This window comes from Microvirga flocculans ATCC BAA-817 (assembly GCF_000518665.1).
Classification (GTDB): domain Bacteria; phylum Pseudomonadota; class Alphaproteobacteria; order Rhizobiales; family Beijerinckiaceae; genus Microvirga; species Microvirga flocculans.
Genome location: NZ_KI912469.1, coordinates 3376 through 226842, shown reverse-complemented (window position 1 = coordinate 226842; position 223467 = coordinate 3376). Strand labels below are relative to the sequence as shown.

At 65.5% G+C, this 223467-nt stretch carries 210 protein-coding genes, 3 tRNA genes, 1 pseudogene and 1 riboswitch (1 of these 215 only partly in view); of the genes and pseudogenes, 104 read left to right on the top strand and 110 right to left on the bottom strand.

Annotated features, from left to right (window positions below):
- Positions 1-555: the 5' portion of a cob(I)yrinic acid a,c-diamide adenosyltransferase gene (cobO, locus tag L879_RS0119210; RefSeq protein WP_027317513.1), read on the bottom strand. Its footprint begins 51 nt before the window's first position; the window shows 555 of its 606 coding nt (coding positions 1-555); it begins with the start codon at positions 553-555; the stop codon falls past the left edge of the window.
- Between the two features lie 103 nt (positions 556-658).
- Positions 659-846, top strand: a riboswitch (cobalamin riboswitch).
- Positions 847-964: 118 nt separating this feature from the next.
- Here cobO and L879_RS0119205 point away from each other — a divergent pair.
- The 8 genes from L879_RS0119205 to cobJ are packed head-to-tail and all read left to right on the top strand — an operon-like array spanning position 965 to position 9828.
- Complete coding sequence (locus tag L879_RS0119205; protein WP_051435451.1) at positions 965-1606, top strand: HupE/UreJ family protein; 642 nt, start codon at positions 965-967, stop codon at positions 1604-1606.
- 19 nt (positions 1607-1625) lie between these two features.
- Positions 1626-2021, top strand: a complete 396-nt coding sequence (locus L879_RS0119200; RefSeq protein WP_027317511.1) for a DUF1636 family protein — start codon at positions 1626-1628, stop codon at positions 2019-2021.
- Between the two features lie 26 nt (positions 2022-2047).
- Positions 2048-3085, top strand: a complete 1038-nt coding sequence (gene cobW / locus L879_RS0119195) for a cobalamin biosynthesis protein CobW (protein WP_027317510.1) — start codon at positions 2048-2050, stop codon at positions 3083-3085.
- Between the two features lies 1 nt (position 3086).
- Positions 3087-6401, top strand: coding sequence for a cobaltochelatase subunit CobN (cobN, locus tag L879_RS0119190; protein ID WP_027317509.1), 3315 nt, complete (start codon positions 3087-3089; stop codon positions 6399-6401).
- Positions 6398-7690: a precorrin-3B synthase gene (gene cobG, locus L879_RS0119185; protein WP_027317508.1), complete on the top strand. Its 1293-nt coding sequence runs from the start codon at positions 6398-6400 to the stop codon at positions 7688-7690. Before cobN ends, cobG begins: the two co-directional genes overlap by 4 nt.
- Positions 7687-8319 carry a precorrin-8X methylmutase gene (locus tag L879_RS0119180; protein ID WP_027317507.1) on the top strand — a complete coding sequence of 211 codons (633 nt, stop codon included), beginning with the start codon at positions 7687-7689 and terminating at the stop codon, positions 8317-8319. The genes cobG and L879_RS0119180 overlap by 4 nt, the downstream gene beginning before the upstream one ends.
- A gap of 7 nt (positions 8320-8326) precedes the next feature.
- On the top strand, positions 8327-9067 hold the full coding sequence (locus tag L879_RS0119175) for a precorrin-2 C(20)-methyltransferase (protein WP_027317506.1): 741 nt from the start codon (positions 8327-8329) through the stop codon (positions 9065-9067).
- Positions 9064-9828, top strand: a complete 765-nt coding sequence (gene cobJ, locus L879_RS0119170; RefSeq protein ID WP_027317505.1) for a precorrin-3B C(17)-methyltransferase — start codon at positions 9064-9066, stop codon at positions 9826-9828. Before L879_RS0119175 ends, cobJ begins: the two co-directional genes overlap by 4 nt.
- On the opposite strand, the gene L879_RS22385 is transcribed toward cobJ, so the two are convergent.
- Positions 9810-10562, bottom strand: coding sequence for a cobalt-precorrin-6A reductase (locus tag L879_RS22385; RefSeq protein WP_035460255.1), 753 nt, complete (start codon positions 10560-10562; stop codon positions 9810-9812). The two genes, cobJ and L879_RS22385, sit on opposite strands and share 19 nt — an antisense overlap.
- Between L879_RS22385 and cbiE the strand changes: the two genes are divergently transcribed.
- From cbiE to cobM, 3 genes are read left to right on the top strand one after another with little or no spacing between them, the layout of a single operon-like run.
- Entirely contained in the window at positions 10561-11814 is a 1254-nt protein-coding gene (cbiE, locus tag L879_RS0119160; protein ID WP_245265272.1) for a precorrin-6y C5,15-methyltransferase (decarboxylating) subunit CbiE, read from the top strand. The genes L879_RS22385 and cbiE overlap by 2 nt on opposite strands.
- Complete coding sequence (locus tag L879_RS0119155; protein WP_027317503.1) at positions 11793-12197, top strand: cobalamin biosynthesis protein; 405 nt, start codon at positions 11793-11795, stop codon at positions 12195-12197. The genes cbiE and L879_RS0119155 overlap by 22 nt, the downstream gene beginning before the upstream one ends.
- The gene (cobM, locus tag L879_RS0119150) at positions 12194-12967 is read left to right on the top strand and encodes a precorrin-4 C(11)-methyltransferase (RefSeq protein ID WP_027317502.1); all 774 of its coding nucleotides are present in this window, start codon (positions 12194-12196) and stop codon (positions 12965-12967) included. Before L879_RS0119155 ends, cobM begins: the two co-directional genes overlap by 4 nt.
- An 11-nt stretch (positions 12968-12978) precedes the next feature.
- Here the strand turns inward: cobM and L879_RS0119145 are convergent, their stop codons facing one another.
- The gene (locus L879_RS0119145) at positions 12979-14082 is read right to left on the bottom strand and encodes a cobalt-precorrin-5B (C(1))-methyltransferase (RefSeq protein ID WP_027317501.1); all 1104 of its coding nucleotides are present in this window, start codon (positions 14080-14082) and stop codon (positions 12979-12981) included.
- 71 nt (positions 14083-14153) lie between these two features.
- Here L879_RS0119145 and cobA point away from each other — a divergent pair, with 71 nt between their 5' ends.
- The 10 genes from cobA (at position 14154) to L879_RS0119095 (ending at position 25498) form a co-directional block, all read left to right on the top strand.
- Positions 14154-14948, top strand: a complete 795-nt coding sequence (gene cobA / locus L879_RS0119140; protein ID WP_027317500.1) for a uroporphyrinogen-III C-methyltransferase — start codon at positions 14154-14156, stop codon at positions 14946-14948.
- A complete protein-coding gene (locus L879_RS0119135; protein WP_027317499.1) occupies positions 14945-16267 on the top strand; it encodes a cobyrinic acid a,c-diamide synthase CobB in 1323 nt (440 codons plus the stop codon). Before cobA ends, L879_RS0119135 begins: the two co-directional genes overlap by 4 nt.
- Before the next feature lie 253 nt (positions 16268-16520).
- Entirely contained in the window at positions 16521-18500 is a 1980-nt protein-coding gene (locus tag L879_RS0119130; protein ID WP_027317498.1) for an AMP-dependent synthetase/ligase, read from the top strand.
- A complete protein-coding gene (locus L879_RS0119125; RefSeq protein ID WP_027317497.1) occupies positions 18497-19297 on the top strand; it encodes an ABC transporter ATP-binding protein in 801 nt (266 codons plus the stop codon). The genes L879_RS0119130 and L879_RS0119125 overlap by 4 nt, the downstream gene beginning before the upstream one ends.
- 10 nt (positions 19298-19307) lie before the next feature.
- Positions 19308-20264, top strand: a complete 957-nt coding sequence (locus tag L879_RS0119120; protein WP_027317496.1) for a branched-chain amino acid ABC transporter permease — start codon at positions 19308-19310, stop codon at positions 20262-20264.
- 12 nt (positions 20265-20276) lie between these two features.
- Positions 20277-21362, top strand: a complete 1086-nt coding sequence (locus L879_RS0119115) for a branched-chain amino acid ABC transporter permease (protein WP_027317495.1) — start codon at positions 20277-20279, stop codon at positions 21360-21362.
- A 78-nt stretch (positions 21363-21440) separates the two neighbouring features.
- Positions 21441-22763, top strand: coding sequence for an ABC transporter substrate-binding protein (locus tag L879_RS0119110; RefSeq protein ID WP_027317494.1), 1323 nt, complete (start codon positions 21441-21443; stop codon positions 22761-22763).
- Between the two features lie 60 nt (positions 22764-22823).
- On the top strand, positions 22824-23672 hold the full coding sequence (locus L879_RS0119105; protein ID WP_027317493.1) for an ABC transporter ATP-binding protein: 849 nt from the start codon (positions 22824-22826) through the stop codon (positions 23670-23672).
- Between the two features lie 104 nt (positions 23673-23776).
- On the top strand, positions 23777-24166 hold the full coding sequence (locus L879_RS0119100) for a DUF805 domain-containing protein (RefSeq protein ID WP_027317492.1): 390 nt from the start codon (positions 23777-23779) through the stop codon (positions 24164-24166).
- A 99-nt stretch (positions 24167-24265) separates the two neighbouring features.
- Entirely contained in the window at positions 24266-25498 is a 1233-nt protein-coding gene (locus L879_RS0119095; protein ID WP_027317491.1) for a phenylacetate--CoA ligase family protein, read from the top strand.
- A gap of 451 nt (positions 25499-25949) precedes the next feature.
- On the opposite strand, the gene L879_RS0119090 is transcribed toward L879_RS0119095, so the two are convergent.
- A complete protein-coding gene (locus L879_RS0119090; protein WP_027317490.1) occupies positions 25950-26720 on the bottom strand; it encodes an outer membrane protein in 771 nt (256 codons plus the stop codon).
- A gap of 752 nt (positions 26721-27472) precedes the next feature.
- Here L879_RS0119090 and L879_RS0119085 point away from each other — a divergent pair.
- Complete coding sequence (locus L879_RS0119085) at positions 27473-30013, top strand: arylsulfatase (protein ID WP_027317489.1); 2541 nt, start codon at positions 27473-27475, stop codon at positions 30011-30013.
- Between the two features lie 235 nt (positions 30014-30248).
- Positions 30249-30860: a Spy/CpxP family protein refolding chaperone gene (locus L879_RS23025; RefSeq protein ID WP_051435449.1), complete on the top strand. Its 612-nt coding sequence runs from the start codon at positions 30249-30251 to the stop codon at positions 30858-30860.
- Positions 30861-31019: 159 nt separating this feature from the next.
- On the opposite strand, the gene L879_RS0119075 is transcribed toward L879_RS23025, so the two are convergent.
- On the bottom strand, positions 31020-31814 hold the full coding sequence (locus L879_RS0119075; RefSeq protein WP_051435448.1) for a pentapeptide repeat-containing protein: 795 nt from the start codon (positions 31812-31814) through the stop codon (positions 31020-31022).
- A gap of 142 nt (positions 31815-31956) precedes the next feature.
- Here L879_RS0119075 and L879_RS0119070 point away from each other — a divergent pair, with 142 nt between their 5' ends.
- The 4 genes from L879_RS0119070 to L879_RS0119055 all read left to right on the top strand — a co-directional run bounded on the left by L879_RS0119070 (position 31957) and on the right by L879_RS0119055 (position 35985).
- Positions 31957-32184, top strand: coding sequence for a hypothetical protein (locus L879_RS0119070; protein ID WP_027317487.1), 228 nt, complete (start codon positions 31957-31959; stop codon positions 32182-32184).
- A 143-nt stretch (positions 32185-32327) separates the two neighbouring features.
- The gene (locus L879_RS0119065; protein WP_027317486.1) at positions 32328-32990 is read left to right on the top strand and encodes a Crp/Fnr family transcriptional regulator; all 663 of its coding nucleotides are present in this window, start codon (positions 32328-32330) and stop codon (positions 32988-32990) included.
- Positions 32991-33139: 149 nt separating this feature from the next.
- The gene (locus L879_RS0119060; RefSeq protein ID WP_035460247.1) at positions 33140-34177 is read left to right on the top strand and encodes a Fe(3+) ABC transporter substrate-binding protein; all 1038 of its coding nucleotides are present in this window, start codon (positions 33140-33142) and stop codon (positions 34175-34177) included.
- A gap of 83 nt (positions 34178-34260) precedes the next feature.
- Positions 34261-35985: an ABC transporter permease gene (locus L879_RS0119055; protein WP_245265271.1), complete on the top strand. Its 1725-nt coding sequence runs from the start codon at positions 34261-34263 to the stop codon at positions 35983-35985.
- 50 nt (positions 35986-36035) lie between these two features.
- Here L879_RS0119055 and L879_RS0119050 read toward each other — a convergent pair whose 3' ends face one another.
- Together L879_RS0119050 and L879_RS0119045 are read right to left on the bottom strand one after the other, a co-directional pair.
- A complete protein-coding gene (locus L879_RS0119050) occupies positions 36036-36716 on the bottom strand; it encodes a 3-oxoacid CoA-transferase subunit B (protein ID WP_027317483.1) in 681 nt (226 codons plus the stop codon).
- Positions 36716-37426, bottom strand: coding sequence for a CoA transferase subunit A (locus L879_RS0119045; protein ID WP_027317482.1), 711 nt, complete (start codon positions 37424-37426; stop codon positions 36716-36718). Before L879_RS0119045 ends, L879_RS0119050 begins: the two co-directional genes overlap by 1 nt.
- Before the next feature lie 295 nt (positions 37427-37721).
- Here L879_RS0119045 and L879_RS0119040 point away from each other — a divergent pair, with 295 nt between their 5' ends.
- On the top strand, positions 37722-39533 hold the full coding sequence (locus L879_RS0119040; RefSeq protein WP_027317481.1) for an AsmA family protein: 1812 nt from the start codon (positions 37722-37724) through the stop codon (positions 39531-39533).
- On the opposite strand, the gene L879_RS0119035 is transcribed toward L879_RS0119040, so the two are convergent.
- The 5 genes and pseudogenes from L879_RS0119035 to L879_RS0119015 all read right to left on the bottom strand — a co-directional run bounded on the left by L879_RS0119035 (position 39527) and on the right by L879_RS0119015 (position 45469).
- Positions 39527-40330 carry an ABC transporter permease gene (locus L879_RS0119035; protein ID WP_027317480.1) on the bottom strand — a complete coding sequence of 268 codons (804 nt, stop codon included), beginning with the start codon at positions 40328-40330 and terminating at the stop codon, positions 39527-39529. The genes L879_RS0119040 and L879_RS0119035 overlap by 7 nt on opposite strands.
- Positions 40327-41232 carry an ABC transporter permease gene (locus L879_RS0119030; RefSeq protein WP_027317479.1) on the bottom strand — a complete coding sequence of 302 codons (906 nt, stop codon included), beginning with the start codon at positions 41230-41232 and terminating at the stop codon, positions 40327-40329. Before L879_RS0119030 ends, L879_RS0119035 begins: the two co-directional genes overlap by 4 nt.
- 2 nt (positions 41233-41234) lie before the next feature.
- Positions 41235-42402 (bottom strand): annotated as a pseudogene (locus L879_RS22375) (ABC transporter ATP-binding protein).
- A gap of 255 nt (positions 42403-42657) precedes the next feature.
- A complete protein-coding gene (locus L879_RS0119020) occupies positions 42658-44256 on the bottom strand; it encodes a DHA2 family efflux MFS transporter permease subunit (RefSeq protein ID WP_027317478.1) in 1599 nt (532 codons plus the stop codon).
- Positions 44257-44275: 19 nt separating this feature from the next.
- Positions 44276-45469, bottom strand: coding sequence for an HlyD family secretion protein (locus tag L879_RS0119015; RefSeq protein WP_027317477.1), 1194 nt, complete (start codon positions 45467-45469; stop codon positions 44276-44278).
- Between the two features lie 143 nt (positions 45470-45612).
- On the opposite strand from L879_RS0119015, the gene L879_RS0119010 reads away from it, so the two are divergent.
- Entirely contained in the window at positions 45613-46293 is a 681-nt protein-coding gene (locus L879_RS0119010; protein WP_035460187.1) for a TetR/AcrR family transcriptional regulator, read from the top strand.
- Positions 46294-46369: 76 nt separating this feature from the next.
- Positions 46370-47284: a DMT family transporter gene (locus tag L879_RS0119005; RefSeq protein WP_027317475.1), complete on the top strand. Its 915-nt coding sequence runs from the start codon at positions 46370-46372 to the stop codon at positions 47282-47284.
- A 9-nt stretch (positions 47285-47293) separates the two neighbouring features.
- Here L879_RS0119005 and L879_RS0119000 read toward each other — a convergent pair whose 3' ends face one another.
- Positions 47294-47980, bottom strand: a complete 687-nt coding sequence (locus L879_RS0119000) for a Crp/Fnr family transcriptional regulator (protein WP_027317474.1) — start codon at positions 47978-47980, stop codon at positions 47294-47296.
- 297 nt (positions 47981-48277) lie between these two features.
- Between L879_RS0119000 and L879_RS0118995 the strand changes: the two genes are divergently transcribed.
- Positions 48278-50155, top strand: a complete 1878-nt coding sequence (locus L879_RS0118995) for an ABC-F family ATP-binding cassette domain-containing protein (RefSeq protein ID WP_027317473.1) — start codon at positions 48278-48280, stop codon at positions 50153-50155.
- A gap of 268 nt (positions 50156-50423) precedes the next feature.
- On the top strand, positions 50424-51173 hold the full coding sequence (locus L879_RS24530; RefSeq protein ID WP_051435446.1) for a calcium-binding protein: 750 nt from the start codon (positions 50424-50426) through the stop codon (positions 51171-51173).
- A gap of 96 nt (positions 51174-51269) precedes the next feature.
- Here L879_RS24530 and L879_RS0118985 read toward each other — a convergent pair whose 3' ends face one another.
- The 5 genes from L879_RS0118985 to L879_RS0118970 form a co-directional block, all read right to left on the bottom strand.
- Positions 51270-51647 carry a hypothetical protein gene (locus L879_RS0118985; protein WP_035460240.1) on the bottom strand — a complete coding sequence of 126 codons (378 nt, stop codon included), beginning with the start codon at positions 51645-51647 and terminating at the stop codon, positions 51270-51272.
- Positions 51647-52045, bottom strand: coding sequence for a hypothetical protein (locus L879_RS24405; RefSeq protein ID WP_245265269.1), 399 nt, complete (start codon positions 52043-52045; stop codon positions 51647-51649). The genes L879_RS0118985 and L879_RS24405 overlap by 1 nt, the downstream gene beginning before the upstream one ends.
- Positions 52042-53196, bottom strand: coding sequence for a S10 family serine carboxypeptidase-like protein (locus L879_RS22365; RefSeq protein WP_245265268.1), 1155 nt, complete (start codon positions 53194-53196; stop codon positions 52042-52044). The genes L879_RS24405 and L879_RS22365 overlap by 4 nt, the downstream gene beginning before the upstream one ends.
- Positions 53197-53300: 104 nt before the next feature.
- Complete coding sequence (locus L879_RS0118975) at positions 53301-53753, bottom strand: DNA polymerase III subunit chi (protein WP_027317471.1); 453 nt, start codon at positions 53751-53753, stop codon at positions 53301-53303.
- A gap of 112 nt (positions 53754-53865) precedes the next feature.
- Complete coding sequence (locus tag L879_RS0118970; protein WP_027317470.1) at positions 53866-55359, bottom strand: leucyl aminopeptidase; 1494 nt, start codon at positions 55357-55359, stop codon at positions 53866-53868.
- A 201-nt stretch (positions 55360-55560) separates the two neighbouring features.
- On the opposite strand from L879_RS0118970, the gene lptF reads away from it, so the two are divergent.
- The 6 genes from lptF (at position 55561) to L879_RS0118940 (ending at position 63498) form a co-directional block, all read left to right on the top strand.
- Positions 55561-56721, top strand: coding sequence for an LPS export ABC transporter permease LptF (gene lptF / locus L879_RS0118965; protein WP_027317469.1), 1161 nt, complete (start codon positions 55561-55563; stop codon positions 56719-56721).
- A 2-nt stretch (positions 56722-56723) separates the two neighbouring features.
- Entirely contained in the window at positions 56724-57809 is a 1086-nt protein-coding gene (lptG, locus tag L879_RS0118960) for an LPS export ABC transporter permease LptG (protein WP_027317468.1), read from the top strand.
- Between the two features lie 62 nt (positions 57810-57871).
- On the top strand, positions 57872-60370 hold the full coding sequence (locus L879_RS0118955; protein ID WP_245265267.1) for an LPS-assembly protein LptD: 2499 nt from the start codon (positions 57872-57874) through the stop codon (positions 60368-60370).
- A 15-nt stretch (positions 60371-60385) separates the two neighbouring features.
- On the top strand, positions 60386-61396 hold the full coding sequence (gene pdxA / locus L879_RS0118950) for a 4-hydroxythreonine-4-phosphate dehydrogenase PdxA (RefSeq protein ID WP_027317466.1): 1011 nt from the start codon (positions 60386-60388) through the stop codon (positions 61394-61396).
- Positions 61393-62256 (top strand): 16S rRNA (adenine(1518)-N(6)/adenine(1519)-N(6))-dimethyltransferase RsmA, encoded by an 864-nt coding sequence (rsmA, locus tag L879_RS0118945; RefSeq protein ID WP_027317465.1) that lies wholly within the window; start codon positions 61393-61395, stop codon positions 62254-62256. The genes pdxA and rsmA overlap by 4 nt, the downstream gene beginning before the upstream one ends.
- A gap of 129 nt (positions 62257-62385) precedes the next feature.
- The gene (locus L879_RS0118940) at positions 62386-63498 is read left to right on the top strand and encodes a D-alanine--D-alanine ligase family protein (protein ID WP_027317464.1); all 1113 of its coding nucleotides are present in this window, start codon (positions 62386-62388) and stop codon (positions 63496-63498) included.
- Positions 63499-63520: 22 nt separating this feature from the next.
- Here the strand turns inward: L879_RS0118940 and L879_RS0118935 are convergent, their stop codons facing one another.
- From L879_RS0118935 to fabD, 8 genes are all read right to left on the bottom strand, one after another.
- Positions 63521-63922: a VOC family protein gene (locus tag L879_RS0118935; protein WP_027317463.1), complete on the bottom strand. Its 402-nt coding sequence runs from the start codon at positions 63920-63922 to the stop codon at positions 63521-63523.
- A gap of 3 nt (positions 63923-63925) precedes the next feature.
- Positions 63926-64591, bottom strand: coding sequence for a guanylate kinase (gene gmk, locus L879_RS0118930; protein WP_154664271.1), 666 nt, complete (start codon positions 64589-64591; stop codon positions 63926-63928).
- Positions 64581-65468, bottom strand: coding sequence for a YicC/YloC family endoribonuclease (locus tag L879_RS0118925; protein WP_035460183.1), 888 nt, complete (start codon positions 65466-65468; stop codon positions 64581-64583). The genes gmk and L879_RS0118925 overlap by 11 nt, the downstream gene beginning before the upstream one ends.
- 95 nt (positions 65469-65563) lie before the next feature.
- Complete coding sequence (gene mltG / locus L879_RS0118920) at positions 65564-66937, bottom strand: endolytic transglycosylase MltG (RefSeq protein ID WP_027317460.1); 1374 nt, start codon at positions 66935-66937, stop codon at positions 65564-65566.
- A 95-nt stretch (positions 66938-67032) separates the two neighbouring features.
- On the bottom strand, positions 67033-68295 hold the full coding sequence (gene fabF / locus L879_RS0118915; protein ID WP_027317459.1) for a beta-ketoacyl-ACP synthase II: 1263 nt from the start codon (positions 68293-68295) through the stop codon (positions 67033-67035).
- A 69-nt stretch (positions 68296-68364) separates the two neighbouring features.
- Complete coding sequence (locus tag L879_RS0118910) at positions 68365-68601, bottom strand: acyl carrier protein (protein ID WP_009764365.1); 237 nt, start codon at positions 68599-68601, stop codon at positions 68365-68367.
- A gap of 232 nt (positions 68602-68833) precedes the next feature.
- Positions 68834-69571 carry a 3-oxoacyl-[acyl-carrier-protein] reductase gene (gene fabG / locus L879_RS0118905; protein ID WP_027317458.1) on the bottom strand — a complete coding sequence of 246 codons (738 nt, stop codon included), beginning with the start codon at positions 69569-69571 and terminating at the stop codon, positions 68834-68836.
- Between the two features lie 13 nt (positions 69572-69584).
- Positions 69585-70532, bottom strand: coding sequence for an ACP S-malonyltransferase (gene fabD / locus L879_RS0118900; RefSeq protein ID WP_027317457.1), 948 nt, complete (start codon positions 70530-70532; stop codon positions 69585-69587).
- Positions 70533-70932: 400 nt separating this feature from the next.
- Between fabD and rpoZ the strand changes: the two genes are divergently transcribed.
- The 4 genes from rpoZ to L879_RS0118875 all read left to right on the top strand — a co-directional run bounded on the left by rpoZ (position 70933) and on the right by L879_RS0118875 (position 75323).
- Positions 70933-71340 (top strand): DNA-directed RNA polymerase subunit omega, encoded by a 408-nt coding sequence (gene rpoZ, locus L879_RS0118890; protein WP_009764362.1) that lies wholly within the window; start codon positions 70933-70935, stop codon positions 71338-71340.
- A gap of 204 nt (positions 71341-71544) precedes the next feature.
- Positions 71545-73716, top strand: a complete 2172-nt coding sequence (locus L879_RS0118885) for a RelA/SpoT family protein (protein ID WP_027317456.1) — start codon at positions 71545-71547, stop codon at positions 73714-73716.
- Between the two features lie 37 nt (positions 73717-73753).
- Entirely contained in the window at positions 73754-74476 is a 723-nt protein-coding gene (locus L879_RS0118880; protein WP_027317455.1) for an alanyl-tRNA editing protein, read from the top strand.
- A 151-nt stretch (positions 74477-74627) separates the two neighbouring features.
- On the top strand, positions 74628-75323 hold the full coding sequence (locus L879_RS0118875) for a gamma-glutamyl-gamma-aminobutyrate hydrolase family protein (RefSeq protein ID WP_027317454.1): 696 nt from the start codon (positions 74628-74630) through the stop codon (positions 75321-75323).
- Between the two features lie 7 nt (positions 75324-75330).
- Here L879_RS0118875 and L879_RS0118870 read toward each other — a convergent pair whose 3' ends face one another.
- Together L879_RS0118870 and L879_RS0118865 are read right to left on the bottom strand one after the other, a co-directional pair.
- Positions 75331-75810, bottom strand: a complete 480-nt coding sequence (locus L879_RS0118870; RefSeq protein ID WP_027317453.1) for a DUF2269 family protein — start codon at positions 75808-75810, stop codon at positions 75331-75333.
- Positions 75810-77105 (bottom strand): SDR family oxidoreductase, encoded by a 1296-nt coding sequence (locus tag L879_RS0118865; RefSeq protein ID WP_027317452.1) that lies wholly within the window; start codon positions 77103-77105, stop codon positions 75810-75812. Before L879_RS0118865 ends, L879_RS0118870 begins: the two co-directional genes overlap by 1 nt.
- 161 nt (positions 77106-77266) lie before the next feature.
- Between L879_RS0118865 and pyrE the strand changes: the two genes are divergently transcribed.
- Positions 77267-77851, top strand: coding sequence for an orotate phosphoribosyltransferase (pyrE, locus tag L879_RS0118860; protein WP_027317451.1), 585 nt, complete (start codon positions 77267-77269; stop codon positions 77849-77851).
- Between the two features lie 240 nt (positions 77852-78091).
- A complete protein-coding gene (locus L879_RS0118855; protein ID WP_027317450.1) occupies positions 78092-78754 on the top strand; it encodes a LabA-like NYN domain-containing protein in 663 nt (220 codons plus the stop codon).
- Between the two features lie 55 nt (positions 78755-78809).
- Here L879_RS0118855 and L879_RS0118850 read toward each other — a convergent pair whose 3' ends face one another.
- From L879_RS0118850 to dapA, 3 genes are read right to left on the bottom strand one after another with little or no spacing between them, the layout of a single operon-like run.
- Positions 78810-79340 carry a glycine cleavage system transcriptional repressor gene (locus L879_RS0118850; protein WP_035460239.1) on the bottom strand — a complete coding sequence of 177 codons (531 nt, stop codon included), beginning with the start codon at positions 79338-79340 and terminating at the stop codon, positions 78810-78812.
- A 53-nt stretch (positions 79341-79393) separates the two neighbouring features.
- Positions 79394-79867: an SsrA-binding protein SmpB gene (gene smpB / locus L879_RS0118845; RefSeq protein ID WP_027317448.1), complete on the bottom strand. Its 474-nt coding sequence runs from the start codon at positions 79865-79867 to the stop codon at positions 79394-79396.
- 8 nt (positions 79868-79875) lie between these two features.
- Positions 79876-80760 carry a 4-hydroxy-tetrahydrodipicolinate synthase gene (dapA, locus tag L879_RS0118840; protein WP_027317447.1) on the bottom strand — a complete coding sequence of 295 codons (885 nt, stop codon included), beginning with the start codon at positions 80758-80760 and terminating at the stop codon, positions 79876-79878.
- Between the two features lie 187 nt (positions 80761-80947).
- On the opposite strand from dapA, the gene L879_RS0118835 reads away from it, so the two are divergent.
- Positions 80948-82993: a lytic transglycosylase domain-containing protein gene (locus tag L879_RS0118835; RefSeq protein WP_027317446.1), complete on the top strand. Its 2046-nt coding sequence runs from the start codon at positions 80948-80950 to the stop codon at positions 82991-82993.
- Between the two features lie 44 nt (positions 82994-83037).
- Positions 83038-83925: an alpha/beta fold hydrolase gene (locus tag L879_RS0118830; RefSeq protein WP_035460180.1), complete on the top strand. Its 888-nt coding sequence runs from the start codon at positions 83038-83040 to the stop codon at positions 83923-83925.
- A 348-nt stretch (positions 83926-84273) separates the two neighbouring features.
- On the opposite strand, the gene L879_RS22360 is transcribed toward L879_RS0118830, so the two are convergent.
- The 5 genes from L879_RS22360 to L879_RS0118805 form a co-directional block, all read right to left on the bottom strand.
- Positions 84274-85515, bottom strand: coding sequence for a porin (locus L879_RS22360; RefSeq protein ID WP_051435445.1), 1242 nt, complete (start codon positions 85513-85515; stop codon positions 84274-84276).
- Between the two features lie 500 nt (positions 85516-86015).
- Positions 86016-87131 carry a 4-hydroxyphenylpyruvate dioxygenase gene (gene hppD / locus L879_RS0118820; RefSeq protein ID WP_027317444.1) on the bottom strand — a complete coding sequence of 372 codons (1116 nt, stop codon included), beginning with the start codon at positions 87129-87131 and terminating at the stop codon, positions 86016-86018.
- Positions 87132-87214: 83 nt separating this feature from the next.
- On the bottom strand, positions 87215-87841 hold the full coding sequence (gene maiA / locus L879_RS0118815; RefSeq protein WP_027317443.1) for a maleylacetoacetate isomerase: 627 nt from the start codon (positions 87839-87841) through the stop codon (positions 87215-87217).
- Positions 87838-88341, bottom strand: a complete 504-nt coding sequence (locus L879_RS0118810; protein ID WP_027317442.1) for a MarR family winged helix-turn-helix transcriptional regulator — start codon at positions 88339-88341, stop codon at positions 87838-87840. Before L879_RS0118810 ends, maiA begins: the two co-directional genes overlap by 4 nt.
- Positions 88342-88550: 209 nt before the next feature.
- The gene (locus L879_RS0118805) at positions 88551-89639 is read right to left on the bottom strand and encodes a TRAP transporter substrate-binding protein (protein ID WP_027317441.1); all 1089 of its coding nucleotides are present in this window, start codon (positions 89637-89639) and stop codon (positions 88551-88553) included.
- A gap of 73 nt (positions 89640-89712) precedes the next feature.
- Between L879_RS0118805 and L879_RS0118800 the strand changes: the two genes are divergently transcribed.
- The 3 genes from L879_RS0118800 to L879_RS0118790 all read left to right on the top strand — a co-directional run bounded on the left by L879_RS0118800 (position 89713) and on the right by L879_RS0118790 (position 91903).
- Positions 89713-90732, top strand: a complete 1020-nt coding sequence (locus L879_RS0118800) for a fumarylacetoacetate hydrolase family protein (protein ID WP_027317440.1) — start codon at positions 89713-89715, stop codon at positions 90730-90732.
- Positions 90733-90887: 155 nt separating this feature from the next.
- Positions 90888-91619 (top strand): tellurite resistance TerB family protein, encoded by a 732-nt coding sequence (locus L879_RS0118795; protein ID WP_027317439.1) that lies wholly within the window; start codon positions 90888-90890, stop codon positions 91617-91619.
- A 68-nt stretch (positions 91620-91687) separates the two neighbouring features.
- Positions 91688-91903, top strand: a complete 216-nt coding sequence (locus tag L879_RS0118790) for a dodecin (protein ID WP_027317438.1) — start codon at positions 91688-91690, stop codon at positions 91901-91903.
- 30 nt (positions 91904-91933) lie between these two features.
- Here the strand turns inward: L879_RS0118790 and L879_RS0118785 are convergent, their stop codons facing one another.
- Positions 91934-93745, bottom strand: coding sequence for an ABC-F family ATP-binding cassette domain-containing protein (locus L879_RS0118785; protein ID WP_027317437.1), 1812 nt, complete (start codon positions 93743-93745; stop codon positions 91934-91936).
- A 113-nt stretch (positions 93746-93858) separates the two neighbouring features.
- Here L879_RS0118785 and L879_RS23015 point away from each other — a divergent pair, with 113 nt between their 5' ends.
- The 4 genes from L879_RS23015 (at position 93859) to L879_RS0118765 (ending at position 100119) form a co-directional block, all read left to right on the top strand.
- Positions 93859-95922 (top strand): sensor histidine kinase, encoded by a 2064-nt coding sequence (locus L879_RS23015; protein WP_051435444.1) that lies wholly within the window; start codon positions 93859-93861, stop codon positions 95920-95922.
- Between the two features lie 185 nt (positions 95923-96107).
- The gene (locus L879_RS0118775) at positions 96108-97721 is read left to right on the top strand and encodes an ABC transporter ATP-binding protein (RefSeq protein ID WP_027317436.1); all 1614 of its coding nucleotides are present in this window, start codon (positions 96108-96110) and stop codon (positions 97719-97721) included.
- A 49-nt stretch (positions 97722-97770) separates the two neighbouring features.
- Complete coding sequence (locus tag L879_RS0118770; RefSeq protein ID WP_027317435.1) at positions 97771-99207, top strand: aldehyde dehydrogenase family protein; 1437 nt, start codon at positions 97771-97773, stop codon at positions 99205-99207.
- A 162-nt stretch (positions 99208-99369) separates the two neighbouring features.
- A complete protein-coding gene (locus L879_RS0118765) occupies positions 99370-100119 on the top strand; it encodes an SDR family oxidoreductase (protein ID WP_027317434.1) in 750 nt (249 codons plus the stop codon).
- A gap of 40 nt (positions 100120-100159) precedes the next feature.
- On the opposite strand, the gene L879_RS0118760 is transcribed toward L879_RS0118765, so the two are convergent.
- Positions 100160-100447 carry a DUF2218 domain-containing protein gene (locus L879_RS0118760; protein WP_027317433.1) on the bottom strand — a complete coding sequence of 96 codons (288 nt, stop codon included), beginning with the start codon at positions 100445-100447 and terminating at the stop codon, positions 100160-100162.
- A gap of 189 nt (positions 100448-100636) precedes the next feature.
- On the opposite strand from L879_RS0118760, the gene L879_RS0118755 reads away from it, so the two are divergent.
- The 3 genes from L879_RS0118755 (at position 100637) to L879_RS0118745 (ending at position 104108) form a co-directional block, all read left to right on the top strand.
- Positions 100637-102118 (top strand): ABC transporter substrate-binding protein, encoded by a 1482-nt coding sequence (locus L879_RS0118755; RefSeq protein WP_051435443.1) that lies wholly within the window; start codon positions 100637-100639, stop codon positions 102116-102118.
- Positions 102119-102318: 200 nt separating this feature from the next.
- Positions 102319-103266 (top strand): ABC transporter permease, encoded by a 948-nt coding sequence (locus L879_RS0118750; RefSeq protein WP_027317431.1) that lies wholly within the window; start codon positions 102319-102321, stop codon positions 103264-103266.
- Positions 103263-104108 carry an ABC transporter permease gene (locus L879_RS0118745; RefSeq protein WP_027317430.1) on the top strand — a complete coding sequence of 282 codons (846 nt, stop codon included), beginning with the start codon at positions 103263-103265 and terminating at the stop codon, positions 104106-104108. The genes L879_RS0118750 and L879_RS0118745 overlap by 4 nt, the downstream gene beginning before the upstream one ends.
- A gap of 5 nt (positions 104109-104113) precedes the next feature.
- Here the strand turns inward: L879_RS0118745 and L879_RS0118740 are convergent, their stop codons facing one another.
- Both L879_RS0118740 and L879_RS0118735 read right to left on the bottom strand, forming a co-directional pair.
- On the bottom strand, positions 104114-105109 hold the full coding sequence (locus L879_RS0118740; RefSeq protein WP_035460178.1) for an LLM class flavin-dependent oxidoreductase: 996 nt from the start codon (positions 105107-105109) through the stop codon (positions 104114-104116).
- Positions 105110-105286: 177 nt separating this feature from the next.
- On the bottom strand, positions 105287-106375 hold the full coding sequence (locus L879_RS0118735; RefSeq protein ID WP_027317428.1) for a TRAP transporter substrate-binding protein: 1089 nt from the start codon (positions 106373-106375) through the stop codon (positions 105287-105289).
- 538 nt (positions 106376-106913) lie between these two features.
- Here L879_RS0118735 and L879_RS0118730 point away from each other — a divergent pair.
- Positions 106914-107684, top strand: coding sequence for a hypothetical protein (locus tag L879_RS0118730; RefSeq protein ID WP_027317427.1), 771 nt, complete (start codon positions 106914-106916; stop codon positions 107682-107684).
- Between the two features lie 81 nt (positions 107685-107765).
- Here L879_RS0118730 and groL read toward each other — a convergent pair whose 3' ends face one another.
- The gene (gene groL, locus L879_RS0118725; protein WP_027317426.1) at positions 107766-109391 is read right to left on the bottom strand and encodes a chaperonin GroEL; all 1626 of its coding nucleotides are present in this window, start codon (positions 109389-109391) and stop codon (positions 107766-107768) included.
- A gap of 56 nt (positions 109392-109447) precedes the next feature.
- Positions 109448-109762: a co-chaperone GroES gene (gene groES, locus L879_RS0118720; RefSeq protein ID WP_027317425.1), complete on the bottom strand. Its 315-nt coding sequence runs from the start codon at positions 109760-109762 to the stop codon at positions 109448-109450.
- A gap of 235 nt (positions 109763-109997) precedes the next feature.
- Here groES and L879_RS0118715 point away from each other — a divergent pair, with 235 nt between their 5' ends.
- Positions 109998-110219 (top strand): alkylphosphonate utilization protein, encoded by a 222-nt coding sequence (locus L879_RS0118715; RefSeq protein WP_027317424.1) that lies wholly within the window; start codon positions 109998-110000, stop codon positions 110217-110219.
- Positions 110220-110271: 52 nt separating this feature from the next.
- On the opposite strand, the gene L879_RS22350 is transcribed toward L879_RS0118715, so the two are convergent.
- The 5 genes from L879_RS22350 to L879_RS0118695 form a co-directional block, all read right to left on the bottom strand.
- Entirely contained in the window at positions 110272-110805 is a 534-nt protein-coding gene (locus tag L879_RS22350; protein ID WP_035460176.1) for an SRPBCC family protein, read from the bottom strand.
- Positions 110798-111166 carry an ArsR/SmtB family transcription factor gene (locus L879_RS22345; protein WP_035460175.1) on the bottom strand — a complete coding sequence of 123 codons (369 nt, stop codon included), beginning with the start codon at positions 111164-111166 and terminating at the stop codon, positions 110798-110800. Before L879_RS22345 ends, L879_RS22350 begins: the two co-directional genes overlap by 8 nt.
- A 66-nt stretch (positions 111167-111232) precedes the next feature.
- Positions 111233-111454, bottom strand: coding sequence for a SlyX family protein (locus tag L879_RS0118705; protein ID WP_027317423.1), 222 nt, complete (start codon positions 111452-111454; stop codon positions 111233-111235).
- Entirely contained in the window at positions 111447-112205 is a 759-nt protein-coding gene (gene trhO, locus L879_RS0118700) for an oxygen-dependent tRNA uridine(34) hydroxylase TrhO (protein ID WP_027317422.1), read from the bottom strand. The genes L879_RS0118705 and trhO overlap by 8 nt, the downstream gene beginning before the upstream one ends.
- A 64-nt stretch (positions 112206-112269) precedes the next feature.
- On the bottom strand, positions 112270-113691 hold the full coding sequence (locus L879_RS0118695; RefSeq protein WP_245265266.1) for an amidase: 1422 nt from the start codon (positions 113689-113691) through the stop codon (positions 112270-112272).
- A 385-nt stretch (positions 113692-114076) separates the two neighbouring features.
- Here L879_RS0118695 and L879_RS0118690 point away from each other — a divergent pair, with 385 nt between their 5' ends.
- The 3 genes from L879_RS0118690 (at position 114077) to L879_RS0118680 (ending at position 115824) form a co-directional block, all read left to right on the top strand.
- Positions 114077-114808 carry a Crp/Fnr family transcriptional regulator gene (locus L879_RS0118690; RefSeq protein ID WP_051435442.1) on the top strand — a complete coding sequence of 244 codons (732 nt, stop codon included), beginning with the start codon at positions 114077-114079 and terminating at the stop codon, positions 114806-114808.
- A 152-nt stretch (positions 114809-114960) separates the two neighbouring features.
- A complete protein-coding gene (locus L879_RS0118685) occupies positions 114961-115248 on the top strand; it encodes a hypothetical protein (protein WP_154664269.1) in 288 nt (95 codons plus the stop codon).
- Positions 115249-115389: 141 nt separating this feature from the next.
- Positions 115390-115824, top strand: coding sequence for a hypothetical protein (locus L879_RS0118680; protein WP_027317418.1), 435 nt, complete (start codon positions 115390-115392; stop codon positions 115822-115824).
- A gap of 48 nt (positions 115825-115872) precedes the next feature.
- On the opposite strand, the gene L879_RS0118675 is transcribed toward L879_RS0118680, so the two are convergent.
- Both L879_RS0118675 and solA read right to left on the bottom strand, forming a co-directional pair.
- A complete protein-coding gene (locus L879_RS0118675; RefSeq protein WP_027317417.1) occupies positions 115873-116991 on the bottom strand; it encodes a branched-chain amino acid ABC transporter substrate-binding protein in 1119 nt (372 codons plus the stop codon).
- Between the two features lie 33 nt (positions 116992-117024).
- Entirely contained in the window at positions 117025-118164 is a 1140-nt protein-coding gene (gene solA / locus L879_RS0118670) for an N-methyl-L-tryptophan oxidase (RefSeq protein WP_027317416.1), read from the bottom strand.
- Between the two features lie 406 nt (positions 118165-118570).
- Between solA and L879_RS0118665 the strand changes: the two genes are divergently transcribed.
- From L879_RS0118665 to L879_RS0118645, 3 genes are all read left to right on the top strand, one after another.
- On the top strand, positions 118571-118804 hold the full coding sequence (locus tag L879_RS0118665; RefSeq protein WP_027317415.1) for a hypothetical protein: 234 nt from the start codon (positions 118571-118573) through the stop codon (positions 118802-118804).
- Between the two features lie 160 nt (positions 118805-118964).
- Positions 118965-119228, top strand: a complete 264-nt coding sequence (locus L879_RS0118660) for a hypothetical protein (RefSeq protein WP_245265265.1) — start codon at positions 118965-118967, stop codon at positions 119226-119228.
- Between the two features lie 621 nt (positions 119229-119849).
- A tRNA-Ser gene (locus L879_RS0118645) sits at positions 119850-119940 on the top strand.
- A gap of 165 nt (positions 119941-120105) precedes the next feature.
- Here the strand turns inward: L879_RS0118645 and L879_RS0118640 are convergent.
- The 7 genes from L879_RS0118640 to L879_RS0118610 are packed head-to-tail and all read right to left on the bottom strand — an operon-like array spanning position 120106 to position 127942.
- Positions 120106-121524 carry a M20 family metallopeptidase gene (locus tag L879_RS0118640; protein ID WP_027317413.1) on the bottom strand — a complete coding sequence of 473 codons (1419 nt, stop codon included), beginning with the start codon at positions 121522-121524 and terminating at the stop codon, positions 120106-120108.
- A 37-nt stretch (positions 121525-121561) separates the two neighbouring features.
- Positions 121562-122434, bottom strand: a complete 873-nt coding sequence (locus L879_RS0118635) for an alpha/beta fold hydrolase (protein ID WP_027317412.1) — start codon at positions 122432-122434, stop codon at positions 121562-121564.
- The gene (locus L879_RS0118630; RefSeq protein ID WP_027317411.1) at positions 122431-123435 is read right to left on the bottom strand and encodes an ABC transporter ATP-binding protein; all 1005 of its coding nucleotides are present in this window, start codon (positions 123433-123435) and stop codon (positions 122431-122433) included. The genes L879_RS0118635 and L879_RS0118630 overlap by 4 nt, the downstream gene beginning before the upstream one ends.
- Positions 123432-124415, bottom strand: a complete 984-nt coding sequence (locus L879_RS0118625; protein ID WP_027317410.1) for an ABC transporter ATP-binding protein — start codon at positions 124413-124415, stop codon at positions 123432-123434. The genes L879_RS0118630 and L879_RS0118625 overlap by 4 nt, the downstream gene beginning before the upstream one ends.
- Positions 124412-125326 carry an ABC transporter permease gene (locus L879_RS0118620; RefSeq protein WP_027317409.1) on the bottom strand — a complete coding sequence of 305 codons (915 nt, stop codon included), beginning with the start codon at positions 125324-125326 and terminating at the stop codon, positions 124412-124414. The genes L879_RS0118625 and L879_RS0118620 overlap by 4 nt, the downstream gene beginning before the upstream one ends.
- Positions 125323-126300, bottom strand: a complete 978-nt coding sequence (locus L879_RS0118615; RefSeq protein WP_027317408.1) for an ABC transporter permease — start codon at positions 126298-126300, stop codon at positions 125323-125325. The genes L879_RS0118620 and L879_RS0118615 overlap by 4 nt, the downstream gene beginning before the upstream one ends.
- A gap of 46 nt (positions 126301-126346) precedes the next feature.
- Entirely contained in the window at positions 126347-127942 is a 1596-nt protein-coding gene (locus L879_RS0118610; RefSeq protein WP_245265264.1) for an ABC transporter substrate-binding protein, read from the bottom strand.
- 112 nt (positions 127943-128054) lie between these two features.
- Between L879_RS0118610 and L879_RS22340 the strand changes: the two genes are divergently transcribed.
- Positions 128055-129008: a MurR/RpiR family transcriptional regulator gene (locus L879_RS22340; protein ID WP_051435441.1), complete on the top strand. Its 954-nt coding sequence runs from the start codon at positions 128055-128057 to the stop codon at positions 129006-129008.
- Positions 129005-129358, top strand: coding sequence for a RidA family protein (locus L879_RS0118600; protein ID WP_027317406.1), 354 nt, complete (start codon positions 129005-129007; stop codon positions 129356-129358). The genes L879_RS22340 and L879_RS0118600 overlap by 4 nt, the downstream gene beginning before the upstream one ends.
- Here the strand turns inward: L879_RS0118600 and L879_RS22335 are convergent.
- The 3 genes from L879_RS22335 to L879_RS0118585 all read right to left on the bottom strand — a co-directional run bounded on the left by L879_RS22335 (position 129342) and on the right by L879_RS0118585 (position 131795).
- Positions 129342-130172, bottom strand: a complete 831-nt coding sequence (locus L879_RS22335; RefSeq protein ID WP_051435440.1) for a glycosyltransferase family 2 protein — start codon at positions 130170-130172, stop codon at positions 129342-129344. The two genes, L879_RS0118600 and L879_RS22335, sit on opposite strands and share 17 nt — an antisense overlap.
- A gap of 61 nt (positions 130173-130233) precedes the next feature.
- Positions 130234-130848 carry a glutathione transferase GstA gene (gene gstA / locus L879_RS0118590; RefSeq protein ID WP_027317405.1) on the bottom strand — a complete coding sequence of 205 codons (615 nt, stop codon included), beginning with the start codon at positions 130846-130848 and terminating at the stop codon, positions 130234-130236.
- A gap of 137 nt (positions 130849-130985) precedes the next feature.
- Positions 130986-131795, bottom strand: a complete 810-nt coding sequence (locus L879_RS0118585) for an endonuclease/exonuclease/phosphatase family protein (RefSeq protein WP_027317404.1) — start codon at positions 131793-131795, stop codon at positions 130986-130988.
- A gap of 254 nt (positions 131796-132049) precedes the next feature.
- On the opposite strand from L879_RS0118585, the gene L879_RS0118580 reads away from it, so the two are divergent.
- Together L879_RS0118580 and cueR are read left to right on the top strand one after the other, a co-directional pair.
- Entirely contained in the window at positions 132050-134578 is a 2529-nt protein-coding gene (locus L879_RS0118580; RefSeq protein WP_027317403.1) for a heavy metal translocating P-type ATPase, read from the top strand.
- On the top strand, positions 134575-135021 hold the full coding sequence (cueR, locus tag L879_RS0118575; protein ID WP_027317402.1) for a Cu(I)-responsive transcriptional regulator: 447 nt from the start codon (positions 134575-134577) through the stop codon (positions 135019-135021). The genes L879_RS0118580 and cueR overlap by 4 nt, the downstream gene beginning before the upstream one ends.
- Positions 135022-135065: 44 nt before the next feature.
- Here the strand turns inward: cueR and L879_RS0118570 are convergent, their stop codons facing one another.
- Positions 135066-135488 carry a VOC family protein gene (locus tag L879_RS0118570; RefSeq protein ID WP_027317401.1) on the bottom strand — a complete coding sequence of 141 codons (423 nt, stop codon included), beginning with the start codon at positions 135486-135488 and terminating at the stop codon, positions 135066-135068.
- Positions 135489-135669: 181 nt separating this feature from the next.
- Positions 135670-136248 (bottom strand): tyrosine phosphatase family protein, encoded by a 579-nt coding sequence (locus tag L879_RS0118565; protein WP_027317400.1) that lies wholly within the window; start codon positions 136246-136248, stop codon positions 135670-135672.
- 255 nt (positions 136249-136503) lie between these two features.
- Here L879_RS0118565 and L879_RS0118560 point away from each other — a divergent pair, with 255 nt between their 5' ends.
- The 3 genes from L879_RS0118560 (at position 136504) to L879_RS0118550 (ending at position 138634) form a co-directional block, all read left to right on the top strand.
- A complete protein-coding gene (locus L879_RS0118560; protein ID WP_051435439.1) occupies positions 136504-137235 on the top strand; it encodes a L,D-transpeptidase in 732 nt (243 codons plus the stop codon).
- Between the two features lie 147 nt (positions 137236-137382).
- Positions 137383-137766, top strand: coding sequence for a DUF1622 domain-containing protein (locus tag L879_RS22330; protein ID WP_035460173.1), 384 nt, complete (start codon positions 137383-137385; stop codon positions 137764-137766).
- 175 nt (positions 137767-137941) lie between these two features.
- Positions 137942-138634 (top strand): EAL domain-containing protein, encoded by a 693-nt coding sequence (locus tag L879_RS0118550; protein ID WP_245265277.1) that lies wholly within the window; start codon positions 137942-137944, stop codon positions 138632-138634.
- 61 nt (positions 138635-138695) lie between these two features.
- Here the strand turns inward: L879_RS0118550 and L879_RS23810 are convergent, their stop codons facing one another.
- Positions 138696-138857 (bottom strand): hypothetical protein, encoded by a 162-nt coding sequence (locus L879_RS23810; RefSeq protein WP_154664268.1) that lies wholly within the window; start codon positions 138855-138857, stop codon positions 138696-138698.
- A gap of 325 nt (positions 138858-139182) precedes the next feature.
- Here L879_RS23810 and L879_RS22325 point away from each other — a divergent pair, with 325 nt between their 5' ends.
- Complete coding sequence (locus L879_RS22325) at positions 139183-140001, top strand: alpha/beta fold hydrolase (RefSeq protein ID WP_161634685.1); 819 nt, start codon at positions 139183-139185, stop codon at positions 139999-140001.
- 3 nt (positions 140002-140004) lie between these two features.
- Here the strand turns inward: L879_RS22325 and tyrS are convergent, their stop codons facing one another.
- From tyrS to galE, 5 genes are all read right to left on the bottom strand, one after another.
- On the bottom strand, positions 140005-141258 hold the full coding sequence (tyrS, locus tag L879_RS0118535; protein WP_027317396.1) for a tyrosine--tRNA ligase: 1254 nt from the start codon (positions 141256-141258) through the stop codon (positions 140005-140007).
- Positions 141259-141459: 201 nt separating this feature from the next.
- Positions 141460-142434 (bottom strand): phosphoribosylaminoimidazolesuccinocarboxamide synthase, encoded by a 975-nt coding sequence (locus L879_RS0118530; protein ID WP_027317395.1) that lies wholly within the window; start codon positions 142432-142434, stop codon positions 141460-141462.
- A 216-nt stretch (positions 142435-142650) separates the two neighbouring features.
- The gene (locus L879_RS23010) at positions 142651-143697 is read right to left on the bottom strand and encodes a LolA family protein (RefSeq protein WP_051435437.1); all 1047 of its coding nucleotides are present in this window, start codon (positions 143695-143697) and stop codon (positions 142651-142653) included.
- A 136-nt stretch (positions 143698-143833) separates the two neighbouring features.
- Positions 143834-144376, bottom strand: a complete 543-nt coding sequence (locus tag L879_RS22315; protein ID WP_051435436.1) for a DoxX family protein — start codon at positions 144374-144376, stop codon at positions 143834-143836.
- 110 nt (positions 144377-144486) lie between these two features.
- On the bottom strand, positions 144487-145479 hold the full coding sequence (gene galE, locus L879_RS0118515; protein ID WP_027317394.1) for a UDP-glucose 4-epimerase GalE: 993 nt from the start codon (positions 145477-145479) through the stop codon (positions 144487-144489).
- Positions 145480-145598: 119 nt separating this feature from the next.
- Between galE and L879_RS0118510 the strand changes: the two genes are divergently transcribed.
- From L879_RS0118510 to L879_RS0118495, 4 genes are all read left to right on the top strand, one after another.
- Positions 145599-145922, top strand: coding sequence for a hypothetical protein (locus L879_RS0118510; protein ID WP_027317393.1), 324 nt, complete (start codon positions 145599-145601; stop codon positions 145920-145922).
- Between the two features lie 436 nt (positions 145923-146358).
- Positions 146359-149409 (top strand): right-handed parallel beta-helix repeat-containing protein, encoded by a 3051-nt coding sequence (locus tag L879_RS23005; RefSeq protein ID WP_027317392.1) that lies wholly within the window; start codon positions 146359-146361, stop codon positions 149407-149409.
- Between the two features lie 319 nt (positions 149410-149728).
- Positions 149729-151105 carry a pyridoxal-phosphate dependent enzyme gene (locus L879_RS0118500; RefSeq protein WP_035460172.1) on the top strand — a complete coding sequence of 459 codons (1377 nt, stop codon included), beginning with the start codon at positions 149729-149731 and terminating at the stop codon, positions 151103-151105.
- Complete coding sequence (locus tag L879_RS0118495; RefSeq protein WP_027317390.1) at positions 151102-152262, top strand: cystathionine gamma-synthase; 1161 nt, start codon at positions 151102-151104, stop codon at positions 152260-152262. Before L879_RS0118500 ends, L879_RS0118495 begins: the two co-directional genes overlap by 4 nt.
- A 14-nt stretch (positions 152263-152276) precedes the next feature.
- Here the strand turns inward: L879_RS0118495 and hutC are convergent, their stop codons facing one another.
- Both hutC and L879_RS0118485 read right to left on the bottom strand, forming a co-directional pair.
- Positions 152277-152981: a histidine utilization transcriptional repressor HutC gene (hutC, locus tag L879_RS0118490; protein ID WP_027317389.1), complete on the bottom strand. Its 705-nt coding sequence runs from the start codon at positions 152979-152981 to the stop codon at positions 152277-152279.
- 18 nt (positions 152982-152999) lie between these two features.
- A complete protein-coding gene (locus L879_RS0118485; protein WP_027317388.1) occupies positions 153000-154358 on the bottom strand; it encodes a formimidoylglutamate deiminase in 1359 nt (452 codons plus the stop codon).
- 163 nt (positions 154359-154521) lie between these two features.
- On the opposite strand from L879_RS0118485, the gene hutI reads away from it, so the two are divergent.
- The 6 genes from hutI to L879_RS24525 all read left to right on the top strand — a co-directional run bounded on the left by hutI (position 154522) and on the right by L879_RS24525 (position 161884).
- Positions 154522-155724, top strand: a complete 1203-nt coding sequence (gene hutI, locus L879_RS0118480) for an imidazolonepropionase (RefSeq protein WP_027317387.1) — start codon at positions 154522-154524, stop codon at positions 155722-155724.
- Positions 155721-157271, top strand: a complete 1551-nt coding sequence (hutH, locus tag L879_RS0118475) for a histidine ammonia-lyase (protein WP_027317386.1) — start codon at positions 155721-155723, stop codon at positions 157269-157271. The genes hutI and hutH overlap by 4 nt, the downstream gene beginning before the upstream one ends.
- Positions 157268-158101 carry an N-formylglutamate deformylase gene (hutG, locus tag L879_RS0118470; protein ID WP_027317385.1) on the top strand — a complete coding sequence of 278 codons (834 nt, stop codon included), beginning with the start codon at positions 157268-157270 and terminating at the stop codon, positions 158099-158101. Before hutH ends, hutG begins: the two co-directional genes overlap by 4 nt.
- A gap of 16 nt (positions 158102-158117) precedes the next feature.
- Positions 158118-159782: a urocanate hydratase gene (gene hutU / locus L879_RS0118465; RefSeq protein ID WP_027317384.1), complete on the top strand. Its 1665-nt coding sequence runs from the start codon at positions 158118-158120 to the stop codon at positions 159780-159782.
- On the top strand, positions 159782-160393 hold the full coding sequence (locus tag L879_RS22305; RefSeq protein ID WP_051435435.1) for a HutD/Ves family protein: 612 nt from the start codon (positions 159782-159784) through the stop codon (positions 160391-160393). Before hutU ends, L879_RS22305 begins: the two co-directional genes overlap by 1 nt.
- A 282-nt stretch (positions 160394-160675) precedes the next feature.
- Entirely contained in the window at positions 160676-161884 is a 1209-nt protein-coding gene (locus L879_RS24525) for a collagen-like domain-containing protein (protein WP_051435434.1), read from the top strand.
- A 54-nt stretch (positions 161885-161938) separates the two neighbouring features.
- On the opposite strand, the gene L879_RS0118445 is transcribed toward L879_RS24525, so the two are convergent.
- Positions 161939-162358 (bottom strand): hypothetical protein, encoded by a 420-nt coding sequence (locus tag L879_RS0118445; protein WP_027317383.1) that lies wholly within the window; start codon positions 162356-162358, stop codon positions 161939-161941.
- A gap of 125 nt (positions 162359-162483) precedes the next feature.
- Between L879_RS0118445 and L879_RS0118440 the strand changes: the two genes are divergently transcribed.
- The 3 genes from L879_RS0118440 to L879_RS23800 all read left to right on the top strand — a co-directional run bounded on the left by L879_RS0118440 (position 162484) and on the right by L879_RS23800 (position 163940).
- A complete protein-coding gene (locus tag L879_RS0118440; protein WP_027317382.1) occupies positions 162484-162762 on the top strand; it encodes a DUF7696 family protein in 279 nt (92 codons plus the stop codon).
- Between the two features lie 92 nt (positions 162763-162854).
- On the top strand, positions 162855-163622 hold the full coding sequence (locus tag L879_RS0118435; protein ID WP_027317381.1) for a calcium-binding protein: 768 nt from the start codon (positions 162855-162857) through the stop codon (positions 163620-163622).
- Between the two features lie 159 nt (positions 163623-163781).
- Positions 163782-163940 (top strand): hypothetical protein, encoded by a 159-nt coding sequence (locus L879_RS23800; RefSeq protein WP_154664265.1) that lies wholly within the window; start codon positions 163782-163784, stop codon positions 163938-163940.
- A 103-nt stretch (positions 163941-164043) separates the two neighbouring features.
- Here L879_RS23800 and L879_RS0118425 read toward each other — a convergent pair.
- The 7 genes from L879_RS0118425 to L879_RS0118395 all read right to left on the bottom strand — a co-directional run bounded on the left by L879_RS0118425 (position 164044) and on the right by L879_RS0118395 (position 170473).
- A tRNA-Phe gene (locus L879_RS0118425) sits at positions 164044-164119 on the bottom strand.
- Between the two features lie 102 nt (positions 164120-164221).
- Positions 164222-164425: a DNA gyrase inhibitor YacG gene (gene yacG, locus L879_RS0118420; protein WP_027317380.1), complete on the bottom strand. Its 204-nt coding sequence runs from the start codon at positions 164423-164425 to the stop codon at positions 164222-164224.
- Between the two features lie 105 nt (positions 164426-164530).
- On the bottom strand, positions 164531-165208 hold the full coding sequence (locus L879_RS0118415; protein ID WP_084021155.1) for a Maf-like protein: 678 nt from the start codon (positions 165206-165208) through the stop codon (positions 164531-164533).
- Between the two features lie 71 nt (positions 165209-165279).
- Positions 165280-166152, bottom strand: a complete 873-nt coding sequence (pssA, locus tag L879_RS0118410) for a CDP-diacylglycerol--serine O-phosphatidyltransferase (protein ID WP_027317378.1) — start codon at positions 166150-166152, stop codon at positions 165280-165282.
- A 234-nt stretch (positions 166153-166386) separates the two neighbouring features.
- A complete protein-coding gene (locus L879_RS0118405; protein WP_027317377.1) occupies positions 166387-167088 on the bottom strand; it encodes a phosphatidylserine decarboxylase in 702 nt (233 codons plus the stop codon).
- Between the two features lie 57 nt (positions 167089-167145).
- Positions 167146-169059 (bottom strand): ABCB family ABC transporter ATP-binding protein/permease, encoded by a 1914-nt coding sequence (locus L879_RS22295; protein ID WP_051435432.1) that lies wholly within the window; start codon positions 169057-169059, stop codon positions 167146-167148.
- Positions 169060-169162: 103 nt separating this feature from the next.
- Positions 169163-170473, bottom strand: coding sequence for a LysM peptidoglycan-binding domain-containing protein (locus L879_RS0118395; protein ID WP_035460169.1), 1311 nt, complete (start codon positions 170471-170473; stop codon positions 169163-169165).
- 128 nt (positions 170474-170601) lie between these two features.
- Here L879_RS0118395 and L879_RS0118390 point away from each other — a divergent pair, with 128 nt between their 5' ends.
- Entirely contained in the window at positions 170602-171210 is a 609-nt protein-coding gene (locus L879_RS0118390; protein ID WP_035460214.1) for an LOG family protein, read from the top strand.
- Between the two features lie 106 nt (positions 171211-171316).
- Here the strand turns inward: L879_RS0118390 and L879_RS0118385 are convergent, their stop codons facing one another.
- From L879_RS0118385 to cysS, 4 genes are read right to left on the bottom strand one after another with little or no spacing between them, the layout of a single operon-like run.
- Positions 171317-171766 carry a DMT family transporter gene (locus tag L879_RS0118385; protein ID WP_027317374.1) on the bottom strand — a complete coding sequence of 150 codons (450 nt, stop codon included), beginning with the start codon at positions 171764-171766 and terminating at the stop codon, positions 171317-171319.
- A gap of 35 nt (positions 171767-171801) precedes the next feature.
- The gene (gene cimA / locus L879_RS0118380) at positions 171802-173397 is read right to left on the bottom strand and encodes a citramalate synthase (RefSeq protein WP_027317373.1); all 1596 of its coding nucleotides are present in this window, start codon (positions 173395-173397) and stop codon (positions 171802-171804) included.
- Complete coding sequence (locus L879_RS0118375; RefSeq protein ID WP_027317372.1) at positions 173394-173903, bottom strand: GNAT family N-acetyltransferase; 510 nt, start codon at positions 173901-173903, stop codon at positions 173394-173396. The genes cimA and L879_RS0118375 overlap by 4 nt, the downstream gene beginning before the upstream one ends.
- The gene (gene cysS, locus L879_RS0118370; RefSeq protein ID WP_027317371.1) at positions 173903-175372 is read right to left on the bottom strand and encodes a cysteine--tRNA ligase; all 1470 of its coding nucleotides are present in this window, start codon (positions 175370-175372) and stop codon (positions 173903-173905) included. Before cysS ends, L879_RS0118375 begins: the two co-directional genes overlap by 1 nt.
- A gap of 293 nt (positions 175373-175665) precedes the next feature.
- Here cysS and L879_RS0118365 point away from each other — a divergent pair, with 293 nt between their 5' ends.
- Positions 175666-175989, top strand: a complete 324-nt coding sequence (locus tag L879_RS0118365) for a hypothetical protein (protein WP_027317370.1) — start codon at positions 175666-175668, stop codon at positions 175987-175989.
- 12 nt (positions 175990-176001) lie between these two features.
- Here the strand turns inward: L879_RS0118365 and L879_RS0118360 are convergent, their stop codons facing one another.
- Positions 176002-176895, bottom strand: coding sequence for a LysR family transcriptional regulator ArgP (locus L879_RS0118360; protein ID WP_027317369.1), 894 nt, complete (start codon positions 176893-176895; stop codon positions 176002-176004).
- A 94-nt stretch (positions 176896-176989) separates the two neighbouring features.
- On the opposite strand from L879_RS0118360, the gene L879_RS0118355 reads away from it, so the two are divergent.
- Positions 176990-177601, top strand: a complete 612-nt coding sequence (locus L879_RS0118355) for a LysE/ArgO family amino acid transporter (protein WP_027317368.1) — start codon at positions 176990-176992, stop codon at positions 177599-177601.
- A 12-nt stretch (positions 177602-177613) separates the two neighbouring features.
- Here the strand turns inward: L879_RS0118355 and L879_RS0118350 are convergent, their stop codons facing one another.
- Positions 177614-178120: a CreA family protein gene (locus L879_RS0118350; protein WP_051435431.1), complete on the bottom strand. Its 507-nt coding sequence runs from the start codon at positions 178118-178120 to the stop codon at positions 177614-177616.
- Positions 178121-178183: 63 nt separating this feature from the next.
- The gene (locus L879_RS0118345; protein ID WP_027317366.1) at positions 178184-178567 is read right to left on the bottom strand and encodes a VOC family protein; all 384 of its coding nucleotides are present in this window, start codon (positions 178565-178567) and stop codon (positions 178184-178186) included.
- Positions 178568-178723: 156 nt separating this feature from the next.
- On the opposite strand from L879_RS0118345, the gene L879_RS22290 reads away from it, so the two are divergent.
- The 3 genes from L879_RS22290 (at position 178724) to L879_RS0118330 (ending at position 181678) form a co-directional block, all read left to right on the top strand.
- Positions 178724-179842 carry a DUF2865 domain-containing protein gene (locus L879_RS22290; RefSeq protein ID WP_035460167.1) on the top strand — a complete coding sequence of 373 codons (1119 nt, stop codon included), beginning with the start codon at positions 178724-178726 and terminating at the stop codon, positions 179840-179842.
- 106 nt (positions 179843-179948) lie between these two features.
- Entirely contained in the window at positions 179949-180920 is a 972-nt protein-coding gene (locus L879_RS0118335; RefSeq protein ID WP_051435430.1) for an ABC transporter ATP-binding protein, read from the top strand.
- On the top strand, positions 180917-181678 hold the full coding sequence (locus L879_RS0118330; protein ID WP_027317364.1) for an ABC transporter permease: 762 nt from the start codon (positions 180917-180919) through the stop codon (positions 181676-181678). Before L879_RS0118335 ends, L879_RS0118330 begins: the two co-directional genes overlap by 4 nt.
- A gap of 67 nt (positions 181679-181745) precedes the next feature.
- Here L879_RS0118330 and gltX read toward each other — a convergent pair whose 3' ends face one another.
- From gltX to gor, 5 genes are all read right to left on the bottom strand, one after another.
- On the bottom strand, positions 181746-183086 hold the full coding sequence (gene gltX / locus L879_RS0118325) for a glutamate--tRNA ligase (protein WP_027317363.1): 1341 nt from the start codon (positions 183084-183086) through the stop codon (positions 181746-181748).
- Between the two features lie 109 nt (positions 183087-183195).
- The gene (locus tag L879_RS0118320; RefSeq protein WP_027317362.1) at positions 183196-184929 is read right to left on the bottom strand and encodes an NAD+ synthase; all 1734 of its coding nucleotides are present in this window, start codon (positions 184927-184929) and stop codon (positions 183196-183198) included.
- 370 nt (positions 184930-185299) lie between these two features.
- Positions 185300-186685 carry a class II 3-deoxy-7-phosphoheptulonate synthase gene (locus tag L879_RS0118310; RefSeq protein ID WP_027317361.1) on the bottom strand — a complete coding sequence of 462 codons (1386 nt, stop codon included), beginning with the start codon at positions 186683-186685 and terminating at the stop codon, positions 185300-185302.
- A gap of 175 nt (positions 186686-186860) precedes the next feature.
- Entirely contained in the window at positions 186861-187910 is a 1050-nt protein-coding gene (locus L879_RS0118305; protein ID WP_027317360.1) for a GSU2403 family nucleotidyltransferase fold protein, read from the bottom strand.
- Between the two features lie 150 nt (positions 187911-188060).
- Positions 188061-189446 (bottom strand): glutathione-disulfide reductase, encoded by a 1386-nt coding sequence (gene gor / locus L879_RS0118300; RefSeq protein ID WP_027317359.1) that lies wholly within the window; start codon positions 189444-189446, stop codon positions 188061-188063.
- A 228-nt stretch (positions 189447-189674) separates the two neighbouring features.
- Here gor and L879_RS0118295 point away from each other — a divergent pair, with 228 nt between their 5' ends.
- The 3 genes from L879_RS0118295 (at position 189675) to L879_RS0118285 (ending at position 192696) form a co-directional block, all read left to right on the top strand.
- Positions 189675-190646 carry a Bug family tripartite tricarboxylate transporter substrate binding protein gene (locus tag L879_RS0118295; RefSeq protein ID WP_027317358.1) on the top strand — a complete coding sequence of 324 codons (972 nt, stop codon included), beginning with the start codon at positions 189675-189677 and terminating at the stop codon, positions 190644-190646.
- Positions 190647-190711: 65 nt separating this feature from the next.
- Positions 190712-191185 carry a tripartite tricarboxylate transporter TctB family protein gene (locus tag L879_RS0118290; RefSeq protein WP_027317357.1) on the top strand — a complete coding sequence of 158 codons (474 nt, stop codon included), beginning with the start codon at positions 190712-190714 and terminating at the stop codon, positions 191183-191185.
- An 11-nt stretch (positions 191186-191196) separates the two neighbouring features.
- Positions 191197-192696 carry a tripartite tricarboxylate transporter permease gene (locus L879_RS0118285; protein WP_027317356.1) on the top strand — a complete coding sequence of 500 codons (1500 nt, stop codon included), beginning with the start codon at positions 191197-191199 and terminating at the stop codon, positions 192694-192696.
- A 136-nt stretch (positions 192697-192832) separates the two neighbouring features.
- On the opposite strand, the gene L879_RS0118280 is transcribed toward L879_RS0118285, so the two are convergent.
- From L879_RS0118280 to L879_RS0118265, 4 genes are all read right to left on the bottom strand, one after another.
- Positions 192833-193156 (bottom strand): DUF2853 family protein, encoded by a 324-nt coding sequence (locus L879_RS0118280; RefSeq protein WP_027317355.1) that lies wholly within the window; start codon positions 193154-193156, stop codon positions 192833-192835.
- Positions 193157-193360: 204 nt separating this feature from the next.
- Positions 193361-193861: a DUF2059 domain-containing protein gene (locus tag L879_RS22285; protein ID WP_051435429.1), complete on the bottom strand. Its 501-nt coding sequence runs from the start codon at positions 193859-193861 to the stop codon at positions 193361-193363.
- 36 nt (positions 193862-193897) lie between these two features.
- Complete coding sequence (rpiA, locus tag L879_RS0118270; RefSeq protein ID WP_027317354.1) at positions 193898-194593, bottom strand: ribose-5-phosphate isomerase RpiA; 696 nt, start codon at positions 194591-194593, stop codon at positions 193898-193900.
- A gap of 128 nt (positions 194594-194721) precedes the next feature.
- Positions 194722-195177, bottom strand: a complete 456-nt coding sequence (locus L879_RS0118265; RefSeq protein WP_027317353.1) for a hypothetical protein — start codon at positions 195175-195177, stop codon at positions 194722-194724.
- Between the two features lie 89 nt (positions 195178-195266).
- Here L879_RS0118265 and L879_RS0118260 point away from each other — a divergent pair, with 89 nt between their 5' ends.
- Positions 195267-195968 (top strand): HAD family hydrolase, encoded by a 702-nt coding sequence (locus L879_RS0118260; protein ID WP_027317352.1) that lies wholly within the window; start codon positions 195267-195269, stop codon positions 195966-195968.
- 70 nt (positions 195969-196038) lie between these two features.
- On the opposite strand, the gene L879_RS0118255 is transcribed toward L879_RS0118260, so the two are convergent.
- Positions 196039-196113 (bottom strand) — tRNA-Val (locus L879_RS0118255).
- Positions 196114-196370: 257 nt separating this feature from the next.
- Here L879_RS0118255 and L879_RS0118250 point away from each other — a divergent pair.
- Positions 196371-196955, top strand: a complete 585-nt coding sequence (locus tag L879_RS0118250; RefSeq protein ID WP_027317351.1) for a L,D-transpeptidase — start codon at positions 196371-196373, stop codon at positions 196953-196955.
- A gap of 66 nt (positions 196956-197021) precedes the next feature.
- On the opposite strand, the gene L879_RS0118245 is transcribed toward L879_RS0118250, so the two are convergent.
- Positions 197022-197390, bottom strand: a complete 369-nt coding sequence (locus L879_RS0118245) for a gamma-butyrobetaine hydroxylase family protein (protein ID WP_027317350.1) — start codon at positions 197388-197390, stop codon at positions 197022-197024.
- Between the two features lie 95 nt (positions 197391-197485).
- Here L879_RS0118245 and moaA point away from each other — a divergent pair, with 95 nt between their 5' ends.
- The 3 genes from moaA to L879_RS0118230 all read left to right on the top strand — a co-directional run bounded on the left by moaA (position 197486) and on the right by L879_RS0118230 (position 200457).
- Entirely contained in the window at positions 197486-198523 is a 1038-nt protein-coding gene (gene moaA, locus L879_RS0118240; protein ID WP_245265263.1) for a GTP 3',8-cyclase MoaA, read from the top strand.
- Positions 198524-198717: 194 nt separating this feature from the next.
- Positions 198718-199530 carry an ABC transporter substrate-binding protein gene (locus tag L879_RS0118235; RefSeq protein ID WP_051435428.1) on the top strand — a complete coding sequence of 271 codons (813 nt, stop codon included), beginning with the start codon at positions 198718-198720 and terminating at the stop codon, positions 199528-199530.
- A gap of 6 nt (positions 199531-199536) precedes the next feature.
- A complete protein-coding gene (locus L879_RS0118230) occupies positions 199537-200457 on the top strand; it encodes an NAD(P)-dependent oxidoreductase (RefSeq protein ID WP_275944446.1) in 921 nt (306 codons plus the stop codon).
- Between the two features lie 73 nt (positions 200458-200530).
- On the opposite strand, the gene L879_RS22280 is transcribed toward L879_RS0118230, so the two are convergent.
- From L879_RS22280 to cobT, 6 genes are all read right to left on the bottom strand, one after another.
- The gene (locus L879_RS22280; protein ID WP_154664264.1) at positions 200531-202897 is read right to left on the bottom strand and encodes a caspase family protein; all 2367 of its coding nucleotides are present in this window, start codon (positions 202895-202897) and stop codon (positions 200531-200533) included.
- 106 nt (positions 202898-203003) lie between these two features.
- Positions 203004-203210, bottom strand: a complete 207-nt coding sequence (locus L879_RS0118220; protein ID WP_027317346.1) for a hypothetical protein — start codon at positions 203208-203210, stop codon at positions 203004-203006.
- Positions 203211-203222: 12 nt separating this feature from the next.
- Positions 203223-204014 carry an enoyl-CoA hydratase-related protein gene (locus L879_RS0118215; protein WP_035460164.1) on the bottom strand — a complete coding sequence of 264 codons (792 nt, stop codon included), beginning with the start codon at positions 204012-204014 and terminating at the stop codon, positions 203223-203225.
- Between the two features lie 533 nt (positions 204015-204547).
- On the bottom strand, positions 204548-204709 hold the full coding sequence (locus L879_RS24030) for a hypothetical protein (protein ID WP_169732757.1): 162 nt from the start codon (positions 204707-204709) through the stop codon (positions 204548-204550).
- Positions 204710-205115: 406 nt separating this feature from the next.
- Entirely contained in the window at positions 205116-205628 is a 513-nt protein-coding gene (locus tag L879_RS0118200) for a thermonuclease family protein (RefSeq protein ID WP_051435426.1), read from the bottom strand.
- Entirely contained in the window at positions 205625-206650 is a 1026-nt protein-coding gene (gene cobT / locus L879_RS0118195) for a nicotinate-nucleotide--dimethylbenzimidazole phosphoribosyltransferase (RefSeq protein ID WP_027317342.1), read from the bottom strand. Before cobT ends, L879_RS0118200 begins: the two co-directional genes overlap by 4 nt.
- A 77-nt stretch (positions 206651-206727) precedes the next feature.
- Here cobT and cobS point away from each other — a divergent pair, with 77 nt between their 5' ends.
- Genes cobS through L879_RS0118180 form a run of 3 tightly spaced genes read left to right on the top strand, consistent with a single transcriptional unit; the run spans position 206728 to position 208481 of the window.
- Complete coding sequence (cobS, locus tag L879_RS0118190) at positions 206728-207564, top strand: adenosylcobinamide-GDP ribazoletransferase (RefSeq protein WP_027317341.1); 837 nt, start codon at positions 206728-206730, stop codon at positions 207562-207564.
- Between the two features lie 15 nt (positions 207565-207579).
- Positions 207580-207777 carry a DUF1289 domain-containing protein gene (locus L879_RS0118185; protein ID WP_027317340.1) on the top strand — a complete coding sequence of 66 codons (198 nt, stop codon included), beginning with the start codon at positions 207580-207582 and terminating at the stop codon, positions 207775-207777.
- The gene (locus L879_RS0118180; protein ID WP_027317339.1) at positions 207777-208481 is read left to right on the top strand and encodes a retropepsin-like aspartic protease family protein; all 705 of its coding nucleotides are present in this window, start codon (positions 207777-207779) and stop codon (positions 208479-208481) included. Before L879_RS0118185 ends, L879_RS0118180 begins: the two co-directional genes overlap by 1 nt.
- 9 nt (positions 208482-208490) lie before the next feature.
- Here L879_RS0118180 and dusA read toward each other — a convergent pair whose 3' ends face one another.
- The 8 genes from dusA to L879_RS0118140 all read right to left on the bottom strand — a co-directional run bounded on the left by dusA (position 208491) and on the right by L879_RS0118140 (position 216615).
- Positions 208491-209495, bottom strand: coding sequence for a tRNA dihydrouridine(20/20a) synthase DusA (gene dusA, locus L879_RS0118175; RefSeq protein WP_027317338.1), 1005 nt, complete (start codon positions 209493-209495; stop codon positions 208491-208493).
- Positions 209496-209605: 110 nt separating this feature from the next.
- The gene (gene ybaK, locus L879_RS0118170) at positions 209606-210076 is read right to left on the bottom strand and encodes a Cys-tRNA(Pro) deacylase (protein ID WP_027317337.1); all 471 of its coding nucleotides are present in this window, start codon (positions 210074-210076) and stop codon (positions 209606-209608) included.
- A 30-nt stretch (positions 210077-210106) separates the two neighbouring features.
- On the bottom strand, positions 210107-210706 hold the full coding sequence (locus tag L879_RS0118165) for an urease accessory protein UreE (protein ID WP_027317336.1): 600 nt from the start codon (positions 210704-210706) through the stop codon (positions 210107-210109).
- A gap of 74 nt (positions 210707-210780) precedes the next feature.
- Positions 210781-211266: a nucleoside deaminase gene (locus L879_RS0118160; protein WP_027317335.1), complete on the bottom strand. Its 486-nt coding sequence runs from the start codon at positions 211264-211266 to the stop codon at positions 210781-210783.
- Between the two features lie 6 nt (positions 211267-211272).
- On the bottom strand, positions 211273-212238 hold the full coding sequence (gene xdhC, locus L879_RS0118155; protein WP_027317334.1) for a xanthine dehydrogenase accessory protein XdhC: 966 nt from the start codon (positions 212236-212238) through the stop codon (positions 211273-211275).
- Complete coding sequence (gene xdhB / locus L879_RS0118150; protein WP_027317333.1) at positions 212235-214565, bottom strand: xanthine dehydrogenase molybdopterin binding subunit; 2331 nt, start codon at positions 214563-214565, stop codon at positions 212235-212237. The genes xdhC and xdhB overlap by 4 nt, the downstream gene beginning before the upstream one ends.
- A 4-nt stretch (positions 214566-214569) precedes the next feature.
- Positions 214570-216051 (bottom strand): xanthine dehydrogenase small subunit, encoded by a 1482-nt coding sequence (gene xdhA / locus L879_RS0118145; protein ID WP_035460161.1) that lies wholly within the window; start codon positions 216049-216051, stop codon positions 214570-214572.
- A gap of 123 nt (positions 216052-216174) precedes the next feature.
- Positions 216175-216615, bottom strand: coding sequence for a VOC family protein (locus L879_RS0118140; RefSeq protein ID WP_027317331.1), 441 nt, complete (start codon positions 216613-216615; stop codon positions 216175-216177).
- A 194-nt stretch (positions 216616-216809) separates the two neighbouring features.
- Here L879_RS0118140 and pepN point away from each other — a divergent pair, with 194 nt between their 5' ends.
- Both pepN and L879_RS22275 read left to right on the top strand, forming a co-directional pair.
- Positions 216810-219461 (top strand): aminopeptidase N, encoded by a 2652-nt coding sequence (gene pepN / locus L879_RS0118135; protein ID WP_027317330.1) that lies wholly within the window; start codon positions 216810-216812, stop codon positions 219459-219461.
- A gap of 191 nt (positions 219462-219652) precedes the next feature.
- The gene (locus L879_RS22275) at positions 219653-221980 is read left to right on the top strand and encodes a sensor histidine kinase (protein WP_035460158.1); all 2328 of its coding nucleotides are present in this window, start codon (positions 219653-219655) and stop codon (positions 221978-221980) included.
- 501 nt (positions 221981-222481) lie between these two features.
- Here L879_RS22275 and L879_RS22270 read toward each other — a convergent pair.
- Positions 222482-223467: calcium-binding protein (locus L879_RS22270; protein WP_161634684.1), on the bottom strand; the 986-nt coding region annotated here is incomplete at its 5' end.

Below are 223467 nucleotides of genomic sequence, written 5' to 3'. Positions count from 1 at the left end.
CACGAGGGTCATCTCGGTCACGAGGTCGGCGGCCTCGATCAGCTCCGGCTTGGCGTTGCGGCCGGTGACGACCACATGCAGATCCGGCCTGCGCCGCCTGAGGGTTTCGACCACCGCGGCCAGGTCGAGATATTCGTAGCGCAGCGCGATGTTGAGTTCGTCGAGCACCAGGAGGCGGATGTCCTCCCGGGCCATCAGCTCCTTGGCCTTCTCCCAGGCGCGCTCGGCCGCCGCCACGTCGCGGGACCGGTCCTGCGTCTCCCAGGTGAAGCCCTCGCCCATGGTGTGCCACTCGACCTGATCGGAGAACCGCTCGAGGGCGAGGCGCTCGCCGGTTTCCCAAGCTCCCTTGATGAACTGCACCACGCCCACCCGGAACCCGCGCCCGAGCGCCCGCAGCATCAGGCCGAAAGCCGCCGTCGACTTGCCCTTGCCGGGGCCCGTATGGACGATGAGGAGCCCCTTCTCGACCGTCTTCGAGGCGACCTCCCGGTCCTGCACTTCCTTGCGCTTGATCATCTTGGCGCGGTGGCGCGCTTCTTCGTCCGGGGTCATGGCGATCTGCCTCCTCGTGAGGGGCTGCACCATGAACAGCCCCCGGCCGGATTTCAAGGCTGGACGATTTGCCCATGCAGGCTTGAAAGATCCCCCCCGCCCCGGTAAGGATGTCACAGACGGTGCCCCGGAGACGGGGTGAAAAGGGAATGCGGTGAAACACCGCGGCTGCCCCCGCAACTGTAAGCGGCGAGCCTTCGCCCCACATGCCACTGGGCCTCAAAGTCCCGGGAAGGCGGCGAAAGGCATCGACCCGCGAGCCAGGAGACCTGCCGTCAGCCTTTGCTTCTATCGGGTCTGTCGGACGGGGTGTGCCGATGGTGACCGTAGTCGAATGACCGCCCGTCGTTCGGTTCCGTCCGTGGAAGCGCAACAGACTCCAAACACGAGTCTCCCGACGGAGAGAACGATGACCCCAACGATTCCGACCAAGACCCGCCTTCTCGCCTTGACGCTTGCCGGCGTCGTCGCCGCAACGCCTGCCCTGGCGCACCACGCCATGGACGGCCAGACGCCCAACACGCTTCTTCAGGGCCTTCTCTCGGGTCTCGGCCATCCGGTCATCGGCCTCGACCACCTCGCTGCCCTCGTCGGCGTGGGCCTGGTCTCGGCGCGCTTCGCCCGCGGCCTCACGCTCCCCGTCTTCTGGGTCGCCGCCATGGCGGCCGGTGTCGGCCTGCACCTCGCGAGCCTCGACCTGCCCTATGCCGAGGCGCTCGTGGCGCTGAGCGTCGTCGTCATCGGCATCGCGGCCACCATGCGCACGACCCTTCCCTATGCGGCGATCGCCGCTCTCTTCGCCGTTGGCGGAGCGGTGCACGGCTACGCCCTGGGCGAGTCGATCATCGGCGCGGAATCGACCCCGCTTACCGCCTATCTCATCGGCCTCGTCGCCGTTCAGACGGCGCTTTCGACGGGTGTCGCCTTTGCGGCCCAGCGCTTCGGGAAGGCCCCGCTTCAGGCTCCTTCCCTGCAGCTTCGTCTCGCCGGACTCGCCGTGACGGTCATGGGAGCCGCCACCCTGGTCCTGGCGCTGCAGGCCTCCGCCTGAGCGGACAGGCCCACGCGCGATGACCTCTTCCCATGAGGAGATCTGCCTGCATGTCTGCGTCACCTGCCGTCAGGCGGGTGGCCCGGACGACAAGGCTCTCCGGCCCGGTGCGATTCTTCACCGGGCCCTGACGGAAGCGCTCACCCATCCCGACGCGCCGAAGGTGCGGCTGGAGCCGGTCGAGTGCCTGTCCGTATGCAAGCGGCCCTGCACCATCGCGGTCTCCGGCCCCGGGCGCTGGACCTACATCTACGGCGACCTGAACGCCGAGACCGCGGTCGAAACCATTCTCGACGGATTGCGCCGCTACGCGGCCACGCCGGACGGCCTCGTGCCCTGGCGCGAAAGGCCGGAGGCCTTCCGCAAGGGCGTGGTCGCCCGCATTCCTCCTTTCAAGACAGACAGCGCGGCTTGAGACGGGCCGCCGAAAGGCAAGCTTTCATGAGCGATCTGACAAAGATCCCCTGCACCATCGTCACCGGATTCCTCGGCGCGGGCAAAACCACCCTCGTGCGCCATCTCCTGGAGAATGCGGGTGGGCGGCGCCTCGCGGTTCTCGTGAACGAGTTCGGCGATCTCGGCTTCGACGGCTCCTTCATCGAAGGCTGCGGTATCGAGGGCTGCACGCAGGAGGACATCGTGGAGCTGCCCAACGGCTGCCTGTGCTGCACGGTGGCCGACGATTTCGTGCCGGCGCTGAACACGCTCCTCAACCGCCCGAACCCGCCCGAGCACATTCTCATCGAGACCTCGGGCCTCGCCCTGCCCAAGCCCCTGGTGCGCGCCTTCAACTGGCCCGACATCCGCTCCCGCGTGACGGTGGACGGCGTCATCGCCGTGGTGGACGGCCCGGCCGTCGCCTCCGGTGCTTTCGCGGACGATCCCGACGCGCTCGACGCCCAGCGCGCGGCGGATTCCTCCGTCGATCACGAGAACCCGCTGGAGGAGGTGTTCGAGGATCAGCTTCTCTGCGCCGACCTTATCATCCTCAACAAGACCGACCAGATGCAGGGTGGCGAGAAGGGCAAGGTTCTCGCCGAGATCGAGGGGCACCTGCCCCGCGCCGTGAAGGTGATCGAAACCGCGCACGGCAAGGTGGACCCGAAGGTGCTGCTGGGCCTCGGCGCGGCGGCGGAAGCCGATCTGGATTCCCGTCCCTCGCATCACGAGACGGCGGATGATCACGATCACGACGACTTCGAGAGCGTCGCGATTCCCGTCGATCCCGTCGCCACGCCGGAGGCGCTCGTCGCCCGCGTCGAGCGCGCGGCGGAGGCCGACGGCGTGCTGCGCATCAAGGGCTTCGCGCCCGTGGACGGCAAGCCCATGCGCCTCGTGGTGCAGGGCGTCGGCCGGCGCATCGCGCATCATTACGACCGGCCGTGGAAGGCGGGCGAGGCGCGGGACGGTCGCATGGTGGTGATCGGTTTGAAGGGCTTCGACATCGAGGCCGTGGAAGCGGCCTTGCGCGCGGGATGACATGCACCTCCTTCCGGTCACAGCGGTTTCCCTCGACGAAGGCTCGGAGGCCATCGACCTCCAGCAGCCGCCGGGGGACATCGTCGTCCTCTCCTTCGCGGACAGTGACCTCGGCGCGCTGGCGGCCGCGCAACGGCTGAAGGAAGGCGGAGCCTCGCTGCGCCTCGCCTCGCTGCGCCGTCTGCGCCATCCTCTTTCCGTCGATCTCTACATCGACAACACCGCCGCGAAGGCGCGCTTCGTCCTCGTGCGCTGCCTCGGCGGTCTCGACTACTGGCGCTATGGCATCGAACGTCTCGCCCAGGCCTGCCGCGCCCATGGCGTGAAGCTCGCAATCCTTCCCGGAGACGACCGCCCCGATCCCCGCCTTGCGGCCCATGCCACCGTTTCGCCGGCGCTCTGCGACGCGCTCGAAGCCTATTTCCAGGCGGGCGGCATCGACAACATGCGCCGCCTGCTCGCGCGCATCGGCGCCGAGATCGGCGAAACGGGCGAAGCCGTCGAGCCGCCGCGCGCGGCGCCGCGCGCCTTCGCGTGGACACCGGAGGACGGAATCGTCGAGCCGGAGAGGATCCTCGCCCGTTCGACGCGCGAGCGCCCCCTCGCCTATCTGCTCGTCTATCGCTCCGCCGTTCTCTCAGGCGACACGCAGGCCATCGAGGCTCTGGCGGCGGCGCTGCATGAGCGAGGGATCGATCCGCTCGTCCTCGCGATATCCAGCCTGAAGGATCCGGACGCGGTCGCCGTCGTTCAGCGCACGATCCGAGCGCGCCGCCCGGACGTGATCGTGACGACGACCGCCTTCTCGGCGCGCGACGATGCCGGTTTCGTGCTCGACGAAGCCGATTGCCCGATCCTTCAGGCGATCCCGGTCGGCAGCGCGAAGGATGCCTGGGAGGCATCGCCGCGCGGTCTGTCCGCCGCCGATCTCGCCATGCAGATCGCTCTGCCCGAATTCGACGGGCGCATCGCGGCCGGGCCGGTCTCGTTCAAGGCGGAGGAGCCCGCCGACCCGGCGCTCGCCTTCTCGCGGCGCGTGCAGGCGCCGGACGCGGCGAGCATCGGCGCGGTCGCGGACATGGCCGCCGCCTGGGTGCGTCTTGCCCGCACACCGCGCCCCGAGCGCCGGCTCGCGCTCATCCTGTCCGACTATCCCGCGCGCGGAGGACGCGCCGGTTTCGCGGTGGGGCTCGACACGCCCGCCAGCGCCTGCGCGATCCTCGAGCTGCTGCGCGAGGCCGGCTACGACGCCGCGCGCGACTTTTCGGCCGAGAGCCTGATGCCGCGCCTCACGCGCGGCGATGCGTCCTTCGCGGTGTCGCTCGCCGCCTATCGCGCCTGGCTCGACACGCTGCCCCCGGAGCACCGCGCCGCAATTGACGAACGCTGGGGCCGCGTGGAGGACGATCCGTCCTGCGTCGGCAGCGCCTTCCGCTTCCGCGCCGTGCGGGCGGGGCAGGTTCTCGTCGCGTTGCAGCCCGACAGGGGCCATGGCCACGACCGCAAGGGTTTTTATCACGATCCCGAATGCCCCCCGAGCCACGGCTATCTCGCTTTCTACCTCGGCCTGCGGGCTCTGGAGAATATTCACGCGCTCGTGCATCTGGGCACGCACGGCACCACCGAGTGGCTGCCCGGCAAGGCGGTGGCGCTCTCGCCCCATTGCTGGCCGCGCCTCGCCATCGGCGCGGTGCCCGTGATCTATCCCTTCATCGTCGACGATCCCGGCGAGGCCGCGCCCGCCAAGCGCCGTCTCGGCGCGGTCGCCCTCGGCCATCTCACGCCGCAGGTTGCCGCCTCGGAACTGCACGGCGAGGCCGCCGCCCTGCGCGAACTCGTGGAGGAATTCTCCTCCGCCCAGGTGCTTCACCCCGGACGGGCCGAGCTCGTCGCGGGCGAGATCCTGGAGCGCGCGCGGGCAAGCGGATTGGCGGCCGCCTGCGGCGTCGACGACGCCACGCCGATGGAGGAGGCGCTCACACGGCTCGACGCGCATCTGTGCGATCTCGGCGAGGTGACGATCCGCGACGGGCTGCATGTGTTCGGCATGGCGCCCGAGGGTTTCGACGCCTGCGCCGCTTCCGAGCGCGAAGGGCTGCTGAAGGCCCTCGACGGCCGCTTCGTGGTGCCCGGCCCCTCGGGCTCGCCCTCGCGCGGGCAGATGGAGGTGCTGCCGACGGGGCGCAATCTCGCGACCCTCGACCCGCGTTCGATCCCGACCCGCGCCGCGACCGAACTCGGGTGGCGCGCCGCCGCGGAAGTGGTGCGCCGCCATCTGCAGGAGGAAGGCGACTGGCCGCGCCGGATCGTGATGGATCTCTGGGCCTCGCCCACGCTCCGCTCCGGCGGCGAGGACATCGCCCACGCGCTGGCGCTCATGGGCGTGCGCCCGACCTGGGATCATGCCTCGACCCGCGTGACCGGCTTCGAGATCGTGCCGCAGCCGCTTCTCGACCGGCCCCGCGCCGACGTGACGATCCGCGTCTCCGGCGCGTTCCGGGACACGTTCGCCGACCAGATCGCTTTGCTCGATCAGGCCGCCCGCGCCGTCGCCGCCCTCGACGAGGATGACGAATGGAACGCGCTCGCCGCCGCAAGGCGGCGCGGCGAGGCTCCCTCCCGCGTGTTCGGATCGGCGCCGGGAACCTATGGCGCGGGCGTCTCGGCGCAGACTCTCGACGGCGATTGGCAAACGAAGAGCGAACTCGGCCGCACCTATCTCGACAACACCTCCCATGCCCTCGGCGCGGGCGGCGAGGCGCAGGCCGACGGAAGCTTTCCGCGACGCGTGAAGGAGGCCGAAGCCTTCGTCCATGCAAGCGACGTGGCCGAGCGCGACATCCTCGACGGCGACTCCGCCGCCGATGCCATCGGCGGTTTCGCGGCGGCGGCGCAGGCGCTCGGCGCGACGCCTGCCCTCTACAGCCTCGACACCAGCCGCCCGGAGGCACCGAAGGCCCGCACGCTCGCGGAGGACGTGGACCGCCTCGTGCGCGGCCGCCTGACGAACCCGCGCTGGATCGCGGGCCAGTTGCGCCACGGCTGGCGCGGCGCGGCGGAAATCGCGCAAGGGGTCGATGCGCTCTTCGCCTTCGCCGCGACCACGGACGCCGTTTCCGGAGCGAATTTCGATCTCGTCTTCACGGCCCTGATCGCCGACGATGCCGTCTGGCGGCAGATCGCCGCCGCCAATGAAGAAGCCGCGCAGGCGATCCGCGAGCGCCTCGCCGATGCGCGACGGCGCGGCCTGTGGGAGAGCCGCCTCAATTCCGTTGCAGCCGTCCTCGACGATGGGCGGAAGGAGGCGGCCGAATGAGCGGCGCGAAGCACATCGTCCCCCGGGGCTGGTGCCCGGGCGTGCGCCGTCCGATGGAAACCGGCGACGGCCTGCTCGTGCGCCTGCATCCGTTCGGCGGCGCGCTCGATGCCGCTCAGGCGCGCCTCGTCGCCGGGGCCGCGCATGACCACGGCAACGGCCTTCTCGACATCACCGCCCGCGGCAACCTGCAGATCCGCGGCGTACGCGACGAAACCTATCCCGGCCTGCTCGCCCTGCTCGAGCGCGAGGGCCTCGCCGAGCCCGAGGGCGACGGCCCGAACCGCCTCACGACTCTCTCGCCGCTTGCCGGCCTCGACCCGGACGAGCGGTGCGACGCGCGCGCCCTCGCGCAGGACATCGAGCGCAGAACCGGCGTCGCGGACCTGCCTCCCAAGGTCTTCGTCACCGTCGACGGCGGCGGCGCGATGCCGCTCGATGCGCTTGGCGCGGATCTTCACCTGCAGGCGACGGAGAGCGACACGATTGCCTTCGCCGTGCCCTCGCCAGACGGCCTCGTCTGGACCGGTGCAACCCCCCTCGCCCATGCGCCGGATGCCGCACACGCGATGCTGTCGGGCTTCGCGCAGATGCGGCGCGCGGGCCGCACCGAGGCGCGGCGTCTGCGCGATCTTCACCCCGACCACGTGCGCGAGCTTGCCGCCTCGGCGGCCCTCGGCCCGGTGAAGGCCCCGACCCGGCGGCAGGCCGCGCCGCGGGCGGGGATCCTGCCAGCCGTGAACGGGTGCGCCATTCTTCTCGCGCTCCCCTTCGGCCGTTGCAGCGCCGCGCAGCTGGCGCAGGCGGCGGAGTGGAGCGAGCGTTTCGGCAACGGAGAGATCCGCCTCTCGTTCACGCGCGGCGCGCTCCTGCCGGGCGTTGCGGAGACGGATGCGCCGTCGCTGCTGAGCGAGGCCGAACGTGCGGGGTTCATCACCGCTGCGGACGATCCGCGCCTGTCTCTCCTCGCCTGCCCCGGCAAGCCGGACTGTGCCAGCGCCAAGACCCAAGCCCCCGCCGATGCCCTGCGCATCGCCGAGGCCTGCCCGGGCCTTTTGGCGCAGGGCGTCTCCCTTCACGTCTCGGGCTGCCCGAAAGGCTGCGCACATCCGGGCAAGGCCGATCTGACCCTGGTGGGACGCACGGAAGGCGGCTATGACGTCGTGCCGAACGGCTGCGCCCGCGATGCGGCCACCCTTCACCTCTCCGTCGAAGACATCATGACCCGTTTACTGCCCTTGCAGACCGTGGACGCCCTGCGCCGCGCCTTTCCGGAACCCACACGATGAGCGGATCCCGCGACTATATCCGCGAGGGCGCGGAGATCTACCGCCGCTCCTTCGCGATCATCCGTGCCGAGGCGGACCTCACGCGTTTTTCCGGCACCGCCGAGCGCGTCGTCGTGCGCATGATCCATGCCTGCGGCATGACGGACCTGCCCGCCGACGTCGAACTCTCGACCGACTTCGCCGAAAAGGCGGAAGCCGCGCTCAAGCGCGGCGCGCCGATCCTGTGCGACGCCAAGATGGTGGCGAACGGCATCACCCGCGCGCGCCTGCCTGCAAACAACGAGGTGATCTGCACCCTCGACGATCCGCGCGTTCCGGCCCTGGCCGCTGAGCTCGGCAACACCCGCTCGGCCGCCGCCATGGAATTGTGGCGCGAGCGGCTGGAGGGCGCGCTCGTGGTGTTCGGCAATGCGCCCACCGCGCTGTTTCACCTCCTCGAAATGCTCGATGCCGGTGCGCCGAGGCCCGCCGCCGTGATCGGCATTCCCGTCGGATTCATCGGCGCGGCGGAATCCAAGGAAGCCTTGGCCCGCGATGGGCGCGTGCCGTATCTCGTCGTTCATGGGCGGCGCGGCGGCAGCGCGATGGCGGCGGCCGCGGTCAACGCGCTCGCGAACCCGGTGGAGTGAGGCGCACATGAGCGAGGATCCCATCCGCTTCTTCGGCCTCGGCCTCGGCCCCGGCAACCCGGATTACATGAGCGTGCGCGCCCGCAAGGTGCTGGAGAGCGCCGACCGGCTCGTCCATTTCTGCAAGCGCGGGCGGCGCGGCAATGCGCGCACCATCGCGGATGCCGTCGTCGGCCAGGACCCCGCGCGGGAGATCGCCCTCGTCTATCCGGTGACGACGGAAATTCCCGCCGACCATCCGGACTACGCCGCAGCCCTCAATCCCTTCTACGAGGAAGCGGCGGCGCGCCTTCTCGACGAAACTCGAGCCGGGCGGACCGTCGCCGTGCTCTGCGAGGGAGACCCCTTCTTATACGGCTCCTTCATGCATCTGTGGTGGCGTCTCAAGGACAAGGTGCCCACCGAGGTCGTGCCCGCCGTGTCGGGCATGTCGGGCGCGTGGACCCGCGCAGGCGCGCCGATCACCTGGGGCGACGACGTGCTCACCGTGGTTCCCGGAACGCTGCCCGAGGGGGAACTGGCGCGCCGCCTCTCCGGCACGGACGCCGCCGTGGTGATGAAGCTGGGGCGCAACCTGCCTAAAGTTCGCGCGGCGCTCGCCACCGCGGGGCTTCTGGAACGCGCGATCTATGTGGAGCGCGCGACCATGGCGGAGGAAAAGATCGTCCCGCTTTTGCAACTGCCCGAGGATTTCGACGCGCCCTATTTCTCGCTCATCATCGTGCCGGGCCAGGGGAGGCGCGTATGAGCGGCCTCGTCACAATCGTCGGCCTCGGCCCCGGCGACCCGCGCTACCTCACGCCCGCGGCATCGGAGGCTCTCGCCTCCGCCACCGATCTCGTCGGCTACGGCCCCTATGTGGACCGGGTGCCGCAACGCGCGGGCCAGCGCCGGCATGCCTCGGACAACCGCGTCGAGCTCGACCGCGCGCGCTTCGCGCTGGAGCTGGCGGCGAAGGGCGCGCGCGTGGCCGTGGTGTCCGGCGGCGATCCCGGCGTCTTCGCCATGGCGGCGGCCGTGTTCGAAGCCGTCGAAAACGGCGATCCCGCCTGGCGCGGCCTCGACATCCGCGTCGAGCCCGGCATCACGGCGATGCTCGCCGCCGCCGCCCGCGTCGGCGCGCCGCTCGGCGGCGATTTCTGCGCCATGTCGCTCTCCGACAATCTCAAGCCCTGGGAGGTCGTCGAGGCGCGGCTGCGGGCGGCGCTCGCCGCCGATTTCGTGGTGGCGCTCTACAACCCGATCTCGTCCGCGAGGCCCTGGCAGCTCGGCGCGGCATTCGCCATCGCCGCCGAGACACGAGGCTCCGAAACGCCAGTCATCCTCGCGCGCGCCGTCATGCGCCCTGACGAGCGGATCGGGATCGTGCCGCTCCGCGAGGTGCAGGCGTCCATGGCCGACATGTCGACATTGGTGATCATCGGCGCGAGCACGACGCGGCTGATCGAACGGCCCGAGGGGCGAGCGCCCTTCGTCTACACGCCGCGCTTCTACGGGGTGCGGGCATGAAGGCGCTCCAGCCATGCGAAAGCCGCTTCGGCGGTTGCGGCTTCCTCGACGCCGCGCGGCTTGTCCGGCCGCGCCACGACGACGACCGGGAGACGCAAGGTGCGCGCCGCCGCGATCTTCGGATAGGTCGCGGCCCCGCCGGAATTCTTCGTCACCACAACCTCGACGCGGGCGCGCTCCATGAGCGCGCGCTCGGCCGCCTCGTCGAAGGGCGCGCGATCCTGGATGGCGATGACGTTCGGCACGGGCAGCGCATCGCCGATGGGCTCGATGGTGCGCACGAGGTAGGTGTGCTGCGGGGCGCGAGCGAAGGGCGGAAGCTCGAGGCGGCCCACGGTGAGGAAGACGCGGGCGGGCGCTTCCCCGAGCGCCTGCACGGCCTGCTCCATGGAGGGCACGTCGATCCACCGGTCGCCCTCCTGCGGCGTCCACGCGGGGCGGCGCAGGGCGAGCAGCGGCACCTGCGCCTGCGCGCAGGCTCCGGCCGCATTGCGGGACATGACGGCGGCGAAGGGATGGGTCGCGTCGACGACCGCCTCGATCCGCTCCTGCACCAGGAAGCGGGCAAGCCCCTCCACGCCGCCGAAGCCGCCGACCCGCGTGGGGATCGGCAGGGGGCGCGGATCGCTGGTACGGCCCGCCATGGACAGAAGAGGGTTGAAGGCGGAATGGCCGGCAAGCCGCGCCGCGAGCGCGGAGGCTTCCGTCGTGCCGCCCAGAATGAGGATGCGCATGAGCCCCTTTTCCCCGAATTCTCCCGCTGAGTCGAGCATGGCGGCCAAGGCTCCCTGGCTCACGATCATCGGCATCGGCGAGGATGGGCGCGCGGGGCTTTCCCCCGCCGCGCTCGCGGCTCTCGACCGCGCGGAACTCGTGATCGGCGGCGCGCGCCATCTCGACCTGGCAGCGCCCCTGGCGGGTCAAGCGCAGATCTGGCCCAGCCCCTTCGCCGAAGGCTATCCGATGATCCTCGCCCGCCGGGGCCGCCCGACGTGCATTCTCGCGACGGGAGACCCGTTCCATTACGGGATCGGCGCGGAGCTGTCGCGCCTGATCCCGCCGGAGGAGATCGTCTGCTTTCCGCATGTTTCGGCCTTCACCCTCGCCGCCGCGCGGATGGGCTGGTCTCTGCCGGATTGCGACTGCCTGAGCCTGCACGGACGGGCGCTGGAGCGGATCGTTCCCGCCGTCCAGCCCGGAGCGCGCCTGCTCGTGCTGTCCTGGGACGGCTCGACCCCGGGCAGGCTCGCGGCGCTCCTGAACGCGCGCGGCCTCGGCGGCTCGGCGATCACGGTGCTCGAAGCCATGGGCGGCCCGCGCGAGCGTATCCGCCGCGCCGTGGCGAGCGATTTTTCCATGGGCGACATCGACCCGCTCAACACCCTCGCCATCGAGATCGCAGCGGCGCGCGAGGCGCGCATCGTACCGCTCGCGCCGGGCCTTGCCGATTCCTGGTTCGAGAACGACGGCCAGCTCACCAAGGCGGAAATCCGCGCGCTGACCCTGGCGGCCCTCGCGCCGAGGGCGGGCGAGCTTCTGTGGGACATCGGACTCGGCGCAGGCTCCGTCGGCATCGAATGGTGCCTGCGCCATCCGCGCAACCGCTGCATCGGAATCGAGGAGCGTCCCGAACGCGCCGAGCGTGCCCGCCGCAACGCGCGCGAACTCGGCGCGACGGCGCTCGACATCCGTGTCGGGCGCGCGCCGGACGCGCTGGCCGATCTGCCCGCGCCGGATGCGGTCTTCATCGGCGGCGGTGCATCGGAGCCCGGCGTGTTCGATGCGGCCTGGGCGGCGCTCAAGCCCGGCGGGCGTCTGGTTCTCAACGCCGTAACCCTCGAAACGGAGACGCTCCTCGGCACGCTCTACGCCCGGCACGGCGGAGCCATGCGGCGTCTGGCGGTCTCGCGTCTCGAAGCCGTCGGCGGCATGCATGGCTGGCGCGCGGCGATGCCCGTGACGCAGTGGATGGTGACGAAGCCATGATCGTGGCGGGCATCGGATTCAGGAAGAGCGCAACCGCCGGCGAGATCGTGGCGCTCGTCGAGCAGGCGCTGACGCGCGCCTCGCTCGCGCGCACGGCGCTGGACAGGCTCGCGACCGTCGAAGCGCTTGCCGCCCTCCCCGCCTTCGCGCAGGCAGCCCACCTGCTCGACGCCGCGGCCACGCCCGTCGCAGAGCCCGCGCTGTTGGAAGCAGCCCCACGCGTGCGCACGCAATCGGCCCGGTCCCTCGCCGCGCATGGCGTCGGATCCGTCGCGGAAGCGGCGGCCCTCGCCGCCGCCGGGCCTCGCGCCGCGCTCATTCTGGAGCGCATCGCCTCGCCCTCTGCCACCTGCGCCCTCGCGCGCCCGGAGACCGGCTCATGACCGTTCATTTCATCGGCGCCGGCCCCGGCGCCGCCGATCTCATCACCGTGCGCGGACGCTCCCTCGTCGAGCGCTGCCCGGTCTGCCTCTATGCGGGCTCCATCGTGCCGCCTGAAATCCTGTCCTGGTGCCCGCCCGGCGCGCGCCTCGTGGACACCGCCCCCCTCGATCTCGACGCCATCACCGCCGAATATGTGCGGGCGCACGAGAGCGGCGAGGACGTGGCGCGGCTCCATTCCGGCGACCTCTCCATCTGGAGCGCGATGGGCGAGCAGCTGCGGCGGCTCGATGGCTTGGGCATCCCCTACACGATCACGCCGGGTGTTCCCGCCTTCGCCGCCGCCGCGGCCGCCATCGGGCGCGAGCTGACCGTGCCGGAGGTCGGGCAGTCGGTGGTCCTCACCCGCACCTCGGGCCGGGCCTCGCCCATGCCGGAGACGGAGCGGCTCTCCGCCTTCGCCCAGACGAAGGCGACGCTCGCCATTCACCTGTCGATCCATGTGATCGAGCAGGTGGTCGAGGATCTGCTGCCCTCCTACGGCGCCGATTGTCCCGCCGCCGTCATCTGGCGCGCGTCCTGGCCGGACGAGCGGGTGATCAAGGGAACGCTCGGCACCATCGCTGCCATGGTCCGCGCCGAGAAGCTGGAGCGCACGGCGCTGATCCTGGTGGGACGGACGCTGGAGGCGAAGGATTTCCGCGACAGCGCCCTTTACTCGACCGGATACGACCGGCGCTTCCGCCCCAGCGCCAGCGGGAACGGCCGGTGAGACGGGCGGCGTCAGGACACGGGATGGAACGGCACGCGGCCGACGAGCGCGCCGTTGCGGTCGAACACCGCGATCTCGAGCGCGATGGCCGTTCCGCGCAGGGCCTTGGCGGCCGTGCGCCACGCGTGCTGCGCCACCACGTCGCCGAGCGGCAGGCCGAGGCTCCTGGCAGCTTCCAGCACTTCGAGCGCCGTGTTGGCGCGTCTCGCCTCCTCGACGGCGGAGGGCCCGGCCCCGGCTTCGGCCAGGCGCTCGGCGAGCCAGTCGGGATCGACCGCGCCGGAGCGCGAATGAAGATCGAGCAGGCCCTGTCCGAGCTTGGTCATCTTGGCGAAGCCGCCTGCGACGGTGACCTTGGGCACCGGGTTGCGGCGCAGGTATTTCAGCATGCCTCCGGCGAAGTCGCCCATGTCGATGAGGGCCTGCTCCGGCAGATCGTGCAGGGCCTGCACGGCCTTCTCGGAGGTGGAGCCCGTGGCTCCCGCCACATGGTCGAGCCCCCCGGCGCGGGCCACGTCGATGCCGCGATAGATGCTGTGGATCCAGGCCGCGCAGGAATAGGGAACCACCACGCCCGTGGTGCCGAGGATCGACAGGCCGCCCAGGATGCCGAGACGCGGGTTGAGGGTCTTCTGCGCGAGGCTCTCGCCGCCGGGAATGGAGATTTCGACCTCGATGTCCGTGGGCCCGCCGAGGCTGCGCGCCGCCGCCTCCAGGTTGTCGCGGATCATCTGGCGCGGCGCCGGATTGATGGCGGGCTCGCCCGGCGGCAGGGGCAGCCCGGCGCGGGTGACGACGCCTACGCCCTCGCCCGCCCGGAAGGTGACGCCCGAGCCGGGTTGCCCGGCGCGGACCCGCGCGATCACCAGCGCGCCATGGGTCACGTCCGGATCGTCGCCCGCATCCTTGACGATTCCGACCTGCGCGCCGCCCTCGACGGTTTCCGCAAGAGCGAGGGCGAAGGCGGGCCGCGCCCCGCCCGGCAGCACGATCTCGACGGGATCGGGGAAATCCCCGGTCTGCCAGCCCCAATACGCCGCCTTGGCCGCCGCCGTGGCGCAGGCGCCCGTGGTCCAGCCACGGCGCAACGTTCCGGCGGGTTTGCTCTCGTCCATAGGCCCTCTTACAACGTCCCCATGAATTCCCATAGCCATCTCGATCCGGCAGGTCATGCCCGGAGGCCCGCATGACCGCCCTCTCCCGCCTTTCGCCGCCCTTCGCGCCCGGCACGGTGTGGCTCGTCGGCGCGGGTCCGGGCGATCCCGGCCTGCTCACGATCCATGCGCTCAATGCCCTCGCGGCGGCGGACGTCATCGTCTACGACGCGCTGGTGGACCCCGCCGTGCTGTCCTTCGCCCGCGAGAGCGCGGAGCTGGAATTCGCCGGCAAGCGCGGCGGCCGTCCGTCGGCGGCCCAGCGGGACATCTGCGAGCGGCTGATCCAGCTCGCCCGCCAGGGCAAGCGGGTGCTGCGCCTCAAGGGCGGCGACCCATTCATCTTCGGGCGCGGGGGCGAGGAGGCGCTGGCCCTGTCGGAGGCGGACATTCCCTTCCGCATCATTCCCGGCGTGTCGAGCGGGCTGGCCTCGCTCGCCATTCACGGCGTGCCCGCGACCGTGCGCAAGACGAACCACGCGGTCATCCTGGCCACCGGCCATCCGGCGCCCGATGCGCAGCTCGAATGGGCCTCGCTCGCCCGCACCGGAGCGCCCATCGTGCTCTACATGGCGGTCTCGAGCCTGCCCTCCATCGTGCAGGGGCTCATGGAGGGGGGGCTGTCGGGCGACACGCCCGCGCTCGCGGTTCACGGCGCCACGACCGCCAAGGAAAATGTGGTGGAGGGAACCCTCGCCTCCCTGCCCAAGCTCGCCGAGGACGGCCTCATCCGCTCCCCCGCCATCGTCGCCATCGGCGCGATCGCCGCGTTCCGCTCGGCCATCGCGAACCACCTGCTGGAATTCGCGAGCGAGGCCGCCCAGTGAGCGCAAAGCCCGGCCTGCTCATCGCCGCGCCCCGATCCGGCTCGGGCAAGACGACCATCGTGCTCGGCCTGCAGCGGGCCCTCGCCCGCAGGGGCGTGCGCGTGCGCGGCGTGAAATGCGGGCCGGACTACATCGATCCGGCCTTCCACGCCGCCGCCACCGGCGCTCCGAGCTTCAACCTCGACAGCTTCGCCATGGAGAAGCCCATGCTCGGGGCCATCGTCTCCGAAGCGGCGCGGGATGCGGATCTGATCCTCGCGGAAGGCTCGATGGGCCTCTTCGACGGCATCCGCCAGGAAACCGGCCGCACGGGAGCGAGCGCTGACATCGCCGCCCTCTTCGGCTGGCCGGTGATCCTCGTGCTCGACGTGTCGGGCCACGCGCAATCGGCCGCCGCCGTCGCGCTCGGCTGCGCCCGCTTCGACCCCCGGATCGCGGTGGCGGGCGTGGTGCTGAACAAGGTCGCGAGCGAGCGTCACCGCAGGCTGGTGGAGGACGGCATGGCGCGGATCGGCCTGCCCGTGCTCGGCGCTCTCACGCGCAACGCGGAGCTGACTCTGCCCGAACGCCATCTCGGCCTCGTCCAGGCCGGCGAGACCGAGGAACTCGATGCGCGGCTGGAGCGGCTGGCCGATGCGGTGGAAGCCGCAATCGACCTCGACGGCCTCGTGGCGCTCGCCTGCCCGACGCAGCTCGACCGGGCCGCAAGCGCGCTGCCCCTGCCTCCGCCGGGCCAGCGCATCGCGCTCGCCTCCGACCGGGCATTCTCCTTCGTCTATCCGCATGTGCTGGAGGGCTGGCGCAGGGCGGGCGCTGAGACCGTGCCGTTCTCGCCCCTCGCCGACGAGCCGCCGCCTGCGGATTGCGACGTGTGCTGGCTGCCGGGCGGCTATCCGGAACTCCATGCCGGGCGGATCGCCGAGGCGCGGCGCTTCCTGGAAGGGCTGCGCCTCTTCGCCGAAAGCCGCCCGGTTCACGGGGAATGCGGCGGCTACATGGTGCTGGGCCAGTCGCTGGAAGACGGCGACGGCCGCGTGCACGCCATGGCCGGCCTGCTGCCGGTCGAGACGAGCTATGCGAAGCGGAAGATGCATCTCGGCTACAGGGTCGCGCATCTGCTGCACGACGGGGCCATGGGCAAGGCAGGCGAACGCCTCGTCGGCCATGAGTTCCACTACGCCTCGGTCACGCGAAGCGACGCGGGCCGGGATTGCGCCTTCGCCGCGATCGCGGACGCGGAGGGCAACGACCTCGGCGTGGCCGGCCATCGCCGCGGCCTTGTGACGGGCAGCTTCTTTCACGCCATCGCGCGCAGGTGAGGCCGCGCGCATCGCGCGCCGCCGCAGGGCAGCCGTCGCCCATTAGCCTATCGTAGCTTAGCCCATGGTATCGGGTGCCGGTCCCTTGCCGTCGTCGATGGGACGCCCCAGAATGCCTCTCAATCAAGCCCGCAAAGGGTAGCGCCGGACCAGACCGGCGAAGCGCGCAGACGGTCGAAAAGCCGCGCGCGAGAGGGAACGAAGCCAGACCGCGCCGTCAGACGCGCGGGTGCCAGGGAGGTTGACGTCTTCGATGACGGCAGCAGATGCGCGCGCGGACACATTCCCGAAACTGCTTGTGCGGAATGCGCGGATCCGGACGAAGCGCACCGCGTTCCGGCACAAGGATCTCGGCATCTGGCAATCCTGGACCTGGGGCGAGGTGCACGAGATCGTGCGCTCCTATGCCAGCGGCCTGAAAGCGCTCGGCCTGAAGCGTGGCGGCAAGATCGCCATCATCGGCTATAACCGCCCCTATCTCTACTGGAGCATCGCCGCGGCCCAGTGGCTCGGCGCGGTCCCGATCCCGGTCTATGCGGATTCCGTCGCCGAGGAGATGGCCTATGTGCTGGCCCATGCCGAAGTGACCCATGCGGCCGTGCAGGACCAGGAGCAGGTCGACAAGCTGCTCGCGGTCGCCGACCAGCTGCCGCAGCTCGAACATATTCTCTACGACGAGCAGAAGGGCCTGAGGGACTACGACCACAGCCGCCTGCATTCCATCGAATCCGTCGTCGAGGAGGGCCGCGCGCGCCTCGCCGATCCGCAGGAAGCCGCGAGCATCGAGCGCGCGCTCGAAGAGGGGAAAGGCTCGGATCTCGCCATCATTCTCTACACCTCCGGCACCACGGGCCGCCCGAAGGGCGTGATGCTCACCGCCGACGCGGTGATCGCGGCGGCGCGGATCGGCTGCGAGTTCGACAAGCTCGACGAGACCGACGAGATCATGGCCTATCTGCCCATCGCCTGGGTCGGCGATCACATCTTCTCCTATGCGCAGGCCTTCCTCGCAGGGCTATGCGTGAACTGCCCCGAGAACCCGGAAACCGTGGCGGACGACCGGCGCGAGATCGGCGCGACATACGTATTCGCGCCGCCGCGCATCTTCGAGAGCATGCTGACTCTGACCATGGTGCGCATCGAGGATGCGGGCGCCCTCAAGCGGCGCATGTTCCACGCCTTCATCAGGCACGCCAACAAGGTCGGCGAGAAGATCCTGAACCGGGAGCCGGGCGTGAGCGCATGGGACCGCCTGCTTTGGCAGATCGGCAACGTGCTCGTCTATGCCCCCTTGCGCAACCGCTTCGGCATGACCCGCGTGAAGGTCGGCTACACGGCGGGCGAGGCCATCGGCCCCGAGATCTTCCGCTTCTACCGCTCCATCGGCGTGAACCTGAAGCAGCTCTACGGGCAGACGGAAGCCTCCGTCTACATCACCATGCAGCCGGACGGGGAGATCCGCGCCGACACCGTGGGCCGCCCGGCTCCGCAGGTGGAGATCCGCATCGCCGACAATGGCGAGGTACTTTACCGGACGCCCGGCGTGTTCATCGGTTACTACAAGGACGACGAGAAGACCGCCGAGACGAAGACGCCCGACGGCTTCGTGCATTCGGGCGATGCGGGCTTCTTCGACGCAAACGGCCACCTCAAGATCATCGACCGCGCCAAGGATGTGGGCAAGATGCGGGACGGCGCGCTCTTCCCGCCGAAATACGTGGAGAACAAGCTCAAGTTCTATCCCAACATCAAGGAAGCGGTCTGCTTCGGGGACGGCCGGGATCACGTCGCGGCCTTCATCAACATCGACCTCGTGGCGGTGAGCAACTGGGCCGAGCGCAACGGCGTGACCTACGCCTCCTATCAGGAGCTCGCAGGCCATCCACGCGTCTACGACATGATCGAGAAGCATGTGGACGAGGTGAACCGCTCGCTTGCCTCGGAACCGCGCATGGGCGGCGCGCAGATCAAGCGCTTCCTGATCCTGCACAAGGAGCTCGACGCCGACGACGGCGAGCTGACCCGCACCCAGAAGGTGCGCCGCGGCTTTATCGCGGAGCGCTACGCGCCGCTGATCCAGGCGCTCTACGACGGCTCGACCGAGGCCGACATTTCCACCGAGGTCACCTTCGAGGACGGACGCAAGGGCGTGATCTCGGCGCGCGTGAAGATCCGGGACATGACGCTTCATCCCGTCGAAAAGACCACTCTCATACCGGAGGCCGCCGAATGAGAGCGCCCGATCATCCCGTTCTCTCGAAAGGCGACGTGCTGCTCGCGGTCGAGAACGTGTCGCTGGGCTTCGGCGGCGTGAAGGCGCTGACCGACGTCTCCTTCGACATCCGCAAGAGCGAGATCCGCGCCATCATCGGCCCGAACGGCGCGGGCAAGACCTCGATGCTCAACTGCATCAACGGCTTCTACTATCCCACGGAGGGCCGCATCACCTTCAAGGGCGTGAAGCGCCCCAAGATGCGCCCCTACGAGGCGGCGCGCGGCGGCATCGCCCGCACGTTCCAGAACGTGGCGCTGTTCAAGAGCATGTCCACGCTCGACAACATCATGGCGGGGCGCTCGATCAGGATGACATCGAGTTTCTTCTGGCAGCTCTTCCGCCACGGCCCGGCCATGCGGGAAGAGGTGGAGCATCGCCGCTTCGTTGAGGAGATCATCGACTTCCTCGAGATCCAGCACATCCGCAAGGTGCCCGTGGGGCGGCTTCCCTACGGATTGCAGAAGCGGGTGGAGCTTGGGCGGGCGCTCGCCATGGAACCCGAGCTTCTGCTCCTCGATGAACCCATGGCCGGTATGAACCTGGAAGAGAAGGAGGACATGTCGCGCTTCATTCTCGAAGTGAACCAGCAATACGGCACTACCATCGCCCTCATCGAGCACGACATGGGCGTGGTGATGGACCTCTCCGACCGGGTGGTGGTGCTGGAATACGGGCGCAAGATCGCGGACGGCACGCCCGACGAGGTGAAGCGCAACCAGCGCGTGATCGACGCCTATCTCGGCGTGGCGCATTGAGGAAAAGGCGATGGACATTCTCTACAAGGTCTTCATCGAACCCTTCCTCTTCATGGGCGAGGCCCCGGACCTGCTCGTCCAGACCCTCTGGGAGGGGCTCGTCTCCGGCGTGCTCTATGCACTGATCGCGCTGGGCTTCGTCCTCATCTTCAAGGCCTCCGGCGTGTTCAATTTCGCGCAAGGGATCATGGTCGTGTTCTCGGCCCTGATCCTGGTCGGGCTCTACGAGAAGGGCGTGCCCGCCTTCCTGGCGCTGATCCTGGCCGCCGTCTCGATGCTCGTGCTCGCCCTGGTGGTGGAGCGGGTGGTGCTGCGCCCCCTCGTGAACCAGCCCGACATCATCCTCTTCATGGCCACCTTCGGGCTGACCTATTTCCTCATCGGCTTCGGCGAGCTGATCTTCGGCGGCAATCCGCGGGAGATGATCACGGGCCAGCTGCTCCTGCCGCAGGGCACGACGGAAATCGACGCGCTCGGCGGCTCCATCCGCCTTCAGCATCTCGACATCGCCGCCGCCGTGATCGCCTCGATCATGATCGGCCTGCTCGCGGTGTTCTTCTCCAAGACCCGCATCGGCCGGGCGCTGCGCGCCGTGGCGGACAGCCACAAGGCTGCCCTCTCGGTGGGCATCTCGCTCAACCAGATCTGGGTGATCGTGTGGTTCGCGGCCGGCATCGTGGCGCTGGTGGCCGGCATCATGTGGGGCGCGCGCTCGGGCGTGTCCTTCTCGCTCCAGATCATCGCCCTGAAGGCGCTCCCCGTCCTGATCCTCGGCGGCTTTACCTCCATTCCCGGCGCGATCATCGGCGGGCTCATCATCGGCGTCGGCGAGAAGGTCGGCGAATTCTACTGGGGACCGCTCGTCGGCGGCGGAATCGAGACGTGGCTCGCCTATGCGATCGCCCTCGTCTTCCTGCTCTACAGGCCGCAAGGGCTGTTCGGCGAAAAGATCATCGAACGGATTTAAGGGGGCATCGAAGTGTTCTACCGCGAGGCCGGCCAGTTCAAGACCAACTACGTCGCGGACAGCGCGATCTTCCCCCTGCGCGAGGACAGGATCGGGATCGGGCTCATCGTCCTGGCCGCCTATGCGCTCGCCTTCATCGGCAACAGCTTCCTGCTCCAGGCGGTGATGATCCCGTTCCTGGTCTTCTCGCTCGCCTCCATCGGGCTCAACATCCTCACCGGCTATACGGGCCTCCTGTCGCTCGGCACCGGTGCCTTCATGGGCGTGGGGGCCTATGCCTGCTACAAGCTGATGACGGCCTTTCCGGAGGTGAACGTCATCGTCTGGATCTTCGTCTCCGGCTTCTTCTCGGCGGCCATCGGCGCGCTCTTCGGCCTGCCCTCCTTGCGCATCAAGGGCTTCTATCTGGCCGTCGCGACGCTTGCGGCCCAGTTCTTCCTGCAATGGTGCTTCATCCGCATTCCGTGGCTCGTGAACTACAACGTCTCGGGCGCGCTCGATGCGCCCCTGCGCACCCTCTTCGGCATCCCGATCGTCGGCGCCACCGCCACGCCGCAGACGCGATACCTCGTGGTGCTCACCATCGTGATCGTGCTCACCCTGATCGCCTCGAACCTGGTCCATGGCCGCATCGGCCGCATGTGGATCGCGATCCGCGACATGGATCTGGCGGCGGAACTCATGGGCATCCGCCCGCTCCAGACCAAGCTCCTGGCCTTCGCGGTTTCGTCCTATTACTGCGGCGTGGCGGGCGCGCTCCTCGTGTTCCTCTGGTACGGCGGCGCGGAATACGACGTGTTCAACATCAACCAGTCCTTCTTCATCCTGTTCATGGTGATCATCGGAGGCCTGGGCAGCCTCATCGGCTCGTTCTTCGGCGCGGCGCTCATCTTCATCCTGCCGATCGTCCTCGGCATCGTCCTGCCCGCTCTCTTCGAGCCCTTCGGCATCTCGGTGGGCGCCGACGTCATCGAGCATCTTCGCTTCATGATCGTTGGCGCGCTCATCATCTTCTTCCTGATCGTCGAACCGCACGGCCTCGCGCGGCTCTGGCAGATCGGCAAACAGAAGCTCCTGGTCTGGCCGTTCCCCTACTGACGGCGGGCCCACAAGGAGACGCAAGACGGGAAACACAAATTCGGCCCTTCAGCCGATGCAACGGGAGGAAACGCAGCCATGTCGTTTCGCAAACTTGGTCTAGGATTCGCCGCAGCGACCCTGCTCGCCGGCACCGCCCTGCCCGCCCTGGCGCAGGACTCGGTCTATGTGCCCCTCTTCACCTACCGCACCGGCCCCTTCGCGGGCTCGGGCACCCATATCGCCGACGGCATGCACGATTACCTGCGCATGCTGAACGAGCGCGACGGCGGCATCGGCGGGGTGAAACTCGTGCTCGAGGAGTGCGAGACCGGCTACGACACCAAGAAGGGCGTCGAGTGCTACGAGTCGGTTAAGGGCAAGAACCCGGTCGTGGTCAACCCCTGGTCGACGGGCATCACGCTTCCGCTCATCCCGCGGGCCTCCGTGGATAAGATCCCGATCCTGTCCATGGCCTATGGCCTCTCCGCCTCGGCCCGCGGCGACATCTTCCCCTGGGTGTTCAACCCGCCGGCCACCTACTGGGACGGCATGTCGATGATCGTCAAGTATATCGGCGAGAAGGAGGGCGGGCTCGACAAGCTGAAGGGCAAGAAGATCGGCTTCATCCACCTCGACGCCGCCTTCGGCAAGGAGCCGATCCCGCTGCTCCAGGAGATGGCGAAGGATATCGGCTTCGAGGTCGCACTCTATCCGGTGGCCGCGCAGGACATGCAGAACCAGTCCTCGCAATGGCTCAGCGTGCGCCGCGACCGTCCCGATTACATGATCATGTGGGGCTGGGGCTCCATGAACGGCGCCGCCGTGAAGGAAGCCGTGCGCTCGGGCTATCCCATGGACAAGTTCTACTCCATCTGGTGGCCTGGCGAGGACGACGCCCGTGCGGGCGGCGCAGGCGCCAAGGGCTTCAAGATGCTCAACTGGCATGCGGTGGGGACGAATTTCCCGGCGATTCAGGACATCCAGAAGCATGTGGTCGACAAGGGCTTGTCGAAGGCCCCGAAGGACAAGGTCGGCGAGCTGCTTTACAACCGCGGCATCTACAACTCTCTCCTGATCGCCGAGGGCATCGCCCAGGCCCAGAAGATCACGGGCAAGAAGGTCGTGACGGGCGAGGACGTGCGCCGCGGCCTCGAGAACATCAAGCTCGATCCCGCGCGCCTGAAGGAGCTCGGCCTCGAAGGCTTCACCGACCAGCTCGCCCTCTCCTGCAATGACCACAACGGCCATCGCGCCGCCTTCATGCAGGAATGGGACGGCACGAAATGGGTGAAGATCTCCGCTCCCATCGAGCCCATGACGGACCGCGTCAAGGCGCAGCTCGACGCCGCCGCGAAGGACTATGCCGAGAAGAACGCCGGCTGGCCCAAGCGGACCGAGGCTTGCGACAAGGCGAGCTAGTTCAAACGCACCACGTCTTCCCTCCCCCTTGCGGGGAGGGAAATCGAGGAAGGACCGTCGATGTCGAGTGCTGCACAAATACAGCCACAAGGCCAGCCGCAGAATGCCGAAGCCGTCCTGACCGTCAACAACATCGAGGTGGTCTACGACCATGTGATCCTCGTGCTGAAAGGCGTGTCGCTGAGCGTGCCCAAGGGCGGCATCGTGGCGCTGCTCGGCGCGAACGGCGCGGGCAAGACGACGACCCTGAAAGCCATCTCCAACCTGCTGCACGCCGAACGCGGCGAGGTGACGAAGGGCTCGATCGAGTTCAACGGCGAGCGGGTCGACAGGCTCTCGCCCAACGAACTGGTGCGCCGCGGCTGCATCCAGGTGCTGGAAGGCCGGCACTGCTTCGGCCATCTCACCATCGAGGAGAACCTGCTCACCGGCGCCTTCACGCGCTGCGACGGCAACGCCGCCATCAAGCGGGACCTGGAGGCAATCTACGAATACTTCCCGCGCCTGAAGCAGCGCCGCAGCTCCATGGCGGGCTACACGTCCGGCGGCGAGCAGCAGATGTGCGCCATCGGCCGCGCCATGATGTCGAAGCCATCCATGATCCTGCTCGACGAGCCCTCCATGGGTCTCGCCCCGCAGATCGTGGAGGAGATCTTCGAGATCGTGCGCAAGCTCAATGCGACGGAGGGCGTGTCCTTCCTGCTCGCCGAGCAGAACAGCAACATGGCGCTGAAATACGCCACCTACGGCTACATTCTGGAAACCGGCCGCGTGGTGATGGACGGTCCCGCCCGGATGCTGCGCGAGAACGAGGACGTGAAAGAATTCTACCTCGGCGTCTCGGAAGGCGACCGCAAGTCCTTTCGCGCGGTGAAGAGCTACAAGCGCCGCAAGCGCTGGCTTGCCTGAGGACGCCATGTGCCGAACCGCACTTGACGCAACGTCATATCCGTTCTTACGGTCGGATGCCGTGAGGAAAATAGACTCACGCTGCATCTTCCGGGGGGTCTTCCATGAATTTCGGACAAGCCGTCAGAACCTGTCTCAACAACTACGCCAATTTTTCAGGGCGCGCGCAGCGTTCGGAATATTGGTACTTCTTTCTGTTTATCGTGATCGCGAACATTGCCACGAGCATTCTGGATGCCGTGCTCTTCGACGAAACGCCGGTCTTCTACCTCGTCGCCACGCTGGCTCTTCTCGTCCCCAGCATTTCCGCCGGCGTCCGCCGCCTGCACGACCTGGAGAAATCGGGCTGGTGGCTTCTGATCGGCTTCATCCCTTTGATCGGGGCCATCATCCTCATCGTGTTCTTCTGCCAGCGGGGCACCGTCGGCCCGAACCAGTTCGGCCCCGACCCTCTGCAAGCCTCGCTCCCGGACACGCACGCGGCCCGCGCCTGAGCTGTCCCGCCAGCGCCCGGCCCATCCTGTTCAGCCCGCCGCCGGCTCCGTCCGGAGGCGGACTTTCGATGAGCGACCGCATTCGAACGGAGACGGGCCTTGGCCGATCACTACGATACTCTTGAAACCCGCGATCCTGCGGAGCGGGAAGCCGCGCTCTTCGCGCGCCTGCCGGAGATCCTGCAACAGGCGGCCAAGGCTCCCGCCTATGCGGAGCGATTGAAGGACATCGACCTCGCCGGCATCACCAGCCGCGAGGCCCTTGCCGCTTTGCCCGTGCTGCGCAAATCCGAATTGCCGGCTTTGCAGAAAGCGGCCCTCCCCTTCGGCGGCTTCGTCGCCGGAGCATCGGGCTCGTTCGGACGCCTCTTCACTTCGCCCGGCCCCATCTTCGAGCCGGAGGCCACCACTTCCGACCCCTGGCGGTCGGCGCGCGGGCTGTTCGCGGCCGGGTTCCGGCGCGGCGACGTGGTGCTCAACACCTTCAGCTATCACCTGACGCCGGGCGGCTTCATCATGGATTCCGGCGCGCGGGCGCTCGGCTGCGCGGTCATTCCCGCCGGGCCCGGCAATACGGAACAGCAGCTCGAGCTGATCGAGGCCTACCGCCCGGCCGCCTATTGCGGCACGCCGGATTTCCTCAAGATCCTCCTCGACGGCGCGGCAACGGCAGGGCGCGACCTGTCCTCCATCCGGCGGGCGCTCGTATCGGGCGCAGCCTTCCCGAAATCCCTGCAGGAGGAATTCTCGGCGAAGGGAATCGAGGCCTATCAGGCCTATGCCACGGCCGATCTCGGCTTCATCGCCTACGAGACCCCCGCCCGCGAGGGCCTGGTCGTGAACGAGGACATCATCGTCGAAATCGTCCGCCCCGGCACCGGCGACCCGGTTCCGGAGGGCGAGGTCGGCGAGATCGTGGTGACGACGCTCGATCCGCACCGTCCCTTCATCCGGCTCGCGCTCGGCGATCTGACCGCCGCGATGGCAGCCCAAAGCCCCTGCGGGCGCACGAACATGCGCATCAAGGGCTGGATGGGCCGGGCCGATCAGGCCACGAAGATCAAGGGCATGTTCGTCAGGCCGGAACAGATCGCGGAGATCGGCCGCCGCCACCCCGAACTGGGCCGCCTGCGCCTCGTCGTCACCCGTGAGGGCGAAACGGATGTCATGACGCTGGCCGCTGAAACGGCGGCACCGAGCGAAGATCTCGTCGCCGCCATCGGCGCGACCCTTCAAGGCGTCACAAAGCTGAAGGGATCGGTCTCGCTCGTACCGCCTGGCCACCTGCCGAACGACGGCAGGGTCATTGCAGACGAGCGTCAATATAATTGAGGCGCATCGCTTTCATTTCAGCAATGCAGCTTTGCGCGGATACAAAGTTCCATCAAACTTAAGCGCTTGAACCCGGGACTCGCCCTTCATAAGCTCAAGCCTGCCAGTGATTCGAGAAGTTCGGAAAAGTCGAACGTTTTCAAAAAGAAAGAGCACCTTCGCAGGTGCTCTAAGGTGTCCGGCCGTAGGGGCAAAATGACCGGAGATGCTTATAAACGCTCTTGAGTCCCGTTGGTTCCAAAGTTTTTGAAATATTTTTTGACCCGGACAGCGCCTCATTGAGGTCACGTTTTCAGGGTCTAGGGCATAGCTTCCCGTGGGGGCAAACACGGGCCGGGGCCGCGACCACAGATCCTTTCCAAGGACGGTCGCGGCCTTTCTCTTTTGGAGCCCGTCATGCAAAAGGCCCGGAGGGAACCCCCGGGCCTCCGATCGTCGAGACTTCGGACGGTCAGTACGTGCCAAACTTGAAGTTCAGCTTGGCGCGGGCGACGAAGAAGTCGTTGTCGTCGTTCCCCACGGCAGGGGCAACCACAGCAATGGGAGCTCCGCCGGCAGGCGTGAAGGTGCCGACGAATCCATTGAAGTTGTTGTTATTGTCGTTGTTGAAGCTGAGCCAGAGTCCCTCGACGCCGAACGTGACCGCTGAGGAACCGAACCAGTTCACGGGCAGGGCCCATTCGACGCCGCCACCGGCCACCCAGCCGGTGTTGTTATCCGAATAGGCGAGACCGCCGGTGGCGTAGATCAACACGCGGTCGAAGGCCACGCCAGCGCGGGCACGCAGCGTGCCGAACCAGTCCGAGAAGTCGTTGCTGAACTCACCCGGCACGAAGGTGCCGGGCGCCCCGGCCGGAATGAACGCTACCGTTTCATCCGAGTTGGTATCGGCCCATTGAATATCGGTCTCGACACCGATCACGAAGGAGCCCATCTGGTAGTTGTAGCCGATCTGGGCGCCGCCGGTGAAACCGCCGTCACCGTTATCCGGGAAGTACAGCGTCCCGGGAACGGCGCCGCCCAGGACAACCGTTTCCCGATTGCTGTCGCGCCAGCCCCAACCGAGATTGATACCGCCATAGAAGCCGGTCCAGGTGAAGATCGGGGGCGCCGCAATGACCGGGGGAGGAGCCGGCCGGGCGAGGTCTGCCGCGGAGACTGCGGCTGCAGCGAGCGTAAGACCGGCAACCCCTGACAAGAGGCGAAGAACGCAATTTCTCATAACCGTAACCCCTTTGCGTGAGGACTCACGGTAGAAACTTACGTCAACTTTCGCGAGAAAATCTATTGCAAAGAAGCAACACTCACCAAAACTGTATGTATTCAAGAGGCAAAAAGGTATTACTACTTTTGGCAACAAGAATATAGTCCGAGTAATCGGAAAAAATATTACTTAAAATACTATTAAGTTAAGTTGACCTTGTCTACTTCATGTGCCTTAATACCCTTGTTTTCGGCTTGACAACCGAAGGCGAGGAGATCACTCAAACCCTGCCCCTGGGCGGGGTTTTTTTCTGGAACGACCGATGCCGATATCCTCAAGTAGGGCATGGAGCGGCGCGGAAAAGGGCCGCATTTTCAGAAAGTTGACCGGCCTCGCGACAGATCGCCCGGAGTCGGCGTCTCCGTGAACGTCCTTGCAGGTCTCCCTCAAGCACCATGCGCGGGACATGGCGTAACCCTTCTAGAAGCCCGCGCGTCCGAACGGCATGGACGGCCGTCATGGCGAATGGCGTCCTTTGCGGGAGACGGCGATCCGGCAGCCCCTGGCCCCGGGCCGACGGTCGGACCATCGGGATAGGATCGCGACCCTTTCGGATAGGACGAGGAGTCCTGGCCAATTCTGTCAAGAAATGTCCCTCCCGGGCAGGCAGATTGAGATGGCGCCCCAGCATGCCCGGGCGGACACCGCAGAGGCATGTCCGGCCTGCCTGTTCTGAGTTCCTCTTCGCCCCTCGCCCAAGGATCGCGGACATGAAATCGACATCAGTCACCCTGTCTCTGGCCGCCGCCAGTCTCCTGGCGATTTCCGTGGTCCAGGCCCAGCAGGTCACCGGCACGCCCGGCGCACCGGATGCCACCACCACGATCGACGGACGGCAGCTCCCCGCTCCGGACCCGGCTTTCGGCGGCGTGATCCAGGACAATGCCTTGCAGTCGAAGCCCTGGTGGGCGCCGCGCATCGTACCCCCGCAGGGCGCGCCCAACGTCCTCTTGATCATCACCGACGATGCCGGCTTCGGCGTGCCCAGCACCTTCGGCGGTGTCATCCCGACGCCCGCGCTCGATCGCGTCGCCAACGAAGGCCTGCGTTACAACCGCATGTTCTCCACGGCCTTGTGCTCCCCGACCCGGGCCGCGCTCCTGACCGGGCGCAATCACCACTCGGCGGGCTTCGGGGTCATCTCCGAGCAGTCCACGGGCTTTCCCGGCTACAACAGCATCATCACCAAGGACAAAACCACCGTCGGTCGCATTCTGAAGGACAATGGCTACGCCACCTCATGGTTCGGCAAGGATCACAACGTGCCCGCCTTCGCAGCGAGCCAGGCCGGGCCCTTCGACCAATGGCCGGGCGGCATGGGCTTCGAGTATTTCTTCGGCTTCATCGGCGGCGACGCCAACCAGTGGCAACCGAACCTCTTCCGCAACACGACGCAGATCTATCCCTTCGAAGGCAAGCCGGCAGGGAGCTGGAACCTGGTCACCGCCATGGCCGACGATGCCGTCGATTATGTCAACCGGATGCACCAGATCCAGCCGGGCAAGCCGATCTTCGTCAAGTACGCGCCCGGCGCCACGCACGCGCCGCATCATCCGACGGCGGAGTGGATCAAGAAGATCGGCGACATGCACCTCTTCGACGAGGGCTGGAACAAGCTGCGGGAGCGCATCTTCGAGAACCAGAAGCGGCTCGGCGTGATCCCCCAGGATGCCAAGCTGCCGCCCTGGCCCAAGGACGTGCTGAAGGAATGGGACTCGCTCTCCGCCGATGAGAAGAAGCTGTTCATCCGTCAGGCTGAGATCTTCGCGGCCTACGCGGCCTATAGCGACCACGAGATCGGGCGCGTGATCCAGGCCTTCGACGACATCGGCCAGCGCGACAACACGCTGATCATCTATATCAACGGCGACAACGGCACCAGCGCCGAGGGCGGGCCGATGGGCACACCGAACGAGGTGGCGTTCTTCAACGGCCTCAACGAGCTGCCCGTCGATGTCCAGATGAAGTTCTACGACGTCTGGGGCACCGAGCAGACCTACAACCATATGTCCGCCGGGTGGTCCTGGGCCTTCGACACGCCGTTCTCATGGTTCAAGCAGAACGCCTCGCAGCTCGGCGGCATCAATCAGAACATGGCCGTCTCCTGGCCTGCGCGCATCAAGGACAAAGGAGCCTTGCGCGAACAGTTCGTGCATGTCGTCGACGTCATGCCCACGATCCTCGAAGCCGCCGGCATCGCGGCGCCGGATACGGTCGACGGCATCAGGCAGGCGCCGATCGAAGGCACGAGCTTCGCCTACACCTTCGATGCCGCGAACGCCAAAGCGCCGTCGCAGCACACGACGCAATATTTCGAGATGTTCGGGCAATGGGCGCTCTATCACGACGGCTGGTTCCTGAGCACCAAGGTCAACCGGGCCCCGTGGGAGGCGTTCGGCGCGGCCAATACCGATCCGCTGAACAACCAGGTGCTCCAGCTCTACGACCTGCGCACCGACTTCAACCAGACCACCGACGTGGCGGACAAGAACCCGCAGAAGGTGGAGGAGTTGAAACGGATGTTCGTCGCGGAGGCACAGAAGCGCCAGGTGTTCCCGATGGATGCCTCGGTCGCCGCGCGCATCGTTGCGCCGCGCCCGAACATCACGGCGGGGCGCTCCGAGTTCGTCTACACTCAGCCGATGACCGGGTTGCCGCAGGGCGACTCGCCGTTGCTGCTGAACACATCCTACACGATTACCGCCGACATCGAGGTGCCGCCGGGAGGAGCCGAAGGCATGATTCTGACCTCGGGCGGGCGCTTTGCCGGCTACGGCTTCTACCTGCTCAAGGGCAAGCCGGTTTTCCTGTGGAATCTGATCGATTTGAAGCGCGTCAAATGGGAGGGTCCTGACGCCCTCGCGCCCGGCAAGCACATTGTGGAATTCGCCTTCAAGTACGACGGCCTCGGCCCCGGCACCCTTGCCTTCAACAACATGAGCGGTGTCGGCCGCTCCGGCACCGGCACGCTCAAGGTGGATGGAAAGGATGTGCAGACGATCGCGTTGCCGCAGACGCTGCCGATGATCCTGCAATGGGACGAGGCCTTCGACATCGGCTCGGACACGCTCACCGGCGTGAACGATGCGGATTACAAGCCGCCCTTCCCGCTGACCGCCAAGCTGAACAGGCTCACGATCAAGCTGGACCGGCCGACCCTGTCGCCTGACGACGTCAGGAAACTCGAGAATGCGCAGGCCACCGCGGTGGATGGCTCGCCGCTGACGCGAGTCCAGGCTGGGCCTCATTAGCCTGACGCGCCGATGGCGGCAAAGCCGAACGTCGCCTGTCTCGGGACGATGGAGATCGGCTCCATTGTCCCCTGCACCCTCTTTGAGGGAAATCAAGACAGGCTTCGTCTGGTGGGTTTGCAATGAAGGTTCGGGCGGCCCGCATGGCGTGTTCTGCCGCCCCTCCATGAAACCGCAAACGGACCCGCTCATTGTCCACTCTGAGGTATGAGGGGCCCAACAAGGAGAACCCGCCATGAAGATGCCCATTCTCATCGCCGTTCTGATGTCTTTCTCCGCTCCGGCGCTGGCGCAGCCCGCGGCGCCCGCCCAACCCCGCACCCCTCCTGCCCAATCCGGATCCCCAATGCCGATGGGATCGATGATGCCGGGCCAAGGAATGATGGGCGGCATGATGCATGGCCGGGGCATGATGGGCAGATTCTCGTCCGAGGACCTGAACGCCTTCGCAGACGCTCATATCGCGGCGCTGAAGGCCGGGCTGAAACTCTCGGCCGAGCAGGAAAAGCTATGGCCTCCCGTGGAGGAGGCGCTGCGCAATCTCGCCCGCCTGCACCTCTCGCACATGCAGGCGATGCGCGAAAACAGAGGGACGATGGCAAGCGACCCGGTCGGCCTGCTTCGCAGCATGGCCGACAACATGAGCCAGGGAGCGGACGGCCTGCGAAAGCTCGCCGACGCTGCGGCCCCGCTCTATGCGGCCCTCGATGAGGCCCAGAAGCGACGGCTTCAGGTGCTCGTTAGCATGGGCGGCCGCGGGATGATGGGCCGGGGCATGATGGGCCCGCGCGGCCCCATGATGCCGGGCTGGCTCGATGATGACGACGATGACCAGGATAGCCGCTAGAGCATTTTTCGGCGAAGGGGATCCGGTTCGCCGTTCAAGAATGCGGCGTGACAAAAACGAGAGCCGATTCCACGTCACTGAAATCGGCTCTAAGCTGCCGGTCAGCGCAAATCGTCCTGGCTCGGGCAACGGATGCCTGGCCTCGACGCAGGGACGGGCTCAATCCTCCTCTTCCTTGCAGGGCCAGGCTTTGGGGGCGGTGAGACCGGCAGGAAGCCTTGTTTGCTCCGTGCCGCAGGCGATTTCGATCTGAGCCTGAGTCAACCCTGTGGCCGCGCTCAGATCCGCACCGTCGAGCTGGGTCAGGAAGAGATACGAGCCCGTAAAATTCACGCCCCTGAGGTCGAGACCTTCCATGTGGGCGCGCGAAAGGTTGGAATAGCTGAAATCGACCCCGACCACCTTCGTGCTCTGGAACAGCACCCGGGCGAGTTCCGCCTTGGACAGGTCGGCCCCCGTGAGATCCGCCCCGCTGAAATCCGACCGGTTCAGTTCGGACTTGCCGAAGTTCGCCCCTGCCGCCTTCACCTGCGCGAAATTGGCGCGGTTCATGTCGGCGGAGCCGAAATCGGCGCCCGTGAGATTGGCCTGGGCGAAATTGGCCCGCCAGCCGAGCGCCTTGGTGAAATTCGCCCGCGACAGGTCGGCCCCCTCGAAGCGGGTCCGGCTGACTTCCGTTTCGCTCAGGTTCGCGCCCGCCATCTTCGATGAGGCGAAGTCGCTCAAGGTCAAAAGCGAACGCCGGAAATTGGTGCCCGTCAGATCCTCGTTGGTCAGGACAAGGCGCGCCTTCGAGCAGCCGGACCAATCGGCGCCGGGTCCCGGCGCATCCTGGCAACGGGCCTCGGCGACGCCCGCAGCGGCGAGAAAAACCAGAAAGGCCCCTGTGACCGGACGGCCCAGCATCGTCGACGGCCATGATTTCAGAACCCGCACGCGTAAACGCTCCTTCATATGCCCCTCTCAAGCTACTTTGAATAAACTAGTCTTCAAGGCTTTCCGAAGGAGACCCGCCGCACAATTCCCGTGTTCCGCGCAAGACTCGACTTCCCTTAAGTATGGTCTAGCTTCCCTTGCGATTCATGTGGAGCAAGACATGCGCATCAAAGTAACGGTTCCCATCATTCTGCTGAGCGGACTGGTCCTGAGCGGCTGCATCGCATCGATGGAACCCGTCGGCGTTCTGCCGCGGGATCCCGTGCCTCCTCCCCCCTCCATCGCCGGCGATGCGCCTCGCCGCAACGCGGCAAGCGGAAAGGCCGAGGCACAACCACAGCGCCGGGGCTTGAGCGTCCCCAGCCGGGCTGCGTCTCCGCGTCCCTGACCGCGCCATCCCTCCTCCTGTGGAGGGGCCGCCGAGAGCGCCCCTCTCCAATGCTCCCGGTCAGGCGCCCATCCGATGCTGGCGCCGGTTCCGATCCCGGTGGTATATGACAGACCGGTAAAGACGAACGCGGATGACATTCCATGACATGGGTTGATGCAATCGGCTGGCTCGGGGCGGCCCTTGCCATCACGGGCAGCGCGATGAAGACCATCATCCCGCTGCGCTGCATCGGGATCGGCGCGAACATCTGTTCGCTGATCTTCTCCTCCTTCAACCACAATTACCCGAGCCTGGTCGTCAACCTGATCCTGCTGCCGCTCAACAGCGTGCGGCTTTATCAGATGCTGGGCCTGATCAAGCGCGTGAAGACCGCCTCCAAGAGCGATCTTTCGATGGAATGGCTCAAGCCCTTCATGACCCGCCGCAAGACGAAGGCCGGGGAAGTGCTCTTCGCGAAGGGCGATGTGGCGGACTGCATGTTCTTCACCATCTCGGGCCGTTTCCGCCTGAAGGAGATCGGAATCGATCTCGTGCAGGGACAGGTCGTCGGCGAGATGGGTTTCATGTCGCCCAGCAACACCCGCACCCAGACCCTGGAATGCCTCGACGACGGCGAGGTGCTCAGCATTTCCTATGACGAGGTCCGGCAGCTCTACTTCCAGAACCCGCAATTCGGCTTCTACTTCCTGCGCCTGACCAGCGAGCGGCTGTTCCAGAACATGGAGAGGATGGAAGAGGAGATCGCCCGCCTGCGTGCCGCGGTTCCCCAGGCCGAGACGGTTCAGAAAGCGGCCACAGCTTAGAATTTGTGTAAGGAACACGCAGTTTAGACTTCTTCTAACTTATTGAAATAACACGATTTTTCGTTGACCATCGTTTCCGAACGTGGTTCTTGCGGCCCTAACGGGACATGGCGCGATGCCTCCCGATGATGTTGCTGAAGGAACTCACGATGGCGAACATTTCGTTTGCGCGCGGCCTGCTGTTCGGAGCGGCCGCTCTTGGCGCCCTGGCAGGATCGGGCCTCTCCGCCTCGGCCGAGGAGGCGCTGAATATCTACACCACCCGCGAACCGGGCCTGATCAAGCCCGTTCTCGACGAGTTCACCAAAGAGACCGGCATCAAGGTCAACACGATCTTCATCAGCAACGGCCTCGAGGAGCGCATCCGCACCGAGGGCCAGAACAGCCCGGCGGACCTGATCATCACCGTCGATATCGGCCGCCTTCAGGCCGCGAAGGATTATGGCGTCACGCAGCCCGTGAAGTCCGAAGCGCTTGAGAAGGTCATTCCGGCGGCCTATCGCGATCCGGAGGGGCACTGGTTCGGCATCGCCCTGCGCGGCCGCGTGGTTTATGCCTCGAAGGACCGGGTCAAGCAGGACAAGATCACCTACGAGGAGCTTGCCGATCCCAAATGGAAGGGCAAGGTCTGCATCCGCTCCGGCCAGCACCTCTACAACATCAGCCTGATCGCGGCGATGATCGCCCACAAGGGCGAGGCGAAGGCCGAGGAATGGCTCAGGGGCCTGAAGGCGAACCTCGCCAAGAAGCCGTCGGGCGGCGACCGCGAGCAGGCCAAGGACATCCTGGCCGGAGTCTGCGACATCGCCGTCGGCAACACCTACTATGTCTCGCTCATGCTCAACGGCAAGGACGAGGAGCAGAAGAAGTGGGGTGAGGCCATCAACGTGATCCTGCCGACCTTCGAAGGCGGCGGCACCCATGTGAACGTCTCCGGCCTCGCGCTGGCGAAATACGCGCCGAACAAGGCGAATGCCATCAAGTTCATGGAATACATGGTGTCCGACGAGTCCCAGCGGATTCACGCCGAAGCCAATTCCGAATATCCGGTGAAGGCGGGCATCAAGGTCCACCCGACCATCGCCTCCTTCGGCGAGCTCAAGCCCGACAATGTGCCGATCGCCGAGATCGCCAAGCTCCGCAAGAAGGCCAGCGAGCTGGTCGACAAGGTGGGCTTCGACCAATAAGACAGGGGGGCGGCCTTGAAAGCCGCCCTCTCCTCTTCCCATAGAGGCGCTGCCGGCGACGGCGGCGCCGTTTCCGTTCGCCCGTGACCGCCAGAACCCAGACAGCATTCCGCTCCGCGCCGCAGAAGAAGGCCAAGCGCATCCCCTGGTGGCTCTCCGCCGCCGTGGCCGCCATCGGCCTGCTGGTCCTCCTGCCTGTCGCCTCCCTCATCCGCATCGCGGCCGAGGGCGATGCGGAGATCTGGCCTCATCTCATCGCCAATGTCCTGCCCGCGAGCATCGTCGATACCCTCGCCCTGCTCACCGGCATCGGCATCGTGGCGGGCTCCATGGGCATCACGACGGCCTGGCTCGTCACCGCCCACCGCTTTCCGGGGCGCAACCTCCTTGTGTGGCTGCTGCCGCTGCCCCTGGCCGTGCCCACCTACATCACGGCCTATATCTACGTGGAAGTCTTCGATTCCGCGGGCCTCGTGCAGATGGCCCTGCGCAAGGCGATGGGCTGGACGTCGCGGGCCGATTACTGGTTTCCGGAAATCCGGTCGCTGCCCGGCTGCATCCTCGTGATGTCGGTGGTGCTCTATCCCTACATCTACATCGCGGCGCGGGCGATGTTCCTGACGCAGAGCGCGAGCATGCTGGAGGTGGCGCGCACCCTGGGCGCAAGCCGCATCAAGCTCTTCCGCATCATCGCGCTTCCCCTCGCCCGCCCCGCGCTGGCGGTCGGCGTGTCGCTGGCGCTCCTCGAAGCGCTCAACGATATCGGCGCGAGCGAGTATCTCGGCGTGCGTACCCTCACGGTGTCGGTCTACAACACCTGGCTCAATCGCGGCAGCCTCGCGGGAGCGGCGCAGATCGCCTGCGTCATGCTGGCTTTCGTGATCGGGCTGATCCTGATCGAGCGCTACGGCCGCCGCGACAGGCGCTATGCGCTTTCGCCCAAGCGCCATCGCACGGTGCATCCGGTGCCCCTCACGGGCGGCCGCGGCTGGACAGCGACCCTGCTCTGCACGCTACCCGTCCTCATGGGCTTCGCCCTGCCGGTCAGCTTCCTCCTGCGCGAGACCCTTCGCGGCGGCCTCTTGGAGCAGTTCGATGCGGAGTTCCTCGCGCATCTCATGACCACCCTCGGCCTCTCGGTCGTGGCGACGGGCGCGGTGCTGGCGCTCGCCGTCATGCTGGTCTCCGCGGCCCGCCTGTCCAAAAACTCCCTGACACAGGGGGCGCTCTTCACGGCGGGCCTCGGCTATGCGCTGCCCGGCACCGTTCTGGCGCTCGGGCTCATGACGCCCCTGGTCGGGTTCGACACCCTGATCGGCACTCTCTGGCGGAACCTGACCGGCGAGCGTCTCGGCCTGCTGCTCATGGGAGCCGCGGGCGGCGTCGTCATCGCCTACGTGATCCGCTTCCTCTCCATCGCCACCGGCTCGCTCTCGGCGGGCCTCGACCGCGTCTCGCCGAGCCTGGAGGACGCCGCCCGCACGCTGGGCGCCTCGCGGCGGGAGATGGTCTGGACGATCCAGATCCCGCTCATGCGCCCGGCCCTGGCCAGCGCCGCCCTGCTCATCTTCGTCGATTGCATCAAGGAGCTTCCGGCGACCCTGCTGCTGCGTCCGCTCAACACCGAGACGCTCTCGACCCTCGTCTATACCTATGCCTCGCGCGGCCGGTTCGAGGACGGCGCGCTCGCGGCGCTCGTCATCGTCCTCGTCGGACTCGTGCCCGTCATCCAGCTGGTGCGCAGCGCCGAGGCGCGGCCGAAAGTAGCGGAAAGCCCGGACTTGGCGACAGGTTCATCCAGCGCATAAGAAAAGCGGCCCGGAAGGGCCGCTTTCCATTTGTTGTCATCTGGTGGGCTTCAGGCCGCGTTGGATTTTCCGGCGTCGAGGGCGACCTTGAACTCGGCCTGGGTCTTGGCCTTGACCTCGTCGACCGTCACGCCGTCGGCGAGCTCGATCAGGGTCATGCCGGTGCCGCCCTTCTTGTCGACGGTGAAGACGCCGAGATCGGTGATCACCATGTCGACCACGCCCGCGCCCGTGAGCGGCAGAGTGCAGGCCTTGAGCAGCTTCGGATCCTCGGAGCCGTCCTTGGCCTTGGCCACGTGCTCCATGACCACGACGACGCGCTTGACGCCGGCCACGAGATCCATGGCGCCGCCCATGCCCTTCACCATCTTGCCGGGGATCATCCAGTTGGCGAGATCGCCGTTCTCGGCCACCTGCATGGCGCCCAGGATCGACAGGTCGATATGGCCGCCGCGGATCATGCCGAAGGAGTCGGCGCTGGAGAAGTAGCTGGTGGTCGGCAGCTCGGTGATCGTCTGCTTGCCCGCATTGATCAGGTCCGCATCCTCTTCGCCCTCGAAGGGGAACGGGCCCATGCCCAGCATGCCGTTCTCCGACTGGAGCTGCACGCGCATGCCCTTCGGAATGAAGTTGGACACGAGCGTCGGGATGCCGATGCCGAGATTCACGTAGTAGCCGTCGCGCAGCTCCTTGGCCGCGCGGGCGGCCATCTGTTCACGGGTCCAGGCCATCAGACGGTCTCCTCTCGCTTGCGGGTCGTGCGTTGCTCGATGTGCTTGACCGGGTTCGGCACATGCACGATGCGCTTCACGAAGATGCCCGGTGTGTGGATGCAGTCGGGGTCGATCTCCCCGGCCGGAACCAGGTGCTCGACCTCCGCGATGGTCAGCCGGGAGGCGGTGGCCATCATGGGGTTAAAGTTGCGGGCGGTCTTGCGGTAGACGAGGTTGCCCTCCGTATCGCCCTTGAAGGCATGGACGACGGAGATGTCGGCGAAGAGGCCCGTCTCCATGACGTATTTCTCGCCGTTGAACTCGCGCACCTCCTTGCCCTCGGCGATGAGGGTGCCGACGCCGGTCTTGGTGTAGAAGGCCGGGATGCCCGCGCCGCCGGCGCGAATGCGCTCGGCCAGCGTGCCCTGCGGGTTGAACTCGAGCTCCAGCTCGCCGGAGAGGTACTGCTGGGCGAAGAGCTTGTTCTCGCCCACATAGGACGAGATCATCTTGCGGATCTGGCGGGTTTCCAGGAGCCGGCCGAGGCCGACGCCGTCCACGCCCGCATTGTTGGAGATGAAGGTCAGGTCCTTCGCCCCCGAATCCCGAATCGCCTCGATCAGCGTTTCCGGGATGCCGCACAGGCCGAACCCGCCGGCCATGATGGTCATGCCATCCTTGACGAGGCCAGCCAGCGCCGAGCGCGCATCGCTGTAAACTTTATCCATCCAATCCTCTCCTTGTGAGCAGATCGTGCCCTTCGAAGCGCTCCATAGCATTTTCAGGGATCGCGGGAAGCGTTTTCCTTGCCGAAAAATGCGCCAGGGACACTTCCGGGACGGTATCCGGCCTTGCGATGCCGGGGCCGCTCCCGCCCGTATGGCGGAACCCTGCAACCCGGCCTCAATTTAGACAATCCCTTCGTATGGATATATGAGAACCATCCATTGCACCGGGCTTGCCTGAGGACATCCCCTTTCCGCCGCTTGCGGGGCAGGCCCCAAGGTTTACAACACTCAACCCATGTCTCGCCGCGTCGTCTTTTTCATAGCGTTGATTGCGCTTGCCGTTCTCGGGACGGCCGCCTCCCCCTGGACGCTGCCGGGAAGCGGGCTGTCGGCGGAGCTCAGGACGCACGTGAAGGAGCGCTACGGGCTGGACCTGACGGTCAGGGGTCGGAGCACCTTCGCCGTTCTCCCTATCCCCCGCGTCAAGTTCGAGAACGTGACGCTCGCGTTCCCCGACGAGGCGCTCAAGGCGGAAGGCGGCATCCTGCGGGGCGAGCTGCGCCTCCTGCCCCTGCTTTTCGGCCGGATCGAGCTGTCCGACTTCGACCTGACGGACACCCGCATCACCGGATCCTTCCAGAAGCTCCAGGCCGTGGACTGGGCCGGCGTCTTCAAGGACCGGTCGGAGGAAACCCACGCCCGCAGGCTCATCGTCAGCCAGTCCTCCCTGCGCTGGACGGACCTGAAGGGCGCCAACCTGGACGCGCTCAACGCCGTCATCCGCTGGACCGACAGCTCCGAGCCCATGACCCTGACCGGATCGGCGCGCTGGCGGGACGAAACCGTCTCCCTTGAGAAGGCCTCGCTCTTCCCGGACCGGCTCGCCTCCAACAGGATCAGCCCGTTCTCGGTCACCCTGGCCTCACCCGCCGCGCGCCTCACCGCCAAGGGCGAGGCCCAGCTCGGGGCGGCTCCCCGGATCACGGGCGAGAGCACCCTTCAGGCGGCCTCGGTCCGCGACTTCACCCGTTGGAGCGGCATGGAGCTGCCCTTCGGATCCCTGCTCCAGGCGCTCTCCATCAGCGGCGAGTTCTCCATGGACCACCGGCGCCTGTCCTGGCCCGCCGTTTCCGTGAAGCTCGGGCCGGACAAGCTCGAAGGCACCATGGCCGTCCGGTTCGATACGGACCGCCCCGTCATCAGCGGCACGCTCGCCGCCGACAGCCTCAACCTCTCCGACCTTTTCGCGCCCTTCTCCCAGACGCGGACCGCGAACGGGTCCTGGAGCGAGGAGAGCATCGACCTGACCCAGGCGACCGGGATGGACCTGGACCTTCGCCTCTCGGCCTCCAGCGCCAATCTCGGACGCCTGAGCCTCGACGACATGGCCGCCAGCGTGCTCGTCCAGCCCGGCCGGATCGAGGCGTCCATCGGGCGCGCGGCCTTCTATGACGGCACTCTCAAGGGGCGCCTGTCCCTGGTGTCCCAGAACGGCTCGGTGGACTTCAAGAGCCAGGGAACCTTCTCGGGCGTGAAGATGGCGCCCTTCCTCGCCGCATTCGGCGAGCCGCGCTGGATCACAGGCCAGGCCAAGGGCCAGTTCAGCTTCGACGGACGGGGCGAAAACCCGGCGGACGTCATCCGGCAGGCGGAAGGCCGCACGGCGGTCGAGGTCACGGACGGGGAGCTCGTGGGCATCACCCTCCAGGACGCCCTGCGCCGGGTGGAGAAGCGGCCCCTCCTCGCCTCCCTCAACTGGAAAGGCGGGCGCACGCCCTTCGACAAGGCCTCGGCGCAGATCGCCGTGAAGGACGGCGTCGGGGAGATCGTCGCGGGCAATCTCAAGGGGCCTGCCGTGCAGGCGGAGCTTCGGGGGCAGGTTCTGCTGGTCGATCGCACCTTGCGCGTCACGGCGGATATCTCGCCGGCCGATGCGCCGGCCGATCAATTGCCGGCCCTGGTGTTCGACATCACGGGCGACTGGGACAACGTGTCCGTAACCCCGCAGGTCCGCTCCCTCATCGAGCGGTCGGGCGCGGCCAAGCCCCTCTTCCCGAACGACCGCGTGCCCGCGAACCAGCCGCAGCCCCAGGCGGTCGCTCAGTGAGCGTTCCGCCGGGAGCGCAGCACGGAGCGCTTGCTGATCAGGGTCGCTGAGATCACCCCGAGCGTCACGATGCCGATCAGGATGGCCGAGGCCGCATTGACCTCGGGTGAAAGCCCCAGCCGCACCTGGCTGTAGATCTTGATGGGCAGCGTCGTCGCGCCCGGGCCCGCATTGAAGCTCGCGATCACCAGGTCGTCCATGGACAGAGTGAAGGCGAGTAGGAAGCCCGCCACGATGGAGGGGGCGATCAGGGGCAGCGTCACGGTGAAGAACGTGCGCATAGGCGGCGCGCCGAGATCCATCGCCGCCTCTTCCAGCGACCGGTCGAAGGTCATGAGGCGCGACTGCACCACCACCGTGACGAAGCACATGGTGAGCGTGGTGTGAGCCAGCGTGATCGTCCAGAACCCGCGGTCGAGATCGATGGCCACGAAGAACAGCAGCAGCGACAGGCCCGTGATCACCTCCGGCATCACCATGGGCGCATAGACCATGCCGGTGAACAGGGTCCGGCCGGGGAAGCGTCCGTAGCGGGTGAGCGCCAGGGCCGCGAGGGTGCCGAGGATCGTGGCGAAGGTCGCCGACAGGAGCGCGATGCGCAGCGTGACCCAGGCCGCCTCCATGAGGGCCTGGTTGCGGAAGAGCGCCCCGTACCATTGCGTGGAGAAGCCGCCCCATACGGTGACGAGGCGCGAGGCGTTGAAGGAATAGATCACCAGGAGCAGGATCGGCAGGTAGAGGAAGGCGAAGCCGATCACGAGCGAGGTGACGTTGAAGAGACTCAAGCGCCGGTTCATGGCCGCGCCTCCACGCGCCGCGCCTCGACGTCGCGATAGATCACGATGGGCACGACCAGGATGATGAGCAACAGGATGGCGACGGCCGAGGCCAGGGGCCAGTCGCGGTTGGAGAAGAACTCGCTCCAGAGCTGGCGTCCGATCATCAGGGTCTCGGAGCCGCCGAGCAGATCGGGAATCACGAACTCGCCGACCGCCGGAATGAAGCACAGGAGCGAGCCCGCCACGATTCCGGGCATGGCGAGCGGCACGGTGATGGTCCAGAACGAGCGCCAGGGCGTCGAGCCGAGATCGAGGGCCGCCTCGAGCAGCGTATCGTCCATCTTCTCGAGCGTCGCATAGAGCGGCAGCACCATGAACGGGAGATAGGCATAGACGATGCCGATATAGACCGCGGCCTCCGTATTGAGGATGTCGAGCGGTTCCGAGATGAGACCCAAAGCCATGAGGGCCTGGGTCAGGAGGCCCTCGGGTTTGAGGATCGCGATCCAGGCATAGATGCGGATGAGGAAGCTGGTCCAGAACGGCAGGATGACGAGGGCGACCAGGAGCGAGCGGTAACGCTCCGGCGCGCGGGCCATGCCGTAAGCGATGGGAAAGCCCACGAGCAGCAGAAGCAGGGTCGAGACCGCGGCGATGCGGACGGAAGAGATCGTCGCCCTCAGGTAGAGATCGTCCTGGGTCAGCATCTCGAAGTTTTCGAGATCGAGCGCGCCGAAGAAGCCTGCAACATCGCTCCAGTCGAAGACGGGCCTGTAGGGCGGCTGGGCGACGGCCGGGTCCGACAGGCTGATCTTGAGGACGATGAGGAACGGCACGAGGAAGAACACGCCGAGCCAGAGATACGGCACGGCGGGAACGAGACCCGAGGTCAGGCGTCGCATGAAGGAGCGCTCCGTCATGGCTATTCCGCCAGGATCACTGCCGCATCCGGCGCGAAGGTGACGTAGACCTGCTCGTCCCAGTCGATGGGATTCTCCACGAAGCGCGAGGCATTGGCACGGGTGACGCGCACGATCTCGCCGGTGGCGAGCTTCACGCGATAGACGGTCCAGTCGCCGAGATAGCCGATGTCCCAGACCTCGCCGGTAAGCACGTTGATGGCGCCGGGGCCCGGCGGGTCGCGCTGGATGACCATCTTCTCGGGGCGGACGGCGATGGCGACGGCCTGGCCGGAATGCAGCACCTCGTCGGGATCATCGATGGTCAGCGGCACGTCGGCGGAGGCGGTCTTCACGCGCCAGAGACCGTTCTCCTGGCCCATCACATGACCTTCCAGGATGTTCACGTCGCCGACGAATTCCGCGATGAAGCGGGTCTTGGGCTGCTCGTAGATCTCGCCCGGCGTGGCGACCTGCACGATCCGGCCATGGTCCATGACCGCGATGCGGTCGGCCATGGTCATCGCCTCCTCCTGATCGTGGGTGACGACCACGAAGGTCATGCCGAGCTCGTGCTGGATGTCCATGAGCTCGAACTGGGTCTCCTCGCGCAGCTTCTTGTCCAGGGCGCCGAGGGGCTCGTCGAGGAGAAGCACCTTCGGCTTCTTGGCGAGCGCGCGGGCGAGCGCCACGCGCTGGCGCTGGCCGCCGGAGAGCTGGCTCGGATAGCGCTTGGCGAGCTTTTCGAGCTGGACGAGGCGCAGCATCTCGCCGACCCGGTCCGCGATCTGGTCCTTCGGCATTCCGTCCTGCTTCAGTCCGAAGGCTATGTTCTTCTCCACGCTCATGTGCGGGAAGAGCGCGTAGGACTGGAACATCATGTTCACGGGGCGGCGGTAAGGCGGCACGCCCGCGAGATTCTGCCCCGCGAGGGTGATCGTGCCCTCTGTCGGCATCTCGAAGCCGGCGAGCATGCGCATGAGGGTCGTCTTGCCGCAGCCGGAGGGGCCCAGCAGGCAGAAGAACTCGCCTTCGAAGATGTTCAGGGACAGGTGATCGACGGCGACGGCCTCACCGAACCGCTTCGTGACGTTCTCGACACGGATGAGCGGCACGGCGCCGGGATCGGACCAGGGGGGCGAAGGAGCGGCGAACGGCGCCGACGGAAGCGGGTTTTCGGGGAGGAGGCAATTTGACTGCACTTCACCAGAAAGGGACAAACTGCCGGGCAACCTAGGATGTTCAGGCCGCAAGAACAACTGCCTGCGCCATGGTTTCCCCATGCTGCAAAACGTCCGGGCTCCGGCCCTTTCTCCAGCCGTCTCCCGGCCGGCCCCGGTTGCGTTCGCCCCGATCGGGAAAACGGTCCATGGCCGGTCCGTGCCAGGGGGAAGACGCCGCCCCTCCCCCAGCGGCAGGAACCTGCGAACGCAGCGCGTCGGCGGCTCAGTGCCCGCCCGCGCCCGCCCCAGCCGCGCGGGGCTTCTTGATGAAGGGCAAGGCGAGGGTGAGGCCCAGGAAGAGGACGGTCAGGAGCAGGAAGACATCGGCGAAGGACATGACCATCGCCTCCTTCCGCACCATGTTGGACATGGTCTTGACCGCGGCCGCCCCGGCATCGGAACCGAGAGAATGGAACTTCAGGGTCATGGAGTTCAGTGTCTCGACCGCCGTCGAGCGCCCCCAGTTCACGCTCTCGCGCAGCCGCTGGAGATGCAGGTCCGTCCGGTTGTTGAGCACCGTGTTGATGAGCGCCAGGCCGACCGCGCCACCCAGGTTGCGGGTGAGGTTGTAGAGGCCGGACGCGTTCTTGATCCGCTCCGGCGGCAGGGTGCCGAGGGCGATGTTGTTGATCGGCACCATGCAGATCATGAGGCCGACGCCGCGGAAGACCTGCGGCAGCAAAAGCTCCCAGAAGTCCCAGTCCTTCGTCAGCCCGCTCATCATGAAGGTCCCGACGGCGAAGGCGACAAAGCCGATCCCCATCATGACCCGCAGATCCATCTTGCGGGAGAGGAAGCCCGCCACCGGAGCCATGAGGAACATGGTCGCGCCCGACACGAACATGGTCTCGCCGATCTGCAGGGACGAGTAGCCCCGCACGCGGCCGAGATAGACCGGGTAGAGATAGGTGAGCCCGTAGAGCCCGATGCCCATGACGAAACTGAAGGACGAGCCTGCCAGGAAGTTGCGGTCGGAGAAGGCCCTCAGATCCACGATCGGCTGCTTGGCGGTGAAGGCCCGGTAGAAGAACCCGACCGCGCCGACGGCGCAGACGATGGTGAGGATCAGCACCGCCTCGTCCTGGAACCAGTCGTTCAGGGGCCCTTCCTCGAGGACGTATTCGAGGCTGCCGAGGAAGGCGGCCATGAAGCCGAGGCCCGCCCAGTCGAAGCTGTTGAAGAGATCGAGGTTGGGTTCGTCGAAATCCACCAGGAGATAGGTGGACACCGTGACGAAGATTCCGGGAACGATGTTCACGAGGAACAGCCAGTGCCAGGAGAACAGGTCGGTCAGATAGCCGCCGAGCGTCGGGCCGATGGTCGGCGCGAGCGTCGCCACGAGGCCGATAATCGGCGAGATCACCGGCCGCTTCTCCGGCGGGAAGATCGTGAAGGCCGAGGCGAAGACGGTCGGGATCATGCCGCCGCCGATGAAGCCCTGCAGCGCGCGATAGACGATCATCTGATCGATGTTGGTGGCCGTCGCGCACAGGAAGCTCATGAGCGTGAAGCCGCCCGCGGAAATCACGAACATCCAGCGCGTGGAGAGCACGCGCGACAGGGTGCCGGAGAGCGGGATCATGATCACTTCCGCGATCAGGTAGCTCGTCTGCACCCAGGAGATCTCATCGGACGAGGCGGACAGGCCGGCCTGGATCTCGGCCAGCGAGGCGGACACGATCTGGATGTCCAGGATCGCCATGAACATGCCGAAGACCATGCAGAAGAACGCGAAGGTCCGGCGGCCGCTCACGGGCGCCGGCTTCGCGGCTGGCATGGCGGCCCCTTTCGGCCCGCTCGGGATGGCGGCGGTTGCGGCCATGGGTCCTGACTCTTCGTCCCTACTTCTTGAGGCTGGCCGTCTTCTCGGGCTCGGCGGAGGTGCGTGTGTCCACGTCGACGACCACGGAGAGGCCCGGCCTCAGAATGCCCTGCCGGGCGACCTCGGGGCTCACGGCGACGCGGACGGGCACGCGCTGAACGATCTTCGTGAAGTTGCCCGTGGCGTTCTCCGGCGGCAGCAGGCTGAAGACGGCGCCAGAGGCGGGCGAGACGCTCTCCACCGTGCCGGAGATGTCCGCATCGGGGAAGGCATCGACCTCGATCTTGACCTTCTGGCCCACCTTCAGGGAGGCGAGCTGCGTCTCCTTGAAATTCGCGTCCACATGCACGCTGCCGAGCGGCACGAGAGCGGCGAGCCGCGCGCCGGGCTGCACATAGGTGCCGACCTCGATGGCCTTGTTGCCGATCACGCCGTCGGCGGGAGCGCGAATTTCCGTGAAGGAGAGATCGCGCTCGGCCTTCTCGACGGAGGTCTGCAGCTCGGCAGCGACGCGGCGCGCCTCGTTCCGCTGCGCTTCGAGCACGTCCACATTCGCCTTGGCCGCGGCAAGAGCGGCCTGGGCGCTCTTCACGCCTGCATCGGCCTGGTCGCGGGCCGCCTTGGCATTCTCGAGCGCGGCGCGGCTCGTGAAGTCGGAGCGGGCAAGCTGCTGCTGGCGGGAATAATCGCTCTCGGCGCGCTCGAACGCGGCCTGGGCCGACGCGATCTGCGCATCCGCCTGGGCCACGGAGGCGTGACCCGCCTCGATCTGGCGGCCGATCCGCTCGATGGCGCTCTGCTGCGTCGCCAGCTTGTCCCTGGCCGACTGGAGAGCGAACCGGTAATCGCCGTCGTCGATCTTGGCGATCAGGTCGCCCGCCTTCACGCTCTGGTTGCTGGATACGGCGACGGACTGAACATAGCCGGAAACTTTCGCCGACAGGATCGTGATATCCGCCTGCACATAGGCGTCCTCGGTCGAAACCATGAAGCGGCCGTCGGTCCACCATTCGTGGCCCTCATAGGCGCCGAAGGCGAGCGCGGCCGCCACGACTGACAGCATCACGGGCTTCCTGCCCGGTCCCTTCTTCGCCTTGGGCGATGCCGCGGGCGGCGCCTTCTGCTCCGCCTGGGACGCAGGAGCATCCTGCCCGCCCCGAGCGGCCTCGCCGCCACTTTTCGCCCCCTGCTCGAATTCTTCCCGGTAAGCCATGCGAACCTCTGCAAACCGCCCATAAGCCCCTTGAGACTGAAAGGGTTGGGCTATAGCGACGGTCTTGATCTCATCGAATTGCCTGCCATATATGAGTTGACCGAACCGTTCGGTCAATAGCGGGAAGGGAAATAATAGTCACTATGAGCGCCGTGCATGAGAGCGCCCCGCAGGAAGCCTTCAAGGAGGCCCCTGCCCCGGACGCAGAGGACAACGCCGAAAGCGCCAAGCGCCGCCAGATCCTGGAAGGCGCCCGCAAGGTCTTCCTGGCTGAGGGCTTCGACGGCGCCAGCATGGGCGAGATCGCCAAGGTGGCCGGCGTCTCCAAGGGCACGCTCTACGTCTATTTCGACAGCAAGGAGAGCCTCTTCGAAGCCCTGACGACGGAAGAGAAACAGGGGCTGGCCGAGGTCCTGTTCAAGCTCGACGCCGATGACCCCGACGTTCGCGGCGTCCTGCGGAAGCTCGGCCTCAGCTACCTGAGCCGCATGGGCACGCCCGAGCACATTTCCTCGATCCGGATGGTCATCGGCGCGGCGGAGAAGTTCCCGCGCCTGGGGCAGTCCTTCTACGAGGCCGGTCCGTGCCAGGGCATCGCCCGGCTCAGCGCCTATTTCGACCGTCAGGTCGAGGCGGGCAGGCTCGTCATCGAGGATACCGGTGTCGCCTCCCAGCACTTCCTCGATCTCTGCGTTTCCGGCATGCTGCGCCGCCTGCTCTTCTCCGTCGGCCCGCCTCCGACCGAGGACCAGATCCAGAGGAACGTCGAGAACGCGCTGCGCGTCTTCTTCGCAGCCTACGGGCCCAACGCGCCGAGAGAGTAAGCCCGTTTCCAGGGGCGCGCTTTCCTGCCGACGTGCCCGTGAGTAGGGTACCGGAACAGGCTGGGACGGGACGGGAATGGAACGGCAGGGCTCCGAGGCGGGGAAAATTGCGGCTTTCGCACTGATGGCACTCGTCTGGGGCCTGACATGGCTGCCGATGAAGATCGCCTCCGAAGCCGTCCCGCCGATCTTTCTGGCGGCAATCCGCTTCATGCTCGCCGGGTTCTGTTATTTCGCCTTCATCCTCGCCAAGGGGCTGCCTCTCGGTATGACGCAGCCGGGCCGGGTGATCGTGGCTTCCCTTCTCATCACCACGGGCTGCTACAGCTTTCTCTTCTGGGGCGTTGCGCGCGCGCCGACCGGCCTGTCCTCCATCGTCAATCTGTCCCTGATGCCGATCCTCCTGATCGTCGTCGCGGCCTTCTACGGACAGGAGCGGATCACGCTGCGCCGGGTCATGGCGATCGGGCTCGGCATCCTGGGCCTCGTGATGCTCTTCTCCGGCCGGGCAGGCACGACCGGAAGCGATGCGATTCTCGGCCTCGGAGCCGTCGCGGTGGCAACGCTCAGCTACGCCTGGGGATCGGTGGTGAGCCGCCCGCTCATGCGGGAGATGCACCCGATCAGCCTCGCTTTCTGGGAGACCGCCATCGGCGCGCTCGGCCTCGTTCCGGCTTCGCTCATGATGGAAGGATATGACCCGGCCCGTTTCGTCGGGCTCGCGGACCCACGGGCGCTCGTCGGCCTTGGCATCCTCGTCATCGGAGGCTCGCTCGGCGGCTTCTCGATCTATCTCTGGCTGGTGCGCGACTGGGGCGCCTTCCGCGCCGGGCTCTACTCGTTCGTGAGCCCCGTCGTCGCAGTGACGGTCGGCATCGCCTTCGCCAACGAGGCTTTCGGCTGGCCCGAGGCGCTCGGTATGGGCGTGATGCTCGCCGCCACGGCGCTGGCCCTCACTGAAGACAGGCTACCCTCGCGCAGAGCGGGTTGAGCGCCCCGCTCAGTGATCCGTGCGCAAGGCCTCGACCACGCGGGCCTTGAGCACTTCCGGACGGCGGAGAATCAGGGCGCCCCTCGTGCGCTCGATCAGGCCCTCCTGCGTCAGCATCGTGAACTCGCGCGTGATCTGCTCGCGGCGGCAGCCGATGCGGGCGGCGACGATGTGATGGAAGGGCGGCGGCGTGATCACCCGCTCGCCCGACTTGTCCTGACGCGGCGTCGACAGGCGCAGGAGTTCCGAATAGAGCCGGTGCCGGAGGTCGAGCACCGTCTGCTCCATGAAGCGGGCGTTCAGCTCGCGGATGCGCGAAGCCATGAGGCAGAAGAGGCGCTCGGCCACCGGTTGATGGGAGAAGAGCAGCTCCTTGAAGACGGAGGCCGGCATCACGCAGGCTTCGCCCCTGGTGAGCGCCGTGACGTTGGCGGAACGCGGCACGCCGTCGAGGGCGGCGAGTTCGCCGAACAGGTCGCCGGGCTTCATCTCGTAGAGGATCACCTCCTTGCCGGAGGCCGTGCGCATGAGCACGCGCACCTCGCCGGACAGGAGGAAATAGACGTCGGTCGACGGCTCGTCGAAGTCGACCAGGACCTCATCGGGATCGAAGCGTCGCCACTTGGCCCGCGCCTCGAACGGCGCAAGGTCGATCTCCAGCCCCTTGAACAGCTTGATCCCGGCGAGCCGCGCCATCGGTCCTCTCCCCCTGCATCTGACCCCCGGCTAAAGCATCGGACCCAAAAGTGGATTTGCACTTTTGGGAGCGATCCGATGCCTCCTTCCTTGATGAGCGCATCGTTGGGCGCAAAACCGGGTCCACTTTTGCGCACGATGCGCTATAGCACAGAATTCAGGGGGGCAGTATGGGCATGTGATCTATCCCTTTCTCAGGCCTCGACGATTCTGTCACGGGCGATTTCGGCTACCGGGCGCGCCTCCTGCACCCTTCAAGCACCTTGCCAGAGCCGCCATCCCGCGCCAAAAGGCGGCATGCTCCATGTCAACGACCTGACCTACCGCATCGGCGACCGGCTGATCCTCGACCGCGCCACCTTCAACCTGCCGGACGGCGCGAAGGTGGGGCTCGTGGGGCGCAACGGCGCGGGCAAGACCACCCTGTTCAAGATCATCCAGGGGGAGCTGGCCACCGAGAGCGGCACGGTCACCCTGCCCCGGGGCATGAAGATCGGCGCCGTGGCCCAGGAGGCTCCGGGCGGGCCCGAAACCCTGATCGAGGTGGTACTGGCCGCCGACAAGGAGCGCGCCGCCCTCCTCGCCGAGGCGGAGACCGCCGACGGCCTGCGGCGGGCCGAGATCGAGACGCGGCTCACCGATATCGGCGCGCATTCGGCCCCGGCCCGCGCGGCCGCCATTCTCCACGGCCTCGGCTTTGACGCCGAGGCGCAGAACCGGCCCTGCTCGGACTTCTCTGGCGGCTGGCGCATGCGCGTGGCGCTCGCCGCCGTGCTCTTCACCGAGCCCGACCTGCTGCTCCTCGACGAGCCGACGAACTATCTCGACCTCGAAGGCACGCTCTGGCTCTACGATTATCTCGGGCGCTATCCGCATACGGTGCTGATCATCAGCCACGACCGCGAGTTGCTGGACACCTGCGTCAACCACATCCTCCATCTCGACCGGGGCAAGCTCACGATCTATCGCGGCGGCTACACCTCGTTCGCCAGGCAATATGCGGAAAAGCGCGAGCTGACCGCCAAGATGGCGGCCAAGCAGGAGGCGGAGCGCAAGCATCTCCAGGCCTTCGTCGACCGTTTCAAGGCCAAGGCCTCGAAGGCACGCCAGGCGCAGTCCCGGGTGAAGCGGCTCGCCAAGCTCGAACCCATCGCCACCATCGTGGAGGACGATGTTCTGCCCTTCAACCTGCCGGGACCCGAACGGCCCGCCGCGCCGCCGCTCGTCACCGTCGAGGGCGTGGCCGCGGGCTATGGCGAGCGCATCGTGCTCGACCGGCTGAACCTCACGATCTCGCCGGACGACCGGATCGCGCTCCTGGGCTCCAACGGCAACGGCAAGTCCACCTTCTGCAAGCTCATCGGCGGCAAGCTCGCGCCCATGAAGGGCGAGATGCGCACGCCCGCCCGCATGGATGTTGCGTATTTCGCGCAGCACCAGCTCGACGAGCTGAATCCGAAGGCGACCGCCTACGACCACGTGGCCGAGCGGATGCCGGATGCGCCCGTCGCCAAGATCCGCGCCCGCACGGCGCAGATCGGCTTTCCCGGCGCGAAGGCGGACACGCCTGTCTCGGCGCTCTCCGGCGGCGAGAAGGCGCGCCTGCTCATGGGGCTTGCGGCCTTCGAGGGCCCTCACCTGCTCATTCTCGACGAGCCGACGAACCACTTGGACATCGACAGCCGCACGGCGCTGATGGAGGCGATCAACGACTACACGGGCGCCGTCATCCTGGTGAGCCACGACCGCTTCCTGATCGAGGCCTGTGCCGACAGGCTCTGGATCGTCGGCAACGGCAGCGTGAAGCCCTTCGACGGCGACATGGACGATTACCGCCAGCTCGTTCTCTCGGGCGCGCTCGATCCGCAGAAACGCTCCGACAAGCCGCAGGCGGCCGCCGCCTCCAAGGTGGACGAGCGCCGCGCCGCCGCGGAGAGGCGCGCAGCCCTTGCGCCCCTGCGCAAGAAGCTGGAGGCGCTAGAAGCGCGGATGGCGAAACTCACCGACGCGATCGGCAAGGTGGACGCAGCGCTCGCCGACGGCACGGCCTTCCAGAAGGATCCGGCGAAGGCCACGGAGCTTTCCAGAATGCGCGCCGAGGCCGCTTCGACCCTGGCCTCCGTCGAGGAAGAATGGCTGCTGGTAAGCGGCGAGATCGAGGAAGCGGGCGCGTAGCTTTCCTGCCCTTCGAGCATGCCTCATCCGGGCGGGTCCGATGCCCGCCTGGATGAAGGCCTGCGTTTAGAAATCGTTCACCATATCCGCGTTTTGCAGGCCAATCTGCAGCTTTACGGCAGATGAATGGGCTATCCTGCCACCATTCAGCCGCGCTGCCCGATGATGACACTACGAGCGGTTAACCCACCTTGTGGCACAACCCGGCTTCGATTTTCCGGCGGGTCTCCTGCCGGTCTCAGTCACGATGAACGACGTGGAGGCACGAATGGCAAAAATTTACGGAACCGACTACGACGACGATATCGACGGCTTCTCCAGCTCGGACATCATCTACGGCTATGACGGCGACGATCTGATCTACGGATGGAGCGGCCACGACGACATCTATGGCAGCTACGGATACGACACGATCTATGGCGGCTACGGGGACGACTACCTGGACGGCGACTCAGGTGATGACGATCTCTACGGCGATGCCGGCCATGACACGATTTATGGCGGTTCCGGAAACGATCTGATGAGCGGCGGCTCGGACCACGACGACCTTTATGGCGGCACGGGTCAGGACGATATCTATGGCGGGTCAGGCCTCGATTATCTCGTGGGCGGCTCCGGCGACGACCTTCTCTCCGGCGGGACCGGACGCGATACGCTGAGCGGCGGCTCCGGAGAAGACTACTTCGTCTTCACGAAGGGCAGTTCGGGCCTCACGACCAGCACAGCCGACGTCATCACCGACTGGAACCGGTCCTACGACTATATCGACATGACGATCAAAGGGACGAAAAGCAATTACCGCGAGGTCATGACGGACGCGGCCTCCATTTCGACGGCCGCCTCCGATGCGGATTACCTGTACGGCGACACGAGCGTTAGGCACGTCTTCCTGTACAACCCCGATATCAATAAGGGCTTCCTGGTCTCAGACCTTAACGCCGACGGCCTGTTCGACACCGGTGTCGTGCTCAATAAGGCAGGCTCTGCTGCGGCCATGAGCTATCTCTACATCATCTGAGCGCGTCAGCCTCATCGACAAGCATGGCCGGGCTTCGTCCCGGCCATGTGCGTTTCAACAGCGCTTCTTTGCGAAGCGGATCCGGTTCGCCGCGCGTTACGGCTTCACGATCCGGTCGAGCCTGTTGTCCACGAAGAAATAGAGCTCTCGGCCGCCGGGCTCCGAATAGAGCACCTGCACCTCCCGCTGGCCCTTGCCGCTTTCGCCGACGAGCACATCGGTGGCGGGCTTGCCCTTCAGGCGCACGAGGTCGCATTCGGTGATGCCGGGCTCGATGGCGGTGGCCGTTCCGGCGGGAGTGCCCGTGCACTGCCCGTCCGGCCCGAGAACAGGACCCGCGATGGCCGGGCCTGCCGCCGTCATCGACGGCGCAGGCATGGCGACTGGTGGCGGCGCGGAACCCGTGCTGCTGCAGGCAGCCAGCATGGATGCCGCAAGGGCGACACTCGACAGAACTTTTGCACGCATCCCCATCAATCCCCGTTACCGGCCGCCCTCGCCCGCAGCGCGTCTTCAAAGAGCCGCTGCACATCGGCCCTGAAGGCCTGCCGCGACGCCTGCCGCGAATAGAACATATGGCCCCCTTCGTAAACAGAGAGCGCCACACGCTTCTGGGGACCCAGATCGGGCAACTGGTTCAAGAGGAGCTGGGACGTGAAATAGGGGGTCACCAGATCGGTGAAGCCGTGGGTCACGAGCACGCGCAACTTGCCGTCGAGGGAGAGCGCTTGCCGCAATTCCTCGAGGTTTTCCGGCCCGTTGCGCCCGCCCCAGCGCCATGCGCCGTTGATGGAGCCGTTGAGCAGATTGTAGCGTCCTTCCGCCTTGTAGTTCAGGGTCTGAGACAGGTGATGGACGACGGCGCTCGTCAAGGGGCCGTCATGCCGTCGAGCACCGGGTCCTCGAACCGCGAGACCTGGGCGTTGGGATTCGGGTCGGCGGTGGCGACGTTGGTATCGTAGGCGCTGACGACCTCGGCCGCGCCGCGCCGCAATTCCCGCTGGGCCGCGCCCATGTCGATGCGTCCGGCGAGACGCCGCGAGACGTCGGGGCCGAGCCCGCTCAGTTCCGCCACCCGCCGGCTGATGCGCTCCACGGCCTCCCTGTCCTGAAGACCGCGCATGAGATCTACGAGATACTCGCCCGAGGCATAGGCTTCCGCCTCCTTCAACGCCTCCCGCGAGACGGGGCCGCTGCGGGAGAGTTTCGTTGCCGCGAGAGACGGCAAGAGCGCCGCGCTGGCCCATGGCGCGCCGGTTCCCTGGTCGAGCCAGTCGAAATCCAGGACCGGCGAGATCAGCACCAGCCCGCTGAAGCCGACGCCCTGATCGCTCTGGAGCTTCTGCGCCAGAAGCGGCCCCCGGAAGCCGCCATAGCTCTCGCCCGCGAAGAATTTCGGCGAGACGAGGCGGTTCTTCTCCTTCAGCCAGCGCATGACGAAGGCGGCGAGCCCCTCGATATCGCCCTGGACGGAATAGAAGCGCTCGCGCACCTGATCGCCGCCGACCACGCGGCTGTAGCCCGTGCCGGGCGGATCGATGAACACGAGGTCGGTGAAATCGAGCCAGGTTTCCGCATTGGGCACGAGCGCCGGTGAGGTCGAGGGGCTGATCGTGGAACCGTCGAGGGGAAGAAGCCACGGCCCGATGGCGAGGAGATGCAGATACGCCGAGGACGCTCCCGGCCCTCCGTTCACGGCGAAGGTGACGGGCCGCGTCGCCGGATCGGCCCCGTCCTTCGCATAGGCCACGAACCCGATCTCGGCCTGGGGCGCTCCCTGCTGGTCCGTCAGCGTCAGATGGCCTGCGGTCGCGGTGAACTGAAGCGTCCGGCCCGAAAGCTGAAGCGTATGCCGCGTCACCGATTCCGGCGGAAGCGGCTGCGCCTCCCGTGACTCGGGGCGGGGCCTGCGGGCCTCCTGCTGCTGCCCCTGGGGCTGCTGCTCCTGCGCGAACGCGACGGGAGACATCGCGAGGGACAGGGCAAGAGCCGCATGAAGGGCGAGGCGCAACGGTCGAATCATGAAAGCATCCTTATGGCCCGGCTGAAACTGGAGGAAACGGCCTCCATTGCAAGCGCCTGGGGGATGACGACTTCGTGTTCGGCCTGCGATCCGCGATGCCTCCCTCACGCCTTGCGCTGCCAGCGCCCCCGCTCGTCCTGCTGCCAGTAGGTCGCGTCGTGGCCGCCTGCCTTCACGGCGCGCCACTGGTCGCGGGCCAGGGCGAGCGCCTCGGCGTCGTTGCCGTCGAACAGAAGCGCGAGCCGCTCATAGGCCGTGATGTCCTCGGGCAGGTCGGCGCCCTCCACGAGAAAGCGGATCGACGCGCCGTTGGGATTGGCGCCCGACAGGGTCAGCAGAACGGGCTGGTCGGCCGCATGGGCCTCGCGGTCGGTGCCGTGCGGCAGGAAGCTCTCGTCCGAGAATGTCCAAAGATGATCGTCGAGGGCGGCCATGCGCTCCTCGGTCGTGGCCTGCACCACCGCCCGCCAGCCCCGCTCCAGCGTCTTCTGCAGGAGCGTGGGCAGCACGGCCTCGAGGGGCTGATGCTGAAGATGGTAGAAAAGAACCTCGGTCATACCCGCATCGCCATCCCGGACGGAGCGCAGCGCAGATCGGGGATCGGGCGCTGCGCTCGTAAGCCATCCCGGATTCCGCCGACGCGGCCCCGGGATGGCAGTGCTTTGGCGCTCACGCCTCGTAGTGATCGCGCACGAGACGGTCGAGGAGGCGCACGCCCCAGCCCGAGCTCCAGCCCTTGTTGATCTCGGTCGCCGGCGAGCCCATGGCGGTGCCCGCGATGTCGAGATGGGCCCAGGGCACGTCGTTGACGAAGCGCTGGAGAAGCGCCGCCGCCGTGCTCGATCCGCCGAAGCGCCCTGCGGAGTTCTTCATGTCCGCGAACTTGGAATCGATCATCTTGTCGAATTCGGGCCCCAGCGGCATGCGCCAGACGCGTTCCCCGGTCGCCTTGCCGGCGGCGGCGAGGCGTTCGGCCAGTTCGTCATTGTTCGAGAACAGGCCCGCATATTCCTGCGCCAGGGCCACGAGGATCGCGCCCGTGAGGGTCGCCAGGTCGACCATGAACTTGGGCTTGAAGCGGTCCTGCACGTACCAGAGCACATCGGCCAGCACGAGGCGGCCCTCGGCGTCCGTGTTGATGATCTCGATGGTCTGGCCCGACATGGTGGTCACGATGTCGCCGGGCCGCTGGGCATTGCCGTCCGGCATGTTCTCCACGAGGCCGATGGCGCCCACGACGTTGGCCTTGGCCTTGCGGCTGGCGAGCGCATGCATGAGGCCGACCACGCAGGCCGCGCCCGCCATGTCGCCCTTCATGTCCTCCATGCCGGCGCCCGGCTTGATCGAGATGCCGCCCGAATCGAACACCACGCCCTTGCCGATGAAGGCGATGGGCTTGTCGTTCGCCTTGCCGCCGTTCCAGCGCATGACGGCGACGCGCCCGCCCCGCACGGAGCCCTGCGCCACGCCGAGCAGGGCGTTCATGCCGAGCTTCCTCATGGCCTTGTCGTCGAGAATCTCGACTTCGACGCCGAGCTTGGTCAGGGCCTGGGCGCGGGCGGCGAATTCCTGGGGGCCGAGCACGTTCGGCGGCTCGTTCACGAGATCGCGGGCGATGATGACGCCCTGCTGCACGCCCTCGCGGGACTTGTAGGCCTTCTTGGCGGCGGCGGGATCCGCCACGCTGAAGACGAGCCGCCCGCCCTTCCTGCTCTCGTCCTCGTCCTTCTTCTTGGTCTTGTAGCGGTCGAAGCTGTAGCGGCGCAGCTGGGCGCCGAGCGCCATATCGGCGACCGCATCGGGCGAGACCTCGATGCCGGGCAGATCCAGCATCACGGTCACGTCCTTGCCGTTCGCCTTTCCGGCGATCAGGCCGCCCAGCTGGACGAAATCGACGTCCTTGCGGTCCTTCTCGCCGCCGAGGCCGATCACGATCAGCCTGTCGACGGAGAGGCCTGCGGGGACGACGATCGACAGGGCCGTCTTCGCCTTGCCCTTGAAGGCTTCGGCAGAAGCCGCCTTGGCAACGAGATCGACGGTTTTCGGGCCGAGCAGCTTGGCGACGGCGGGCGTGGGCTTGAGATTGTCCCCGACGAATACGATGAGATCGCCAGTCTCGACTTTGCCATGGGCCTGAAAGTCGATCTTGAAGCTATCGGCCATGAATTCCTCTTCGATTGATGCAATGCCCGGTCTTGCAGCCGGCTGCGACGCTGACGTCTGGGACATATATCATATAGACGGCGAGGGCACGGGAAAGCTGCCGTGAAATCGGCGCAATCCCAGGCTGTTGAAAACGGCCGTCTTGCCTGGGATGGCGTGACAAGGTACCCAGGGCTGTACCGCCCCGGGGCGAAGGGCTTCATGACTCTTATCGAACGCTACATTCTCAAGATCAATTTCAACGCCTTCGCTGCCTGTCTGGTCGCCCTCACGGGCGTGATCTGGATCACGCAGGCCCTGCGGGAGCTCGATCTGCTGACCGGCAAGGGCCAGACCCTCGTGATCTTCTTCACGGTCACGGGCCTGTCCCTCCCCGCCCTGATCAGCGTGATCGCGCCCGTCGCCCTGTTTCTCGCCACGCTCTACACCCTCAACAAGCTCAACGGCGATTCCGAGCTGATCGTCATGAGCGCCGGAGGCATGCCGCCGCGGCGCCTGCTGCGGCCTTTCATGGCCCTGGCCGCCTTCGTCTGCGTCATCGTCGGCATGATTTCGCTCTACCTGATGCCGGCGAGCCTTCAGGAGCTGCGCCAGCTTTTCACCAAGATCCGGGCCGATTTCGTGGGAACCATGGCCAAGGAGGGCCAGTTCATCACCCTGGAGAACGGCATCACCTTCCATTACCGGGAGCGCCAGGGCGACGCCTTGCTCGGGATCTTCATGGAGGATCTGCGGGATAAGGACAAAGCCATCGTCTATCTCGCCGAGCGCGGGCAGACTGTGGAACAGGGCGGGAACGCCTATCTCGTGCTTCAAAAGGGCAGCGTTCAGCGCAAAGAGCCGAACAGCCGCGATTCCTCCATTGTGGCCTTCGAGCGCTATGCGGTCGACCTGTCCGCCTTCAGCAAGGAAGGGGGCGATGTCGTCTACAAGCCCCGCGAGCGGAGCACGACCCAACTCCTCTTCCCCGACAAGAACGAGTTTCTCTATCAGGAGCAGCGCGGCCGCTTCCGGGCCGAGCTGCACGACCGGCTGTCCTCCTGGCTCTATCCTCTCGTCATGATGCTGATCGCCTTCGTCGCCCTGGGCGAAGCCCGCACGACCCGTCAGGGGCGCGGCCTTGCCATCGCAGGCGCCGTCGTGGCGGTCGTGCTCCTGCGCATCCTCGGCTTCGCAGCCTCGAGCGCCGTCGCCAGGACGCAGGCGGCCGTCCCCATGGTCTATGGGGTGCCCCTGGGCGGCATTGTCATCTGCCTTCTGATGATCTTCAAAGGACAGGCCATGGGGTCCTTCCAGACCAGGCTCCTGAGGGCGTTCCGCAACCGGTCGCCCCGAAGCGCCCCAGCACCTCAGAAGGCCTGACCATGCTGATCGGCCGAACCCTTGGCTTCTATTTCTCGCGCCAGTTCCTCAAGACGATCTTCCTGGTCTTCGCGACGGTCTTCACCCTCGTCTACACCCTGGATTTCGTGGAGCTGATGCGCCGGGCCGGCGATGCGCCCAATGCAACGACCGGCATCATCGCCCAGCTCGCCCTGTTCCGGACCCCGGCCATCGCCGAGCAGGTGATGCCCTTCGCCGTGCTGTTCGGCAGCATGGCCGCCCTCCTCCAGCTCAGCCGCAAGCTGGAGCTCGTGGTGGCACGCGCCGCGGGCATCTCCGCGTGGCAGTTCCTTCAGCCCGGCCTTCTGATCGCCCTGCTCATCGGCATCCTGTCGATCACCGTGTACAACCCGGTCTCGGCCGTCCTGAAGCAGCAGGCCTCCGACCTGGAAACGCAGGTTTTCTCGCGCAACATTCAAACCCGCGAGAAGCCGATCTGGATTCGCCAGCGGAGCCTCGACGGGCAGGCCATCTTCCGCGCCAACGCCTCGGCGACCGATTCGGCGACCCTCTTCGGGGTCACGGTCTACGCCTTCGACCAAGCCGGTACGTTCACCCACCGCGTCGAGGCCAAGGAGGCCCTGCTGCATGAGGGGTTCTGGGAGCTGAAGGAGGCCCGGGTCCTGTCCGCCATCGCGGAACCCGAGAACCACGACCGCTACCTGATCGCCTCGAGCCTCCAGCCCTCGCAGGTTCGACAGAGCTTCATCGAGCCGGATGCCGTGCCCTTCTGGGACCTGAAGGAGACGATCAGCCGCATGGAGCAGGCGGATATCAACACCACCACCTACCGCCTTCATTACGACCTGCTTCTCGCCCGCCCCCTGCTGTTCATCGCCATGGTTTTCGTGGCCGCATCCGTATCGTTAAGATTCTTTCGATTTGGCGGTGTGGCCATGATGGTTCTGGGTGGCGTTGCGGCCGGGTTCGTGCTTTATGTCGCCACTGAGCTTATGGCGGAGCTTGGAGCCTCCGGAATCATCAGCTCCCTTGTAGCGGCTTGGTTTCCGGCTGTCGTAGGCAGCCTCCTGGGGACTTTGGCCTTGTTATACCAAGAGGACGGCTGACCGTTCTCGATAAGAAACGGTTCGAAGGAGTGGGGATGCGGAGGCTCGGGACAACGATCGCAATGTCTGCGGTCGCAGCGGCACTGTCTTATGCCGCTGGGTCTATGCCGGCCCTTGCCCAAGGGACGCTCAACGACGCCATCACGGCGCGCGCCAAGGCAGGTTCGGACACGGACCGCCTCCTCGTTGACGCTAAGGAAATCGTCTACGACAACGACCGGAACACCATCGCGGCTTCCGGCGACGTTCAAATGAACTACCAGGGTCGCACCCTGCAGGCCGACCGGGTCACCTACGACCGGAACACGGGACGCGTCTTTGCCGAAGGGAACGCTCGCCTGACCGACGCCAGCGGGACGGTCGCCACCGGCGACCGGTTCGAGCTGACGGACGACTTTAAGAACGGCTTCATCGATTCCCTGCGGGTCATTCAGACGACGGTCGATCAGGGCCGCCCCCTTACCACCCGGTTCTCGGCCCCACGCGCCGAACGCGCCGAGGGCGAAACCACGGTTTTCGAGCGCGGCACCTACACGGCCTGCGAGCCCTGCAAGGACAATCCGGAGCGGCCGCCTCTCTGGCAGGTCAAGGCCGCCAAGATCATTCACAACAACAGCGAACGGACGATCTACTATGAGGATGCCAGCCTTGAGCTGCTCGGGATCCCGGTCGCCTACCTGCCCTATTTCTGGACCCCGGACCCGACGGTCAAGCGCAAGACCGGCTTCCTGGCGCCGCGCTACGTCTATTCGAACACGCTCGGATATGGCGCGTCCGTTCCGTTCTTCTGGGCCATCGCGCCGAACTACGACCTGACGATCAACCCCACCATCCTGAGCCGGCAGGGCGTTCTGGGTGAAGTGGAATGGCGTCACCGCCTCGACACGGGCACGTACAACATCCGGGCTGCGGGCATCTCGCAGCTGGAGCCCGACGCCTTCCGCTTGCCGCCCTACGGCCCCGGCGACCGCGAGCTCCGCGGCTCCCTGGAAACGGCCGGCCAGTTCTACATCAACCAGAACTGGCGGTGGGGCTGGGATATCGCGCTCGTCTCCGACAAGTGGTTCCTTACGAACTACAAGATCAAGAGCGAGAGCATCAACGCCTATTACGTAAAGGAATCCATCTCGACTCTGTACCTTCAGGGCCAGGGGGACCGCTCCTTCTTCGACATGCGGGGCTATTACTTCCAGACGCTGTCCAGCTACGACTGGCAGAAGCAGCAGCCCATCGTGGCTCCCGTCCTGGACTACAACAAGCGCTTTACGCCCTCCACCATCGGCGGCGAGTTCGCGCTCGACGTGAACGTGACGAGCCTCTCACGCGAAGCCGCCCAGTTCGAGCCCCTGAACAGGCTCAACAGAACCTACTTCAACGTAGCCCAGACCTGCATCACTTTCGATCAGGCGAACTGCCTCGTGCGCGGCATCAGCGGTTCGGCTTCCCGCGCCTCCGTCTCTGCGTCGTGGCGGCGCGAGTTCATCGATCCGGTGGGCCAGTCCTGGACCCCCTTCGCCTATCTGAGGGCCGACAACTTCTGGATCGCTCCGGATTTCAACGGCTACCAGAACCCCAATCTCGCGAACTTCATCGACGGGAACGACGATTATCTCTTCCGCGCCACCCCGGCCGTCGGCGTCGAGTACCGCTATCCCTTCATCGCCAGCCTCGGCACCTCGGGACAGCAGATCATCGAGCCCATCGCACAGGTGATCGCCCGCCCTAACGAGACCCGGGTCGGCAATCTCCCCAACGAGGACGCGCAGAGCCTCATCTTCGACGACACGACCCTGTTCGATTGGGACAAGTTCTCGGGCTACGACCGCGCCGAGGGCGGCGTTCGCGCCAATATCGGCCTGCAATACACGGTGACGGGCGCCGACGATTTCTATGCCAACGTATTGTTCGGGCAGTCCTACCAGCTCGCCGGGCGGAACTCGTTCCGTCAGGGAGACCTCGCCAATGTGGGCCTGGACTCGGGGCTCGATTCTCGTGCCTCTGACTATGTGGGCCGCTTCCAGATCTCGCCGAACCGCAACTTCGCCTTCGTGACGCGGGCCCGCCTCGATCAGGAAGACTTCTCGCTCAACAGGTTCGAGGCCGGCATCCGGGCGGACTTCGACCCTTACCTGCCGGTTTCGGCTTCGCTGACCTATGCGCGCTACGAGGCTCAGCCGGCCATCGGCTTCCCGCTTCGCCGCGAAGGCGTGCTCGGTTCCGCCCGCTGGAACCTGACGCCAAACTGGTACGTGTCCGGATCCGTTCTCCTCGACCTCGACCGCTATCTGCTGGCGCGGGAGAACTTCCTGGTGCAATATGCCATAAACCCGGTCACGGCCGTCTATAATCGCGAGGATATCGCCTCTCTCAGCAGCATGTCCTTGGGCATCGGCTACATGGACGAGTGCACGACCTTCGCGCTCAGCTACACCATCACGCCTCGGGAGATCAGCCAGACTTCAGGCGAGAAGGATCAGAACCACACCATCGCGTTCCGGCTCGAATTGCGCTCGCTCGGTGAGGCCGGGCTCAGCCAAAATCTCAGCGGCACCGATGAATGATGACGAAAGGCTCCAGTGTCCGGCTTGAACCAGCGCTCTCTCCTGCTGACGCAGGGTGATCCGGCCGGGATCGGGCCGGAGCTGAGCCTCAGAGCCTGGCTCCAACGCAAAGAGCACTCCCTGCCCCCGTTCGCCGTCCTGAGCGATCCGAAATTTCTTGAACGGGTCGCCCAGGGTTACGGCTGGAAAGTTCCGGTCAAGGTCGTCGCAATAGAGGAAATCGGAACAGTTTTCCCGGACGCGCTGCCCGTCATTCCCCTCGGCGTAACCGTCTCCGCGCAGCCGGGCCAGCCCAACGCCGCCCATGCGCCCTCCGTGATCGAGTCCATCGAGACGGCGGTGCGGCTGGTGCGGGCCGGCGCGGCCTCCGCCGTCGTGACGAACCCCATCGCCAAGCACGTGCTCTACGAGGCCGGTTTCCGGCATCCGGGGCATACGGAGTTCCTGGCCGCACTGGCCTCGGAGGCCGACGGGCACGCCTACCATCCTGTCATGATGCTCTGGAGCGAGCAGTTGGCGGTTGTGCCCGTCACCGTGCACATCCCCCTCTCGAAGGTCCCGGCCGCCCTGACCGAGGAACTCATCGTGCTGACGGGGCGCATCGTGGCCCGGGAGATGAGGGAGCGCTTCGGAATCGCGAATCCGCGGCTCGCCGTCGCCGGTCTCAATCCCCATGCCGGGGAGAATGGCGCCATGGGGACGGAGGATGGAGCGGTCATCGCTCCGGCCATCGAGACTCTTCGCCGTGAGGGCATCGCGGTTGCAGGCCCGTTGCCGGCGGACACCATGTTCCACGCCCGCGCCAGAAGCCTCTACGATGCGGCGCTCGCCATGTATCACGACCAGGCCCTCATCCCGATCAAGACCTTGGCCTTCGACGAAGCGGTCAACGTGACCCTCGGGCTTCCCTTCGTGCGGACCTCGCCGGACCACGGCACCGCCTTCGACATCGCGGGCAAGGGCATCGCCCGTCCCGACAGCCTCATGGCGGCCCTGAAGCTTGCCGCCCGCCTGGGGCGCTCATGAGCCAGATCGACGATCTTCCGCCCTTGCGCGAGGTGGTCCGCGCCCATGGGCTCATGGCCAAGAAGTCCCTGGGCCAGAACTTCCTGTTCGATCTCAACCTCACGAGCCGGATCGCGCGCTCCGCCGGGCCTCTGGAGGACGCCACCGTCATCGAGGTCGGCCCCGGCCCCGGCGGCCTGACGCGGGCCATCCTCGCCGCCGGAGCCAGGAAGGTGATCGCCATCGAGCGCGACACCCGCTGCATGCCGGCTCTGGCCGAGATCGCCGCGCGCTATCCGGGACGGCTCGAGGTGGTCGAGGCCGACGCGCTGGAATTCGACCCGCGCCCCGTGACCGGCGGCGGGCTTGTCAGGATCATCGCCAACCTGCCCTACAACGTGGGCACTGCCCTGCTCACCGGCTGGCTCACGGGAGAGGCCTGGCCGCCCTGGTGGGCCTCGCTCACCCTCATGTTTCAGCGGGAGGTCGCCGAGCGCATCGTCGCCGACGAGAGCGACCCGAAGAATTACGGACGCCTCGGCGTCCTCTGCGGATGGCGGGCGCAATCGCGCATTCTCTTCGACGTGCCGCCCTCCGCCTTCGTGCCGCCGCCGAAGATCACATCGAGCGTGGTCCATCTGACCCCGCGGTCCAATCCCTTGCCCTGCCGTCTCGCTGCGCTGGAGGCGGTCACGCGGGCGGCTTTCGGGCAGCGCCGGAAAATGCTGCGCCAGAGCCTGAAATCCATCGCTCCCGACCCGGCTGCGATCATCGGGGCCGCAGGACTCGAGGAGACGGTCCGGGCCGAGAACATCCCGGTCGAAGGGTATGTGGCGCTCGCCAATGCTCTCGATGCCGCGCGGAACTCGAGAGCGGAATAGCCCGCACGGCCCCTGTAAGGCTGCACAACCGGCCCTAGCTTACGTCTCTTCATGAGACCTTAACTGCGCCTCTTCCATGATCGAGGTCAGGTGAGCGGCCCCAATCGGCCGCGAGAGGAGGAAGCGGGCATGTCGCAGCCGCGCAAGACGATCGGGCTTCTGTTCGGGGGACGCTCTGCGGAGCACGAGGTCTCGAAGCTGTCGGCCGCCAATGTGCTGCGCGCCCTCGATCCGGACCGCTACGACATCGTCCCTATCGGCATCGGGCGGGATGGACGCTGGCTTCTCTGCGACAACGGCAATGGCGGCGGACGGGGCGCCAAGTCCCTGGAGATCCCCGAGGGAGCGCCTCAGGTCGCCCTGCTGCCCGGCGGCGCGGGGGACATGATCGTCCTGAACGGCGAAGCGGGCGCGAAGACCCTTCGCCTGGATGCGGTCGTGCCCGTGCTCCATGGGCCGAACGGCGAGGACGGAACGGTCCAGGGCCTCCTCGAACTCGCCAACGTGCCCTATGTCGGCTCCGGCGTGATGGGCTCCGCCGCAGGCATGGACAAGGACGTGGCCAAGCGCCTGCTGCGCGACAGCGGCCTGCCGGTCGTTCCGTTCCTTACGCTGACGCCGCGCAGCCGCATCGATTACCGCGCGGCCGTGGAAGCGCTCGGCACACACGATCTCTTCGTGAAGCCTGCCAATATGGGCTCGTCGGTCGGCGTGTCCCGCGCCACGTCCGCAGAGGAGTTCGAGAGAGCCTGCGAGCGCGCCTTCCGTTATGACGGCAAGGTGCTGGTGGAGCGAAGCGTCACGGGCGCGCGCGAGATCGAATGCTCCGTGCTGGAGGATGCGGCGGGCAGCGTGAAAGCCTCCCCGCTCGGCGAGATCGTGCCGGCCAGCAGCCACGGCTTCTACAGCTACGACGCCAAATATATCGACGCCGACGGCGCGCTCCTGCGCATTCCGGCGGAGCTCCCGGCCGGGCAGGCGGACCGCCTGCGGGAACTCGCCATCGAAACCTTCCGGGTTCTCGGCTGCGAAGGCCTGGCCCGCGTCGATTTCTTCGTCGACCCGAAGAACGAAAGCGACCTCTTCATCAACGAGGTGAACACCCTGCCCGGCTTTACCGCCATCAGCATGTATCCCAAGCTCTGGGAGGCCGGCGGCCTGCCGCAGAGCGAACTGATGGAAGTGCTGATCGGGCACGCAATCGCCCGTCACGCACGCAGGAACGCGTTGGCGCTCGTGTAGCCGGAGATTTCACCGGGAAACGTTAGACCGGGGGCTCCTTGAGATCCCAGTAATTTCCGTAAAGGTCACGGAAGATTGCGACGGTCCCATAAGGCTCGCTTCTCGGCTCCTCGCAGAAAGTAACGCCGCGAGCGCGCATGGCATTGTAGTCGCGCTGGAAATCGTCGGTGTGCAGAAACAGGAAGGCCCGCCCTGCTGCCTGATCTCCTATCCGCGCCTTCTCTTCCGCTGTCTCGGCTTTGACGAGAACGAGCCCCGGCCCTCCGGGAGGCGCAACAACGATCCACCGCCGGCCATCCGGCAGTGACGTATCGCTCACGGTTGCGAAGTCGAGGACCTTCGTGAAGTAAGCGACAGCCTCGTCATAATCTCGAATGAGGAACGTTACCGCGCCAATGGATCTGGACTGGCTGTTCCTCTTCATGGCTCAGTCGATCTTCTCGGCCAGCAGTCCCTCGACGAATTCCGAAAGGCCCACGAGCCGGTCGCGCTTGAGGCGCTCGGCCGTCTGGATGGCCTTGAGCTTCTCGAAGGAGTCGCCCAGATCCTCGTTGACGATCACGTAGTCGTACTCGACCCAGCGCTCCATCTCGACGCGGGCATTGGCGAGGCGCTTGGCGATGACATCTTGCGCATCCTCCGCCCGTCGCTCCAGGCGGGCCTTCAGCTCCTTGAAGCTTGGAGGCAGGATGAACACGGTCACCACATCGTCGGGCAGCTTCTGCCGCACCTGGCGCGTGCCCTGGTAGTCGATGTCGAAGATCATGTCCTGTCCGGCGGCGAGCGTCTTCTCCACGGGCTTGCGCGGCGTGCCGTAGAAATTGCCGTGCACCTCGGCCCATTCCAGAAGCTCGTCGCGATCGCGCATCGCCTTGAACTCTTCCACATCGATGAAGTGGTAGTGCTTGCCGTCGATTTCGGACGGACGCTTGGGACGCGTCGTGACGGAGATGGAAAGAGCGCCCGCCTGCTCTTCCACGAGGCTGCGCGTGAGCGTGGTCTTTCCGGCTCCGGAGGGCGAGGAGAGAATGAGAATGAGGCCACGGCGGCCGACCAGGGACTTCGTATCTTGGCTCACCGCCTTACTCCACATTCTGAACCTGCTCGCGGAATTGCTCGATGACGGCTTTCAAATCAAGACCGATCCGCGACAGGGAGACATCGTTGGCCTTTGCGCACAGGGTATTCGCCTCGCGCCCGAATTCCTGCGCCAGAAAATCGAGCCGGCGGCCGACCGCACCCCCTTCCTGCAACAGAGCGCGCGCGGATTCCACATGGGCGCGCAGCCGGTCGAGTTCCTCGCGAATGTCGGCGCGCGCCGCGATCAGCACGGCCTCCTGATGGAGGCGGGCGGGATCGAGCGCGCTCTTGCCTTCGACGAGCTCGCCGATCTGCGCCTCCAGCCGGGCGCGGATGGCCTCGGGCTGCCGCGCAGGCGCGGCCTCGGCCTCGTCCACGAGGCTCGAAATCAGATCGAGCTGCTGCCCGAGAATCGCGGAGAGCGCCTGCCCTTCCTTGAGCCGCATCTCCTTGAGCGATCCGATCAGCGCAGCGACGCCCGCGCGCAGCGCGGCCATGAGCGCCTCGTCCTGCATCGGGTCGGCCGCATCGTCGTCGAGCTCCACGACGCCGCGGACGGAGAGCAACCCGTCGAGGGACGCAGGCTTCACGGTCTCCGGAAGCGTCAGGCCGCCGATGGCATCGAGAAGCGATTGCAGCACGTCCTGATTGACGCGCAGCTTCGGGGCGGCGGAGGTCTTGGTCAGGGACAGGTTGAGCTGCCCCTGTCCGCGGCTGAGCGCCTTCAGGATCTGACCGCGCGCCTCCTCGCCCATGGCGTCGAGACCGGAGGGTGTCCGGACCCGGACTTCGAGCCCGCGACCGTTCACGGTCTTGAGTTCCCAGGCCCATTGATAGGCGCCGGTAACGCCGGCTTCGCGGGCGAAACCGGTCATGCTCGCAATGGACATGCGCTGAACCTCAAACGGAATGAAAAATCGGCGCGACCATAATGCGCGCCGATCCAAGAGTCGATTGCATGGGCCGTGGACCGCGCCGCACCGTCTCAAGGCTGGCTGAGGGCGGGCACGGTCTTCGGATTGTTCAGGTCGAAGGTCTTGTTCTTGAGCGGGTCCTTGTCGGTCCCCTCGCTCGCGTCGAAGCCCTTCGCCTGCCGGCCGTTCGGCCGTGTCCCGGACGCGGGAATCGGGTTCGCGGTCCCGCGCAGCTCGGGCGTCACGCCCGGCGGCAGACCGGTCTGGTCGCCATCGGGCACCACCCGATCCACGTTGCTGGAATCGGGGGTCGGGCGGCTCTTCTCGATCTGCCGCCAGCGCGCCACGTTGCGCTGGTGCTGATCGTAGGTCTCCGCGAAGGCATGGCCGCCGGAACCGTCCGCCACGAAGTAAAGATCCTTCGTCCGGGAGGGATTGGCGACCGCTTCCAGGGCGGCCCGCCCGGGATTGGCGATGGGACCGGGCGGCAGGCCCTCGACCACGTAGGTGTTGTAGGGCGTCGCGGCCTCGATCTCACTGCGCAGGATGCCCCGGCCCAGGGTGCCCTTGCCGCCCACCAGACCGTAGACGATGGTGGGGTCGGACTGCAGCTTCATGCGCTTCATGAGGCGGTTGATGAAGACGCCCGCGACGCGGGTGCGCTCATCGGCGCGGCCCGTCTCCTTCTCCACGATGGAGGCCAGGATGACGAGTTCCTGCGGCGACTTGATCGGCAGCTCGGAGGAGCGGCGCTGCCAGATCTGTTCGACCGCCTGCCGCTGGGCGGCCTGCATGGTGTTGATGATCTGCTGGCGCGTGGTGCCGCGCTCGAACTTGTAGGTATCGGGCAGGAGCGAGCCTTCCCGCGGCGTCTCGCTCACGTCCCCGGTGAGGATATCGCTCTCATAGAGGCGCGCCACGATCTGCTCGCTGGTGAGCCCCTCGGGAATCGTGACGGAGTGCAGGATGGCCTTGCCCTGAATGAGGGTGTCGATGGCCTCCTCGACGCTCGTGCCGGCCTTGAACTGGAACTCGCCGGCCTTCAGCTGGCCGCGCTGCCGGTTCATGTAGGCATAGAGCTGGAACAGGAAGGGCTGCTCGATGACGCCTTCCTGCTTCAGGATCTGAGCGATCTCGCCGGTGCCCGTGTTGCGGGGGATCACCACGACCTTGTCGCTCTGGAGCGGCCCTTGAGCAGTCACTTCCCGCTGCAGCATGGAAAAGCCCAGGATGCCCGCGAGCGCCACGGCGACGAACAGGGTCAGCAATCCGCTCAGCAGGGAGAGCATGCCCCGGCGCCGGCGGCGGATCTTGGGCGGCGGAGGCGGAGCCATGGCCGGCTTGATCGCCTCGCTCGGGGACCGGGGAGCCAAGCGGGGCTGCGCCGATCCGTTTTCGGATTCGTCTACAGGAGGAAGAAGGATCTTTTTCTTTCGTCCGAACATCACGCCGCTTTTCTGGTATCGGCCGGCGGCCCTGCCGGTCCGCCGACACCCTAGCAGGGATTATGGCGAAAAGCCGTAACGGCCTTTCGTCATCCTCAGGATACGCGACGAAGAATGAGCGATGCGTTCGTCCCGCCGAAGCCGAAGGAGTTCGACAGGACGACGTTGACCTCCTTGCGCTTGGCCGTCTTGGGCACGAGGTCGATCGCCGTGTCGACGGAGGGATTGTCAAGGTTGATGGTCGGCGGAATGATGCCGTCGCGCATGGCGAGGATCGAGAAGATCGCCTCCACGGCGCCGGCGGCCCCGAGCAGGTGCCCGATGGCCGACTTGGTCGAGGACATGGAGAGCTTGCCCGCCGCATCGCCCACGATCCGCTCGACCGCCTTCAGCTCCAGCTCGTCGCCGAGGGGCGTCGAGGTGCCGTGGGCGTTGACGTAGTCGATCTCGGAGACCGGGATGCCCGCGCGCTTGAGGGCCGCGGCCATGCAGCGATAGGCGCCGTCGCCATCCTCTGACGGCGAGGTGATGTGGTAGGCGTCGCCCGACAGGCCATAGCCGATGACCTCGGCATAGATCTTGGCGCCGCGCGCCTTGGCGTGCTCGTACTCTTCCAGAACCACGACGCCGGCGCCCTCGCCCATGACGAAGCCGTCACGGTCCTTGTCGTAGGGGCGCGAGGCGCGGGTCGGGTCGTCGTTGAAATTCGTGGACAGGGCGCGGCAGGCGGCGAAGCCTGCGATCGACAGCCTGTTGATGGGCGATTCCGTGCCGCCCGCGACCATCACGTCCGCATCGCCCAGGGCGATGAGGCGGGCGGCGTCGCCGATGGCATGGGAACCGGTCGAGCAGGCGGTCACAACCGCGTGGTTGGGACCCTTGAGGCCATGCTCGATGGAGACGTAGCCGCCGGCCAGATTGATGAGGCGGCCGGGGATGAAGAAGGGCGAGATGCGGCGCGGGCCGCGCTCGATGAGCGTGGCGGAGGCCTCGTAGATGCCGCCGATGCCGCCGATGCCGGAGCCGATGAGAACGCCGGTGGCGCACTGGTCCTCATAGGACTTCGGCTCCCAGCCGGAATCGCGCAGCGCCATCGTGGACGCGGCCATGGCGTAGACGATGAAGGGATCGACCTTGCGCTGTTCCTTGGGCTCCATCCATTCGTCGGCGTTGAAGGTGCCGTTGGTGCCGTCGCCGCGCGGGATCTGGCAGGCGATCTGGCAGGCCAGGTCGTCGACCTGGAAATCCGTGATCTTGCCGGCGCCGCTCTGCCCCTCGACGAGGCGTGACCACGTGGCATCGACCCCGCTGCCCAGCGGAGTGACCATGCCAAGACCTGTAACAACTACCCGGCGCATGAATTCCTGCCCTATCGATTGATAAAATTCGGGCGTCGGATGAAGCACCCGACGCCCCTTAAACAGCCTTTAGGCCGCGTTCTTCTCGAGGAAGCGGATGGCGTCGCCGACCGTCACAATGGTCTCAGCCGCATCGTCCGGGATCTCGACGTTGAACTCTTCCTCGAACGCCATCACCAGCTCGACCGTATCAAGGCTGTCGGCGCCCAGGTCGTCGATGAAGTTGGCATTGTCGGTCACCTTGTCGGCTTCGACGCCGAGGTGTTCGACAACAATCTTCTTCACGCGATCAGCGACGTCACTCATCGTTTTTTCCTCAGTGGCTGCCGCCTCAGGAATGGGCGGATTAAGAAATCAATTTAGATCAGCTGCTCAGCTGACAACGCTGAAACGGCTACCCTGCGCCGTGCAAAGCCGCATTTTTAAGCGCCGGTCAACCCCTTTGACCTGATCGGGAACATGCTTAACACAAGCTTATCCCGTCTGGCGAGGGGTGAACGGCACCTGCAAACAGATTCCGAAAATCGACCTAAGTCCTTCAGAACATGGCCATTCCGCCGTTCACGTGCAGGGTGTGCCCGGTCACGTAGGCGGCTTCGGAGGATGCGAGATAAACCACGGAGGAGGCGATTTCCTCCCCCTGGCCGAGGCGTCCCATGGGGACCGTGCTCAGAATTCCCTCCCGCTGTTTTTCGTTCAGCGCATCGGTCATGGGCGACTCGATGAAGCCCGGAGCGACGCAGTTGACCGTGATGTTGCGGCTGGCGACCTCGGCCGCGAGGGCCTTGGTCATGCCGATCAGGCCGGCCTTGGAGGCGGCGTAGTTGCCCTGCCCCGGATTGCCGGTGGAGCCCACCACGGAGCCGATATTGACGATCCGGCCGTAGCGGCGGCGCATCATGCCCTTCACGGCGGCCCGGGACAGGCGGAAGGCGGCGGTGAGGTTCACGGCGATCACCGTGTCCCATTCCTCGTCCTTCATGCGCATGAAGAGGTTGTCCTTGGTCACGCCCGCGTTGTTGACCAGGATGTCGAGCCCGTCCATGGCCGCCTCGGCGGCCGGGACGAGAGCCTCGACCGAATCCTTGTCGGACAGGTTCGCCTCGACCACGTGGACGCGCTCCCCAAGGGAAGCGGCCAGCTCGTCGAGGGCGCTGCGACGGGTGCCGGAGAGGGTGACGGTCGCACCCTGGGCGTGAAGCGCGCGGGCGATGGCGCCGCCGATTCCGCCCGTGGCGCCGGTAACGAGAGCCTTGCGGCCGGTGAGATCGAACATGCGAGGCTCCTTGTTAAGCGTTCAGGGACGCCTGGAAGGCGGCGACATCCTCAGGGGTGCCGATGGAGGTGGCGGAAGCTCCCGCCGCGATGCGTTTCACGAGCCCGGTCAGGACCTTGCCCGCCCCGACCTCATAAAACGATTCAACGCCCTGGGCGGCCATATAGGCCACGCTTTCGCGCCAGCGCACGGTGCCGGTGACCTGGCGGACCAGCGCATCGCGGATCGCCGCCGGATCGGTGATGGGCGCGGCCTCCACGTTCGCCACGACCGGGACGGCCGGGGCGTTCACGGTCACGCCGCCTAAGGCCTCGCGCATGGCGTCGGCGGCAGGCTGCATGAGGGCGCAATGGAAGGGGGCGGAAACGGCCAGCATCACGGCGCGCTTGGCGCCCTTCCCCTGGGCGATGGCCACGGCCCGCTCGACGGCGGCCTTGTGGCCGGAGACCACGACCTGGGCGCCCCCATTGTCGTTGGCCGCGTCGCAGACCTCTCCTTGGGCCGCCTCGCGGGCGACCTCCAGGGCAGCGTCGAATTCCAGGCCGAGCAGCGCGGCCATGGCGCCCTGCCCCACGGGAACGGCGTTCTGCATGGCGTTGCCGCGGATGCGCAGCAGGCGGGCCGTGTCGGAGATGGAGAGGCTGCCCGCGGCGGCGAGCGCCGAATATTCGCCGAGCGAGTGGCCGGCGACGAAGGTGGCGTGCTTTTTGAGATCGAGACCGGCCTCGGCCTCGAGAACCCGGATCGCGGCCAGGCTGACGGCCATCAGGGCGGGCTGGGTATTGGCCGTGAGGGTCAGTTCCTCGGCGGGGCCTTCCCACATGAGGGCGGAGAGCTTCTGGGAAAGAGCCTCATCCACCTCGTCGAAAACGGCCTTGGCTTGCGGGAAAGCATCGGCCAGGGCCTTGCCCATCCCGACCGACTGGCTCCCCTGGCCGGGGAAAATGAATGCGCGCTTCATCTGGAGCGGAACCCTCAGTTCAGTGAATCCGCGCGGGACTCGCACCGGGACGGCACGGAGTCAAGGCAAAGAGCGACCCGGCCGGCACTTGAGCTGTTTATCAGAGGAAACGCCGCCAGCCTCGCAGCATATGCCGGTTGATGGGCGGTCGCCTGACGCTCAGGCGCCTCAGCGCCTCGGCCAGACCGCGCACAAAGCCTTGCAGAACCATCCTCAAGGCCCTCACCTTCCCCCGGAGCTTAACCTTGGGCAAGGTAGCGAAGGCGGCCGATGCCGGACGTGCGCCGCCGCACCTCGCGGTAAGTGCCTGCCGGAGAACGCTTCCTCTTGTTTTCTGCAGGCATCCGGTGTATCCCCTCGCCCTTCCGATATTCATCAACGCCTGAAGAAGGAGCCCCGCATGGCTCGCGTGACCGTCGAAGACTGCATCGACAAGGTCGACAACCGGTTTGAGCTCGTGCTGCTCGCCAGCCACCGGGCCCGCCTGATCTCGTCGGGCTCGCCCCTCACGATCGACCGCGACCGCGACAAGAACCCCGTCGTGGCCCTGCGCGAGATCGCGGACGAGACGATCGCTCCCGACGACCTGAAGGAGCAGCTCATCCACTCCATGCAGAAGTATGTCGAGGTGGACGAGCCGGAGGCCGAGGCCGTTCCGATGCTCAGCAACACCGCCGCGGCCCCCTCCACGGGCGGCGACAACGATGCTGACGTCCAGTTCGACCGCATGAGCGAGGAAGACCTCCTCCGCGGCCTGGAAGGCCTGGTGCCCCCGAGCAGCAGCGCGGACGACGACGACCGCGAATAAGCGTACCCTTCGGAGAATCGCGAAAGCCCGGCTCGATGCCGGGCTTTTTTCGTTGGCGGTCCCCCTTTGCCGGCCCCTTAACCACCGCATGGTTTCACGCGCCTGCGGCAAGGTATTCAGCTTGCGGTCAGAAGACCTTGTACAATATTCTCAATATCTTCCTGTTTTCAGCCTGATCGACCGGATGAAGGAGACGGCGGCTGCATGATGCGCCAATATGAACTCGTCGAGCGGGTCAAGCGCTACAACCCCTCGGCCAATGAGGCGCTTCTCAACCGGGCCTATGTGTATGCCATGATGGCCCATGGCAACCAGAAGCGCGCATCAGGCGACCTGTTCTTCGGCCACCCCCTCGAAGTGGCGGCCATCCTCACGGACCTCAAGCTCGACGACGCCACCATCGCGGCGGCGGTGCTCCACGACACGGTGGAGGATACCCAGGCAACCCTTGAGGAGATCAACAAGACCTTCGGCCCCCAGATCGGGGCACTGGTCGACGGCCTGACGAAGATCAAGCGCCTCGATCTCGTCTCCAAGCGGGCGGCCCAGGGCGAGAACTTCCGCAAGCTCCTGCTGGCGGTCGCCGACGACGTGCGCGTGCTCCTGGTCAAACTGGCGGACCGCCTGCACAACATGCGCACCCTTCAGTTCATGCCGCCGGAGAAGCGCAAGCGGATCGCCGAGGAAACCCTCGACATCTACGCTCCCCTCGCCGGGCGCATGGGCATCCAGGAAATGCGCGAGGAACTGGAGGAGCTGTCCTTCCATAACCTCGATCCGGAAGCCTACGAGGCCATCCGGCGCCACCTCACCGAACTCTCCGCCAAGAGCGAGAAGCTCGTCGAGGAGATCGAGAAGACCCTGACGACCAAACTGCGGGCACAGGGGATCGAGGCGAAGGTGACGGGACGCCAGAAGCGGCCCTATTCCATCTGGCGCAAGATGGAGCGCAAATCCGTCTCCTTCGAGCAGCTTTCGGACATCTTCGCCTTCCGCATCATCGTCGGCACCATCGACGAATGCTACCGGGCGCTGGGCATCGTGCATACCAGCTGGCCCATGGTGCCGGGCCGGTACAAGGACTACATCTCGACCCCGAAGCAGAACGACTACCGCTCGATCCACACCACCGTGATCGGCCCGGGCAGCCAGCGCGTCGAGCTGCAGATCCGCACCGAGGACATGGACGAGGTGGCCGAGTACGGCATCGCCGCCCATGCGCTCTACAAGGAAGGCGTCAACGACAATTCGCGCCTCGCCAAGGAAAGCCGCGCCTATCAATGGCTGCGGCGCACCATCGACCTCCTGGCCGAAGGCGACAACCCGGAGGAGTTTCTCGAGCATACCAAGCTCGAGCTCTTCCACGATCAGGTCTTCTGCTTCACCCCGAAGGGGCGGCTCATCGCCCTTCCCCGCGGCGCGACGCCCATCGACTTCGCCTATGCGGTCCACACGGATGTCGGCAACACGGCGGTGGGCTGCAAGATCAACGGCCGCATGTCTCCCCTGCTCACCGAGTTGCAGAACGGCGACGAGGTGGAGATCGTCCGCGCCGAAGGGCAGACGCCTCCGGCCGCCTGGGAATCCCTGGTCGTCACCGGCAAGGCGCGCGCCTCCATCCGCCGGGCCACCCGCGCCGCCGTGCGCAAGCAATATACCGGCCTCGGCCACCAGATCCTGGAGCGCGCCTTCGAGCGCGCGGGCCGCGCCTTCTCCGACGAGAAGCTGAAGGGCGCCCTGCCCCGTCTGGCGCGGGCCTCCGTGGAGGACGTGCTGGCCGCCGTGGGCCGGGGCGAGATGTTCTCCGGCGACGTGGTGCGGGCCGTCTATCCCGATTACCTGGAGGAGCGGCGCGCCGCCGGCGACGCCAAGGGCGGCGGGCAGCCCGACGGCGCGGGCAAGAAAGGCGCCGACGATCATTCGGGCGGCATCCCGATCCGCGGGCTCAACACCGACATGCCGATCCGCTTCGCCCCCGAGGGCGGCGCGGTTCCGGGAGATCGCATCGTCGGCATCATGACGCCCGGCGAAGGCGTGACGATCTACCCGATCCAGTCCTCCTCGCTCGCCGCCTTCGACAACGAGCCCGACCGCTGGATCGACGTGCGCTGGGATCTGGAATCCGGCTCCACCCAGCGTTTTCCCGCGCGCATCAAGCTGCAATCGATCAACGAGCCCGGATCGCTCGCCCAGATCACCCAGGTAATCGCCGATCACGACGGCAACATCGACAACGTCTCCATGAAGCGGCGTACCCAGGACTTCACCGACGTGACCATCGACCTCACGGTCTGGGACCTGAAGCACCTGAACGCCATCATCGCGGAGCTGCGCGCCAAGCGCGTGGTGAGCCGCGTGGACCGCGTGACGGGCTGAAGGCAGGATGGCGCGTCGTCTAAAGGATTGAGCAGCGATGCGCCTTCTGTGCCAGGATCATGCCGACCTGCTGGAACTCGAGGCTCCCGTGCTCGATGCGCGGCCAGGGGCCGTTCTCCTCGCGCAGTCTCCCGTCTTTCCCGGCGGAGGCGGACAGCTTCAGGACCGGGCGGCCCTCGCCTGGGCGGGAGGTGAATCCGCAATCACCGCCGTTCGTGCCGACGGGCGCGGCCTCTGGCACGAATTCGATTCCGACGACGAGATCGCCGGAACGGTGCGCGTTGCCGTCGATCCCGCTTTCCGGAAACTGATGTGCGAGCTGCACACCCTCGCCCACATCGCCAACAGCATCGTCTTTCGCGAATTCGGCGGCGCGCTGCTGACCGGAGCCCAGCTCTCCGCCGACGGCACGTTCCGCGTGGACTTCGATCTGCCTGGAGCGGACGCTGATCGCCTGCGTGTCCTCGACGGCCCCATCAACGACGTGATCCGCCAGGACCTTCCCGTCGGCGCCTTCTTCATGCCGTGGGACGAGGCGGCGGCAACGCCCGGCCTCTTCCGGAGCAAGGCCGTCTCGCCGCCGCGCGGCGCGGATGGCCATGTGCGCATCGTCGAGATCGCCGGGCTCGACCGCCAGGGCTGCGGCGGCACCCATCTGGCCTCCACCGGGCAGGCCCGTCCGGTGAAAATCCTGAAGGTCGACAACAAGGGACGGCAGAACCGCCGCATCAAGGTTGGCTTTACCGAGGGATGGGTTTAAGCCCGGACTGCACTTTCAGAGCATCGTTCGGAAAAGTGGACTTAGGTTTTCCGCTCGAACTATGCTCTCAACTCAGGAAGGAAGCATCGGATTCGATTCCAAAAGTGCAAATCCACTTTTGGGACCGATGCTTTAGAGTCAGGATGCCTCAATGCCAGCCAAGCCCCGCATCGCCGTCATCATGGATGAGAACAGCTCCGCCGGCGGCAACGAATACGAGATGTCCAAGGCCTATTTCGAGGCCGTGCATCGCGCGGGCGGGATGCCGTTCGGGATTCCCTATTTCGCCGACATGGTCGAAACCGTCATATCGGAATTCGACGGCTTCGTCAGCGTCGGCGGCCGCATCCGGTTTCCCAGCGAATGGTATGCTCCCGGCGACGGATCGCGCTATCCGTCCTCGGAGCGGCTGGATGTCGAGCAGGCGCTCATGCGCGGCTTCCTCGAACGCGACAAGCCGGTTCTCGGCATCTGCAACGGCATGCAGATGCTCGCCTGCCTCCATGGCGGACGCATGGTGCATGAGATCCGCAAGACCGGCGCGCATATACTCGATCACGACAGCCGGGGCGCGATGCATTCCGTCGTGGTGACGCCGGGCACGATGCTGTCGCGCATCGTGGGCGCGGCGCGTCTCGACGTGAACAGCCGCCACCAGGAGGCGGTCGTTGCAGTGTCCGATCAGGCTGTCGTCGCCGCCCGGGCGGATGACGGCGTGATCGAAGCCGTCGAAATCCCCTCCCGCCGCTTCGCCATCGGCGTCCAGTGGCACCCCGAGCTGCTCGCCGCGCAGGACCACCCATCCCGCCAGCTGTTCGCCGCCTTCGTCGAGGCGGCGGGGAGATAGTTGCCTTTCAGAACAGAGGCAGCGACGGCTTGGCAAGCATCAGCCAGACAATGGCGAGAACACAGAGAAAAGCCGGAATGCCGCAGGCAAACCAGATCGCGAACAGGCGATCATATTGCTTCGGAAGGAGACGCTTTTCCTTGGCTGCGGCGCGCGCCAGATCCCTCATCCGGATCTGAATCCAGACGACGGGCAGCCAAAACAAGCCGGTCAGCCCATAAAGCCCGAGAGACAGAACAACCCATCCTTCCGTCAAAGGCCAACCTATGAGATAGGCAAGGCTCACACCTGTCAGCGGCTGCACGATCACGGCAGTAGATGTGAACACCATGTCCGCAGTGACGACAGTCGAAGCCACATGAGCAATCAAAGCGGGATGGCGAGTTCTGTGGGCCATCAGCATGAAGAAAGCGATACCTGCTCCGGTGCCGAGCAGAACCGTCGCACCTATCACGTGAAACCAACGGAGAAGATCGAGAAGTTCCATCAGCGCTCATCCGCGATAGCCAGCACCACAAGAGCCAGGACGACGCCAGGAATGGTTTTGACGAAAGGTCCAAGCGGATCGAGCCAGAGGTTGGGAGTGAGCAGCGTGCCCGCGGCAAGATAAGCAACCGTCGTCGCGATCATGCCGTAAGCCGCGGCCTTATGTGTCGCGCGGACGAGGAGCAATGCGGCGAGAGAGATATCGACAAGGCTGCCACTGAAAACGGCAGCCATTGCAAACTCCTCGCCTACGCCCCGTTGCAGAAGAATGGCAGCCGCGGCCTTGGCCTCGATAAAACCGATCATGCCCGATGCCAGCCAGAAGAGGCTCAGCGTCCCGATGATGATGGGCTTCAAAAGCCAGAGTCGCGCGAACCAGCGCTCCTGAATGGTCGCCGTCATGCGTGCCAGAGTCGATGGCAGACTCGAAGGGGCGCGACCGCGCGCCCGCACCCATGCGGCTGGATCGCCCCTCACCCCGACTTCGAGTTGACGAAGAGCCGTCATGCGCACAGGCGGACGCCAGCCGAGATAACCGAGTGTATCGCCAATGCTGAACAAGAGACGAGCGACCACACGAGGTACGTGAAGGATTGGAACAGCAGCAAAGCCGAGCCATGATCGAAAGGCGAGAATGATCTCTTTCAGAGAATGGTCTTGTGCCTCGACGAGATCGTAGGCGCTGCGGGTTTCGACCTGCCCATCCACACAAGCAAGCACCGCATCCACGACATCCTCGATGCAGACCGTTTGGATCGGCTTGCTTCCTTCAAGCAGCGGCACAATGAGCGGAAAGGAAGCGAGAGCGCGAATGAGAGCTGTTCCGCCATAAGCGTTTTGCGCAATGACAAGGCCGGGACGCAGGACAATCCAATCCAGATCCGATGCCATCAAAGCCTCATCGGCATCGGCCTTGGTGCGCAGGAACGGCGTTGTCGCATCACGGGACACCCCGACTGCCGAGATCTGAACGACCTTCTTGATGCAGGCGGTCCGACAGGCCTCGAAGAGCGCCTGCATCGCATCCGTTTGCAAGGCCTGGAGATGGTCCCGTGGGCTATCCTGCAGGGCACCGGAACAGTTCACCACGGCATCCACCCCGGAGAGAACCGGCAGCCAATCCTGCGGGCGCGTGAGCGTTGAGATATCCCGCTCGACCCAGGTCGCCTGAGGACAGATCCTACGGGCCAACCGGACGGAGCGTCCCAGACCTGTGACGTGGTACCCGGCTTCCAGCAAGCGTGAGACGACGGGCTGCCCGATCAAGCCATAGCCGCCCAGCACGAGAACTTGCATGTGAAGTGCCCCTTGAGGCTTGGCCGCCCTCTTTTTGAGAGAGGTGTACGTCTATGAACTTTATTGCATTTCTATACCCATTTCTCCCCCTTGAAAATAACTGTCGACGCACCCGCCAGGCATGGGATAACCAGCCTCAGTTTATGACCACAGGTGCCGCTATGACCCCGAACGATGTCCTCGATGAATTCCGCTCCGCCGGCGCTCTGCTGGAAGGGCACTTCATTCTCTCGTCGGGACTGCACAGCCCGGTCTTCCTGCAGAAGATGTTCGTGTTCCAGGATCCGGCCCGCACGGAACGGGTCTGCCGGGCCCTGGCCGAGAAGATCAAGGAGGCTTACGGGCCTGTCGATTACGTCGTCTCACCGGCCGTCGGGGGCATCGTCCCGGGCTACGAGACGGCCCGCCATCTCGGGGCGAAGGCCATTTTCGTCGAGCGCGAGAACGGCGTCTTCGTTCTCCGGCGCGGCTTCGCCATCCCGGAGGGCGCGCGCGTCGTCATGGTGGAAGACATCGTGACGACTGGACTTTCCTCTAGGGAATGCTTGACGGCTCTCCGGGAGCATCCCGGAACGCTTCTCGGCGCGGCATGCCTCATCGACCGCTCGGGCGGCAAGGCGGACCTTGGAGTTCCCTTGGTGTCCCTGGTGCAACTGGACATCCCGGCCTATGCGCCGGATCGGCTTCCGCCTGAGCTTGCGGCCCTGCCCGCCGTCAAGCCCGGCAGCCGCAGCCTGAAATCATAAAAGCTGTTTATTTGTCATACACAGGCTTGACTGCCTTGGTTCTGACAACTTGACTCTTGGTGTTTACGCGCCATTAAGTATTTTACATTGGCGTTTTTAAGGGCCGAAGGGTTAATAGCAGCTTATTCCAGGGCACGTAGTCATTTTTCCACGCAATTTTATTGCTTGCGTAAAGAGTAGATGCCACTTGAATAATGAATGTTGTTTTGCCTCTCCGGCCGGCACAAATAGAGAATACTTATGTCAGGCCAGCAGCGGATCGCGCTCTTCATTGATGGAGCCAACCTCTACGCTACCACCAAAACTCTCGGCTTCGATATCGATTACAAGCGTCTGCTGAAGGAATTCCAGGGCCGCGGCACTCTTCTGCGGGCCTTTTACTACACGGCCCTTGTGGAAGATCAGGAATATTCTTCCATCCGCCCGCTGATCGACTGGCTCGACTACAACGGCTACCGGGTGGTCACGAAGCCGACGAAGGAGTTCGTGGATTCCGCCGGCCGCCGCAAGGTGAAGGGCAACATGGACATCGAGCTCGCCATCGATGCGCTGGAGCTCGCTCCCTATATCGATCACATGGTCCTCTTCTCGGGTGACGGCGATTTCCGCTCTCTCGTCGAGGCCGTGCAGCGCCGGGGCGTTCGCGTCTCGGTCGTTTCCACCGTGACGACGCAGCCGCCGATGGTGGCCGACGAGCTTCGCCGGCAGGCCGACGAGTTCCTCGACCTGGCTCAGCTGGCCTCCCGCATCGGCCGCGATCCCTCGGACCGGCCGCAACGCGCCCCGGGCGAGGGCGGCGGCGAGCGCCAGGAGCGACCGCGCCAGCAACAGCCCCGGAACGGCGCGCTCGAGAGCCGCTACGGCATCCGGCAGCAGCAGCAGGACGACGATTTCGACGTCTGACCGGAACCGCGACCGCGATCCCTTCGCATGGCCGGGCATGTCCCGGCCATTGTCGTCAGAGAGAACCCGCCTCGACCTCGCAGTTCAGGCCAAGCGTCCCGGCCGTGTTGCTGACGGTGGCAAGGCACGGATCCGTCTGCGCGGCGGGGATCGAGACCGCGAAGCGGGTCACGTAGAGCCCGCCCTCCGCATCCGGGAGCTTGCGGGCCTCGAGGCGAACGATATTGGCCTCGTAGCGCTTGAAGACTTCCGCCAGCCGGGCGACCAGGCCGAGCTGGTCGCCGCCGCTGATGGCGATGCGGTGCGTGATGCTCCCGGCAGCCCCTGGGCTGGGGTCGAAGGCATAGGGCATCGCCCGGACTTCCGCGCCGTCGAGCTCGGGCAACCGCTTCAGGCCTGCCTCCACTTCGTCCGCCGTCACGCCGGAGGGAAGCTCGCACAGGGCGACGAATTCCGCGCCCGCGCCCAGGGCGGAGAAGGTCGTGTCGCGCAGGTTCACACCGATATCAAACAGGTGTTCCGCAATCGCGGCGACAAGCCCGACACGGTCGGGTCCGAGAACGGAAACGAGAGCCACGGACGCCATGCTGATGCCTCCCATACAGGATGGAGAGACATGTAGAGCGTCCTGTCTTATCTTCAGCCCTTCTCGCGCATGAGGCGTGCCTTCTCCCGGTTCCAGGAGCGCTCTTTTTCCGTCTCGCGCTTGTCGTGCAGCTTCTTGCCGCGGCCGAGGCCGAGCTCCACCTTCGCTTGCCCGCGATCGTTGAAATAGATCTTGAGCGGGATCACCGTGAACCCTTCGCGCTGCGTGGCGCCGATCAGCTTGTTGATCTGGTGCTTGTGCAGCAGCAGGCGCCGCGGGCGCCGGGTCTCGTGATTGAAGCGGTTCGCCTGGAGATATTCGGGAATATAGGCGTTGAAGAGATAGAACTCCTCGCCCGAGGGCCCGGCATAGGCCTCGCCGATGGTCGCCTTTCCCTCGCGCAGGGATTTCACTTCCGTGCCGGTCAAGGAGATTCCCGCCTCATACGTGTCGAGGATCTCGTAGTTGAACCGCGCCTTCCTGTTGTCGGCAACGACGCGATTGGCACTCTTGGGGGCTTTTGACATGAGGTGCTTTAAGCTTTGATCAGCCCCGCATGAACCATGGCCGCACGAACGGCCTGCTTCGCATTCTCGGAAGCGGGCACCAGCGGCAGGCGCACCGTGTCTTCCATGAGACCGAGCAGCGATGCGGCGTATTTCACCGGGGTCGGATTGGTTTCGATGAACAGGTTGGTGTGCAGGGGCATGAGGCGGTCCTGCAGCTTCAGGGCCGTCGCGTAATCGCCCTTCAGGCAGGCGTTCTGCATCTCGGCGCAGAGCCGCGGCGCCACATTCGAGGTGACGGAGATGCAGCCGTGTCCGCCATGGGCCATGAAGCCCAGGGCAGTCGCATCCTCGCCCGAGAGCTGGATGAAATCGGGTCCCATCACCTGCCGCTGCAGGCTCGCGCGCGCCATGTTGGCGGTGGCGTCCTTCACGCCGACGATGTTCTTCAGCTCGTAGAGCCGCGCCATGGTCTCCACCGACATGTCGATCACGGAACGGCCGGGAATGTTGTAGATGAAGATCGGAAGGCCGATGGCATCGTTGATGGCCTTGAAGTGCTGATAGAGCCCTTCCTGCGTCGGCTTGTTGTAATAGGGCGTCACGATCAGCACCGCATCGGCGCCGACCTTTTCCGCATGCCTGGCGAAGGCCACCGCCTCCGCCGTGCTGTTGGAGCCCGCGCCTGCGATCACGGGCACCCTGCCCTTCGCCTCCTGCACGCAGACCTCCACGACCCGCTCATGCTCCTTGTGGCTGAGCGTCGGGCTCTCACCGGTCGTGCCCACGGGAACGAGGCCGTTCGTGCCCTCCTTGATCTGCCAGTCGATGAAGGACCGGAACGCCGCCTCGTCCACGGCGCCATCCTTGAAGGGAGTCACCAGAGCAGTGATGGAGCCTTTGAACTGAGTCATGATCGTCCTCGGTTGAAGTGCGCAGGGTCCTGGGAGGCACAAGGATTTAACACATAGGAGGTGCGGCGCATGGGCGCAAACTTTCCCTCAGGGAGTTGTCCTAGCCCGGCTCTTGGTGTTTCCTCAAGAGAAACGTCGTCACAAGAAGAAACAAGCGGCAGCAAGGGGGTTGCGGGTGAGCCTCGACATGCGTCCTTTCATACGTCTTGCGACATCCATCGCCCTCGTCCAACTCTCCGCGCTCACGGTTCAGGCCTCCGAGGTCATTCCGTCCCCGGCGGACGGTTCCCCGGCCGCCACCCTGGAAAGCTTCGTACCCGCCCATCCGGCACCGGGAGACCTGGAACACCTGCAGGGGATCTTCAAGGCCTATCGGGACAATGACCTGACCGAGGCGGAGGTTCTCAAGACCAAGCTCGCCCAGCCGGCAGCTCAAGCCCTCGCGGAGTGGTTCGCCATCCGCAGCGGCCTTCCCGTCGGGCTCGACCGGATCATGGCCTTTCGGCGGGACAACCCGGATTGGCCCGTCACCAGCCAGATTCGCCGGAGAAGCGAGGATGCCCTCCTGGCCGAGCGCCGCTCCCCATCCGAGGTCCGCGCCTTCTTCGCCCAACAGCCGCCCGTGACGGCCGCCGGGCGGATCGCTCTCGCCTTCGCGCTCAAGACCGACGGGGCCGAGCAGGAGGCCAGCGAGCTCATTCGCCATGTCTGGCGGGAAGACACGTTCGGCCCTGACGTGGAGCGCCGCATTCTCGACCGTTTTCCCGGCCTTCTCGCCCAGCCCGACCATCGCTTCCGCATGGAGCGCCTGCTCCTGAAGGAGAACTGGGGCGGAGCCCAGCGGGCGGCGGGATATGCGGGCAAGGATTACGGCCTTCTCGTCAAGGCGCGCATGGCGGTCTTCCAGGGCAAGAAGAAGGCCGAGAAGGCTTTTGCCGCCGTCCCCGCCCCCCTGCGCGGCGATCCCTCCTTCCTGTTCTCCCGCGCCCTGCTCCAGCGCCGCAGCAACAATCTCGTGGAGGCCGCCGACATCATCATGCAGGCGCCGCGGGATCCCGAGCTTCGGGTCGATGGCGACGAATGGTGGGCGGAGCAGCGGCTGATCGCCCGCAGCCTTCTCGACAAGGGCAATGCCCGGAAGGCCTATGAAGTGGCCAGCCACCATGCCGCCGAGTCGGCCGCGCAGCAGATCGAGGCGGAGTTTCACGCGGGCTGGATCGCCCTGCGCTTCCTGAGCGATCCGGCGACCGCCTCCCGGCATTTCGGCACCGTCGCCAAGACCGCCTCAACCCCGATCTCCGTCGCCCGCGTCGCCTATTGGCAGGGCCGCGCGGCGGAAGCGGCCGGTCAGACGCAGGACGCCAGGCTCTTCTTCGAGCGCGCGGCCCAGAACCCGACGACCTATTACGGGCAGCTGGCCCAGGAGAGGCTCGGCCGGGCCATCGTTTTACGCAACATCGATCCGCTCTCCGCCGATGAGCGCCAAGCCTTCGACAGGCTCATTCCCGTCCAGGCGGTGCAATGGCTGCAGCGGATCGGCGAGCCCGATCTCGCGGTGAGCCTCTGCTCCGACCTCGCGCAATCCTTGGGAGATCCGCGACAGCTCGACGCCCTGGCCGGCCTTGCCGCATCGCAGCAGAATCCCCGCGCGGTTCTCGCCATCGGCAAGATCGCGCTTCAAAGGGGCTTCCCGCTCGATCAGCACGCCTATCCGCTCGCGGCCATTCCCGATTTCGAGCCCGTGGGCGACGAGGTGGAGCCCGCCATGGTCTATGCCATCGCCCGCCAGGAAAGCGCCTTCAACCCGCGCGCCGTCTCGAGCGCCGGCGCGCGCGGGCTCATGCAGCTCATGCCGGCAACCGCGAAAAGAACGGCCCAACGCTTCGGCGTCGGCTTCGACCTGAACCGACTGACCGAAGACCCGTCCTACAACGCCAAGATCGGCTCGGCCCATCTCGGCGAGTTGATGGAGGACTGGAAAGGCTCCCATATCCTCGCCTTCGCCTCCTACAATGCGGGGGGCGGGAATGTGATCAAATGGGTGAAGTCCTATGGCGATCCGCGCAAGCCCGATGTGGACGAGGTCGACTGGATCGAGCGCATTCCCTTCTACGAGACACGGAACTACGTTCAGCGCGTCCTGGAGAACCTGCGCGTCTACCGGCAGCGCCTCAAGGAGAAGGTCTTGCCTGTGCCGGCTCCGGCGACGGCGGCCGCGACAAGCACCCAGTGATCCGGCATGATGCGGCTCATTGAAACCTTTGATCGTGGATTGAAATGAGCCGTTCTTACCGGGACCTTTTCGTATCGGCCGCCGATGGGCTGCGCCTTTATGCCCGCGATTATGGCCCCGAGGCCGGCGAGGCGCTGCCGATCGTCTGCCTCTCGGGCCTGGCGCGATCCTCGGAGGACTTTCACGACCTCGCTCAGGCGCTGAGCGGCGACGCCGACCGCCCTCGCCGCGTGCTCGCCCTGGATTATCGCGGGCGCGGTCTCTCGGAATGGGACAAGGACTGGCGCCATTACGACGTCACGGTCGAGATGGGCGATGTCCTGCAGGTGCTGAAAGCCGCCGGAATCGGGAAGGCGGTCTTCGTCGGCACCTCCCGCGGCGGCCTGATCACCATGGCGCTCGCCGCCGCCCGCCCTTCTCTCATCGCCGGTGCGGTTCTCAACGATGTCGGCCCCGTGCTCGAAGCCAAGGGGCTCATGCGGATCCGCGGCTATGTCGGAAAGCTGCCGACGCCCCGCACCATGCAGGAAGCCGTCCTGTTGCTCCGGGAGAGATCGGGAACCCAGTTTCCCGGTTTCACGGAGGAGCAATGGGAGGCGATGGCCCGCGGCACCTGGCGTGAAAGCGAAGGCCAGCTCGTCCTGAACTACGATCCGAATCTCATGAAGCCCATGGAGGCTCTCGATCTCGAAAAGCCCCTGCCAGATCTGTGGCCCCTCTTCGAAGGGTTGAAACCCTTTCCGGTTCTGGCCATCCGGGGGGAACTTTCAGACCTGCTTACCGCACAGACGCTGGAGGCCATGCGGGAGCGGCACCCCCGTCTCCAGGCCGTCACCGTGCCCAACCAGGGCCATGCTCCTGCGCTCGACGGCGATCTCATCGAGAGGATCAAACACTTCATCCGCGAGCTGGAAGTCTCCACCCAGCATTAAGAGTGCTCGGGCCTTACAGGAACGGCTCTGTCAGCGGATCCGAGACTTACGATTTTAAGGGGCGACTTATGCTTCGCCCTCCTAGCGAACGTGCCGCTAGCGCACCGGACGGGGACAGTGGAAGTCCCCTTCTGGGATGTTTCCGATGCTTCCTCGATGAGCGCATCGTTCGGGTCTGCACGCTGCGCCCAATGTCCCAACCGGACCAATTCTCGTTGAGTAATCTTTCTGCTCCGCACGATCCGCCGGAGAAACATCCTGCACGATGTTCTCACGTCATGCTCCAGACCACAAAAGAAAAACCCCGGTGTTGCCACCGGGGTTCTCCTGTCCAATCAGACGAGCTGATTAGAAGTCGCGCTGGATGCGCAGACGGCCTTCCCAGCGGTCGTCGCTGGAGCCGGCAACGAGGCCGACCGGATCGCGATCCATGTTGGCGTAGAGGACTTCGACACCGATATCGAGGCCGGAAACCGGCGACCAGATCAGGTTCGAACCAACGCGCCACTCGTTGAAGTCGGGGAGGCCGATGAGCGAGCCGGAGTTGTCGTAGCTAACCGACACGTAGGAGCCGAAAAGGCTCTGACGGATCGTGGGGGTCCAGTAGTGACGGATACCCGCGAACACGCCCCAGCCAGCGCCGGTGTCGATGTCGCCCGTGACCGGGTTGTAGTAGGCTTCAGCGACGTCAGCAAGGGTGCTGCCCACGCTGTTGCTTGTGCCAAGGCCGAGGTAGCTGAGAGCGCCGTCGGCATAGGTCGCGGCAACCCACAGAGCGTCGCCGGCGGCGATCATCGGCAGGTTGATGCCGACCTGACCGGACACGGCCCAGCCGTACTCGGTGTCAGGAATGAAGCCGAGGCCGGTCGGACCGGCGATCGCAGCGCTGCGCAGCTGGTGCACGACACCGGAGAGCTGAGCCGAACCCCAGGTGCCAGCGTACTTCACGTTGGCGACGACGTCCGGAACGCGCTCGCCAGCAGGCGAGAAGTACGGAGCGCCAGCAACGTTCGTGCCTTCGCCGTCTTCGAGCGACAGCGAGGCCGAGAAGCCGTTGCCGAACGAGAAGGTGTAGGCGAGCAGGTTCACGTCGGGGAAGTCGTAGAAGCCACCGACGGTGCCCCAGTTCGTGGTCGGCAGGTCCTGGTTCACGAAGAACGAGGGAGCGCGACCGGCGGTCAGGCCGCCGAACTGGATGAAGGCCTGAGCAGCCTCAGCACTGGAGGACACGCCGCCGCCAGCGTAAACGCCGGTGTTACGGGTGATCTCGAGACGCACGAAGGTGCGCAGGAGGCCGTAAGCGGTGGCGGTGCGGGCGTCGAGCTGAACGCGACCGCGAGCGCGGAAGCCGATCGAGTCCTCAGCGCGGGTGAGCGGCTCGAGGTAGCGGTACTCAGCGCGAACACGGCCGCCGACGCGCAGGCAGGTTTCCGTGCCCGGGATGTAGAAGAAGCCGGCTCCGTAGGTGGAGCAGACGCGCACGTATTCAACAGCAGCAGCCTTCTTCGAGGGAAGGTCGGCAGCTTGAGCCCCGGCGACAGCCGCGAGACCCGCGACCGATCCGAGGAAGAGGCTCTTAACGAGCTTCATGGTTAAACCTCCAAAGTTTCGAGACCCTGGGGGGCCGGGTTTTTGTGATTTGGCGACTTCGAGAAGCCGCAAACACGCCCTTTTCCCCTAGTACCCGGCGGCCCACTCTTAAGAGCGAACCTACCAAGATCACGACTGGGGTGCCCCCGTCGCTGCAGTCACATTAGCCATGGCGACCCCGCAGGCAACCAAATGAAGGCATGAAACGGGCGAGAAGCGGGGCTTTTCAGGGGCATGTTGCACAAACGCAACGTTTCGAGGCCACCCCTTTACCAACCGTTAAGAATTCAGGATCGATTTTAGTAAATCGTTAAGGAATAAGGGCTTTCGGACAAGTCCCAGTCCTGCCGGGAGATCTGAAACGACGATTTTTAAGGCTGCTCATAGCCCGGCGCTGTGCATAACGCTCTTCACATTCTCTGCAGATTTTCCTCGCCTGGGGACGAAAAAGGCCGGGAACATGCCCGGCCTCGTCTCGAATCGTGATCCTCAGGAAGGATTCAGGCCACCTTCGGCTTCAGCACCCCGCGCCGAATCTGGTCCTCCTCGATGGATTCGAAGAGCGCCTTGAAGTTGCCTTCGCCGAATCCTTCGTCGCCCTTGCGCTGGATGTACTCGAAAAAGATCGGCCCGATGGCCGTCTTGCCGAAGCGCTGGAGCAGCACCTTCGTGAATCCGCCTTCGACGACACCTTCCCCGTCGATCAGGATGCCGTTCTTCTTGAGCCGCTCGAGAGGCTCCTCGTGGTTGGGCAGGCGCTTGTCGACCCGGGAGTAATAGATGTCGTTGGGCGCCGGCATGAATTCGAGCCCGGCCGTAACGAGCGACTCGATGGTCTCGTAGAGATCGTGCGAGCCCAGCGCCACGTGCTGGATTCCTTCGCCCTTGTACTCCTGCAGGTATTCCTCGATCTGCCCGGTCTCGCCCGCGTCCTCGTTGATCGGAATGCGGATCTTGCCGTCGGGGCTGGTCATGGCGCGGGAATGAAGGCCCGTGAGCTTGCCCTCGATGTCGAAATAGCGGATCTGGCGGAAGTTGAAGAGCCGCTCGTAGAACCCGGCCCATTCGGCGAGCCGCCCGCGATAGACGTTGTGGGTCAGGTGATCGATGTAGTAGAGGCCGACGCCCTTCGGCTTCGGATCGGGCTCGCCCAGCCATTCGAAGTCGACGTCGTAGATCGAGCCCTTCGCGCCATAGCGATCCACGAAATAGATCTGCAATCCACCGATCCCTTCGATCGCCGGGATTTCGAGCTCGTTCGGGCCCACCTGCGTCTGCGCGGGCTTGGCGCCCATGGAGAGCGCGCGCTCGTAAGCGTATTTCGCGTCGGCGACACGGAAGGCCATGGCCGGAGCCGAGGGGCCATGCTGGGCCGCGAAGCGCTCGGCGAAGGAGCCCGGCTGCGCATTGACGATGAAGTTGATGTCGCCCTGACGGTAAAGCAGCACGTTCTTCGACCGGTGTTTGGCAACAGGGCTGAAGCCCATGGTCTTGAAGAGACGGTCGAGAGCCTGCGGATCGGGATGGCAGAATTCCACGAATTCGAAGCCGTCGGTTCCCATCGGGTTCTCTGCGGATATGGCGGCCGGCGGTGCATCGTGCGGGAACGGTCCCATGGCTTTCCTCCTGTCATGCCCCGCTCGCGGGGCTCTGTTTGCGACAACAACGCATCCGCCCCGGCGGCGGATGCAATCCATCGTCAGGCGGCGTCGGGCTGGCGATCCGGCGCGGCATCCTGAAAGGCCTTGTGGGCGGCGCAGGCCGCATCCACGGCCACGATCTTCGGATAGGCATCGAGCGGCACGTTGAAGCGCCTCGCATTGAAGACCTGCGGCACGAGATAGACATCGGCCAGGGTGATCCTGGACCCGAAAGCGTAAGGCCCCGGTTCGAGCAGGGCTTCGATGGCGGCGAATCCTTCCCGCACCCAATGGGCATACCATTCATCGGCTGCGGCCCGATCCTGACCGAGCCGGTTCTTGAGATAGGCGAGCGTGCCGGAATTGTTGAGCGGGTGAATATCGCAGGCGATCAGGCTGGCGACGGCCCGGACCTTGGCGCGGTTGACCGCGCCGACCGGCAAAAGCGGCGGCTCCGGATAGACCTCGTCGAGATATTCCAGGATCGCGGGAGACTGGATCAGGGTCGTTCCGCCGATATCGAGAGCGGGCACGCGTTTCTGAGGATTGACGGCCTGGTACTCCGCCCCCTGCTGCTCCCCCTTCAACAGGTTGACGGGGATGGATTCGTACGAAACGCCCTTGAGGTTGAGGGCTATCCTGACCCGGTAGGCCGCCGATGAGCGGAAATACGTATAGAGCCTCATCCTTCGCCCTCCTCCACATCCCGCGGCGCCAACACGCGCGCGCGCCCGGTGAGCTTGTCGATCAGGGTGGAAAGCGTGTCCCGCTCCTGGGGCGTCAGCACCGACAGGAGGCTCTCCGCAACCGCCAGGGCCTCGGGAGCCACCGCCTCATAGATCGCCCTCCCCTCAGGGGTCAGGGCGAGCAGTTCCTCCCGCCGGTCGTCGAGATTGGGACGGCGGACGATCAGCCCGCGCTTCTCGAGGGCAGCGACGGCCCGGGAAACGGTGGATTTGTGCATGACGCCCGGGGGCGCCATGTCACGCGCCGTGCGGTGTTCGTATTGTCCAAGGGTGACGATGACCCGCCAGGCGGGAATCGAGAGGCCGAAGCGCTCGGCATAGATCTGGGCGAGCGCGCTCGATGTCAGACCGGCCAGAACGTTGAGCCGGTAAGGCAGGAACTCCTCCAGAACCACCAGAGGCTCGGAATCCTGCTTCGTCGCAGTCGATCCAGCTGCCATCGTCACGCCTATCGTTGCACCCGCAACCGATAACACAGTTCGTTGCGCAAGCAACTAGATTGTTGTGACGCAGCGTCAAGAATCGCATGAGCTTGAGAACAGCATCCCTGAAACGGAACAGCGTGGCCGGCAGGGCCGAACCACGCTGTCTGTCTCATTGCTGCAATGCCTTGCCGCGGCTCACTGGCGGCAGGCTTTTGCCCTTCCGATCACACACGGCCGCGGGTGCGGATCATGAAGGTATCGAAGGCGTATTCGTTGAGCTGCCACCAAGGCAGGACATCGTTGCGGTAGGCCACCATCGAATCGTAGGCCTTCTTGAAATCCGCGTTCTTGGCGGAGAGCTCCCCGTAGAGCTCGTTCGCGGCCTTGAGAGAGGCTTCCATGATGGCCGGGGAGAAGGTGCGCAGTTCCGCGCCGGCGCCGACCATGCGGCGCAGGGCCTGGCCGTTCACGGCATCGTACTTGGCCAGCATCCAGTTGTTCGCCGCCTCGGACGCCTGGGACATGATGGCCTGGTAATGCTTGGGCAGCTCGTCCCACTTGGCCTTGTTGACCACGAGGTGCAGCATGGCGCCGCCTTCCCAGAAGCCGGGCGCGTAGTAGTACTTGGCGACTTTCAGGAAGCCGAGCTTCTCGTCGTCATAGGGGCCGACGAACTCTGCAGCGTCGAGCGTGCCGCGCTCTAGGGCCGGATAGACGTCGCCGGGAGCGATCTGCTGCGGCACGACGCCGAGCTTCGCCAGCACCTGCCCGCCCAGGCCGCCGATGCGGAACTTGAGGCCCTTCAGGTCGTCGACGGTGTTGATCTCCTTGCGGAAGAATCCGCCCATCTGAGCGCCGGAATTGCCGCAGACGAGCGAGGTGCACTTATACTTCGCCAGCACCTCGTTGATGATCTCCTTGCCGCCCGCAAAGTGCCACCAGGAATGCGCCTGACGGGCGTTGAGGCTGAACGGCAGGCCGGTGGCGACGCCGAGGGACGGCTCGCGGCCGATATAGTAATAGAGTGGGGTATGAGCGCATTCGACGGAGCCGTTCTCCACGGCGTCCATGGCCTGCAGGCCGCCGACGATCTCGCCGGGGGCGAAGACCTGAATCTGGAACTTGCCGTCGGTCGCATCCGCCATGTACTTGGCGAAGGTCTGGGCGGTGCCGAAGATCGTGTCGAGAGACTTCGGGAAGCTCGAGGTCAGACGCCAGCGGATCTCGGGCATGCTCTGGGCGATGGCGGGAGCCGCCACCGTGCCGGCCGCTGCGGCCAGACCGGCCCCCTTCAGGAAGTTTCTTCTCTTCATCGTCGTCATTGGCGTTTCCCCGGAAAGGAATTCGTTGCAAGCTGAGCGGACCACAGCAACCCGGTCGGTGACAATGAAACTCTCCTCACTCAACCAGGGCCGCGACGGCCGCCTCGTCGTCGTCTCGAAGGACCTGACCCGCGCGACAGATGCTTTTTTCATTGTTCCGACGCTTCAGCAAGCCTTGGATGATTGGGAAAAGGTCGAGCCCCGCCTGCGCGATCTCGCCGAGCAGCTCGAACACGGCTCCGTGCCCGCCTTCCGTTTCCACGAACACGATTGCGCCGCCCCCCTGCCCCGCGCCTATCAATGGGCCGACGGGTCGGCCTATGTGAACCACGTGGAACTGGTGCGCAAAGCGCGCGGGGCGGAGATGCCAGACTCCTTCTGGAGCGATCCGCTCATGTACCAGGGCGGCTCCGATTCCTTCCTCGGGCCGCGGGACCCGATCCCGGCCATCGACGAAGCCCACGGTATCGATTTCGAGGCCGAGGTGGCCGTGATCGTCGGGGACGTGCCCATGGGCGCCTCCCGCGCGGAGGCCGCCGCCGCCATCCGGCTGGTGGTGCTGGTCAACGACGTCTCGCTGCGCAACCTGATTCCGGGCGAACTCGCCAAGGGGTTCGGCTTCTTCCAGTCGAAACCCTCCTCCGCCCTTTCGCCAGTTGCCGTCACACCGGACGAGCTGGGGGAGGCCTGGGACGGCGGCAAGCTGCACCTGCCCCTGCTTTCGTCGCTGAACGGAGAGCCCTTCGGCAAGCCGAACGCGGGCATCGACATGACCTTCGACTTCCCGACCCTGATCGCCCATGCGGCCAGGACGCGCCCGCTCGGCGCAGGCACGATCGTCGGCTCGGGAACGGTCTCGAACAAGGACAAGGACGGCGGCCCGGGCAAGCCCGTCGCCGAGGGGGGCCTCGGCTATTCCTGCATCGCGGAACTGCGCATGGTGGAGACGATCCGTGAGGGAGAGGCGAGAACGCCCTTCATGCGCTTCGGCGACACGATCCGCATCGAGATGAAGGACAAGGCGGGCCATTCCATCTTCGGGGCCATCGAGCAGGAGGTAACGGCCTACCGGAAGGAACCGTGATGCTGCGCCTCGATCACGTCTAGCCCGACATACACAAGCGCCGCCTCCCGCCGTCCTCCCTTGCACCGTAACCCATTGGTGAACGAAGCCGCGCGGAACTCTTCGAAATGCCCTGGCTTGTCATGAGGCAAATCCACGGCACAAGGAGAGCGAACATGAATATCGGCAGCATCTTGGACGGACTGATGCGCAATCAGGGCCTCCCCGGCGGACAGCAGCCGGGCAGCGCAGGCAGGCCGGGGGAAACCGGCGGCCTGGCGTCCCAGTTTCCCGGCGGCCTGGGCGGGCTCGCGGCGGGAAGCCTTCTCTCCCTGATCCTCGGTTCCCGCGCCGGGCGCTCCGCCGGCGGCTCGCTCATGAAGGCGGGCGGCCTTGCCGTTCTCGCGAGCGTGGCCTTCAAGGCCTATCAGGACTGGCAGGCGAAGCAGGCCCCCAACCCGAGCCAACCGGCAAACCTTCCTTCCGCGCCGCCTGCGGGCAGCGGCTTTCACCTCGACGAGGAGAAGGACGAGTCCGGCCAGGAAATCGGCCTCTCCCTCGTGCAGGCCATGATCTCGGCGGCGAAATCCGACGGGCATCTGGACGGCGAGGAAACCACGCGCATCCAGGAGCAGATCCAGCAGCTCGGCCTCGGCAGCGAGGAGAAGAGCTTCCTGCTCGACATGATGGCCAAGCCCGCCGATGCCGCCGCCATCGCACGCCTGCCGAAGACGAAGGAGCAGGCCGCCGAGCTCTACGTGGCGTCGCGCGTCGCCATCGGCGATGCCGACACCCCGGAGGAGAAAGCCTATCTCGACCGTCTGGTCGCCCTGATGGATCTTCCGGGAGACCTCGTGGCGCATCTCGACACCCAGATCGGCGCCGTGCGCAAGACCGTCGCCGCTTGATCGCTCCTCGAACGGCGCCCCTGGCGATGTCATGGGCGCCGGTTGCATCGCCCTACAGGGAGCCCGTCATGAGTGATCATGTCTACAAGATCGTCGAACTCGTCGGCTCGTCCGAGACCGGCATCGAGGACGCCATTCAAACCGCCGTCGCCCGCGCCGGCCAGACCCTGAGGAACCTGCGCTGGTTCGAGGTCGTCCAGACCCGCGGCCATATCGAGGACGGCAAGGTGCGTCACTATCAGGTCCTGCTGAAGGCCGGGTTCACGCTGGAAGCGGGCGAGTAGCAAAAAGCCGTCCGGCGCTCCCAGGAAGGATCACCCCTCCAGTTCCTCGCGCAGCATCTCCAGTTCCAGCCACCGCTCCTCCGCCGCGTGAAGCTCGCCCTGCAGCTGGGTCAGCGCATCCATGGCCTTCTGGAAGCGGGCCGGGTCGCGGGAATAGAGCTCCGGATCGGCGAGGATCTCCTGCACCTTCCCGATCTTGGCTTCCAGCTCCTCCATGCGCTTCGGCAAGGTCTTGAGGTCATGCTGCTCGTTGAAGCTGAGCTTGCGCTTCCCCTGAGCCGGAGAAGCGGCCGCCGGCTTCTCGGCGTTCCTGGCCTTGGCTTCCTTCTCGACGACGCGGGCCTGCACGCCGCGCCCGCGCTGGGCCACCATGTCCGTATAGCCGCCGGCGTACTCGATCCAACGGCCCTCGTCTTCCGAGACCAGGACGGAGCTGACCGTGCGGTCGAGGAAGTCGCGGTCGTGGCTCACCAGAATCACGGTGCCGGAATAGTCCTGGATCATCTCTTCGAGCAGATCGAGGGTTTCGAGGTCGAGATCGTTGGTCGGCTCGTCGAGAACGAGCAGGTTGGAGGGCTGCGCGAGGGCGCGGGCCAGCATCAGGCGGTTGCGCTCGCCGCCGGAGAGCACGCCCACGGGGGTGCGCGCCTGTTCGGGCGAGAACAGGAAATCCTTCATGTAGCCGATCACATGCTTCGTCTGGCCGCCGATGGTCACCGTGTCGCCCCGTCCGCCGGTCAGCGTCTCGGCCACCGTCGTGTCGGGATCGAGGCTCGCGCGGCGCTGGTCGAGGGTGACCATCTGCAGGTTGGAGCCCAGGCGCACCCGGCCCGTATCCGGCTCCAGGGAGCCCGTGAGCATGTTGATGAGGGTGGTCTTGCCGGCGCCGTTCGGGCCGATGATGCCGAGCCGGTCTCCGCGCAGGACGCGCAGGGACAGGTTCGACACGATCGGGCGGTCGCCATAGGCCTTCGAGATGCCTTCCGCCTCGACCACGAGGGTGCCGGACTGCTCGGCCTCGGCCATGGTCATGTTGACCGTGCCGACGGCGCGCTGGCGCTCGCGGTATTGCTGGCGCATGGCGTGGAGGTTGCCGAGACGGCGCACATTGCGCTTGCGCCGGGCCGTCACGCCGTAGCGCAGCCAGTCCGCCTCGGCCACGAGCTTGCGCCCGAGCTTGTGGTGCTCGGCCTCCTCCTGCTCCAGCACCTGGTCGCGCCATTCCTCGAAATGGGCGAAGCCCCGCTCCATGCGCCGGGTCCGGCCCCGGTCGAGCCAGATCGTGGCCTGGGACAGGTTTTCCAGGAAGCGGCGGTCGTGGCTGATGAGCACGAGCGCCGAGCGCAGGCTCTTCAGCTCGCCCTCCAGCCATTCGATGGCCGGCAGGTCCAGGTGGTTGGTCGGCTCGTCCAGGAGCAGGATGTCGGGCTCGGGCGCCAGCACATGGGCAAGCGCCGCGCGGCGGGCCTCGCCGCCCGAGAGATCGGCAGGCTTCTCATCGCCGGTCAGGCCCAGCTGTTCCAGCAGGTAACGGGCCCGGTAGGGATCGTCGCCCGGCCCCAGGCCCGCCTCCACATAGGCGAGCGTGGTGGCGTAAGCTGAGAGATCGGGCTCCTGCGCCAGGTAGCGGACCGTGGCTCCCGGCTGCACGAACCGCTTGCCGCTATCGGCCTCGATGAGGCCCGCGGCGATTTTGAGCAGGGTGGACTTGCCCGACCCGTTTCGGCCGACGAGGCAGGCCCGTTCACCGGGGGAGACGGACAATTCTGCGCTCTCGATCAAGGGCGTGCCGCCGAAAGTGAGAGCGATATCCTGAAGGAGGAGAAGAGGAGGAAGAGCCATTCCTGCTCCCCTGACACCTCTTCGGAAGAGATGCAAGACCGCACCCCTCATGGTTGGGGTGGACGCTCAGCCATCTTTGTGATCCCCTTGAGGGCGATAAGCTGAGCGTTTGCATGACACTGACGAGGCGTCTGCTCCTTCTGGCGTTGATCTCGGTTTTCCCGGCCATCGTCATCTGGACTTACACTGAAGTCTCCCTGCGCCGCGCCCGGGAAGCGGAGGTGAGCGATCTTGCCATTCGACAGGCCCAGCTCGTCGGCGCGGAACTGGAACGGATCTTCGACGGGGTTCACAGCCTCCTGCTCGCCGTGGACGAGACCCCGTCCATCCGAAACTTCGATACCGCGTCCTGCAGCCCCTACCTGAAGGCCATTCAGCAGAAGGTGCCCTATGTCCTGTCATTCGTGGCGATGGACATCAGCGGCCACGTCCGGTGCCGCCCGACCGGCACCATCGACATGCACCGTTACTATTCGGATCGCCCGTACTTCCACAACGCGCTCGGCACTCTGGACCTCGTGGTCGGCGAGTATACGCCCGTCTTCGAGGAAGGAGGTCTCGGGCCGCATCCGGTTCTGCCGATCGCCCTGCCGATCTGGAACGACAGAGGCGACGTGGTCGGCGTGCTGGCCGCGGCCCTCGACCTGAAATGGCTGAGCCGGAAGCTGAAGGAACGAACCGTTCCCGAGGACGGGTCGGTGACCATCGCCGACCGGAACGGCATCATCATGGTGCAGGATCCGAGGCCCGACGGCATGATCGGGAAGCTCCTGCCGCCGCATTACCTGGCCCAGGCCCAGCTCAAATCGATCGGCACGGCCGACACCGTCAGCGTCGACGGCGCACGGAGAATCGTGGGATACATCCCGCTCTCCATCCCGCCGAAGGACGTCTACGTGAATGTCGGCTTGTCGACAAAAACGGCCTTCGCATCGATCAACCAGGCGGCCCAGCGCGGGTTCCTGCTGATTGCCGCGGCGCTGATCCTGGCCCTCTCCCTCTCGGCCCTGCTGAGCCGGGCCTTCATCACGAGACCCTTCGAGATCGTGACGAACGGCATTCACGCCTGGCGGCGGGGCGATTATCAGGCGCGCATCTCCCTGCCCACCAAATCCGGGGAGTTCGGCGTCCTGGCCAGGGCCTTCAACGATCTGATGGACGATGTGGTCGAGCGCCAGCAGGCTCTTCGGGTCAGCGAGGAGAGGGCCCGCCTCGCCCTGGAAGCGGGCCACATGGGAACCTGGTGGTACGATCCCGACAATCATGTCGGCGGCTGGTCCGCCCAGGCTGCCGTCATGATTGGACTCCCCGAAACCCAAACGACCCTGGATCCCGATCAATGGTGGAGTATCCTCCATCCGGAAGATAAACAGCGCGTCAGTGAGAACTGGCTGGCGGCTGTTGCCCGCCGCGGAGATTATGAGGACGAATACCGGATCAGGCTTCCCGACGGCAGCCTGAAATGGATCAACTCCAGGGGCCGCGTTTTCTTGGACATCCAGAGAAGGCCCGTCTATTTCGTCGGCATCTTTCAGGACATCACGGAACAGAAGCGCGCGGAGGAGCAGCAGCGCTTCTTCCTGGACGAACTGAATCACCGCGTGAAGAACACCCTCACCACGGTGCAGTCCATCGCTTCGCAGACCCTTCGCACTACGGACAGTCCGGCACAGTTCAAGGAGGCCTTCGAAGGCCGCCTTCTTGCTCTGTCGAAAACGCACAACCTGCTGACGCGCAAGTCCTGGCGCGAAGCGGAATTGCAGGACGTGGCCGAGCAGGAGCTGGCTCCCTACCGCAAGGCCGGCGACGAAAGAGCCGTGCTGAAGGGGCCGGAGGTGAAGCTGCCGGCCCGCTACGCCATCAATCTCGGCCTCGTCCTCCACGAACTCGTGACGAATGCCGCGAAGTACGGAGCGCTCTCGAGCAATACGGGTCGTCTCGAGATGACATGGAACGTCACCGAGAGCGACGCGAGCCATCGGCAGCTGCATATCCACTGGATCGAAAGCGGCGGCCCTTCCGTCGCAACGCCTAAGCGCCAGGGTTTCGGCTCACGCCTCATCCGCCGCAGCATCGAAGGCGAGCTCGGCGGCACCGTGGCCCTGACATTCGCCAATGACGGCGTGATCTACGATTTTTCGGTGCCGCTGTCCCATCCCGCCGGCGCGGCAGCATGACGGCAGAACCGGACTTCGTTCGTCATCATCCCAAGCGGCATCGTGCACGGTCTCGAAGGCTCCGTGCGCGCTCGTTCCTGCCGCGGTGGAGGTAACGGTATTCTCAACACTGCATCGGCCGGAATGGATTGACGGAACGTTGCAGATCGCAAGGATAGCCGGTCGAACCCTTCTGCCGGAGTCCCATGGTGAGCGCACCCTCCCCCGTGCTGACGATCGAGAACCTGTCCATCGGCCTGCCCATGCTGGCCGACCGTCAGCATGCCATCAGAGATCTGTCGCTCTCCATCAATCCGGGCGAGACTCTCTGCGTCGTGGGCGAATCCGGCTCCGGCAAGTCCATGACGGCCATGGCGACCATCGGCCTGCTGCCCGGAGGCGTGGAGGTTCTGTCGGGCTCGATCCGCCTCGGTGGCCGCGATCTCCTGAGTCTCGACGAAGCGGGCTGGTGCGACCTGCGCGGCCGCGAAGTCGGCACGGTGTTTCAGGAGCCGATGACCTCGCTCAACCCGGTCATGCGGGTGGCGGACCAGATCGCTGAAACTTTTCGCGCGCATGGGCTGCTCACCCCCGCCGAGCGCGAGAGGCGCGTGCTCGATCTCCTGGCGGAAGTGAACCTGCCGAATCCCGAACTGATCGCGAAAGCCTATCCGCACGAACTTTCCGGCGGCCAGCGCCAGCGGGTCATGATCGCCATGGCGCTCGCGCTCGAGCCGAAGCTCCTGATCGCCGACGAGCCGACGACGGCGCTCGACGTGACGACCCAGGCCCAGGTGCTGAAGCTCATCGACAACCTGCGCCGCAAGAAGGGCACGGCGGTGCTGTTCATCACCCACGATTTCGGCGTGGTGGCCGAGATCGCCGACCGGGTCGCCGTGCTCCAGCAGGGCGAGCTCGTCGAGGAGGGAACGGCAGAGGACGTGCTCACCCGCCCGCACCATCCCTACACCAAGCGCCTTCTCGCGGCGGTGCCCTCGCTGACTCCGCCTCCGCCCAAACAGCTCACGGGCGAGCCCATCGTCCTCAAGGTCGATGGGCTGACGAAGACCTATGGCGGGCGCGGCTTTCTGCGGAAAAGCCGCGAGGTCCAGGCCGCCGATGCGGTGAGCTTCGATGTCAGGCGCGGCGAGACCCTGGGGCTCGTGGGCGAGTCCGGCTCCGGAAAGTCCACGGTCGGGCGCTGCGTTCTGCGGCTGATCGAGCCGGATGGAGGCGCCATCGCCATCGGCGACCTGCCTTTCGGCAGCCTGTCCCAGCGCGACCTGCGGCCCTACCGGCGCCGCATCCAGATGGTGTTCCAGGACCCCTTCGCATCCCTCAACCCGCGGCGGACCGTCGGCCGCATCATCGCAGAGGGGCCGGTCACGCAAGGCGCGGACCCGGCCCGGGCACTGGAAGACGCCCGGATCCTGCTGGAGAAGGTCGGCCTCCCCGCCCAGGCCGTGGAGCGTTATCCGCACGAGTTCTCGGGCGGCCAGCGCCAGCGCATCGGCATCGCCCGCGCGCTCGCCATGAAGCCCGACGTGCTGGTGGCGGACGAGGCCGTCTCGGCTCTCGACGTCTCGGTTCAGGCCGAGATCCTGAAGCTCCTCAAGAGCCTTCAGGAGGAGTTCGGCCTTGCCATTCTCTTCATCACCCACGACCTGAGGGTTGCAGCCCAGATCTGCGACCGCGTGGCAGTTATGCAAAAAGGGCGGATTGTGGAAATGGCGGAAACCGCGCAACTCTTCGCGAATCCGCGGGATGTCTATACCCGCCAGCTCCTGGCCGCCGTGCCGGGCATGAACAAGATGATTTAGGGAGACAAAACCCGTGAACGATCAGGTCAGCGCGACGGTCGCGCCCAATATGATGTTCCAGAATCTCATCGGCGGACGCGAACTCCCCGCCGCGGACGGCATGATGCTGGACGTGCTGTCCCCCGTCGACGGCAAGCTCTTCGCCCGGATCGCCGCCGGAACGGCCGAGGATATCGACGCCGCCGTGAAGGCCGCCCGCGCGGCGTTCGAGGGGGCCTGGGGCAAGCTGACGGCGACCGAGCGCGGACGCCTTCTCATGAAGCTCGCGGCCGCCGTCGAGGCCAAGGCCGACGAACTCGCGGCCCTAGAAAGCCGCGACAACGGCAAGCCCCTGCGCCAGTCCCGCGCCGACGCCATCGCCCTCGCCCGTTATTTCGAATTCTATGGCAGCGCCGCAGACAAGCTGCACGGGGACGTGATCCCATATCTCAACACCCATTTCATCGGCGTCGAGCGCGTGCCCCACGGCGTGACTGGCCATATCGTGCCCTGGAACTATCCGATGCAGATCTTCGGCCGCTCGGTGGGCGCGGCGCTTGCGGCGGGCAACGCCACGGTGGTCAAGCCTGCGGAGGATGCCTCGCTGACGATCCTGCGCGTGTCGGCCCTGGCCCGAGAGGTCGGCTTCCCGGACGGCGCGCTCAACGTGGTGACGGGCCTCGGCCGCACGGCGGGCGCGGCGCTCGCCGCCCATCCCGGCATCGACTTCCTGTCCTTCACCGGCAGCCCCGAGACCGGCACGGCAGTCCAGACCGCCGCCGCCAGGAACCATGTGGGCGTGACCCTCGAGCTCGGCGGCAAGTCGGCCCAGGTCGTGTTCGACGACGCCGATCTGGAGCGGGCGCTGCCGACCCTCGTCAACGCCATCGTCCAGAACGGCGGCCAGACCTGCTCCGCCGGCAGCCGCCTGCTGATCCAGCGCGGCATCTTCCAGGATGTGGTCGACGCCGTCGCCGAGCGGTTCCGCGCCCTGCGCGCCGGCCATCCGGAGCGCGAGCCCGATCTCGGCCCGATGATCAACCAGGCCCAGCAGCGCCGCGTTCTCGGCTATCTGGAGCGCGGCCGCAACGAGGGCCTGACCGTCGTCGGCGAGGGCACGGTGGCGCTCGATGCGCCTCCCGGCGGCTTCTACGTGGCCCCGGCCTTCCTGGCTCCGGTTCCGCACGAAAGCATTCTGTCCCAGGAGGAAGTCTTCGGCCCGGTGCTGGTGGCGACGCCCTTCGAGGACGAGGCGGAGGCGATCCGGCTCGCGAACGGCACGGCCTACGGCCTTGCGGCCGGCGTCTGGACCCGGGACGCCATGCGCTCCACCCGCGTCGGGCGCGCCATGCGCGCGGGCCAGGTCTTCGTGAACTGCTACGGCGCGGGCGGCGGCATCGAGCTGCCCTTCGGCGGCTTCGGCCGCTCGGGCCATGGCCGCGAGAAGGGCTTCGAGGGCCTGATCGAGTTCACCACCACCAAGACGCTCGTCATCGCTCACGGGTAGTTGCGGAAAACCCGCCTTCATCCTGAGGAGCCTGCAAAGCAGGCGTCTCGAAGGAGGGTCCGGAGAACAATGGAAACGCCTCGTCCTTCGAGACGGATTGCCGGCGCAATCCTCCTCAGGATGAGGCTTTGGATCGGCATGATCTTTAGATAGGGGACAATCATGAATCGCCTTGAAGGCAAGGTGGCGCTGGTCACGGGCGCCGGGTCGGGCTTCGGCTTGGGGATCGCGCAGACATTCGCCCGCGAGGGCGCCAAGGTCGCCATCATCGACATCAACGAGGCCGCGGCGAAAAGCGCAGCCGAAAGCATCGGCGCCAACGCCATCGGCCTTGCCGCCGACGTGTCGAAGGCCGCCGACGTGAACGCCGCCGTGGAAAAGACCGTGGCTGCCTTCGGCAGGCTCGACATCGTCGTCAACAATGCGGGCATCAGCCATCGCAACCGGCCGATGCTGGAGGTCGAGGAGGACGAGTTCGACAGGGTCTTCGCCGTCAACGTGAAGTCGATCTACCTCTTCGCCAAGGCGGCGGTGCCGCTCATGCAGGGCCAGGGCGGCGGCGTGTTCATCAATGTGGGCTCCACGGCGGGCCTGCGCCCGCGTCCCGGCCTCACCTGGTACAACAGCACCAAGGGCGCCGTGCACACCATGACCAAGTCCATGGCCGTGGAGCTCGCCCCCAGCAAGATCCGCGTCTGCGCGCTCGCCCCCGTTGCGGGAGAGACGCCGCTGCTTGCCACCTTCATGGGCGAGGATACGCCCCAGAAGCGCGAGCTTTTCGTCAACTCCATCCCGCTCGGCCGCTTCTCGACTCCGCAGGACATCGCCAACGCGGCGCTCTACCTCGCCTCCGACGAAGCCAGCATGATCACCGGCGTCGTGCTGGAGGTCGATGGCGGACGGTGCATCTGATACAGGCCTGCTTCCTCTCCTCTCTGGGAGGGGAAGCCCCTCACCCCTTCGACCAATCGAACGGAAGCGGGGCCTCCCGGAAGGCGAACCGGTCGAGATGGGAGGCCACGACGCCTTTCATCCGCTGGAGCGTCTCGTCGTCCTGGGCTTCCACGCTGACCGTCAGCGCCTCGGAATCCGCCGTCATGGTCGCGACGGCGGCCGGGAAGCGGACGATGCCCTCGCTCTCCGAAAACCGGACGTCGAGCTTGTGGCTCCAGTGCTTGCAGAGCTGCTGGAGGTACCTGGCGCCGTTTACGGTCGGCACCCGTGCTGTCTCTAGAACCATTTCAAAGCCTCTCCCCCGACCGTAAGCCCCGTTCGGACCGGGCAGGTATCGTTGCCTATCCCGCTTAGGTCCCCCGAGGGCCGAAGTTAAGTGAAGAATTCGTCATGACCATCTTCCATCCGGCGCGGTCCTGCGTAAGCTGAGGTTCCCGCGACCTGTCGCAGTCCCACCGGATGGAGTTCCCGCCTGATGACGAAGCGTTTCCTGACTGCTGCTCTTCTTCTCTCCGTCAGCGTCATCCCGGCCTATGCCGCCAAGACCTCCCTTGTCGTGGGCATGCCCATCGAGCCCCCGGGCCTCGATCCGACGATTGCCGCGCCGGTCGCCATCCGCGAAGTCACCTGGGTCAATCTCTACGAGGGCCTCGTCCGCATCGACCGAAACGGCAAGGTGCAGCCTCTCCTGGCCAAGAGCTGGGAGGTCTCGCCGGACGGCCTGACCTATACTTTCCGCCTGCAGGAAGGCGTGAAGTTCCACGACGGCTCGGCTTTCGATTCGGCGGATGTGAAATTCGCCTTCGACCGCGCCCGCGATCCGAAATCGACCAACGCCCAGAAGCAGATCTTCGCGCCCATCGACACCATCGAAACGCCCGATCCCGCGACCGTGGTGATCAAGCTCAAGGAGACCTCGGGCAATTTCCTCACCTATCTCGGCTGGGGCGACGCCGTGATCGTGGCGCCGGAATCGGCCGCCACCAATGCCGCGAACCCTGTTGGCACCGGGCCGTTCAAGTTCAAGTCCTGGACGCGCGGCGACCGGGTGGAGCTCGTCCGCAATGCCGATTACTGGCAGAAGGACAAGATCAAGCTCGACAGCGTCACCTTCCGCTTCATCAGCGACGCGCAGGCGCAGGTCGCAGCCCTCAAGGCGGGCGACGTGGACGCCTTCCCGAATCTCGGCGCGCCGGAACTCTTCGCCGAGTTCAAGAAGGATTCGCGCTTCAAGGCGGTCGCCGGCAACACGGAAGGCGAGATCGTCGCCGGCATGAACAATGCCAAGAAGCCCTTCGACGACGTGCGCGTGCGCCGCGCGCTCATGCATGCGATCGACCGCAAGGCGCTGGTGGAGGGCGCCTATTCGGGATTCGGCCAGCCCATCGGCAGCTTCTTCTCGCCCAACCATCCGGCTTTCGTGGACATGACGGGCGTCATTCCCTACGACGTGGAGAAGGCGAAGGCCCTTTTGAAGGAAGCGGGCTACGGCAACGGGCTTTCGATCACCATCAAGAGCCCGCAGATGGCCTATGCCAGCCGCTCGGCTGAGCTGCTCTCGGCCATGATGGCCGAGGCCGGCGTCGAGCTGAAGATCATCCCCACCGAGTTCCCGGCCAAGTGGATCGAGGAGGTCTTCAAGGCCAAGGATTACGACATGACCATCGTCGCCCATACGGAGCCGCTGGACATCGATATCTTCGCCCGCGACAACTATTACTTCAATTACAAGAACGACAAGTTCAAGGCCGTGGTCGCCGAGGCGGCGAAGACCACGGACGAGAAGGCGCGCTTCGCGAAATACGCCGAAGCCCAGAAGATCCTGGCGGAGGACGTGCCCGCCCTCTTCCTTTTCCAGCTGCCAAAGCTCGGCGTCTGGAACGCGAAGGTCCAGGGCCTGTGGGAGAACTCGCCGATCCCGTCGAACGACGTGACGGAGGTTTCGTGGAGCGAGTGATCTGAAGCGCCGCGACCTTGGCCCTCCCTCTTGCAGGGAGGGCAGAGGTTGGGGGCCGGAACGTCGAAGCGCGGCACCTGCTTCAAAGCGCGCAGGAGCGATACAGCGCCTGTATCGGCTCCGTGCCTGCAAAGCTGCGCCTCCCGCCCCATCCCCTCCCCGAAAGGGGAAGGGACATTGTTTTCTGTGAAGTCGGATTCATGCTTCGCCTCATCCTCTCCCGCCTCATCTCGCTGGCCGTCACCCTGCTCTTCGTGTCGCTGGCGATCTTCCTGATCCTCGAGGTCCTGCCGGGCGACCCGGCCGCCATCATGCTCGGCACCGCCGCGCGGGAGGATACGCTCGCCGCCCTGCGCCAGGAGCTCGGCCTCGATCAGCCCGCGCTCCTGCGCTACCTGCACTGGATCGGCGGCCTTCTCCATGGCGATCTCGGCACCTCGATCACCTACAAGATGCCGGTCTCGACGCTGGTCGCCGAGCGCATGAACGTGACGCTGCCACTGAGCCTGCTCGCCATCCTGATCTCGACTGCGCTCGCGCTGCCGCTCGGCGTCGCGGCGGCGGCACGGCGCGACGGGCCGGTGGACCGGGCCGTGCTGGTGTTCAGCCAGCTTGGCGTCGCGGTGCCGAATTTCTGGATCGGCCTTCTGTTCATTCTCTTCTTCTCGACCTGGCTCGGCTGGTTCCCGGCCGGGGGCTTTCCCGGCTGGAGCGCCGGAATCGCGCCTGCCCTGCAGGCGCTTCTCCTGCCTGCCGTGGCGCTCGCCCTGCCCCAGGCCGCCGTGCTCACGCGCGTCACGCGCTCGGCCACGCTCGAAGTCATCGGCGCTGATTTCGTGCGCACGGCCCGCGCCAAGGGCGTCAACAAGGCGGCGACGCTTCGCCGCCACGTGGTGCCCAACGCGCTCATCCCCGTCACGACGATCCTGGGATTGCAGCTCTCGTTCTTCTTCGGCGGCGCGATCCTGGTGGAGAACGTGTTCAACCTGCCCGGTCTCGGGCGGCTTGCCTATCAGGCCCTCAACCAGCGCGACCTCGTGGTGATCAAGGACATCGTGCTCATCTTTTCCGGACTCGTGATCGTGGTGAATTTCCTCGTCGATATCGGCTATGCCATCCTCGATCCGCGCCTGAGGAACCGGGCATGACCAAGCGCTCCCGCCTTCCTCTCAATTCCGCCCTCGTCGTCGGCGGCATTCTCACGGCGCTGCTCGTCGTCACCGCCCTCGTCTCGCTCGTCTGGACGCCGGAAGTGCCCACCCGCGTGCGCGTCGCCCTGCGCCTGAAAGCGCCAGGAGAGCTCGGCCTTCTCGGCACCGATCATTTCGGCCGCGATGTCGCGTCGCTCCTCATGGTGGGCGCCTGGAACTCGCTCGCCATCGCGTGGCCTGCGGTTCTTCTCGGCGCGGCCATCGGCACCGCCATCGGCTGCGCGGCAGCCGCGTGGAAAGGCATCGCGGACGAGATCGCCATGCGCGTGTCGGACGTGGTCTTCGCGTTTCCGGCCGTTCTCTCCGCCATCATGATCGGCGCGCTGGTGGGCTCGGGTCCGCTCGCCGCCATCCTGGCGATCGCCGTGTTCAACGTGCCTGTCTTCGCGCGGGTCACGCGGGGCGTGGCGCTCCAGGTCTGGACCCTCGACTACATCGCCGCCGCGCGGGCCATCGGCAAGCATCCGTTGCGCATCACCTGGGAAGACGTGATGCCCAACATTGCGGGAGCGCTGATCGTGCAGGTCACGATCCAGCTCGCCCTTGCAATCCTGACGGAAGCGGGCCTGAGCTATCTCGGCCTTGGCGTGCGGCCGCCGAACCCGAGCTGGGGGCGCATGCTGAGCGATGCGCAGACCTATCTCTCGCAGGCCCCTCACCTCGCCATCGCGCCGGGCATCGCCATCGCGCTGTCGGTGCTCGGCCTGAACCTCCTCGGCGACGGCCTGCGGGATGCGCTCGACCCGACCCTGAAGGGCCGGGGCGGCTCGACATCCTGACGGCTTCACCCCGCCATCGCGCGGCGCACCTCGCTCAGGATCTCGTAGGAACGCAACCGCTTGGAGTGGTCGTAGATTGCGGCGGCGGCGATGATCTCGTCCGCCCCAGTCTGCGCGATGAAGCGCTCCAGTTCCTCGCGGACGGTCCGAGCCGACCCGACGAAGGAGCAGGAGAGCATGTTCATGGCCTGCACCTTCTCCTGAGGCGTCCAGTAGCTCTCGATATCGTCGATGGGCGGCTGAAGCTTGCCGCGCGTGCCGCGGAACAGGTTGGTAAAGGATTGCTGCGGCGAGGTGAAGAGACGGCGCGCCTCCTCGTCCGTATCAGCAGCGATCACGTTGACGCCGACCATAGCATAGGGCCTGTCGAGCTGGGCGGAGGGCTGGAAGCGCTCGCGATAGACATGCAGCGCCTGCATCAGGGCGCCGGGCGCGAAATGCGACGCGAAGGCGTAAGGCAGTCCGAGCATGGCCGCGAGCTGCGCGCCGAACAGGCTGGAGCCCAGGATCCAGATGGGAACGTTCGAGCCCGCTCCGGGCACCGCTTGGATCGCCTGGTCCGGCTGGACGGGACCGAGCAGCGCCTGCAATTCCAGCACATCCTGCGGGAACGTGTCGGCCGCGGTTGGGTCGCGCCGCAGCGCCCTCAGGGTGCGCTGGTCCGTGCCCGGCGCGCGACCGACGCCGAGATCGATCCGCCCCGGGAACAGGGCATCGAGGGTCCCGAACTGCTCGGCGATGACCAGCGGCGCGTGGTTCGGCAGCATGATGCCGCCCGCGCCGACGCGGATCCGCTTCGTGCCGCCGGCCACGTGGCCGATCACGACGCTCGTGGCGGCGCTCGCAATACCGATCATGTTGTGATGCTCGGCGAGCCAGTAGCGGTTGTAACCCCATTCATCCGCATGCTGCGCCAGATCGAGCGTGTTGCGCAGGGCGTCGGCGGCCGTGAAGCCTGCGGGAACGGGCGCGAGGTCGAGGATCGAGAAGGGAGGCGTCATGAGATTCTTTCGCAGGCGTCTGGTTCAGCGACGGATGAACATAACAGATCAGACCTATGGGCCCGCGTTGCAAGTCGCCGCTTGCGCCACGCGGACAACCGACCCATGCGCACAGCGCAACGAAAAGCCCGGCATCGGACAGGCCGAGGCCGGGTTGCATAGGGGATCCGTGGTTACTCAGCCGCGTGTGCGGGCGCGGATCATGTAGGTGTCAAAGGCGTATTCGGCCACCTGGAACCAGAGATATTCCTCGTTGCGGAAGGCGCGGATGGAATCGACGATCTTCTTGAAATCCGCGTTCTGCGCGGAGATTTCCGCATAGACCTCGTTGGTCGCCTTGTAGGCGGCGTCGAGGATCTCCTGCGAGAACGGACGCAGCTGCGCGCCGGAGGCCACCAGGCTGCGGAGGGCCGCCGGGTTCTTGGCATCGTACTTCGCCAGCATGTCCAGGTTCGCAGCCATGCAGGCCGACTCGAGAATGGCCTGATAGTTCTTCGGCAGCGACTCCCACTTCTGCTTGTTGAACAGGAAGTGGATCGTCAGGCCGCCTTCCCAGAAGCCGGGATAGTAGTAGTACGGCGCGACCTTCTGGAAACCGAGCTTCTCGTCGTCGTAGGGACCGATCCATTCGGCGGCGTCGATGGTGCCGCGCTCCAGCGACGGATAGATGTCGCCGCCCGCCACCTGCTGCGGGATCGCACCGAGCTTCTGCATCACCTGACCGGCGATGCCGGCGATGCGCATCTTCAGGCCCTTCAGATCGTCGACGGTCTTGATCTCCTTGCGGAACCAGCCGCCCATCTGGGTGCCGGTGTTGCCGCCCGGAAGCGCGTAGAGATTCTGCTTCGCCATGAACTCGTTCACGAGCGCGATGCCGCCGCCGTGATAATTCCAGGCATTGAGCTGGCGGGCGTTGAGCGTGAAGGGAAGCGCCGCCGCCGCCGCGTAGGTCGGGTCCTTGCCGACATAGTAATAGGTCGCGGTATGGGACATCTCCACCGTGCCGCCGGCCACCGCATCGGCCGCCTGGAAAGTGCCGACGATCTCACCCGCCGAGAACGGCTGGATCTGGAATTTGCCGTCCGTGGCCGCGGACACGTATTTCGCGAGAAACTCGGCGCCGCCGTAGATGGTGTCGAGGGATTTCGGGAAGCCGGATGTCAGTCGCCAGCGGATCTCGGGCATGCTCTGGGCGATGGCGGGCTTGGCGATGGCGCCGGCGGCGAGACCCGCGCCGGCCGTTGCAAGAAAACTGCGGCGTTTCATGGTTGCCTTCTCCTGTTCGAGGGCATGTCGTGCCTTGAGAGATGCCCGGTAACAAGGGATGAATGACAGCGCGTAAAGTTAGACGAAAGGAGCGCCCTTCGACGTTCCATGTCGATCAACGGCGCTCATCCCCGCTCGTTCCTCAAAACCGGTCGGCGCAAATCCTTGATGTGATGGAGATAAGTCGGGATCGGAAAAGCGGTCACGTCTTCAGCAGGACGGCTGGCGCCTCACCGACATGACTTTGCCGCACGGGGCCTCTGCCGAGATTGCATGTTCCGCGAGACGAACGGCACTCGACAAGCAGATCCGTCAGAAAACCTCATGCGTCACGTCGAGCAGTCAAGAGCGTCATGAGACGCAGTCTCCGATGGCTCGTGGAGAATTGTCGGCATCCCGACGTTGATGATGAACAGTATTGCGACAGCATACCCCCAATGAGACATTGCAACTTTTGATTTCCGCCACAGACTTAACACATTCATTAATTGAGCTTCAATGAGGACAAGGGGAAGAGTCTTCGTGCTCTTATAAGCCGATGAATAAGACACTTGCTTTACTTGGTGCCTCCACCGTTTTCCTGGCGGCCATGAGCAGCGGCAGCGAAGCCCGGCTGGTTCGCTACGAGATCAACGGCAAGCAATATACCTACAGCAGCAACAACCGCACCGAGGCGACGGAGGCGAGGAAGCGGATCGCTGCCGCCAAGGCCGCGAAGGAAGCGAAAGCGAAGGCCGAGGCGGAAAGGAACGAGTACCCTCTCGTCGCGGCTTTCGGCTCGAAGCTCCAGACGGAGGCGAAGGAAGCCGAGGCGCGGCTCCAGAAGCTTCTCTCCGGCAAGTCCCAGCCTTCCGAGACCGCACGCTCCGCCGACGAGGATCGAAGCGAGCAGGCAGGCCGGGCACAGGATAGACCGCAGCGCGGCTCACCGCCCGCCAAGCCTGCCCAGCAGGCGGTCGTCGCATCGGCCGCCCCGATGGCTCCGATGGCGGATTCCGCTCCTGAACCGGTTCCCGCAAAACCCCAACCGGCTGTCGCCGAACCGCTCGACACGCCTTCCGCGTCGAAGGTCAAATCCGTGTCCTTCGACGTGGAAAGCGGCATCAAGACCATCATCAAGGCCGATGGCACCATCGAGGAGGAACCTTTCGACAGCAGCGTCCTCTCGCAGCTAACACGCGATCTGGAGAAGGCGAACAGTCTGATGGCCTTCGTGAAGCAGCTCCGCGAGACCTCCGTGGAAACGACGGGCTCGATCAGGACGAGCGTCGCGGAGCAGAAGCCGGAAATCGCGATCAAGCATCGCTGATCGTTCGCATAGCGCATCGCGCATAAAGAAAACGGCGCCGTGAGGACGGCGCCGTTCCTGTTCATCGGATCGAGGGGAAAATTAGAAGTCCATGCCGCCGGCTGGCATGGCCGGAGCGGTTTCCTTCTTGGGCTTCTCGGCGATCATCGCCTCGGTGGTGATGAGAAGGCCGGCAACCGACGCGGCATCCTCGAGAGCCACGCGCACGACCTTCGCCGGATCGATGATGCCGAACTTGTAGAGATCGCCGTACTCGCCGGTCTGGGCGTTCCAGCCCGCCGAGTAATCGGCGGCCTCGGCCACCTTGCCGACGATGACGGAGCCGTCCTCGCCCGCGTTGATGGCGATCTGACGCGCGGGAGCCTGGAGTGCGCGGCGCACGATCTCGACGCCGGTTTTCTGGTCGTCGTTCGCGGGCTTCACGCCTTCGAGGGCCTTGAGCGCGCGCAGGAGCGCAACGCCGCCGCCGGGGAGAATGCCCTCCTCGACCGCCGCCTTCGTCGCGTGCATGGCGTCGTCGACGCGGTCCTTCTTCTCCTTCACCTCGACCTCGGTCGCGCCGCCGACGCGGATCACCGCGACGCCGCCTGCGAGCTTGGCCAGACGCTCCTGGAGCTTCTCACGGTCGTAGTCCGAGGTGGTCTCCTCGATCTGCGCCTTGATCTGAGCGACGCGGGCCTCGATGTCGCGCTTGTCGCCAGCACCGTCGACGATGGTGGTGTTCTCCTTCTCGATCACCACCTTCTTCGCGCGGCCGAGCATGTTGAGGGTGACGTTCTCGAGCTTGATGCCGAGATCCTCGGAGACGACCTGGCCCTTCGTGAGAACCGCGATGTCTTCCAGCATGGCCTTGCGGCGGTCGCCGAAGCCCGGAGCCTTGACGGCGGCGATCTTCAGGCCGCCGCGCAGCTTGTTGACGACAAGCGTCGCGAGCGCCTCGCCTTCCACGTCCTCGGCGACGATCAGCAGCGGCTTGCCGGTCTGAACGACGGCTTCGAGCACGGGCAGCATGGCCTGAAGGCCCGAGAGCTTCTTCTCATGGATGAGGATGTAGGGATCCTCCAGCTCCACGCGCATCTTCTCGGCATTGGTGATGAAGTACGGCGAGAGGTAGCCGCGGTCGAACTGCATGCCCTCGACGACCTCGAGCTCGGTCTCGAGCGACTTCGCCTCCTCGACCGTGATCACGCCCTCGTTGCCGACCTTCTGCATGGCCTCGGCCAGCATCCGGCCAACCTCGGCATCGCCGTTGGCGGAAATGGTGCCGACCTGGGCGATCTCGTCGTTGGAGGTGACCTTCTTGGCGTTCTTCTTGAGATCGGCCACCACGGCCTCGACGGCCATGTCGATGCCGCGCTTGAGGTCCATGGGGTTCATGCCGGCAGCCACGGCCTTCGCGCCCTCGCGGACGATGGCCTGGGCGAGAACGGTCGCGGTGGTGGTGCCGTCACCGGCACGGTCGTTCTGCTTCGAGGCGACCTCGCGCACCATCTGCGCGCCCATGTTCTCGAACTTGTCGGCCAGCTCGATTTCCTTGGCGACGGTGACGCCGTCCTTCGTGATGCGTGGAGCGCCGAAGGACTTCTCGATCACCACATTGCGGCCCTTGGGACCCAGCGTGACCTTCACCGCATCGGCGAGGATGTCGACGCCGCGCAGCATCTTCTCGCGGGCGTCCAGGGCGAATTTGACTTCCTTAGCAGCCATTGTTCGTCACTCCTGATGAGACGTAACGATATGTGACTCTCGAATTGCGCTTGGCCTTACGCGGCCTTCTTCTGGGCGGCGCTCTGCTCCAGCACGCCCATGACGTCGCTCTCCTTCATGATCAGGAGATCCTGCCCGTCGATCTTCACTTCCGTGCCGGACCACTTGCCGAAGAGCACGGTATCGCCGACCTTGACGTCGAGGGGAACGAGCTGTCCCTGCTCGTTGCGGGCGCCGGGCCCGACGGCGACGACCTCGCCCTGCTGGGGCTTCTCCTTGGCGGTGTCGGGGATGATGATGCCGCCTGCGGTCTTCTCCTCGGCATCGATGCGCCGGACGACGATCCGATCATGCAAAGGACGGAACTTCATGAAGCTTCCTCCAATGATTTCAGCATGTTAACTGCTCAAGCGGAGCCTCTTCGGGGCCTCCGCGGGCGATGATTTGGTTGGACGAGCTTCACCGTTCAAGAGGGTCGGATGAAAATTTTTCGGAGGCCTCAGAACGAGGACGCTCCAGCCCCTTCCTCGCCCCGATTGGACAAGCGGCGCCCCGGGCGGTTATGCCCCTTCCGGCAAGGCGCGTTCCGCGCCCAAGGAGACCGCAATGTCGGATATGGTTGTCAGGGACAGCAACGGGGCGCAGCTCAGCGAGGGCGATTCCGTCCAGGTCATCAAGGACCTGAAAGTGAAAGGCTCCTCCACGACTCTCAAGCGCGGCACGGTATTCAAGAACATCCACCTGACGGACAACGCAGGCGAGATCGAATGCCGCTCGGCCCAGATCAAGGGGCTGGTGCTCAAGACCGAGTTCGTGAAGAAGGTCTAAGACGAAGCGCTCCGACCGGCTTTGGCCGGGCGGAGCTTCTTGATGATGTCGTTCAGGCCGGAATTCGCCGTTCGTAGTCGCCCTTCAGGCGAGCCCAGCTCTCCCAGAACGAGCCCGGCTCCTGGCCCGACATGCGCGCTGCCAGGATATCGAGATGGGCATGCCAGCCGGCGCCGATGTTCAGCATCGTCGCGCGATCCGGCAGGCGGCGATGGGTGACGGTGAGCAGCACCCGATCCCCCTGAGGCTCCAGCGCGAAGGAAACGCCGCCCGTGTTGCCCCAGCTGATGGCGAGCTTGCGGGGCGGATCGAGTTCGGTGATCCGGCTCTGCATGCGCTGCTCCTCGGGGAAGCCTGCGGGTCGCTGGCCGGGCGGGTCGCTGAGTTCGTCATTACGCCAGACGAGTTCGAGAGGCGCTCCCACGGTCATCTCCATATGACCGGCGGCGAGCCACTGGCGGCGCAACTCGCTTTGCGTGAGGTAGGCCCAGACCCGGTCGATGGGACCGGGCAGAAGGCGCTCGATCTTCAACGTGGCAGGCTCCGTCAGCACGCCGTAGGCGTCCAGGGTGGCGAGATCAGTCATTGGGCGTCTCCTTTGAAGGTGGTTCTTTCCGGGCTTCCTCTTCACGGAGGAGCCGCTCCAGCACATCCAGACGGTCCGTCCAGAAGCGTTGGTAGAAACTCAGCCACTCGTGAGCGCTCGCGAGCGGACCGGGCTCGAGACGGCAGACATGGGTCCGCCCCCTCACCTCGCGATGGATCAATCCGGCATTCTCCAGCGCCTTGATGTGCTTGGAGGCCGCCGCGAGTGAGATCGCAAAGGGTTCCGCCAGCTGGCTGACCGTCCGCTCGCCGCCCGCAAGGTCGCGCAGCATCCGTCGGCGCGTGGAATCGCCGAGAGCGTGAAAGAGGGAATCCAGCTGAGATGTTTGTAATTCAACCATGTGGTTGAATATATGCGCACATCTTCAGATAGTCAACAGATCGGTTGAATGATTAGCTTGCGGATCTCAATAATGCGGCGGCGGAGGCTCGGGTGCGCGGGGTCCGCCTGCGCTGTCCTCGACCTCCTGAACGCGGTCCAGAAGCTCGCTGAGCTGGCGCCTGAGCGCGTCGATCTTCTTCCACTGGTCAATGACGGTCTGGTTCAGGTCCTCGATGACCTGATCCTGATAGGCGACGCGCACCTCCAGGGCTTCCAGGCGGGCGTTGAGGAGATCCGGGTCACTCATCGGCCAGCAGGCTCCTGTCTTCGGGGCGCTCGACCAAGCCGTGGCCGATGGAGACGCGCTCATCGAATACGAAGCAGCCGCCCTTCCAGCGGCTTTCCGCCTCCGGCACATCCTCCAGATATCGCAGGATTCCGCCCTTCAGGTGATAGACCTCCTCGAAGCCCTGGGCGAGCATGTAGGAGCTGGCCTTCTCGCAGCGGATGCCGCCGGTGCAGAACATGGCCACCTTCCTGTGCCTGGACGGGTCGAGTTCGTTCTTCACGAAATCCTTGAACTCGCTGAACTTCCTGATCCTTGGATCGACGGCTCCCTCGAAAGTGCCCATCTCCACCTCGAAGTCGTTGCGGGTGTCGAGCAGGATGACGTCGGGGCTCTCGATGAGGCTGTTCCAGTCGGCCGGCGCCACATAGGTGCCGACCCGCCGCAAGGGGTCCGTCTGCGGATCGCCCAGCGTCACGATCTCCTTCTTCAGGCGCACCTTCATGCGCTTGAACGGCATCTCGGAGGCGGTCGAGAACTTCAGCTCCAGATTGTCGAGGCGGCCCTGGAAGAGCGCGCCCTGCCGCAGCTCGGCCATCAGGGCGTTGATCCCCTCCTCCGTTCCGGCCACGGTGCCGTTGATCCCCTCATGGGCGAGCAGGAGCGTGCCCCTGATCCCGAGATCGAGGCACACCCGGTGCAGCGGGTCCTGGAGCTCCCGGAAATCGGGCAGCGGAACGAACTGATAGAGAGCGGCAACTTTGTACGTCATGGCCGCTCTTTACCAGCAGGAACCCGCCGGGAAAACCCGTCTGTCCTTCCCTTGAGGCCGCCTTTCAGGCGAGCTTCGGCCAGGGCCGGCTATCCCGACACATATCCTCCCAGGCCTGGGAGATACGAAGCACGCCCAAATCGTCGAAGCGCCTGCCGACGATCTGGAGGCCGATGGGAAGCCCCGTTTTCGTAAAGCCCGCATTGACGGATGCCGCAGGCTGGTCGGACATGTTGAAGGCGACCGTATAGCCGATATGCTCGAAGGGCTTCTCCGGATCGTGGATCGGCGAGGCGAGCTCGGCCGGATAGGCCACGCAGGGCGCCACGGGCGAGATCACGAAATCGAAGCGGTGGGTGGCGGCGACCGCCGCGTGGCGCATGACCATCATCTGGTTCATGCCGCTATAGACCTCGGCACCCGACAGGTCCTTCCCGCCCTCGGCCCATTGCAGGATGTAAGGAAGGATCCTGCCGCGGTCCTCGTCGCTCAAGGGAGCGATGTCCGTCCAGGCCCTCTGACGCCAGAAATCGTCGAGGCCGTCGAGCATCTCGCGGGTGATGAAGGCGGGCACCTCCTCGACGATAGCCCCTGCATCGGCGAAGGCCTTTGCCGCCCTTTCGACGGCGGCCCGGATTTCCGGATCGAGCGGCATGCCGACGCCGGCTTCCATCATCACGCCGATCCTGAGACCCTTGATGTCGATGGAGAGATCGAGCCAGGGCAGTTCCTGATACGGCAGGCTCGTCGGATCGCGCATATCGGGACGCGTGAGGCTCGTCATCATGAGCGCGGCGTCGCGCACCGTGCGCGTCATCGGCCCGGCGACGCGGCCGTAATAGGCCGGGTCGATGGGGATGCGGCCGAAGCTGGGCTTGAGGCCGAAGATCCCGCACCAGGAAGCCGGCAGGCGGATCGAGCCGCCGATATCGGTGCCGACATGGAACGGCCCGTAGCCCGCCGCGGCCGCCGCGCCCGCCGAGCTGCCGCCTGGGTTCTTGGAGAGATCCCAGGGATTGCGCGTGAGCGGGTGGAAGCTGGAAAGGCCGGAGGAGAGCATGCCGTAATCCGGCATGGTGGTCTTGGCGAGAATGACGGCGCCATCCTCGCGCAGCCGCGCCGCAGCCGGCGCATCCTGCGCGGCCGGCACGAGCGGGCGTGCGGCGGTGCCCAAGGGCACGGGCGTCCCCTTGGTGGCGATGTTCTCCTTGATGGTCGCGGGGATACCGTCGAGCGCCTTCGCCTCGCCTTTCATCCAGCGCTGCTCGGACGCGCGCGCATCCCGGAGAGCCCCCTCCGGATCGAAGGCGTATAGGGCCTGAAGCTTCGGCTCGTAAGCTTCGATGCGGGCGATCACCGCCTTGGTCGCATCGACGGGCGATGCCGTCTTGCGTGCGTAGGCGTCCAGCAGCTCGGGGCCTGACCAGTCGGCGAGATCTGCGGAAGACTCCGCCGTGAACCGATGCGACAGCGATGACGTACTCAATGTGATTTTCCCTCTCACGGATTCGACGTATCCCCATGCTGAAGCCATCCTCCTCATGGGTAAACCGGTTTTCGCCCTCCCTCGGTGCAATCAACCCCTGAACGCAGTGCACAGCTCTCGCCTCGTCGCTAGACGGCCATGAACAGCTCTTTAGGGGGATCCCTCTCATCGAGCGGCACAAAGCGGAAGCGGCGGAGTTTGAGTTACCGGTTGCCCTTTGCCGCCCTGCTCCCGGGCACGATCATCCTAAAGGCTAAAAGAGGGCCTCTGGCGATGCTCATTGGAAGGAGACATGATTACACAACCGAAGGATGTGTTATTATAATCCTGTCAAAATACGCGGTTTCCTGGGAAGGAAATCTGCCTAGCGCGGTGAGGACCTTCCATGATGAATGGTACGAAAGCCGCTCTTCATCGAACCAACCGGCTCCTTGGAGCACTGGAGCCGAACGACTTCCTTTGGCTCGAACCCTATCTCGAAATCGTCGACCTTCCACGAGGCAGGGTTATCTATGAGATCGGAGAACCGATCCACTATACCTACTTTCCTCACGACGCGATCATCTCGCTCATCACGGTTCTACAGAGCGGTGGAGCGGTGGAGGTGGCGATTTTCGGCAGGGAAGCCGCAGTCGGATTCGTCAGCGCTCTCGTCACCCGCCAATCCTTCGGTCGTTACATCACACAGGCCCCTGGAACGGCCTCGCGCCTGCCGGTGGAACGGCTCAACGATGCGTTCGCCAACAGGGCGAACATGCGGCACATCCTGTTCCGCTTTACGGAAGCTTTCCTGGCCCAGACATTGCAGACGGTCGCGTGCAACGCCGTTCATACGGTGGAGGCCCGGTTCTGCCGTGTGATCCTGAGCACCCGCGACAGGATCGATAAGGACGAGATTCCCCTCACCCATGAAGCGCTCGCAGACATGCTGGGCGTACAGCGCTCGACGGTGAGCAGCGTGACAAGCGCACTTCAGCGAGCGGGACTGATCCATCAGGGTCGGGGCACGATCCGCATCACGGACCGGGACGGCATCGAAGAAATGGCTTGCGAGTGCTACCAGACGATCCGCCAGAGCTTCGAAAAACTCCTGCCGGGCGCCCTCAGCTCTTCCTGAGCCGTGAAGACCGAATGCTCATGTGCGCCGGATCACATCGAGGAAAGAAGAAATAAAATTTCTTGAAAATCTGTCGGCTTCCCAACAGACGAGGCAGGCCCGGCCCATTATCCTCATATCAAATCACTATAAAAATCAATACGAGGAGAATGATGCCTGATACCCTGTTTCATGAAAATGAATTCGACAATGGAACTTCTCATCCGAAAATCTACTCAGCCTCACTCCAACCCTTGCTGCAATCTCTCCTGGCAACATTGGCCGATATCGATTTCGATTATGAAAAGGAATGCGAGAGAGCGAGCAGGACAGCGCCCGATATCAACAACCGGATCCGAGCCCTCGAAAAGATCAAGCTCCGCCACCGGGAACGGCGTGAACCCTACATCCAGCAACTCGCCGTTCTGCAGCGGCGGATGATGGAACTTAAGGCCGGATAATTCTCAAAAGCGTCGGCGCACAAGCGCCGGATACCGACGACAAGAAAAGACATTGGGGGCTAACGCACTCACTCAACAGGTCGCATGAGTGCATTCACAAGACCTGAGCATATCAGAACTGCTCATAAGGGATTGTAGCCAATGACTGAGGAAGAGATCGAAGTCGTCGCGGAGGAATTGGCCAAGATCGGTGGCGTTACCTGGTACCCGGGCCGGGAAAAAGGAACCCTGATGAGGGTCGTCTGCGATCGATACCGCGACCGCGCAAGAATCGCCATCGAGGCGCTCGAACGGTACCGGGCGAGCCGGCAGCCTTCGCTGACGCAAGACAACAACCGGATCGTCAGCTCCACGACCGGCTATCGTCCGCAAACGCCGTCCAATGACGAGATCAGGCCCGGTGCGACGGTGATCTATCGCCCCCCCGGAGACCGCAGGGCCTACGCCTGCAAAGTCGTCGAGATCGAGGGAAACCGCGCCTATCTCGCCCCTATTCTCAGGGCCTGCACGGAATGGGTTTCCATCGAACACCTCGTCCCTGCGAAGACTACCGACAATGCCGCCATGCAAGAGTAGGCATCGCGAGGGCGGCTCCTGCGCCGCCCTCGCCTGTTCGACGTCGGGTCACTGGGAGAGCTTGCTGTAGGTGCCGCCCTTCCAGATGTTGATGTCGTATCTCGGATCCTTGATATCGCCCTTCTGATCGAATGACACAGGTCCGATCACCGTATCGACAGTGATCTCGCGCAGGGTCTTGGCCACGGCCTTCGGGTCTGCCTTCCCGGCCTTGGCGATGCCGCCGGCGATGGCCTGGACGGTGGCATAGGAGAACAGGGTGAAGCCTTCCGGCTCGAAGCCGATCTGCTTGAACTGGGCCAGCGCCTCCTTGGCCGTGTCGCTGCCGCGGGCATCCGGCGGGAAGGTGAACAAGGTTCCTTCGGCTCCAGGCCCCGCCACGGACGCATATTCCGGCGTCGCGAGACTGTCGCCCATCATGAGCTGGAACTTGTAGTTCTGGTCCGCCGCCTGGCGCATGATGAGACCGGCCTCGGTGTGATATCCGCCGAAGTAGAGAAACTCGACGCCCAGGCTCTTGAGACGGTTCACCACCGCCGTGTAGTCCTTCTCGCCCGCATTGATGCCCTCGTAGATCACCTCCTTGACGCCGGCGGCGTTCAGGGACGCCTTCACCACATCCGCAAGCCCTTTGCCGTAGGCGCTCTTGTCGTGAAGGATGGCGATCTTCTTCGTTCCGTAATGCTGCTTGATCCACGGGCCGATGAACTTGCCCTGAGCATCGTCGCGGCCATAGAGGCGCATGATCGTCGACCAGCCCTGCTCGGCGGCCTTGTCGGTCATGGCCGGATTGCTGGAGGCCGGGCTCATCATCAGCACGTCGGCTTCGGCATAGACTTCCGAGGCCGGAATCGACGAGCCGGAGCAGGCATGGCCGTCGACGAACTTGATCCCTTCGGCGACGATGCGGTTGGCGACGGCGACGGCCTGCTTGGGATCGCAGGCATCGTCATAGACGACGATCTTGATCGTGTTGCCGTTCACGCCGCCCTTGTTGTTGATCGCCTGCGCGGCGAGCTCGGCGCCGTTCTTGAGCTGCTCGCCGATGCTGGCGACCGCTCCGGTCATGGGGCCTGCCACGGCGATCCTGATCTCCTCGGCCCGGGCGAGGCCGGTGCCGGCCAGCAGGGCCAGAGCGGACAGGTGAAGGGCGTAGCCTTTCTTCATGGGGTTTCCTCCTGGTTCTTATGCGCTTCCGCTTCAGGCGGCGTGCGGCCGGAAGCGGTCGATCCGGAAACGGGAAATGTCGCTCGCCGGTGTTTTTCCAAGGGCGAGATCGGCCAGGACCTCTCCGAGGACGCTGGCGAACTTGAATCCGTGTCCCGAGCAGGGGGAGGCCAGAACGATCCGCGGATCGGCGGGGGAGAGATCGACCACGAAATCCTCGTCTGGCGTGCGGGTATACATGCAGGTCCGCATCTGCCGCAGAGGCCCGTTTGCATCGGGCATGGCGAGGGCCAGCGTTCGCCGGATCTGGGCCTCGTCGGCCGCGTTGCCATCCTGCGCCAGGTCGTCCGCCGTCGGCAGCGTGGCCCCTTCGCGATGAGAGGCGGTCTTGACGCCTGTGCCTGCGAAATCCGGGAAGCCGTAGCAGGCGTCGTTCTCGGATTCGAGCAGGAAGACCGGGCAACGCTCGGGCGTGAAAAGCGAAGGATCGAGGGGCTCGAACCAGCCGAGCACCTGCCGCGTGATCCTCAGATTCGGCTTCAGCTCCGGCGCGAACGCGCTGATCCAGGCTCCGGTGGAGACGACCACCGAACCGGCTTCGATCGTCTCGTTCTCCGTCCGCACCCGCACCCCGGCTCCGAAAGGCTCGATGCCGAGAACGCGGGTGTTCGTGCGGGTTTGCGCCCCGTGCCCCTCGGCCAGCCGCACGAATTGTCGGATCGCCAGCTCGGGCCGCAGGAATCCGCCGTCGGGCTGGAACAGACCGACCCAATTGGAGGGGACCTTGAAGGCGGGGAAGCGCCGGGTGATCGCGGCGGCGTCGAGAACCTCGTGCGGCAGGTTGTGCTGCCGGGAGGCGTCGAGAGAGCCGCTCACGATGGGCGAGCCGGGATAGCCGGCTTCGAGGACGCCGGTCACCGTCAGGATCGTCTCGCCGGTGTCCCGCTCCAGCTCGCGCCATTTCTCGAGGGCGCGGCGCGCCAGGGGAACATAGGAAGGATGCTCGAAATAGGAGAGCCGGATGATCCGGCTTTCGCCATGCGAGGATCCCTTGTCGTGCCCGGGCTCGAACTGCTCGAACCCGACCACGCGCTTGCCCTGGCGGGCCAGATTGAAGAGGGCGGCGCTGCCCATGGCGCCCAGCCCCACCACCGCCACATCGAACGTCGCCATCGGGCCTCCCCTTCGCCACGCAACAGGACCATCGGTTTCAGGTGCTCACATTCTTCAACGCGGGCTGGTCCGTCAACATCATGCTGCGCAGACTTACTGTTCAGCGTGCCGTCTCAGGACTGTCCGCAACCGATACCGGCACGATCGCAACTTCGACCGCTTTCGCGTTATTCAAGTGCATATCCATGAATCGTCGCCGGGGCTCGCGTTCCATCTGCGCCGCATAGGCGTCCTTCCGGGCATCACAGCAATCGCCCGCACGGAGAAACTCGCATCGGCTCCATCGAAGAGCTAGGAATTTGTATCCTTTTGATCCTGCCCCCTACTCCCATCGCTTTGTTCCGAAACGGCCGCGATCGGATAGCCTTTCAGGACTTCGTCGCGAACCTGCGCGCAGGAGGGGCTGATGCATACGGATCGCTTTGTCGTCTTCAAATTTCAGGGCGAGTGGCTGGTGACTTACGCAGACCGGAAGCAGACGGCTTTCGCGACTCGCCAGGACGCCGAGCGGTCGGCCTTCGACGCGGCCGATACCCTTGCATCGAGCGGCCATGCGGTTTCCGTGCTGATCATCCCGGACACGCCGGACGAGGCTGCGATCTCCAGCGAAAGCGCCATGACGAAGTCGAGCCTCAACTAGAGAAGGTCTTCACGACGGATCTGCTTCTGCGATCCGCCGTCCCTGACACGAGGCGCGCACGGCAATCGGAACAAGCCTGCGGCAAGCTTGGGCACTTAGCTGCCACAATTGCGTGTCCAACTGCCGAGATTGTTCTGAAGCGTTTTCATTGGAGTGGATTGTGACGGCAACCTACGATTTCGATGAGACGGTCGATCTTCTCGCCCTGAGCCGGCCCTTCGAGCGATCGAACGGCATGAACATGGCCTGCAAGGTGGCGACCTTGCCGCTTCGGGAAGCCATTGCCCTGGTGATCGAGGATTGGGCCGATGACAAGTTCAGGCAATTGAGCGCCGTCATCGTCAGACGTTCGGGCCCGCCCATCCGCAGCCTCGATGAGATCAAGGCTCTCCATGCAAGGTCCGAGGCCGTTCCGGCCTCATGAGGCCTCTCGCTGCCCGAGCGACCGAAGGCCGTCGCGCCTGGACCGGATTGCCTATACTTTAGGCTGAGATCCCATCATTTCACCGCCCCGCCCCCTTCCCTGCCCGGCACGCAGCGGCTTTGATAGGGCTAAAGCGCGATCGACAGGAGGGATGAGGTGGAACTCGGCCAATCCGCATATACGTACCCGAAATGGTTTCCGGTCTTCCTGTCCGGAATCGGGCTCGTCAGCCTCGCCCTGTCCAACCTGTTCTGGTAGCCCTCCGGTGGCCGGGCACGAGTCCGACCCCGGATGATCCGTCCAAACCCCGGCCCAGAAGCGGGTTCGAGCCGGCTCTTTGATCTAGCGCAATGCCGCAAGGTCAGCGCGTGATAGAAATGCCCCGAAAAGGGGGTCTATCATGCACCCGTTCCGTGACGAATTCCTGCCCGTCGCCCTGGATGGCTTCCTGCTGTTCGGCGGCTGCGCCAGTCTTGCCAGCCTGCTGGCGGCACTCGTCCCGCTTTTCTGATTCCCGTGCTTCAGCCGCATGAAGCGGGCGATTTTGGACCTTGACGAAAGCACCCCGTTCGCGTCTATTGCGCCACCTACGAAGCAGGTTGAATCCTGCCTTCGTCGGCTGGAGACGTGGCCGAGAGGCTGAAGGCACTCGTTTGCTAAATGAGCATACCCCAAAAGGGTATCGAGGGTTCGAATCCCTCCGTCTCCGCCATTTAACTCCCTGATTTAAAAGAATTTTCCTTGTTCCTGGTCGCACGGACGGGTTTCTGCACGTGCGTCCTTGGCGCATGAGCCGATGCGATCCGGCCTTGTGGCACAGGAAAGGGCGCGCCTGGGAAGACGCGCCCTGTCAAATCTGCCTTCCTGTCGGGATGCGCTACCCGCGCGACATGTCCAGCGGGGGCTCGACGCCCTCGCGCAGGGGGCTCGTGTAAGGGGTCGCCCGGGTCCTCTCCACAAGATCGGCCTTGGCCGCGGCGCGAAGGGACGGATCGATGATGGCGGCCATGCCCGTCGCCGCCATGGCCTTGGCCACGTGAACCATGGCCTTGTGCGCCGCCGGCATCTTGCCCTGGGCAACCACCTGCCAGGTGTGGAACGGCGTGCCGATCGCGACCGTGGGCGCATGCGCCTGGACCGTCGGCACCACCCAGCTCACGTCGCCGATATCGGTGGAGCCGATCATGGGCTTGCGCGGCGAATCCATGGGAACGAGGAAGTCGGCGAGAGGCGCATCCGTCTGGGGCTGACCGATGGCGCGATAGACCGATGCGATCTCCTGCTCGGAGAGAGTCGCGCGGATCTTGCGCGCGAAGTCGCGGTCGGCCTCGTCGAAGGGCGGCGGGCCCAGCTCTTCCATTGCGTTGTGCAGGGCCTGTTCGAGCGGCGTGTTGCCGAGGGTGTTCGACACCGCGCTGACGATGCGCATCTCGACGCTCGTCTCCGTCATCAGCGCCGCGCCCTGCGCGATCTTGTGCACGCGCTCGATCAGATCGAGCATGCCGGGCAGGTCCATGGCGCGGATCGAATAGCGCACCCGTGCATAGGCCTGCACCACATTCGGCGCGATGCCGCCCGTATCGAGCAGAGCGTAGTGCACGCGCGCATCGGAGGGCATGTGCTCGCGCATGTAGTTGACGCCCACATTCATCAGCTCCACCGCATCCAGCGCGCTGCGCCCGAGATGAGGCGAGGCGGCCGCATGCGCCGCGCGGCCCGTGAAGGCGAAATCCGCGCGGGTATTGGCGAGCGAGAGCGCAGGCGCGACTTCCCAGAAGCTGTAGGGATGCCAGGAAATGGCGATGTCGGCATCGTCGAAGGCGCCAGCGCGCACCATGAAGGCCTTGGCCGCGCCGCCTTCTTCCGCGGGGCAGCCATAGTACCGCACACGGCCCGGAATGCCCTTCTCCGCGAGCCAGTTCTTCAGGGCCACGGCGGCGAGCATCGCGCCGGAGCCAAGAAGATTGTGGCCGCAGCCATGACCGTGCCCGCCAGGTTCGATGGGACGGTGCTCGGCAACGCCCGCCTCCTGGCTGAGGCCGGGCAGCGCATCGTATTCGCCGAGGAAGGCGATGACGGGCCCGCCCTCGCCGGCCTCGCCGATGACGGCGGTCGGGATTCCCGCGACGCCTTCCGTGACGCGGAAGCCCTGGTGCCGCAGTTCCGCCGCGTGCTCGGCCGCAGAACGAACTTCCGTGTAGCAGACCTCGGGCATGCCCCAGACGCGGTCGCTCAAGGCAATGAGGCGATCCTTGGCTGCGTCCACATGCTGCCAGATCTCATTCCGAACGTTCATCTCTTGCTCCGAGGTCTCTCTTGGATAGGACGCGGCGTCACAGGGCGGCGGGTTCGCTGGACGCCAGTTCTTCGGCCGGGGGAATGCGTCCCTCGAACCAGTAGGCGGCGGCGGCGCGCGACATGGCGGCGCCGTCGTGCCCGATGCCTTCGATGCGGATCAGCTTCCAGTGGAACGGCAGCCCCAGGCGCTCGGCTTCGCGGCGCGCGAAATCATACATGAAATGCGCGCGCGCATAACGGTGCTCGCCCTGCCTCAGGGCCTCTTCCTGGGCGGGAAGGCTCGGATCGTCCGTGACGATATCCTGATCGCCCGCGAAGATGTGCATCGGATAGGAGAACCAGCGCGCCAGGGCGGATTCGCTCAGGCCGATCCCCCCGAGCCCTTCGGGAAAGGCGCGGTCGAACGTCGGCAGGGTGTACCAGCCGGGATTGGCGGCGATGACGGCCTCGAAAGGCTCATGCTCCTGGGTCGCCAGCATGCGATGGGCGAACTGGCCGCCCGCGGAATGGCCATAGAGCCAGGCCTTGGCGCGGTGCGTCACGCCGGCCTTGCGCAGGGCGGCGAGAACGCGGGCCGGCACGGCGTAGATCCAGCTCTCGTATGGACGCACGCTGCCGTCGCCGCCGATGACGAGTCCGTTGTTGTACGATTCCGCATTGGGAAAGCGCGCGTCGGAGAAGGTCGGAGCGGCGATCAGGATGCGATGCTTCTCCGCTGCCGGAATCCAGAAGTCGCGATACTCGTCGCCGTTGCGGAGCATGCCGTGCTGCACGATGACGACCGGATCGTCCGGCCCGTGATCCGCTGGACGATAGAAGTTCACCTCGAGAGGCCGGTCGGGGTGGAAAGGATCGATGAAAGGAAGCGTGCTGCGGCCGATCTCGGGAAGAAGCGTGGTGGTCGTCATGCGTTGTCCGAATGATGCAAATGGCAGGCTGCGCTGCGACCGGGTGCGATCTCCTTCAAGACCGGACGGACCTCACGGCATTTCGCGGTGGCGTGCTCGCAGCGGGGGTGGAACGGGCAACCGCTCGGCGGCGCCAGAGGAGACGGCAATTCGCCCTTGAGCGGCTGGAAGTCGCGCTTGCGCCGCGCGGTGGACGGGCTCGCGGCGATCAGGGCCGCGCTGTAGGGATGAGCCGGGTCGGCGAAGATGTCGGCGGCCGGCCCGATCTCGACGATGCGTCCGAGATACATGATCGCGACGCGGTCGCTGATGTGGCGGACGATGCCGAGATCGTGACTGACGAACAGGTAGGTCAGGCCGTACCGCTCGCGGATGTCCATGAACAGGTTGACGACCTGCGCCTGGATCGAGACGTCGAGCGCGGAAACCGGCTCGTCGCAGACCAGGAAGTCGGGCTTCACCGCAAGCGCGCGGGCGATGCCGATGCGCTGGCGCTGCCCGCCGGAGAACTGGTGCGGAAAGCGCGTGCGGTAGGCGACATCGAGGCCGACTTCCGTGAGCGCGTTGTCCACGATCGCATCGATCTCGTCCTTCGGCGCGAGCCGATGAACGCGCAGGGCCTCGCCGATGATGTTGCGCACCTGCATGCGCGGATTGAGGGAGGCGTAAGGATCCTGGAAAACCATCTGGACCTTGAGCAGGTAGTTCAACCGCTCCTTGCCTCTCAGCCGGGCGACCGGCTGCCCGTTGTAGATCACATCCCCCGCGCTCGGCGCGGAAATGCCGGTCGCGATGCGTGCCAGGGTCGACTTGCCGCAACCGGATTCACCCACGAGCCCGAGCACCTCTCCCCGCTTCACGGCGAGATCGACGCCGTCGACGGCCCGCAGAACCGGCGGTGGCGAAGCCTGCCCGACGGCCGCCAGCATGCGCTGGGCAAAGGTCGACTTGCCACGGAAGTGTTTCTTCACACCCCGCAATTCGAAAATGGTTTCGGTCATGGGGCAATGCCCTCGGGCACGGGATTATGGCAGCGATAGCTGTGCCCATCGTCCCGAGCCTGAGGCGAAGGATCGATCTGCGCACAGACCGGGAGGGCGCGCTCGCATCGCGTCCGGAACGGACATCCGCTCGGGCGGGCGTTGATGCTGGGAGCGGCTCCGTTGATCTGCTTCAGCCGTTCGCCCGGAGCGACCGTCGCGGCGGAGGAGCCGAGAAGGCCGAGCGTGTAGGGATGACGGGGCGTGCTCAGAACGTCGTCGACGGTTCCGGTCTCGACGATGCGGCCGGCATACATGACGGCCACCCTGTCGGCGAGTTCCGCCACGACGGCGAGATCGTGGGTGATCCACAGGACCGCCGTGCCCGTTTCGCGGCTGAGCTTCTGAACCTCGAACAGGATCTGGCTCTGGATCGTCACGTCGAGCGCCGTCGTGGGCTCGTCGGCGATGATCAGGTCCGGCGCGTTGAGAAGGGCCGTCGCAATCGCGACGCGCTGGCGCATGCCGCCAGAGAATTCATGCGGAAACTGCTTGAGGCGCGTCTCGGGAGAGGGAATGCCGACCCGCGACAGAGCCTTCGCCGCCTCGGTCAGCGCCTCCTGCCTGCTGCACTTGCGGTGCTCGAGGATCGCCTCCGACATCTGCTCGCCGATGCTCAGCACCGGATTGAGCGTCATCAGGGGATCCTGGAAGATCATCGCGATGCGGTCGCCGCGCAGGCTGCGCAAGCGCTCTTCGGAAGCCTGGCGCAGATCCTCGCCCTTGAACAGCACGTCGCCAGCGACGACCTCGCCGGGAGGATCGATCAGCTGAACCAGGGAGAAGCCCGTCACGGACTTGCCCGACCCGGATTCTCCGACCAGTCCCACGATCTCTCCCGGCTGAATGGCGAGATCGACTCCATCGATGGCAGGCCAGGCCCCCGCGAGATCGTGGAAGACGGTCTTGAGCCCGCGAACTTCGAGCAGCGGCGTCGTCATGGGCCCCTCACATTGAAGCTGCGGCGCAGGCGGTCGCCGACGAGATTGAGCGACATGATCAGAAGGACCAGGGCAATGCCGGGGAAAGCGGCGATCCAGTACTCGCCGGAGAGCAGGAACTCGAATCCGTTGGCGATCAGGAGGCCGAGGGAAGGCTGCGTAACCGGGACGCCGACGCCGAGGAAGGAGAGCGTGGCCTCCAGCGTGATCGCCGTCGCGATGCTGATCGTCGAGATGACGAGCACCGACCCGATGGAATTCGGCAGGAGGTGCACCAGCATGATGTGGCGGGTGGGCAGGCCGAAATTCACCGCCGCCTCGATATATTCCTTGCGCCGCTCGACGAGCGCCGCCGCGCGCATGAGCCGGGCATATTGGGCCCATTGCACCAGGATGATGGCGACGATCACCTTGTCCACGCCCCGCCCGATGGAGGCGAGCAGGACGAGGGCGATGAGGATCGACGGAAAGCCGAGCATGAAGTCCACGACACGCATGATTGCCGCGTCGATGGCGCCGCCGAACTGCGCCGCGACAAGTCCCGCCGCGACGCCGATGACGAGTGCGCCCGCGGTGGAGGTCAGGCCGACGAGGAGACTGGTGCGAAGGCCGTACAGGATGGCGCTGAGCATGTCCCGGCCCTGCGCATCGGTGCCGAGCCAATACGTGATCCCGGTCATGCCCTGAGCGCCCGGCTCCAGGCGGTTGTCCATCACGCTCAGCGATGCGAGATCGTGCGGGTTCTGCGGAGCGATGAAGGGTGCGAGCAGCGCCAGCAGCACGAAGATGCCGAGCAGGACGATCGCGCCGCGCGTCGTGGGGCGGTTCCGGATCCGGCGCAGAACTTTCCTTCGCAGCGGCGTGTCGGCATAAGCCGCCACGGCCGGCGCAGCCGCCTTCGGTTGGGTCATGCCATTTCTCCCGTCAGCTTCACGCGGGGATCGAGGGCTGCGTAGAGAACGTCGACAAGGAAATTGACGACCACGAAGAGAAGTGTTGCGAGCATGACGTAGGCGACGACCACGGGACGGTCGAGATGATAGATGCTGTCGATGAGGAGCTTGCCCATGCCCGGCCAGGCGAACACGGTTTCTGTGATCGTCGAGAAGGCGACGAGGCTGCCGAATTCCATGCCGGCCACCGTCACGACGGGGATGAGGATGTTGCGCAGCACGTGCCGGCCCACGATGCGCTGGCGGCGCACGCCTTTGGCGCGGGCATATTTCACGTAATCCTGCGTCATCGCTTCCGTCGTCCCAGCCGCGACGAGCCGGATCATCAGCGCCATGTTGGGAATGGCGAGGTTGAGCGCGGGCAAGGTCAGGTGCTTGAGGCCGTTGAGGGTCAGCAGGCTCGTCTGAAATCCGAGGATGGACACCGTCTCCCCTCGCCCCGCCGTCGGCAGCCAGCCGAGCGCGACGCTGAAGAGCAGGATCAGCATCATGCCCTTCCAGAAGCTGGGAAGGGAGAAGCCGAGGATCGTGCCGGCCATGATCGCGCGGCTCGGACGGCTCTCCGGATTGAGGCCGGCCAGGAGGCCGAGCGGCACGCCGATGACGGCGGCGAGGCCCATGGCCAGGAGGACGAGTTCGAAGGTGGCGGGCAGCCTTGCGAGGATCAGCTCGACGGCCGGAACGCCATGCACGAAGGAGGTTCCGAGATCGCCTTTGAGAGCGCTGCCCAGGAAGGAGAGGTATTGCTGCCATACGGGCAGATCGAGTCCGAGGCGACGGATCATCGCCGCGCGCTCGGCGGCGCTCACCTGGGGCGGCACCAGCAGCTCGATCGGGTCTCCGATGCCGTAGACGGCAAGGAAGACCACGATGGAAACCGCGAGCAGAACCAGGACGCTCTGGATTAGGCGCTGCAGAATGTAGGCCGACATGGCAGGCGTTCCGGTCTGTTCGCGGTCTCGGTCTTCGTTTCAGGCTTTACTTCGCGGGCTTCACCTGCATGGCCATCGTGAACTGGTCAGCGCGGCCGGTGTAGGTGAGGTTCGACTTGTAAGCCCAGACGGTGCTTTCGAAATGCAGCGGAATGAACGCGCCGCCTTCGAGAGCCTTGATACCGGCCTTCTGGAGCAGCTCGGACCGCTTGGCATCGTCGAGAGTCGTGATGGCCGTGCGGATCAGCGTGTCGAATTCAGGGTCGGCATAGCCGCCATAGTTCGATCCGCCGATGGTCTTCGCCTCGTCCGGAGTCGCGGGCCACTGCCTCAGGAAGGACGAAGCCTCACCGCTGGAGCCCCAGCCGCCGATCGCCACGCTGAACTCCTTCTTGGCACGGCGCGGGAAGTAGATGGCGTGCGCCATGGCGTCCACCTCGGCGCGGATGCCGACCTGGGTCAGGTACTGCGCGACGGCCTGCGTGATCTGGCTGTCGTTGATGTAGCGGTCGTTGGTCGTCGACAGCGTGACCTGGAAGCCGTTCGGATATCCGGCCTCGGCCAGAAGCTTCTTCGCCTCGGCGGGGTTGTATTCGAGCTTCGGCGGGTTCGGCAGAGCTCCGAACATGCCGGCGGGCAGGAACTGATAGGCAGGCTCCGCCGCGCCGTCCATGATGCGCTTGACGATGGCGTCGCGGTCGATGGCCAGCGACATCGCCTTGCGGACGCGCGGATCCTTCAGCGGGTTCTTGCCGTTATCGGCCTTCACGAAGGGGCTCGGCTCGCGACCTACGTCGAGCTGGAAGTAGATAACGCGCGTCGAGGGCGTGATCACGTAGCTGAAGCGCTTGTCGTCCTTGAGGCGGCTGACGTCGCGGGCAGCAGGGTTCTCGATCACGTCGTAATCGCCCGCGAGCAGACCCGCCAGACGCGGACCGGCATTCGGAACGGGCACGAAGGTCACGCTGGCCCACGGCTCGGCGGTGCCCCAGTGCTTGTCGTTGCGCTCGAGCTCGATGCTCGTGCCCTTCGTGTAGCTCTTGAACTTGTACGGACCCGTGCCGACGGCGAGCTTGCCGTCATTGAAGTCGCCGACGACCGGCCACTTGCCCGTGACGCCGCAGTTGTTCGCGGGATCGAAGGTCACCTTGTCGTGGGGGACGATGGACGCGCTCAGGATCCCGATGCCGGAAAGGAAGTTCGGCAGCAGCGGATCCGGCGCCTTCGTGGTGATGACGACGGTGTGCGGATCGGGCGCCTCGACAGCGGTGAAGTTGCCCGTGATGTCGGCGAAGGAGCCTGCGATCGCCGTCTCGTTCTTCAACGTGCGGCAGATCGTGAACACCACGTCCTCGGCCGTGAAGGGCTTGCCGTTCGAGAACGTGACGCCCTGCCGGAGCTTGAAGGTCCAGCGGTTCTTGCCGTCGTTCTCCCAGGACGTCGCGAGCGAAGGCAGGACCTTCTGCTTCTCGTCCTGCTTGGTCAGGCCGTCGAAGATATGCGCCGCGAGGGCATTGTTCGGCGACAGAGCGTGGTAATGGGGGTCGATGGCCGTCGGCTCGGAGCTGAGCGCGATCTTGAGGGACTGAGCCCATGCAGGAGCGCTGAGCAGGCAGGTGCCGGCGACGAGGGTAAATAGCATTCTTTTACGCATTGAATTTCTCTCCGTTCCCTTGTTACTCTTCTTTGACAGCTTTATTTTCTCGCTTTAGAGAACATGAAAATATTTTGACGTCAACCAGCACGGAGAGCCGATGTCACAGGCCCTGAAGCCGACGACGGACCTCGCGAACCGGATCGCCCTCGTCTATCCCTCGCTCAGCGGCGCGCACCGCAGGGCGGCGGATTTCGTGCTTCAGAATCCTCTCGATACGGCAACGATGACGATCGAGGGACTTGCCGACCGCAGCCGCACCTCGACGGCGACGGTCACGCGCTTCGTGCGCGCCCTCGGCTATTCCGGCTACGGAGAATTCCGCGGCGCGCTCTCGGCGGCCCTGAAGGTCGCCATGGCGCCTGTCGACAGCCTCGCGGACGCCCGTGCAACGGAGAGCACCGCCGTCTCGACCCTGATCACGGCGCTCAAGGACCAGGCCGCCAATCTTCAGGAGACGATCACGGCCATCGACGAGAATGTCTGCACGCGGGCCATCGAAGCTCTCCTGAAGGCCCACCGCATCTTCATCGTCGGCTCCGGCGCGAGCCATCACGTGGCGGGCTATCTCGAGGAGGGCCTCGCGCTTTATCTCGATGCCAATGTGATCTTCGCGTCTTCCGGCGGAGGGCCGGAGCATGCGCTCCGGCACATCATGTCGGTGGGCCCGGACGATCTCGTGCTCGCCATCTCCGTCCCGCGTTATTCGCGCGGCACCGTGGACCTCGCCAATCTCGCCAAGAAGCGCAACGCAATGGTGCTCGCGCTCACCGATTCGCCTTCCTCGCCCCTTGTGCCCATCGCGGACATGACCCTGTTCGCTCCGGCCCGCAACAGGCTGCTGCCGAATTCCCCCCTCCGCGACCTTCGCCCTTGCCGACGCCATCATCACGGCCGTCGCGCGCGAAAGACCCGATGCGGTCGAGGCCCTGAAGGAGCTCAGCGAAAATCTCCTTTGGACGTTCTATCCGTGATGACGAAAACCGGATCCGCTTTTCCGCACGATGCGCTAGGAGACGAACGAACGCATCGTATGAGCGGAATGCAATCATGACGGACATTGAGCGGATCGGCGTCGCTGCACGCTACAGCGACCTCGTCATCGCCGGCGATATGGCCTATTTCTCGGGCTATGTGCCCGAGACGTCCCTGGGCCTCTCGGTCACGGAGCAGACGCGGGACGTGCTCGCGCAGATCGAGCAGTCGCTGGCCGACATCGGCAGCGACAAGTCAAAGCTCCTTCACGCGACGATCTGGCTGGCCGATATGGCGTCCTACGACGAGATGAATGCCGTCTGGGACGCATGGGTCCTGCCGGGACAGGCCCCCGCGCGGGCCTGCGTCGAATCCAGGCTCGCCGATCCCGAGTACAAGCTCGAAATCCAGGTTATCGCCGCTCTTTGACGCGATCCGGAGACAGGACGGGGCTCTGCGCCCCGGCATTGGTCTTGGTCAGGGCGTTCAGGCGCTTGCGCTCGTAGTGCTTGGCAAGCCGCAGATGACGCCAGGTGGCGTAATTCATGGCGATCAGGAAGCCATAGGTCCCGCGCAGGAAATGCAGGCGGCCGAAATAGGCCTTCAGGAAGGCGGCGGGAAACTCGAAGTAAACCCGCCAGGTGGGGATCGAGACCCCCCTCACCTCCAGGTCGACGGCCTGCTGGTCGGCATAGCTGTTCAGCTTGGCGAGCTGGTCGCCCAGCGAGCGCACGGAACGGTGGTGCACGAGCCCCTTGAGCTTGCCGACCCTGGTGCCCGGCTTCAGATCGACCCGGTCGTGAACGAGGGAGGAGGAGTAGCGCCCGGCATCCCTGCGGTAGAGGCGGACCGGCGCGATTCTGTAGGCCAGAGGATGCGGAGCGGCCTCTCCCGGATAGGTCTCGGCGATGCGGATGCCATAGGCCTGGCAGGGCGGCTCCCCCTTGGCGAAGAGCGCCCGGATCTCGGCCAGCAGATCCGGCGAGACCTCCTCGTCCGCATCGAGGTTGAGGAGCCATTCGTGGCGGCACTGATCCTCGGCGAAACGCTTCTGGGGACCGTAGCCCGGCCAGGGATTGTAGATCACCCAGGCGCCGAGCTCCTCGGCGACCGCCTGGGTTCCGTCCGTCGAACCCGAATCCACGACCACCAGATCGTCCGTCAGGCCGCGAATGGCGCGGATGGTCGCGCCGATCCGATCAGCCTCGTTCTTGGCAATGATGAAGACGGAAACAGGAAGCATGGCAACGGGTGCCTAGCCGCCTTGCTTGCCTCTGGCAAGGGCTTTGACGCCTCAGCCGGGCTCAGACGGGGGCCAGCAGGCCCTCGGCCTCCAGCGCCTGCTTCACCCTGGGGCGCGCCGCCACGCGGGCCATGTAGTCCGTGACGGCGGGATGGTCCGACAGGTCGATCCTGTGAAAGCGGGCCCAGCTCAGCACGGTGAAGCAATACGCATCCGCCACCGTGAAGTGCTGACCTGCGAGATAGGGCCGGTCCCTCAGGCACTGGTCGAGATAGCTGAACCGGCGCTGCAGATGGAGCACGGCGAGCTGCCGCGCCTTTGGCGGCATGGGAGCGCTCCAGAGGGGATCGAACCCCTTGTGAAGCTCCGCGCCGGTGAAATCGAGCCATTCCTTGGCCCTGTAGCGCTCCAGAGAGCCGAGCCTGGGAAGCAGCCTGCTGTTTGGGACCTGATCGGCCAGGTATTCGAGAATGACCGGAACTTCGGTCAGGATGTCGCCGCTGCGCAGAGCCAGGGCCGGAACATAGCCCTTGGGATTGATCCTGACGAAATCGCGCCCGGAAGCCGTGGTCTGGGTTTTCAGGTCGACCTTGTCGTACTCGATCTCCAGGCCGGCCTCGCAGGCAATGATACGGGGCGCAAGGGAACAAACTCCGGGAGTGTAGTACAGCCGCATAGCGCTCCCTCGACTGGCCGTCCGGACTTCCGGCACCATTATCTTACAATGTAACATAATAGTATTTGTACGGGCCTAGATGGCGGTTTCAAGGCGCCTACAACTATTTGATATAGAGTTTCCATTGAGGCCAGAAATCAGAGAAGCTCGCCTTCCCGCGCATGCCCCTCGATGCTCGCCTTCGCCCGTTTGCGGACGCGCAGCTCAGCCAGGAGCGGGAAATGGTCCGAAGCGATTCTCGTGAGCCGGTTCCTCACGGGCCCGGCATCAAGAACCTCGATGGATTTCGTCACGAAGACGTGGTCGAGGCGCAGGACGGGGGCCCGCGTATGAAAGGTGGGCTGAGGCTCGCCATGGGAGTTCGAGAGCTGAGCATCCCTCAACCGGTTCGCGAGCATCCGGTAGGAGCGCGAATAAGGTGGGGCATTGAAATCGCCCAGCAGCACGGCGGGATCGGCGCAATCCGGATGCCCCATCCAGTCCGGCCCGACGAGAGCGGCCGCCTGCGTCCGCCTCTCGCCCGAACGGAGAGAGAGATGCGCATTGACGACCTGAATCGTCTGGCCATCGACCTCGACCGCGACCCAGAGAGCGCTGCGCTTCTCGAAGGAAGGTTTGGCCGATTGCGTCGGCAGCCGCTCGGAGCGGATCAGGCGCGAAGAGTGCCGGCTAAGGACGGCGATGCCGTACTGCTCCCCCAGAATGCGGATCGTCGGCTGGAAATGAAGATCCATGCCGAGGGTCGAGGCAACGGCCGCCGCCTGATCGATCTCGCCCGCCCTCACGCGGCCGACACGCACTTCCTGCAACGCCACCACGTCCGGATCGCAGGATGCGATCACCTCTGCGATCCGGCCCGGCGAAATCTGCCGATCCGTGCCGAGCCAGCGGTGGACGTTATAGGTCAGGATGCGAAGGGAGCGTCCTTGTTTCTCGCTGTGCTTCAAGGGTCGATACCGGCTCAATTCGTTCGTTACAGGTAAAAACAGCGCATCCATCAGCACAAGCGGATAGTCGCGACAGCGCGGCCTATTGGGCAAACGTGTCGGATCAATGACACAGGTTCCGGCTCGGTTCCAACGCATTCCGCCTCCGGACAGCCGGATCGCGACCTGTTCCCGAAGGGTTCGGAAAGCCGCTTGACCTTCCCATGATTGGAAGGATTACACACGTCTCCTATATAAGGTTCAGGAGATCTATCATGGACACCGGCAAGCTTACCCGTTCCGACATGATCGACATTCCCATCGAGGGAATGAGCTGCGCCTCCTGCGTGGGGCGCGTCGAGAAGGCGATCCGCTCCGTTGAGGGCGTCACGACCGCCAACGTCAACCTCGCCACCGAGCGGGCGCATGTGGAATTCGCCCCCGCGTCCGCGAATCCCGTGGCGATCGCCGAGGCCATCCGGGCTGCGGGCTACGAGCCGTCCGAGAGCGCGATCGAGTTGAAGATCGAAGGGATGACCTGCGCCTCCTGCGTGAACCGGGTCGAGAAGGCGCTCAAGCGCGTCCCCGGGGTGCTGGACGCCTCGGTCAACCTCGCCACCGAGCGGGCCTCGGTCCGTTATCTGGGCGGACCCGGCATGGAAGGGCGCTTGATCGAAGCCGTCGATCAAACGGGCTACGGGGCCAAGGCTATCCGCCAGGACGGCGACCAGGCCGACCGGGAACGCGCCGCCCGGGAGGCGGAGATCGCGGGCCTTCAGCGCTCGCTCCTGATCGCCGCCCTTCTCACCCTTCCCGTATTCGTCCTTGAAATGGGCTCCCATTTCATTCCGGCGGTTCACGACTGGGTCATGGGAACCCTCGGCCACAGGACGAGCTGGTACCTGCAATTCGCGCTCACCACCCTCGTGCTGTTCGGGCCGGGCCTGCGCTTCTTCCGGCACGGCGTTCCCGCCCTGGTCCGCCGGTCGCCGGACATGAACTCCCTCGTCGCGCTGGGCACGAGCGCCGCCTATGCCTATTCGGTGGTCGCCACCTTCCTGCCCGGCGTCCTGCCCGCAGGAACGGAGAACGTCTATTTCGAGGCGGCCGCCGTCATCGTGACCCTGATCCTGCTCGGCCGCTACCTCGAAGCCAAGGCAAAGGGGCGCACATCGGAGGCCATCAAGCGGCTGATAGGCCTTCAGGCCAAGACCGCCCGCGTGCTGCGGAACGGCGAGGCGCTGGAAATCCCCCTCGATCAGGTTCTCGCCGGCGATATCGTCCAGGTCCGTCCCGGCGAGAAGATACCGGTCGACGGCGAGGTGGTCGAAGGCTCCTCCTTCGTGGACGAGTCCATGATCACCGGCGAGCCGGTGCCGGTGCAGAAGGCCCAGGGGTGCGAGGTCGTGGGCGGCACCATCAACAAGACCGGCAGCTTCAGCTTCCGCGCGACCCGCATCGGCGCCGACACGGTGCTGGCCCAGATCATCCGCATGGTCGAGCAGGCCCAGGGCTCGAAACTGCCGATCCAGGCCCTGGTCGACAAGGTGACGGCCTGGTTCGTGCCGGCCGTGATGGCGGCGGCGGCCCTCACCTTCCTGGTCTGGCTCGTCTTCGGGCCCGAACCGGCGCTGACCTTCGCGCTCGTTAATGCGGTGGCCGTACTGATCATCGCCTGCCCCTGCGCCATGGGCCTTGCCACCCCGACCTCGATCATGGTCGGCACGGGCCGGGCGGCGGAGCTCGGCGTTCTCTTCCGCCAGGGCGAAGCCTTGCAGAGCCTGAAGGAGATCGGCGTCGTCGCCCTCGACAAGACGGGCACGCTGACCCAGGGCCGCCCGGACCTGACGGATTTCGTGACGGCATCCGGCTTCGACGACGAAGAGACCCTGCGCCTCGTCGCCTCCGTGGAAGGCCGTTCCGAACATCCGATCGCACAGGCCATCGTCGCAGCCGCCGAGCGGCGGGGCCTTGCCCTGCCCTCCACCGACGGTTTCGAGGCCGTGCCGGGCTTCGGCGTCTCGGCCACGGTCGAGGGACGACGGGTCGATGTGGGCGCCGACCGCTTCATGACGAAGCTCGGTCTCTCCATCGCCGGGTTCTCCGAAACGGCCGCACGCCTCGGCACGGAGGGCAAGAGCCCGCTCTACGCGGCCATCGACGGTAGGCTTGCCGCCATCATCGCCGTCGCGGACCCGGTCAAGCCTTCGACGCCCGAAGCCATCGCCGCCCTGCACGCCCTTGGGCTGAGGGTCGCGATGATCACCGGCGACAACCGGAAGACGGCCGAGGCGATTGCGCGCCAGATCGGCATCGACGAGGTGGTGGCCGAGGTCCTGCCCGACGGCAAGGTCACAGTGGTGAAGCGCCTGCGCGAGGAGCACGGCAGGATCGCCTTCGTCGGCGACGGCATCAACGATGCGCCCGCTCTGGCGGAGGCCGATATCGGCATCGCCATCGGCACCGGAACGGACATCGCCATCGAGAGCGCGGACGTGGTGCTCATGTCCGGCGACGTGCGCGGCGTGGTGAACGCCATAGCCCTGTCCAAGGCGACGATCCGCAACATCCGCCAGAACCTGTTCTGGGCCTTCGCCTACAACGTGCTGCTGATCCCGGTCGCCGCGGGCGTGCTGTATCCGGTCGACGGCACCTTGCTCTCGCCCATCGTCGCGGCGGGCGCCATGGCGCTCTCCAGCGTCTTCGTCCTCGGCAATGCCTTGAGGCTTCGCCGCTTCAAAGCTCCCGTCGCATCGGTGCAACCCGCCTCCCCTGCCGCTCGAACCGTCGAAGGTGCCGCATGAACATCGGACAAGCAGCCGCCGCCTCTGGCGTCTCCTCCAAGATGATCCGCTATTACGAATCCATCGGCCTGATCCCCAAGACCGTACGGACGGAATCCGGCTACCGGGTCTATTCGGATCACGACGTGCATACCTTGCGCTTCGTCCGCCGCGCGCGGGACCTGGGATTTTCGGTCGAGCAGATCGCCGATCTCGTCTCGCTCTGGCAGGATCGCGAGCGGGCCAGCAAGGACGTGAAGGCGATTGCGCTCGAACATGTTGGTCTGCTCGAGCGCAAGATCCGGGAACTGCAGGAGATGGCCTCGACCTTGAAACATCTCGCGGACCATTGCTGCGGGGATTCACGCCCCCATTGTCCGATCCTGGAGGAACTCGCAAGCCACGATCCCCTGCCCGTTCACGCCAAGGCGGATGCAAGGTTCGGCGCTCTGGGGAAGGCGTGAACGATCTCGCGTCCGCCGCCGGGAAGCGGCGGACGCGAAGTCTCTTACAAGCCGAACGTCACATGCCCCTCGGCACTGATCGACCAGGCGGGATTCCAGGCGATCTCCCACGCATGATCGTCGGGATCGGCGACATAGCCGCGGAAGCCTCCGTGAGGCGGTGCGTCGGCCGGTCTCAAGATGCGGCCTCCGAAGCGCGAAAGCAGGTCCATCACCGCCTGCACGTCTTCCCGTAAAGCGACATTATGCGCGAGGGAATAAGCGCCCCGTGCGGCCAGGTTCTCGCGCTGCATGTCTTCGGCGAGAGCCTGGTGCAGCCATGTGCCGAGCACAAATCCGTTCATTTGGTAGAAGATGATTTCTTCGTTCTCGAAGACAGGCTTCCAGCCGAAGCCTTCGGCATAGAAGCGCCGCGAGCGCGCGAGGTCTCTCACGCCTAGAGTGATGACGGAAATCTGATGTTGCATATGTCATGTCCCTGAGTTGCCTGGAGCACGATGCGCCAGGCTTCACGTCATGGGACTTGGTGCATGGGCACCAGCCAGAGCCTCCCGCAGGAAACGACCGGGCTAACCAAACCGGTCCGCCTTTTTCGACAGGGGCAGAATATCCTCAGCACCTCGACGGTCAAGACAATCGGCGTCGTCTTCAGGCCGCCATCTCCACCTCGCGGCTTCGGCCGAGATCGTGCATGAGCTGCTCGTATCGCGGAATGCGCTGAAGCTGGCGGCGGTAATGTCGGCGCAGCGCATCCGTGAGCCGCCCCTTGCGTGACAGAATATCGTCCGCGAATGCGATCATGCGAGAATTCGGCCAGGCCTGAGGCCGGATCTCAGCAAGCCGCTCGAACAGGCTGTCCTCGCTCTCCTCAGGATGGGTCTGCGCCATCAGCGTCAGCATCGCGGCGGTCGAGCGCGAGACGCCCATGTGGCAATGGACGAGCAGGTGCCCTTGCATCTGCGCCTCGCGGCTGCGCGCCACGTCCTCGCCGAAGCGCAGGACGGCCTCCACATGCTCCGGCTCGGGCAGGATCATGCCCGGTATCGGCTGGATGATGTCGTGAAAGCGCAGAATCGTGCGGTGGTGAGGGTCGTAAGCGCCGAAGGCCTCCGGATCGGGATGGTCCGGATCGAGAATGGACAGGACATGGGTGACGGACCGCTCCCGCTGGTCCGGCAATTCAGAGATGCCGCAGATCGTGAGCATCTGTATGGAGGGGGACTGCATCGACAACACTCGTTCGAGGGCGCAAGGGGAGGAAAAACCTGATCGAATCTCTCGAAGAGATTAACGCCTCAGGGCCGGATTGGATCGGCATGATCAACAGACTGTGTCTTGCAAACCACAGCAGCCCTCTGCCACATTTTGGCCATGCAAGATCCACCTTGTCGTCACGACCGGGACTATGTCTCTTCGAGACTACTATCACCGGCCTGACGGCTGGTGGACAAGCAAAAACGAGAAACTGCAGGTTCCCCACTGATGTTTGCTGCGCAGGCCCCGAGCCCATCCTTGTTGCATAAAGCCGTCCGCCTCTTCGCGTTGCTTCTTCCCGTGGCGCTGGCGGCGTGCGTGACCACTCAACCCCCGCCGCAACAGGCCGCGCGCCGCATCGACCCCGCCTATGCCGCCATGTACGGGCCGCGCCCGGACGAGGCGCATCCGCTCCCGGCTACCGATATCTCCGAAGTCGATCCGCGTTTCCTGCGCCGCGAAGTCGCCTATTACGGCCGCGAGGAGCCCGGCACTATCGTGGTCGATACGGCTTCGCGCTATCTCTATCTCGTCCGCGAAGGCGGCCGGGCGATCCGCTACGGCATCGGCGTCGGCAAGGAAGGACTTGCCTGGAGCGGCCGCGCCCGGGTGGGCCGCAAGGCGGAGTGGCCCCGCTGGACGCCGACCGCCGCCATGATCAAACGCGAGCCGGAGCGCAACGCCAAGTGGGCCGGCGGCATGGCAGGAGGCCTGGACAATCCTCTCGGCCCGCGCGCCCTTTACCTCTACGACGGCGGTCGTGATACCATGTACCGTATCCACGGCACGTCGGAGCCCTGGTCCATCGGACAATCCGTCTCGAGCGGCTGCATCCGCCTGTTCAATCAGGACATTATCGACCTCTATAACCGCGTTCCGGTCGGCTCGCCCGTGGTCGTGCTGCAGGGCCAGCGCCTCTTCGACGTGGAGGACGACACGCGGGTGTCCGCCGCCTACTGATCCGCCGGATCGCCGGCATAACGGAAGGGCTGGCCGCTGGCCGGCCCTTTTTCTTTCATATCCTTCCGGCCTTCCCGTTTCGTGCCCTGGAGTCTTCGGGCGCCTGTCCTATGAATCAGTGTTCATGGTGCAAGCACAGGAGCTTCCATGGACGATTGGTTCCCGTCGGCGTTGAAGCTGGTAACGCGCGCCATCGAGGTCGGCGGGATCGCCGTCATCGTCCTCGGACTCATGGGATCGACGATCGCCGTGCTCTGGCAGGTGCTCCGGGGACGGCCCGGATCCGACGCCTTCAATCTCTATCGCTCGAACCTGGGGCGCGCCATCCTGCTCGGGCTGGAGTTTCTGGTCGCCGCCGACATCATCAATACGGTCGCCATCGAGCCGACCCTTCAGAGCCTTTTCATCCTCGGCGGCATCATCCTGATCCGAACCTTCCTGAGCTTCTCCTTGGAGGTCGAGATCGAAGGACGATGGCCCTGGGACAGGCACAAGGCGGACGATGAGCGCTCCCCACGCCGCACGGCCTGACGCCGCAATGCAGGTCTCGCGAATCTTTCCCTTTGGTCACATTAGGGCAATCGCAAGACATAATGCTCATACTGGCCTGCCAATTCTTCATAACTACATGGAAGCGCCTGTGAGAGAGACGACGTCAGGATGTCAGGGATGCCGGGACAGCGCACCGCTCCCGTTCGACTTCACGATGGCCTTCCACCCGATCATCGATCTCACGCGAGGGGTCGTCTGGGGCTACGAGGCGCTCGTGCGCGGCACCAGGGGCGAGTCAGCGGGGGACATCCTGCGCCAGGTGGATGAGGAGCGGCAGTACAAGTTCGACCAGGCCTGCCGGGTGAAGGCCATCGAACTGGCAGGCCGCCTCTTTCCGGCAAGCGAGGATACCAGGCTCTCCATCAACTTCATGCCAAACGCCGTTTATGAGCCGGCTGCCTGCATCAGGACATCCCTCGAAACAGCACGCCGCGTCGGCTTCGACATGAAACGGATCATGTTCGAGTTCACCGAGAACGAGCGCGTGGCGGACACGAAGCACGTCGCCAGGATCATCAGGGAATACAGGCGCCTCGGCTTCATCACGGCCATCGACGATTTCGGCGCAGGCCATGCAGGGCTGAACCTTCTCGCCAACTTCCAGACCGACCTTATCAAGATCGACATGGAGCTCATCCGCGGCATTGCCGGATCCGCAGCCCGTCAGGCCATCCTTGCCGGCATCCTGGTGATCGCCCGCTCGCTCGACATCACGATCATCGCAGAAGGCGTCGAGACGGAGGCGGAGCTTGCGACCTTGAAAAGCGCCGGCATCAACCTGTTCCAGGGTTTCCTGTTCGCCCGTCCCGCGATCGAGACTCTGCCGACGGTTTCCTTCGCCGCCTGAGCGCAGCCATTAACGAACTGGTGAGAGGCGCAGAAATCATCCGTCTCTCACCGGCCGTGCCTCAATCGCCCACCTGCACCAGAACATGACGCTTCTTGCCGGCAGTCAGCTTCAAGGCTCCCTCGGTAAGATCGGCGGCGGTGACATGGCAATCCGCATCCTGCACGACCTCCCCGTTGAGCCTCGCGCCATTCAGCATGGGCGCGGAAGGCAGGCTTCGCATAGAGTGAAACGGCGAGGGACGTGTTCCTTCGCCGAGGGATTGACGGCAAAACCTGCACAGATTAGGAACACGATCCGGCCCGCCTGCCGTCGCCACTCTTCCAGTGTCCGCCGGCTTTATTCCTGCCCTTCATGCTGCTTCACCCGCAGGGTTGACGCAGAGCCTCTCGCTCGTCTCCGGAGCGAAAAGCTTACGGGCAGATCTTCATCGACATCCGCAGCTGTTTTCCGCCATTCTTTAAAGACCGACGCGCGGCTGCTACCGATATCGAATATCCGTCATGTCAGACCTTCAATCAGGACTTTTCCTGAACAAGATCCCTTATGTGAAAACAGGTTCAGGCGCGAACCCCATCGTCGTGATCAACGGTGGGCAGGCTTTCGTCAGGCGTCCGACGATGGCGCGCGCGCATCGAGATGCCAAGCGCATCGCCCGTCTCGTGCCGCGCGACCGTGCCGTCTACATCCTGGGCTACGAGCCCTCGCCTCCTCCCGGCTACAGCATTGCCGGCATCGTGGAAGACATATCGCGGATCCTGCGCGATGAGATCGGCCCGGCAACCGTAATGGGCATCTCCTTCGGGGGTTTTGTCGCTGCAAGGCTTGCAGCGGAGCATCCCGAAACCGTCAAGACACTGATCCTGTTGGTGAGCGCGCACCGCTTCTCGCCCGAAGGACGACGCCGCATCGACCGCCAGATCGAATATGCATGGCAAGGGGACTTCGAGAGATTCCTGAACGAATTCGGCCTCGTCTTCCGTCGCCCCTGGCTCAACTGGCTTCTGCGCCTCCGATTCCGGAAGGAGCGCCACCGGCTGCACGAGACGATGAACGATCCCGCGACGATCATTCGCGGCTTGAACGCCGTTGCCGGAGAGAACTTCGGCAGCGACCCCTCATGGCTCGCCCGCATCCTGGCGCCGACGCTCATCGTCGGCGGCACGAGGGATCCGTTCTTCGATATCGATGCGATGCAAGAGACGGCACGCGCCATTCCTTCCGCACAGCTCAAGCTGTTCGAGAACGAAACCCACATGCTGCCGGTCGAGCGGTCCGGCAGCGTCGCAAGAACGATAAGGTCCTTTCTCGACGCCCGCTCGCCGGAGCTGAACGGCGGCCTGCCTCAGGCCGCCGCTCCTCCGTAAGCGTCAATCGCTCACATGGACCAGAACATGGCGCTTCCTGCCCGCGGTCAGCTTCAAGGAGCCATCGGTGAGATCGGCGGCGGTGACATGGCAATCCGCATCCTGCACGACCTCCCCGTTGAGCCTCGCGCCGCTGTTGAGGACCAGACGGCGCACCTCGCTCCTGGAGGCTGAAAGGCCTGCGAGAACGAAAAGCTGCGCGACGCTCACGCCGGCGTCGAGCTCCGAGCGGGGCAACGCCACGCTGGGAAGTCCCTTGGCGTTCTCGCCTCCCTCGAAAGCACGGCGGGCCGTGTCGGCGGCCTCGCGCGCGGCCTCGTCGCCATGGGCGAGCCGCGTCGCCTCGGTCGCCAGGATCTGCTTCGCCTCGTTGATCTCGGCGCCCTTCAGCTGGCTCAGCCGCTGCACCTCGTCGAGCGGCAGTTCGGTGAAGAGACGCAGGAACCGCCCCACATCGTCGTCCTCGGTGTTGCGCCAGAACTGCCAGAACTCGTAAGGACCGAGGCGCTCCGCATTGAGCCAGACGGCTCCGCCCGCGGTCTTGCCCATCTTCGCCCCGGCGGAGGTGGTCAGGAGCGGCGTCGTCAATCCGAAGAGCTGGCGCTGATCGATGCGTCGGGCAAGCTCGATTCCGTTGACGATGTTGCCCCATTGATCCGAGCCGCCCATCTGCAGCACGCATCCGTGCCGGCGCGAGAGTTCCAGGAAGTCGAAAGCCTGGAGAACCATGTAGTTGAACTCGAGCAGGGTGAGAGGCTGCTCGCGCTCCAGGCGCTGTCGTACGCTGTCGAAGCTCAGCATCCGGTTGATCGTGAAATGCGAGCCGAACTCGCGCAGGAAAGGCAGGTAGCGCAGCGGGTCGAGCCATTCGGAATTGTCCACCATCACCGCATCCGTCGGCCCGTCGCCGAAGGTCAGGTAGCGCGAGAAGACCTGCTTGAGCCCCGCGGCATTCCTGGCGATCTGCTCGCCGTCCAGCAGGGGCCTGCTCGCATCGCGGAAGCTCGGATCGCCGATCTGCGTGGTGCCGCCGCCGATGAGCACGACGGGCTTGTGGCCGCATTTCTGGAGCCAACGCAGGGCCATGATCTGCACGAGACTGCCCACGTGGAGACTGTCCGCTGTGGCGTCGAAACCAATGTAGGCCGCAACCGGCCCGGCCGAGAGCCTCTCGTCGAGGGCCGCCGGATCGGTGCATTGGTGAAGGAACCCGCGCGCAGCGAGCGTCTTGAGAAATTCGGATCGTGGGGTGTTCATTGTCTGTCTCCTGGGCTTTGCCGCTGCCCGGAGACCTGATCACCCTAATGAAGATGCCGCCGGAGAGCGGCGGCATCGAACGTCTGGTCGCAACCGAACGGAGCCGCCCTATAGGGACGGCGTATAATAGTTCGTGAAGTTGGTGCGACCGGTGATCATGGTGTGCAAGATACGGATGCGCGCCCGGATCGTCAACCGGCCTCAGAAATAGGCCTTCAGATTCCTGCGAACCCGCTCAAGCACCGGCACGCCCGGATCGGGCAAGGCGAAAGCCTGGCCCGTGATGCGCTCGAAGGCGTCGATATAGATGCGCGAGGTCTCGAGCACCACGTCCTGCGGGATCTCGGGGATCGGATCCTTGTAGGGATCGCAGCGGGCGACGACCCAGGTGCGGACGAAGTCCTTATCGAAGCTCTCGGGCCGCTCCCCCGCCTCGAAGCGCTGCCGGTAGCTCTCCAGGAACCAGTACCGGCTGCTGTCCGGCGTGTGGATCTCGTCGGCGATCATGATCTTTCCGCTCTCGTCGATACCGAATTCGTATTTCGTGTCGACGAGGATGAGTCCGCGCTCGCGGGCCATCTCCCTGCCCTTGGCGAAAAGCGCCAGGGCGTAATCGGAAACCGTCTGCCATTGCGCGGCGCTGAGAAGGCCGCGCGCGACGATCTCCTGCGCGGTGAGCGGCTCGTCGTGGCCGCCGTCGAAGGCCTTGGTCGTCGGCGTGATGACGGTCTGCGGCAGCTTCTCGTTGTCGCGCATGCCGTCGGGCAGGCGCATGCCGTACATCTCCCGCTGTCCCGCCTTGTAGAGGGAGAGGATCGAGGTGCCCGTCGTCCCTGCGAGATAGTCGCGCACAACGATCTCGACCGGAAGAATGGTGAGCTTCCGGCCCACCAGAACGTTCGGATCGGGATACTCGATCACGTGGTTGGGGCAGATATCCGCCGTCGCCTCGAACCAGAACTTCGCCGTCTGCGTCAGCACCTGGCCCTTGAGCGGGATGGCCGCGAGATTGCGGTCAAAGGCGCTCAGGCGGTCGGAGGCGATGATGATGCGGCGTCCGTCCGGCAGGTCGTAATTGTCGCGCACCTTGCCGCGGTAATGGTTCGGCAGCTCGGGGATGGTCGCATCCTCGAGGACGTAACCGGCATAGGCTTCAAGGGCTGCTTTATCGACCATGCTCACCTGCCAAGGGCTTCCGGTTGCGGACCGCACCGGCGACCGGACGTGCTTCAGACCGGAATCGCGGGCTCGCTAAGCCCTCGAGCCGCTTTCACGGATGTGAAATCGGCTCTCGTCTTTGCCATGCCGCATTTTTGAACGGCGAACCGGACCACTTCGCCGAAAATGCTCTAGAGCATAAAAGCCCGCGCTGTCCACCCGAACAGACTTGCTTTACTGCCCGGCCTTCACATCCCGGCGATATGTCACGTTCAGTCCCGAGAGGGAGACGGTGGTCTCGTAGCCCTGGGCATCGACGATGGTCCATTGCCGCAGGGCATTGGCTCGGCTGTCGAAGCGCAGGGTGATCTTCGAGGTGCCGCCGAGGGTCGCGCTGTCGTCGAAGCGGACGGTCACGATCCCGTCGCGGCCCACCTGGACGTCGCGGACCTTGGTGTCCCGCGACAGGTCGATATCGTCCTGCACGAGGAACTTCAGGGGCGTCTGGCCGACCGGATAGACATCGTTGGTGCCGAGCTTCTTGTCGCGGATCGCCACGTTACGGCCGTCGGAGACCACTTCGAGCGTGCTCGGCGGAGCATAGGCGAAGTGGAACTGGCCCGGGCGGCGCATGGAGAGCGTGCCCTCCATCTGTTGGCCGTTGGGGCTCTTCTGCGTGAAATAGGCCGACAGCTGATCGATGCTGTTGAAATAGCCGTTCACCCGATCGAGGGCCTCCTCGGGGGATTTCGGGCCGGGCGGCGATGTCGGCGTGGGCGCTGTCGAGGGGGCCGCCACCGATGTCGGAGCCGGCGCGGACGGAGCAGGCGTGGCCCGGGCAGGCTTCGGCGGCTCGGCGGTCTTGGCCGGAGCGGGTGCGGCAGGCTTCGGTGGCTCGGCCGCCTGGACGGGCGGGGCCACGGGCTTTTGAGGCTCCGGCGCCGCGGGGCGGGCTTCCACCTTTTCGGGAGCGGCTTTGGGCGGCTGCGGCTTCGGCCGGGGCTGGGCCTCACGTTGCGATGCCGGAGCCTGCGGCTTCTGGGCCGCGGGTCTGGGCTGGGTTTGAGGCTGGGCCTTGGGCGGGACAGGCCGCGCGGCGGCAGGCGGAGCAGGCTCGGCCTGAGGCTCGGCCTGGGGCGCGCTCACAGGGGGAGCCTCAGGCTTCTTGAAGATGCCGTCAAGAAACCGGGTCAGCGGGTCGGAGGGCTGTGCGGCGGCCGGAGATGCGAAGGCAAGGGCAACGGCAAGACCGAGAATGCAACGCGAGGACGAATGAAGCATGACGCCAAGGTTAAGCTGGAAAGACACGAAGGACCGTGAGGAAAAGCACAGTCGATCAAGGCCTTATCGCCGCGATTAGAGGCTGAATGAAGGCGGGACCTTGGCGGCGAAAGCGAGTCGTGTCCAGGGGCGCGCTTCAGGCAGCATCCGCGAGGTCGTCCTCCTCCACAGCCTGGCGGACGGGCGCAGGCCTGGGCTTAGGGGTGCGGGGGCGGGATGGCTGCCGCTTCCTGCCCTTGGCGGGCTTTGCCTGGCCGTTCAAACCTCTCCACCAGGCCTGCCAGCTCCATGCACCCGGACCCATGAGGGCATAGAAGAGCAGTCCGGCGAGAACGCCGAGATGGGACAGGAACACGGCCTGCTCGGCCTGCCGGGTCAGACCGCCATACTCCCAGAAGCGATGCAGGGTTCCGGTCGCCACCACCAGCGCGACTATCAGGGCGGAAGCGCTCAGGCGCGGCGCAAGGCCGAGGATCAGGGCCAGGGGGCCGAACACCTCCGCCACGACGATCAGGGTCGCCACCACATCCCCGTAGGGAACGCCCTTCAGGGTCAACGCGGCCGCAAAGCCCGAGATATTCGTGACCCGGCCCAGGGCGGCCGGCAGAAAGCAGCCCGCCAGCAGCAGCCGGTTCAGCAGCAGAATCCCGTTGACCCCCGCTCCCCTCGCCTCACCCATGCCTCTGCCCTCCACGGTCGCGGCGGGACGGAATCGTCCCAGCGCCTGGAGGAGCATTTGAGGCAGAGGTTCTTAACCTGTTCTTAGCGGGCGGCGGCAATCCACCGATCTCAGAGTTTCAGGTTGCGCTCCCGCATCATGGTTTCCCAGCGCAGGCTGTGCTCGACGATGGTGGCGAGGTCGTCCAGCCGAGGCTCCCACCCGAGCCGGGAGCGGATGAGGGTCGAATCCGCCACGATGGTCACCGGGTCGCCCGCCCGGCGGGGCGCCACGCGCGCCTCCACGGGCTTGCCGGAAACCCGCCGCACCGTATCGATGACCTCGGACACGGAATAGCCGTGCCCGTAGCCGCAATTCATGACGAGGCTCTGGCCTCCCTGGTCGAGGTGGTTCAGGGCGAGCATATGCGCCGCGATCAGATCGGACACATGGATGTAATCGCGAATGCAGGTGCCGTCCGGAGTCGGGTAATCAGTGCCGAAGACCTCCATGTGGGACCGCATCCCGAGCGCCGTCTGGATCGCCACCTTGATCAGGTGGGTGGCATTGGCCGTCGACTGGCCATGACGCATGGCCGGATCCGCTCCCGCCACGTTGAAATATCGCAGGGCCACGTAGCGCATGTCGTGGGCTGCGGCCACATCGCGCAGCATCACCTCGGTCAGCTGCTTGGAGCTGCCGTAGGGAGACAGGGGCTCGAGGGGCGCACTCTCCCCGATCGGCTTGTCGGACGCGTTGCCATAGACGGCGGCCGTCGAGGAGAAGACGAATTTCTTGACCCCCGCCGCGACCGCCGCGGCCATGAGGGACCGGCTTTTCACGGTGTTGTTGAGGTAATAGCCCAAAGGATCGGCGACGGATTCCGGCACCACGAGCTTGGCGGCGAAATGGGCGATGGCGTCGATCTTGTGGGATTGCAGGGTCCGCAGCACCAGTTCGTAATCGCCCACATCGCCGACCACGAGCGGCACGCCCTCCGGCACCGACCAGCGGAAGCCCGTCGACAGGTTGTCGAACACGATGGGCCGATGGCCTGCATCGAGCAGGGCCAGAACCATGTGTCCGCCGATATAGCCAGCTCCACCGGTCACGAGAACGTTCATGAAATCTCCTGAAAACCCGCTCAACTTTCTCTCATGCTGGCTCTATTGGCTCTGGATTTCGAGATCAAGCCAGCCTCCATAGATGCTAGGATAGCCTTCGAGACTTGGAAGGGTGCCAAATGGACGATCGCAAGGAATATTGGTGGGTTCTCCACGAGGCCACGATTCAGCCGGCGGAGGTCGGCTTCGTCGGCGGGATCCCCGTGAGCTACCGGTTCATCGGAGCTGCAGGCAGTATTCCCGCCGCCTCGGCCGAGTTGATCGAGCGCCTGCCCTCTCCCCCCAAGCCCGTGCTGTCATCTCACCATGCAGAACCTTCGCCACAACCTTCTCCCGGCGCTGCGCCCCGGGAACGGCGCGGTTCCTGGATGTGGTTCTTCGGCATCATCCTGCTGATTCTCATCACCCAATATTCCGGGCGGCTTTTCGATCTCATCAAGTGAAGGCCGCCCGCAGGCAAAGCGTGACCATACATAACTGTGCTCGATAGGAAAGGCTTCAATCCCTTTGAGGTAGAGACTATACTTCAACAGCATTAGCCATAAACATTCAATCGAAGTCATTAACTCGAAATTGCACGGCCTTTATAAAATAGATCCGTTTCGATCCTTCGCAAAAAGCCTATTTAATTTTGAGCAGACCGGCATCTACCGCAAAGGAAAACGACCCTATGCTCATCACCTCCTCCGAGACGGATACCAACTCCGTCTCGATGCCCCGAGTGGGTAGCCTGCCTTCGAGGCAATTCTGAAGAAGCCGCCCGGCGGCGACATACACCGGCAACAGACATCTCACTCCCACATCGGAGAGCGCTCCGGTGACGGCGACGCTCGCGCTCGAACCGCCTCGGCAGATCTTCGCGGCATAAGGATATGAGGAATGACGACCATTGTTCTCGAGAACCCTTCGGCCAGCGCTGCGGACAACGTCGCGAGGATCAAGGCCGCCGTCGCGCAAGCCTATCAGGCGTATATGGCGGACCCGAACAAAGCGCAGGTGACGGTCCAGCTCGGCGCGGGAACCTGGGTGGTGACGGGCGACAAGAACAATGCATCTGCGGGCGCGATCGAGTTGCCGTCCGGCATCCATCTGACAGGCTCCGGCGCGCATGACACGGTCATCAAGCTCGAAGACAACTTCAACGGCCGGATCAACGGCCTCGTGCGAACGGCGCTGGATACGGTCGAGAACGTCACCGTCTCCAATCTCGTCCTCGACGGCAACCGCGCCAACAATATCGGCCATCAGGCCGGGTTCATCTGCGGCATCAAGGAGGACGGCACCAACCGGACCCAGACGAACATCACGATCGACGGCGTCGAGGCGAAAAACTTCACGGCATACGGGATCAACCCGCATGAAGTGACCTACAACATGATCGTGAGGAACTCGGTCGCGCACAATAACGGGCTCGACGGATTCGTGGCGGATGCCGTCCGCGGCGGTCTTTACGAGAACAACGTCTCCTACGACAACGACCGTCACGGCTTCAACATTCAGAACGCCACGCAGAACCTCATCCTGCTGAACAACGAAGCCTATGACAACGGCTTCCGTTACATGGCCAACGGAGAATTGTCAGGCGGCGCAGGCATCACGATCCAGCGCGGCGACATTGCGCCCGATGGCTCGACGACCATTCCGTGGGTCTCCGGAATCCAGATCATCGGCGGCTCCTATTACAACAACGGCAAGGAAGGCGTTCTCGTCAAGCTCTCAGAATACGTTCTCGTTTCCGACGTCGATGTGTACGGCAATCAGCGCCAAGGCATCCGGATCGAAGGGTCCGCCTTCACGACGATCCAGGACAGCCGCATCTACAACAACTCGCAGGAGGCCGACAATCTCTACGACGAGATCAACATCCGCCTGCGCTTTGATCCCGTGACGGGGCTGACCTATTACGCGACGGACACGGTGATCACCGATAGTTTCATCTATTCGGACGGCTTCATCAACGCCCGCTGGGGCATCCGCGAGGAACCCACAAACGATGACGGGGGCCCGACGCGAACCGTCGTCTTCAGCAACACCATCTATGGGACGGACACGGGCTTCATCTCCATTCCCGGGCTATTGAACCCCGTGATGGGAACCAACGGCGACGACAGGCTGGGAGGCTTGAGCGACCCGATCAAGGGAACCGCCGGGGCAGACGAAATGAGAGGCTTCGACGGCAACGACACCTACACCGTGAACCATACGGGCGATGTGGTGATCGAACAGGCCGGCCAGGGCGCCGACCATGTATTCTCATCCGTCAAGTTCACCCTCGGGGCGAATATCGAGAACCTGACTCTGACCGGGACGGCCAATCTCAACGGCACGGGCAACGATCTGAACAACGCCATCACCGGCAATTCCGGCTCCAATACCCTCAAGGGCGGCGCGGGCGAGGACACGCTCGACGGCGCGGGAGGCAATGACAGCCTGGATGGCGGCGACGGCAACGATACCTATTACGTGGATTCCGCGGGCGATATCGTCGTCGAGAAGCTGAACGGCGGCGCCGGCGGTATCGACACCGTTTTCAGCTCGGTCAGCTATGTCCTGCCGTCCCAGGTCGAGAACCTGACCCTGCTCGGCTCGGCTCATCTCAACGCCGCCGGCAACGCGTCGGCCAATGTCCTGACGGGCAATTCCGGCAACAACATCCTGGACGGCCAGGGCGGCGCGGACCTCATGACGGGCGGCGCGGGCAACGACACGTATTACGTGAACCATACCGGCGACGTGGTCGTCGAAGGCAGCGGCGGCGGGAACGACACGGTCTACAGCTCCATCGCCTACACGCTCAGCCAGTTTGTCGAGAACCTTGTTCTGCAGGGTGTGGCCGTTGTCGGCGCGGGCAACGACCTCAACAACGTCATCATCGGCAATGGCGTGGGCAACAAGCTCTTCGGCTATGGCGGCAACGATACGTTGACCGGCGGCCTCGGCAACGACACGCTGGACGGCGGCGCGGACACGGATACCGCCGTGTTCTCGGGCAAGCGGGCCGATTACACGATCAGCGGAAGCCTCGACAGCCGAACCGTCGCCCATGGCTCGCAGGGCACCGACACCCTGCTGAATGTCGAGATCCTGCAATTCTCGGATGGACGCCTCGTCGGCGATGTCTGGGAGCCGATCCCGGTCAATCAGGTCGATCAGATCGTAACCCGCACGGGCACGTCGCGCTCGGAGACGCTCACCGGCAGCGACAGCATTAACGTCACCAAGGGAATGGGCGGGAACGACGTGATCACCGGCCGCGGCGGCAACGACTCTCTCTATGGCGGCGACGGCAACGACAAGGTGTATGGCGACACCGGAAACGACCGGGTCTACGGCGACAACGGCAACGACTGGGTCTATGGAGGATCCGGTGACGACCGGGTCTATGGCGGATCCGGACATGACCGGCTCTATGGCCAGGGCGAAAACGACATCCTGTCGGGCGGATCGGGCAACGACAGCATCGATGGCGGCGCCGGCAGCGACCGCGTCTACGGCGATTCAGGACAGGACCGGATCTATGGCGGATTAGGAGACGACCGGATTCACGGCGGCGCCGGCAACGACATACTGTACGGAAATTCGGGGCGGGACATCTTCGTGTTCGATACGAGGCTCGGCAATGCCCGCACGGATCGCAGCGTGAATTTCGACACGGTCAGGGATTTCAACCCGAAATACGACAGTTTCTGGCTCGACAACGCGATCTTCAAGAAGCTGGGCAAAGGAAGCGCATCCAGTCCCGTTCAGCTCAACAAGGAATTCTTCACGGTCGGCAGCAAGGCGCGCGAGAAGGACGATTACCTGATCTATGACAAGAAGACGGGCATTCTCTCTTACGATGCCGACGGGTCGGGAAGCGGCCAGGCGGTCGAGTTCGCCAAGCTGTCGAAGGGCCTTACCCTCACCTACAAGGATTTCTTCGTCGTCTGACGAAAGAACCCGAAGCGTCCTGCGTTCTCGCGGGCGCTTCGCGGCAGCCGGGGCGACGAGAAGCTGAGAAACGGGTTGCGCACCGGCTCCGTCCGGCTGCGCAACATCGCCGCGATTGCCTCGACCGGGGAGCGTGCCCTGGAGAGGCAGGGCGTCAAGGCCCCGTCGCCGCCTGCGCCTCCCCTGGGACCAAAACCGGCCGTTTCCCGTTGAGAGGTGAGAACGGCAGGTGACAATTCACATTTCAGACTGTAATGACGCTCCTGTTTCACATTTAGAATGAAACAAATAATATATTTCACATTTGAAAGACGCTAATATGGCTGCGCACGGCGCTCTGGATCTGATCGGTAGGACACCCCTTGTCGAGGTGACGCGTCTCGATACCGGTCCGTGCCGTCTCTTCCTCAAGCTGGAGAGCTCCAATCCCAGCGGCTCCATCAAGGACCGCCCGGCCCGCGCCATGATCGAGGCGGCGGAGGCCGACGGCCGCCTGAAGCCCGGCGGCACCATCGTCGAGGCGACGGCGGGCAATACCGGGGTCGGCCTGGCGCTCGTAGGTGCGAGCAAGGGTTACCGCACGCTGCTCGTGGTGCCGGACAAGATGTCCCGGGAGAAGGTGCTGCACGCCAAGGCCCTGGGCGCGGAAGTGGTCATCACGCGCTCCGATGTGGGCAAGGGCCACGCGGATTACTACCAGGACCTCGCCCAGGAGATCACCCGCAGAACGCCCGGCGCGGTCTATATCAACCAGTTCGAGAATCCGGCCAATCCGGCCGCCCACGAGGCAAGCACCGGACCTGAGATCCTGGACGGGATGGAGGGCGACGTGGATGCGGTGGCGGTGGGCGTCGGTTCGGGCGGAACGCTCACCGGCATCGGGCGCTTCCTGAAGCGGGCCTCGCCGAAGACCGCCATGGTGCTCGCCGATCCGGCGGGCTCCATCCTCGCGCCGCTGGTCGAAACCGGGAAGATGACCGAGGCCGGTTCCTGGGCCGTCGAGGGCATCGGAGAGGATTTCGTGCCGCCGAACTGCGACCTCTCCCTGGTGAGGAAGGCCTATGCCATTTCCGACAAGGAGAGCTTCGCGACCGCGCGCGACCTGCTGCGCAAGGAAGGCATCCTGGCAGGCTCGTCCTCCGGCACGCTGCTCTCCGCGGCGCTCCGCTATTGCCGCGAGCAGACGGAGCCCAAGCGGGTCGTCACCCTCGTCTGCGATACGGGCGCCAAATATCTGTCGAAGGTGTTCAACGATGCCTTCATGGCGCAGGAGGGCTGGCTCGACCGCAGGACGACCGGCACGGCGCGCGACGTGGTCGTCAACCCCTTCGGCGAGGGCGCTACAGTCCATGTCGCGCCCGGCGAGACGTTGCGCTCGGCCTTCGCCCGCATGCGCTCTTCCGACATCTCGCAACTGCCCGTGATCGAGAACGGCCGCTTGGTCGGTCTGATCGACGAGAGCGACATTCTCGATGCGCTGGCGGCCCATGAGGGCGCGCCCCAGAGCGTCTTCGGCAAGCCGGTGCGGGACGTCATGGTCACGCGCCTGCAGACCGTTGCAGCCGATGCTCCGGTGAAGAAGCTCCTGCCCCTCTTCGCCGCCGGTCTCGTGCCGGTGATCATGGACGGCGATGCCTTCGTGGGGCTCGCCACCCGCATCGACCTCATCAACTTCTACCGGATCCAGGCATCATGACCGCCCGCAACCAGCTCGATTTCGCCACCCGCTGCATCCATGCAGGCCAGTCGCCGGATCCCACCACGGGCGCGGTGATGATGCCGATCTACGCCACCTCCACCTTTGCGCAGGAGAGTCCCGGCGTGCACAAGGGCTTCGAATACGCCCGCTCGCAGAACCCCACCCGCATGGCCTTCGAGCGCTGCATCGCGGATCTCGAAGGAGGAACCGCGGCCTTCGCCTTCTCGTCCGGCCTTGCCGCGAGCGCAACCGTGCTCGACATGCTGGAGCATGGCTCCCATATCGTCGCTTCCGACGATCTCTACGGCGGAACGCGCCGCCTCTTCGAGCGCGTGCGCAAGAAGTCGGCCGCGCTCGACATTTCCTATGTCGATCTCGGCAATAGCGAAGCGGTGAAGGCGGCCCTGCGTCCCAACACCAAGCTCGTCTGGGTCGAGACGCCCACCAACCCGCTTCTCAAGCTCGCGGATCTCGAAGCTATCGCAGCCGCTACGCGCGGCCATGGCGCCTGGCTGGTGGCCGACAACACCTTCGCGAGCCCTTACGTGCAGCGCCCGCTCGAATTCGGCTTCGACATCGTGCTGCATTCCACTACGAAATACCTCAACGGCCATTCCGACATGGTCGGCGGCGTTGTGGTCGTGGGCCAGAACCGGGAGATCCGCGAGCAGATGGCGTTCCTGCAGAATGCCGTCGGCTCCATCTCGGGGCCCTTCGACAGCTTCCTCGCCCTGCGCGGCCTGAAAACCCTGTCGCTGCGCATGGAGCGGCATTGCCAATCGGCCCTCAAGATCGCCGGTTTCCTCGAATCCCATCCGGGTGTGGACGGGGTGATCTATCCGGGCCTCGCCTCGCATCCGCAGCACGAACTCGCGAAGCGCCAGATGCGCGGCTTCGGCGGCATCATCACAGCCCGCATCAAGGGCGGCCTCGACGGCGCGACGCGTTTCCTGGAGCGCTGCCGGCTCTTCACCCTGGCCGAGAGCCTGGGTGGCGTGGAGAGCCTGATCGAGCATCCGGCGATCATGACCCACGCCTCCGTGCCGCCGGAGGTGCGAGCCGAACTCGGCATCGACGACGGACTCGTGCGCCTGTCGGTCGGCATCGAGGACGCGGACGACCTGATCCAGGACCTTCGCTCCGCGCTGTCGTAAGGATCAAGCTCCCGTCACGCGACGGGCGAAAACCGCCCCACGAGCTGATGCCGGTCGCCGGGATAGGTGATGCGCGCCTCGGTCACGAAGGCGCCCGCCTGCCAGGTTCGCCGCTCCAGCACCAGGCAGGCCGCGCCCGTCTGAATCTGAAGCCTCCTCGCCAGCGTGCCGTCGGCGTTCACGGCGCGCACGATATGCTCCGCATCGGTCCACGGCACGCGCCGCAGAAGCCACGTGCCGGGCGGGTCGTCCTTGAAGGGCTCCGTGTCCGCCTCGGGCACGGTCGCGAGGTTGATGAGGCGCTGTTCGAAAGCCTGCGGCACGTCGTCCATCACGTGAAGGGTGGAGAGGCTGAGCATCTTCGTCCCCACCCGCATTCCCGTCCGTTGCGCGGCGGCCGCATCGATGGGCTCGATGGAGCGGCGCAGGATCTTGAAGCGGTATTCGGTGCCGGCGCGGGCCGCCTCGCGGGCGAAGTCCTGGATCTGCAGCACGGCCTGCTGGTTGCTCGGCTGCGCCACCACCGACCCCGCCCGGCGGCGGCGCGTGATGAGGCCGTTGGCGGCCAAGGTTGAGAGCACCTTGTTCACGGTCATGCGCGAGCAGCCGTATTCCGCCATGAGTTCGTGCTCGAAGGGGATGCGATGGCCCGGCGGCCACTCGCCGGACATGATCCTGGCCTCGATGTCGTCGCGGATGCGCTGGTGCAGGTGCTTCATGCCGGCTTCTATCTTCCCTCAGGCCAGGATGCGGGCCATGGCGCGCGCATACCGCTCCTGGATCGCATCGCGACTCACGTGCCGGCCGCTCCTTACCACGGGCTTGCCGGCGACGAACACCGTATCGATGGCGGCCTTGCCGGTGACGAACACGTAAGAATCGATCCAGCGGTCGCCCGATAGGGCGGCGAGATCCGGGTGGCGCGCGTCGAGCACCACGAGGTCGGCCCGATGCCCGGGAGCGAGCGCTCCGATCCGCCGGCCGAGCGCCTGGGCTCCACCGCTCGAAGCCTTCTCGTAAAGGCTGCGCCCCGTCGACTGGCCCTCGTGCGCGGCCAGGACGTTGCGGGCGCGGTGCTTGAGCCGCTGGCTGTACTCGAACTGCCTGAGTTCTCCCGGAGCCGTGATCTCGATGTTGGAATCCGATCCGACGCCGAAGCGGCCCTGGGCTGAGAGGTAATCGACCCCTTCAAAAATGCCGTCGCCGAGATTGGCCTCGGTGATCGGGCACAGGCCCGCCACAGCGCCGCTCGCGGCGATGCCCTTCGTCTCCTTCGCGTCCAGATGCGTCGCATGGATCAGGCACCATCGCCTGTCGACGGGCGTATGATCGAGGAGCCACGCCACCGGGCGCTGGCCCGACCAAGCGAGGCAATCCTCCACTTCCTTCACCTGCTCGGCGATGTGGATATGGACCGGCCCATCGCCCGCCAGCGCGACCGCCTCACGAAGGCTTTCGGGCGTGACGGCGCGAAGGCTGTGCGGCGCGATTCCGATGACGGCATCGTCGAGAGCGGCAACGGCCCTGCGCGCGCCTTCGACGAGGCGCGCATAGCTCTCGGGATCGGTGACGAAGCGCCGCTGCCCCTCGACCGGCGCCGCGCCGCCGAAGCCGCCCTGCGCATAGAAGACGGGAAGAAGCGTCAGGCCAATGCCGGTTTCCTGCGCAGCGGCAGCGATGCGCCCGGACAATTCCGCAATATCCGCATAGGGACGGCCCTGCGCGTCGTGATGGAGGTAGTGAAACTCGGCGAGCGCCGTGAAGCCGCCCTCCAGCATCTCCATCATGGCGAAGGCGGCAATGGCCTCCACATCCTCCGGCGTCAGGGAGCCGAGGAAGCGGTACATCACCTGCCGCCATGTCCAGAAACTGTCGCCTTCCGGGCCGCGCGTTTCGGCAAGGCCCGCCATGCCGCGCTGGAAGGTGTGGCTGTGCAGGTTCGGCAGTCCGGGCAGCGCGATCCCGGCGACGCGCTCGCGCCCCTCGGCGGATGCATTCGGGAGGACGGCGGCAATCGTCCCGCCCTCGATGTCGAGGCCCACATTGCGGGCCCAGCCGCCGGGAAGGAGCGCGTGTTCGAGAATGAGCCTGCGCATCGCTGACACCTCTGCTGTGAAACGGCCGGAGTCTCGGAGACGGTGGCAGCCGCCGAAAAGCCACGCCGCTCCCCGACCATCGGACCCGGTCGAATAAGTCTAGACAATAGCGATCTTCCGCGATTATGTATAGACATTATCGCGGATGCACCGGAGCAGGAACATGCGCTTCGATCGGGTCTGGCTCAATGCTCGCCTCGCCACGCTTGCCGATGGCGGCCTCGGCCTCGTGGAGGACGGAGCCGTCGCAGCCAAGGACGGCCGCATCGCCTTCGCCGGTCAGGCCGGGGACCTCCCCTCCGGCTGGGACACGGCCGAGCGGATCGATTGCGAAGGACGCTGGATCACCCCCGGCCTGATCGATTGCCACACGCATCTTATCCATGGCGGCGACCGGGCGCATGAGTTCGAGCTGCGCCTGAAGGGCGCGAGCTACGAAGAGATCGCCCGCGCGGGCGGCGGCATCGTCTCCACCGTGAAGGCGACCCGCGAGGCGAGCGAGAACGAGCTTGTGGCGAGCGCCCTGCCCCGCCTCGACCATCTCATCCGCGAAGGCTGCACGACTGTCGAAATCAAGTCGGGCTACGGCCTCGACCTGGAGACGGAGGCCAGATCCTTGCGCGCCGCGCGCCGCCTGGGCGAGGAGCGTCCCATCTCCGTCATCACCACATTCCTCGGCGCTCACGCCCTGCCGCCGGAGGCAAACGGCGACAAGGACGCCTACATCGAGAAGGTTTGCAGCGAAATGCTGCCGGCGCTCGCCCGCGAGGGGCTGGCCGATGCGGTCGATGCCTTCTGCGAGGGCATCGCGTTCTCGGCCGAACAGACCGCGCGCGTGTTCGCCGCCGCGAAGTCGCATGGCCTGGGCGTCAAGCTCCATGCCGACCAGCTTTCCAACCTGCACGGCGCGAAGCTCGCCGCCGATCACGGCGCTCTCTCCGCCGATCATCTCGAATATACCGATGAGGAAGGCGCTGCCGCCATGGCGAAGGCGGGCACGGTGGCCGTGCTTCTGCCTGGCGCGTTCTACACGCTGCGCGAGACGCAATTGCCGCCCATCGCCGCTTTCCGGAAGCATGGCACGCCGATGGCGCTCGCGACCGATTGCAACCCGGGCACCTCTCCGCTGACCTCGCTGCTCCTGACCATGAACATGAGCGCGACCCTGTTCCGTCTCACCGTCGAGGAATGCCTCGCGGGCGTGACGCGCGAGGCCGCGCGCGCGCTCGGCAGGCTCGATGAGATCGGCACGCTGGAACCCGGCAAGTCCTGCGATCTCGCCATCTGGAACATCGAGCGCCCGGCGGAGCTCGTCTACCGCATCGGCTTCAACCCGCTTCACTCCCGCGTCTGGAGGGGACAGTGACACAACCCGTCAAGCTTCACCCCGGCTCCGTTGCCCTGGCCGACTGGCGCCGCGTCTATTTCGGCGCGGATATCGTTCTCGACCCGGATTGCCGCCCTGCCGTCGAGGCCGGCGCGAAGACCGTCGAGGCCATCGTCGCCAAGGGCGAGCCGGTCTACGGCATCAATACCGGTTTCGGAAAACTCGCCAGCGTGCGCATCGGCGCGGCCGATCTCGCGACCCTCCAGCGCAACATCGTGCTCTCGCACGCGGCGGGCGTCGGCGAGCCGCTGCCGGTTGCGGTGGTGCGGCTCGTCATGGCCCTCAAGCTCGCGAGCCTCGCTCAAGGAGCATCAGGTGTGCGCTGGTCCACCATTGCGCATCTGACGGCCTGCCTCGGGGCCGGTCTCGTTCCCGTCATTCCCGGCCAGGGCTCGGTCGGCGCTTCGGGGGATCTCGCTCCCCTCTCCCACATGACGGCGGCGCTCATGGGCGTCGGCGAGTTCTTCGTCGACGGAACGCGGGTTCCTGCCGAAGCGGCCCTTGCACGGGCACGCCTCACGCCGCTCACCCTCGGCCCCAAGGAGGGCCTGGCGCTTCTCAACGGCACGCAGGTTTCCACCGCGCTGGCCCTAGCCGGCCTGTTCGAGGCCGAGCGCGTATTCCAGGCGGCCCTCGTGACGGGCGCGCTCGCGACCGATGCCGCGAAAGGCTCTGACGGCCCGTTCGACGAGCGCATTCAGAGGCTCAGGCGTCATCGCGGACAGATCGAGGTCGCCGCCTCTCTGCGCGCCCTGATGCAGGGCAGCGCCATCCGCGCCTCGCATCTGACCAACGACGACCGCGTGCAGGATCCCTATTGCCTGCGCTGCCAGCCGCAGGTGATGGGCGCGGTGCTCGACCTGCTGCGCCAGGCGGCCGAAACCCTCGGCACCGAGGCGAACGGCGTCTCCGACAATCCGCTCGTCTTTTCGCAGACCGGGGAAGTCATCTCCGGCGGCAACTTCCATGCGGAACCCGTGGCCTTCGCCGCCGACATGATCGCCATGGCCCTGTGCGAGATCGGCTCGCTCGCCGAGCGGCGCATCGCCATGCTGGTCGATCCCTCCCTCTCGGGCCTTCCCGCCTTCCTCACGCCGAAGCCCGGCCTGAATTCCGGCTTCATGATCCCGCAGGTGACGGCGGCGGCGCTGGTGTCCGAGAACAAGCAGCGCGCCTATCCGGCGAGCGTGGATTCGATCCCGACCTCCGCCAACCAGGAAGACCACGTGTCCATGGCGACCCATGGCGCGCGGCGTCTCCTGCCCATGGCGGCGAATGCGGCCAACGTGATCGGCATCGAGCTTCTCGCCGCCGTTCAGGGCTGCGATTTTCACGCCCCCATGAAATCGAGCGAACGGTTGGAGCGCGCCCGTGCTCTGCTGCGCGGGAAGGTTCCGCATCTTGCCGACGACCGGCACATGGCGCCCGACATGGCGCAGGCGGCCGCGCTCGTCACCTCCGGCGCGCTCGCGGATGCGGCGGGCGGCGACGTGCTGCCGCGCGTGACCGAAGGAGGCCTGCCATGAGCGGCGCAAAGCCGGACTGGCTCACAATCATCCGTGGCGATGCGCCCCTCGTAGTGAGCCTGCCCCATACGGGCACACAGATCCCGGCGGAATACGAGCGCGACCTCGTCTCGCCCTGGCTCGCGCGCAAGGATGCGGATTGGTGGATCGAGCGGCTCTACGATTTCGCCCCCGCTCTCGGCGCGACGTTGATCCGCACTGCGATCTCGCGCACGGTGATCGACGTGAACCGCGACCCTTCGGGCGTGTCGCTCTATCCGGGGCAGGCGACGACGGAGCTTTGCCCTACCACTACTTTCGACGGCGAGGCGCTCTACGCGCCGGGATCGGAGCCGGATGCGGAAGAAATCGCCGCGCGGCGCGCCCGCTTCTTCGATCCCTATCACACGGCGCTTCGCGCCGAGATCGACCGGCTGCGGTCAAAGCATGCCCATGTGGTGGTCTATGACTGCCACTCGATCCGCTCGGTCATTCCGCGCCTGTTCGAGGGCACCCTGCCCCATTTCAACATCGGCACCAATGGCGGCGTCACCTGCGCACCGTCGTTGAGCGACGCCATCGAGACGATCTGCGCCGGAAGCGGCTTCAGTCACGTGGTCAACGGGCGCTTCAAGGGCGGCTTCATCACCCGCAGTCTCGGGCGTCCCGATGCGGGCGTCCATGCCGTCCAGATGGAGCTCGCCTGCCGCGGCTACATGAGGGAGCCGCTCGGTCCCGTGGCGAAGGACGCGTGGCCGGAGGCCTACGACGAGGATTATGCGGCACCGATGCGCGCGGCGCTCTCCCTCGTTCTCCAGACCTGTCTCACCTTCGCGCAATCCAAAGCCTGACCCGAGGATCCGACCCATGACCCGCATCGACAACGCCCGCGTGATCCGCGCTTCCCACGGCACCGAACTGTCGGCCAAGAGCTGGCTCACGGAAGCGCCCCTTCGCATGTTGATGAACAACCTCGATCCCGATGTGGCCGAGAGGCCGGGCGAGCTCGTCGTCTATGGCGGCATCGGCCGCGCCGCGCGCGACTGGGAGAGCTTCGACCGCATCGTGGCGGCGCTGAAAGACCTGGAGGCGGACGAGACCCTCCTCGTGCAGTCGGGCAAACCCGTCGGCGTATTCCGCACGCACCCGGACGCGCCGCGCGTCCTGATCGCCAATTCCAACCTCGTGCCGCATTGGGCCACCTGGGACAAGTTCCACGAGCTCGACCGCAAGGGACTCATGATGTACGGCCAGATGACGGCCGGTTCCTGGATCTATATCGGCACGCAGGGAATCGTGCAGGGCACCTACGAGACTTTCGTGGAGGTGGGCCGCCAGCACTATAACGGCGATCTCTCGGGCCGCTGGATTCTCACCGGCGGCCTCGGCGGCATGGGCGGCGCGCAGCCGCTCGCCGCCACCATGGCGGGCGCGTCCTGCCTCGCGGTCGAGTGCCAGCCGAGCCGCATCGAGATGCGCCTGCGCACGGGCTATCTCGACCGGCGCGCCGACACGCTGGACGAGGCGCTGGCGATCATCGAGCAATCCTGCCGCGACAAGAAGCCGGTCTCCGTCGGCCTCCTCGGCAACGCCGCCGAGATCTTCCCCGAAATCTACCGTCGCGGCATCCGCCCCGATGCGGTGACGGACCAGACCTCCGCGCACGATCCCATCAACGGCTACCTGCCGAAGGGCTGGACTCTCGCCGAATGGGAAGCCAAGCGCGAGACCGATCCGAAGGCCGTGGAGCATGCCGCCAGGCACTCGATGGCGGAGCACGTGCGCGCCATGCTCGACTTCTACAAGGCGGGCGTGCCCACCCTCGATTACGGCAACAACATCCGCCAGATGGCGAAGGAGGAAGGCGTCGACAACGCCTTCGACTTCCCGGGCTTCGTGCCGGCCTATATACGCCCGCTCTTCTGCCGCGGCATCGGACCGTTCCGCTGGGCCGCGCTCTCGGGCGAGCCGGAGGACATCTTCAGGACCGACGCCAAGGTGAAGGAGCTGCTGCCCGACAACAAGCACCTGCACAACTGGCTCGACATGGCGAAGGAGCGCATCAAGTTCCAGGGTCTTCCCGCGCGCATCTGCTGGGTGGGCCTCGGCGACCGCCACCGCCTCGGCCTCGCCTTCAACGAGATGGTGGCGAAGGGCGAGCTGAAGGCCCCCATCGTGATCGGCCGCGACCACCTCGATTCCGGCTCGGTCGCAAGCCCGAACCGCGAGACGGAAGCGATGAAGGACGGCTCGGATGCGGTCTCCGACTGGCCGCTCCTCAACGCGCTCCTCAACTGCGCCTCCGGCGCGACCTGGGTGTCGCTGCATCACGGCGGCGGCGTCGGCATGGGCTTCTCGCAGCATTCGGGCATGGTGATCGTGTGCGACGGCACGCCGGAAGCGGCCAGGCGTATCGAGCGGGTGCTGTGGAACGATCCCGCGACCGGCGTGATGCGCCATGCGGATGCGGGCTACGACATCGCCATCGACTGCGCCCGCGAGCACGGCCTCAACCTGCCGAGCCTGCGCTGATGCAGGCCCGCGTCATCAGGAACGCGGACCTCGTCCGCGTTCCGTGGAAAAACGGCGGCGGCACGACCGCCGAGATCGCCGCCTTTCCGGAAGGCTCAGGATTCGACACCTTCGGCTGGCGCATCAGCATGGCGGATGTCGCCTCCGACGGTCCCTTCTCGCTCTTTCCGGGCATCGACCGCACGCTCATCGTGATCGAGGGAGAAGGCATCGAGCTCGACGTGGAGGGCATCGCCTATCCGCTCGACAGAACCTCTCCCAAGCTCTCGTTCTCCGGCGACGACATCACCACCGGGCGGCTTCTCTCGGGCCCGATCCGCGACCTCAACGTGATGACGCGGCGCGGGCAGTTCCGGCACCGGACGCGGTTCGTGGAATCGGGCGTGGCGCTGCTGGCGGAGGAGACGAGCACCGCCTTTCTCGTCGCTCTCGACGGCCCCTTCGACGTGACACTCGGCGCAGCGATCCATTCGCTCCAGGCGCTCGACACCCTGAAGCTGGAGGCGCCGCAGGATCTCATCCTGCTGTCCGGAACCGGGCGGGCGATCCTGGTCGAGATCGCGCCGGAGCACCCTGAAAGTCTGCCCCATGAATCTCCAACCTCATCCTGAAGAAGTCACGCAGTGACCGTCTCGAAGGAGGCTTCCGCGGTTTCCTGAGGCGCCCTCGACAACCATATCCGCGGCCCGATGCAGGAGACGCCGGAATTCTCGCGCCTCAAGGCGCAGCTGACGGAAGAAATCCGTGCCGAGGCCATGCAGACGGAGGGCGCGCACTGACGCCCGCTGCGGGCCGCTCCGCGTGCGATGTCGCCTCGGCGATATCCTTCCGGGTGAATTGACCCACCGCCCCCGTTCAGGCGACGCTTCGCGTCTCTGAGCGGGGAAGGCACGATGTACGAGCGCCTGTTGGAGCATTCCTCGGCGAAGTGGATCCGGTTCGCCGTCCACAAATGCGGCATGGCAAAGACGAGAGCCGATTTCACATCGGTGCAATCGGCTTTGGCCGGATTCGCACTGATCGCCTGCTGCAATCCCGCCATGGCGGATATCATCGTCGACCAGGCGATGATTGCGGGCGGCGAGCTGCGCGTCGTCGGGCGCTTGAGCAAGCCGCGCCAGACATCGGTCACTCTCGACGAGCGCTTCGAAACCAAGGCGGAGGCGAGCGGGCGGTTCACGTTCCGCCTCGCCTATCATCCCGCGGGCTGCATCGTGAACCTCCAGGCCGACGATGAACAGCGTCAAGTGGTCATCGGCTTCTGCGGACAGAGAGGCCCTGCCGGATCGACCGTAGCGACCCAGGCTCCGGCGGGCCCCGCCGGTCCCCCAGGTCCTCGTGGCGAACCGGGGCGCGATGGAGCGCCGGGCCCCCAGGGTCCTGCCGGACCGGAGGGACCGCAGGGCATCGCCGGACCGTCAGGACCGCAGGGGGAGCCCGGCCCCGAAGGGCCGCAGGGCCCTCCCGGTCCCATCGGCGTGCAAGGCCTTCCTGGACCTCCAGGCAGCATGGAGAACGGCATCGCGGCCGCAGGACAGCCGGGTCCCGCCGGTCCTGCGGGCCCGACCGGACCTGAAGGACCGGCAGGCCCTCCCGGCCCGCAGGGACCCCAGGGGTTGGCGGGCCACCAGGGACCGCAGGGGCCTCAGGGCGCTCCGGGGCCGAGGGGCGAGCCCGGACCGGCCGGTCCCGCAGGACCTCCGGGAACGTCAGGGGCCATGGGCCCGCCAGGACCGGCGGGACCTCCCGGCCCGCAGGGCATCGCCGGCGAGATCGGCCCTATCGGACCTCCGGGACCCATGGGCCCCATCGGCCCGGCCGGGCTGACGGGACCCGCCGGTCCGCCCGGCACCATGGGACCGGAGGGAAAGGCGGGGCCGGAAGGAAAGCCGGGTCCCGCAGGGACGATCCTGAGGGTTTTCGTTCAGGAATGCCCGTCCCAGGCCCGGTGCATGGCGCGCTGCGGCGAGGACGAGTATCCCGTCAACGGCACCTGCAACCGGGGAGACCGTTTCGACATGGATGAAACGGGCGTCTACTGCTTTTCCACGAGCGAGAGCCCGACAGGCATGACGGCGCGCGCGATCTGCGCCAAGAGGTGAGCCGAAGCGAAGGGCTTCCAGTGCGCCGTCAAGAATACGGTTCGGCCGGCAGGCCTATCGGATTGTCCGTCCGCCTCGGCGCACGGGCATCGGAACCTCGTCCATCGGGCCGGGGGCGAAGCTGGTGTTGAGCGGGTGCGGGTTCCAGGTGCCGCCGGAGGACGACACCACTTCCACCGCCCCGAACCAGCGCTGGCGGAAGCGCGTCGCAGTTCTCAGGTCGGCGAAGCCCACGAGCCCCCATTCCTCCATGAGATGATAGAAGTCCCAGGCGCTTCCCTGCCCCTCGAGCCAGCTGAGGACGTCCCGGCTCAGGCCCCGGCCGCTTTCGTCCCAGACCCGCCAGTCGTTGACCATGAAAACATACGGCCAGAGCTTCGAATAGGCATCGACGCCATGGCAAGCGGACGAGGCCATTTCCTCGTCGCGCCACGTCTGCGCAATGACATTCTTCAGCTCGTCCAGGTTCGTCACCGACGCATCTCTCGTTGGACCGGACCCATCGGACGCGAGGCGTCCTACCACTATCGGGACATGGTGTACCCCTTCCGGGCCGAACGAGAAACCCTCTTTTCATCATCGCACGGCATAAGCGGCGCATGACCGATGAAGCGCCCTACTCACGAAACACCACGGCTCTCTCCGAGCTGACCGGCACATCCATCAGCACCTGGTCGGAGGAGTGGCGTGTCGAATGCGAGGTCAGAGCGATCCTCGCCATGTCCAAGGCGGGTCGAGATGCCTTCTTCAACGGCAGGAAGGACGAGAACGGCAAATCCATCGACCGTGGAGCCGTGGCCATCCGGGGCGTGAAGGCCGCCGAGACCCTCAAGGCGCTCATGGAGAAGCTCCAGGACGCCCGCAGCCGAAAAGCATGAGGCACCCGCCGGGATGCGCCGCCGCTCCCGCATCAGGATAGTTGTCTCGCCCCGGACCGCAGGCTACACCCCCTCCATTTAGAGGGGGAATCATGGCAACACTGACCTGGAACAGCGCGTATGGGTTCGATCTGGCCGATATCGACCTGAGCAATCTCCTTTACGCCTACAGCTACAGCCGGTCCTCGACCCGCTTCAGCGCGAACTACAATGCGAGCGGCTCCAGGCGGGACGAATTCAGGGGAACCGGCTTCAACTACGACGTTAACGGCACGCCGATCGGCGGGACCGTGACGAGCTATGCGGCCTATTATTACGGAACGAAGACCGCCTCCATCACGGGCGCGTCCATCTCCGCCACGAGCATCGCCGCTGCGGCGGAGACGCTCTCGGGGGCGGACGATCTTCGGGTCTTCCGTACTGTGCTCTCCGGCAACGACAACATCACCGGCGGCCTCGGCAACGACAAGCTGGAAGGGTTCAACGGCAAGGACATGCTCTATGGCAGGCTGGGAGCCGACAAGCTCTACGGCGGCCTCGGCGCCGATGCGTTCACCTTCAAGTCCACCAAGGACAGCACGGTCTTCGCGAGCGGGCGCGACACGATCTATGACTTCTCCTACACGCAGGGAGACAGGATCGATCTGCGCTCCATCGACGCCAACACGAAGGCCGCCGGAAACCAGGCCTTCAGCTTCATCGGCAAGAACGCCTTCCATCAGAAGGCCGGCGAGCTGCGCTACGAGAAATACGGCAGCGGCGTCATCGTGAGCGGCGATGTGAACGGCGACGGAAACGCGGACTTTTCGATCCACCTGAAGAACCTTGCGAGCGTCTCCAAGGCTTACTTCATGCTGTGACCGGCAAAGAGAGAGAGCCGCTGCCCATGGAGGAATCCATCGGCGCAGCGGCTCTCTCTGGAGTTGTTTCACTTCCACCCGGATTGCGTATGATCGTCCAGACCGGTCAACGCGACGGCCGCTGAGAGAGACCAGCGCGACAGGGCGCAAGGAGGTCTTATGAGACGGGTTTCGACAAGCCCCCGGATTGAATGGCGCCAGCTGCCGCTCATCATCATCGGCGGCCTGCTCATCGGCTTCGTCTTCGGCGAGGCGATCAAGGCCTTCGCCCCGCTGCCTCCAGCTACCGTCACGACCAAGCCTAAACCGCGCATATAAGCGTCGGAGCGGAGACGGACCCGGCCATTCTCAATGCGTCAAGCATTGGCCGCCGAGCGGTACCGGCACTCTTCAAACCTTCGATATCTTTGGGAAAAGAGAGTGGTGCCCAGGGGCGGAATCGAACCACCGACACTGCGATTTTCAGTCGCATGCTCTACCAACTGAGCTACCTGGGCATCCGATGCGCGGCGAAGCCGTGCGCGTCGTGGAGGGGTGTATAGTCAGACATGGACCGCATGTCCAGCGGGTCGAGCGACAAAAATTCCGGGAATTTTCGGTCAGGCCTGGCGGTCGTCCTCATCCGGATCGTCCGGCTCGCTTTCGACGACGGGGATGGCGTAGGTGCCGGACAGCCAGCGGTTCAGATCCACGTCCGCGCAGCGCTTGGAGCAGAAGGGCCGGTACTGCTGATCGCTCGGCTTTCCGCAGATCGGGCACTTGCCCGTCGAGGCCAGGGGCTTGTTCTCGTTGGCGGCATTCATGCCAGCCTCCTTTCCTTGCTGACCGGCAACATGGTTGCCCGCCCGCGCCGGCACAAGATTGCGTTCTTGAAGGGCAAGATTGCGTTCTTGAAGGGATTGACGGGCTCAGGCCGCCTCGAGCCAGCTCGACCGGACGGGATAGCCTTCTCCGTCGAGCAGGCCGACCGCCTCGTAGAGAGGCAATCCGACCACGTTGGAGTAGGAGCCCACGAGCTTGACGACGAAGGTGCCTGCGAGGCCCTGGATCGCGTAGCCGCCCGCTTTGCCGCGCCATTCGCCCGAGGCGAGATAGCGCTCGAACTCGTCCCGCGACAGGCGCTTGAAGCGCACCCGCGTCTCTACGAGACGTTCGCGGATGGCGTCCTTGGGGGTGATGAGGCAGATGGAGGTATAGACCCGATGCTGGCGTCCGGACAGCAGGCGCAGGCACCCGGCCGCCTCGTCCACCACCTCGGCCTTGGGGAGAATGCGCCTGCCGACCACCACGACCGTGTCGGCCGAGAGGATATAGGCGCTCTTCAGGTCCTCGCGGGTGCGCGCCACCTTCCGGGCCACCTCCGCCTTGGAGCGGGCAAGGCGCTTGGCCAGTTCCTTGGCCCCCTCGCTCTTCAGGGGCGTCTCGTCCACATCCGCCGGGAGAAGGGCGTCGGGCTCGATTCCCGCCTGCTGCAGGAGGGCCAGCCTGCGGGGCGATGCGGATGCGAGAACGAGCTTCGGATAACCGTTGGGATTCGACACCTCGGAAGACGACGCCACTTTTCTCTCCACGCTCCGGGATTCCATTCAATCCCCAGGATCAATCGTAAGGCTACAAAGCTAAGCCCGGTAACAACTTGGCACCGGAAGCGCCGGAATCAAGCGGAGGGAGGCTCAGGCTCCGACACCGCCGAGGAAGCTTGGTCGGAAGCCTGGCCCGGAGCTTGCGCCGCCTGGGCGGCATGAGCACGGTCGAGCTGGCGGTAGCGCATGACGCTGAAGGGAATCGAGCCGAGGAACAGCACGGTGATCGCCGTGAGCATCTCCCAGGGGAAGTTCGCCAGGAGCCCGAAGACGGCCACCGACAGGACGAAGATTGGCAGGACCCATTGGCGCGGCACCTTGAGGCCGATGGTCTTGCCCGAATAGACGGGGATGGTCGACACCATGAGGAAGGCGAGCCCGAGCAGGTAGACCAGCGCCAGGGGCGCGGCGGCGGGACCGACCGAGACGCCCAGGAACGACAGGTAGAGGGGCAGCATCGAGGTCAGCGCGCCGGCGGGCGCGGGCATGCCGGTGAAGAAGTTCTTCTTCCATTCGGGCCGGTGGGGATCGTCGAGCATCACGTTGAAGCGGGCGAGGCGCAGCACCATCGCGATGGCGAAGACCAGCACGGCGATCCAGCCGACCGCCTTCAATTCGTGGAGCAGGAAGCTGTAGAGAATGAGAGCGGGCGTCACGCCGAAATTCACGAAATCGGCGAGCGAGTCGAGCTCCGCGCCGAAGCGCGACGTGCCCTTGAGCAGGCGCGCCACCCGGCCGTCGACCCCGTCGAGCAACGCCGCCACCACGATGGCGACCACCGCCGGCTCATAGCGTCCCTCGAAGGCCAGACGGATCGCCGTGAGTCCCAGGCACAGGGCGATCAGGGTGATGATGTTCGGAATGATGACGCGGACCGGAACCGGCTTGAAGAGCCGGCGGCGCGGCTCGTTCGGATCGGGGGCGAAGGGAGGAAAAAGGTCGCTCATGGCATGACATCTAAAGCATCGGGCCCGAAAGTGAAAACCACTTTTGGGCCTCATCCGGCGCTCATTCCCTTGGATCGCGAACCCCGCGCACGGAGGAACCGCAGCCCTCCATTTTCCGCGCGATGCGCCAGGCCCATGCCGAACCGGCAACCGGCTCAGGGGCGCATTCCCCAAGCGGGGAACTGCATCTGAGCCTGTGTCACGCCCTTTCAGGCGTCGTGCGGAAGCCGAGCTTTATCCGACGCGGTACTGGCGAGCGGGTTCGCCCGCCGTCAGGTCGGCCAGCACCGTCTCGCCTGCCACGGCGGTCTGACCGAGGCCGACGAGAACCTGGGCGCTGAGCGGCACGTAGATGTCGAGGCGGGAGCCGAACCGGATCAGGCCGAACCGCTCGCCGGTGCTCAAGGAATCGCCCACCTTCACGAAGGAGACGATGCGGCGCGCCACGAGGCCGGCGATCTGAACCACGCCGATCTTGGTGTTGGCGGTCTCTATGACGAGGGCGTTGCGCTCGTTGTCCTCGCTCGCCTTGTCGAGCTCCGCGTTCAGGAACAGGCCTGGAGTGTAGAGGATCTGGGCGATCCGCCCCGTGACCGGCGAGCGGTTCACATGGCAATCGAACACGTTCATGAACACCGAGATGCGGGTCATTGGCTCCGGCGGCAGGTCGAGCTCGGCCGGGGGCACGGCGGTGGTGATGAGGCTCACCCGGCCGTCCGCGGGGGAGACCACGAGCCCTTCCCGCAGAGGCGTTACCCGCGGCGGATCGCGGAAGAAGTAGCAGACCCAGACGGTCAGGATCGCCCCGATCCAGCCCAGCGGCGACCAGAGCCATGCCAGGAGAACCGTCGCGAAGAGCGCGATCAGGATGAAGGGATACCCTTCCTTGTGGATCGGCACGAGGACGCGCCGCATCGAATCCAGAATATCGGACATATTTTCACAACCTCAGGAGCATTTGGGTGGGGGGGATGGCAGGCAACGGCGTTCCCGTCAACCTGTCACGCTCGCCGGGCTGCGCTCTTCCTCTTCGGCCCGCTTGAGGGTTTCGCGGGCCTGATCGGCCTCGCGCTGGCGGTTCCACATGGCCGCATAGACCCCGCCGAGCTCCAGCAGGCTCGCATGGTTGCCGCGCTCGACCACCCGCCCCTGGTCGAGGACGATGATCTCGTCGGCCCCGATCACTGTGGACAACCGATGGGCGATCACGAGGGTGGTGCGGCCGCGGCTGACCCGGTCGAGGGCGTCCTGGATCTCCTTCTCGGTGAAGGTGTCCAGCGCCGAGGTCGCCTCGTCGAGCACGAGGATGGGCGGCGCCTTCAGAATGGTGCGGGCAATGGCCACGCGCTGCTTCTCGCCGCCCGAGAGCTTCAGGCCGCGCTCGCCCACCGGCGTGTCGTAGCCCTCCGGCAGGAGGCCGATGAAGCGGTCGATCTGGGCGAGGCGGGCGGCCTCCCTCACCTCCTCCGGGGTCGCGTCCCAGCGGCCGTACTGGATGTTGTAGCCGATGGTGTCGTTGAACAGCACCGTGTCCTGCGGGACCATGCCGATGACCTTGCGCAGCGAGGTCTGCTGCACGTCGGCGATGTTCTGGCCGTCGATGAGGATCCGGCCGCTCGTGGGCTCGTAGAAGCGGAACAGCAGGCGCGAGATGGTGGACTTGCCCGCGCCCGAGGGGCCGACGATGGCGACCGTGTGGCCTGCCGGCACCTCGAAGGTCACGCCCTTCAGGATCGGCCGCTCGGGGATATAGGCGAAATGCACGTCCTCGAAGCGCACCACCGCCTGCTTCACCTGAAGCGGCTGCGCGCCCGGCTTGTCCTGGATCTCGGGATTGCGGTCGATGATCGAGAACATGTCGTCGATATCGATCAGGGCCTGTTTGATCTCGCGGTAGAGCATGCCCATGAAGTTCAGCGGAATGTAGAGCTGAACCAGCATGGCGTTGACGAGGACGAAGCTGCCGATGGACGCGCGCCCGTCCATGATGTCGCGCGCGGCCAGCACCATCACGATGGCCATGCCGATGGAGAAGATCACCGCCTGGCCCGCATTGAGCACGGCAAGCGAGGTGTAGGTCTGGGTCGAGGCCCTCTCGAAGCGCTCCATGGAGCGGTCATAGCGCGCGGTCTCGCGCTGCTCGGCGCCGAAATACTTGACCGTCTCGTAGTTGAGCAGCGAGTCGACCGCCTTGGTGTTGGCGTCCGTGTCGGAATCGTTCATCTGCTTGCGGATGGAAATCCGCCACTGGGTCGCCTTGTAGGTATAGGCAAGGTAGACGACCACCATCACGAAGACGACGAGCGAATAGACCCAGTTGAACTCCCAGGCGAGCAGGCCCAGCACGAGAACGAATTCGAGGATCGTCGGAAGGAGCGTGAGTACCACAAGGCGCGACAGCTCCTCGATGCCCTCGCGGCCGCGCTCCAGAACCCGGGTCAGGCCACCGGTCTTGCGCTCCAGGTGGAAGCGCAGGGAGAGGCGGTGCATGTGCTCGAAGGTCTGCAGGGCGAGATTGCGCACCGCATGCATGGCGACCTTGGCGAAGATGCCGTCGCGCACCTGCGTCAGAACCGCCATGAGAATCCGGGTGACGCCGTAGATGACGGTCAGAAGAATCGGCGCCTTCCAGAGCCAGGAGCCCGCCGTGGCCGCGGCTTCCGTCGCCTGGGTCGCGTTGCCGGTGACGGCCACCAGGGCATCCGTCGCCCATTTGAAGGCGAACGGCGTCACCATGGTCACGCCCTTGGCGACGAGCAGCAGGGCGAAGGCCAGGAAGACGCGCCGCTGGAGATCGGGCCTGCCATGGGGCCAGAGATAGGGCCAGAGCTTCTTCCAGGTAGTGACCAAGCCGCTCGGCTTGGACCGGGCGGCGCCTGTCGGCGGGACGGCGGTGGAGGGAGGCATTCGCGAGGATCCAATCGAAATCGAGAGCCTCGATATAAGCGAAAGGCGGGGTGAATTCACCCCGCCTTTTCCGAATCCCCTGTGCGCCTGTTCAGCCGCCGGTTCAGTTGCTCTTGGGCTCGCGGTCGGACGGCAGCACGAAGACCTGCCCCGGATAGATCAGGTCCGGATTGCGGATCTGGTCCTGGTTCGCGCCATAGATCACCGTGTAGCGGAGCCCCTTGCCGTAGACGCGCTGGCTGATGCGCCAGAGATTGTCGCCCCGGGACACGATCGTGGTGTTGATGTTGGGAATGGTGACCGTTCCCACATCGGCCACCCGCGCCTGGGGCGCGGCGGAGGCCGCTTCGCGGGAGGCCTCCGGCCGGGCCGGGGTCTCGGCGTTCGGGGCTTGCGGCGCTCCAGAAGCCTGCGGCTGGGCTGCTGCCACCTGAACGGGAACGTTGAAATCCACCTCGGCACTGGACCGGACCTGCCCGGAAACCGGGTCCACGTCATCGAGGCGGATCCGGTAGTCGCCCGGCTTCACGCCGCTGCCGATCGAAAAGGACACCTTTCCGTCGCCGCCGGCTCCGCCGGGAGCGATGAAGCTCTCGTTGAGGTAGAGGCGAACCGTTGCGCCCGGCGCGGAAAGGCCGGAGACGAAGAGCTTTCCCTCCTCCGCCTCCACCGTCACGATCTTGATCTCGGGACGGGGTGCAGGCTGCGCGGGCGGAGAGACGGCGGGCGCGGAGGCCTGCTGCTGCTGTCCGGATGGAGCGGCGGTCTCGGCGGGCTTGGCCTCGGCGGCCTTCGTCTCCGGGGCCTTGGCCTCGGGCTTTGCCTCCTCGGCGGCCTTGGCGGGCGGTTCGGGATTCGACAGCACGACCGTGGGCTTGTCGGGCGCCGTCAAGGTCACGAGGGGCCGGGTCTTGGCATCGGTGATGACGACGGTCACGTTCTGCGCCGAGCGCTGCCGGGTGCCGTCCGGCGCGATGGATTGCAGCGCCACCTGATGCGAGCCGGGCGGCAGCGGCGGGGGCACGATAGCGAACAGTCCCGAGGCGTCGGCCGCCGCGCGGGCGTGAACCTGATCGCCCCTCAGAAGCTCGATGGTAGCCCCGGGGGCCGCGCGCCCGGCAATCACGCTCTCGCCATCCGGCTCCACGCGAACCAGATCGAAGGAGGGAACGATGGGGGCATCCTTAGCGGGCGCGGGAGAAGCCTCGCCTGTTCCGGCGGGCTTGGTCTCGGCCTTCTGCGGGGATGCAGGCGCCGGGGAAGGCTGCGCGGTCTGGGGCGGGGCCGCATTCGGCGCGGTTCCGGACTGTCCGGACCAGGACCAGTACAGCACGCCGAGGAGAACCGCGACGACTGCCGCCGCCGCCACGCCCAGAAGCGCGATCGTCCCCTTTAACTCTTTAGGATGCGCCATGATGCTTTTTCTCAAACGCGGCACTTTCCTGCATTTAAACCGTTTATCTTTCAAAAGGCTACGGCCATAAAGGACAAAATATGCTCTATGATTCAGAGCGGGAGGACCTTCTCCTCCCCGAGAGGTCCATGTCTTCCGTCAAACCTATTGCATCCATCTGTGTTTATTGCGGCTCCGGATTCGGAGACGATCCCGTTTTCGCTGAAAATGCGGCGGCATTGGGCCGTTCCATGGCCGAACAGGGAATCAGCCTTGTCTATGGCGGGGGCAATGTCGGCCTCATGGGCACGGTGGCCAAGGCCGTGCTCGATCACGGCGGCTATGTGACCGGCATCATTCCGGAATTCCTGAAGTCCCGGGAGAGGCTCCTGCACGAGGTGCAGGAAACCATCGTCGTGCCCGACATGCACACCCGCAAGCGGCTGATGTTCGAGAGGGCCGATGCCTTCGTCGCCCTGCCCGGCGGAATCGGGACCCTGGAGGAACTGGTCGAGCAGATGACCTGGTCGCAGCTCGGCCAGCACACCAAGCCGATCCTGATGCTCAGCATCAAGAATTTCTGGAAGCCGCTCCTGACCCTCATCGCGCATATGCGCGAACAGGGTTTCATCCGCCCCGGCCTGGAACTGAACTATCTGGTGGCCGAGCGCGTCGAGGAGGTGATCCCGATGCTGGAGAACGCCGCGCGGCGCATCGGCATCGTCGAGAACGCCGACCTGATCGAGACGAAGTTCTGAAGCATCGGTCGTAGCGTCGGGCTCAGGCCCGACGTTTCAAGCTTATGTTTTGGCGCATCTTTGCACGCAAAACAGGTTCCCACTTTTGCGTTCGATGCTCTCGATTTCATCCTGCACGGGACAGGACGAGCCCGCCCAGGATCATGCCCGCTGCGATGAGCCGCTGCCAGGTGATGGCCTGGACGGGAAGCCCGAAGGCTCCCACCGCGTCCAGAACCAGGGCTGCGGCCACCTGCCCGAAGACGAGAGCCGCCACGGTGCTCACCACGCCGAGCTGAGGCACGCCCCAGACAACAACGGCGACATAGAACGCGCCGAGCAACCCGCCGAGCCAGGACCACCAGGGAGCTGCGGCAACGGCGCTGCCCGACGGCCACGCACCGCGAAAGGCGCTGATCGCCGCCAGGATCGCGAACCCGATTCCGAACGAGACGCAGGCGGCCAGGATCGGATCGCCGAGCGTGCGCGCCAGCGCCGCGTTGATGGGAGCCTGGGTGGCGACAAAAACGCCACCCAGGAGGATTCCTGCGAGCGGCAGAAGGATCGAGGCGTTCATGAGAGTATCAATTCAGGTGAGTGTGAGACTCTGAATCAGAGCGAAGCGCCGGCCTTCAACAGCTTATAGACCATCGAATCCGTCAGCGCCTGGAACGAGGCGTCGATGATGTTGGGCGAGACGCCGATGGTGGTCCAGCGCTCGCCGGACCCGTCGGCGAACTCGATCAGCACGCGCGTGACCGCGTCCGAACCGCCCTGGTAGATGCGCACCTTGTAGTCCACCAGCTCCAGGTCCTGGATCAGGTTCTGGTACTTGCCCAGATCCTTGCGCAGGGCCACGTCGAGGGCGTTCACCGGGCCGTTGCCCTCGGCGGCCGAGATCAGCACCTCATCGCCCACGCGCACCTTCACGATGGCCTCCGCGACGGTGACGAGCTCGCCGACCGCGTTGTAGCGGCGCTCCACGTTCACCGAGAAGCGCTCCACGTCGAAGAAGGCGGGAACCTCGCCGAGCATGCGTTTGACGAGCACATAGAAGGACGCATCCGCCCCTTCGAAGGCGAAGCCCTCGGCTTCCTTGCGCTTCACCTCGTCGAGCACGCGCCCGATGCGGGGATCGCCCTTCTCCAGCGCAAAGCCGCAGCGTTTCAGCTCGGCGAGAATGTTCGACTGACCGCCCTGGTCCGAGACCAACACCTTGCGGACATTGCCGACGGTTTCCGGCTCCACGTGCTCGTAGGTGCGCGGATCCTTCAGCACCGCGGAGGCATGGATCCCAGCCTTGGTGGCGAAGGCGCTCGCGCCGACGAAAGGCGCGTGGCGGTTCGGCTGGCGATTGAGGATTTCGTCCACCTGCCGGGAGACGTGGGTGAGCTGGCCCAGCATGTCGTCGGTGACGCCGAGATCGAAGCGCGCGGCATAGCCGTCCTTCAGTTTCAGCGCGCCGATCAGGGTGACGAGGTTGGCGTTGCCGCACCGTTCGCCGAGGCCGTTGAGCGTGCCCTGGATATGGCGCGCGCCAGCTTCCACGGCGGCGAGGGAATTCGCGACCGCGCATCCGCAATCGTCGTGGGCATGGATGCCGATATGAGATCCCGGCACCGCCTTCGTCACGGCGGTGACGATCTCCATCACCTCGTGAGGCAGCGTGCCGCCATTGGTGTCGCAGAGCACGATCCAGCGCGCGCCGGCCTCGTAGGCGGTCTTCACGCAGGACAGGGCATAATCGGGATTGGCCTTGTAGCCGTCGAAGAAATGCTCGCAATCGACGAGCACCTCGCGGCCCTTCGCGCGGGCGGCTTCGACGCTTTCGTGGATACCGGCGAGATTCTCCTCCAGCGACGTCTCCAGCGCCACGTGGACGTGATAATCCCAGGACTTGGCGACGAAGCAGATGGCGTCGGCCTGCGCTTCGAGCAGGGCCGCGACGCCCGGATCGTTCGAGACGGAGCGCCCGGCGCGCTTCGTCATGCCGAACGCCGTGAACTTCGCGCCGCTCGTGCGCCTCTCGGCAAAGAAGGCGGTGTCGAGCGGGTTCGCGCCCGGATAGCCGCCCTCCACGTAATCGACTCCGAGCCGGTCGAGAAGCGAGGCAATCGCCTTCTTGTCATCGAGCGAGAAATCGACGCCCGTCGTCTGCGCCCCGTCGCGCAGGGTGGTGTCGAAGAGATAGACGCGTTCGCGGCTCATGACGACAATCTCCTGTCCTCCTGCGGCGTCAGGCGCTTTTCCATGGTGGTGGTGCCGAGCCATTCATCGCCGAGCGGCAGCGTGTTGCGGCGTTGCGGCTGGAAACCGTGCTTCTGGAAGAAAGGCTGCGCGTTGTCGCTGACCTCCGCCACCAAGCGCGCGGCGCCGCGTGCGCCGGCGAGCTTTTCCACCGCATCGTAGAGCATCGTGCCGATCCCCTGCCCCGCCACGGCCGGATGCACGTGGAAAAGCTCGATCACCTCGTTGCCTTTCAGCGCGATGAAGCCGACGGGGGAGCCTTCGACGGTCGCTACCAGGGTGAGCCCCTGCGCGAGCTTCTGCGCGAAGGCTTCATCCTCGGCGAGCGCGATCCAGGCTTCCTGCTGGCTCGGGCTGTAATCATCCCCCGTCAGCTCCGCGATGCTCTCCTCGAAGATATCGACGAGCGCCGCGAGGTCCGACGGCAGGAAGGGCCGCAGCCCCGGTTTCGGCAAGGCCTGTCCCATCAGCGTGCAACCTCCCAGGTGGTGGTGCCGTCCTTGTTATCCTTCACCACCACATTGAGCGCCGCGAGCTCGTCGCGGATGCGGTCGGACTCAGGCCAGTTCTTGGCCGCGCGCGCCTCCTTGCGGGCGGCGATCAGCGCCTCGACTCGCGCCGGATCGACCCCGAGCGAGGCCTGCTTGCGCGCCTTCCAGCTTTCCGCGCCTTCGAGAAGGAAGCCGAGAGCCCGCAGGTTCGCGCCGAGTTCCTCGTGCGCCTCTTGACCGTCGAGGGCGTGAAGCTCCGCCAGCATCTTCGGCGTGTTAAGATCGTCCGAGAGGGCCTCGACGATATGATCGGAGAGAACGGCTGCGTCCCCCCTGCCCGCGTGCTCGTACCAGCGGTCGAGAGTCTTCTCGCTTTCCTCGAGCCCCTTCACCGTCCAGTCGATGGGCTGGCGGTAATGGGTGCGCAGCATGTTGAAGCGCAGCACCTCGCCCGGCCAATCCTTGAGCAGATCGTGGATCGTGAAGAAGTTGCCGAGGGACTTCGACATCTTCTCCCCTTCGACCTGCAGGAAGCCGTTGTGCATCCACACATTGGCCATGCGCGGCGTATCGAAGGCGCAGCAGCTCTGCGCGATCTCGTTCTCGTGGTGCGGGAAGACGAGATCGATGCCGCCGCCGTGGATGTCGAAAATCTCGCGCTCCGTCGGATCGCTGCATGCGAGGCGCGTTTCGAAGGCCTGGATCAGGTGCTTCCAGGACATGGCCGAGCACTCGATGTGCCAGCCCGGGCGGCCCGGGGTCGCGATCCCGGCCGGCGACGGCCAGGCCGGGTCCTGGGGCCCGGAGGGCTTCCAGAGCACGAAATCCATCGGGTCGCGCTTGTAGGGCGCCACGTCCACGCGGGCGCCGGAGAGCAGTTCGTCGAGGGAGCGCTTCGAGAAGGCGCCGTATTTCGGGACGTTCGGCAGGCTCCCCATGGCCGCCACGGAGAACAGCACGTGATCCTCGGCCACATAGGCCGCCCCGCGCGCGATCAGCCGCTCGATGATCATGCGCATCTCGTCGATATGCTCGGTAGCCCGGGGCTCGACGAAATGCGGAGGCTTGCCGGGCTCGTTCACGTCCTCCGGCATAAGCACGCCCAGCGCCCGGATGTCCGCGTGGAACTGCTCCTCGGTCTTGCGGGTGACCTCGCGAATGGCCTCGTTATGGGGCAAATCGGGGTAGTCCCGGACGGCGCGCGCGTTGATCTTGTCGTCCACATCCGTGATGTTGCGCACATACGTCACGGCTTCCTTACCGTAAACATGCCTGAGCAGACGGAAGAGAAGGTCGAAGACGATGATCGGGCGGGCATTCCCGATATGGGCATAGTCGTAGACGGTCGGCCCGCAGACATAGAGGCGCACATTGGCAGGATCGATCGGGACGAAGTCGTCCTTCGACCGGGTCAGCGTGTTGTAGAGCTTCAAGCGAGCCGCCATGAAACCAAACCCCTGTCAGGCCGCAGGCCGGAGGGCGGTTTCGATCTTGGAACGAGAACGAGACGGCTCCAGCCAGCGAAATGCGCTAGCCGCAAATAATCCCGGAAATGAGGATCGTTGCCGTGTTCATGAAGCCATCAATGCCTTGTCGCCCGGGGGACGTCAAGGTTTCCCATTTGGTAAGCATGTTTTATTTGCAAATCGGCATGAAACGCGTTTCGCCCGAGCGCGTTAGAGCTTTGTTCACGCACGTCCGTGACATTGTCGCACGGGTTCAACCAATGAGGTCTTCGATGCGCCGCGCATTCGCCATGCTCGGGATGGGTACTGTCGTGTTTCTTGCAGCCGCGTCCCTGACGCTGCTCCCCAACGGCACCAAGGCCTCTTCGACCCAAGCCACCTTCATGGTCCCCGCCGCCGACGGCTACGGCGTCGCGGAATGCCTCATCACAAACCAGGCTTGTGGCCAAGATGTGGCGAAGGTCTGGTGCGAGGCCCATGGCTACGCCAAGGCCGTGTCCTTCCGCCAGATTTCCCCCGACGAGATCACCGGCAGCATCCAGAAGGCGTCGCTCGGACCGAAGGAGCCCCCGGTCTCCGTGACCTGCTCCAACTGAAGCAAACGCATCTCAGACCGGCTCAAAAGGCGCTAGAAAGGTCCGGGCCGCATCCAGAACGGCCTGGGTGACGTCCTTCAGCAGGGGAGCGACGATGCGGCTCTGCTGCCAGACCAGGGGCACCTCCAGAACATGCCCGGGCTTCAAGGCCACCAGCCTTCCGGCCCGGAGATGGTCCACCACCAGCACTTCCGGGTTCATTCCCCAACCCAATCCCGCCAGAGCCGCGTCCACGAAGGCCTGGGATGACGGCAGCCAGTGGACCGGCGGCCTGACATCCAGGCCGAGGGCCTCGCGCAGCCAGAGGGCCTGCAATTGGTCCTTCTGGTTGAAGACCAGACACGGGGCCCGGGAGATCGCGCCCTCATCCATCCCCCGGGGGAACCACCGGGCCATGTAGTCGGGGCTTGCGGTGGCGACGTATCGCAGGGCTCCCAGAGGATAGGCATTGCACCCCTGGATCGGCTTGCCGTGCGAGGTTACCGCCGCCACGACCTCGCCCCGCCGCAGCCAGTCGACGCTGTGATCCTGATCGTCGAGGACAAGATCGAAAAGAATGCCTTCCGTCCTCGCCATGGCTGCGACCAACCAGGTGGCGAGGCTATCCGCATTCACGGCGATGCGCAGCGTGACCGGCCGTATTTCAGGCTGAACCCCGGGAAGGCTCCGGCGCAGGGCATTCTCGAGAAGGGCCACCTGCTCCACGTGCCGGCACAGGCGCTGCCCCGCTTCCGTGGCCAGGCAGGGCTGGCCACGGATGACGAGGACGGTCCCGATCCGCTCCTCCAGAAGCTTGATTCTCTGGGAGATCGCCGAAGGGGTGACGTTCAGCTGCTGGGCCGCCCGCTCGAAGCTGCCGGTTCGGATAACCGCTGCCAGAGCGGAGAGGAGGGAATAATCCAGCATCGGATCAGTTTTTCTAAATCGGCCTGAGAGACTTTAACTGTCCTAATTTCGCGGCCGGGTCTAGCAAGCATTGTCTCCTTTCCGGGCCAGCGCCATGACCTCTCCCCTCCTCGCAGGCTTTCTCCTCGGCCTCAGCCTCATTCTCCCCATCGGCGCCCAGAACGCCTTCGTGCTGCGCATCGGCCTGCGCGGCGAGCATGTGCTCGCCGTGTGCCTAACCTGCGCGCTGTCGGATGCGGTGCTCATTCTCGCCGGGGTCTCCGGCTTCGCGCAGCTCGGCGCACGGCTGCCCTGGGCCGAGACAATCCTGCGCTATGGGGGAATTGCCTTTCTCCTGGCCTATGGGGCCCGCAGCTTCATGGCCGCGCTCGGGTCGGCCTCCTTGCGGCCGTCGGAGGGCGCGCCCGCCGATCTCGGGCGCGCGGTGCTCACCTGCCTCGCCCTGACCTGGCTCAACCCGCATGTCTATCTCGACACGGTGGTCCTGATCGGCTCGATCTCGACCCAGTTCGCCGAGGGCAAGGGATCGTTCGCGGCGGGGGCCATGCTGGCTTCCTTCGCGTTCTTCTTCTCCCTCGGCTTCGGCGCCCGCCTGCTGAAGCCGCTCTTCGCCCGCCCCGTCACGTGGAGGGTCCTCGACATCGCCATCGGGCTCGTCATGTGGGCGACGGCCGCGAGACTTCTGCTGAGCGAGGGGGCGGGCTGACCGCCGGCCCTCTTACGACTTCAGCCAGTCCCCGCATTTCGGCGGAGCCTCCGTTCCCCAGGGCATCAGGGGCACGCTGGAAGTGGAGTTCTTGGGCGAGCCCTCGATGGGCCGGTCGGAATAGACCATGTAGACCAGGGTGTTGCGCTTCGCGTCGCAGCCCCGGACGATCTGCATCTTCTTGAAGATCAGGGACCGGCGCTCGCTGAACACCACTTCGCCCTGGCCGAATTTCTGCTTGAACCTCACCGGGCCGACCTGGCGGCACGAGAGCGAGATGTCGGAGACCTCCTCGGCCACGCCGAAGGTGCCGGAAATGCCGCCCCGCTCAGGGGTCGTGTAATGGCAGGCCACGCCCTCCACCACGGGATCGTCGATCCCGTAGACGGCGAGCTTGTCGTCCGGGGTCAACGCCCGCCAGACCGTCGATTTCTTGAAGATCAGGTCGGGCTCCTGGGCGGCCACCCCCGTCACGGCCCCGCATGTCAGGGCCAGGGCCAAAGCGATTCGCGCAAGCATCGTCCGGTACATCTCCCACGGTTACGCTGTCATGTGGGGATGCCGCGGGCCTTTGGGGAGAGGCTATTCGGCGTGATGGCTGACGATGCAGATCTTGTTGCCGTCGAGATCGCGGAAATAGGCGCCGTAATAGTTGCGATGATAGTGCGGGCGCAGGCCCGGCCCGCCCTCGTCCGTCCCGCCCTGCTCCAGGGCGGCGGCATGGCAGGCATCGACCACCCGGCGCTCGGGCGCGAGCAGCGCGATCATGGAGCCGTTGCCGACGCTGGGCTCCCCGCCGTCGAAGGGCCGCACCACCAGGAATTGCGGCCGTCCGCCCGGCCGCCCCCAGCCGACGATGGTCTCGTCCGCATACCGCACCTCCAGCCCCAGGGGAGCCAGCACCGTGTCGTAGAAGGCCCTGGCCCGGGCGAGGTCATTTGCCCCGATCGTCGTATGGGAGTACATGCAGAGGTCTCTTCGGGAGTCGCCGTGACGGGAAAGCTAGACAAGTTCCTCCGGAGCGGGCAAGGCGTTAATCACAATAGGGTCAAATTCGGGCGTCACATGACGGGCCTCCCGGGGCACGTGACGCCTCCAAGGCCGGTTCTGCGATCAAGCTTGATGACAAAGACATCTTTTCTCCGCTCCCTCATCGCCATGGCGGCCTTCCTGGCCGCGGGACAGGCGGCCCTCGCCCAGTCCGCGCAATGCCAGCGCTTCAGGGCGGAGCTGGCGGCCCTGGAACGCACGGGCGGCAGCGCGCCGACCGGCCAGATGCAGGCGCAGCGGGCGGAGATCAACCGTCTCGTCGGCTATTACCGCAGCATCGGCTGCGAACGCGGCCCCCTCGGCTTCCTGGCCGGTCCGGCGCCCGCCGAATGCGGCTCCATCGCCCAGCAGATCCGACAGCTCGAGGCCGGCTATGCCCGGCTCGCCGCCCAGGCCGTCGACCAGGGCGAGATCGAGGCCCGCCGCCGGCAGCTCCAGGCTGCCGTGCAGCAGACCTGCTCCGCCGATCCCCGCGGCTTCTTCGAGCAGCTCTTCGGCGGCCCGCGCCAGCCGGAGCAGGAGATCATGCCCGAGGGCCAGCCGATCATCGCCGATGAAGGAGCGCCTGCCCTCGGCGGCGGCCGCCTGATCTGCGTGAAGACCTGCGACGGCTCCTTCTTCCCGCTCACCACCCCGCCCGGCGGCGGCCAGAGCGCCAACGAGATGTGCCAGGCCCTCTGCCCCGGCACGGAAACCCTGGCCTTCGCCTATCCCGGCGGCGACACCGGCCTGAACCGCGCGGTTTCGCTCTCCTCGAACCAGCCCTACACGTCGCTGGCGAACGCCTTCAAGTTCCGCAAGAGCTTCGACGAGAGCTGCGCCTGCAAGAAGCAGGGCGAGAGCTGGGCCGTGGTCCTGCGCAGGGCCGAGAGCATGCTCGCCCAGCGCAAGGGGGACCTCATCGTGACCGCAGAGAAGGCGGAGGAGCTGTCCCGGCCCAAGGTGCAGGCTGCCCGCAAGGCCGCCGACAAGAAGGCCGACGAGGAGACCAAGGAGGCCGCGGAAATCGCCGCCGCCGCTCCGACCGCGAGCAAGGAATCGGCAGGTATCGGCCCGCAATCGATCGAGAACGGCACCATCGTCAGCCAGGGCGAAGGCGTGACCCGCGAAGTCGTCGCCGGCAACGGGCAGAAGAAGACCGTGCGCGTGATCGCCCCCAACGTGATCCCGGTTCCGAACGTTCAGAACTGAGTTTCGGACGGCACGGTTTGCTTTTGAAGAGGCGGGTCTTCCGGGGCCCACCTCAATTTTGCCGGGGGGAATTTCGGCTTATCGGCCGTCATGGTATCACGCTCCCATGAAGCCGCTCGATTCCCCGCAGATCCCCCGCCCCTCGGGCGCATCGGATCCGATCATCGCCGTCACCGGCCTGACCAAGACCTATGCCTCGGGTTTCCAGGCCCTGAAGAAGGTCGACCTGGAAATCCGGAAGGGCGAGATCTTCGCCCTGCTCGGGCCGAACGGCGCAGGCAAGACGACGCTCATCAGCATCATCTGCGGAATCGTCAATCCGAGCACGGGCACCGTCACGGCGGACGGCCACGACATCGCCCGGGACTATCGCGCCGCCCGCACGAAGATCGGCCTCGTGCCGCAGGAACTGACGACCGATGCCTTCGAGAGCGTATGGGCGACGGTGAGGTTCAGCCGCGGTCTTTTCGGAAAGCCGCCGAACCCCGCCTATCTCGAGAAGATCCTGAAGGACCTCTCGTTGTGGGAGAAGCGCGACAGCAAGATCATGACCCTCTCCGGCGGCATGAAGCGCCGCGTCATGATCGCCAAGGCCCTGTCCCACGAACCGACGATCCTGTTCCTCGACGAACCGACCGCGGGCGTCGACGTGGAGCTGCGGCGGGACATGTGGAACATGGTCCGCGCCTTGAGGGAAAACGGCGTCACCATCATCCTGACCACCCACTACATCGAGGAGGCCGAGGAGATGGCCGACCGGATCGGGGTGATCAACAAGGGCGAGATCGTGCTGGTCGAGGACAAGCACGCCCTCATGCAGAAACTCGGCAGGAAGCAGCTCACCCTGCATCTGCAAAATCCCCTCGCGGCGCTTCCGGCCGGACTGCAATCCGAGAACCTGCTCCTCTCCGCCGACGGAATGGAGCTCGTCTATACATTCGATACCCAGAGCCGGGACACGGGCATCGCGGGCCTCCTGCGGCGCCTGAACGATCACGGCATCGACTTCAAGGACCTGCAAACCTCCGAAAGCTCGCTGGAGGAGATCTTCGTCAGCCTGGTGCGGGGGCGCTCATGAACCTCTACGGAATCAAGGCGATCTATCTCTTCGAGATGGCGCGCACCTGGCGCACGATCATGCAGAGCATCGCGTCCCCCGTGCTCTCCACCTCGCTCTATTTCATCGTCTTCGGCTCGGCCATCGGCTCGCACATGGCCCAGATCGACGGCGTGAGCTATGGCGCGTTCATCGTGCCGGGACTGATCATGCTCTCGCTCCTGACGGAGAGCATTTCCAACGCCTCGTTCGGCATCTACATGCCGAAATTCACCGGCACCATCTACGAGATCCTCTCTGCCCCGATCTCGGCGGTCGAGACGGTGATCGGCTATGTGGGAGCGGCCGCCACCAAGTCGATCATCATCGGCACGATCATCCTGGTCACGGCGCGGCTCTTCGTGGATTTCTCCATCGCGCATCCCGCGTGGATGATCGCCTTCCTGGTACTGACCTCCATCACCTTCAGCCTCTTCGGCTTCATCATCGGCATCTGGGCCGACAGCTTCCAGAAGCTGCAGGTGGTTCCGCTGATGATCGTGACGCCGCTCGCGTTCCTGGGCGGCAGCTTCTATTCCATCAGCATGCTGCCGCCGTTCTGGCAGAAGGTCGCCCTGTTCAACCCGGTCGTCTATCTGGTGAGCGGTTTCCGCTGGAGCTTCTACGGCGTCGCCGACGTGGATGTGGGCATCAGCCTCGGCATGACGCTGGTGTTCATGCTGGCCTGTCTCGCTGTTATCGCCTGGATCTTCAGGACGGGCTACAGGATCAAGGCGTAAGCCGCTCAATCGATCGGTGCTAGAAATCAGGATGGCCGGGACAAGCCCGGCCATGCCGTGAAGAGTTTTAAGCCGCCTGCCCCGACAGACGCGTCTTCGCGCGCTCCGGTCCGATCAGCGGAAGCAGCGCGCCCAGTTCCGGGCCGTGTTCGAGACCGGTGAGCGCCAGGCGCAGCGGCATGAACAGGGCCTTGCCCTTCACGCCGGTCTTCGCCTTCACGGCTTCCGTCCAGGCTTTCCAGGTCGTCGCGTCCCACGGCGCCGGCGGCAGCACGTCCATCGCCGCCGCGATGAAAGCCTTGTCCTCGATCACGGGCGTCACCGGTCCGCGCACGACCCTTGCCCATTCCACGACATCGCGAACCTTGGTCAGGTTGCCGCGCACCGCATTCCAGAAGCTTTCGCCCAGATCCGCATCGATATCGCTCAGGCGCGCACGAACGGCCTCATAGGGCATCTCATGGATGAGGCGCGCGTTGAGATGATCCAGCTCGCTCTCGTCGAACTTCGCCGGAGCGCGGGAGATGTGCGAGAAGTCGATGAGCCCGGCGAGTTCGTCGAGATCCGCCACGGGCCGCACGGCTTCCGCCGAACCGACGAGCACCGCCAGCGAGGCGACCGCCTGAGGCTCCAGCCCCGCATCGCGCAGTCCCTTCACGGAGAGATGGCCGAGGCGCTTGGAAAGCCCCTCGCCGCTCGCGGTAATCAGCAGGCTGTGATGCGCGAAGGTCGGCAGCGGCGCACCCAGAGCCTCGAAAATCTGGATCTGCACCGCCGTGTTGGTCACGTGATCCTCGCCCCGGATCACATGGGTGATCTTGAGGTCGATGTCGTCGACCACGGACGGCAGGGTGTAGAGATAGGTGCCGTCCTCGCGCACGAGCACCGGATCGGAGAGCGAGCCGCAATCCACGTGGCAGTGGCCGCGCACCAGATCGTCCCAGGCGACGTTCACGTGGTCGAGGCGGAAACGCCAGTGGGGCTTGCGCCCCTCCTCGTGGAGCGTCTTCCGCTCCTCGTCCGTGAGCTTGAGGGCCGCCCGGTCGTAGATCGGCGGAAGGCCGCGCGCGAGCTGCCGCTTGCGGCGGAACTCCAGCTCCTCGGGCGTCTCGTAGCAGGCATAGAGACGGCCGCTCGCCTTCAGCCGCTCGGCCGCCGCATCGTAGAGCGCGAACCGCTCCGACTGGCGCACGATCGCATCGGGCGGGATGCCGAGCCATCGCAGATCGGTCTCGATCGAATCCGCATATTCCTGCTTCGACCTGGCCAGATCCGTGTCGTCGAAGCGCAGGATGAAGGTGCCCCCTTCCCGGCGTGCATAGAGCGCGTTGAGCAGGGCCACGCGGGTGTTGCCGATATGGATGTGCCCGGTCGGGGACGGGGCGAAGCGAACGATGGGCTTGGACATGGGCCAACCCTATGGCGAAGGGAGCGGAGGTGCGCAAGGGGTGACGGCCTCGAATTGCATCCCCGGTGCCACTCCCGGCCTTCGGCATCCGGGGGTGACAGTGCTTGCGTCAGATATCCAGCGCCCCCACCCTCGGCTTGCCTGTCGCGCGCTCCAGGGCCTCGTCGGTCCGGTGGGCGGCCAGGCCTTGGTCGCGATAGCGGTTGACGATGGGATAGCGCCGGTCGCGGCCGAAATTCCGCTGCGTGACCTTCACGCCCGGAGGAGCCTGCCGCCGCTTGTACTCGGCGATGTAGAGCAGGCGCTCCACCTTCTTCACCGTTTCCGGATCGTAGCCTTTCGCCACGAGCTCGGAGACGCGCAGCTCCTCCTCCACGAGACCGCGGAGAATATCGTCGAGGACGTCGTAGGGCGGCAGCGAATCCTGGTCCTTCTGGTTTTCACGCAGCTCGGCGGTCGGAGCCTTGGTGAGGATGTTCTCGGGGATCACGATGCCGTCGGGGCCGAGCGCTCCTCTCGGCTTCCAGCGGTTGCGCAGGGCCGAGAGACGGTAGACCTCCATCTTGTAGAGGTCCTTGATCGGGTTGAAGCCCCCGTTCATGTCGCCATAGATCGTGGCATAGCCCACGGACATTTCGGACTTGTTGCCCGTCGTCACGACCATGGCGCCGAACTTGTTCGAGAGGGCCATGAGGAGCGTGCCGCGGGCGCGGCTCTGGAGGTTTTCCTCCGTGATGTCCCGCTGCGTTCCCGCGAAGGCGGGCTCCAGCACCGCCTCGAAACCCTCGACGGCGGGCGCGATGGGCAGAACGTCGTACCGGACGCCGAGCGCCTTGGCGCAGGCCTCCGCATCCTTGAGGGATTCGCCCGAGGTGTAGCGGTAGGGCAGCATCACGCAATGCACGCGCTCCGCGCCCAAGGCATCAACGGCCATGGCGGCGCAGATGGCGGAATCGATGCCGCCCGATAGGCCGAGGACCACGCCGGGAAAGCGGTTCTTCTCCACGTAATCGCGCAACCCCAGGACGCAGGCCGCGTAATCCGCCTCCTCGCCCTCCTCGACCGTCGTGACGGGCGCCTCGCGGCAGATCCAGCCCTCCTCCCCTTTCTCCCAGGTGGTGAGAGCGACGGTTTCCTCGTAGGCGGGAAGCTGGCAGGCGAGCGAGCAATCGGCGTTGAGCACGAAGGACGCGCCGTCGAAGACGAGCTCGTCCTGCCCGCCGACCTGGTTGAGATAGACGAGAGGGAGGCCGCTTTCCGTCACGCGGGCGGCGGCGATGTTGAACCGCTCCTCCGTCTTGCCGCGCCAGTAGGGCGAGCCGTTGGGCACGAGCAGAATCTCCGCTCCCGTCTCAGCGAGGCACTCGACCACGTCGCCGGTCCAGATGTCCTCGCAGATCGGCAACCCCAAGCGGATGCCCCGGAAGTTGACCGGCCCCGGCAGGGGGCCGGGCTCGAAGTTCCGCTTCTCGTCGAACACGCCGTAATTGGGAAGGTCGACCTTGAAGCGCACGGCGATGGAGCCGTTGTCGAGAAGCGCATAGGCGTTGTAGAGCGCCCCCTCCTCGCGCCACGGCAGCCCGATCAGGATCCCCGGCCCGCCATCGGCGGTCTCGCGGGCAAGGCGCTCCAGAGCCGCGCGGCAGGCATCCTGGAAGGCGGGCTTGAGCACGAGGTCCTCGGCGGGATAGCCCGCAAGGAACTGCTCGGCGAACATCACGAGATCCGCGCCGAGCCGGGCCGCCTTGGCGCGCGCGGCGCGGGCCTTCGCTTCGTTGCCGGTCACATCGCCGACGGTGGGGTTGAGCTGCGCGAGAGCGATCTTGAGACTGTTCTGGGCCATGGCACCCACAGAATTAGCGCGCTGCGGCGAGCGCAGCAATGCAGGCCCGAGCGATCCTTCTGCACCCATGCCCTCGGATCGCGCTCTGCGAAGGCGCGATCCGAGGCACAGGGTCGGGAATGGACGATGGACGCGAGCCGTCAGATGTCCGGCCGCTTCTGGAACCCGATAAAGCTCAGGTCGTTGTCCCCACACGATTTATGCAATGGAGACAGCGATGCTGAAGGGTGGTTTGCTTTGGCTGATCGGCATTCCTCTGCCGATCATTCTCATTCTCTACTTCATGGGCTGGCTGAGCTGAGCCCTGCACTGGCTCACGGTCATTCCAGCAAAGTAAAAAGGGCGCCCGAGGCGCCCTTTTTCTTTCGTTTCACTCAGCCGCCAGAGCGGCCGGTTGTTCCCTTGACTGGCGCTCGCGCTTGATCAGCTCCGAGGTCAGGAAGGCGATTTCCAGCGCCTGCTCCGCGTTGAGGCGCGGGTCGCAATAGGTGTGGTAGCGGTCGGACAGGTCCGCATCCGTGAGGGCGCGCGCGCCGCCGGTGCATTCCGTAACGTTCTTGCCGGTCATCTCCAGATGGATGCCGCCTGCATGCGTGCCTTCCGCCTGATGGATCGCGAAGAAGTCCCGCACCTCGCCCATGACCCGCTCGAAGGGCCGGGTCTTGTAGCCGGATGCCGCCTTGATCGTGTTGCCGTGCATCGGGTCGCAGGACCAGACCACCGTGCGGCCTTCCCTCTGCACCGCGCGGATGAGGCCCGGCAGATGGTCGCCCACCTTCTCGGCGCCGAAGCGGCAGATCAGGGTGAGGCGGCCGGCCTCGTCCTCGGGATTGAGGGCGTCGATGAGCTTGAGCAGCCCGTCCGGCGAGAGCGACGGACCGCACTTGAGGCCGATCGGGTTCTTGATACCGCGCATGTATTCCACATGGGCGTGGTCGGCCTGACGGGTGCGGTCGCCGATCCAGAGCATGTGACCGGAGGTGGCGTACCAGTCCCCGGTCGTGGAATCGACGCGGGTCAGGGCCTCCTCGTAGCCGAGCAGCAGGGCCTCGTGACTGGTGAAGAAATCCGTCGAGCGCATCTCGGGATGCGTCTCGGGATCGATGCCGATGGCCCGCATGAAGTTCAGGCTCTCGGTGATGCGCTCGGCCAGCTCGCTGTAGCGCGAGGATTGCGGCGAGTCCTTCACGAAGCCCAGCATCCAGCGATGCGCGTTCTCGAGATTCGCATAGCCGCCGGTGGCGAAGGCGCGGATCAGGTTCAGCGTCGCGGCCGACTGCCGGTAGGCCATGAGCTGGCGGCGCGGATCGGGCGTGCGGGCCTCGGGCGTGAAGGCGATGTCGCTGATGATGTCGCCGCGATAGCTCGGCAGCTCCACGCCGTCGATGGTCTCCGTCGGCGCCGAGCGCGGCTTGGCGAACTGGCCGGCGACGCGGCCGATCTTCACCACGGGCGAGCCGCCCGCATAGGTGAGCACCACCGCCATCTGCAGGAACAGACGGAAGAAATCGCGGATGTTGTCGGCCGAATGCTCGGCGAAGCTCTCGGCGCAATCGCCGCCCTGGAGCAGGAAAGCCTCGCCCCTGGCGACCTTGGCCAGATCGCGCTTCAGCTTGCGGGCCTCGCCCGCAAAGACGAGCGGAGGAAAGGCTGCGAGCTGCTGCTCGACCCCTTCAAGCGCCTCAAGGTCCGGATAGGCCGGAACCTGCTGGATCGGCTTGTTCCTCCAGCTGTCGGGCGTCCACCGCTCGGTCATGACACTTACCCCCGTGTCCTTTCTCAACTACGCGTCGTTCTCCGCAACAAGCGGCACGAAACGGCACCTATACACGACATATTCAAAAAGGCGAGTGCCGAAAGGCCGCGCCGCTGGAAGCAGCCCCGGCGGCAGTAACCTACGTCCCCTTTCCCGCGCAAATGAGGCATCCGGGTCAGAAAGCATAAGAATCCTGCGTTTCCTGCCTGCCGAACAGAGGCTTCGCCAGGTCGAAGAGTTCACGCGGAAGCATGCGCATTTCGGCCTCGTCGAACGGCAAATGCACCAGATAGCGCGAAACGATCTGGGCGACGGCCTCCGCCTGCGCGGCATCCCGCCGTCGCTTTGTCGGCTCCCGATCCTGCTGCCTGGACAACCAAAGCTTATGAGCAGCGAACACTCTCGGGTCGCTGGCAACGATCCGAACGGGCCCGCCTCTCTCGTCAATGGCGACCGCCTCGAACGAAGGGGCGCTTTCGTGCCATGTCAATCCGCCGATCGGCACGGCAGCCAGTTCATCCTGTGTCCGACCGATTCGGTCCCGCTCGTTCATCCAGGGAGGATTTCGCTGGGGCTTGATCAGATCGACAAGGTAGCCGTCCCGATTGACGGCCCGGAACGCCAGATCGGTTCTTTCAAAGGACTTGTCCACCTTCCTCAAAAGGTTGATCAGGGCTGGCTCGGCCACGGAGTCGCTCATGGCAAGCCGAAGCGACATCCTGGCGTCTAAAAGCAAGTCAATATCGAGCGTTGCCGTGATGTCCGGATCGACCATGACCCCGGCAACGGCCTCGTAGGCGTAAATTGCATTCGTTCCGACAATCCGGATGCCTTTCCCTAAGACCCCAGCCTCGTCGAGGGCCCGAACGATCCTCGCCCCCATCAGCGGGACGCGTCCGAGTTTGACGGCCCGGTTGATGGCCGCCTGCCTGACCATCGTCTCGCGCATGGACTTGAAGCGCTCAGAGGCCTCCGCGCGCCCGCGCTCCCAATCGGCTTTTCTTTTCTCGGTCTCAGGACTGCGGCGCCCTTCCGACTTCTGGCGTCGTCTTCCGGCACTGTCGTAGTAGCTGCGCGCCAGATACTGCTCCCCCTTGACATCCTGCCATACAAGGGACCCTCGATAGCTTTCCAGCCGCGACTTCGCTTCGCGCCATGCGGCGAACCGTTGGTCGGAATTGACCTTTTCACGCCTTTGATCGTTGTTAAGCTCTTGAAAATTCAATGTTTCAACACCAAGGCCAGTTTCATATTTAAAGTGTTGAAACAGACCTTAAGCCTGGGAGAGGCATATTTCAACAATTTCACCGCGTAGCGCTTGAGAGTGTTGAAACGTCGAAGCGGAGGGGAAGGCTCGCCCCATGCGTCCTTCGCCCTACCCCACCGCCACCGGCTTCTTCACCACCACCGGGGTGCGCATGGTCACGAGTTCCTCGGCTGCCGTTGGGTGAACCGCGATGGTGCGGTCGAAATCGGCCTTGGTCGCGCCCATGGTCACGGCGATCCCGGCGAGCTGGATCATCTCGCCCGCGTCGTGCCCCATGATGTGGACGCCGCGGACCTTATCGGTGGCCTTCTCGACGATGAGCTTCATGAAGACCCGATCCTTGCCCCCCGAAAGGGTCGCCTTCATGGGCCGGAAAGCGGTCTTGTAGACGTCGATCTCCCCATAGACCGCCCGGGCTGCGGCCTCGCCGCAGCCGATCACGCCGATCTCCGGCGTCGAGAACACCGCCGTGGGAATCAGGTCATGGTCCACGATGGTGGGCTTTGCGCCGAACACCGTGTCCGCGAAGGCATGGCCCTCGCGGATGGCGACGGGGGTCAGGTTCGCCCGGTTGGTGACGTCGCCCACGGCATAGATCGACGGGATGAGGGTCTGCGAATAAGCGTCCACCGGAATGGCCCCGACCTCGTCGACCGTAATCCCCGCCTTTTCCAGCCCCAGCCCACTGGTGTTGGGCCTCCGCCCGGTGGCGACGAGAACCTGGTCGACCGTGAGGGTCGAGCCGTCGCTCAAGGTCGCGGCGATGCCATCGGCCGTCCTGTCGAGGCGATTCAAGGTGCGCCCCAGGGCGAGCCCGATGCCCCGCTGGGCATAGGCCTCGCCGAGGGCGTCGCGCACATCCTCGTCGAACCCGCGCAGGAGCTTGTCACCCCGGTGCAGCAGCGTCACCTCGCTGCCGAGACCCGCGAAGATGCCCGCGAACTCGACGGCGATGTAGCCCCCGCCCACCACCAGGATGCGCTTGGGCTGGGTTTCCAGATGGAAGACCTCGTTCGAGGTGATGCCCAGCTCGCCGCCGGGAATGACCGGCTCCAGGGTCGGATGGGCGCCGACCGCGACGAGGATGTATCGGGCGCGGACGCGCGCGCCGGTCTTCAGCAGATGGACCGTATGCGCATCCTCGATCACGGCGCGGCTATCGACGACCTCGACCCCTGCCTTCTCGAGATTGGCCCGGTAGATGCCCTCCAGCCTGTCGATTTCCCGGTCCTTGTTGCGGATCAGGGTCGCCCAGTCGAAGCGGGTCTCGCCGAGGCTCCATCCGAAACCCGGCGCATCGTGAAACTCGTCGGCGAAGCGGCTCGCATAGACCATCAGCTTCTTGGGCACGCAGCCACGGATCACACAGGTGCCGCCGACCCGGTACTCCTCCGCCAACATGACCTTGGCGCCGTAGCCCGCCGCGATGCGGGCGGCACGCACGCCGCCCGACCCGCCTCCGATGACGAAGAGGTCAACATCGAATGGGGTCATGGGGTTTCTCCGCTCGGATTGGGTGTTCATCACGATCATATAGGGATGGTTTCAGGCGACGCCGCCCGCCGGCCCTGCTTCGAGCACATGGCTGCCCGCCTTGGAGCGTAGCTCTTACGCTAAGGTTCAACAGCGATAAAGGGAGCAGACGCTTGCCGCTCCCCCTTTCCCTCTTTAGGTTCTGCCGCAAGGCGCTTTGAGTGTTTTGAGCGTCCATGGAGGAAACAGATGACCCAGTTTCGTAAAGGTCTTTGGCGCAGCGCGCTGGCTGCGGCGGCCGTGGCAGGTTTCGTAACGTCGGCGGCGGCGCAGATGGAGCTCAAGATCATGGCTCCCGCAGCGCCGGGCGGCGGCTGGGATCAGACGGCCCGCTCCATGCAGCAGGCCCTGACGCAGTCCGGCATCGCCAAGAGCGTGCAGGTCACCAACGTTCCCGGCGCCGGCGGCTCCATCGGCATCGCCCAGCTCGTGAACAACTCCAAGGGCGACGGCAGCCAGCTCATGGTCATGGGCTACGTGATGGTGGGTGCGCTTCTCACCAACAAGTCCCCGATCACCCTCGACCAGACCACGCCCATCGCCCGCCTGACCGCGGAATACGAGGCCATCGTGGTGCCGGCCGACTCACCGATCAAGACCGCGAAAGACCTTGCGGCCGCGATCAAGGCCGATCCGGCGAAGGTCACCTGGGCCGGCGGCTCGGCGGGCGGCGTCGACCACATCGCGGCGGCCCTCTTCGCCAAGGCGGCGGGCGCGGATCCGACCAAGATCAACTACATTCCCTTCTCCGGCGGCGGCGAGGCCCTGGCGGCCATCCTCGGCGGCAAGGTGACTGCAGGCATCTCCGGCTACGGCGAGTTCGAGAGCCAGATCAAGGCCGGCAAGCTGCGTCTCATCGGCCTGACGACCCCCGCGGGCAAGGCGACCGCCGACCTGCCGTCCATCAAGGCCCAGGGCATCGACCTCGAGATCGCCAACTGGCGCGCCGTCGTCGCTCCTCCCGGCATCTCCGCCGACCAGAAGAAGGCCCTGACCGACGCCATGGACAAGATGGCCAAGTCGAAGGAGTGGCAGGAAATCCTGAAGGCCAAGGGCTGGGAGGATTCCTACGTGTCCGGCGACGCCTTCGCCAAGATCCTGGCCGAAGAGCAGGCCCGCACGAAGGACGTGCTCACCGCCGTGGGACTGGTGAAGTCCTGATTTTCAAGATAAATGCCATTGGAAGCGCCGCGCTTGTGCGCGGCGTTTCTTATTTGGGATATCCTATGACTTCATCTCCCCAGCGGCGCATCGACGTGGCGGGCCTCGTCATCGCTCTTATTCTTCTCGGCCTGGCCGGTCTCATCTGGTGGGACATGACCAAGCTCCAGATTCTTTCTCCTTACGACCTCGGCCCGAAGGTCATGCCCATCATCGTCTCCTTGGGCCTCACGCTGCTCGCCGTCGGCAATGCGATCGGGGCTTGGAAGGGCGACCTTCCCGCGCGCGACAGCCTCGACTGGAAACCGATCGTCCTGATCCTCGGCGGCCTGGCCTGCCTGATCGCCCTGATCGCCATCGGCGGCGGCTTCATGATCGGCACGGCCATCCTGTTCGCGGCGACCTCCACGGCCTTCGGGCGCCGCGCGTTCCTCATGGATCTCCTGATCGGAGCCGCGATCGCCGTTCTGATCTATCTGCTGTTTGCGAAGCTCCTGACCCTGTCCCTTCCGGCAGGGCCGCTTGAACATCTGCTCTGAGGCCTGAAAGCATGGAAGCCTTCGTTTCTCTCGCCAACGGCCTCTCCGTTGCGATCCAGCCGATGAACCTGCTCTTCGCCCTCATCGGCGTTCTTCTCGGCACGGCCGTCGGCGTTCTGCCCGGCATCGGCCCGGCGCTTACCGTGGCGCTGCTCCTGCCGGTCACCTTCAAGCTCGACCCGGCGGGCTCGATCATCATGTTCGCCGGCATCTATTACGGCGGCATGTATGGCGGCTCGACCACCGCGATCCTCATCAACACCCCGGGCGAAAGCGCCTCCATGGCGACCGCCCTGGAAGGCAACAAGATGGCCAAGGCTGGACGCGGCGGCCCCGCGCTCGCCACCTCGGCCATCGGCTCCTTCGTGGCGGGCACCATCGCCACCCTCGGCCTGACCTTCCTCGCCCCCTATCTCGTCGACATCGCCGTGAGCTTCGGCCCCGAGGATTACTTCGCCCTCATGTGCGTGGCCTTCGTGACCGTCTCGGCCACCTTCGGCGATTCCCCCGTGCGGGGCCTGACGAGCCTCTTCATCGGCCTGACTCTCGGGCTCGTCGGCATCGACATTCTCTCCGGCCAGTCCCGCCTGAGCTTCGGCATTCCCGAGCTCTACGACAATATCGAGGTGACGACCCTGGCCGTCGGCCTCTTCGCGGTGGGCGAAGCGCTCTACGTGGCCTCGCGCCGCCATGTCCACGAGGAGAGGCTCGAGGCCGTGCGCGGCTCCCTCTGGATGACCAAGGAGGACTGGAAGCGGTCCTGGAAGCCCTGGCTGCGCGGAACCGCGTTCGGATTCCCGATCGGGGCCCTCCCCGCCGGCGGCGCGGAAATCCCGACCTTCCTGTCCTATTCGACCGAGAAGCGCCTCACGAAATATCCCGAGGAATTCGGCAAGGGCGCCATCGAGGGCGTGGCGGGGCCGGAAGCGGCCAACAACGCCTCCGCGGCCGGCACCCTCGTGCCGCTGCTGACCCTCGGCCTTCCGACCTCCGCTACCGCGGCCATGCTGCTCGCGGGCTTCCAGCAATACGGCCTCAACCCCGGCCCCCTGCTGTTCGCGGAGCAGCCCAATCTGGTCTGGGGCCTGATCGCCAGCCTGTTCATCGCCAACGGCATGCTGCTGGTGCTCAACCTGCCCCTGGTGGGCCTGTGGGTGCGCCTGCTCGCGATCCCGCAGCCCTGGCTTTATGCGGGCATCCTGGTCTTCGCTACCATGGGGACCATCGCGGCCAATCCGTCGCCGGTGGAGCTCATCATGCTCACGGTCTTCGGCGTGCTCGGCTTCCTGATGCGCCGGTTCGACTTCCCGATCGCTCCGGTCGTGGTGGGGCTGATCCTGGGGCCTATCGCCGAAAGCCAGCTGCGGCGGGCGCTGTCGATCAGCCTCGGCGACCCGATGGTCCTGCTGCAGAGCCCGATCTCGGCGACGCTCCTCGCTATTGCCCTGATCGCCCTGATCCTCCCCTTCGTCCTCAAGGGGCTGGGACGCTTCAAGGCGGTCGAGGACTGACGCAGAACCCCACGGGTTCACGGAAAGCGCCGGTTCCAGGGACGGAACCGGCGCTTTTTTATGTCCAGGCCCAAGCCCTTTTCTTGGGTATGCCGCATCTTTGATGGCGAACCGGATCCAATTCGCCGAAAATGCTTTAAGCCGCGAAGGCCGACAGTTTCCCGAAATGCTCGGCGAGCAGGTAATAGACCGTCACCCTGTTCTTGCTGCGATCCGCCTTCAGCTTGTCCCCCACCGCTCGAACGGCCTGATCGAGTTCCGCATCGGGAGCGGTCAGTCCCAGCTTCTTCCTGAGGAAGTTCTCACGCACGCGCGCAACCTCCTCCGGGTCCGAGAAGGACACGAGAGCGGAGTCGCGCTTCTGCAGGGCGATCCCGCAATACCGGACAATGCCTGCAATCGCCTTGTCGTCGGCGTTGGGCACATACTTTTTGACGTCGACAGCCCAGTCTTCAGCCATGTTCGTTCCTCCGAGAGCCCTGGCGCAGGGCGCGAAGGGCAAAAAGGGCCTCCTCGTTCGGCTACGGGCACGGACATCTTCGACAACGAGGGCCCTGCAGAAAGGGTAGCGCCGAGCTTGGCGGCGGCAAGGGCTCCTCCAGAACGAAGAAGGCCCGGTTTCCCGGGCCTTCCATCACGCCGATATGCGCTTGGCGCGTGCGCCTTACTGCAGCTGGTGCCCGCGCTTGCCCATCTCCTCGCGGGCGCGGGTCAGCACGAACTGGGCAGTCTGCTGCGTCCAGGTGGCGAGGTCGCGGACGATGTCGTCGAGAACGCCAGGCTGAACCTGGACGTACTTGGCGCCGGCCGGAGATTTGTAGAAGGTCGCGATGTCCTTCAGCTCGGCCTCGGTCAGGCGGGAAGCGAAGGCCTTGGCCGCGTTGTCGATCATCTTCTGTTTCTGCTGCTCGAGCTCGGGCCGGATCATCGCCACGACCTGGTCCAGGTCCTGCTTGATCTCCGGACGGGTGACGTTCATCTGCTGCAGCTGGTCCAGGAACGGCTCGGCCATGGCGTCGAACGAGCGCGTCATGCCGGAGCTGATGGCGACCTCACGGGCGAGGGCAAGGTGGCTGGCGCTCGGCTGCGCCTGCGCGAAGGCGGGGCTTGCGAGCATGAACAGCGCGACCGACGTCGCGGCGAGGCGTGAGGCGTTGCGGATCATAGAAGTGGCTCCAATCGTCATGTCTTTTGGGGAGGGTCAGAGCTGACCGAGTTCGACGAGCCCGTCAGCCGTGGCGAGGATCGCGCCGGTGGCCAGGCCCAGGAAAAGACCGTGTTCGACGACGCCGGGAATGTTGTTCAGCGTCGAGGCAAGCACGTTCGGCTTGTCGATGCGCTCGAGATGCGCATCGAGAATGAAATGGCCGCCATCCGTCACGAAAGGCGCGCCGTCGGCGGCGCGGCGCAGGCGCAGCTCGCCGCTCATGGACAGGGAATCGAGCAGCTTGACGATGGCCCGCTCCGTCGCCGTCAGGCCGAACGGCACCACCTCGATGGGCAGCGGGAAGCGTCCGAGCTTCGCGACGCGCTTGGAGCCGTCGGCGATCACGATCATCCGCTGGCTGGCGGACGCCACGATCTTCTCCCGCAGGAGAGCGCCGCCGCCGCCTTTGATCAGGCGCAGGTCGTCGTCGAGTTCGTCGGCCCCATCCACCGTCAGGTCGAGATCGGGCGTTTCGTCGAGCGTCGAGAGGGGAATGCCCTCACGCTGGGCCTGCTCGCGGGTCGCCTCGGAGGTAGGGACACCCACCACCTTCAGCCCGCCCCGGACGCGCTCGCCGAGGGCCGCGACGAAAAACGCCGCGGTCGAGCCGGTGCCGAGACCGAGCCTCATGCCGTCGGTGACAAGCTGTGCTGCCCTTTCGGCTGCGGCGCGCTTGAGATTGTCGCTCACGGATACCCTCTGAAAATAAACTCGGCCTGGCCTTTTAGGTTGGGCCCCTTCGCCCGCCTCTAGCATGCCAGGGCATGGAGAAGAAAGAACGTTTCGGCCGTAACCCGCGCCGGGGCCCGGCGAAGGCCTCAGGGCCGCTGCGGCGAAGCGCCCGTCCCGGGGCTGACGCTCGGCGTGGCGACCGGCGCGGCCGAGGACGAGGTGGCCGGCGAAGGGGTCGTCTGCGGGGTGCACACCACCCGCTCGTCGAAAACATAGCAGATGCTCATCTGGCCGGTCCGGTAATTGACCCGGAAGACGCCCCCTTCCCGCTCGTGACGGGACGCGACGAGGCCATATTCGCCCGGAGCCTGGGGGCCGGCGCCCTCGCCCGCGCTGAAGCAGAGCGTGACCCCAATTGTGCCTTCCTGAAGCCCATACTGGCAGGAGCTCACCTCGCCGGTGATCCGGTCGATTCGATAGATGCGGTTCAGGTCGGTCTGGGGAGCAGGAACGAAATCGTAGGATGCAGCCAGGGCGGGGCCGAGCAAGCCCCCCAGCGCCAGGGCTGCGGAAATCAACGCCGCGGAACCAAAGGGCCGCATTCAACACTCCATCCGGTAAGAACGAATCAACCATGACACCATACCATTGCATGCTTGATTCCCTTGCCCCCAGCAGGTAGCCGACCTTCATGGCCATTGATACCCCGCACATCGTCTCGCCCATCGCCGTCTTCGACCTGGACGGAACCTTGGCAGATACGGCCGGCGACCTCGTCGGGACCCTGAACGTCATCCTCGAGCGCGAGGGCCTCGCCCCCCTGCCCGTCGCGAAGGCCCGCGACATGATCGGCGCGGGTGCGAGAGCCCTGATCCAGCGCGGGTTCGAGGCTGTCGGCAAGGAACTGGCCCCGGACCGCCTCGAAGAGCTGTTCAGGCAGTTCATGGTCCATTACGGAGAGAATATCTGCGTCGAAACCCGCCTCTATCCGGGTGTGGTCGCAGCTCTCGACCGCCTGGAACAGGCAGGCTTTATCCTGGCGGTCTGCACCAACAAGGTCGAGGAGCACGCGATCAAGCTGCTGGACGAGCTCGGCATCGGCCATCGCTTCGCAGCCAATTGCGGCCGCGACACCTTTCCCTACTTCAAGCCGGATCCTCGCCACCTGACGCTGACCATCGAGCGGGCCGGCGGAAACCCGAGCCGGGCGGTGATGATCGGCGATTCCCGAACGGATATCGTGACCGCGCAGAATGCCGGCATTCCCGTGGTGGCGGTGCCCTTCGGCTATACGGACGTGCCGGTCCGGGAGCTTGGTCCGGACCTCGTCATCGATCACTTCGACGATCTTTTCGCCGCCGTGCAGAGGGTCATGAGGCCGCTGGCGGCCTGACGCGGGCAAAAGGGTTGGGCCCGCGCGCTGCATACGCACGAAAATGTGAAGATTGCTTGTCAGGAAGGAATGGTGGGCGCGACAGGGATTGAACCTGTGACCCTTCGCGTGTGAAGCGAATGCTCTCCCGCTGAGCTACGCGCCCTGACAAAGGCCTTCTAAAGGCGCAGAACCCTCGGCGTCAAGCCAAAGAAGCAGGTTTCCGGCGAACTATTTTCCAGCGGAGAATTGCGGCAGCGCGACTTTAACCGCTCGGTTACGAAGTGGCGAAATTCAGGCGTTTTCGTGCCCTAACCGCACTAGGATTTTATAGCAAAACCTTGATATGCATGGATCCGAAGCGGGGCTATTGCGTTGAGCAATCACAAACCCTGCCATCAACACGTTCAATCTGAGGCAATCATGGGACGCACCTGCGCTGCCCTGTCCGGGCTTGCTTGCGCTTTCGTCGCCATCGCGACGCCGGCTGCGGCATTTACGGCTATCGATCCGCTCACCCGCCAACCGCTCTACAGCGCTGAGGACACCTTCAAGGCCCAGGCCGCTCCCGTCCCGCGGGAGGTCGTCGCCTTCAACGGCCGCTATGCGCCCGGCACCATCGTCGTCTCGACGAGCGAGCGCCGTCTGTGGTTCGTGCTCGGCAACGGCCAGGCGGTCCAGTACGGCGTGGGCGTGGGCCGCCCGGGCTTCACCTGGTCCGGCACCCATTCCGTCACCATGAAGCGCGAATGGCCCGATTGGCGTCCGCCGTCCGCGATGCTCAAGCGCCGCCCCGACCTGCCCCGCTACATGAAGGGCGGACCGGACAACCCGCTCGGCGCCCGCGCCCTCTATATTGGCAGCACGATCTACCGCATTCACGGCTCCAACGAGCCGGAGACCATCGGCGAGGCCGTGTCCTCGGGCTGCATCCGCATGACCAACGAGGACGTGATGGACCTCTACAGCCGCGCCAAGGTCGGTGCGCAGGTCGTCGTCCTGCGCTAAGTCTTTTCTCAAGGTGAGCGCGATGGCCGGGTCCGCCCGGCCATTGGCATTTTCAGGAATGCCCCCTCAGCGGAGCCGATCCCGCGAGAGGCCCTTGGCCGTCAGTTCGTCGAGATAGGCCTGCCACTTCTCCCCCTGCTCCGCCCCGAGCCGGTAGAGATAGTCCCAGCCATAGATCCCCGTATCGTGCATGTCGTCGAAGACGAGCTTCACGGCATAATTGCCCACCGGCTCCACCCCGATGATCTCCACGTCCCGCTTGCCCGGCACAGTCCTGCGCTCGGCGGGGCTATGCCCCTGGACCTCCGCCGAAGGGCTCGTCACGCGAAGGTACTCGGCCGGGAGGTCATAAGCCGCGCCGTCGTCGAAAACGATGCGCAGGCTGCGCCTGTCCTTGGCGAGACGCAGTTCCGTCGGCCAGCGCTCGGTTGTCATGGGCTCAAGCCCCTCTCATGGTTTTCATTTGACGCTCACTGCGCGATCCCTAGTTTATAGGCAAGCACTCACGTGAACGACAGGACCGCTGCACCATGGGAGCCATGAAGGCCCAGCCTGAGAATTCCGCCTCCGGCCCCCTGCTCATGGACCCGTTCGGTCGGGCGATCACCTATCTTCGCGTATCGGTGACTGACCGCTGCGACTTTCGCTGCGTGTATTGCATGTCGGAGGACATGGCCTTCCTGCCCAAGCGGGACCTGCTCACCCTCGAGGAGCTCGACCGGATCTGCTCCGCCTTCGTCGGGCAAGGCGTGCGCAAGCTGCGCATCACGGGCGGCGAGCCCCTGGTGCGGCGCGACATCATGCAGCTTTTCGGCTCCCTCTCCCGGCACCTGGATTCGGGCGCCCTCGACGAGCTCACCGTCACGACGAACGGTTCGCAGCTCGCCCGCCACGCCAGGGATCTCGCCGCATGCGGGGTGAGGCGGATCAACGTCTCCCTCGACACCCTCGACGCGGACAAGTTCCGCCGCATCACGCGCTGGGGAGATCTCACCAAGGTCATGCAGGGGATCGACGCCGCTCAAGGCGCGGGGCTGAAGGTCAAGATCAATACCGTCGCGCTCAAGGGCGTGAACGACGACGAGCTGGAAACGCTCCTGGAATGGTCCCATGGCCGCGACATGGATCTGACGCTCATCGAGGTCATGCCCCTGGGCGAGATCGACGGACAGCGCATCGACCAGTTCATGCCCCTCTCCCTGATCCGCGCCCGCCTGGCCTCGCGCTACACACTGAAAGACATCGACGACCGCACCGGCGGGCCGGCCCGCTACGTGCGCGTGGAGGAAACCGGCGGGCGGCTCGGTTTCATCACGCCGATGACGCACAATTTCTGCGAGAGCTGCAACAGGGTGCGGCTAACCTGCACGGGTCAGCTCTTCATGTGCCTGGGCCAGGAGGATGCCGCCGACCTGCGGGCGCCGGTGCGCGCCTCGGAGAGCAACGAGCTTCTCGAACGGGCCATCGCCGACGCTATCGCCCGCAAGCCCAAGGGGCACGATTTCATCATCGACCGGCGGCATGACCGCCCCGCCGTGGGCCGCCACATGAGCGTCACGGGCGGTTAGAGCATTTTCGGCGAAGTGGATCCGGTTCGCCGTTCAAAAATGCGGCATGGCAAAGACGAGAGCTGATTCCAGATCTGTGGAAGCGGCTCTCATCTCGATCTTCGACGAACGGCAAACGAAGCTGCGCCACTGCGCCGTTTGACTGTTGCCTATTTTCAAGGAATATCGGGCTCCACCATTCGGGCTGGGCCGCCGTGAACGTACTGCGTATCGGGACAAGACTGACGATCATCGCGAGCCTGCTCATCGGGCTTCACGTGGGGCCATGCCTGTCGCAGGAGGCTCACTCTCCTTCGACCACCCCCACTCCCCCCACCATCCGCATCGCCGTGGAAGGCGCATATCCGCCTTTCAACTTCATCGACGCCAACAACGAGCTGCAGGGCTTCGAGGTCGAACTGCTCAAGAGACTCTGCGAGGTCATGCAGGCGCAATGCGAACTCGTGCAGCACGAGTGGGACGGCATCATCAAGGGTCTCGTGCGCAAGGAATACGATGCGGTCATGTCGTCGGTGGAGATTACCGAGCGGCGGCAGAAGAGGATTGCGTTCTCCGATCCCTATTACCGGATCCCCGCCGTTTTCATCGGCTCGAAGGAGACCGCGCCCGGAGACGTCACGCCAGCAGCCATGGCCGGCAAGAAGATCGGAACCATCGAGCGCACCGATCACGAGGACTATCTCAAGCGCTTCTACACGAATTCAGAGATCGTGCTTTATGCGAAGGCCGAGGAGGCCAATCTCGACCTCCTGGTCGGACGCCTCGATGCGGTCTTCGCCGACGAGCTGCTGCTGTCGAAATTCCTCGAAACCCGCGAGGGCGGCTGCTGCCACATCCTTGGCGATGCTCCGGCGGAACCAGCCTACAGGCGCGAATCCTACGGCATCGGCCTGCGAAAGGAGGACGAGGCGCTGCGGGAGCGCTTCAACCGCGCCATCGCCCAGGTCAAGGCCGACGGCAGCTACGACCGCATCCGCGCCAAATATTTTTCATTTGATACAAAATAGAGCCGTTTGACCCGGACCGCCTCTGTTCCTAGAACCGAGGGGAACTTCAGGGAGCGGACGATGGCGAAGGTTGCATTCCTCGGACTGGGCGTGATGGGCTATCCCATGGCGCGCCACCTTCAGGCGAAGGGCCACGAGGTGACGGTCTATAACCGCACGCATGCGAAGGCCGAGCGGTGGGTGTCCGAGAACGGCGGGCGCACCGCCAGAACCCCGCGCGAGGCGGCCCAGGGCCAGGAGATCGTGTTCGCCTGCGTCGGCAACGACGACGACCTGCGCCAGGTGACCCTCGGCCCCGATGGCGCTTTCCACGGCATGGGCGCGGGCTCGATCTTCGTCGATCACACCACCGCCTCGGCGGAAGTGGCCCGCGAGCTTTATGCCGCCGCCAGGGAGAAGGGCTTCGGCTGCATCGACGCGCCTGTTTCCGGCGGCCAGGCCGGGGCGGAGAACGGCGTTCTCACGGTCATGTGCGGCGGCGATGCGGATGTCTACGCCAAGGCCGAGCCCGCGATCATGAGCTTTGCCCGCGCCTCCCGCCTCATGGGCCCGGCGGGCGCCGGCCAGCTCACCAAGATGATCAACCAGATCTGCATCGCCGGCATCGTGCAGGGACTTTCCGAGGGCATCCACTTCGGCAAGAAGGCCGGTCTCGACATCGAGGCCGTGCTGGACGTGATCTCCAAGGGAGCCGCCGGGTCCTGGCAGATGGAGAACCGGGGCAAGACCATGAACCAGGGCAAGTTCGACTTCGGCTTCGCGGTCGACTGGATGCGCAAGGACCTGTCGATCGTGCTGGGCGAGGCGCGCAAGAACGGCGCGAGCCTGCCGGTGACGGCCCTCGTCGACCAGTTCTACGCGGACGTCCAGAAGATGGGCGGCAACCGCTGGGATACGTCGAGCCTCATCGCCCGGCTCGAGAAGTAAGCCCTCCGTCGATTTTCATCGGCGCAAAGCAAAACGCCGGAGCTGCAAGGGCTCCGGCGTTTTGCTGTCGAGGTCACTGTTGAGGCGGGCAAGGCCGTCCGGGCAGGCAGCGCTGGGAACGGTTGTCGCCCCCCTGCCGCCGGGGCCCATCGGGAGACGGCCGGACCTGGGGCGGCCTGTCCATGTCCCGTCCCGGGCGGGGCTGGGCCACAGCCCTTGGCATCTCGCGGTTGGGTCGCTCCACCTGCGCCGGGGCTTCCATGCGGGGCACCGGATTCGCCCGGAAGATGTGGGGTGCCGGACGCTCGATGGGGGCCGGGCCGCGCGGGGCGGCGCGCTCTTGCTGGATCTGCCGGGCGCGCCTGTCGGCCTGCTCGGCCTCCCGCAGGGCGGGCTGGCGGAAGGGCTGTTGCTGCGGCGCCAAGGATGCAGGGCGTTCGATCCGTGAACGAGGCTTCTCCTCGTCACGGCGCGGCCGGCGGTCTTCCGGCGCAGGCATGCCTATCGCCGGCCGCACGGCCACAGGGGCGGCACGCTCGGGACGGTCGGCGTCGGGCCTTCTGCCCGGCCGGTCGCGCTCGGCCCTGTCCCTGTCAGGGCGTCCACGGTCGGCATCGATCCGCGACCTGTCCGGCTTCGGCTCGCGCGGCAGGATCTCGCCGGCATCGAGCCTCGGATCCCGCGGCCGCACGGCATCCCGCATGGGCGACACAGGGCGAACCTCGCGCTGGTCCCGGGACCTGTCGGGACGCTCGCCAGCCCTGTCGGCATCGGGCCTGCCGGGACGCGGCCGCTCGTCCTGCTGGCCGAGCAGCGGAATCGGGCGCGAGGGAATGCGGACCGGCCGCATCCTCGGCGGCTCGCCTGGACGGCCGGCCCTCTCGTCACGCGGCATCCTCGGATTGACCGAAACCGGAATCGGCTCGATCGGGGCGATGAGTCCCGGCTGGCGCGGGACGCGGTACTGCTCGGGACGCAGGCCGCGACGGAGATAGGGACGACGCTCCCCCATGACGGTCTCGTAGACCGGCGGAGCGGCGACGGGGATGGCGACCATGCCCCTCGGGGTCCTGGGCGCGATGGGTTGATAGAAATACCGGGGAGGACGCGCCCGCACGGGAACTGGGATCGGAACCAGGACCGGCAAGACGCCGGCCATCACGGGCGGCGGCGGCGGTTCGCGGATGATGGTGATGAACTCCACGTCATCCTCATCCCGCGGGGGCAGGAGATAGACCGGCGGGCGCGGCGGAGGCACCTCGCGGATGATGGTCACGACCTCCACCACCTGGATCCTCTCCACCTCGGGCAAGGGCGGCGGCAGGTCGTCGTAGACCACCTCCTCGAAGACCGGCGGCGGTGCGTAGGCGGCCGCGAGACGTGCGAGTCTGCGCCGGCTGTCGGGCGCGTGCGGGCCGGTTGGATAATGCCGCAGATAGGTCCAGTAGGCCTCCCGCGTGTTGCGTGCCAGCGTGCGGCGCCAGACCAGGGCCTCCCTGCGGGCGGCGAGCAGGGCCGTCACGCGGCGGGCGAGCCGGTGATCGGGGTAGCGGCGCAGGAAGTCCTGATACGCCTGGATCGTGTCGCGCTCGACGGCGATGGCGTAGGCCTCCTCGGCGGGGACCTCCTCGATCCGGCGCACCTCGCGCACGACCGGCCGGGCCGCGTCATCCGCCTGCTCGAAGAAGACGAAGGATGCGTTGTCGATATTGGCCATGTGCCAGGGGATCTGCACCCCGTTCGTGGCCTCGTGCGTGCGCAGGCGGGTGCGGGCGAAAACCTCGTCGAGCGGCAGGCCCGGCTGGCGGATCATTTCCGCCAGGGCAGTGGCATAGGCGCCGTAAGGGCCGGTCTCATCCGTCGCGACGATGTTGGGAGCCGTGGAGAAGGCCATCAGGAATCCGGCGGGCGGCTCCATGAGCGCAAGCCCCTTGGCAACCGCCTCGCCCGTGGAATCGAGCGGATAATCCCGCGCCATGTCCGCCACGATCACCCGCACGCGTGCGGGGCTGCGCTCAAGGGAGCGCACGAGATCCGAGAGGCGGAAGCCCTCGATGGGCACGTCCACGTCGCGCTGGATGCGGGCATCGACCGGGAGCAGATAATTGTCACCCTCGAGCTGGACCCCATGGCCGGCCAGATAGACCATGACCGAGGAGCCGGGCTCCAGGTTCTCCACCTTGTCGAGAAAGTCGCGGACGAGGCTGCGCAGATCATTGGCCCCCAGGTCGCGGCCCTGGATCACCTCGAACCCGGCGCTGGTCAGGCTCTGGGCGATCAGGCCCGCATCGTTCACCGCCGTCGGAAGCTGGCGGCCCTGATAGGCCCCCTGCCCGATCACGAGCGCGAGGCGGTCCTGAGCGGCGGCGGTGGATGCCTGACCGAAAACGGCCATCACGGCAAAGGCGAAAAAAACGATAGCACGTTTCAGGTAAGACACGGTTCACGCACCTACTTTGATCCGCATAGCGGAATGACAGGGGTACAAGAGGCTAAGGTATTTGAATGGTCTCTGAACAAAGCAGGGCAATGGGCCATGCGGACCATCAGCGCCGGGTCATCGAGAGATAGACGACGAAGGCGCCGATCGCGACGGCGAGGCCCATGATCGCCAATTGCCGCGCCTCGCCCGTCAGCGCCGCATCCCTGTACATCTGGGAGAGCCGCCCGGCACGCTCGGGGTCCTGGGACACGAACATGCCGATCACGACGCTCAAGGTGGCGAGGGCCAGAATCCAATAGCCGGGGCGCATGCTCTGTTCTCCTCAGCGTCCCTGAAACCGGGGCGGACGCTTTTCCTTGAAGGCAGCGACACCTTCCGCGAAGTCATAGCTGGAACCCGCCTGGCTCTGCAATCGCGCCTCCAGCGCGAGCTGCGCCTCCAGATCGTTGGAGAGGCTCTGCGCCACCGCCTGCTTGGTCAGGCGGTAGGCAAGCCCCGGCCCCGCCGCGAGCTTGGCCGCGAAGGCCGCCACGTCCACCGCGAAGGACGCATCGTCGAAGACCCTGTAGACGAGCCCCATGCGCTGAGCCTCATCGGCCGGGACGGGCTCGGCGCTCAGCATGAGGGCCAGGGCCAGCTTGGGGCCGATGAGGCGCGGCAGGATCCAGGTGCCGCCGGCATCCGGAATCAGGGCGATCCGGGCGAAGGCCTCCTGCAGATAGGAGGAGCGGGCCGCCAGGACGATGTCGCAGGCCAGCGCGATGTTCATGGAGGCCCCGACGGCTGGCCCGTTGAGGGCGGCAATGGTGGGCTTTGGATAATGGGACAGTTTGAGAACCAGCGGGTTGTAGTCCCGCTCCAACGTGGGTCCGAGGTCGACACGGCCCTGCCCGTCGCGCTCCAGGTTCACCGTCAGGTCCTGCCCGGAGGAAAACGCGCGCCCCTCGCCGGTCAGCACGACGACACGCACCGAATCGTCCCGCTCGCACGCATCGAGCGCCTCGCGCAATTCCGCGTGCATCGTGGCATTGAACGCATTCATCTTGTCGGGCCGCGCAAGCGTGATGGTCGCCACCGGTCCGTCAAGAGTGCAGCGCAGGGTCGTCGGGCTCATGCTTCAAGCTCCTTATCGTGGAGCTTGAACATAGTATGGATTTCAAAACGGAGAACCGGGAAAAGCCCGCGTCAGACTAAGAATTAATGCTCCGGTTGAGCCGGTCCGACACTCTCGCTTGCTCATTCTTATGCCAGGCCCTGCGCGGCAGGTCGACCCAGGGAACGAGGTTAAGGTTGGCAGGCTCGCCCAAGCCGCGGCAATCCAGAAAGCTAGGAACGTCAGGCTCCTGAAAAGCACTCCATGGCGAAGCGTCCTGGCTAAGCTCGTCTTCTCCGGCCACGCAATCGTAAGGTCGGGCAACCGATCGAATCTGATATTGCGGCTCGGAAAGTCTGGAATCCAGGCACCCGACGATCGTGTAAGGCTGCTTGCAGATTAAATGGGGGAAGCGCTGCTCTGTATATAGAACATGGTCTCCGACGGCGTATTGATGGCTTCTCATGGTGTGTTCCCTTATGCAGGCATCCGTGCAGGCCGCCATGCACGAAAGCGCGTCCGAGCCCATGCGGCCGCTCAGCAGACTGTTCCCATCAAAAGCGCCGATCCGAGGCCCAGATTTCGATATCCTGGACGGCCACGTCGTGGGGAAGCCCATAGCGCTCTTCCACGCGGGCAATCAGCTCCGCCTTCGTCTTGATTTGAACGAGATCCGACATGGACAGACGATTCCACTTCGCTTGCACCTCGCGCATGTGCCGTCCATCGAAAATATGATCGCTCCGCTTACTGATAATATTCATTATGAAAACCTTATATATTTAGGACAATGCCTCTATCATCATAATGTTCCATCAATAAATTTATGATATTTCTTGTACATTTGCTTCAAAAATAAGTAATTTATGAATTTAATCTTTAAGAATTATTCTTTTGCCATACGATGAAGTCGACCGGATTTCATTCCGCAGCACTGGCCGCAAGTCCGCCTCGGACCAAGGATTGTTCCTGAGCCAGCCGTCAGGGCCAGGAAGGATGCGGCAGGCTCCGATCCGACGGGAAAGCTCTTCGAAATCGGGGGGGGGGGGAATACCTGTTCCTCAGAGCCTTCATCCCGCGAGGCGCAGACCTGGGCGGGCACAGGACGTAAGACCGCGGCTGCTAACCGCCGCGTGCGTTCTCCCGGCGCCAATCCTGCGGGGGCTCGAACTCGCCCTCCCAGAGCCCGGCGGAGCGTGTTTGGGCGCGAACCTCTTCGCCATCATAGGCGCGTCCGTAGGAGACGGCCCAACCGCTCTCCACCATCCGGGCGCCGATATCGGCCCCGTTCACGGTGCAGCGTGCGAGAATGCGCTGATAACGGTCGCGCCCGGCGGCGCGGCAGCGGACCGTCTCGCCGGATACGAGGTCGATGAGGGCCCGCCTCGCGGCTTCGCCGCAGGCATAGGAACGCCCCGAGCGGGAACAGCGCTGTTCCATCTCCGGAGCATCGATGCCCTTGAGACGGATCCGGGCATCGCCGATGCGCAGCGTATCACCGTCTGAAACCTGCGCCCGGCCCTCCAGAATCCGCCCTTCCGGCTTGAGCGCAAGACCGGCTCCGCCCGCGAGGGCCAGCGCGACGGCAAGGGAGGTCAGCCCCCTCCCTTGGAAGGGACGACGGAACCGTCTCACGACAGCCGCTCGGAGACTCCCGCTTGCCCGAAGGTGGCCATGTCGCGATGGATGGCCGCCGCCGCCTTCACGAGGCCGGCCGCCAGCGCCGCGCCCGATCCCTCGCCCAGCCGCATGCCGAGGGCGAGGAGCGGGATCTTGCCCAGGCGGCCCAGCACGTCCTGGTGCGCGCCTTCGGCGCTCAGATGGCCGGCGATGCAATGATCGAGGGTCGAAGGATGGATGGCGTGGAGAACGGCGGCGGCGGCGGTCGCCACATAGCCGTCGAGCACCACCGGAATGCGCTGGAGGCGCGCAGCCAGGATGGCGCCCGCCATGGCGGCGATCTCGCGCCCGCCGAGGCGGCGCAGCACCTCGAGCGGGTCCTTCAGGTTGTCGCCGTGGTGGGCGATGGCCGCCTCCACCGCCGCGACCTTGCGCTTGAGGCCCTCGTCGTCGAGACCCGTGCCGCGGCCGACCCAATGCTCGGCGGAGCCGCCGTAAAGCGCCTTGTAGATCGCCGCCGCGATGGTGGTGTTGCCGATGCCCATCTCGCCGATAGCGAGGAGATCCGTGCCCCCGGCGATGGCCTCCATGCCGAAGGCCATGGTGGCGACGCAGGCCTTCTCGTCCATGGCGTCACCTTCGGTGATATCCCCCGTCGGCATGTCGATGGCGAGGTCGAACACCTTGAACCCCAGGCCATAGGCCGCGCAGATCTGGTTGATGGCCGCCCCGCCCGCCGCGAAGTTCTCCAGCATCTGCCGGTTCACCTCGGAGGGGAAAGCCGACACGCCCTTGGCGGTCACGCCGTGGCTGCCTGCGAAGACGCAGACGAGCGGACGGTCCACGCTCGGGACGGGCTTGGCCTGCCAGGCGGCGAGCCATTCGGCGACCCATTCCAGGCGCCCCAGGCTTCCGGCGGGCTTGGTCAGCTGCCGGTCGCGCATCCGCACGGCCTCGACGGCGGCCTCGTCCGGACCGGGCATGGTCGTGATCAGGCGGCGGATATCGTCGAAAGGTGAGGAAACGGCATCAGACATGGAGGGCTCCAGCCCAGGGGGCATTGCAGAACGCGAAGAGGCGTGACCTATAACGGCCCATGGACGCGGGGTGAAGCATGTCGGAGCAATTTGAACGGGAAGATACTGCGGTAAAGAGCGCGTGGCGGGCAGTCGCGATCGACCTGGCCCATTGCATTCGCTTCTATTCACGCCTTCCGCTGCCAGCCCTGCCTTGGGAGCAGAACGCCCATGCGCTACCGGATTTTTCCCGTCTCGTGCGCATGGTTCCCGCAGCCGGTTTCCTGCTCGGCCTGCTCCCCGCAGCGGCTCTGGGCTTTGCCCTCTTCCTCGATCTCGGCCCCTGGCTCGCCGCCTCCCTCTCCGTCGCCGTCATGGTGCTGACGACGGGCGCCTTCCATGAGGACGGCCTCGCGGACACCGCCGACAGCTTCGGCGGCGCGACCCGGGAGAAGCGCCTGGACATCATGCGGGACAGCCGGATCGGCTCCTTCGGCGCTTCGGCGCTGTTCCTTTCCCTGGCGCTTCGAATCGGCGCTCTGGCCGCCATCGCCTCACGGATCGACGCGGGGGCCGCGACGGCGGCGGTTCTCATCGTCGCCTCTCTGTCCCGCACGGCGGGGCTGATGCCCCTGGTCTTCCTGCCCCCGGCGCGCCGGGACGGGGTGTCGCAGGCCGTGGGGCAGCCGACGCGGGAGACGTTCTGGCTGGCCGTCGGAATCGCCGGAGCCCTCGCGGTGCTCCTCGGCTCGCTCGCCGGCCTGCCTCCTTCGGGCATCGCCCTCATGCTGGCGCTCTCGGGGCTTTCGGGCCTCGCCCTTATCTCCTTCGCCGCCCGTCATCTCGGCGGGCAGACGGGGGACATCGCGGGCGCGGCGCAACAGGTGGCGGAGATCGCGGCCCTGATCGGCCTCTTGACCGTCCTCAAAGCGTAACGACATGAGGACGAGATGACCCGCGTTTCCAGCCCCTGCATCCGCGTCTGCACCCTCGATGCCGAAACCGGCCTCTGCGAAGGCTGCGGCCGCACGCGCGAGGAGATCACCCGCTGGTACCGCATGACCGAGGAGGAGCGCCAGGTGATCATGGCGGAGCTCACGGAGCGCATGCGCCTCGCCTTTACCCACGAGCCCGACAAGGCGGAGTGATGCCCGGCATCCGCGGCGCAGGCCTGATCCTTCTGATCGCCGCCCTGCTGGTGGGGCTTTTCGCCGAGGACGCCGGCGGCGGGTTCTCCACCCTCGAAATCGCAGGGCTCGTGGGTCTCGGCGGGATCGGCCTCATCATGGCCGCCGCCATCGTCGAAGGGTTCGTCCGACACTGGACCCATGGCGTGCAGGCGCTGGCCGTGAGCGGCGGCGTGCTCGTGGCGCTGCTCGTCGTCTATGCCTCCCGCAGCGAGTTTCAGGCGGTTCTCGACCGCGCCATCGGCGACATCGCGGGCGGTCGCACCGTGGTCACGCCGGATGGCGGGGTGGTGGCCGCCCGCAGGACGGACGGCAGCTTCGTGCTCCAGGGCACGGTGAACGGGCATGAGACCCGCTTCATCTTCGACACGGGTGCGAGCACCGTGGTCCTGCGCGCGGAAAACGCTGCCGCGCTCGGCTTCGTGCCGGAGGCGCTGGACTATTCCATCCCCGTCTCCACCGCCAACGGCGCGGCTCTGGCCGCGCCCGTCATCATCGAGCGCCTGACCGTCGGCCCGATCACGGAGCGCAACGTGCCCGCCCTCATCGCCCGCGCGGGCGTGCTCCACGCCAACCTGCTCGGGATGACGTTTCTCGAACGGCTGGGATCCTACGAGGTTCGCGGCAACCGGCTGATCCTGCGGGGCAAGGAAGGCGCAGGGTAAGCCCCGGTCTCATTCAGCCGCGCTGAGTCTCGCCTCCATCAGCGCCATCTCCCGCGACACATGCGCCACCGCGTCGCGCAGGGTCTGCAGGTTCGCTCCAGGCTTGACGGCCTCGGTGGCCAGATGGCGGCGATAGGCGCGCGCGCCGGGGCGGCCCGTGAAGAGGCCGAGCATGTGACGGGTGATGTTGCTCAGGCGCTCGCCCTTTTCCAGCTGCGCGGCAATGTAGGGCTCGTAAGCCTCCACCGCCTCGAACCCATCGGCGACCGGCGGCTCCTCGCCGTAAAGCTCGCGGTCGACGGCGAGCAGAATTTCCGGCTCGTGATAGGCGATGCGGCCGAGCATCACGCCGTCCACGTGCTTCAGGTGGTCATGGATCTCGGCCCAGGTCCTGATGCCGCCGTTGATGGCGACGGGCAGATCCGGACGCGCCCGCTTCAGGCGATAGACGCGGTCGTAATCCAGCGGCGGAATGTCCCGGTTCTCCTTGGGCGAGAGGCCCTTCAGCCAGGCCTTGCGGGCATGGACCGTCAGCTCGTCGCAACCGGCGTCGACCACGCAATCGGTGAGCCGGTTCAACGCCTCTTCTGTATCCTGATCGTCCACGCCGATGCGGCACTTCACCGTGACGGGAAGCGAAACGGCGGCCTTCATGGCGGCCACGCATTCGCCCACGAGCACCGGCTCCTGCATCAGGCAGGCCCCGAAGCGGCCGTTCTGCACCCGGTCCGAGGGGCAGCCCACGTTCAGATTGACCTCGTCATAGCCGAAATCGGCGCAGATCCGGGCGGCCTCCGCCAGCTCCTTCGGATCGGACCCGCCGAGCTGCACCGCCACCGGATGCTCCGCCTCCGAAAAGCCGAGGAGCCGCTCCCGCGGCCCATGGATGACCGCCCCCGTGGTGACCATCTCCGTATAGAGCCGTGCCCGGCGCGACATGACGCGATGGAACGACCGGCAATGCCGGTCCGTCCAGTCCATCATGGGGGCTACGGTGAAGAATTTCTGGGTCATCTCAAGCAAAGCAAGTGGTCGGGCGCTCGGGAACAGGCCCTTTCATATGGGGATGGCGGGTTCAAGGCAAATCGGCGTGGGCAAGCCAGCGGAGGTGTAGAGCACGCCCCTCAAATCACCCCCGCCACCTTCGCGCCCAGAACCTCGGCCGCTGCGCGGGGATCGAGCTTCACCTGCAGGCCGCGCTGGCCGCCGTTCATGAAGACCTCACCATGAGCAAAGGCCGATTGCTCCAGCACGGTGGGCACGCGCTTCTTCTGGCCGAAGGGACTGATGCCGCCGACGTGGTAGCCGGTGATGCGCTCCGCGTCCGCAGGCTTCATCATCTGGGCGGCCTTGCCGCCGAGAGCGGCGGCAAGCTTCTTCAGGTTCACTTCCTGGTCGGAGGGCAGGATCACGCAGGCCGGCTTGTTGTCAACCAGCACCATCAGCGTCTTGAGCACGCTCGACGGATCGGCCCCCATGGCCTCCGCCGCCTGCAGGCCGATGCGCTCCGCATTCGGATCGTACTCATAGGCGTGAACCGTGAAGGTCACGCCGGCCTGCTGCAGGGCCTGGGTTGCGCGGGTGGTCTTGGACATGCTTGTCGGGCGGTCGGGCGCCGGGCCCGGTCAATGACCGTGCTTGTGCCCATGATGATGGCCGCAACCGCAGCCCGAGCCATGCTCATGGTGGTGATGATCGTGCTTGTGCTCATGGGCATGATCGTGGCCGTGGGCGTGCGCGTGATCATGGCCGTGCGCGTGGTCATGACCATGATGGTGCCCGTGGTCGTGATCGCAGACATGGGCGCTGCGCTCGGGCCGGAAGGGGCGCTCCACGGGGGTGACGGTGCAGCCCTGCCCGCGCGCCAGCTCCGCCAGGGCGGGATTGTTTTCGATATAGAGAGCATCGCCCGCGATCTCGGCGAGGCCGTGGTTGCTGCCGAGATGCCAGGCGAGGCGCGTGAGGCGAAGGGGGTTCTCGGCCCTCACCTCCAGCAGGGATTCAGGCTTGGCCTTCACCTGGACGAGCCGCCCGTCCTCGAGCCGCAGGGCATCGCCGTCGTTGATGGTGGTTTCCATGTCGAGATCGAGCAGGATCTCCGTTCCGCCCTCGCCTTGAAGCGCGCCCTGGCGGCGGCTGCGGGCCGCATGGTCGAGGGTGATGGTGTCGACGACGCGGTCGGCCTTCACGGCGGGCTTGCGGACGATGGTGGTGACGCGGGGCATGGGCGGTCTCGGTCTGTGATCGGATGAAGCTCAGATAGGAAGCGCGGCCGGGCAAGGCTATCCCGGCCTGCGCATTAATACGCGATCTTGTCGTCCTTGTCCGCCCAGGCATCGAACACGGCCTTGGCCTCCAGGCTCGGCAGGTGGTCCATGGGGATGATCCGCTCGGAGATGGGCTTGGGGATTTCGTCATAGATCAGGCTGTCGTCGAACCCGATCTGCGCCGCATCCTGGCGGGTATTGGCGAAGACGATGCGCCCCACCCGCGCCCAATAGGCGGAGGACAGGCACATGGGGCACGGCTCGCAGCTCGTATAGAGGGTCGCGCCCTCCAGGGAGAAGTCGCCGACGGCCTGGCAGGCGCGCCGGATCGCCGTGACCTCGGCATGGGCCGTAGGGTCGTTGGACGAGGTCACCTGGTTCCAGCCCTCGGCCAGAACCTGGCCGTCGCGCACGATCACGGCGCCGAACGGCCCCCCGGCCCCCTGCTCCATATGAAGGCGGGACAATTCGATGGCGCGCGCCAGATGGCGCTGATCTTCGGTCTTCACTGTGCTCATGGGTGCTTATGTATCGTTTGTATCGGCGGGAGGCGAGAGGTTTCGGCCGAGGGAGGCCCGTTCGCGGAGCTGCAGCAACTGCGCGGTCACGGAAGCGGCGATGACCGCCGGGTCCTTGTCCGCGATGCCGGGGATCCCGATGGGGCACACGAGAGCGCGGATTCTCGCCTCGTCCACCCCCGTCTCCCGGAACCGTTTCTCGAACCGCGCCCGCTTCGTGGCGCTGCCGATGAGGCCCACATAAGGAAAATCCCGCTTCAGGGCCGCCGCCGTGATCGCCATGTCGAGGGGATGATCGTGGGTCATGACGAGGACGAAGGAACCGGGGTCCGCCGCGGCGATCTCGGCCTCGGGATCCCACAGGCGCACCGCATGCGCATTCGAGGGGATGTGGGACGGAAAGGCGCCCTCCCGGTCGTCGAGCCATCGGACGGCGAAGGGCAGCGGAGCCAGCGCCAGCACGAGCGCGCGGGCCACATGGCCCGCCCCGAAGAGAAGAACGGGCGTGAGCCGCTCGCCATGGGTTTCGCGCCAGCCGGTCCAGCGGTCGTCGCCGACGGCCGAGGAGAACTCGCGTTTCACGCGGCCCTCCTCAAGGCGGCACTCGACCTCGAACAAGCCGCCCGCCGCCTCCGCCTCGACGAGCGGGGCGAGCGCCTCCATGTCGCGCCGGTCGAAGGTCTCGATCAGGATCTTCACGCGCCCGCCGCAGCACTGGCCGAGATCCGGCCCGAGCGCCTGATCGACGATCCGCGCGGGCCTGAGCCCTGAATCCAGCATCTCCCGGGCGATATCGAGCATACGGAATTCGAGCTGGCCGCCGCCGATGGTGCCATGGAACGCGCCGTCGGGACGCACGACCATATGCGCGCCGGCCTCACGGGGAGCGGAACCTTTCACGTCATGCACGGTGATGAGGGCGGCGCTGCCGTGCCGCGCTATGAAATCGGTGAGTTGGCGCCAGACCCTCACCCCATCGGCCTCCCACGAAGCGCTTCGCAGGCGCGCAAGATGGCCTCGGGCGTCGCGGGGGCGTTGAGCGGCACGGGCTTCGACGGATCGAGCGCATGGATCGCATCGGCCAGCGCGCAGAACACGCTGTTCGCGAGCATGATCGGCGGCTCGCCCACGGCCTTGGAGCGGTAGACCGTCTCCTCGCGGTTGGCATTGGGATAGAGCGCCACGTTGAAGGCGGCGGGCACGTCGGAGGCGACCGGGATCTTGTAGGTGGAAGGCGCGTGCGTGAGCAGGCGTCCGTCCTTGCCGAAAACAAGCTCCTCCGTGGTGAGCCAGCCCATACCCTGCACGAAGCCGCCCTCGATCTGGCCGACATCGATGGCCGGGTTCAAGGAGCGTCCGACATCGTGAAGGATGTCGGCGCGCAGCAAACGGTTCTCGCCAGTGAGCGTGTCGACGATGACTTCCGAGCACGCAGCGCCGTAGGCGAAGTAGAAGAAGGGCCGTCCCGTCGCCTTCTCGCGGTCCCAGGTGATCTTCGGCGTCTTGTAATGCCCGGCCTCCGAAAGCTGAACGCGGGCGAAGATACATTTCTTCACAAGCTCGTCGAAAGAGACGCTTTCGTTGCCGATGAACACGCGATCGTCACGAAATACGATCTGCTCCTCCGGGACGCCATAGGCCTCTGACGCGTAAGCCGTCATCCGCTTCCTGATCGCACCCGCCGCGATCTTCGCCGCCATGCCGTTGAGATCGGAGCCGGAGGACGCTGCCGTCGGCGACGTGTTCGGCACCTTAGCGGTCGTGGTCGCGGTGATGCGCACACGCTCCATGGCGATGCCGAACTCCTCGGCAACCACCTGCGCTACCTTGATGTAGAGCCCCTGCCCCATCTCGGTGCCGCCGTGGTTCAGATGCACGGAACCGTCCTGGTACACATGCACCAGCGCTCCGGCCTGGTTCATATGCGTGAGCGTGAAGCTGATGCCGAACTTCACGGGGGTCAGCGCAAGGCCGCGCTTCATGATCGGCGAGGAGGCGTTGAAGGCCGCAATCTCCTCGCGGCGCGCGCGGTAGTTCGCGGTTTCCTCGAGCGTGCGCACGAGATTGAGAAGCGTGTCGGTTTCCTCGACCTCCATGCCGTAGGGCGTGAGGTTCTCTCCCGGCCGGTAGAAATTGGCATAGCGCACGTCGAGCGGATCGCGCCCCGTCGCCCAGGCGATCCGGTCCATCACGTGCTCGACCGCGAGCATGCCCTGCGGGCCGCCGAAACCGCGGAAGGCGGTGTTCGACACCGTATTGGTCTTCAACCGTTTCGAGGCGATGCGGACGGCAGGCATCCAATAGGCGTTGTCCGCGTGGAACATGGCCCGGTCCACCACGCCGCCGGAGAGATCCGCCGAATAGCCGCAGCGGGCGAGAAGATCGATGGCGTAGCCCTGGATGCGGCCTTCGTCGTCGAAGCCCACCGCCCAGTCGCAGCGGAAATCGTGCCGCTTGCCGGTGAGGATGAAGTCGTCGTCGCGGTCGAGGCGCAGCTTGCAGGGTCTGCCCGTCACGCGCGCGGCGAGCGCCGCGGTCACGGCCCATTGCGTCGCCTGGCTCTCCTTGCCGCCGAAGCCGCCGCCCATGCGGCGGGTCTCGCAGGTCACGTAGGCATCGGGAATGTCGAGCACGCGGGCGACCACATGCTGCACCTCCGTGGGATGCTGAGTCGAGGAATAGACATGGATGTCCCCGTCCTCGCCCGGGATCGCCAGGGCGATCTGCCCTTCGAGATAGAAGTGCTCCTGCCCGCCGACACGAAACTGCCCTTCCAGTTTCTTCGGCGCCTGCGCGATGGCGGCCTGCGGATCGCCACGGCCGTACGCATAATCGGGCAGCACCGTTTCCGAGCGCTCCAGCGCATCCTCGACGGTGATGCTGGGCGTCTCGGCCTCGATCTCCACGACCGCCATTCGCGCGGCGCGGCGCGCCACGTCGCGATCCGTGGCGACCACCGCGAAGAGCGCCTGCCCCAGGAAGCTGACTTCGTTCTCGACGAAGAGCGGATCGTCCCCGAAGGCGGGAGACACGTCGTTCTTGCCAGGAATGTCGGCGGCTGTCAGCACCGCCACGACGCCGGGCACGGCGCGCACGGCGGAGACATCGAGGGAGATGAGGCGGCCGCGCGCTTTCGGAGACTGGCCGATGGCCACGTGAAGCGTGCCTTCGGGCTCACGGATATCGTCGATATACTGCGCAGATCCTTGGACGTGCTTGAAGCCGGAATCGTGCGGCAGCGGCTGGCGGACATGGCGGAGCGTCTCCGTTTCCACCGTCGGCTTGGCGTTTGCGTTCATGGCCTTACTCCGCCGCCTGCCGCGCATCGCGCCGGCCCACGAGACGCGTCGCACGGGTCTCGCCCGACGCGGTTTCGCTCAAGGCCTTGAAGACGAGATTGCGCGCGACCGTCGCACGGTAGGCGGCCGATGCGCGATGGTCGTCGAGGGGCTGGTAATCGCGGGCGACGGCCGCCATGGCCTCGCCCCAGCGCGAAGGCTCATCGAGCGAGAGGCCCGCAAGCGCCTTCTCGGTCTCCGGGGCGCGCTTGGGCGTTGCCGCCATTCCGCCGAAGGCGACGCGGGCTTCCGCAATGCGTCGGCCGTCGAGGGTGAACTTGAACGCGCCCATCGCCGCCGAGATGTCCTCGTCGAACCGCTTCGAGATCTTGTAGGCGCGGAAGATGTCGTGCGCCTTCAGCTTCGGCACCGCGATGCGCCGCACGAACTCGCCGGGCAGGCGGTCCTGCTTGCGATAGGCAATGAAGAAGTTTTCCAGCGGCATCCTGCGCGTGGCTTCACCCTGGCGCAGTTCGAGCTCGGCCCCCAGGGCAATCAGCGCCGGGGCGAGATCGCCGATGGGCGAGCCGTTGGCGATGTTGCCTCCGACGGTGCCGGAGGCGCGCACCTGCGCCGATCCGAAGCGACGCAGGAGTTCGCCCAGATCGGGATCGATCCGCGCGAGGGACGGATGAACCTCTGCATGGGTCGTCATCGCGCCGATGCCGAGCCTGTCCGAGGATTCCTCGATCAGATCGAGACCGGCCACGCGCCCGAGCCAGATCACCTTCTCGATCTCGGCCATGCCTTTGGTGATCCACAATCCCACATCGGTGCAGCCGGCGACGAGCGTGGCATCGGGATGCCGTGCATAAAGCGCGGCGAGAGCATCCTCGCTGGCGGGAGCTGCGAAGAAACAGGTCTCATCGCCGATGAAGACATCTCGACCATCGGACAGCTCCATGAGCTCCCGGAAGGTCCGATCGTTGAGCGCGGTGAAGGTGTCGTTCGGCTCATCGCCGCAGGCCTGGAGCGCCGCGTCCACGATGGGCCTGTAGCCGGTGCAGCGGCAGAGATTGCCGGCGAGCGCATCGTTGACCGTCTCGCGGCTCACGGGCCTCTCGCCCCCATGATAGAGCGTGAAGAGGCTCATCACGATGCCGGGCGTGCAGAAGCCGCATTGCGAGCCATGGGCCGCCACCATGGCGGATTGAACCGGATGCAGGTCGCCCTGGGACGCCAGGTCCTCGATCGTGACGAGTTCCGCGCCGTCGATCTGGCCCAGCAGCAGGATGCAGGCATTGACGGGCTCGTAATGCACGCGCCCGCCTCTTGCCCGGCCCAGGGCCACGGTGCAGGCGCCGCAATCGCCTTCCGCGCAACCCTCTTTGGTGCCGACGCGCCGCTCCTGAAGCCTCAAGTAGTCCAGGAGCGTGGTGCGCGGATGGAAACCGGAAACCTCGACGGCTCGTCCCTGCCGCCAGAAGCGGATTCTGTCTCGTACCACAATGTTCCTCCGCCGGTTGCGCCCGGCTTTGTTATGGTGGGCCGGGTAGAATGACGGAGCAAGACGGTTTCGCCAAGGGGCACGCCGCCGAAGACGCGGGATATCCGGTGAGGAGGCTCGCGCCTACCAGGTGCCGGTGTTGGGCATGGAGGCCCAGGGCTCCTGCACGGGCTTGGGCTCGCCGCGCTGAAGCAACTCGATGGAGATGTTGTCGGGTGTCTTGACGAAGGCCATGTAGCCGTCGCGCGGCGGCCTGTTGATGGTAACGCCTGCCTCCATCAGCTTGCGGCAGGTTTCGTAGATATCGTCCACCCGGTAAGCGAGATGGCCGAAATTGCGGCCGCCCGCATATTCATGCTCGTCCCAGTTGTAGGTGAGCTCCAGGAGCGGCGCCTTGGTGTCCCTGGCCTTCTCCACATCGCCGGGGGCCGCCAGGAAAACCAGGGTGAAGCGGCCCTTCTCGTTCTCGGTCCTGCGGACCTCCACGAGGCCGAACTTGTTGCAGAAGAAGTCGAGGGATTGCTCGAGGTTCGAGACGCGAACCATCGTGTGCAGGTATTCCATGATCGTCTCCTTTCGGTCGGATTAGGTCATGACCGATTTCACAGAGAGATCAAGGGGCTCCATTTTCTTGCGCGGAAAAAGCCTTGGATTTGGCCAAGATCAAGTGACTTTTAAGGGAACCTGCTCCAAGCAGGCTGGCGGTCTCGTCCCTGGGCCCTAACTTGAACGTTACTGAGTTTCACAACGAGCAGCTGATGCGCACCGATACAACTCCGATCGTCCGCCTTGAAGACTACCGGCCCAGCGACTTTCTGATCGACCACCTCGAACTCGACGTCAGGCTCCATCCGACACAGACGCGGGTCGTCGCCACGCTCAGGATGAGGCCCAACCCGGAGGGACGCCCGGATGCCCCCCTCGTGCTCGACGGCGACGAGCTGAACCTGAAGGCCGTGTCCCTGGACGGAAGGATCCTGACCGGGGAGGAGTTCGATGCGTCTCCTCAATCCCTGAAGATCGCCCAGGCTCCGCGACAGCCCTTCACGCTGACGATCGAGACCGAGATCGACCCCACGGCGAATACCAAGCTCATGGGCCTCTACCGCTCGGGCGGCAATTACTGCACGCAATGCGAGGCCGAAGGTTTCCGGCGCATCACCTATTTCCTCGACCGACCCGATATTCTGTCCGTCTACACCACCCGCATCGAGGCGGAACGCAGCGAAGCCCCCGTTCTTCTGGGCAACGGCAATCCCGTCGAGAGCGGCCCGGTCGAGGGCACCGACCGACATTACGCGGTCTGGCACGACCCGCATCCCAAGCCCTCCTATCTCTTTGCGCTCGTGGGAGGATCCCTCGGCCGCGTCGGCAAGACCTTCACGACCATGAGCGGCCGCAAGGTCGAACTCGCCGTCTATGTGGAGCCGGGCAAGGAGGATCGTGCCGATTACGCTCTCGATGCTCTCGAACGCTCCATGCGCTGGGACGAGCGGGTCTTCGGGCGCGAGTACGATCTCGACGTGTTCAATATCGTCGCCGTCTCCGACTTCAACATGGGCGCGATGGAGAACAAGGGCCTCAACATCTTCAACGACAAATACGTGCTGGCGAGCCCGGAGACCGCGACCGATCAGGATTACGCGAACATCGAAGCGATCATCGCGCACGAATATTTCCACAACTGGTCCGGCAATCGCGTGACCTGCCGCGACTGGTTCCAGCTTTGCCTCAAGGAAGGCCTGACGGTCTTCCGCGACCAGGAGTTCTCGTCGGACGAGCGCTCCCGTCCCGTGCATCGAATCGCTGAGGTCAAGACGCTGCGGGCGCGGCAATTCCTCGAGGATGCGAGTCCTCTCGCCCACCCCGTCCGCCCGAGCCAGTATCGCGAGATCAACAACTTCTACACCGCCACCGTCTACGAGAAGGGTGCCGAGATCGTGCGCATGCTCAAGACGATCATCGGCGACGACGATTTCCGGCGCGGCATGGATCTCTATTTCGACCGCTGCGACGGCACGGCAGCGACGGTGGAGGATTTCCTGGCGGCCTTTACGGACGTGACCGGCCGCGACCTGACCCAGTTCGCCCGCTGGTACGAACAGTCCGGAACGCCGCGCGTCGCCGTGAAGGGACATTACGACGAGGCGGCGCAGACCTATCGCCTCGACTTCACGCAGAACACTCCTCCGACGCCGGGACAGCCGACGAAGGAAGCGATGGCGATTCCCGTCGCGCTCGGTCTCGTGTCGCATGACGGGTCGCCGCTTGGGGCTGCCTGCGATCGCGTGGACGCGCGGGGGGTCTTCCTGTTCGACGAGCCTGCCGACAGCATCACCTTCACGAACGTCCCCGCCCTGCCGGTTCCATCCCTGTTCAGGGGCTTCTCGGCTCCGGTGAAGCTCTCCCTCGATCTGCCCAACGAAGAGCTGCTCGTCCTGCTGCGGCATGACACGGACTCGTTCAACCGCTGGCAGGCGGCGCAGACCGTTGCGATGCGGCTGCTCGCCGCCCTCTCGACGGGGGCGCAAAAGCTCGACGAGGAGATCGACGCCTTCTCGGAAGCCCTGTGCGCGTTCATGGATTCGGACGCCCTTGCCGATCCGGCCTTCGCGGCGCTCGTCCTAACGCTCCCGAGCGAAGCGGATGTGGCGCAGGACATCGGCAAGGATGTCGACCCCGATGCGATTCACCGCGCGCGCACCGACATGCGCCGGCGCATCGGCAAGGCCTCGTCGCAGCGCCTGCACGGGCTCTACGAGGCGCTCGCCGTTTCAGGATCTTACAGCCCGGATGCGGAAAGCGCCGGGCGGCGCTCCCTGCGCAATGCCTGTCTCGACCTGCTTGCCGCCGCCGACCGGAGCATGGGCGAAACGCTCGCGGTGACGCAGTTCGAAACCGCAAGCAACATGACGGACCGACTCGCATCGCTGAGCGTGCTCACGACCCTGCCGGGCGCGGCGCGCGAGGAGACCCTGTCCCGCTTCGGCGAGCGCTACCGCAACGAGCCTCTGGTGCTCGACAAGTGGTTCGCATTGCAGGCCGCCATTCCGGAGGATGGAACGCTCGAACGGGTCACGCGCCTGATGGAGCATCCCGGCTTCTCGATCGCCAATCCCAACCGCGTGCGTTCGTTGATCGGCAGCTTCGCCATGCTGAATCAGGTTCAGTTCAACCGCACCGACGGAGCGGGTTATCGCTTCCTCGCATCCATCGTGCTGCGCGCGGACGCGCTCAATCCACAACTCGCGGCCCGGCTGCTGACCGCTTTCAGCACGTGGCGGATGATGGAAGGCACCCGTCGCAGGCATGCCGAAGAAGCCCTGCAATCGATTGCACAAAAGCCCAATCTTTCCCGCGACGTAGGCGACATCGTGAGTCGCACGCTCGACCAGGGACAAGCGAAATAACCTCTTTGTTTGAAGAGGTTACCGGGTTTTCCGGGATTTCCCCAAGGGAATGCAGGATAGGAAATTTTTTATTAACCTAGGGGTTCTACCAACTAGACAAATCACCCGCTCAAGATTCTATTGTTAGTGATTCGGAGAGATGCGGCACGTCCTCCGAAACAGGACGACAATGGTTCCGGAGGAAGCATCGCATGGCGGGGGCGGTGACCGCATGCGTACCCGCACGTGCGGGTACGATTCTAGGGGTAACGCGATCTGACGCGAACCCTGCATATCGTCGGCTCGAACAATATGAGCCGCTGCTGCGACTGGCGGTTCCCGCTCTTCTGATCCTGTTCCTCATCACACTTGCAGGCAGCGCGTGGGTTCAGATCCGCGACGGCCGCAAGGACACGCTTTTCGACGCGATCAGCGACATCGACATCATCGCCTCGCTTGCCGCCGCGAAGCTCGGCCCTCTTCCGGCGCCGGCAGACCGTGCGCAGGCGAAGGCTCACCTGGAGCAGCTTGCGAAGGAGATGCCGCCGAGCGCCCTCACGCAGAGCCGCACGCTGATGCTGGTCGATCAGGCAGGCGCGATCCTGGCCGTGCATCCGTCGATGGAGGAGGCTCCGGCCAAACTCTCCGATATTCTCGGCGATGCGCAGCCGCTGATGCTCTTTGCGGATCGTGCAGGCGTCATGACGATCAAGCTGCCGGGGGATCTGGAAGGGATGGCGACGGTGCGCTCGCTTCCCGCCTCGTCCGGCCAGATCGCGCTCGTGCAGCCGATGCCGCACATTCTCTCCGGCTGGTGGTCGCGCACGATCGGCCATGTCTCCTTGCTCGGCGCCACGATCACGGTGCTTCTGGGCATCGGCGTGGCCTATGTCATGCAGGCGAATCGCGCCCGCGCCGCAGACGAAGTCTGCGAGAAGGTGCGCGACCGGATCGATTCCGCTCTCAATCGCGGACGCTGCGGCCTGTGGGATTGGGACATCGGCCGCGGACGGATCTACTGGTCCGATTCCATGTACGAGCTGCTCGGATACGAGCGGCAGGACGAGTTCCTCTCCTTCGGCGAAGTGAACGCCATGATCCACCCCGAGGATCAGGACCTCTTCACCCTCGCCGAGCAATTGGCTTCCGCCAGCACATCCCTCGTCGATTACGAGTTCCGTATCCGCAGCATCACGGGCGACTGGGTATGGCTGCGCGCCCGCGCCGAGCTGATGAACGATCCGGACGACGCCGCGAGCCATCTCGTCGGCATCGCCGTCGACGTGACCGAGCAGCGCGGCCTCGAAGAGAAGACCGCGAAAGCCGATGCGCGCCTGCACGACGCCATCGAGGCGATCTCCGAGGCGTTCGTGCTGTGGGACGCCAACAACAACCTCGTGCTTTGCAATTCCAAGTTCCAGAAGCTGCACGAGCTGCCGCCGGATGCCCAGCTTCAGGGCAAGTCCTATGCGGAAGTGATGGCACTGGGCCGTCCGCCGGAAGTGCAGCACCAGTTCCTGCGCCGCGAGCAGCAGGATGTGGGAGCGCGCACCTTCGAAGCGCGCCTGCAGGACGGTCGTTGGCTCCAGATCAACGAGCGGCGCACGAAGGATGGCGGCTACGTCTCCGTCGGCACGGACATCACCGCCCTCAAGCGCCACGAGCATCGCCTCGTGGAGTCCGAGAAGGAGCTCATCGCCACGGTTCTCGACCTCAAGCAATCGCGCCAGAAGCTCGAGGCGCAGACCCACCAGCTCGCCGATCTCGCCGAGCGCTATCTCGACCAGAAGGCTCAGGCCGAGAGCGCGAACCGCGCCAAGTCCGAGTTCCTGGCGAACATGAGCCATGAGCTGCGCACGCCGCTCAATGCGATCATCGGCTTCGCGGAAGTCATGCAAAGCGGCATCTTCGGCTCGCTCGGCTCCGAGAAGTACGAAGAATACTGCTCCGACATCCGCTCGAGCGGCGAGTATCTCCTCTCGGTCATCAACGACATTCTCGACATGTCCCGCATCGAGGCAGGACGCACGTCCCTGACCAAGCAGCCGATCGAGGTTCACGCCTCGATCCAGCGCGCGCTCAAACTGGTTGGCGAACAGACGAAGGCCAAGAACCTTTCGATCACCGTCGACGTCAGCCCGGAGGATATCGTGGTGCCCGCCGACGAGCGGGCTCTGCATCAGATCCTCGTCAACCTTCTCCAGAACGCCACGAAGTTCACGAGCGAGGGCGGCTGCATCACGGTGCGCACGCGCCAGGCCGGCAACGCCGTTAACATCTATGTCGAAGATAACGGCATTGGCATTCCGGCGCATGCCCTGCACAAGCTGGGCCAGCCTTTCGAGCAGGTGGAGACGGAGTTCTCGAAGAGCTACAAGGGTTCGGGGCTGGGCCTCGCCATCGCGCGTTCCCTCACCGAGCTCCACGGCGGCAACCTGCGCATCAAGAGCCAGGAAGGCGTCGGCACCATCGTGCTGGTTCACCTGCCGCTCACCGAGAACACCAGTGCCGAGATCGCTCTGGCCGACGCTGCGGCTTAGACTGCTCGACGAGAAGTGGATCCGGTTCGACGTTGAAAGCTGCAGCATGGCCAAGCCGCGTGTGTCGCATCGTTTCCATCCGGCATCGGTTGTGAAATCGACATCAGGCTGAATGCTTTACGCTTTTGCCCCGTTGAATCTTTCTCCGTAAAATCGCATCCCACTTTTGCGTTCGATGCATTCGGTGTGGGGCTTCCTTCCCCACAGAACCGGTTCCGGCTTTTGTGCTCGAGGCTGCATGCCGGACGGAGCGGCGAGAGTTGCCTCCCTTTCCACGGGATCATGCCTTTTGTTGCCGTACCGCCTTTCTAACGCTGCACCCGATCCACTTTGCCGAAAGTGCCCTGATAGAGGCCACTCCGCGCAGGATATGCCGAGCCCCGGCACAGGTACCGGCTGTCGCTTTCTCCACCCGCGCCTCGCCACGCAAGAAAGCCGGCCCTTGTGTGGGGCCGGCTTTTTTTGCGATGGCGTTCGGGTTTGGCTCCGCTCGGGCGGATGTCAGAGGGTATAGAGGCCGAAATTGGCGGCGGAGAGGGCGAGGCCCGCCTTGAGCTGGGCGAACTGCACCTGGGCCTGGCTGCCGCTGCCGTCGGCGTCGTAGAACAGCGCCCCCGTCGCGCTGTTGTAGACGATCCGCTGCGCCGTGGTCGTCGCCGCCGCCCCGATCGTGAACTGCGCCGCCTTGAGCACGCTGTTGAGGTAGGTCAGCCCCGCATCGGTCTCGTACAGCACCACGTCCGGGAAGGCCCGGAACAGGTGCGTCTCGAGCTCGATCCGGTCGCCTTCCGCCGCCGAGAAGTCGGTGAGCGTGTCGACCTGGCCCGCTCCCAGCCCGGCCTCGAACCGGAACACGTCCCGGCCGGCCCCGCCGGTCAGCACGTCCGCGCCCTCGCCGCCGACCAGCGTGTCGTGGTCCCACGCCCCGTCGAGGGTGTCGTTGCCGGCCCCGCCCAAGAGCTCGTCGTTGCCCGAGCCGCCGGACAGCGCGTTGGCCACCCCGTTGCCCTGCAGCATGTCGCCATAGACCGAGCCCACCAGCGCCTCGATGCTGCTGTAGCTGTCGCCCCGGGCCTCGCCGCTGTTGTAGCCGGTGTAGAACAGGCTCGCCCGCACGCCGGCGGCGGCATTCCAGTAGCTCACCGTGTCGAAGCCGTCGCCGCCGTCGAGCGTGTCGGCCCCGGCCCCGCCGACCAGGGTGTCGTTGCCGCCCAGGCCCGACAGGGCGTTGCCGTTGGCGGTGGCGTCGGCCACCAGCACGTCGCCATAGTTGGACCCCTGCAGCCCGCGGATGTCGATGTACACGTCGCCCGAAGCCTCGCCGGTATTGGCGAAGCGGTTGGCCAGGCTCGCGGTCACCCCGGCCGTGGCATTGGCATAGGAGGCCCAGTTGAAGCCCGCCCCGCCCTCGAGCGTGTCACCGCCGGCCCCGCCCTGCAGGATGTCGTCGGCGCCGAGGCCCTTGAGCCAGTTGGCGCCCGCATTGC

Excerpts from the sequence above, each read along its gene's own strand:
- L879_RS0119205 (WP_051435451.1), top strand. The coding sequence starts at position 965 with ATGACCCCAACGATTCCGACCAAGACCCGCCTTCTCGCCTTGACGCTT.
- L879_RS0119200 (WP_027317511.1), top strand. The coding sequence starts at position 1,626 with ATGACCTCTTCCCATGAGGAGATCTGCCTGCATGTCTGCGTCACCTGC.
- cobW (WP_027317510.1), top strand. The coding sequence starts at position 2,048 with ATGAGCGATCTGACAAAGATCCCCTGCACCATCGTCACCGGATTCCTC.
- cobN (WP_027317509.1), top strand. The coding sequence starts at position 3,087 with ATGCACCTCCTTCCGGTCACAGCGGTTTCCCTCGACGAAGGCTCGGAG.
- cobG (WP_027317508.1), top strand. The coding sequence starts at position 6,398 with ATGAGCGGCGCGAAGCACATCGTCCCCCGGGGCTGGTGCCCGGGCGTG.
- L879_RS0119180 (WP_027317507.1), top strand. The coding sequence starts at position 7,687 with ATGAGCGGATCCCGCGACTATATCCGCGAGGGCGCGGAGATCTACCGC.
- L879_RS0119175 (WP_027317506.1), top strand. The coding sequence starts at position 8,327 with ATGAGCGAGGATCCCATCCGCTTCTTCGGCCTCGGCCTCGGCCCCGGC.
- cobJ (WP_027317505.1), top strand. The coding sequence starts at position 9,064 with ATGAGCGGCCTCGTCACAATCGTCGGCCTCGGCCCCGGCGACCCGCGC.
- cbiE (WP_245265272.1), top strand. The coding sequence starts at position 10,561 with ATGAGCCCCTTTTCCCCGAATTCTCCCGCTGAGTCGAGCATGGCGGCC.
- L879_RS22385 (WP_035460255.1), bottom strand. The coding sequence starts at position 10,562 with ATGCGCATCCTCATTCTGGGCGGCACGACGGAAGCCTCCGCGCTCGCG.
- cobM (WP_027317502.1), top strand. The coding sequence starts at position 12,194 with ATGACCGTTCATTTCATCGGCGCCGGCCCCGGCGCCGCCGATCTCATC.
- L879_RS0119145 (WP_027317501.1), bottom strand. The coding sequence starts at position 14,082 with ATGGACGAGAGCAAACCCGCCGGAACGTTGCGCCGTGGCTGGACCACG.
- cobA (WP_027317500.1), top strand. The coding sequence starts at position 14,154 with ATGACCGCCCTCTCCCGCCTTTCGCCGCCCTTCGCGCCCGGCACGGTG.
- L879_RS0119130 (WP_027317498.1), top strand. The coding sequence starts at position 16,521 with ATGACGGCAGCAGATGCGCGCGCGGACACATTCCCGAAACTGCTTGTG.
- L879_RS0119125 (WP_027317497.1), top strand. The coding sequence starts at position 18,497 with ATGAGAGCGCCCGATCATCCCGTTCTCTCGAAAGGCGACGTGCTGCTC.
- L879_RS0119120 (WP_027317496.1), top strand. The coding sequence starts at position 19,308 with ATGGACATTCTCTACAAGGTCTTCATCGAACCCTTCCTCTTCATGGGC.
- L879_RS0119110 (WP_027317494.1), top strand. The coding sequence starts at position 21,441 with ATGTCGTTTCGCAAACTTGGTCTAGGATTCGCCGCAGCGACCCTGCTC.
- L879_RS0119105 (WP_027317493.1), top strand. The coding sequence starts at position 22,824 with ATGTCGAGTGCTGCACAAATACAGCCACAAGGCCAGCCGCAGAATGCC.
- L879_RS0119100 (WP_027317492.1), top strand. The coding sequence starts at position 23,777 with ATGAATTTCGGACAAGCCGTCAGAACCTGTCTCAACAACTACGCCAAT.
- L879_RS0119090 (WP_027317490.1), bottom strand. The coding sequence starts at position 26,720 with ATGAGAAATTGCGTTCTTCGCCTCTTGTCAGGGGTTGCCGGTCTTACG.
- L879_RS0119085 (WP_027317489.1), top strand. The coding sequence starts at position 27,473 with ATGAAATCGACATCAGTCACCCTGTCTCTGGCCGCCGCCAGTCTCCTG.
- L879_RS23025 (WP_051435449.1), top strand. The coding sequence starts at position 30,249 with ATGAAGATGCCCATTCTCATCGCCGTTCTGATGTCTTTCTCCGCTCCG.
- L879_RS0119075 (WP_051435448.1), bottom strand. The coding sequence starts at position 31,814 with ATGAAGGAGCGTTTACGCGTGCGGGTTCTGAAATCATGGCCGTCGACG.
- L879_RS0119070 (WP_027317487.1), top strand. The coding sequence starts at position 31,957 with ATGCGCATCAAAGTAACGGTTCCCATCATTCTGCTGAGCGGACTGGTC.
- L879_RS0119065 (WP_027317486.1), top strand. The coding sequence starts at position 32,328 with ATGACATGGGTTGATGCAATCGGCTGGCTCGGGGCGGCCCTTGCCATC.
- L879_RS0119060 (WP_035460247.1), top strand. The coding sequence starts at position 33,140 with ATGGCGAACATTTCGTTTGCGCGCGGCCTGCTGTTCGGAGCGGCCGCT.
- L879_RS0119050 (WP_027317483.1), bottom strand. The coding sequence starts at position 36,716 with ATGGCCTGGACCCGTGAACAGATGGCCGCCCGCGCGGCCAAGGAGCTG.
- L879_RS0119045 (WP_027317482.1), bottom strand. The coding sequence starts at position 37,426 with ATGGATAAAGTTTACAGCGATGCGCGCTCGGCGCTGGCTGGCCTCGTC.
- L879_RS0119040 (WP_027317481.1), top strand. The coding sequence starts at position 37,722 with ATGTCTCGCCGCGTCGTCTTTTTCATAGCGTTGATTGCGCTTGCCGTT.
- L879_RS0119035 (WP_027317480.1), bottom strand. The coding sequence starts at position 40,330 with ATGAACCGGCGCTTGAGTCTCTTCAACGTCACCTCGCTCGTGATCGGC.
- L879_RS0119030 (WP_027317479.1), bottom strand. The coding sequence starts at position 41,232 with ATGACGGAGCGCTCCTTCATGCGACGCCTGACCTCGGGTCTCGTTCCC.
- L879_RS0119020 (WP_027317478.1), bottom strand. The coding sequence starts at position 44,256 with ATGGCCGCAACCGCCGCCATCCCGAGCGGGCCGAAAGGGGCCGCCATG.
- L879_RS0119015 (WP_027317477.1), bottom strand. The coding sequence starts at position 45,469 with ATGGCTTACCGGGAAGAATTCGAGCAGGGGGCGAAAAGTGGCGGCGAG.
- L879_RS0119010 (WP_035460187.1), top strand. The coding sequence starts at position 45,613 with ATGAGCGCCGTGCATGAGAGCGCCCCGCAGGAAGCCTTCAAGGAGGCC.
- L879_RS0119005 (WP_027317475.1), top strand. The coding sequence starts at position 46,370 with ATGGAACGGCAGGGCTCCGAGGCGGGGAAAATTGCGGCTTTCGCACTG.
- L879_RS0119000 (WP_027317474.1), bottom strand. The coding sequence starts at position 47,980 with ATGGCGCGGCTCGCCGGGATCAAGCTGTTCAAGGGGCTGGAGATCGAC.
- L879_RS0118995 (WP_027317473.1), top strand. The coding sequence starts at position 48,278 with ATGCTCCATGTCAACGACCTGACCTACCGCATCGGCGACCGGCTGATC.
- L879_RS24530 (WP_051435446.1), top strand. The coding sequence starts at position 50,424 with ATGGCAAAAATTTACGGAACCGACTACGACGACGATATCGACGGCTTC.
- L879_RS0118985 (WP_035460240.1), bottom strand. The coding sequence starts at position 51,647 with ATGGGGATGCGTGCAAAAGTTCTGTCGAGTGTCGCCCTTGCGGCATCC.
- L879_RS22365 (WP_245265268.1), bottom strand. The coding sequence starts at position 53,196 with ATGATTCGACCGTTGCGCCTCGCCCTTCATGCGGCTCTTGCCCTGTCC.
- L879_RS0118975 (WP_027317471.1), bottom strand. The coding sequence starts at position 53,753 with ATGACCGAGGTTCTTTTCTACCATCTTCAGCATCAGCCCCTCGAGGCC.
- L879_RS0118970 (WP_027317470.1), bottom strand. The coding sequence starts at position 55,359 with ATGGCCGATAGCTTCAAGATCGACTTTCAGGCCCATGGCAAAGTCGAG.
- lptF (WP_027317469.1), top strand. The coding sequence starts at position 55,561 with ATGACTCTTATCGAACGCTACATTCTCAAGATCAATTTCAACGCCTTC.
- lptG (WP_027317468.1), top strand. The coding sequence starts at position 56,724 with ATGCTGATCGGCCGAACCCTTGGCTTCTATTTCTCGCGCCAGTTCCTC.
- L879_RS0118955 (WP_245265267.1), top strand. The coding sequence starts at position 57,872 with ATGTCTGCGGTCGCAGCGGCACTGTCTTATGCCGCTGGGTCTATGCCG.
- rsmA (WP_027317465.1), top strand. The coding sequence starts at position 61,393 with ATGAGCCAGATCGACGATCTTCCGCCCTTGCGCGAGGTGGTCCGCGCC.
- L879_RS0118940 (WP_027317464.1), top strand. The coding sequence starts at position 62,386 with ATGTCGCAGCCGCGCAAGACGATCGGGCTTCTGTTCGGGGGACGCTCT.
- L879_RS0118935 (WP_027317463.1), bottom strand. The coding sequence starts at position 63,922 with ATGAAGAGGAACAGCCAGTCCAGATCCATTGGCGCGGTAACGTTCCTC.
- gmk (WP_154664271.1), bottom strand. The coding sequence starts at position 64,591 with ATGTGGAGTAAGGCGGTGAGCCAAGATACGAAGTCCCTGGTCGGCCGC.
- L879_RS0118925 (WP_035460183.1), bottom strand. The coding sequence starts at position 65,468 with ATGTCCATTGCGAGCATGACCGGTTTCGCCCGCGAAGCCGGCGTTACC.
- mltG (WP_027317460.1), bottom strand. The coding sequence starts at position 66,937 with ATGTTCGGACGAAAGAAAAAGATCCTTCTTCCTCCTGTAGACGAATCC.
- fabF (WP_027317459.1), bottom strand. The coding sequence starts at position 68,295 with ATGCGCCGGGTAGTTGTTACAGGTCTTGGCATGGTCACTCCGCTGGGC.
- L879_RS0118910 (WP_009764365.1), bottom strand. The coding sequence starts at position 68,601 with ATGAGTGACGTCGCTGATCGCGTGAAGAAGATTGTTGTCGAACACCTC.
- fabG (WP_027317458.1), bottom strand. The coding sequence starts at position 69,571 with ATGTTCGATCTCACCGGCCGCAAGGCTCTCGTTACCGGCGCCACGGGC.
- fabD (WP_027317457.1), bottom strand. The coding sequence starts at position 70,532 with ATGAAGCGCGCATTCATTTTCCCCGGCCAGGGGAGCCAGTCGGTCGGG.
- rpoZ (WP_009764362.1), top strand. The coding sequence starts at position 70,933 with ATGGCTCGCGTGACCGTCGAAGACTGCATCGACAAGGTCGACAACCGG.
- L879_RS0118885 (WP_027317456.1), top strand. The coding sequence starts at position 71,545 with ATGATGCGCCAATATGAACTCGTCGAGCGGGTCAAGCGCTACAACCCC.
- L879_RS0118880 (WP_027317455.1), top strand. The coding sequence starts at position 73,754 with ATGCGCCTTCTGTGCCAGGATCATGCCGACCTGCTGGAACTCGAGGCT.
- L879_RS0118875 (WP_027317454.1), top strand. The coding sequence starts at position 74,628 with ATGCCAGCCAAGCCCCGCATCGCCGTCATCATGGATGAGAACAGCTCC.
- L879_RS0118870 (WP_027317453.1), bottom strand. The coding sequence starts at position 75,810 with ATGGAACTTCTCGATCTTCTCCGTTGGTTTCACGTGATAGGTGCGACG.
- L879_RS0118865 (WP_027317452.1), bottom strand. The coding sequence starts at position 77,105 with ATGCAAGTTCTCGTGCTGGGCGGCTATGGCTTGATCGGGCAGCCCGTC.
- pyrE (WP_027317451.1), top strand. The coding sequence starts at position 77,267 with ATGACCCCGAACGATGTCCTCGATGAATTCCGCTCCGCCGGCGCTCTG.
- L879_RS0118855 (WP_027317450.1), top strand. The coding sequence starts at position 78,092 with ATGTCAGGCCAGCAGCGGATCGCGCTCTTCATTGATGGAGCCAACCTC.
- L879_RS0118850 (WP_035460239.1), bottom strand. The coding sequence starts at position 79,340 with ATGGCGTCCGTGGCTCTCGTTTCCGTTCTCGGACCCGACCGTGTCGGG.
- smpB (WP_027317448.1), bottom strand. The coding sequence starts at position 79,867 with ATGTCAAAAGCCCCCAAGAGTGCCAATCGCGTCGTTGCCGACAACAGG.
- dapA (WP_027317447.1), bottom strand. The coding sequence starts at position 80,760 with ATGACTCAGTTCAAAGGCTCCATCACTGCTCTGGTGACTCCCTTCAAG.
- L879_RS0118835 (WP_027317446.1), top strand. The coding sequence starts at position 80,948 with ATGCGTCCTTTCATACGTCTTGCGACATCCATCGCCCTCGTCCAACTC.
- L879_RS0118830 (WP_035460180.1), top strand. The coding sequence starts at position 83,038 with ATGAGCCGTTCTTACCGGGACCTTTTCGTATCGGCCGCCGATGGGCTG.
- L879_RS22360 (WP_051435445.1), bottom strand. The coding sequence starts at position 85,515 with ATGAAGCTCGTTAAGAGCCTCTTCCTCGGATCGGTCGCGGGTCTCGCG.
- hppD (WP_027317444.1), bottom strand. The coding sequence starts at position 87,131 with ATGGGACCGTTCCCGCACGATGCACCGCCGGCCGCCATATCCGCAGAG.
- maiA (WP_027317443.1), bottom strand. The coding sequence starts at position 87,841 with ATGAGGCTCTATACGTATTTCCGCTCATCGGCGGCCTACCGGGTCAGG.
- L879_RS0118810 (WP_027317442.1), bottom strand. The coding sequence starts at position 88,341 with ATGGCAGCTGGATCGACTGCGACGAAGCAGGATTCCGAGCCTCTGGTG.
- L879_RS0118805 (WP_027317441.1), bottom strand. The coding sequence starts at position 89,639 with ATGAAGAGAAGAAACTTCCTGAAGGGGGCCGGTCTGGCCGCAGCGGCC.
- L879_RS0118800 (WP_027317440.1), top strand. The coding sequence starts at position 89,713 with ATGAAACTCTCCTCACTCAACCAGGGCCGCGACGGCCGCCTCGTCGTC.
- L879_RS0118795 (WP_027317439.1), top strand. The coding sequence starts at position 90,888 with ATGAATATCGGCAGCATCTTGGACGGACTGATGCGCAATCAGGGCCTC.
- L879_RS0118790 (WP_027317438.1), top strand. The coding sequence starts at position 91,688 with ATGAGTGATCATGTCTACAAGATCGTCGAACTCGTCGGCTCGTCCGAG.
- L879_RS0118785 (WP_027317437.1), bottom strand. The coding sequence starts at position 93,745 with ATGGCTCTTCCTCCTCTTCTCCTCCTTCAGGATATCGCTCTCACTTTC.
- L879_RS23015 (WP_051435444.1), top strand. The coding sequence starts at position 93,859 with ATGACACTGACGAGGCGTCTGCTCCTTCTGGCGTTGATCTCGGTTTTC.
- L879_RS0118775 (WP_027317436.1), top strand. The coding sequence starts at position 96,108 with ATGGTGAGCGCACCCTCCCCCGTGCTGACGATCGAGAACCTGTCCATC.
- L879_RS0118770 (WP_027317435.1), top strand. The coding sequence starts at position 97,771 with ATGATGTTCCAGAATCTCATCGGCGGACGCGAACTCCCCGCCGCGGAC.
- L879_RS0118765 (WP_027317434.1), top strand. The coding sequence starts at position 99,370 with ATGAATCGCCTTGAAGGCAAGGTGGCGCTGGTCACGGGCGCCGGGTCG.
- L879_RS0118760 (WP_027317433.1), bottom strand. The coding sequence starts at position 100,447 with ATGGTTCTAGAGACAGCACGGGTGCCGACCGTAAACGGCGCCAGGTAC.
- L879_RS0118755 (WP_051435443.1), top strand. The coding sequence starts at position 100,637 with ATGACGAAGCGTTTCCTGACTGCTGCTCTTCTTCTCTCCGTCAGCGTC.
- L879_RS0118750 (WP_027317431.1), top strand. The coding sequence starts at position 102,319 with ATGCTTCGCCTCATCCTCTCCCGCCTCATCTCGCTGGCCGTCACCCTG.
- L879_RS0118745 (WP_027317430.1), top strand. The coding sequence starts at position 103,263 with ATGACCAAGCGCTCCCGCCTTCCTCTCAATTCCGCCCTCGTCGTCGGC.
- L879_RS0118740 (WP_035460178.1), bottom strand. The coding sequence starts at position 105,109 with ATGACGCCTCCCTTCTCGATCCTCGACCTCGCGCCCGTTCCCGCAGGC.
- L879_RS0118735 (WP_027317428.1), bottom strand. The coding sequence starts at position 106,375 with ATGAAACGCCGCAGTTTTCTTGCAACGGCCGGCGCGGGTCTCGCCGCC.
- L879_RS0118730 (WP_027317427.1), top strand. The coding sequence starts at position 106,914 with ATGAATAAGACACTTGCTTTACTTGGTGCCTCCACCGTTTTCCTGGCG.
- groL (WP_027317426.1), bottom strand. The coding sequence starts at position 109,391 with ATGGCTGCTAAGGAAGTCAAATTCGCCCTGGACGCCCGCGAGAAGATG.
- groES (WP_027317425.1), bottom strand. The coding sequence starts at position 109,762 with ATGAAGTTCCGTCCTTTGCATGATCGGATCGTCGTCCGGCGCATCGAT.
- L879_RS0118715 (WP_027317424.1), top strand. The coding sequence starts at position 109,998 with ATGTCGGATATGGTTGTCAGGGACAGCAACGGGGCGCAGCTCAGCGAG.
- L879_RS22350 (WP_035460176.1), bottom strand. The coding sequence starts at position 110,805 with ATGACTGATCTCGCCACCCTGGACGCCTACGGCGTGCTGACGGAGCCT.
- L879_RS22345 (WP_035460175.1), bottom strand. The coding sequence starts at position 111,166 with ATGGTTGAATTACAAACATCTCAGCTGGATTCCCTCTTTCACGCTCTC.
- L879_RS0118705 (WP_027317423.1), bottom strand. The coding sequence starts at position 111,454 with ATGAGTGACCCGGATCTCCTCAACGCCCGCCTGGAAGCCCTGGAGGTG.
- trhO (WP_027317422.1), bottom strand. The coding sequence starts at position 112,205 with ATGACGTACAAAGTTGCCGCTCTCTATCAGTTCGTTCCGCTGCCCGAT.
- L879_RS0118690 (WP_051435442.1), top strand. The coding sequence starts at position 114,077 with ATGATGAATGGTACGAAAGCCGCTCTTCATCGAACCAACCGGCTCCTT.
- L879_RS0118685 (WP_154664269.1), top strand. The coding sequence starts at position 114,961 with ATGCCTGATACCCTGTTTCATGAAAATGAATTCGACAATGGAACTTCT.
- L879_RS0118680 (WP_027317418.1), top strand. The coding sequence starts at position 115,390 with ATGACTGAGGAAGAGATCGAAGTCGTCGCGGAGGAATTGGCCAAGATC.
- L879_RS0118675 (WP_027317417.1), bottom strand. The coding sequence starts at position 116,991 with ATGAAGAAAGGCTACGCCCTTCACCTGTCCGCTCTGGCCCTGCTGGCC.
- solA (WP_027317416.1), bottom strand. The coding sequence starts at position 118,164 with ATGGCGACGTTCGATGTGGCGGTGGTGGGGCTGGGCGCCATGGGCAGC.
- L879_RS0118665 (WP_027317415.1), top strand. The coding sequence starts at position 118,571 with ATGCATACGGATCGCTTTGTCGTCTTCAAATTTCAGGGCGAGTGGCTG.
- L879_RS0118640 (WP_027317413.1), bottom strand. The coding sequence starts at position 121,524 with ATGAACGTTCGGAATGAGATCTGGCAGCATGTGGACGCAGCCAAGGAT.
- L879_RS0118635 (WP_027317412.1), bottom strand. The coding sequence starts at position 122,434 with ATGACGACCACCACGCTTCTTCCCGAGATCGGCCGCAGCACGCTTCCT.
- L879_RS0118630 (WP_027317411.1), bottom strand. The coding sequence starts at position 123,435 with ATGACCGAAACCATTTTCGAATTGCGGGGTGTGAAGAAACACTTCCGT.
- L879_RS0118625 (WP_027317410.1), bottom strand. The coding sequence starts at position 124,415 with ATGACGACGCCGCTGCTCGAAGTTCGCGGGCTCAAGACCGTCTTCCAC.
- L879_RS0118620 (WP_027317409.1), bottom strand. The coding sequence starts at position 125,326 with ATGACCCAACCGAAGGCGGCTGCGCCGGCCGTGGCGGCTTATGCCGAC.
- L879_RS0118615 (WP_027317408.1), bottom strand. The coding sequence starts at position 126,300 with ATGTCGGCCTACATTCTGCAGCGCCTAATCCAGAGCGTCCTGGTTCTG.
- L879_RS0118610 (WP_245265264.1), bottom strand. The coding sequence starts at position 127,942 with ATGCTATTTACCCTCGTCGCCGGCACCTGCCTGCTCAGCGCTCCTGCA.
- L879_RS22340 (WP_051435441.1), top strand. The coding sequence starts at position 128,055 with ATGTCACAGGCCCTGAAGCCGACGACGGACCTCGCGAACCGGATCGCC.
- L879_RS0118600 (WP_027317406.1), top strand. The coding sequence starts at position 129,005 with ATGACGGACATTGAGCGGATCGGCGTCGCTGCACGCTACAGCGACCTC.
- L879_RS22335 (WP_051435440.1), bottom strand. The coding sequence starts at position 130,172 with ATGCTTCCTGTTTCCGTCTTCATCATTGCCAAGAACGAGGCTGATCGG.
- gstA (WP_027317405.1), bottom strand. The coding sequence starts at position 130,848 with ATGCGGCTGTACTACACTCCCGGAGTTTGTTCCCTTGCGCCCCGTATC.
- L879_RS0118580 (WP_027317403.1), top strand. The coding sequence starts at position 132,050 with ATGGACACCGGCAAGCTTACCCGTTCCGACATGATCGACATTCCCATC.
- cueR (WP_027317402.1), top strand. The coding sequence starts at position 134,575 with ATGAACATCGGACAAGCAGCCGCCGCCTCTGGCGTCTCCTCCAAGATG.
- L879_RS0118570 (WP_027317401.1), bottom strand. The coding sequence starts at position 135,488 with ATGCAACATCAGATTTCCGTCATCACTCTAGGCGTGAGAGACCTCGCG.
- L879_RS0118565 (WP_027317400.1), bottom strand. The coding sequence starts at position 136,248 with ATGCAGTCCCCCTCCATACAGATGCTCACGATCTGCGGCATCTCTGAA.
- L879_RS0118560 (WP_051435439.1), top strand. The coding sequence starts at position 136,504 with ATGTTTGCTGCGCAGGCCCCGAGCCCATCCTTGTTGCATAAAGCCGTC.
- L879_RS22330 (WP_035460173.1), top strand. The coding sequence starts at position 137,383 with ATGGACGATTGGTTCCCGTCGGCGTTGAAGCTGGTAACGCGCGCCATC.
- L879_RS0118550 (WP_245265277.1), top strand. The coding sequence starts at position 137,942 with ATGGCCTTCCACCCGATCATCGATCTCACGCGAGGGGTCGTCTGGGGC.
- L879_RS23810 (WP_154664268.1), bottom strand. The coding sequence starts at position 138,857 with ATGCGAAGCCTGCCTTCCGCGCCCATGCTGAATGGCGCGAGGCTCAAC.
- tyrS (WP_027317396.1), bottom strand. The coding sequence starts at position 141,258 with ATGAACACCCCACGATCCGAATTTCTCAAGACGCTCGCTGCGCGCGGG.
- L879_RS0118530 (WP_027317395.1), bottom strand. The coding sequence starts at position 142,434 with ATGGTCGATAAAGCAGCCCTTGAAGCCTATGCCGGTTACGTCCTCGAG.
- L879_RS23010 (WP_051435437.1), bottom strand. The coding sequence starts at position 143,697 with ATGCTTCATTCGTCCTCGCGTTGCATTCTCGGTCTTGCCGTTGCCCTT.
- L879_RS22315 (WP_051435436.1), bottom strand. The coding sequence starts at position 144,376 with ATGGGTGAGGCGAGGGGAGCGGGGGTCAACGGGATTCTGCTGCTGAAC.
- galE (WP_027317394.1), bottom strand. The coding sequence starts at position 145,479 with ATGAACGTTCTCGTGACCGGTGGAGCTGGCTATATCGGCGGACACATG.
- L879_RS0118510 (WP_027317393.1), top strand. The coding sequence starts at position 145,599 with ATGGACGATCGCAAGGAATATTGGTGGGTTCTCCACGAGGCCACGATT.
- L879_RS23005 (WP_027317392.1), top strand. The coding sequence starts at position 146,359 with ATGACGACCATTGTTCTCGAGAACCCTTCGGCCAGCGCTGCGGACAAC.
- L879_RS0118500 (WP_035460172.1), top strand. The coding sequence starts at position 149,729 with ATGGCTGCGCACGGCGCTCTGGATCTGATCGGTAGGACACCCCTTGTC.
- L879_RS0118495 (WP_027317390.1), top strand. The coding sequence starts at position 151,102 with ATGACCGCCCGCAACCAGCTCGATTTCGCCACCCGCTGCATCCATGCA.
- hutC (WP_027317389.1), bottom strand. The coding sequence starts at position 152,981 with ATGAAGCACCTGCACCAGCGCATCCGCGACGACATCGAGGCCAGGATC.
- L879_RS0118485 (WP_027317388.1), bottom strand. The coding sequence starts at position 154,358 with ATGCGCAGGCTCATTCTCGAACACGCGCTCCTTCCCGGCGGCTGGGCC.
- hutI (WP_027317387.1), top strand. The coding sequence starts at position 154,522 with ATGCGCTTCGATCGGGTCTGGCTCAATGCTCGCCTCGCCACGCTTGCC.
- hutG (WP_027317385.1), top strand. The coding sequence starts at position 157,268 with ATGAGCGGCGCAAAGCCGGACTGGCTCACAATCATCCGTGGCGATGCG.
- hutU (WP_027317384.1), top strand. The coding sequence starts at position 158,118 with ATGACCCGCATCGACAACGCCCGCGTGATCCGCGCTTCCCACGGCACC.
- L879_RS22305 (WP_051435435.1), top strand. The coding sequence starts at position 159,782 with ATGCAGGCCCGCGTCATCAGGAACGCGGACCTCGTCCGCGTTCCGTGG.
- L879_RS24525 (WP_051435434.1), top strand. The coding sequence starts at position 160,676 with ATGTACGAGCGCCTGTTGGAGCATTCCTCGGCGAAGTGGATCCGGTTC.
- L879_RS0118440 (WP_027317382.1), top strand. The coding sequence starts at position 162,484 with ATGACCGATGAAGCGCCCTACTCACGAAACACCACGGCTCTCTCCGAG.
- L879_RS0118435 (WP_027317381.1), top strand. The coding sequence starts at position 162,855 with ATGGCAACACTGACCTGGAACAGCGCGTATGGGTTCGATCTGGCCGAT.
- L879_RS23800 (WP_154664265.1), top strand. The coding sequence starts at position 163,782 with ATGAGACGGGTTTCGACAAGCCCCCGGATTGAATGGCGCCAGCTGCCG.
- yacG (WP_027317380.1), bottom strand. The coding sequence starts at position 164,425 with ATGAATGCCGCCAACGAGAACAAGCCCCTGGCCTCGACGGGCAAGTGC.
- L879_RS0118415 (WP_084021155.1), bottom strand. The coding sequence starts at position 165,208 with ATGGAATCCCGGAGCGTGGAGAGAAAAGTGGCGTCGTCTTCCGAGGTG.
- pssA (WP_027317378.1), bottom strand. The coding sequence starts at position 166,152 with ATGAGCGACCTTTTTCCTCCCTTCGCCCCCGATCCGAACGAGCCGCGC.
- L879_RS0118405 (WP_027317377.1), bottom strand. The coding sequence starts at position 167,088 with ATGTCCGATATTCTGGATTCGATGCGGCGCGTCCTCGTGCCGATCCAC.
- L879_RS22295 (WP_051435432.1), bottom strand. The coding sequence starts at position 169,059 with ATGCCTCCCTCCACCGCCGTCCCGCCGACAGGCGCCGCCCGGTCCAAG.
- L879_RS0118395 (WP_035460169.1), bottom strand. The coding sequence starts at position 170,473 with ATGGCGCATCCTAAAGAGTTAAAGGGGACGATCGCGCTTCTGGGCGTG.
- L879_RS0118390 (WP_035460214.1), top strand. The coding sequence starts at position 170,602 with ATGTCTTCCGTCAAACCTATTGCATCCATCTGTGTTTATTGCGGCTCC.
- L879_RS0118385 (WP_027317374.1), bottom strand. The coding sequence starts at position 171,766 with ATGAACGCCTCGATCCTTCTGCCGCTCGCAGGAATCCTCCTGGGTGGC.
- cimA (WP_027317373.1), bottom strand. The coding sequence starts at position 173,397 with ATGAGCCGCGAACGCGTCTATCTCTTCGACACCACCCTGCGCGACGGG.
- L879_RS0118375 (WP_027317372.1), bottom strand. The coding sequence starts at position 173,903 with ATGGGACAGGCCTTGCCGAAACCGGGGCTGCGGCCCTTCCTGCCGTCG.
- cysS (WP_027317371.1), bottom strand. The coding sequence starts at position 175,372 with ATGGCGGCTCGCTTGAAGCTCTACAACACGCTGACCCGGTCGAAGGAC.
- L879_RS0118365 (WP_027317370.1), top strand. The coding sequence starts at position 175,666 with ATGCGCCGCGCATTCGCCATGCTCGGGATGGGTACTGTCGTGTTTCTT.
- L879_RS0118360 (WP_027317369.1), bottom strand. The coding sequence starts at position 176,895 with ATGCTGGATTATTCCCTCCTCTCCGCTCTGGCAGCGGTTATCCGAACC.
- L879_RS0118355 (WP_027317368.1), top strand. The coding sequence starts at position 176,990 with ATGACCTCTCCCCTCCTCGCAGGCTTTCTCCTCGGCCTCAGCCTCATT.
- L879_RS0118350 (WP_051435431.1), bottom strand. The coding sequence starts at position 178,120 with ATGCTTGCGCGAATCGCTTTGGCCCTGGCCCTGACATGCGGGGCCGTG.
- L879_RS0118345 (WP_027317366.1), bottom strand. The coding sequence starts at position 178,567 with ATGTACTCCCATACGACGATCGGGGCAAATGACCTCGCCCGGGCCAGG.
- L879_RS22290 (WP_035460167.1), top strand. The coding sequence starts at position 178,724 with ATGACAAAGACATCTTTTCTCCGCTCCCTCATCGCCATGGCGGCCTTC.
- L879_RS0118335 (WP_051435430.1), top strand. The coding sequence starts at position 179,949 with ATGAAGCCGCTCGATTCCCCGCAGATCCCCCGCCCCTCGGGCGCATCG.
- L879_RS0118330 (WP_027317364.1), top strand. The coding sequence starts at position 180,917 with ATGAACCTCTACGGAATCAAGGCGATCTATCTCTTCGAGATGGCGCGC.
- gltX (WP_027317363.1), bottom strand. The coding sequence starts at position 183,086 with ATGTCCAAGCCCATCGTTCGCTTCGCCCCGTCCCCGACCGGGCACATC.
- L879_RS0118320 (WP_027317362.1), bottom strand. The coding sequence starts at position 184,929 with ATGGCCCAGAACAGTCTCAAGATCGCTCTCGCGCAGCTCAACCCCACC.
- L879_RS0118310 (WP_027317361.1), bottom strand. The coding sequence starts at position 186,685 with ATGACCGAGCGGTGGACGCCCGACAGCTGGAGGAACAAGCCGATCCAG.
- gor (WP_027317359.1), bottom strand. The coding sequence starts at position 189,446 with ATGACCCCATTCGATGTTGACCTCTTCGTCATCGGAGGCGGGTCGGGC.
- L879_RS0118295 (WP_027317358.1), top strand. The coding sequence starts at position 189,675 with ATGACCCAGTTTCGTAAAGGTCTTTGGCGCAGCGCGCTGGCTGCGGCG.
- L879_RS0118290 (WP_027317357.1), top strand. The coding sequence starts at position 190,712 with ATGACTTCATCTCCCCAGCGGCGCATCGACGTGGCGGGCCTCGTCATC.
- L879_RS0118285 (WP_027317356.1), top strand. The coding sequence starts at position 191,197 with ATGGAAGCCTTCGTTTCTCTCGCCAACGGCCTCTCCGTTGCGATCCAG.
- L879_RS0118280 (WP_027317355.1), bottom strand. The coding sequence starts at position 193,156 with ATGGCTGAAGACTGGGCTGTCGACGTCAAAAAGTATGTGCCCAACGCC.
- L879_RS22285 (WP_051435429.1), bottom strand. The coding sequence starts at position 193,861 with ATGATCCGCAACGCCTCACGCCTCGCCGCGACGTCGGTCGCGCTGTTC.
- L879_RS0118265 (WP_027317353.1), bottom strand. The coding sequence starts at position 195,177 with ATGCGGCCCTTTGGTTCCGCGGCGTTGATTTCCGCAGCCCTGGCGCTG.
- L879_RS0118260 (WP_027317352.1), top strand. The coding sequence starts at position 195,267 with ATGGCCATTGATACCCCGCACATCGTCTCGCCCATCGCCGTCTTCGAC.
- L879_RS0118250 (WP_027317351.1), top strand. The coding sequence starts at position 196,371 with ATGGGACGCACCTGCGCTGCCCTGTCCGGGCTTGCTTGCGCTTTCGTC.
- L879_RS0118245 (WP_027317350.1), bottom strand. The coding sequence starts at position 197,390 with ATGACAACCGAGCGCTGGCCGACGGAACTGCGTCTCGCCAAGGACAGG.
- moaA (WP_245265263.1), top strand. The coding sequence starts at position 197,486 with ATGGGAGCCATGAAGGCCCAGCCTGAGAATTCCGCCTCCGGCCCCCTG.
- L879_RS0118220 (WP_027317346.1), bottom strand. The coding sequence starts at position 203,210 with ATGCGCCCCGGCTATTGGATTCTGGCCCTCGCCACCTTGAGCGTCGTG.
- L879_RS0118215 (WP_035460164.1), bottom strand. The coding sequence starts at position 204,014 with ATGAGCCCGACGACCCTGCGCTGCACTCTTGACGGACCGGTGGCGACC.
- L879_RS24030 (WP_169732757.1), bottom strand. The coding sequence starts at position 204,709 with ATGCGCGAGGTGCAAGCGAAGTGGAATCGTCTGTCCATGTCGGATCTC.
- cobT (WP_027317342.1), bottom strand. The coding sequence starts at position 206,650 with ATGTCTGATGCCGTTTCCTCACCTTTCGACGATATCCGCCGCCTGATC.
- cobS (WP_027317341.1), top strand. The coding sequence starts at position 206,728 with ATGTCGGAGCAATTTGAACGGGAAGATACTGCGGTAAAGAGCGCGTGG.
- L879_RS0118185 (WP_027317340.1), top strand. The coding sequence starts at position 207,580 with ATGACCCGCGTTTCCAGCCCCTGCATCCGCGTCTGCACCCTCGATGCC.
- L879_RS0118180 (WP_027317339.1), top strand. The coding sequence starts at position 207,777 with ATGCCCGGCATCCGCGGCGCAGGCCTGATCCTTCTGATCGCCGCCCTG.
- dusA (WP_027317338.1), bottom strand. The coding sequence starts at position 209,495 with ATGACCCAGAAATTCTTCACCGTAGCCCCCATGATGGACTGGACGGAC.
- ybaK (WP_027317337.1), bottom strand. The coding sequence starts at position 210,076 with ATGTCCAAGACCACCCGCGCAACCCAGGCCCTGCAGCAGGCCGGCGTG.
- L879_RS0118165 (WP_027317336.1), bottom strand. The coding sequence starts at position 210,706 with ATGCCCCGCGTCACCACCATCGTCCGCAAGCCCGCCGTGAAGGCCGAC.
- L879_RS0118160 (WP_027317335.1), bottom strand. The coding sequence starts at position 211,266 with ATGAGCACAGTGAAGACCGAAGATCAGCGCCATCTGGCGCGCGCCATC.
- xdhB (WP_027317333.1), bottom strand. The coding sequence starts at position 214,565 with ATGAACGCAAACGCCAAGCCGACGGTGGAAACGGAGACGCTCCGCCAT.
- L879_RS0118140 (WP_027317331.1), bottom strand. The coding sequence starts at position 216,615 with ATGGAATACCTGCACACGATGGTTCGCGTCTCGAACCTCGAGCAATCC.
- pepN (WP_027317330.1), top strand. The coding sequence starts at position 216,810 with ATGCGCACCGATACAACTCCGATCGTCCGCCTTGAAGACTACCGGCCC.
- L879_RS22275 (WP_035460158.1), top strand. The coding sequence starts at position 219,653 with ATGGCGGGGGCGGTGACCGCATGCGTACCCGCACGTGCGGGTACGATT.